205 protein-coding genes, 6 tRNA genes, 4 rRNA genes and 3 riboswitches (2 of these 218 running past the window's edge) are annotated in these 230,686 nt (G+C 35.9%); of the genes, 141 read left to right on the plus strand and 74 right to left on the minus strand.

Features of this window, described 5'->3' with window-relative positions; all coding sequences use genetic code 11:
• The 18 genes from BUE84_RS01010 to BUE84_RS01095 form a co-directional block, all read right to left on the minus strand.
• Positions 1 to 45, minus strand: the start of a protein-coding gene (locus tag BUE84_RS01010) for a glycosyltransferase family 2 protein (RefSeq protein ID WP_079240154.1). Its footprint begins 894 nt before the window's first position; only the first 45 of its 939 coding nucleotides appear in the window; its start codon is at positions 43 to 45; its stop codon lies beyond the left edge, outside the window.
• Between the two features lie 9 nt (positions 46 to 54).
• Entirely contained in the window at positions 55 to 1,053 is a 999-nt protein-coding gene (locus BUE84_RS01015; protein ID WP_079240155.1) for an acyltransferase family protein, read from the minus strand.
• Positions 1,054 to 1,068: 15 nt separating this feature from the next.
• Positions 1,069 to 1,896, minus strand: coding sequence for a glycosyltransferase (locus tag BUE84_RS01020; protein ID WP_079240156.1), 828 nt, complete (start codon positions 1,894 to 1,896; stop codon positions 1,069 to 1,071).
• Positions 1,893 to 2,714, minus strand: coding sequence for a glycosyltransferase family 2 protein (locus tag BUE84_RS01025; RefSeq protein ID WP_079240157.1), 822 nt, complete (start codon positions 2,712 to 2,714; stop codon positions 1,893 to 1,895). Before BUE84_RS01025 ends, BUE84_RS01020 begins: the two co-directional genes overlap by 4 nt.
• 15 nt (positions 2,715 to 2,729) lie before the next feature.
• Positions 2,730 to 3,398: an NAD-dependent epimerase/dehydratase family protein gene (locus BUE84_RS01030; RefSeq protein ID WP_079240158.1), complete on the minus strand. Its 669-nt coding sequence runs from the start codon at positions 3,396 to 3,398 to the stop codon at positions 2,730 to 2,732.
• 29 nt (positions 3,399 to 3,427) lie between these two features.
• Positions 3,428 to 4,273, minus strand: coding sequence for a glycosyltransferase family 2 protein (locus tag BUE84_RS01035; protein ID WP_079240159.1), 846 nt, complete (start codon positions 4,271 to 4,273; stop codon positions 3,428 to 3,430).
• Complete coding sequence (locus BUE84_RS01040) at positions 4,266 to 5,390, minus strand: glycoside hydrolase family 99-like domain-containing protein (RefSeq protein WP_079240160.1); 1,125 nt, start codon at positions 5,388 to 5,390, stop codon at positions 4,266 to 4,268. The genes BUE84_RS01035 and BUE84_RS01040 overlap by 8 nt, the downstream gene beginning before the upstream one ends.
• 2 nt (positions 5,391 to 5,392) lie before the next feature.
• Positions 5,393 to 6,007, minus strand: coding sequence for an acyltransferase (locus BUE84_RS24975; RefSeq protein WP_079240161.1), 615 nt, complete (start codon positions 6,005 to 6,007; stop codon positions 5,393 to 5,395).
• Positions 6,004 to 7,515, minus strand: a complete 1,512-nt coding sequence (locus tag BUE84_RS01050) for a glycosyltransferase family 4 protein (RefSeq protein ID WP_079240162.1) — start codon at positions 7,513 to 7,515, stop codon at positions 6,004 to 6,006. Before BUE84_RS01050 ends, BUE84_RS24975 begins: the two co-directional genes overlap by 4 nt.
• On the minus strand, positions 7,502 to 8,605 hold the full coding sequence (locus BUE84_RS01055) for a DegT/DnrJ/EryC1/StrS family aminotransferase (RefSeq protein WP_079240163.1): 1,104 nt from the start codon (positions 8,603 to 8,605) through the stop codon (positions 7,502 to 7,504). Before BUE84_RS01055 ends, BUE84_RS01050 begins: the two co-directional genes overlap by 14 nt.
• Before the next feature lie 3 nt (positions 8,606 to 8,608).
• A complete protein-coding gene (locus tag BUE84_RS01060) occupies positions 8,609 to 9,541 on the minus strand; it encodes a GNAT family N-acetyltransferase (RefSeq protein ID WP_079240164.1) in 933 nt (310 codons plus the stop codon).
• A 1-nt stretch (position 9,542) separates the two neighbouring features.
• The gene (locus tag BUE84_RS24980; protein WP_079240165.1) at positions 9,543 to 10,409 is read right to left on the minus strand and encodes a GNAT family N-acetyltransferase; all 867 of its coding nucleotides are present in this window, start codon (positions 10,407 to 10,409) and stop codon (positions 9,543 to 9,545) included.
• On the minus strand, positions 10,399 to 10,800 hold the full coding sequence (locus BUE84_RS01070) for a sugar 3,4-ketoisomerase (RefSeq protein WP_079240166.1): 402 nt from the start codon (positions 10,798 to 10,800) through the stop codon (positions 10,399 to 10,401). Before BUE84_RS01070 ends, BUE84_RS24980 begins: the two co-directional genes overlap by 11 nt.
• Positions 10,797 to 12,056 carry a polysaccharide ABC transporter ATP-binding protein gene (locus tag BUE84_RS01075; RefSeq protein ID WP_079240167.1) on the minus strand — a complete coding sequence of 420 codons (1,260 nt, stop codon included), beginning with the start codon at positions 12,054 to 12,056 and terminating at the stop codon, positions 10,797 to 10,799. Before BUE84_RS01075 ends, BUE84_RS01070 begins: the two co-directional genes overlap by 4 nt.
• A 44-nt stretch (positions 12,057 to 12,100) precedes the next feature.
• Entirely contained in the window at positions 12,101 to 12,949 is an 849-nt protein-coding gene (locus BUE84_RS01080; protein ID WP_034691447.1) for an ABC transporter permease, read from the minus strand.
• A 174-nt stretch (positions 12,950 to 13,123) separates the two neighbouring features.
• The gene (gene rfbA, locus BUE84_RS01085; protein WP_079240168.1) at positions 13,124 to 13,987 is read right to left on the minus strand and encodes a glucose-1-phosphate thymidylyltransferase RfbA; all 864 of its coding nucleotides are present in this window, start codon (positions 13,985 to 13,987) and stop codon (positions 13,124 to 13,126) included.
• A 97-nt stretch (positions 13,988 to 14,084) separates the two neighbouring features.
• Positions 14,085 to 15,164, minus strand: coding sequence for a dTDP-glucose 4,6-dehydratase (gene rfbB / locus BUE84_RS01090; protein WP_079240169.1), 1,080 nt, complete (start codon positions 15,162 to 15,164; stop codon positions 14,085 to 14,087).
• A 4-nt stretch (positions 15,165 to 15,168) separates the two neighbouring features.
• On the minus strand, positions 15,169 to 16,482 hold the full coding sequence (locus tag BUE84_RS01095) for a UDP-glucose dehydrogenase family protein (RefSeq protein ID WP_079240170.1): 1,314 nt from the start codon (positions 16,480 to 16,482) through the stop codon (positions 15,169 to 15,171).
• Positions 16,483 to 16,696: 214 nt separating this feature from the next.
• Here BUE84_RS01095 and rimP point away from each other — a divergent pair, with 214 nt between their 5' ends.
• The 11 genes from rimP (at position 16,697) to pckA (ending at position 35,529) form a co-directional block, all read left to right on the plus strand.
• On the plus strand, positions 16,697 to 17,164 hold the full coding sequence (gene rimP, locus BUE84_RS01100) for a ribosome assembly cofactor RimP (RefSeq protein WP_034691441.1): 468 nt from the start codon (positions 16,697 to 16,699) through the stop codon (positions 17,162 to 17,164).
• A gap of 16 nt (positions 17,165 to 17,180) precedes the next feature.
• The gene (nusA, locus tag BUE84_RS01105) at positions 17,181 to 18,416 is read left to right on the plus strand and encodes a transcription termination factor NusA (RefSeq protein ID WP_034691439.1); all 1,236 of its coding nucleotides are present in this window, start codon (positions 17,181 to 17,183) and stop codon (positions 18,414 to 18,416) included.
• Between the two features lie 76 nt (positions 18,417 to 18,492).
• Positions 18,493 to 21,477 carry a translation initiation factor IF-2 gene (gene infB / locus BUE84_RS01110; RefSeq protein ID WP_079240171.1) on the plus strand — a complete coding sequence of 995 codons (2,985 nt, stop codon included), beginning with the start codon at positions 18,493 to 18,495 and terminating at the stop codon, positions 21,475 to 21,477.
• A 305-nt stretch (positions 21,478 to 21,782) separates the two neighbouring features.
• Entirely contained in the window at positions 21,783 to 24,617 is a 2,835-nt protein-coding gene (locus BUE84_RS01115) for a SusC/RagA family TonB-linked outer membrane protein (RefSeq protein WP_079240172.1), read from the plus strand.
• A gap of 12 nt (positions 24,618 to 24,629) precedes the next feature.
• The gene (locus BUE84_RS01120; RefSeq protein ID WP_079240173.1) at positions 24,630 to 26,090 is read left to right on the plus strand and encodes a RagB/SusD family nutrient uptake outer membrane protein; all 1,461 of its coding nucleotides are present in this window, start codon (positions 24,630 to 24,632) and stop codon (positions 26,088 to 26,090) included.
• 291 nt (positions 26,091 to 26,381) lie between these two features.
• Positions 26,382 to 28,319 (plus strand): putative porin, encoded by a 1,938-nt coding sequence (locus BUE84_RS01125; RefSeq protein WP_079240174.1) that lies wholly within the window; start codon positions 26,382 to 26,384, stop codon positions 28,317 to 28,319.
• 12 nt (positions 28,320 to 28,331) lie between these two features.
• Complete coding sequence (gene bshC / locus BUE84_RS01130) at positions 28,332 to 29,918, plus strand: bacillithiol biosynthesis cysteine-adding enzyme BshC (protein WP_079240175.1); 1,587 nt, start codon at positions 28,332 to 28,334, stop codon at positions 29,916 to 29,918.
• 38 nt (positions 29,919 to 29,956) lie between these two features.
• Positions 29,957 to 31,924, plus strand: coding sequence for a LysM peptidoglycan-binding domain-containing protein (locus BUE84_RS01135; RefSeq protein WP_238594343.1), 1,968 nt, complete (start codon positions 29,957 to 29,959; stop codon positions 31,922 to 31,924).
• Positions 31,925 to 31,994: 70 nt separating this feature from the next.
• Positions 31,995 to 32,870, plus strand: a complete 876-nt coding sequence (gene fabD / locus BUE84_RS01140) for an ACP S-malonyltransferase (protein WP_079240177.1) — start codon at positions 31,995 to 31,997, stop codon at positions 32,868 to 32,870.
• A gap of 9 nt (positions 32,871 to 32,879) precedes the next feature.
• Positions 32,880 to 33,785 carry a GYDIA family GHMP kinase gene (locus tag BUE84_RS01145; RefSeq protein ID WP_079240178.1) on the plus strand — a complete coding sequence of 302 codons (906 nt, stop codon included), beginning with the start codon at positions 32,880 to 32,882 and terminating at the stop codon, positions 33,783 to 33,785.
• 127 nt (positions 33,786 to 33,912) lie between these two features.
• Complete coding sequence (gene pckA / locus BUE84_RS01150; RefSeq protein WP_079240179.1) at positions 33,913 to 35,529, plus strand: phosphoenolpyruvate carboxykinase (ATP); 1,617 nt, start codon at positions 33,913 to 33,915, stop codon at positions 35,527 to 35,529.
• Positions 35,530 to 35,576: 47 nt separating this feature from the next.
• On the opposite strand, the gene BUE84_RS01155 is transcribed toward pckA, so the two are convergent.
• Both BUE84_RS01155 and BUE84_RS01160 read right to left on the minus strand, forming a co-directional pair.
• A complete protein-coding gene (locus tag BUE84_RS01155) occupies positions 35,577 to 36,014 on the minus strand; it encodes a hypothetical protein (RefSeq protein ID WP_079240180.1) in 438 nt (145 codons plus the stop codon).
• Positions 36,015 to 36,077: 63 nt separating this feature from the next.
• On the minus strand, positions 36,078 to 36,485 hold the full coding sequence (locus tag BUE84_RS01160; protein ID WP_079240181.1) for a type II 3-dehydroquinate dehydratase: 408 nt from the start codon (positions 36,483 to 36,485) through the stop codon (positions 36,078 to 36,080).
• A gap of 245 nt (positions 36,486 to 36,730) precedes the next feature.
• A riboswitch (SAM riboswitch) is annotated at positions 36,731 to 36,829 on the plus strand.
• 83 nt (positions 36,830 to 36,912) lie between these two features.
• On the opposite strand from BUE84_RS01160, the gene BUE84_RS01165 reads away from it, so the two are divergent.
• A complete protein-coding gene (locus BUE84_RS01165; protein ID WP_079240182.1) occupies positions 36,913 to 39,846 on the plus strand; it encodes a SusC/RagA family TonB-linked outer membrane protein in 2,934 nt (977 codons plus the stop codon).
• 18 nt (positions 39,847 to 39,864) lie between these two features.
• Complete coding sequence (locus BUE84_RS01170) at positions 39,865 to 41,358, plus strand: RagB/SusD family nutrient uptake outer membrane protein (RefSeq protein ID WP_079240183.1); 1,494 nt, start codon at positions 39,865 to 39,867, stop codon at positions 41,356 to 41,358.
• 406 nt (positions 41,359 to 41,764) lie between these two features.
• Here the strand turns inward: BUE84_RS01170 and BUE84_RS01175 are convergent, their stop codons facing one another.
• From BUE84_RS01175 to BUE84_RS24740, 6 genes are all read right to left on the minus strand, one after another.
• Complete coding sequence (locus BUE84_RS01175) at positions 41,765 to 42,373, minus strand: hypothetical protein (protein ID WP_079240184.1); 609 nt, start codon at positions 42,371 to 42,373, stop codon at positions 41,765 to 41,767.
• Between the two features lie 3 nt (positions 42,374 to 42,376).
• A complete protein-coding gene (locus BUE84_RS01180; RefSeq protein ID WP_079240185.1) occupies positions 42,377 to 42,961 on the minus strand; it encodes a hypothetical protein in 585 nt (194 codons plus the stop codon).
• Between the two features lie 104 nt (positions 42,962 to 43,065).
• On the minus strand, positions 43,066 to 43,380 hold the full coding sequence (locus BUE84_RS01185; RefSeq protein WP_079240186.1) for a hypothetical protein: 315 nt from the start codon (positions 43,378 to 43,380) through the stop codon (positions 43,066 to 43,068).
• 25 nt (positions 43,381 to 43,405) lie between these two features.
• Complete coding sequence (locus BUE84_RS01190; protein WP_079240187.1) at positions 43,406 to 50,173, minus strand: RHS repeat-associated core domain-containing protein; 6,768 nt, start codon at positions 50,171 to 50,173, stop codon at positions 43,406 to 43,408.
• Positions 50,174 to 50,178: 5 nt separating this feature from the next.
• Positions 50,179 to 50,646, minus strand: coding sequence for a hypothetical protein (locus BUE84_RS01195; protein ID WP_167595377.1), 468 nt, complete (start codon positions 50,644 to 50,646; stop codon positions 50,179 to 50,181).
• Between the two features lie 6 nt (positions 50,647 to 50,652).
• Positions 50,653 to 51,522 carry a cell wall anchor protein gene (locus BUE84_RS24740; RefSeq protein ID WP_238594344.1) on the minus strand — a complete coding sequence of 290 codons (870 nt, stop codon included), beginning with the start codon at positions 51,520 to 51,522 and terminating at the stop codon, positions 50,653 to 50,655.
• A 357-nt stretch (positions 51,523 to 51,879) separates the two neighbouring features.
• On the opposite strand from BUE84_RS24740, the gene BUE84_RS01205 reads away from it, so the two are divergent.
• The 20 genes from BUE84_RS01205 (at position 51,880) to BUE84_RS01300 (ending at position 76,008) form a co-directional block, all read left to right on the plus strand.
• Positions 51,880 to 52,203, plus strand: a complete 324-nt coding sequence (locus BUE84_RS01205) for a DUF6660 family protein (protein ID WP_079240189.1) — start codon at positions 51,880 to 51,882, stop codon at positions 52,201 to 52,203.
• A gap of 147 nt (positions 52,204 to 52,350) precedes the next feature.
• Positions 52,351 to 56,712 carry a CusA/CzcA family heavy metal efflux RND transporter gene (locus BUE84_RS01210; protein ID WP_079243827.1) on the plus strand — a complete coding sequence of 1,454 codons (4,362 nt, stop codon included), beginning with the start codon at positions 52,351 to 52,353 and terminating at the stop codon, positions 56,710 to 56,712.
• Positions 56,713 to 56,794: 82 nt separating this feature from the next.
• A complete protein-coding gene (locus tag BUE84_RS01215; RefSeq protein ID WP_079243828.1) occupies positions 56,795 to 58,024 on the plus strand; it encodes an efflux RND transporter periplasmic adaptor subunit in 1,230 nt (409 codons plus the stop codon).
• A 131-nt stretch (positions 58,025 to 58,155) separates the two neighbouring features.
• On the plus strand, positions 58,156 to 59,037 hold the full coding sequence (locus BUE84_RS01220; RefSeq protein WP_079240190.1) for a bestrophin family protein: 882 nt from the start codon (positions 58,156 to 58,158) through the stop codon (positions 59,035 to 59,037).
• A gap of 16 nt (positions 59,038 to 59,053) precedes the next feature.
• Positions 59,054 to 59,950, plus strand: a complete 897-nt coding sequence (locus tag BUE84_RS01225; protein ID WP_079240191.1) for a cation diffusion facilitator family transporter — start codon at positions 59,054 to 59,056, stop codon at positions 59,948 to 59,950.
• 17 nt (positions 59,951 to 59,967) lie between these two features.
• Positions 59,968 to 60,387 carry a Fur family transcriptional regulator gene (locus tag BUE84_RS01230; protein ID WP_034691375.1) on the plus strand — a complete coding sequence of 140 codons (420 nt, stop codon included), beginning with the start codon at positions 59,968 to 59,970 and terminating at the stop codon, positions 60,385 to 60,387.
• Between the two features lie 363 nt (positions 60,388 to 60,750).
• Complete coding sequence (locus BUE84_RS01235; RefSeq protein ID WP_409993845.1) at positions 60,751 to 62,400, plus strand: heavy metal translocating P-type ATPase; 1,650 nt, start codon at positions 60,751 to 60,753, stop codon at positions 62,398 to 62,400.
• Between the two features lie 166 nt (positions 62,401 to 62,566).
• Positions 62,567 to 62,890 carry a hypothetical protein gene (locus BUE84_RS01240; protein WP_079240193.1) on the plus strand — a complete coding sequence of 108 codons (324 nt, stop codon included), beginning with the start codon at positions 62,567 to 62,569 and terminating at the stop codon, positions 62,888 to 62,890.
• Between the two features lie 341 nt (positions 62,891 to 63,231).
• A complete protein-coding gene (locus BUE84_RS01245) occupies positions 63,232 to 63,612 on the plus strand; it encodes a hypothetical protein (protein WP_309522520.1) in 381 nt (126 codons plus the stop codon).
• A gap of 173 nt (positions 63,613 to 63,785) precedes the next feature.
• Positions 63,786 to 64,061 carry a YHS domain-containing protein gene (locus BUE84_RS01250; RefSeq protein ID WP_079240195.1) on the plus strand — a complete coding sequence of 92 codons (276 nt, stop codon included), beginning with the start codon at positions 63,786 to 63,788 and terminating at the stop codon, positions 64,059 to 64,061.
• A complete protein-coding gene (locus BUE84_RS01255) occupies positions 64,048 to 64,725 on the plus strand; it encodes an SCO family protein (RefSeq protein ID WP_079243829.1) in 678 nt (225 codons plus the stop codon). The genes BUE84_RS01250 and BUE84_RS01255 overlap by 14 nt, the downstream gene beginning before the upstream one ends.
• Before the next feature lie 188 nt (positions 64,726 to 64,913).
• Positions 64,914 to 65,588, plus strand: coding sequence for a superoxide dismutase (locus BUE84_RS01260; RefSeq protein ID WP_079240196.1), 675 nt, complete (start codon positions 64,914 to 64,916; stop codon positions 65,586 to 65,588).
• Between the two features lie 4 nt (positions 65,589 to 65,592).
• The gene (locus BUE84_RS01265) at positions 65,593 to 65,961 is read left to right on the plus strand and encodes a hypothetical protein (RefSeq protein ID WP_238594345.1); all 369 of its coding nucleotides are present in this window, start codon (positions 65,593 to 65,595) and stop codon (positions 65,959 to 65,961) included.
• Positions 65,962 to 66,130: 169 nt separating this feature from the next.
• Complete coding sequence (locus BUE84_RS01270) at positions 66,131 to 66,961, plus strand: MbnP family protein (RefSeq protein WP_079240198.1); 831 nt, start codon at positions 66,131 to 66,133, stop codon at positions 66,959 to 66,961.
• A complete protein-coding gene (locus BUE84_RS01275; protein WP_079240199.1) occupies positions 66,954 to 68,003 on the plus strand; it encodes a cytochrome-c peroxidase in 1,050 nt (349 codons plus the stop codon). Before BUE84_RS01270 ends, BUE84_RS01275 begins: the two co-directional genes overlap by 8 nt.
• A gap of 12 nt (positions 68,004 to 68,015) precedes the next feature.
• Positions 68,016 to 68,963 (plus strand): transporter, encoded by a 948-nt coding sequence (locus BUE84_RS01280; RefSeq protein ID WP_079240200.1) that lies wholly within the window; start codon positions 68,016 to 68,018, stop codon positions 68,961 to 68,963.
• A gap of 92 nt (positions 68,964 to 69,055) precedes the next feature.
• A riboswitch (cobalamin riboswitch) is annotated at positions 69,056 to 69,241 on the plus strand.
• Positions 69,242 to 69,349: 108 nt separating this feature from the next.
• A complete protein-coding gene (locus BUE84_RS01285; protein WP_079240201.1) occupies positions 69,350 to 71,383 on the plus strand; it encodes a TonB-dependent receptor plug domain-containing protein in 2,034 nt (677 codons plus the stop codon).
• On the plus strand, positions 71,380 to 72,513 hold the full coding sequence (locus BUE84_RS01290; protein ID WP_079240202.1) for a YncE family protein: 1,134 nt from the start codon (positions 71,380 to 71,382) through the stop codon (positions 72,511 to 72,513). Before BUE84_RS01285 ends, BUE84_RS01290 begins: the two co-directional genes overlap by 4 nt.
• Positions 72,514 to 72,527: 14 nt before the next feature.
• Positions 72,528 to 73,721 carry a cell surface protein gene (locus tag BUE84_RS01295; RefSeq protein WP_079240203.1) on the plus strand — a complete coding sequence of 398 codons (1,194 nt, stop codon included), beginning with the start codon at positions 72,528 to 72,530 and terminating at the stop codon, positions 73,719 to 73,721.
• A 28-nt stretch (positions 73,722 to 73,749) separates the two neighbouring features.
• Positions 73,750 to 76,008 carry a DUF5074 domain-containing protein gene (locus BUE84_RS01300; protein WP_079240204.1) on the plus strand — a complete coding sequence of 753 codons (2,259 nt, stop codon included), beginning with the start codon at positions 73,750 to 73,752 and terminating at the stop codon, positions 76,006 to 76,008.
• Between the two features lie 166 nt (positions 76,009 to 76,174).
• Here BUE84_RS01300 and BUE84_RS01305 read toward each other — a convergent pair whose 3' ends face one another.
• From BUE84_RS01305 to BUE84_RS01350, 10 genes are all read right to left on the minus strand, one after another.
• Positions 76,175 to 76,963, minus strand: coding sequence for a T9SS type A sorting domain-containing protein (locus tag BUE84_RS01305; RefSeq protein ID WP_079240205.1), 789 nt, complete (start codon positions 76,961 to 76,963; stop codon positions 76,175 to 76,177).
• A 225-nt stretch (positions 76,964 to 77,188) separates the two neighbouring features.
• On the minus strand, positions 77,189 to 77,962 hold the full coding sequence (locus BUE84_RS01310; RefSeq protein WP_079240206.1) for a T9SS type A sorting domain-containing protein: 774 nt from the start codon (positions 77,960 to 77,962) through the stop codon (positions 77,189 to 77,191).
• 302 nt (positions 77,963 to 78,264) lie between these two features.
• Positions 78,265 to 78,336, minus strand: a tRNA-Glu gene (locus BUE84_RS01315).
• A 63-nt stretch (positions 78,337 to 78,399) separates the two neighbouring features.
• Positions 78,400 to 78,471, minus strand: a tRNA-Glu gene (locus BUE84_RS01320).
• 82 nt (positions 78,472 to 78,553) lie between these two features.
• Positions 78,554 to 78,625: transfer RNA gene (locus BUE84_RS01325), tRNA-Glu, on the minus strand.
• Between the two features lie 10 nt (positions 78,626 to 78,635).
• Complete coding sequence (rpsT, locus tag BUE84_RS01330; RefSeq protein ID WP_002983073.1) at positions 78,636 to 78,890, minus strand: 30S ribosomal protein S20; 255 nt, start codon at positions 78,888 to 78,890, stop codon at positions 78,636 to 78,638.
• Positions 78,891 to 78,956: 66 nt separating this feature from the next.
• Entirely contained in the window at positions 78,957 to 79,277 is a 321-nt protein-coding gene (locus BUE84_RS01335) for a hypothetical protein (RefSeq protein WP_034694584.1), read from the minus strand.
• Positions 79,278 to 79,720: 443 nt separating this feature from the next.
• The gene (locus BUE84_RS01340; RefSeq protein WP_079240207.1) at positions 79,721 to 81,772 is read right to left on the minus strand and encodes a DNA/RNA non-specific endonuclease; all 2,052 of its coding nucleotides are present in this window, start codon (positions 81,770 to 81,772) and stop codon (positions 79,721 to 79,723) included.
• 439 nt (positions 81,773 to 82,211) lie between these two features.
• Positions 82,212 to 82,286, minus strand: a tRNA-Glu gene (locus BUE84_RS01345).
• A 60-nt stretch (positions 82,287 to 82,346) separates the two neighbouring features.
• Entirely contained in the window at positions 82,347 to 83,633 is a 1,287-nt protein-coding gene (locus tag BUE84_RS01350) for an N-acetylmuramoyl-L-alanine amidase (protein WP_185117007.1), read from the minus strand.
• A 53-nt stretch (positions 83,634 to 83,686) separates the two neighbouring features.
• Here BUE84_RS01350 and BUE84_RS01355 point away from each other — a divergent pair, with 53 nt between their 5' ends.
• The 3 genes from BUE84_RS01355 to BUE84_RS01365 all read left to right on the plus strand — a co-directional run bounded on the left by BUE84_RS01355 (position 83,687) and on the right by BUE84_RS01365 (position 87,251).
• Positions 83,687 to 86,272: a putative LPS assembly protein LptD gene (locus BUE84_RS01355; protein WP_079240208.1), complete on the plus strand. Its 2,586-nt coding sequence runs from the start codon at positions 83,687 to 83,689 to the stop codon at positions 86,270 to 86,272.
• A 143-nt stretch (positions 86,273 to 86,415) separates the two neighbouring features.
• Positions 86,416 to 86,796 (plus strand): RidA family protein, encoded by a 381-nt coding sequence (locus BUE84_RS01360; RefSeq protein ID WP_034694591.1) that lies wholly within the window; start codon positions 86,416 to 86,418, stop codon positions 86,794 to 86,796.
• Positions 86,796 to 87,251 carry a hypothetical protein gene (locus tag BUE84_RS01365; RefSeq protein ID WP_034694594.1) on the plus strand — a complete coding sequence of 152 codons (456 nt, stop codon included), beginning with the start codon at positions 86,796 to 86,798 and terminating at the stop codon, positions 87,249 to 87,251. Before BUE84_RS01360 ends, BUE84_RS01365 begins: the two co-directional genes overlap by 1 nt.
• Positions 87,252 to 87,321: 70 nt before the next feature.
• On the opposite strand, the gene BUE84_RS01370 is transcribed toward BUE84_RS01365, so the two are convergent.
• Positions 87,322 to 87,891 carry a GNAT family N-acetyltransferase gene (locus BUE84_RS01370; protein ID WP_079240209.1) on the minus strand — a complete coding sequence of 190 codons (570 nt, stop codon included), beginning with the start codon at positions 87,889 to 87,891 and terminating at the stop codon, positions 87,322 to 87,324.
• A 177-nt stretch (positions 87,892 to 88,068) separates the two neighbouring features.
• Positions 88,069 to 89,598 carry a trypsin-like peptidase domain-containing protein gene (locus BUE84_RS01375; protein ID WP_079240210.1) on the minus strand — a complete coding sequence of 510 codons (1,530 nt, stop codon included), beginning with the start codon at positions 89,596 to 89,598 and terminating at the stop codon, positions 88,069 to 88,071.
• A 339-nt stretch (positions 89,599 to 89,937) separates the two neighbouring features.
• Between BUE84_RS01375 and BUE84_RS01380 the strand changes: the two genes are divergently transcribed.
• Both BUE84_RS01380 and BUE84_RS01385 read left to right on the plus strand, forming a co-directional pair.
• Positions 89,938 to 91,299, plus strand: a complete 1,362-nt coding sequence (locus BUE84_RS01380) for a rhodanese-related sulfurtransferase (protein ID WP_079240211.1) — start codon at positions 89,938 to 89,940, stop codon at positions 91,297 to 91,299.
• A gap of 71 nt (positions 91,300 to 91,370) precedes the next feature.
• The gene (locus BUE84_RS01385; RefSeq protein WP_079240212.1) at positions 91,371 to 91,946 is read left to right on the plus strand and encodes a 5-formyltetrahydrofolate cyclo-ligase; all 576 of its coding nucleotides are present in this window, start codon (positions 91,371 to 91,373) and stop codon (positions 91,944 to 91,946) included.
• Here BUE84_RS01385 and BUE84_RS01390 read toward each other — a convergent pair.
• Positions 91,895 to 92,476, minus strand: coding sequence for a hypothetical protein (locus BUE84_RS01390; RefSeq protein WP_062673539.1), 582 nt, complete (start codon positions 92,474 to 92,476; stop codon positions 91,895 to 91,897). The two genes, BUE84_RS01385 and BUE84_RS01390, sit on opposite strands and share 52 nt — an antisense overlap.
• Positions 92,460 to 93,641 carry a hypothetical protein gene (locus BUE84_RS01395; protein ID WP_079240213.1) on the minus strand — a complete coding sequence of 394 codons (1,182 nt, stop codon included), beginning with the start codon at positions 93,639 to 93,641 and terminating at the stop codon, positions 92,460 to 92,462. Before BUE84_RS01395 ends, BUE84_RS01390 begins: the two co-directional genes overlap by 17 nt.
• 183 nt (positions 93,642 to 93,824) lie before the next feature.
• Here BUE84_RS01395 and BUE84_RS01400 point away from each other — a divergent pair, with 183 nt between their 5' ends.
• The gene (locus BUE84_RS01400) at positions 93,825 to 94,154 is read left to right on the plus strand and encodes a hypothetical protein (protein ID WP_034694620.1); all 330 of its coding nucleotides are present in this window, start codon (positions 93,825 to 93,827) and stop codon (positions 94,152 to 94,154) included.
• Positions 94,155 to 94,272: 118 nt separating this feature from the next.
• On the opposite strand, the gene BUE84_RS01405 is transcribed toward BUE84_RS01400, so the two are convergent.
• From BUE84_RS01405 to rmuC, 4 genes are all read right to left on the minus strand, one after another.
• Positions 94,273 to 95,040 carry a TrmH family RNA methyltransferase gene (locus BUE84_RS01405; RefSeq protein WP_079240214.1) on the minus strand — a complete coding sequence of 256 codons (768 nt, stop codon included), beginning with the start codon at positions 95,038 to 95,040 and terminating at the stop codon, positions 94,273 to 94,275.
• Positions 95,041 to 95,060: 20 nt separating this feature from the next.
• Entirely contained in the window at positions 95,061 to 95,852 is a 792-nt protein-coding gene (locus tag BUE84_RS01410; RefSeq protein ID WP_079240215.1) for a CPBP family intramembrane glutamic endopeptidase, read from the minus strand.
• Positions 95,853 to 95,941: 89 nt separating this feature from the next.
• Positions 95,942 to 96,781, minus strand: coding sequence for a LytTR family DNA-binding domain-containing protein (locus tag BUE84_RS01415; RefSeq protein WP_079240216.1), 840 nt, complete (start codon positions 96,779 to 96,781; stop codon positions 95,942 to 95,944).
• A gap of 12 nt (positions 96,782 to 96,793) precedes the next feature.
• Positions 96,794 to 98,299 (minus strand): DNA recombination protein RmuC, encoded by a 1,506-nt coding sequence (gene rmuC, locus BUE84_RS01420; protein ID WP_079240217.1) that lies wholly within the window; start codon positions 98,297 to 98,299, stop codon positions 96,794 to 96,796.
• Between the two features lie 222 nt (positions 98,300 to 98,521).
• On the opposite strand from rmuC, the gene BUE84_RS01425 reads away from it, so the two are divergent.
• The 5 genes from BUE84_RS01425 (at position 98,522) to BUE84_RS01445 (ending at position 106,318) form a co-directional block, all read left to right on the plus strand.
• Positions 98,522 to 99,196, plus strand: coding sequence for a response regulator transcription factor (locus BUE84_RS01425; protein ID WP_079240218.1), 675 nt, complete (start codon positions 98,522 to 98,524; stop codon positions 99,194 to 99,196).
• 2 nt (positions 99,197 to 99,198) lie between these two features.
• Complete coding sequence (locus BUE84_RS01430; RefSeq protein WP_079240219.1) at positions 99,199 to 100,563, plus strand: sensor histidine kinase; 1,365 nt, start codon at positions 99,199 to 99,201, stop codon at positions 100,561 to 100,563.
• A gap of 263 nt (positions 100,564 to 100,826) precedes the next feature.
• The gene (locus BUE84_RS01435; protein WP_079240220.1) at positions 100,827 to 102,101 is read left to right on the plus strand and encodes a TolC family protein; all 1,275 of its coding nucleotides are present in this window, start codon (positions 100,827 to 100,829) and stop codon (positions 102,099 to 102,101) included.
• A gap of 3 nt (positions 102,102 to 102,104) precedes the next feature.
• Positions 102,105 to 103,220, plus strand: a complete 1,116-nt coding sequence (locus BUE84_RS01440; protein WP_079240221.1) for an efflux RND transporter periplasmic adaptor subunit — start codon at positions 102,105 to 102,107, stop codon at positions 103,218 to 103,220.
• Complete coding sequence (locus BUE84_RS01445) at positions 103,220 to 106,318, plus strand: efflux RND transporter permease subunit (RefSeq protein WP_079240222.1); 3,099 nt, start codon at positions 103,220 to 103,222, stop codon at positions 106,316 to 106,318. Before BUE84_RS01440 ends, BUE84_RS01445 begins: the two co-directional genes overlap by 1 nt.
• Positions 106,319 to 106,377: 59 nt before the next feature.
• Here the strand turns inward: BUE84_RS01445 and BUE84_RS01450 are convergent, their stop codons facing one another.
• Together BUE84_RS01450 and BUE84_RS01455 are read right to left on the minus strand one after the other, a co-directional pair.
• Positions 106,378 to 107,133 carry a DUF5995 family protein gene (locus BUE84_RS01450; RefSeq protein WP_079240223.1) on the minus strand — a complete coding sequence of 252 codons (756 nt, stop codon included), beginning with the start codon at positions 107,131 to 107,133 and terminating at the stop codon, positions 106,378 to 106,380.
• 71 nt (positions 107,134 to 107,204) lie between these two features.
• Complete coding sequence (locus tag BUE84_RS01455; RefSeq protein ID WP_079240224.1) at positions 107,205 to 107,441, minus strand: TIGR04149 family rSAM-modified RiPP; 237 nt, start codon at positions 107,439 to 107,441, stop codon at positions 107,205 to 107,207.
• A gap of 315 nt (positions 107,442 to 107,756) precedes the next feature.
• On the opposite strand from BUE84_RS01455, the gene BUE84_RS01460 reads away from it, so the two are divergent.
• Together BUE84_RS01460 and BUE84_RS24300 are read left to right on the plus strand one after the other, a co-directional pair.
• Positions 107,757 to 109,157 carry an MAC/perforin domain-containing protein gene (locus tag BUE84_RS01460; protein ID WP_079240225.1) on the plus strand — a complete coding sequence of 467 codons (1,401 nt, stop codon included), beginning with the start codon at positions 107,757 to 107,759 and terminating at the stop codon, positions 109,155 to 109,157.
• A gap of 194 nt (positions 109,158 to 109,351) precedes the next feature.
• Positions 109,352 to 109,519 (plus strand): bacteriocin-like protein, encoded by a 168-nt coding sequence (locus tag BUE84_RS24300; protein ID WP_158521334.1) that lies wholly within the window; start codon positions 109,352 to 109,354, stop codon positions 109,517 to 109,519.
• A gap of 101 nt (positions 109,520 to 109,620) precedes the next feature.
• Here BUE84_RS24300 and BUE84_RS01465 read toward each other — a convergent pair whose 3' ends face one another.
• The 3 genes from BUE84_RS01465 to pncB all read right to left on the minus strand — a co-directional run bounded on the left by BUE84_RS01465 (position 109,621) and on the right by pncB (position 112,296).
• The gene (locus BUE84_RS01465; RefSeq protein WP_079240226.1) at positions 109,621 to 110,511 is read right to left on the minus strand and encodes a DUF2268 domain-containing putative Zn-dependent protease; all 891 of its coding nucleotides are present in this window, start codon (positions 110,509 to 110,511) and stop codon (positions 109,621 to 109,623) included.
• 11 nt (positions 110,512 to 110,522) lie between these two features.
• Positions 110,523 to 110,993 carry a YciI family protein gene (locus tag BUE84_RS01470; RefSeq protein WP_079240227.1) on the minus strand — a complete coding sequence of 157 codons (471 nt, stop codon included), beginning with the start codon at positions 110,991 to 110,993 and terminating at the stop codon, positions 110,523 to 110,525.
• Between the two features lie 124 nt (positions 110,994 to 111,117).
• Positions 111,118 to 112,296 (minus strand): nicotinate phosphoribosyltransferase, encoded by a 1,179-nt coding sequence (gene pncB, locus BUE84_RS01475; protein ID WP_034694646.1) that lies wholly within the window; start codon positions 112,294 to 112,296, stop codon positions 111,118 to 111,120.
• A 319-nt stretch (positions 112,297 to 112,615) separates the two neighbouring features.
• Between pncB and BUE84_RS01480 the strand changes: the two genes are divergently transcribed.
• Positions 112,616 to 114,154, plus strand: a complete 1,539-nt coding sequence (locus BUE84_RS01480) for a hypothetical protein (protein WP_079240228.1) — start codon at positions 112,616 to 112,618, stop codon at positions 114,152 to 114,154.
• Here the strand turns inward: BUE84_RS01480 and BUE84_RS01485 are convergent.
• Positions 114,139 to 114,615, minus strand: a complete 477-nt coding sequence (locus BUE84_RS01485; RefSeq protein ID WP_079240229.1) for a Dps family protein — start codon at positions 114,613 to 114,615, stop codon at positions 114,139 to 114,141. The two genes, BUE84_RS01480 and BUE84_RS01485, sit on opposite strands and share 16 nt — an antisense overlap.
• Before the next feature lie 235 nt (positions 114,616 to 114,850).
• On the opposite strand from BUE84_RS01485, the gene BUE84_RS01490 reads away from it, so the two are divergent.
• The 9 genes from BUE84_RS01490 to BUE84_RS01530 all read left to right on the plus strand — a co-directional run bounded on the left by BUE84_RS01490 (position 114,851) and on the right by BUE84_RS01530 (position 125,447).
• Positions 114,851 to 115,993 (plus strand): hypothetical protein, encoded by a 1,143-nt coding sequence (locus BUE84_RS01490; RefSeq protein ID WP_079240230.1) that lies wholly within the window; start codon positions 114,851 to 114,853, stop codon positions 115,991 to 115,993.
• Positions 115,994 to 116,261: 268 nt separating this feature from the next.
• Positions 116,262 to 116,675 carry a 30S ribosomal protein S12 gene (gene rpsL, locus BUE84_RS01495; protein ID WP_002983146.1) on the plus strand — a complete coding sequence of 138 codons (414 nt, stop codon included), beginning with the start codon at positions 116,262 to 116,264 and terminating at the stop codon, positions 116,673 to 116,675.
• Positions 116,676 to 116,698: 23 nt separating this feature from the next.
• Positions 116,699 to 117,175, plus strand: a complete 477-nt coding sequence (rpsG, locus tag BUE84_RS01500; protein ID WP_034694654.1) for a 30S ribosomal protein S7 — start codon at positions 116,699 to 116,701, stop codon at positions 117,173 to 117,175.
• Positions 117,176 to 117,181: 6 nt separating this feature from the next.
• A complete protein-coding gene (fusA, locus tag BUE84_RS01505; protein WP_079240231.1) occupies positions 117,182 to 119,299 on the plus strand; it encodes an elongation factor G in 2,118 nt (705 codons plus the stop codon).
• Between the two features lie 16 nt (positions 119,300 to 119,315).
• The gene (gene rpsJ / locus BUE84_RS01510; protein ID WP_002661363.1) at positions 119,316 to 119,621 is read left to right on the plus strand and encodes a 30S ribosomal protein S10; all 306 of its coding nucleotides are present in this window, start codon (positions 119,316 to 119,318) and stop codon (positions 119,619 to 119,621) included.
• Positions 119,622 to 119,945: 324 nt separating this feature from the next.
• Positions 119,946 to 122,117, plus strand: coding sequence for a TonB-dependent siderophore receptor (locus BUE84_RS01515; RefSeq protein WP_079240232.1), 2,172 nt, complete (start codon positions 119,946 to 119,948; stop codon positions 122,115 to 122,117).
• Between the two features lie 14 nt (positions 122,118 to 122,131).
• Positions 122,132 to 122,419: a hypothetical protein gene (locus BUE84_RS01520; RefSeq protein WP_079240233.1), complete on the plus strand. Its 288-nt coding sequence runs from the start codon at positions 122,132 to 122,134 to the stop codon at positions 122,417 to 122,419.
• A 133-nt stretch (positions 122,420 to 122,552) separates the two neighbouring features.
• Positions 122,553 to 123,050, plus strand: a complete 498-nt coding sequence (locus BUE84_RS01525) for a low affinity iron permease family protein (RefSeq protein WP_079240234.1) — start codon at positions 122,553 to 122,555, stop codon at positions 123,048 to 123,050.
• Positions 123,051 to 123,215: 165 nt separating this feature from the next.
• Entirely contained in the window at positions 123,216 to 125,447 is a 2,232-nt protein-coding gene (locus BUE84_RS01530; protein ID WP_238594346.1) for a zinc-dependent metalloprotease, read from the plus strand.
• 61 nt (positions 125,448 to 125,508) lie between these two features.
• Here the strand turns inward: BUE84_RS01530 and BUE84_RS01535 are convergent, their stop codons facing one another.
• From BUE84_RS01535 to BUE84_RS01565, 7 genes are all read right to left on the minus strand, one after another.
• Positions 125,509 to 128,229, minus strand: a complete 2,721-nt coding sequence (locus tag BUE84_RS01535; RefSeq protein ID WP_079240236.1) for a hypothetical protein — start codon at positions 128,227 to 128,229, stop codon at positions 125,509 to 125,511.
• Between the two features lie 77 nt (positions 128,230 to 128,306).
• A complete protein-coding gene (locus BUE84_RS01540) occupies positions 128,307 to 129,284 on the minus strand; it encodes a hypothetical protein (protein WP_079240237.1) in 978 nt (325 codons plus the stop codon).
• Positions 129,285 to 129,523: 239 nt separating this feature from the next.
• Positions 129,524 to 129,946: a hypothetical protein gene (locus tag BUE84_RS01545; protein ID WP_079240238.1), complete on the minus strand. Its 423-nt coding sequence runs from the start codon at positions 129,944 to 129,946 to the stop codon at positions 129,524 to 129,526.
• A gap of 172 nt (positions 129,947 to 130,118) precedes the next feature.
• Positions 130,119 to 130,931: a hypothetical protein gene (locus BUE84_RS01550; protein ID WP_079240239.1), complete on the minus strand. Its 813-nt coding sequence runs from the start codon at positions 130,929 to 130,931 to the stop codon at positions 130,119 to 130,121.
• Positions 130,932 to 130,936: 5 nt separating this feature from the next.
• Positions 130,937 to 131,668 (minus strand): MIP/aquaporin family protein, encoded by a 732-nt coding sequence (locus BUE84_RS01555; RefSeq protein WP_079240240.1) that lies wholly within the window; start codon positions 131,666 to 131,668, stop codon positions 130,937 to 130,939.
• A 23-nt stretch (positions 131,669 to 131,691) separates the two neighbouring features.
• Complete coding sequence (gene glpK, locus BUE84_RS01560) at positions 131,692 to 133,188, minus strand: glycerol kinase GlpK (protein ID WP_079240241.1); 1,497 nt, start codon at positions 133,186 to 133,188, stop codon at positions 131,692 to 131,694.
• Positions 133,189 to 133,198: 10 nt separating this feature from the next.
• Positions 133,199 to 134,797, minus strand: coding sequence for a glycerol-3-phosphate dehydrogenase/oxidase (locus tag BUE84_RS01565; RefSeq protein WP_079240242.1), 1,599 nt, complete (start codon positions 134,795 to 134,797; stop codon positions 133,199 to 133,201).
• 116 nt (positions 134,798 to 134,913) lie between these two features.
• Between BUE84_RS01565 and BUE84_RS01570 the strand changes: the two genes are divergently transcribed.
• From BUE84_RS01570 to rplQ, 29 genes are all read left to right on the plus strand, one after another.
• Positions 134,914 to 135,678: a DeoR/GlpR family DNA-binding transcription regulator gene (locus BUE84_RS01570; protein ID WP_079243831.1), complete on the plus strand. Its 765-nt coding sequence runs from the start codon at positions 134,914 to 134,916 to the stop codon at positions 135,676 to 135,678.
• Positions 135,679 to 135,927: 249 nt separating this feature from the next.
• Positions 135,928 to 136,551 (plus strand): 50S ribosomal protein L3, encoded by a 624-nt coding sequence (gene rplC / locus BUE84_RS01575; RefSeq protein ID WP_034694671.1) that lies wholly within the window; start codon positions 135,928 to 135,930, stop codon positions 136,549 to 136,551.
• Entirely contained in the window at positions 136,542 to 137,171 is a 630-nt protein-coding gene (gene rplD, locus BUE84_RS01580) for a 50S ribosomal protein L4 (RefSeq protein ID WP_034694672.1), read from the plus strand. Before rplC ends, rplD begins: the two co-directional genes overlap by 10 nt.
• 3 nt (positions 137,172 to 137,174) lie before the next feature.
• Positions 137,175 to 137,465: a 50S ribosomal protein L23 gene (gene rplW / locus BUE84_RS01585; RefSeq protein ID WP_002983204.1), complete on the plus strand. Its 291-nt coding sequence runs from the start codon at positions 137,175 to 137,177 to the stop codon at positions 137,463 to 137,465.
• Between the two features lie 22 nt (positions 137,466 to 137,487).
• The gene (gene rplB, locus BUE84_RS01590; protein WP_034678013.1) at positions 137,488 to 138,309 is read left to right on the plus strand and encodes a 50S ribosomal protein L2; all 822 of its coding nucleotides are present in this window, start codon (positions 137,488 to 137,490) and stop codon (positions 138,307 to 138,309) included.
• Positions 138,310 to 138,311: 2 nt separating this feature from the next.
• A complete protein-coding gene (rpsS, locus tag BUE84_RS01595; protein ID WP_002983209.1) occupies positions 138,312 to 138,590 on the plus strand; it encodes a 30S ribosomal protein S19 in 279 nt (92 codons plus the stop codon).
• Positions 138,591 to 138,592: 2 nt separating this feature from the next.
• A complete protein-coding gene (rplV, locus tag BUE84_RS01600) occupies positions 138,593 to 138,991 on the plus strand; it encodes a 50S ribosomal protein L22 (protein WP_002983214.1) in 399 nt (132 codons plus the stop codon).
• Positions 138,992 to 138,998: 7 nt separating this feature from the next.
• Positions 138,999 to 139,748: a 30S ribosomal protein S3 gene (gene rpsC, locus BUE84_RS01605; protein ID WP_034694675.1), complete on the plus strand. Its 750-nt coding sequence runs from the start codon at positions 138,999 to 139,001 to the stop codon at positions 139,746 to 139,748.
• A gap of 98 nt (positions 139,749 to 139,846) precedes the next feature.
• Positions 139,847 to 140,272, plus strand: a complete 426-nt coding sequence (gene rplP / locus BUE84_RS01610; protein WP_034694677.1) for a 50S ribosomal protein L16 — start codon at positions 139,847 to 139,849, stop codon at positions 140,270 to 140,272.
• A 12-nt stretch (positions 140,273 to 140,284) separates the two neighbouring features.
• Complete coding sequence (gene rpmC / locus BUE84_RS01615; RefSeq protein WP_034694678.1) at positions 140,285 to 140,470, plus strand: 50S ribosomal protein L29; 186 nt, start codon at positions 140,285 to 140,287, stop codon at positions 140,468 to 140,470.
• 12 nt (positions 140,471 to 140,482) lie between these two features.
• Positions 140,483 to 140,737 carry a 30S ribosomal protein S17 gene (gene rpsQ, locus BUE84_RS01620; RefSeq protein ID WP_027371715.1) on the plus strand — a complete coding sequence of 85 codons (255 nt, stop codon included), beginning with the start codon at positions 140,483 to 140,485 and terminating at the stop codon, positions 140,735 to 140,737.
• A 2-nt stretch (positions 140,738 to 140,739) separates the two neighbouring features.
• The gene (rplN, locus tag BUE84_RS01625) at positions 140,740 to 141,108 is read left to right on the plus strand and encodes a 50S ribosomal protein L14 (RefSeq protein WP_002983226.1); all 369 of its coding nucleotides are present in this window, start codon (positions 140,740 to 140,742) and stop codon (positions 141,106 to 141,108) included.
• A gap of 21 nt (positions 141,109 to 141,129) precedes the next feature.
• A complete protein-coding gene (rplX, locus tag BUE84_RS01630; RefSeq protein ID WP_047427597.1) occupies positions 141,130 to 141,456 on the plus strand; it encodes a 50S ribosomal protein L24 in 327 nt (108 codons plus the stop codon).
• 11 nt (positions 141,457 to 141,467) lie between these two features.
• Positions 141,468 to 142,019 carry a 50S ribosomal protein L5 gene (gene rplE, locus BUE84_RS01635; RefSeq protein WP_034694682.1) on the plus strand — a complete coding sequence of 184 codons (552 nt, stop codon included), beginning with the start codon at positions 141,468 to 141,470 and terminating at the stop codon, positions 142,017 to 142,019.
• Positions 142,020 to 142,022: 3 nt separating this feature from the next.
• On the plus strand, positions 142,023 to 142,292 hold the full coding sequence (gene rpsN / locus BUE84_RS01640; protein WP_002983233.1) for a 30S ribosomal protein S14: 270 nt from the start codon (positions 142,023 to 142,025) through the stop codon (positions 142,290 to 142,292).
• Between the two features lie 145 nt (positions 142,293 to 142,437).
• On the plus strand, positions 142,438 to 142,836 hold the full coding sequence (gene rpsH, locus BUE84_RS01645; RefSeq protein WP_034694686.1) for a 30S ribosomal protein S8: 399 nt from the start codon (positions 142,438 to 142,440) through the stop codon (positions 142,834 to 142,836).
• A 17-nt stretch (positions 142,837 to 142,853) separates the two neighbouring features.
• Positions 142,854 to 143,399: a 50S ribosomal protein L6 gene (gene rplF / locus BUE84_RS01650; protein WP_034694687.1), complete on the plus strand. Its 546-nt coding sequence runs from the start codon at positions 142,854 to 142,856 to the stop codon at positions 143,397 to 143,399.
• A gap of 15 nt (positions 143,400 to 143,414) precedes the next feature.
• Positions 143,415 to 143,768 carry a 50S ribosomal protein L18 gene (rplR, locus tag BUE84_RS01655; protein WP_034694689.1) on the plus strand — a complete coding sequence of 118 codons (354 nt, stop codon included), beginning with the start codon at positions 143,415 to 143,417 and terminating at the stop codon, positions 143,766 to 143,768.
• Between the two features lie 19 nt (positions 143,769 to 143,787).
• The gene (gene rpsE / locus BUE84_RS01660) at positions 143,788 to 144,309 is read left to right on the plus strand and encodes a 30S ribosomal protein S5 (protein WP_002983245.1); all 522 of its coding nucleotides are present in this window, start codon (positions 143,788 to 143,790) and stop codon (positions 144,307 to 144,309) included.
• An 11-nt stretch (positions 144,310 to 144,320) separates the two neighbouring features.
• A complete protein-coding gene (gene rpmD / locus BUE84_RS01665; protein WP_027371710.1) occupies positions 144,321 to 144,497 on the plus strand; it encodes a 50S ribosomal protein L30 in 177 nt (58 codons plus the stop codon).
• Positions 144,498 to 144,518: 21 nt separating this feature from the next.
• Positions 144,519 to 144,968 (plus strand): 50S ribosomal protein L15, encoded by a 450-nt coding sequence (rplO, locus tag BUE84_RS01670; protein WP_034694692.1) that lies wholly within the window; start codon positions 144,519 to 144,521, stop codon positions 144,966 to 144,968.
• A gap of 9 nt (positions 144,969 to 144,977) precedes the next feature.
• Positions 144,978 to 146,357: a preprotein translocase subunit SecY gene (gene secY / locus BUE84_RS01675; protein WP_034694694.1), complete on the plus strand. Its 1,380-nt coding sequence runs from the start codon at positions 144,978 to 144,980 to the stop codon at positions 146,355 to 146,357.
• Positions 146,358 to 146,360: 3 nt separating this feature from the next.
• Positions 146,361 to 146,576: a translation initiation factor IF-1 gene (infA, locus tag BUE84_RS01680; RefSeq protein ID WP_027381317.1), complete on the plus strand. Its 216-nt coding sequence runs from the start codon at positions 146,361 to 146,363 to the stop codon at positions 146,574 to 146,576.
• Between the two features lie 64 nt (positions 146,577 to 146,640).
• Positions 146,641 to 146,757 (plus strand): 50S ribosomal protein L36, encoded by a 117-nt coding sequence (gene rpmJ / locus BUE84_RS01685; protein WP_007839480.1) that lies wholly within the window; start codon positions 146,641 to 146,643, stop codon positions 146,755 to 146,757.
• Between the two features lie 7 nt (positions 146,758 to 146,764).
• Positions 146,765 to 147,142: a 30S ribosomal protein S13 gene (gene rpsM, locus BUE84_RS01690; protein WP_034694696.1), complete on the plus strand. Its 378-nt coding sequence runs from the start codon at positions 146,765 to 146,767 to the stop codon at positions 147,140 to 147,142.
• Positions 147,143 to 147,154: 12 nt separating this feature from the next.
• Positions 147,155 to 147,544 carry a 30S ribosomal protein S11 gene (gene rpsK / locus BUE84_RS01695; protein ID WP_034694697.1) on the plus strand — a complete coding sequence of 130 codons (390 nt, stop codon included), beginning with the start codon at positions 147,155 to 147,157 and terminating at the stop codon, positions 147,542 to 147,544.
• A 19-nt stretch (positions 147,545 to 147,563) separates the two neighbouring features.
• Entirely contained in the window at positions 147,564 to 148,172 is a 609-nt protein-coding gene (rpsD, locus tag BUE84_RS01700) for a 30S ribosomal protein S4 (protein WP_062673615.1), read from the plus strand.
• Between the two features lie 33 nt (positions 148,173 to 148,205).
• Positions 148,206 to 149,201, plus strand: coding sequence for a DNA-directed RNA polymerase subunit alpha (locus BUE84_RS01705; protein WP_062673617.1), 996 nt, complete (start codon positions 148,206 to 148,208; stop codon positions 149,199 to 149,201).
• Positions 149,202 to 149,207: 6 nt separating this feature from the next.
• A complete protein-coding gene (gene rplQ / locus BUE84_RS01710; RefSeq protein WP_034694700.1) occupies positions 149,208 to 149,720 on the plus strand; it encodes a 50S ribosomal protein L17 in 513 nt (170 codons plus the stop codon).
• A gap of 100 nt (positions 149,721 to 149,820) precedes the next feature.
• On the opposite strand, the gene BUE84_RS01715 is transcribed toward rplQ, so the two are convergent.
• Entirely contained in the window at positions 149,821 to 150,255 is a 435-nt protein-coding gene (locus tag BUE84_RS01715) for a hypothetical protein (protein WP_079240243.1), read from the minus strand.
• Between the two features lie 570 nt (positions 150,256 to 150,825).
• Between BUE84_RS01715 and BUE84_RS01720 the strand changes: the two genes are divergently transcribed.
• The 8 genes from BUE84_RS01720 (at position 150,826) to BUE84_RS01760 (ending at position 158,646) form a co-directional block, all read left to right on the plus strand.
• The gene (locus BUE84_RS01720) at positions 150,826 to 151,458 is read left to right on the plus strand and encodes a response regulator (protein WP_079240244.1); all 633 of its coding nucleotides are present in this window, start codon (positions 150,826 to 150,828) and stop codon (positions 151,456 to 151,458) included.
• Positions 151,459 to 151,463: 5 nt separating this feature from the next.
• Positions 151,464 to 152,285: a hypothetical protein gene (locus tag BUE84_RS01725; RefSeq protein WP_079240245.1), complete on the plus strand. Its 822-nt coding sequence runs from the start codon at positions 151,464 to 151,466 to the stop codon at positions 152,283 to 152,285.
• A gap of 596 nt (positions 152,286 to 152,881) precedes the next feature.
• Positions 152,882 to 153,670, plus strand: coding sequence for a sensor histidine kinase (locus tag BUE84_RS01735; protein WP_079240247.1), 789 nt, complete (start codon positions 152,882 to 152,884; stop codon positions 153,668 to 153,670).
• Between the two features lie 71 nt (positions 153,671 to 153,741).
• Positions 153,742 to 154,071, plus strand: a complete 330-nt coding sequence (locus BUE84_RS01740) for a hypothetical protein (protein WP_079240248.1) — start codon at positions 153,742 to 153,744, stop codon at positions 154,069 to 154,071.
• A 27-nt stretch (positions 154,072 to 154,098) separates the two neighbouring features.
• A complete protein-coding gene (locus BUE84_RS01745; protein WP_079240249.1) occupies positions 154,099 to 154,539 on the plus strand; it encodes a hypothetical protein in 441 nt (146 codons plus the stop codon).
• A gap of 1 nt (position 154,540) precedes the next feature.
• The gene (locus BUE84_RS01750) at positions 154,541 to 155,749 is read left to right on the plus strand and encodes a hypothetical protein (RefSeq protein ID WP_145953193.1); all 1,209 of its coding nucleotides are present in this window, start codon (positions 154,541 to 154,543) and stop codon (positions 155,747 to 155,749) included.
• 229 nt (positions 155,750 to 155,978) lie between these two features.
• A complete protein-coding gene (gene eno / locus BUE84_RS01755) occupies positions 155,979 to 157,271 on the plus strand; it encodes a phosphopyruvate hydratase (protein WP_034694712.1) in 1,293 nt (430 codons plus the stop codon).
• 88 nt (positions 157,272 to 157,359) lie between these two features.
• Positions 157,360 to 158,646: a citrate synthase gene (locus BUE84_RS01760; RefSeq protein ID WP_034694713.1), complete on the plus strand. Its 1,287-nt coding sequence runs from the start codon at positions 157,360 to 157,362 to the stop codon at positions 158,644 to 158,646.
• Between the two features lie 60 nt (positions 158,647 to 158,706).
• Here BUE84_RS01760 and BUE84_RS01765 read toward each other — a convergent pair whose 3' ends face one another.
• Entirely contained in the window at positions 158,707 to 159,030 is a 324-nt protein-coding gene (locus tag BUE84_RS01765; RefSeq protein ID WP_079240251.1) for a nuclear transport factor 2 family protein, read from the minus strand.
• 18 nt (positions 159,031 to 159,048) lie between these two features.
• Positions 159,049 to 159,843, minus strand: coding sequence for an SDR family oxidoreductase (locus BUE84_RS01770; RefSeq protein WP_079240252.1), 795 nt, complete (start codon positions 159,841 to 159,843; stop codon positions 159,049 to 159,051).
• Between the two features lie 122 nt (positions 159,844 to 159,965).
• Between BUE84_RS01770 and BUE84_RS01775 the strand changes: the two genes are divergently transcribed.
• From BUE84_RS01775 to BUE84_RS01785, 3 genes are all read left to right on the plus strand, one after another.
• The gene (locus BUE84_RS01775; protein ID WP_079240253.1) at positions 159,966 to 160,325 is read left to right on the plus strand and encodes a winged helix-turn-helix transcriptional regulator; all 360 of its coding nucleotides are present in this window, start codon (positions 159,966 to 159,968) and stop codon (positions 160,323 to 160,325) included.
• Positions 160,326 to 160,412: 87 nt separating this feature from the next.
• Entirely contained in the window at positions 160,413 to 161,474 is a 1,062-nt protein-coding gene (locus BUE84_RS01780) for a helix-turn-helix domain-containing protein (protein WP_079240254.1), read from the plus strand.
• 80 nt (positions 161,475 to 161,554) lie between these two features.
• On the plus strand, positions 161,555 to 163,729 hold the full coding sequence (locus BUE84_RS01785; RefSeq protein WP_079240255.1) for a TonB-dependent receptor domain-containing protein: 2,175 nt from the start codon (positions 161,555 to 161,557) through the stop codon (positions 163,727 to 163,729).
• Between the two features lie 36 nt (positions 163,730 to 163,765).
• On the opposite strand, the gene BUE84_RS24305 is transcribed toward BUE84_RS01785, so the two are convergent.
• Positions 163,766 to 163,930 carry a hypothetical protein gene (locus BUE84_RS24305; protein WP_158521335.1) on the minus strand — a complete coding sequence of 55 codons (165 nt, stop codon included), beginning with the start codon at positions 163,928 to 163,930 and terminating at the stop codon, positions 163,766 to 163,768.
• A gap of 290 nt (positions 163,931 to 164,220) precedes the next feature.
• Here BUE84_RS24305 and BUE84_RS01790 point away from each other — a divergent pair, with 290 nt between their 5' ends.
• The 10 genes from BUE84_RS01790 (at position 164,221) to BUE84_RS01835 (ending at position 174,301) form a co-directional block, all read left to right on the plus strand.
• Entirely contained in the window at positions 164,221 to 165,135 is a 915-nt protein-coding gene (locus BUE84_RS01790; protein ID WP_079240256.1) for a dimethylarginine dimethylaminohydrolase family protein, read from the plus strand.
• A gap of 85 nt (positions 165,136 to 165,220) precedes the next feature.
• Complete coding sequence (ctlX, locus tag BUE84_RS01795) at positions 165,221 to 166,144, plus strand: citrulline utilization hydrolase CtlX (RefSeq protein ID WP_079240257.1); 924 nt, start codon at positions 165,221 to 165,223, stop codon at positions 166,142 to 166,144.
• 20 nt (positions 166,145 to 166,164) lie between these two features.
• The gene (locus BUE84_RS01800; protein ID WP_079240258.1) at positions 166,165 to 166,524 is read left to right on the plus strand and encodes an S-adenosylmethionine decarboxylase family protein; all 360 of its coding nucleotides are present in this window, start codon (positions 166,165 to 166,167) and stop codon (positions 166,522 to 166,524) included.
• Between the two features lie 3 nt (positions 166,525 to 166,527).
• A complete protein-coding gene (locus BUE84_RS01805) occupies positions 166,528 to 167,988 on the plus strand; it encodes a DUF4178 domain-containing protein (RefSeq protein ID WP_079240259.1) in 1,461 nt (486 codons plus the stop codon).
• On the plus strand, positions 167,949 to 168,185 hold the full coding sequence (locus tag BUE84_RS01810) for a hypothetical protein (RefSeq protein ID WP_228421874.1): 237 nt from the start codon (positions 167,949 to 167,951) through the stop codon (positions 168,183 to 168,185). Before BUE84_RS01805 ends, BUE84_RS01810 begins: the two co-directional genes overlap by 40 nt.
• 12 nt (positions 168,186 to 168,197) lie before the next feature.
• A complete protein-coding gene (locus BUE84_RS01815; protein ID WP_045491052.1) occupies positions 168,198 to 168,413 on the plus strand; it encodes a DUF350 domain-containing protein in 216 nt (71 codons plus the stop codon).
• A complete protein-coding gene (locus tag BUE84_RS01820; protein WP_079240260.1) occupies positions 168,406 to 169,920 on the plus strand; it encodes a polyamine aminopropyltransferase in 1,515 nt (504 codons plus the stop codon). The genes BUE84_RS01815 and BUE84_RS01820 overlap by 8 nt, the downstream gene beginning before the upstream one ends.
• Positions 169,921 to 169,957: 37 nt before the next feature.
• On the plus strand, positions 169,958 to 171,484 hold the full coding sequence (locus BUE84_RS01825) for an NAD(P)/FAD-dependent oxidoreductase (protein ID WP_238594347.1): 1,527 nt from the start codon (positions 169,958 to 169,960) through the stop codon (positions 171,482 to 171,484).
• Positions 171,485 to 171,493: 9 nt separating this feature from the next.
• The gene (locus BUE84_RS01830; protein ID WP_079240262.1) at positions 171,494 to 172,519 is read left to right on the plus strand and encodes a hypothetical protein; all 1,026 of its coding nucleotides are present in this window, start codon (positions 171,494 to 171,496) and stop codon (positions 172,517 to 172,519) included.
• Positions 172,520 to 172,546: 27 nt separating this feature from the next.
• On the plus strand, positions 172,547 to 174,301 hold the full coding sequence (locus BUE84_RS01835; protein ID WP_079240263.1) for a discoidin domain-containing protein: 1,755 nt from the start codon (positions 172,547 to 172,549) through the stop codon (positions 174,299 to 174,301).
• 50 nt (positions 174,302 to 174,351) lie between these two features.
• On the opposite strand, the gene BUE84_RS01840 is transcribed toward BUE84_RS01835, so the two are convergent.
• The 3 genes from BUE84_RS01840 to BUE84_RS01850 form a co-directional block, all read right to left on the minus strand.
• Complete coding sequence (locus BUE84_RS01840; protein WP_079240264.1) at positions 174,352 to 175,212, minus strand: alpha/beta hydrolase; 861 nt, start codon at positions 175,210 to 175,212, stop codon at positions 174,352 to 174,354.
• Between the two features lie 81 nt (positions 175,213 to 175,293).
• Positions 175,294 to 177,552, minus strand: a complete 2,259-nt coding sequence (locus BUE84_RS01845; RefSeq protein WP_079240265.1) for a TonB-dependent receptor domain-containing protein — start codon at positions 177,550 to 177,552, stop codon at positions 175,294 to 175,296.
• Positions 177,553 to 177,597: 45 nt separating this feature from the next.
• Positions 177,598 to 179,859 (minus strand): outer membrane beta-barrel family protein, encoded by a 2,262-nt coding sequence (locus BUE84_RS01850; protein ID WP_079240266.1) that lies wholly within the window; start codon positions 179,857 to 179,859, stop codon positions 177,598 to 177,600.
• 323 nt (positions 179,860 to 180,182) lie between these two features.
• Here BUE84_RS01850 and BUE84_RS01855 point away from each other — a divergent pair, with 323 nt between their 5' ends.
• A complete protein-coding gene (locus BUE84_RS01855) occupies positions 180,183 to 181,964 on the plus strand; it encodes a carboxypeptidase-like regulatory domain-containing protein (RefSeq protein ID WP_079240267.1) in 1,782 nt (593 codons plus the stop codon).
• A 61-nt stretch (positions 181,965 to 182,025) separates the two neighbouring features.
• Here BUE84_RS01855 and BUE84_RS01860 read toward each other — a convergent pair whose 3' ends face one another.
• The 4 genes from BUE84_RS01860 to recJ all read right to left on the minus strand — a co-directional run bounded on the left by BUE84_RS01860 (position 182,026) and on the right by recJ (position 185,181).
• Positions 182,026 to 182,364: a DUF3817 domain-containing protein gene (locus tag BUE84_RS01860; RefSeq protein WP_079240268.1), complete on the minus strand. Its 339-nt coding sequence runs from the start codon at positions 182,362 to 182,364 to the stop codon at positions 182,026 to 182,028.
• Positions 182,365 to 182,448: 84 nt separating this feature from the next.
• Entirely contained in the window at positions 182,449 to 183,033 is a 585-nt protein-coding gene (nadD, locus tag BUE84_RS01865; RefSeq protein WP_079240269.1) for a nicotinate (nicotinamide) nucleotide adenylyltransferase, read from the minus strand.
• A 33-nt stretch (positions 183,034 to 183,066) separates the two neighbouring features.
• Positions 183,067 to 183,423, minus strand: coding sequence for a four helix bundle protein (locus BUE84_RS01870; protein WP_079240270.1), 357 nt, complete (start codon positions 183,421 to 183,423; stop codon positions 183,067 to 183,069).
• Between the two features lie 45 nt (positions 183,424 to 183,468).
• Positions 183,469 to 185,181 carry a single-stranded-DNA-specific exonuclease RecJ gene (gene recJ, locus BUE84_RS01875; protein WP_079240271.1) on the minus strand — a complete coding sequence of 571 codons (1,713 nt, stop codon included), beginning with the start codon at positions 185,179 to 185,181 and terminating at the stop codon, positions 183,469 to 183,471.
• Between the two features lie 343 nt (positions 185,182 to 185,524).
• On the opposite strand from recJ, the gene BUE84_RS01880 reads away from it, so the two are divergent.
• Entirely contained in the window at positions 185,525 to 186,337 is an 813-nt protein-coding gene (locus tag BUE84_RS01880) for a M48 family metallopeptidase (protein ID WP_079243833.1), read from the plus strand.
• Positions 186,338 to 186,418: 81 nt separating this feature from the next.
• On the opposite strand, the gene BUE84_RS01885 is transcribed toward BUE84_RS01880, so the two are convergent.
• Entirely contained in the window at positions 186,419 to 188,041 is a 1,623-nt protein-coding gene (locus BUE84_RS01885; protein ID WP_079240272.1) for an ABC-F family ATP-binding cassette domain-containing protein, read from the minus strand.
• A gap of 121 nt (positions 188,042 to 188,162) precedes the next feature.
• On the opposite strand from BUE84_RS01885, the gene smpB reads away from it, so the two are divergent.
• From smpB to BUE84_RS01910, 5 genes are all read left to right on the plus strand, one after another.
• Positions 188,163 to 188,621, plus strand: a complete 459-nt coding sequence (gene smpB / locus BUE84_RS01890; protein WP_034694839.1) for an SsrA-binding protein SmpB — start codon at positions 188,163 to 188,165, stop codon at positions 188,619 to 188,621.
• Positions 188,622 to 188,698: 77 nt separating this feature from the next.
• Positions 188,699 to 190,210: an OmpA family protein gene (locus BUE84_RS01895; protein WP_079240273.1), complete on the plus strand. Its 1,512-nt coding sequence runs from the start codon at positions 188,699 to 188,701 to the stop codon at positions 190,208 to 190,210.
• A 95-nt stretch (positions 190,211 to 190,305) separates the two neighbouring features.
• The gene (locus tag BUE84_RS01900; RefSeq protein WP_079240274.1) at positions 190,306 to 191,046 is read left to right on the plus strand and encodes a YebC/PmpR family DNA-binding transcriptional regulator; all 741 of its coding nucleotides are present in this window, start codon (positions 190,306 to 190,308) and stop codon (positions 191,044 to 191,046) included.
• Between the two features lie 57 nt (positions 191,047 to 191,103).
• Entirely contained in the window at positions 191,104 to 191,928 is an 825-nt protein-coding gene (locus tag BUE84_RS01905) for a UDP-2,3-diacylglucosamine diphosphatase (protein ID WP_034694759.1), read from the plus strand.
• Complete coding sequence (locus BUE84_RS01910) at positions 191,929 to 192,900, plus strand: glycosyltransferase family protein (protein ID WP_079240275.1); 972 nt, start codon at positions 191,929 to 191,931, stop codon at positions 192,898 to 192,900.
• Here the strand turns inward: BUE84_RS01910 and BUE84_RS01915 are convergent.
• Positions 192,889 to 193,179, minus strand: a complete 291-nt coding sequence (locus tag BUE84_RS01915; RefSeq protein WP_079240276.1) for a GNAT family N-acetyltransferase — start codon at positions 193,177 to 193,179, stop codon at positions 192,889 to 192,891. The two genes, BUE84_RS01910 and BUE84_RS01915, sit on opposite strands and share 12 nt — an antisense overlap.
• An 18-nt stretch (positions 193,180 to 193,197) precedes the next feature.
• Entirely contained in the window at positions 193,198 to 193,569 is a 372-nt protein-coding gene (locus BUE84_RS01920) for a helix-turn-helix transcriptional regulator (RefSeq protein ID WP_079240277.1), read from the minus strand.
• A 258-nt stretch (positions 193,570 to 193,827) separates the two neighbouring features.
• Between BUE84_RS01920 and BUE84_RS01925 the strand changes: the two genes are divergently transcribed.
• The 4 genes from BUE84_RS01925 (at position 193,828) to BUE84_RS01940 (ending at position 197,205) form a co-directional block, all read left to right on the plus strand.
• The gene (locus BUE84_RS01925; protein WP_079240278.1) at positions 193,828 to 194,040 is read left to right on the plus strand and encodes a hypothetical protein; all 213 of its coding nucleotides are present in this window, start codon (positions 193,828 to 193,830) and stop codon (positions 194,038 to 194,040) included.
• Positions 194,041 to 194,103: 63 nt separating this feature from the next.
• Entirely contained in the window at positions 194,104 to 194,928 is an 825-nt protein-coding gene (locus BUE84_RS01930; RefSeq protein ID WP_079240279.1) for a GLPGLI family protein, read from the plus strand.
• A 115-nt stretch (positions 194,929 to 195,043) separates the two neighbouring features.
• On the plus strand, positions 195,044 to 196,363 hold the full coding sequence (locus BUE84_RS01935; protein WP_079240280.1) for a hypothetical protein: 1,320 nt from the start codon (positions 195,044 to 195,046) through the stop codon (positions 196,361 to 196,363).
• On the plus strand, positions 196,360 to 197,205 hold the full coding sequence (locus BUE84_RS01940; RefSeq protein WP_079240281.1) for a hypothetical protein: 846 nt from the start codon (positions 196,360 to 196,362) through the stop codon (positions 197,203 to 197,205). Before BUE84_RS01935 ends, BUE84_RS01940 begins: the two co-directional genes overlap by 4 nt.
• Here the strand turns inward: BUE84_RS01940 and BUE84_RS01945 are convergent.
• Positions 197,168 to 197,917, minus strand: a complete 750-nt coding sequence (locus BUE84_RS01945; RefSeq protein WP_079240282.1) for an RDD family protein — start codon at positions 197,915 to 197,917, stop codon at positions 197,168 to 197,170. The two genes, BUE84_RS01940 and BUE84_RS01945, sit on opposite strands and share 38 nt — an antisense overlap.
• Before the next feature lie 28 nt (positions 197,918 to 197,945).
• Between BUE84_RS01945 and BUE84_RS01950 the strand changes: the two genes are divergently transcribed.
• The 7 genes from BUE84_RS01950 (at position 197,946) to BUE84_RS01980 (ending at position 204,807) form a co-directional block, all read left to right on the plus strand.
• Positions 197,946 to 198,929 (plus strand): stage II sporulation protein M, encoded by a 984-nt coding sequence (locus BUE84_RS01950; protein ID WP_079240283.1) that lies wholly within the window; start codon positions 197,946 to 197,948, stop codon positions 198,927 to 198,929.
• Complete coding sequence (locus BUE84_RS01955) at positions 198,913 to 199,875, plus strand: DUF4013 domain-containing protein (RefSeq protein WP_079240284.1); 963 nt, start codon at positions 198,913 to 198,915, stop codon at positions 199,873 to 199,875. The genes BUE84_RS01950 and BUE84_RS01955 overlap by 17 nt, the downstream gene beginning before the upstream one ends.
• Positions 199,868 to 200,659, plus strand: a complete 792-nt coding sequence (locus BUE84_RS01960) for a DUF4129 domain-containing protein (RefSeq protein WP_079240285.1) — start codon at positions 199,868 to 199,870, stop codon at positions 200,657 to 200,659. Before BUE84_RS01955 ends, BUE84_RS01960 begins: the two co-directional genes overlap by 8 nt.
• An 11-nt stretch (positions 200,660 to 200,670) precedes the next feature.
• On the plus strand, positions 200,671 to 201,828 hold the full coding sequence (locus BUE84_RS01965; protein ID WP_079240286.1) for a hypothetical protein: 1,158 nt from the start codon (positions 200,671 to 200,673) through the stop codon (positions 201,826 to 201,828).
• 111 nt (positions 201,829 to 201,939) lie between these two features.
• Positions 201,940 to 202,971, plus strand: a complete 1,032-nt coding sequence (locus BUE84_RS01970) for an AAA family ATPase (RefSeq protein ID WP_079240287.1) — start codon at positions 201,940 to 201,942, stop codon at positions 202,969 to 202,971.
• A gap of 65 nt (positions 202,972 to 203,036) precedes the next feature.
• A complete protein-coding gene (locus BUE84_RS01975) occupies positions 203,037 to 204,359 on the plus strand; it encodes a DUF58 domain-containing protein (protein WP_079240288.1) in 1,323 nt (440 codons plus the stop codon).
• Positions 204,360 to 204,387: 28 nt separating this feature from the next.
• The gene (locus BUE84_RS01980; RefSeq protein ID WP_079240289.1) at positions 204,388 to 204,807 is read left to right on the plus strand and encodes an OsmC family protein; all 420 of its coding nucleotides are present in this window, start codon (positions 204,388 to 204,390) and stop codon (positions 204,805 to 204,807) included.
• A gap of 77 nt (positions 204,808 to 204,884) precedes the next feature.
• Here the strand turns inward: BUE84_RS01980 and BUE84_RS01985 are convergent, their stop codons facing one another.
• Positions 204,885 to 207,500 (minus strand): MGH1-like glycoside hydrolase domain-containing protein, encoded by a 2,616-nt coding sequence (locus tag BUE84_RS01985; RefSeq protein WP_079240290.1) that lies wholly within the window; start codon positions 207,498 to 207,500, stop codon positions 204,885 to 204,887.
• A 188-nt stretch (positions 207,501 to 207,688) separates the two neighbouring features.
• Positions 207,689 to 207,795, plus strand: a riboswitch (SAM riboswitch).
• 60 nt (positions 207,796 to 207,855) lie between these two features.
• Between BUE84_RS01985 and BUE84_RS01990 the strand changes: the two genes are divergently transcribed.
• The 7 genes from BUE84_RS01990 (at position 207,856) to metF (ending at position 217,461) form a co-directional block, all read left to right on the plus strand.
• A complete protein-coding gene (locus BUE84_RS01990; RefSeq protein ID WP_079240291.1) occupies positions 207,856 to 208,800 on the plus strand; it encodes an alpha/beta fold hydrolase in 945 nt (314 codons plus the stop codon).
• Positions 208,800 to 210,338, plus strand: coding sequence for an ACT domain-containing protein (locus BUE84_RS01995; protein WP_079240292.1), 1,539 nt, complete (start codon positions 208,800 to 208,802; stop codon positions 210,336 to 210,338). The genes BUE84_RS01990 and BUE84_RS01995 overlap by 1 nt, the downstream gene beginning before the upstream one ends.
• A 110-nt stretch (positions 210,339 to 210,448) precedes the next feature.
• On the plus strand, positions 210,449 to 211,609 hold the full coding sequence (locus tag BUE84_RS02000; RefSeq protein WP_079240293.1) for an O-succinylhomoserine sulfhydrylase: 1,161 nt from the start codon (positions 210,449 to 210,451) through the stop codon (positions 211,607 to 211,609).
• Positions 211,610 to 211,646: 37 nt separating this feature from the next.
• Positions 211,647 to 212,657 carry a homocysteine S-methyltransferase family protein gene (locus BUE84_RS02005; protein ID WP_079240294.1) on the plus strand — a complete coding sequence of 337 codons (1,011 nt, stop codon included), beginning with the start codon at positions 211,647 to 211,649 and terminating at the stop codon, positions 212,655 to 212,657.
• Positions 212,658 to 212,740: 83 nt separating this feature from the next.
• On the plus strand, positions 212,741 to 213,832 hold the full coding sequence (locus tag BUE84_RS02010; RefSeq protein ID WP_079240295.1) for a fatty acid desaturase family protein: 1,092 nt from the start codon (positions 212,741 to 212,743) through the stop codon (positions 213,830 to 213,832).
• 1 nt (position 213,833) lies between these two features.
• Complete coding sequence (gene metH, locus BUE84_RS02015) at positions 213,834 to 216,494, plus strand: methionine synthase (RefSeq protein WP_079240296.1); 2,661 nt, start codon at positions 213,834 to 213,836, stop codon at positions 216,492 to 216,494.
• Between the two features lie 7 nt (positions 216,495 to 216,501).
• Positions 216,502 to 217,461 carry a methylenetetrahydrofolate reductase [NAD(P)H] gene (gene metF, locus BUE84_RS02020; protein ID WP_034694800.1) on the plus strand — a complete coding sequence of 320 codons (960 nt, stop codon included), beginning with the start codon at positions 216,502 to 216,504 and terminating at the stop codon, positions 217,459 to 217,461.
• A 173-nt stretch (positions 217,462 to 217,634) separates the two neighbouring features.
• Here the strand turns inward: metF and BUE84_RS02025 are convergent, their stop codons facing one another.
• The gene (locus tag BUE84_RS02025; RefSeq protein ID WP_079240297.1) at positions 217,635 to 218,786 is read right to left on the minus strand and encodes a hypothetical protein; all 1,152 of its coding nucleotides are present in this window, start codon (positions 218,784 to 218,786) and stop codon (positions 217,635 to 217,637) included.
• A gap of 101 nt (positions 218,787 to 218,887) precedes the next feature.
• Here BUE84_RS02025 and folE point away from each other — a divergent pair, with 101 nt between their 5' ends.
• The 10 genes from folE to BUE84_RS02070 all read left to right on the plus strand — a co-directional run.
• Entirely contained in the window at positions 218,888 to 219,553 is a 666-nt protein-coding gene (folE, locus tag BUE84_RS02030; protein ID WP_034694807.1) for a GTP cyclohydrolase I FolE, read from the plus strand.
• A 6-nt stretch (positions 219,554 to 219,559) separates the two neighbouring features.
• Positions 219,560 to 219,991 carry a DinB family protein gene (locus BUE84_RS02035; protein WP_079240298.1) on the plus strand — a complete coding sequence of 144 codons (432 nt, stop codon included), beginning with the start codon at positions 219,560 to 219,562 and terminating at the stop codon, positions 219,989 to 219,991.
• 125 nt (positions 219,992 to 220,116) lie between these two features.
• Positions 220,117 to 221,583, plus strand: a complete 1,467-nt coding sequence (cysS, locus tag BUE84_RS02040) for a cysteine--tRNA ligase (RefSeq protein ID WP_079240299.1) — start codon at positions 220,117 to 220,119, stop codon at positions 221,581 to 221,583.
• 418 nt (positions 221,584 to 222,001) lie between these two features.
• Positions 222,002 to 222,130 carry a hypothetical protein gene (locus BUE84_RS24900; protein WP_262487975.1) on the plus strand — a complete coding sequence of 43 codons (129 nt, stop codon included), beginning with the start codon at positions 222,002 to 222,004 and terminating at the stop codon, positions 222,128 to 222,130.
• A gap of 1,004 nt (positions 222,131 to 223,134) precedes the next feature.
• A 16S ribosomal RNA gene (locus BUE84_RS02045) occupies positions 223,135 to 224,651 on the plus strand.
• A 192-nt stretch (positions 224,652 to 224,843) separates the two neighbouring features.
• Positions 224,844 to 224,917, plus strand: a tRNA-Ile gene (locus BUE84_RS02050).
• An 82-nt stretch (positions 224,918 to 224,999) separates the two neighbouring features.
• Positions 225,000 to 225,073 (plus strand) — tRNA-Ala (locus BUE84_RS02055).
• 153 nt (positions 225,074 to 225,226) lie between these two features.
• Positions 225,227 to 227,983: ribosomal RNA gene (locus BUE84_RS02060) — 23S ribosomal RNA — on the plus strand.
• Between the two features lie 126 nt (positions 227,984 to 228,109).
• Positions 228,110 to 228,217 (plus strand): 5S ribosomal RNA (gene rrf / locus BUE84_RS02065).
• 1,187 nt (positions 228,218 to 229,404) lie between these two features.
• Positions 229,405 to 230,686 (plus strand): 16S ribosomal RNA (locus BUE84_RS02070) (it continues 235 nt past the right edge of the window).
• Together the 16S, 23S and 5S rRNA genes with 2 tRNA genes alongside form the textbook arrangement of a ribosomal RNA operon.

The raw sequence follows: 230,686 nt of genomic DNA on the forward strand, positions 1-230,686 counted from the left end.
ATATTTTTCGGCATTGTAAACGGGAATGATTACTGAAATTTTCATTTTTTCGGATTATGCTTTTAATTTAATTTTCAAATAATGGGTAACTCTTTTCTCTACTAAATAGTATAGAAGTGAGGCTACAATAATAACTAAAACAATTTTAAGAAGAAAAAAAGGAATGTTTAAATAGCCTTCAACTTTAAATCTTTTTAAAATAATTCCTACGAAAGGATGTGACAGGTATAATGAATAGGAAATATCTCCCAGAAATATTAAGAATTTGTTTCCTTTACAATGGAATATATAATCAAAAGTGAGGAAAGAAAAGACAAATGCAGAGATGATTGCCAGTTTTACCCAATCATTATCTATTGGAATGATACTAAGTAAAACAAGTATAAACGATATTATTCCTATTACAGAAACTATTGCTGCCCATTTCTTTGGAACTGTATATTGGTTCAGTAAAAGAGCGAAGAGAATTCCTACAACAAAATAAAGATTCAGAGAGTGGGTTACCATTTTCAGATAAGGGCTGTCAAAATGTATACAATATCCCAAAATGGTAGTCAGAATGAAAAATACTACAATGAAATAATACCTTTTTTCTTTAAAAAATAATGAGAGCCCAAATATGAGATAAAAGAACATCTCAAAATTTAAAGACCAGCCCAGGAAAAGCACTGGAAATTCTTTTTGAGTAGGGAGGAATAATAGTGAATGAATTAGTTCATAAAGTCCCTCCCCATGAAAGTATATGAATAAGCCACCTCCCGGTATTATTGCAGCAAATGTCAAAAGATAGTACAGTGGAACAATTCTGATCACCCTTCTTTTGTAAAATAAAGTGATCTGCTGAAAAGAATCCTTACTGAAATTTATTTTTTGAGTGGTAAAAGCCATGATAAATCCACTGATAATAAAAAATACAGGAACACCGATACTTCCTTTTTTAAAAAGAATATCGCCAAGATTCAGCCCAGGTAAGTTGATCGTTTCACGAAAGTGAAAGCAGCATACCAATAATGCTGAGATTCCTCTTAATATCTGGAGATTATTAAGCTTCATTACGTCTGCCAGATCTTATCTTTTAAAAACTTTTTTCAGAATAAGTCCCATTACAAAAGGTACTCTGGCAATATTATGCTGAAATGTTTTGAAACCGTCAATTGTAAATTTTGTGTCTTCAGTCATTCCATATTCTGAAAAATCAACCTCAGGAACAGCTTTATGTTTAAAAGTGACATTCATCAAGTTGTACTGATGGATGATCTGTATGTACATTTCCTTGCTGTCTTCCACAGAGAAATCCGGATAATGACGATAACTATTGTGAGCTCTTTCTTTTAACATGGTTTTGAAGTTATCCACACTTTCTGCGAGACTTACAAATGGGTTTACGACCGCATTATACACATTTACGACCGCTTTACGACCAGGAAGCATTGTTAGCTGATATCCTCTTCTTAAATCAATAACAAGATCATGAATCGGTTTAAAATGTTCTTGAACAGTTTTTACATAGTCCTGATGAAGCATGTCATCATTATCAAGTTCACTGGTGATTACAAATTTTGTGTCAGGAGTGAAAAATTGAGGAATTACTTCTACTGCTTTGGTTTTCATTGCATCAAAATCTTCTACAAAAACGGCTCTGAAAACAGGATATTCTGCTTCGATTTCTTTGATGATTTTTCTGAATTTCTCGGACGTATTAATATCAAAAAAAGTTAGCCAGATATAGTTTTGATTGGTTTGGTTTTTATAGGAAGGAAGTACGTAAGTTCTGAATAACTTGAATCGGTCATCCAGCCATTCTTCTGTAAGGGGTTTATACCCTGAACGTGTTTCGTTCCAACCTTTTGTAGGAACATTGAATCTTGTCATGATCACGTGTACAAACTGACTCATCTAAATAAATTTTTTAAAAAGTTAAATATTCTGTAAGGTTTACTGTTGTATATATTCTCCAGTTTTTTTTCATAAAACGTTTTTCTGTTCAAAAGGGCTATATAACTGGGGAAAAATTCATGAAACAGTGCTTTGTGTTTTTCATATACGGCATGATAAATAAACTCTTTTTTATCATTGTTGCCGGTAATGTCTTTTATCATGGAAGTGTCCGGATGAGACCTGTAATTGAAAACAACATAATCAATTTTTGTGATGGGCTGGTTTCTGTGTGAAGATATAAGCTGTATCCAGAATTCCCAGTCTTCAAATCCGTGTCTTAATTTTTCGTCATAAATAATACCTTCATCAAAATATTTTTTGGCAAATAGAGAAGTACAATATAATTTATTTCCCAAAAGCAATTCCTGAAGGGTGAACGTTTCCTGTAAATTTGATTTTTTGCTGGTATGGCCAAATGTAATGGTATCTGAAAAAACAATTAAAGTATCAGGATTCTGATCAAATACCGCAATCATCTTTTCTAAAGCCAGCGGATTAAGCGTGTCATCTGCATCAAGAGGCAGGATATAATCTCCTGTAGCATTTCTTATCCCCGTATTCCTGGCACCGGAAAGCCCTTTGTTTTCCTGATAAACATAGCGTATTTTATCATTTTCAAGTTTTCTGGATACTATTGCTGTATCATCAGTAGAACCGTCATCTACAATAATGCATTCCCAATTCGTATAAGACTGGGTCATCACAGACTGTATGCATTCTTCCAGATATTTTGCATGATTAAAACAGGGAACAATAATGGAAACTTTATTTGTCATTCAATATGTTTTACTTTATAAATATGCTGAAAATAATTTTTTTAAATAATCCTCAGAAGAAATTCCAGTGAAAAAAGATTCTGTACGGGGATTAAATTCTATGTTATAATAAGAACCTTCGTCAATATTTTCAAACACTGCTTTTTTTCCTAAATGCTGTTCCAGCTGAAACAAGATTTCAGGAAGAGAGTACTGATAAGGGTAGGTGAGATTAATAATTTCATTGTTCAGTACATCAATATACTGTTTTGTAAATAAAGCAATATCATCAGTGCCAATGAGAATTCTCTTTGCATTGTTGTGTATTGTGAATTGAGTTCCGGACACAATTGAGTTCTTAAGGAAGTTAATCAACGTGTTTGGATTTCCTCCACGGCCTACTGCATTTCCAATTCTGAAAATGATAAAGTTTTTGCAGTGCTCCGTAATGAGTTTTTCAGCATTAAGTTTATGATTAACGTATGGACTGTCTTTTTTTGTAGGATCATAAATACTGCAGGTTGAAAAATAAACCAGTTTTTTATCCGGAAATTCTTCTGTCACTTTTGTTAACAGAGTGATTTCTCTTTCGAATTCTGCCGGATTCTTTTCCAGAGAATTGGAAACCCCGGATGCAAAAAAAAGGATATCTTCCCTGTCATAAGGTCTTACGGCTGTTGCCAAAATTCCATTGCCAATAATCATATATTTTTATCTAAACGGTTTAAAAAATCTTACAGGTATCTGAAGATTTTAAATAGTCCAAGTTTATTTCCCAGTTTTGCCCATCGTGAATTCTTCACACGATCCAGCTTATCAAGGGTATATTTGTATTTGTTTTTCGGGATATAATTTTCCAGAAAAAGATCTTCAATATTGATATTTCTTCTTTCCGCCATTTTAATAAGAGCTACCCAATGCCAGAAAAGGGCTTTTTCTGTATTTTTTGTGGTAGATATTCCATTTTGATGAATTCTGTACAGGTACAAATCTTCATCAATATATTTTACGGGAGCTACTTCGCACATTTTCATGTACCAGTCTTTATCTTCAGCGATTTTTAAAAATGGATCAATACCGGAAGTCTTTTCGTATATCTTTTTTTTAAAAGTTGCAAAATGTGAAATTTCTCCATTAAAATTATAGTATGAGTGATCCAGCTCAGTAATCTGCTTAGCTTTATGTACTGATTTCGGATTAAGATGTTCATCACAAAATACCAGATTAGAATAGACCATGCCTGCTTCAGGGTATTCAGCATGGGTTTTTACAACAGATTCCAGGGCGTGTTGTGTCAACGCATCATCAGGATCTAAAAAACCACATATTTCAGATTCAGCAAGCTGTATTAATCTCTTTTTGGTATATCCGATTCCTCTGTTCTGATCATTTTGATTGATTTTAACCCGTTGATCATTGCCTATAATTTTTTTTATGACTTCAAGAGAATCATCAGTAGAGCCATCGTCCAAAATTACTGCTTCCCAGTCTGTTTCAGTCTGAGCCATTAAACTCTGGTAACATTTTTCAAAAAAGTGACCATTATTATAATTGGCAATAAGAATACTGAATTTACTCATTTCTACTGTGTTTATTCAAGATTTTTTTTAATGCATTCAAATATCCGAAGCCATTTTTTCTGTCCGGTTCCAGGATGTTTCCTTCTGCCCATTCGTTCCATGATTTAACAATAAGAAACTGCTCTGGATAATTTTTTTTATCTTCAAGATATTCTACTGCCTTCTCAATCTGCTTTTCGAATAGTTCCGGAGAATTATTAGCCAATATGATGCCTCTGTACCCGCTTCTTGGGGTATTGTCCCAATTAGGTAGTATACATGGATAGGTAGGAACATTGCTTTCTTCAAATTTCAAGTCATTTACGACCTCTTGAGCATCCTGAATTCTGACTTTAGGTTGTTCTTTTTTCTTAAATCCAATTAATCCTTTTATTCTATTTTTATAATATTGAGAATGCGAGATGTATTCCTTTTTATTAATATGCGGTACCCAGGCTTTCTGAAAGGCATTGGAAATTTTACTGTCATATCCCATAGATTGAAAATCAATGGCATCAGAAAGTTTATTGGAAGCCATCACGTACAATCCATCAAATCCGTTTTCTCTGGCAAGCTCTCTGAATTTTGAGATATAGTTTGGATCTCCTTCATTTAAATGATTAGGATCATAAATGATGAAAAGAGGCTTATTATCCACTTTGATATACCTTTCGTCCTTAAAGAAAGGAAGCAGATATTCGAAATGAGCAATTAAATCCTGCTCATCAGGATAGGTCTGTTCTGCCAGTATTTTCTCTGACAGTCCGTGCCATATTCCTGACCATGTTTCATTGGCCCAACAGAAGCAGAAAGGGAAATCCGGTTTTCCTGATTTCAGTACATCATTTGCAACACGTTCCAGCAATTGTTTGCCGCTGCCAAACCAGTAATGATAAAAGATAAACCCATGTACTCCATAATCTTTTGCCATCTGGGCCTGTTGTTCTCTTACTTCAGGAACACGCAGATCATAATATCCAAGATCTGCAGGGAATATAGGCTGTTCATGTCCTTCGAATAAAGGCTTGGCTTTGCTTACATTGGTCCATTCTGTAAAACCTTTTCCCCACCATTCGTCATTTTCCGGGACGGGATGATATTGAGGGAGATAAAATGCAAGGGGTTTTATTTTTTTCATAATCAGTTTTCTAATGTTTTTATTAATCTGGCGGGAATTCCTGCAATGACTGAGTTTTTTGGGAAACTCTTATTTACTACAGAGTTGGCGCCTATAATGGAATTCTCACCAATGGTAACCCCTGGAAGTATACATACTCCTTCACCAATCCAAACGTTATCTTCAATAATAACAGGACCTTTTGAATATAAAGGTCTTGTAGCAGGAGTATTTTCCAGATCATCAATTGTTATATTACCATGGGAATGGTCAGAAATGTATATTCTGCTGGCCATAAGGACATTATTTCCTATGACAATTTTATTGACTGCTCCAATATGAACATCGGAATTGCATACCACATTATCTCCAATTACAATTTCAGGATGAAATTCTTGACCTTGGAAACGATCCCAGGCCTCTAATCGTAAATGAAATAAAGAACTGAAGTTTTTTCCTATTGAAATATATTTAGGATTTTTTATCCAGTGTTCTTCAGGTAATATAGAATTAGATCCAAAGCTTTTGAAACTTTTCTTAGCCCACTCACTAATTTTATTTTGAGTGTGAGCTTTATAAGCCTTTGAATTCAGTACATCGAATAAAAAATTGACAATATATTTCTTTAAAAAATTCATATTTTTCCTGTTATTTGATAGTATATTGTTTTTAAAAATGTTATTTTGTTTTCTTTAAAAACTTTTTTATAATAACTTAATTTATAATCCTGAAACATTTTAAATCTTTCGCTACCCGTTAAAAATTTATTAATGGTATTTTCAAAAACAGGATTATATAGGTTTTCGGCTTCAATCATTAAGGTATTAAATGTTTGATAGGATTCAAATGCATCATACTTCTTTTCTAAAAATGACATCGGATTTTCTCCATTAAATATTTTTTGTAAATTCTCAGAAAATTCTTCTTCAGTAATCATCAGATTATTATAAAGTGATTTTGGAGTGTTTTTTTTGTATTCAATAGAAAATTCCGTTACTAATGTATCTAAATTATCAAAGTTTTTAAATCTATCAGATTTGTAAAATAAATCTTTTATATCACTTACCAGATTTTTTGGATGTACATAAGCAAAAACAGGTAATCCTGAAGCAACAGCAATTTGTGTCATTAAGGCACCTATATAGGGAAAAGTAGAAATATAATAATCTACATTTTTCATAATTTCATATAAATCATAGCGGTCGCCAATTAAGAATATTCTGTTGTTTAATTTATTGTCATCAATAAATTTATGAATGGCTGTACCATTTCCACTTCCGGCAAATACGAAAATTAGATTTTCATCTAATTGTAAAATCTTATGTATTGTTTCAAGGAATTCTAAGTTATTTCCCAGAATTTTATAAAATGTACTTCCAGAAAATATTATTTTTTTGTTTTTAGTATCAAAATCAAAACCTTGAAATGGAGTTTCTGACAAAATAGGATAATACGGTAGTATTTTGTTTTTATAACTAGGAATATTTCTTAATTGTTCAGATAAATTTTGTCCAAATGAACGGAATTCAATATTGATGTCTGTAATGTCTACCCCAAGCCAGAATGCATGATCCGTTAAATTTATTTGGTATCTTTTAATCCCTTGTACCTTATAGAAAGCCATATAAGCAATGGTATCCCAGGGAATTAAATGCATTAAAATATGTTCAGGCTTTTCTGCTAAGATAATTTTGATGAGGTTTGCACACAGCTCTATTCTGTTATTACCTTCTAAATAATAAATTTCTTTATTATCATAGTTCTCAATCTCGGCTAGAATTGCTTCGTTTTTATAATGTCTGTTTTTATTTTCAAAGACAAGAATAATTCGTTTATTAAGTCTTAGTAATGCCCTTAGATATTGCTGAGTTAATCCTCTGTTATCATAGCCAAAGTAATCATAGAATAAAACAACATTTTCGTTGGGAATTATTTTTTCTGATTTAAAAAGAGAATTGGAAATTTGTTTCAAAGAGCCTTCTAATTCTTGATCATATAGAGTATCATTAAATGCATAATTATATTTTAGATGTGTAGATAACTCTATTAATCGTAAAGCAAAGTCATAATTTTTTTTGATTATAGCTTGCTTTAAATTCTTTTTCAGAATCTTATCAATATTAATAAGCTTTTTATTTGAAATCATTTAATTCTGAGATTATTTTTTCTATATCATCGTGGGTCATTACAGGGCTTATCGGTAGGCTTAAAACCTCCTGATGTATCTTTTCACTTATTGGGAAGGACAGGCCATTCCAATCTTTGTAGGCTTCTTGCTTATGGGGTGGAATAGGATAGTGAATTAAAGTCTGCACACCATTTTCTGTAAGATAAGACTGTAGCTCATCTCTTCTTTCGGAGCGGATAACAAATACATGCCAGACATGTTCATTTTCATCAGCCGGATATTCTGGCAGAATGACTGCCGGATTTTTTATTTCGTCAATAAAACGCTTTGAAATCTCTCTTCTTATTTTATTTTCGTTGTCAATATACTTTAATTTAATATCCAAAACGGCTGCCTGAATTTCATCAAGTCTGGAATTTAATCCTTTATATATATTTACATATTTTTGATTGGAACCATAATTGGCTAAAGCTCTGATGGCTTTCATTAAATCATCATCATTGGTAGTTACGGCTCCTGCATCTCCCAAAGCACCAAGATTTTTGCCTGGATAAAAACTGAAACCAGCTGCATCACCAAGATTTCCTGATTTTATTCCTTTCCATTCTGCTCCTATTGCCTGAGCATTATCTTCTATAATTTTGAGGTTATGCTTTCTTGCAATTTCTTTAAGTGAATCAGAAAATATAATTCTACCCTGAAGATGAACAATAAGAATACCTTTAGTTTTTGAAGTTATTTTTTCTTCAATTTTTGATATGTCAATATTATACGTGTTAATTTCCGGTTCTACCAAAACAGGAATTAAACCATTATCTGAAATAGCTAAAATAGAAGCAATATAAGTATTGGATGGAACAATAATTTCATCTCCGATATTCATTACTCCTAGTTCTATATAAGCTCTTAAAATAAGTCTTAAAGCATCCAGGCCATTGGCAACCCCAATAGCATGTTTGGCTCCGATATAATCTGAAAGATTTTTTTCGAAGTTAGCAAGCTGATTACCCATAAGATACCATCCGGAGCGGAAGACTTCTAAAAGCTTAGCTTCTATTTCGTTTTGATATTGTAAGTTTACCTTTTGTAAATCAAGAAATTTAATCATAGTTTAAAGTTTAATTGAATAAAAATCTAAAGCAATTCCTCTTGCTCCCATGTTTTCTTTCTGCTGAATTAGCCCCTCATTTAAATACTTGCCTTGGTTTTCTGTAGAAATTCCAAAACTGTAATATTTTCTGTCTTTGAATTTTTCTAAAAGAAAATGATTGATAAAATCCAATGCTCCTGCTTTTCTTCCTTCTGATGAGGCTGCCATATACTGAGTATGAATGGTGTTTCCAAAATCAAAAATAACAATACCAGCTAAAATCCTGCCATCCTGATTAGCCTCGAAAAGTCTTATGTTTTCTGGAAATTTTTCTTTTAAAATAGTGATTTCCTCTATTGTATGTACTGGTTTTGTATCAAATTTCTGAAGAACAGAGGACAGTAAGCTCCAGTATTCTTCAAAATTTGTATTTTCTGTAATAATTACATTATTTTCTTTACATTTTCTTACCAATTGTCTTTTGGTCTCTGAAAATCGGATTGGATGTGAAAGATCGATAACCGATGAAATATCTCTTCTGTAAAGATTGGCATCACTACGGAAAAGTGCATACAAATCTTCTTCCGCAGGATATTTATGAAAAATATGGGGAATCCCTTTGTATATTATTTCATTGAAAGAAAGCTCAGAATAGTATTTCTTTATTTCATTAAAAATTTCCAGAACTTCACTGGTTTTTACAGTATGGGATATAATTAAAGATCCAAAAGTTAATCCGCCATGAGAGATAATCTGTTTTTCAGATTCGTTGGCAGGAAGTACAGCTGTGATCTTATTATTTTTAAAAATAAGAAGTGAATGATCTTTGAACCGATCTGAATGGTATTCCATAAAATCTCTGGCAAAAAAGAAAAGTCCGTTTTTACTTTCTATGATGAATTGATTCCATTCATCATAATACTCTTTTCTGTACTTTTTTATTTCAATAGCCATCTTATAAGTTTATGGACATGATTATATTAGAATCTGTAGAATTCTGTTTTAAAAAACCTGCATTCTCATAAGCTTTTATAGCTCTTGTATTTTCCGCTATAACTTTTAGATATAGGCTTTTTAAATTGAGTTTTTCTTTAGCAAATTTAAAAATGTGTTTGAAAATTTCAGTGCTTAATCCTTTTCCCCAATATTCCTTTTCTCCAATATATCCGAAATATTCGGCAGATCCTTCATCAATATTTATATTTTTAAGACCGGCAACACCGATAATATTATTGTTGTACCGGATACCTTTGACCCAATATGTAGGATTTTGATTGAGTGAAGAAAACCATTTTTGCTGATCATCTTTTGAAAAATCAGGAGTGCTTGTTAAATGTTTAATTTCCGGCTCATTGAGCCAATCCCAGGATTTACTAAGTATTTCTGGAGTATATTCTACAAGGGTAAGTTGATGAAAACTTAAGAAGTCCTCATAATTTCTGATATAATCTTTTTCGTTATATGTATGTGAAGCTAATACAAGGCAAATAGCTCCTGAAGAAAAATTAATTTCTGAAGCCCAGATGCCGGGAGGAATATGTAATCCTAAATCAGGACGGTTCAAAAAGACTTGCCTTTTGAACTTCCCATCATCCAGAGAAACTTCAAAGCTGCCGCTTGTTGCAATCAGGAACTGATGACATTCTTTGTGGGAGTGTGAGCCTCTGCTTTCTCCTCCCGCAATATCATATAAATAGAAAACTCTTTTTACATTAAACGGAAATGATGAATTATTTTCAACCACTGTAAGGTTGCCTTCGTCAAAACTGATCTTACCTAAATCAATAACACTACAATCAAATACAGAAATATTATTTTTCATCAGTCAGTATTTTAAATTCTTCGAAATCTCTTATATAATCATTTTCATCATACTTCCTGTCAGAGACAATAAGTGCTAATGAATTGGTTGAAAAATTTTCCAATCTTCGCCAGAACATTTTAGGAATATATAATCCGTAATATGATCTGTTTAAAGAAAACCTTTGCTCTTCTTTTCCATTATGAAGGACCACATCAAAACTTCCTGAAAGGGCAATAATAAATTCTTGCTGCTCTTTGAAAGCATGGCTTCCTCTTACTTCTCCTCCAGGAACATCATATACCCAATATGTCCTTTGTATCTCAAAAGGAAGTTGATTGGGATATTCAAAAAATGATAAATTTCCTCTTTTATCATATATTTTGGGGAGTTCTATTATTTTCGGGATCATGGTGTTTGTACTTTGTATTCAAAAAATGGTCTTGTAACGCCTGGGTAAATATGCATCATTGTTCCAACTTTTACATTTTCTACTTCAAATCCAATAAATTCATCAATTCCGTATAAAAGTATTTTTTGATCTTTCCCAAAGTAAAGCTTGAAATAATAGTTTCCGGCATTCAAAAGCCCAGCAGGAATATCAAATTCTACAGTATATTCACCTATTTTTGAGTTGTTGTTCTCTGCAACAGCTTTCCCAACATGAAAGATGACCAATTCTTCATAATTTTTGAGTTCAAAAGTTGTGTCAAGGGTAATATCCGGACAGAAATTATGAAAAATAAGTTTTACATGTACTCCGGAATCAATATCTAGTAAATCCCCATTAATAGGAGATACTGAAAATTCTTTTATTCTGATATTTTCATTACCTATAGCTTCGTTCAGATTACCATTATACTGGTAAGAACTTTCTCTTGCGCTGCTTTTTTGATATTCTATGATTGTATTGAGAATGTCTCCTTGATAGCTAATTTGTCCTTGATTTAAAAGTATACCTTTTGTGCATAGCTCTTTAATGGCTGTCATGTTGTGACTGACAAAAAGAATGGTTCGTCCCTCTTCTCTCGTTACATCATTCATTTTACCGAGACATTTTTTTTGAAATTCTGCATCTCCTACTGCTAGAACTTCATCTACGATAAGGATTTCAGATTCTAAATGAGCTGCTACGGCAAATGCCAGACGGACATACATTCCTGAAGAATATCTTTTCACAGGAGTATCTATATATCTTTCAACACCGGAAAAATCTACAATCTCATCAAACTTCCTTTTGATTTCCTTTCTTGTCATTCCTAAAATAGCACCATTAAGGAAAACGTTTTCTCTTCCTGTCATTTCAGGATGGAATCCTGTTCCTACCTCGAGGAGAGATGCTATTCTTCCGTTTGTATAGATCTTTCCTGTTGTAGGTTTTGTGACTTTACTTAAAACCTTGAGTAGTGTTGATTTCCCAGCACCATTTCTGCCGATAATTCCAACCGCATCTCCTTGTCCGATTTCAAAATTAATATCACGAAGAGACCATACATAGTCTGATAATCCTTTTGTGGTTCTGTCATTGGCCTCACCAATTTTAAGATAAGGATCTTCCTTTCCTCTCACTTTATGCCAGAACCTGTTAAGGTCATGAGAGAGAGTACCTGTCCCGACTTGCCCCAGGCGATATTGTTTGGATATATTTTCTGCTTTTAAAGACAGCATATTCTAAAAGATATTAAATTAATAAAAAAATTTACCAACAAAGGTTATACAGTATCCATAAAGGTTTTTTCAACCTTATTGAAAACAACAATTCCTATCATTAAAAGGATAAGAATAATAGCAGTACTAATTCCCAGCATGGCAGGAGAAAAGTCTCCAACGCCTATCCAAGCATATTTAAAACATTCAAAAATACCGGTTAAAGGATTATAATAAGCCAACTTTTTAAAGAACCCTGGTAGTGATGAAACAGGATATATCACTGGAGTTGCATACATATATAGACTTACTCCAAAACCCAGAAGCATACTCAGGTCTTTATATTTTGTAGTAAGTGAAGAAAAGATCATTCCAACTCCTAATGCAAAAAGGGCCATTAAGAATATAAGAAATGGCGTTGCAAGAATCCAGATATTAGGATGAGCCTCTCCTTTACTATAATAATATGCCCATGCAAGAATAAATAAAATAAGCTGTACTCCAAATCGCATCAGGTTGGAGATAACAATAGACAATGGAGTAACCAGTCTTGGGAAATAAACCTTTCCGAAAATTCCCGCATTCCCTGTAAAAGTAGATGAGGTAGCAAGTAATGATGCCGAAAAGTAATTCCAGAGAGTAACTCCTGCCAGATAGAAAAGAAGGGGTGGAGCTCCATCTGTAGGTAATTTGGCAATTCTTCCAAAAATTACCAGATAGACGATAGTGGTGAGAATAGGATTAATAAAAAACCAGATTGGCCCTAAAATAGTTTGCTTAAAGCTGGACACAAAATCTCTTTTTACAAACATATAAACAAGATCTTTGTATCTCCAGACTTCTTTTAGCTTCAAGTCAAATAACGAATGATCTGCATCAATCGTCTCAGTCCACTTTTGTTGTGGTTCATTCATCTGTGTAAGTTTTTGCAAATTTATAATAATTAATTCTTACTGTATCTCTTAGTTTATGAATTTTCATAGTCAATAAAACTAAAAATCAACAACTAATATATTGATATTTGAGCGTATGAACAAAAACTATTGGCCATAAAGCCAATAGTCTATGAATTTTATAAATTATATTTGTTATTTTCCGACAAGTTGTTTCAGGTATTCGCCGTATCCACTTTTACCATATTTAGTGGCTGTTTCAAGCAGCTTTTCCTCGTCAATGAATTTATTTCTGAAGGCAATTTCTTCAATACAGCCAATTTTAAATCCTTGTCTTTTTTCAATAACACTTACAAATTCTGAAGCGTCATGAAGAGAGTCAAATGTTCCTGTATCCAGCCATGCAGTTCCTCTGTTCAGTACGGCTACTTCAAGCTTTCCATTGTTTAAGTAAACATTGTTGATATCTGTGATTTCCAGTTCACCTCTTGCAGAAGGTTTGATATTTTTTGCAATTTCCACTACATTATTATCATAGAAATAAAGTCCGGGAACTGCGTAGTTTGATTTTGGATTTAAAGGTTTTTCTTCAATAGAAACGGCTTTCAGATTTTTATCAAATTCTACTACACCATATCTTTCAGGGTCTGCGACGTGATAAGCGAAAACAACTCCTCCTTCCGGATTGGTTTTATTTTTCAATAAAGTTCCCATTTCGGAACCATAGAAAATATTATCTCCCAATACCAGTGCTGCGGGATCATTACCTATAAAATCTTCACCCAGGATAAAGGCTTGTGCTAAACCATCCGGGCTTGGTTGTACAACATATTCTATATTACAGCCAATTTGCGAGCCGTCGCCCAAAAGTTTGATGAAACCAGCCTGGTCATGTGGAGTTGTAATGATCAGAATATCCTTGATTCCTGCTAAAAGTAGTGTGGAGAGCGGATAATAGATCATGGGTTTGTCGTAAACAGGCATCAGTTGCTTGCTTACTGCAATCGTTAGAGGGTATAGTCTTGTTCCGGATCCTCCGGCTAATATTATTCCTTTCATGTTTTGGTGCGTGTTGCGCTTATTTCTTTTGTGTTGTGAGTTGAATTTCTGTTGAGTACAAAGGCTTTATTTCTCTGTTATCTCAATAGCAATATATTTAGCTGTATTGCTTGTTGTAGTAATCCTGATAATTTCCTGAGGTTACATTTTCAAGCCATTCTTTGTTTTCAAGATACCAGTCGATGGTTTTTCCTAAACCTTCTTCGAAAGTTACCGATGGTTTCCAGCCTAAATCTTTATTTAATTTTGTAGCATCAATGGCGTAACGTTTATCATGGCCTGGTCTGTCTTTTACAAAAGTGATCAGTTTTTCAGAATAGCCTTCCGGTCTTTCCAGTTTGGAATCCATTTGTTTGATCAGCTCTTTTACAAGATCAATATTCTGCCACTCATTGAATCCTCCGATATTATAAGTCTCTCCGGTTTTGGCTTCCTTAAAAATCTGATGAATGGCTCTGGCGTGATCAATTACAAATAACCAGTCTCTGGTATATTTTCCATCCCCATAAATAGGAAGTGGTTTTTCGTTGATAATATTTGAAATACAAAGCGGAATCAGTTTTTCAGGAAAATGATTCGGGCCATAGTTATTAGAACAATTGGAAACAATGAAAGGCATTCCATAGGTGTTTCCGTAAGCTCTTACCAAATGGTCGGAAGCTGCTTTGGATGCTGAATACGGAGATTGCGGGTCGTACGATGTTGTTTCTAAAAAGAATCCTGTTTCCCCTAAACTCCCATATACTTCGTCGGTAGAAATATGATAGAAAAGATTGTTTCTTTTTTCATCCGGGAATCTGCCGTGGGTATGGTCAGGATTTAATGTCCAGAACTCTTTGCAAAGATTCAGAAGATTAGCGGTCCCGTTTACATTCGTATTGATAAATGCCATTGGATCTGTAATACTCCTATCTACATGGCTTTCTGCTGCTAGATGTACAACTGCATCCGGATTGTATTTTTCGAAAACTTTTCTAAGTTCTTCCGGTTTTGTGATATCTGCTTTTTCGAAAACATAATTGGGTTCATTTTCAATGTCCTTTAAGTTTTCAAGATTTCCGGCGTAGGTAAGAGCATCAAGGTTGATGATCTTAGTGTCCGGATTGTTTTTTACAAATTCTCTTACAACATGGGAGCCGATGAACCCGGCACCTCCTGTAATAATAATGTTTTTCATTTATTTATTTTGAGATGGTCTTTCTTCCTATACTTTTATAATGAAATCCGTTTTGTTCAGGGACTTCCAGTGGATACATATTTCTGCCGTCAAAAATGACTTTGTTTTTCATTTTTTTAGCCATCAGTTCAAAGTTTGGATTTTTGAATTCCGGCCATTCAGTAGCAATAAATAGTGCGTCTACATCTTCCAATGCATCATACATTCCTTTGGCATATTGTATTTTATCACCTAAAAGTTTCTTAACATTATTTTCCGCAACAGCATCATAAGCAATGATTTCAGCACCCTTCTCTAATAGTAGAGCGATGTTGTCTAAAGATGAAGCTTCTCTGATGTCATCTGTGTTGGCTTTAAAGGCTAGTCCCCACATGGCGATTTTCTTTCCTTCAATACTTCCTCCGAAATATTTTTCAATTTCAGATACTAAAATAACTTTCTGGGTGGTATTTACAGTCTCAGTAGCTTCCAGGATCTGGAAATTAAAATCTTCCTGTTTTCCAGATTTTATAAGCGCTTTTACGTCTTTAGGGAAACAGCTTCCTCCATATCCGATTCCCGGGAATAAAAATCTGTGCCCGATTCTGTCGTCACTACCCATTCCCAGTCTTACCTTGTCCACGTCTGCACCTACCTTTTCACAATAGTTGGCAATTTCATTCATGAAGGTGATTTTTACCGCTAAAAAAGAATTTGCCGCGTATTTGGTAAGTTCTGAAGATTTCTCATCCATGAAGATGATGGGAATTCCTGTATTGGTAAAAGGCTGGTATATTTTAGACATAATGTCTTTAGCTTTTTCTGAACTTGCTCCTACAACAACTCTTGAAGGATTCATTGAATCTTCAACAGCAAATCCTTCTCTTAAGAATTCGGGATTTGAAACTACGTCAAAAGGAATGTCTGTTTTGGAAGAGATTGTTTCTCTTACCCTATCTGCTGTACCTACAGGAACGGTACTTTTATTGACAATGACTTTGTATTCAGTCATCATTTCACCAATATTATTGGCTACCTGAAGTACATAAGACAGATCTGCGGATCCGTCTTCTCCCGGAGGAGTAGGTAATGCCAGATATATAACTTGGCTTTTGTCTAAAGCTTCTTTAAGATTGGTAGTGAAAAATAATCTTTCAGACTGGATGTTTCTTAAAAACATTTCTTCAAGGTTCGGCTCATAGATGGGAACAATGCCGTTTTTCATACCTTCTACTTTTTTTTCATCAATATCAACACAGTATACTGAATTGCCAAGTTCTGCCAGAGTAGTTCCTGTAACTAATCCTACATAACCTGTTCCTACAATCGTTATATTCAAAATGTTTGTTTTAAAATTCTAAAGACAAAAGTAATAAAAATCCTGTGACATACTCTTTTAATTTATTGTAAATGAAACTTACGCTATTTGCTTGATACTTAAGATAATTTTGCATTTTTAGAAAAAAAGCTTATATTTGCAATGGATTTACGGAAAAAATGGGAAGGCTTCGGAAGAAAGCCTTTTTTCGTACTGTAAATCAAGATAAAAATATATGGAGTTTAGAAAAAGAATTGAAGAATTATTAAATGAATTCCTTGAGACCAGAAAAGATCTGTTTCTTATTGATCTTAAAATTTCTGCAGGGGATGATATTACAGTGATTTTGGATGGTGATAACGGAGTTTCTTTGCAGGACTGCCTTGATGCAAGCCGCGCAATTGAATTTAATATGGATCGTGAAGAGCATGACTTTAGCCTTCAGGTGATGTCTGCAGGACTGAGCGAGCCATTATCCACACCAAGACAGTTCAGTAAAAACATTGGAAGAGAGATTGAGGTGATGCTGGAGGATTCTTCTAAAATTGAAGGGGAATTGTCAAAAGTAGACGATGAGAAGATCACACTTGTTTTACGTTACCGAAAGCCGAAAGATATCGGGAAAGGAAAAGTAGATGTGGAGGAGGAGAAAGAAATTTCTTATCCTGAGATCAAAAAAGCATTAGTAGTAATTAAATTTTAAAAAGAAAAAAGAATAGATGGATAATATAGCGTTGATTGAATCCTTTGGTGATTTTAAAGACGAAAAGGGGATCAGTAAGATTGATCTTATGGCAATTATTGAAGATTCACTGAAGACTCTTTTAAGAAAGAGATTTGATTCAGATGATCATTTTGATGTGATTGTAAACCCGGATAAAGGAGATTTTCAGATATTTTTGAATAAAACAATTGTAGAGGACGAAATGTCTGAAGATGATGATTTGGAGATTGAAATCTCTGAAGCAAAGAAGATTGACCCTACCTTCGAAGTAGGTGAGGACTTTACAATGGAAATTCCTGTTGCACAATTGGGAAGAAGAAATATTCTTACCCTTAAGCAAATCCTTGCTACAAAACTTCAGGAACACAATAATGCAATGCTGTACGAACAGTTTAGAGATAAAATTGGTGAAATCGTTGTTGGAGAAATCCACCATATCCGTCACAAGCATGTGATTTTGCTGGATGATGAAGGAAATGAATTTATTTTACCAAAAGAAAACCAGATCCCATCCGATTTCTTTAAAAAGGGTGAGAATATCAGAGCTATTGTTGAGACAGTAGATTTTAAAGGTTCTAAACCACAGATTATTATTTCCAGAACTGCGCCTAAGTTCCTTGAGAAGTTATTAGAGCTGGAAATTCCTGAAATCCAGGACGGAACAATTATCCTGAAAAAGGTAGTGAGAATTCCTGGTGAAAAGGCGAAGATTGCAGTAGATGCTTATGATGACAGAATTGATCCGGTAGGAGCTTGTGTTGGGGTTAAAGGATCCAGAATTCATGGCGTTGTAAGAGAGTTGAGAAATGAAAACATCGATGTTATTCAGTGGTCTAAAAACCCTGAGATCTTGGTGAAGAGAGCATTAGGAAATGTTACAGTCAATAAAATTGACATCAATGAGGATCAAAACTATGCATTAGTATATACTCCTGTTGAAGAGATTTCTAAAGTAATTGGAAAACAAGGTCAGAATATCAGATTGGCTTCTTGGTTGTCAGGATATGAAATTGATGTGTACAGAGAGTCCAGCGAGGATGACGATGTTGAATTGAGAGAATTTAACGATGATATCGAGCAGTGGATTTTGGATGAGTTTAAGAAAGTAGGACTTACAACTGCAAAATCAGTATTGGATAAAGAAACTGAGAGTCTTTTAAATATGGTAGACCTTGAAGAAGAAACAATCGAAGAGGTTAAACGTATTCTGAGAGAAGAATTTGAAGATTAAGATTTTAAATAAATTTTAATAAACAGTAAAAAGGAAATACTTTAATTTTAAAAATTAAAAACAGTAAATAATATAAATGCCAAAAATTAGATTAAATAAAGCGGTTAAGGAATTCAACATTTCGATGTCCAGATTAGTAGAATTTTTACAATCAAGGGGTTTCGAAGTTGAAAGCAATCCTAACGCTCAATTGGAAGAAGCGGCATATTCTGCATTGGAGGCTGAGTTTGCTAAAGACGGCGAACAAAGAAAGGCTTCCCATGAGGTGGTGATCACTAAAGTTCCGGAAGAAAAGCTGGAAATTGAAGAAAAGAAAACCCCTGAAGTGATAAGAGCTAAAGCAAATAAACCAGAAACTAGAATTTTAGGTAAAATAGACTTAGAACCTAAGAAGCCTGAAGTTGAGGAAGCTCCTGCAGCTCCTGTGGCTCCTGTTGCGACACCGGTTGAAGAAAAGAAAGAAGAAATCGTGAAAGAAGAACAACAGCCGGAAGTTAAAGCAGCGCCTGAGAAGCAGGAATTTAAAGTTTTGGATAAAATTGATTTGTCTCAAATAGAATCTAGAAACAGACCTGTGAAAAAAGACAAACCAAAAATGGAGGAGAAAAAAGAAGAAGTTAAACCTGTGGAAACAGTAAAAGAAACTCCAAAACCAGTGGTTGCAGAGGAGAAAAAAGTAGAAACTCCAAAAGTAGAAGCTGAACCTGAATCTCAGGAACCACAAAAAATTGAGACGGTATATCAGAAGCTTGATGGTCCTAAGATCGTTGGGGAAAAGATTGACTTAACTCAGTTTGCGCCGAAGCCAGGTGCTGGAGCAAAAAAGAAAAGAAAGAGAATTGAAAAGCCTGGTGGCCAGAATAATCAACAAGGTCAGGGGAATAATCAAAACTCAGGAAATAACAACAATAACCAAGGTGGACAAGGCCAAGGTAACCGTCCACATAACAACAACGGTGGACAAGGACAAGGTGGAAACCGCCAAGGTGGTCAGGGAGGACAAGGAAATCGTCCTCAAGGTCAAGGTGGCCAGGGTGGAAACCGTTTTGGAAATAACCAGGGTGGTGGAAATCGTCAGGGTCAAGGTGGTGGCTTCAAAAAAGGAGGCCAGAACAACAGACCTGGACAAAGAGTTATGCCAGTTGAGCTAACTGATGAGCAAGTTAAAAACCAGATCAAAGAAACATTAGAAAAACTTACGAATAAAGGAGGGAAATCTAAATCTGCGAAACACAGAAAAGACAAGAGGACTTTCCGTAGAGAGCAGGATGAGCGTCAGCAGGAGCTTGAAGCACAAGACAGAACTCTTAAAGTAACAGAATTCATCACAGTGGGTGAATTGGCAAGTTTAATGAATGTTTCTCCAACTGAAGTAATTTCTGCTTGTTTCTCATTAGGGGTAATGGTTACTATGAACCAAAGACTTGAAGCTGATACCTTATTATTAGTAGCAGATGAATTCGGTTATAAAATTGAATTCTCAGATGCTGATCTTGAAGATACAGATTCAGAAGATGAAGTAGATACTGAAGAAAGTCTATTACAAAGAGCTCCTGTAGTTACTGTAATGGGACACGTTGACCACGGTAAGACTTCATTGTTGGACTACATTAGAAAAACAAACGTAATTGCCGGTGAATCTGGAGGAATTACTCAGCACATTGGTGCTTATAACGTGAAACTGGAGAATGGTCAGAGAATTACTTTCTTAGATACACCTGGTCACGAAGCCTTTACCGCGATGAGAGCGAGAGGTGCACAGATTACGGATATTGCAATTATCGTAATTGCTGCCGATGATGATGTGATGCCACAAACAAAAGAAGCTATTGCTCACGCACAGGCTGCACAGGTTCCAATGATTATTGCAATCAATAAAGTGGATAAACCTAATGCAAACCCTGATAATATCCGTCAACAACTTTCAGGCTTAAACCCTCCGGTTTTAGTAGAAGAATGGGGTGGAAATGTTCAGGCACAAGAAATCTCGGCTAAATTCGGTAACAACGTAGATGTATTGTTGGAGAAAGTTTTACTACAGGCTGAAATGCTTGAATTAAAAGCTAATCCTGAACGTGCAGCAAACGGTGTTGTTATTGAAGCATCTTTAGATAAAGGTAGAGGGTATGTAGCAACAATGTTGGTACAGACCGGAACTTTAAGAGTTGGGGATTATGTGGTAGCAGGTAAAAATCATGGTAAAGTAAAAGCTTTGCTTGATGAAAGAGGGAAAAACCTTAACGAAGCGGGGCCATCAATTCCTGCAACAATCTTAGGTTTAGATGGAGCACCTACTGCAGGTGATAAATTCCGTGTTTATGCTGACGAAAGTGAAGGTAAAGCTATTGCCAATAAGAGAGAACAATTACAAAGAGAATTATCAATCAGAACGAAGAAGCATACGACGCTTGAAGAATTGGGAAGACGTATTGCTTTAGGAGAATTCAAAGAATTGAATATTATCCTTAAAGGTGACGTGGATGGTTCTGTAGAAGCTCTTTCTGATCAGTTACAAAGATTATCAACAGAAGAAATCAGTGTTAAAATTCTTCACTCAGGTGTTGGGCAAATCACTGAATCTGATATCAACTTAGCAGCAGCATCCGATGCTATTATCATTGGATTTAATGTGAGAGCAGGTGCTAATGCTAAAGAACTTGCAGATCGTGAGGAAATTGAAATCAGAACATATTCTGTAATCTATAAAGCAATTGATGAGGTAAAAGAAGCGATGGAGGGAATGCTTTCTCCGGAAATTCAAGAGCAGGTGATTGGTAATGTTGAAATCCGTGAGGTATTCAAGATTTCTAAAGTAGGAACAATTGCAGGTTGTATGGTTCTTACAGGAAAAGTAACAAGACAGTCTAAAGTACGTTTATTAAGAGACGGTATTGTTAAATTCGATGGAGAACTTGAAAGTTTGAAACGTTTCAAAGATGATGTTAAAGAAGTAACGAAAGGTTACGAATGTGGTCTGAATCTTAAAGGTTACAATGACATCGAAATCGGAGATATCCTTGAAGTATACGAAGAAGTAGCGGTCAAGAAAAAACTAAAATAAATATATCCTAAATATGTGAAAACCACTTTTTTATAAAGTGGTTTTTTTATTTTTTAAACTCGCTTAATTTGTAATCATTCTAAATAATTTTTTTTGAATTATTAATAATTTGTTAAAACGAATGGGGTCTGTAAAAAAATTGTTTTTTATTGAATAAAAGCTGTCTATTATTATTGAATCTTATTTATTTTGTGTAAATTTTAAATGAAACAGTAAAAAAAATAGTCGTTTAAACGTTAGTTTAATTTGTGGATGTTAATATTTATTAACATATTTGCCCATTAAATATATTAAAATTTGTTAATATGAATGTTAAACTACGTGTATTAAGCGCCGGAGCTCTGTTTTTCCTAGGACAAGTAGCTTATGCGCAAAAAGCAAAGAAGGATACAGCTAGAGCTACTGAGATTGATGAAGTAGTAATGGTCGGGTTCGGACAGAAAAAATCTGTTAAAGAAGTTACAGGTTCTGTAAGTACAGTTAAAGGTGACAAGCTTAATGATCTGCCAGTTTCATCTCCTGATAAAGCCTTAATGGGTAGAGTTACCGGGGTACAGACTGGAGCAGCTTCAGGACAGCCAGGGGGAATTGTAAACATCCGTGTTAGAGGTAATACTTCTGTTAATGGAAATAATAGCCCAATCTTTATTGTTGATGGAGTAAGAATTGCTTCAGGAGATCTTACAAGCTTAAACACAACGTCAAATATCTTGGCGAATTTAAGTTCTGATGATATTGAATCAATGACTGTACTTAAAGATGCAGTTTCAACATCGTTATATGGAGCAGATGCTGGTGCCGGGGTAATCATTATTACTACAAAGTCTGGTAAATCTGGTAAACCAAGATTTCAGTTCTCAAGTAACTATGGGGTAAATAAAACAGCTTTTAAATTACCAAATTCATTGACAAAAGATCAATGGCATGGCTTAGCAGCTCAAACAATGGCCAATACACCAGCTGTATTTGGTTATGGATCTTATCAGGAAGCTTATGATGCCTTATTTGATCCAGACCAGGATCCACTAGGATATGCAGCTTATGGTAATGTAAACACTAATTGGCAAAAAGAATTAACTAGAAATAGTGCTAACCAAAGTGAAACAAACTTCTCAGTTAGCGGAGGAAGTGATAAATTCAAATATTACTCTTCTATCGGTATGTTCAATCAGGAGAGTGTCTATAAAGGGAGTGATTTCAAAAGAGTGAATGCTTCCACTAAAATTGAATATAAAGCAACTGATAGATTAACGATTAATACAGATTTCCAGTTTTCAAACAGTAAAATGCGTACTTTGAATGATGGTGGAGATTTTGCTAACCCATTGATTGCTCAGTACTTTAACCTTCCTGTTGATCCGGTAAGAAACCCAGACGGTAGCTGGTATTATGGAATTAATAATTCATTACCTTCCGGAAACTTTAACGTAGCAGCATTACAGGATATTAACTCTAGAAAGGCAAACACAAGTAGAGTATTTGCAAATTTAGGAGTAACTTATAAAATTCTTGACGGGCTTGTTTATAGAATGAATTTTGCACCTGAATATATCAACGTAGAAGAAGATGTTTACTTATCTCCTCTTCATGGTGATGGATATTCAGCGAAAGGTGATTTAACATCTAACGCAAGAAGATTTTTTAACTTCAACATTCAGAATATCTTAGAATATTCTTTCAGAATTGGAGATAAAAATAAATTCGTTGCAAGAGCAATCCAGGAAGCTTATAAGTCTGATATGAGAGCTATCAATGCTGAAGGACAAGTTGTTGCTCTTTCTTCTCTTCAGACTTTAGATAGTTTTGTTAAACCTGTTGCAGCTGGTGGAACAAAAGCGATTACTTCAAGATCTGGTTATGCAGGACAGGTAAACTATAACTATGACAATATTGTTAACTTAGACTTATCTTACAGAAGAGATGCAATGTCAAACTTCTTCCCAGGTCAGAAAGGAGGTAACTTCTATTCTGCTGGAGCGAGTGTTGACTTAGCAAGAATCTTTATCCCTGATAATGATTATTTAACATTGTTGAAACTTAGATCTTCTTATGGTAAATTAGGAAATCAGATTTCAGCATCTCCTTATGCTACATACAGCTACGGTATCAATTATAATAACAATGCTGGTGCAAGTTACGGAGGTTTTTATAACCCAGGACTTAAATGGGAAACTGTTAAGCCTTTCAACGTAGGAGTTGATATAGGTCTATTAAAAGATCGTGTATCATTAACAGCAGAATACTATAACAAACAAACTGAAGATCTAATCTTTACTGTTCCATTATCCCTTGCTCAAGGTATTTCAGGATATACAGATAATATCGGTACATTGGTTAACAAAGGATTTGAATTCAGTATCAATGCAGATATCTTAAAACCTGAGAATCCAAAAGGTTTTGCTCTTAGCATGGATGCTAACTTATCAACACTTAATAATGAGTTGACTAAAATCTATGGAGGAAAAGATATCATTTCCGGAGCTACAATCTTAAGAGAAGGAGAATCTATCAACAGCTGGTACATGAGAAAATGGGCAGGGGTTGATCCTAATAATGGAGATCCATTGTGGTATGTAAATGGAGTTGATGGTGAGACAACTAACAATTATAATAACGCTCAAAGAGCAGTTCAAGGTAATCGTTTAGCGAAATATTTTGGTGGTGTTGGTATTAAAATGTCTTATCAAAACTTCACAGTATCTGCACAAGGAACATATAGCTTTGGAGGTAAAGTATATGATGACTGGGCAATCTATACTATGAGTGATGGTCAGTACAACTTATTCTATCCTGGATATGAGGATCAACTAGATTATTGGACACCAAACAATACTAATGCATTGAACCCTAAACCTATTTATGGTGGAAATAAACTTTCAAACAGAACATCTACAAGATTCTTATATAAAGCAGATTATTTGAGATTAGCTAACTTAAAAATAGCTTATACCTTTGATTCTAGCTTCTTAAAAGGTTCAAACCTTAATAAAGTAACAGTTTACGTTATGGGTAACAACCTTTGGACACATGCTTATGATAAAAATTTAAGATATGATCCGGATATTGCACTTGCAGGAACTACTAACCTGAACTTGCCTCCTTTGAAATCTTATTTAGTTGGATTTAATGTTGAATTTTAAAAATTGAAAAAAATGAAAAAATACTTAATAGCATTTTCAGTTATTGCCCTTACTTCTACTGCAGTTACTTCGTGTGGTGAAGACTTTGTGGATACTGAATTTTTCCAAAGCAAGCCTCAGGAAGATATTAAAACAATAGAAGAGCTTCAGTCTTTTGTATTCGGAGCTTATGGTACTATGAGAGGTGCTTCTTATTATGGATGTGATTTTGTAACAATTCCTGAATTAAGGAGTGATGGAATGTATTCTAATAACCGTTCAGGATATTATAGTACAGTTTCAAACTATACAATGCTTTCTGGTGATGCTTACGCATCAGGTCCATATACTGCAATGTATACAACAATTGCTAAGACTAACATCATTCTTGGAACTTCAAATAACTTAAGCTGGGGTGAAACAGTTGATCCAAATCAGATTGCTCTGAAAATAAAGCAGCTTAAAGGACAGGCTTATGCAGTAAGAGCGCAGGCTTTGTTTGATGCTTTAAGATTATTCGGACAGCAGTATTCTGGTGGAACTACTGGAGTTGTTGTTCCTCTTCAGTTTAATCCTTCTGCTAATATGGCTCGTTCAACAGTTCAGCAGACACAAGCTCAAATTGAAGCAGATTTTAATAGTGCATTAACTAACCTTACAGGAAATGCTAATCAGGTTTATAGTGATAAAACTGTATTAAATGAATTCTCAGTTAAGGCTTTGATGTCTAGATATTATCTATACAAAGGAGATTATGCTAAGGTACGTTCATTAGTAAACGATGTTGTAGCATCTGGGAAATATAGTGTAATTCCTCGTGATTCATATTTAACAAGCTGGACACTTAATAATGCATCTTCTAACTCAGTGTTTGAATTAGCTGTTGGACCAATTGCTGCTTTAGGTTCTACAAGTATTAACTCTAAAATTAGCCCAACTAACGGATATCAAAATATGCCAGTTAAAGCTAATCTTGTATCTTCTATCCCAGCTCAAGATATCAGAAGAGATATATTTGCTGCAAGTGGTAATACTTCAGGAACATTTATTGCTGCAAAGTATCCTAATACTAACGGAGAAGATAATATTAGAGTTTCTAGATACGAAGAGGTTATCCTTAATGGTATTGAAGCTGAGCTTAATGGAGGAAGTACTGCTAAAGCTCAGGATTATTGGGAACTAATTTTGAGAAATAGATTAACAAGTTATAAAGATGCTGGTGGGAATACAATAACTGTTGACGCTCAAATTCTAGCAGCTGGAACAGTTGATATGACTAAGCTAAAAGCTGAAAGAAGAAAAGAGCTTGTTGGTGAAGGTTTCAGAATGTGGGATTTACTAAGATGGGGAGGACCTATTCCTAAAAATGCTACTAATGGTAACGTAACAGCTAACATTGCAATTGGAGATAACAAATTGGCATTCCCAATTCCTTTAGCAGAAACTAACGTTGCTGGAACTTTGGTAAAATCAAACCCTGGTTACGATAACTAATTATCAAATCTGATATATAAAAAAGAAGCCACCTTTTAAAGGTGGCTTTTTTATTCACTCAAAATCTTAAAAAAGCCTGTCATACTTACTTATTATAGGATGAGTGTGGTAAATGTTTGTAGACAAGAAGAGAATTTAAAAAGACTGTTTTATTCAAGCTGCTATCATGATAGCAATATGGTACTAATTAGGTATGTTATCATAGCCTCAAAATAGTTACTAAGCCCAGGATACCAATCAAACAGTTTTCATGTCCTTTTATTTCTTATTTTTGCTGTACAATAATGAATAATGAAGTACATCCTTTTCATACTCTTCTCTTTAGGTTTTGTAGCCAAGGCTCAGGTCGTTAATAAAGCAGAAACAAAGCCTCAACCTAAAAAAGAAGATACTCTTGTAATAGATTCAGGGAAAAAAGATTCCCTGAAAATTTTCAAACCTACTATAAATGATTACCAGCATCAGACCCAGTTTTCTGAAAAGAAAGTTTTTGATACAGTAATGACTTTTGATAAAACCTATATCTTTTCACAACAAAATAATAAAGATAACTTCGGAAAAGTACAGCCTGCCAACATTGGTTCAGGATTTAATCCTCTTGTATTTGAAGTTAATGATGAACAAAATCTCTCTTTATTGCCATCCAATAAATCTTACATGATCATTGGAGCCAATGATGTGAAATATTATGACGTAAAAACACCTACAGCTACATTTTTATATCATAATGCCATGCGAAACGGTGCTGCCCTCAAATCTACCTATACTCAGAATATCGGGAAAAGATTCAATTTTGCGCTTGAATATATGGGGCTTCGTTCGCAGGGACTTTACAGAAACTCCTTGTCAGCTAATAACAATACTTTATTTTCTGGACATTATGTTTCAAAAAACGGGAACTATGAGCTTTTTGCCCATTATCTTCACCAGAATGTAAATAATCAGGAAAGTGGAGGGATTACTGAAGATAACCTGTTTCAGAGTGGGGACAGCAATTATAGCAACAGACAAAACGCACAGGTAAATCTGGCTTCTTCAAGCTCGCAGTTTTCTTACAGAAGATATTATCTGAGCCATCAGTTTACTCCATTCAATTCTGATAAATTTCCTTTTAGCATAAGACATATTCTTTCTCATCAGGGAAATAAATATTACTATAATCAAACTGCTTTGGAGCCTTATTGGTATGACGCTCCTACAGATTTAGTGAATGGCTTTCCATTGACCACCAAAAAATATTCTGAGAATTTCAGTAATACCGTAAGCTTGATTTTTAATAATGAAAAATTCAAATTGGATGCTGGGGTACGTTATCAGATCATTAAATTCGGGATAAGAGATGTTGTTGCACTCAACAACGTGCCTTTTCCTGGCGAGCTGAAAGAAAACAGAATCGGAGCTGTAGGAAATTTGCAGGTAAAACTATGGGATAAAATTCAATTGAATTCATTCCTGGAATTTTCAAACGGAAGCCAGTTTAAAAGTTACCTGAAGACAACCAATAACCTGAAGTTCGAGCCTATAAAAGATTATTTCGTTAATGCTAAGGTTAATTTCCAAAGTGCCTATCCTTCATTCAATTATTTATTGAATACTTCTGTTTATAATAATTTCAATTATTATCTTGAAAATGCAAAGAACCAATCGGTAATGGAAGTGGGAGGAAGCATCAATCTGAAATGGTTTAAAACTGAAATTTTCGCCAATTACTTCAGAATCGATAACTATACTTACTTTGACAGCAATGGAAGTCCGAAGCAAAGTGATAATTCTGTCAATATCTCTCAGATCGGAGGAGACGCTACATTCAGCTTCAACAAATTCCATCTGAACACCAGAGTGCATTTCCAGAATACCTTAACGAATAAAGAACTGCTTCCAATGCCAGGATTTATCGGTAGAGCCAATTTCTTCTATCAGACACAGGCCTTCAAAAAAGCAGCAGAAATTCAGGCAGGTGTTAAAGTATACTATTTCTCTAAGTTTGCATCAAGAGATTATTTTCCTGTTCTTAATGAATATATTCTTCCAAGAGCAGATTCATTCTCAATTGGAGGACAGCCTATCGCTGATGTTTATATTAATATGAAGGTTAAAAAAATGTTCTTTTTCATAGAAGGGCAGCAGATAGGAACTGTTATTTCCAATAACAAAGCATATGCATTTCCACATTATCCGGTGTATGATTTCAGATTGAATATCGGAATCGTGTGGTATTTGTTCAACTAAAAACTATATAGGTTGAAAACAATTAATAAAATATCATTTAACGATATAGAAAGCATTCCTCAGCTGGTAAAAGATTTTTTAAATCAAAAAATTGAGGGTTTTGAAAATAATACATTTTCCCTAGATCATTTCAGACAGCAGATTCATCTGAAAAAAGATTCTTTCACAGCAGAGAAAAGGAGCATTTTATCAGATGTGTTCGAAGGCCAGCTTGCAAACCTTTCTCTTTCTTCAAAGCAAAGAGAAAATATTGAAAATAGTAAGCTGTCCAATACATTCACCATTACAACAGGACATCAGCTGAATTTATTTTCAGGACCTGTGTTCTTTGTGTATAAAATTCTTCAGACCATCAAGACATGCAGCTATCTGAAAGAAAATTTCCCGGACTTTAACTTTGTTCCGGTTTATTGGATGGCTTCAGAGGATCATGACTTTGCTGAGATCAATCATTTTAAAACCGAAAACAATTATTACGAAACCAACGAGAAATCCGGAGGTCCGGTAGGTCGAATTGAAATCAGTGATACCTATTTCATTTCGGAATTTGAAAAAGAATTCAAAGATTCTATTTTCGGTACAGAGCTGATCTTAATGATGAAGGAAGCTTATAAAGCAGGAAACACTTTAACGGAAGCCATTAAGACTCTTGTCAACCGTCTTTTTTCAGAATTCGGGCTTTTGATTCTGGATGGAGATTCTAAGGAACTTAAAAATCAAATGAAAGCGATTTTTAAAGATGAGCTTCTTCATTTCAGCTTACAGAAAACTTCTGAAGATAAAGTAAAGTTTCTGACAGAGAAATACGGAAAGGTTCAGGTAAATCCTCGTGAAATAAACCTTTTCTACCTTTCTGAAACGAGAGACAGAATAGAATTTAACGGTCAGCAGTATAATATTGTAGATAAACCTATCCAGTTTACAGAAGAAGAAATTCTTGCCGAATTGGAAAATCATCCTGAAAAATTCAGTCCGAATGCATTGATGCGTCCGGTATATCAGGAAAATGTACTTCCCAATCTGGCTTATATTGGAGGTAATGCCGAAATCATGTACTGGCTGGAATTGAAAGATTATTTCTCAAAAATTAATACCCCTTTCCCAATTCTGATTCCGAGAAACTCTATGCTTTTTCTGAAAGAAAAGACTTTGGGAAAAATTGAGAAGCTTGATCTTAAAATTGAAGATTTTTTTCAGAACTTCTCAGTACTTACCAATCAGAAGATTTTAAAAGATAATCCGATTTTACAATTACTCGAAGAAAAAGAAGAATTACTGATCAATAGTTTTTCTATATTGAAAACTTCAGCAGAAACCACTGAGAAATCTTTCGGTAATATGGTGAAAGCAGAAGAAGTGCGACAATTAAAATCATTTAAAAGAATGAAAAAACGTCTGCTTCATGCTGAAAAAATAAAACAGAATGAATTACTGGAACGACTTGAAAATCTGTTTTTAGATGTTCATCCCGCAAAAACATGGCAGGAGAGAGTATATAATTTTAGCGTATTCTTTTCAGATTATGGTTATTCGTGGCTTGAAAATTGTTTGGAAGAAATGGTGGTTCAAGATTCAAAATTAATAATTGTTGCCATTTAATTTTAAAGAAGTATTTTTGTAAATTATAATTATCGAATATGATAAAGAGGTTTTTTATTCTATCCAGTTTATGTATGGTTTTGGGAGTTTCAGCCCAGAAATCACATACGGTTGTGCAAGGTGACAACCCTTACAACATTGCCAAAAAGTATGGAATGACTGTAGATGAATTGCTGAAGCTAAACCCAAAACATAAAGATGGCAAATTGGCGATCGGTGATGTTTTAACTATAAAATCAGATAAAGCAGCCACTGCGGTTGTGACAAAAGCAGTTCCAACAGAAAAAGCAACTTCAACAACAAGTGTTTCTTCTCTTGGGAAAATTGTTTTACTGCCAAAACAAACGATCTATGGCATTACAAAACAATACAGAATTTCTGAAACTGATCTGAGAAAACTGAATCCTGAATTGGATTCTCACATGAAGATAGGAGACGAGATTACCTTACCTCTTGCCAGTATAAAAAAATACGGTGGTACTCAGCAGGCAGTTACCACAGAAAAACATACTGAAACTCCAGTTGAAAAAACAATTACAACTACTACACCTACAGCAGTTGCTACAGCAGCAGAAGGAGAATCTTATGTAATCCAGGCTAAAGATAATTATTACAGAATTACAAAACAGTTTGGCATCAGCCAGCAGGACCTATATGCTTTAAATCCAGGATTGGAAGAAAAAGGACTGAAACCTGGGGATACCATTAAAATAAAAAGAACAAATACGACTGCCAATACTGATACCGTTACAGAAACTGCAAATCCAAAAGCAAAAATGGATTCCGGGAACGAAAAATCAACCGCTGCTTCCAATGTTGCAGTAGGTGATGATTATGTAACCTATACAGTTCAGCAGGGAGATACAGTATTCTCTATCGTTAATAAATTCGGTGTTTCTATTGATGAACTTATCGCTCTTAACCCGGATCTTTCACATGGTTTGAAGACTGGAATGGTTCTAAAAATCAAAAAGCAGGATGCAGCATACGTGAAGAAAAACGGTGATGCTTTAAGTGTTATCTTAATGCTTCCTTTCGGGTACAGTACTAACGAAACCCAATACAGAGGAATGGCGCTTGACTTTTTGACAGGAGCTAAACTTGCTATTGAAAGAAATGCAAGAGGAGGACAGAAACTGGATATCAAAGTTGTAGATTCAGGAAATGAAGCTTCGTTCAAAAATTCTTTAACGCAGATTAATCCTGATAATACAGATCTTATTATTGGACCTTTCTTTAAATCCAATGTAATTGATGTTCTTGATTTTACTAAAAATCAGAAAATCCCGGTTGTAGCACCATTTGCCAACTCTCCGGAACTTTATAACTACAGCAATCTTATTATTGTTGAAACAAACAATCAGACCTATGCTGATAAGATTGTAGAAGAAGTAAAAGGAATTTATTCTGATCAGAAAATATATATAGTGGCAGATGCTAAAAAAGAAGATGCCAATTATATCAAAGCAGGACTTGAAAAAGCGGTGAAAAATCCTAATATTATTATTGTTAATTCCCCGGCAGATATCCAGCCGGATCAGAATATGATGACAGGACAGTCTGCACCGGTTATTGCTATTTTAGCGAATGATGATAATGCTGCAGGAGATGCTTTTGCTAACAGAATGATTGCGATGTCTAAAGAAGTTCAGGGAATAAAAGCCTTCAGTATGTTCTATTCTCCGGTTTTTGAGAAGAGAGTAGACGAACTGAGCCAGGCAAGCCTGGTCTATCTGATGGATAGAAAGATTAATACAGACGGTAATTTTGAAAAAGAAATTCTGGCTGCTTATAAAAGCAAATACTGCAAAACTCCACCAAAATATGCTATCGTAGGTTTTGATGTTGTCAACGACATGTTAACCAGAGAAAATAAAAAAGGAGAGATATTTAAACAGATGAATAAAGTTCAGACTCAGCTTGCTACCAAATTTGAGTTTGTAAAATCTAAAGCTAATGGTGCTTATGTAAATACTGGTTATAGAGTAATCAGGTTAGTACCTTAAATGATTTATAGCTGTTTAAAAGAATATTGTTAACATTATAGTTATATTTGCATAATATTTAATTCAATACATGAAAGCACTTGTATTTCCAGGGCAGGGTTCTCAGTTCGTAGGAATGGGAAAAGAATTGTATGATTCTAGAAAAGATATTAAAGATCTGATGGAATCTGCCAATGAAATTTTAGGTTTCGACATTCTTTCCATTATGTTTAACGGTACGGATGCGGATCTTAAGAAAACAGAGGTTACCCAGCCTTCAATATTTATACATTCAGTAGCAGCATTAAAAGCCGTAAATGGTCTTGGTGCTGAAATGGTAGCAGGACACTCTTTAGGAGAGTTTTCAGCTTTAGTTGCCAACGGAGTTTTATCCTTTGATGACGGTTTGAAATTAGTTTCTGAAAGAGCAAAGGCTATGCAGGAAGCTTGCGATGCCAATCCAAGTTCTATGGCAGCGATCTTAGGATTAGACGATGCTAAGGTTGAAGAAATTTGTGCACAGATCAGCGGTATTGTTGTTCCTGCCAACTATAACTGTCCAGGACAATTGGTAATTTCCGGTGAAACTCCTGCAGTAGAAGAAGCTTGCGCCAAACTGAAAGAAGCAGGTGCTAAAAGAGCATTGCTATTGCCAGTAAATGGAGCTTTCCATTCTCCATTGATGCAGCCTGCACAAGAAAGACTGGCAGCAGCTATCGAAAAAACAAAATTCAGAAAAGCAACCATTCCTGTATACCAGAATATCACGACAACAGCGGTAACCAATCCTGATGAGATCAAACAGAACCTGATCGCTCAGCTTACCGGTCCTGTAAAATGGACACAATCTGTTCAGAATATGATTAAAGACGGTGCCTCTAATTTCGTAGAAGTAGGCCCAGGAAAAACCCTTCAGGGATTGATCAAAAAAATTGACGGATCAGTAGAAGCTACTTCTGCAATCTAAACAAAAAATATGAGCGCGATATTTTCACCGGGCAAGCTTATGCTTACTTCAGAATATTTCGCAATAGATGGAGCTCTTGTCTTAGCGGTACCTACCAAGCTGGGACAAGAGTTTTTCTTTGAAGAAAAAGAAGATGGAAAATCCCTTATTCTTTGGGAAGCCTATCATCAGAATACACTATGGTTGAAGGCTGTCATTGATTATAAAACCTGGCAGATCCTGGAAACCAATATTCCATCAAGTGCTGAATTTATTACCAAAACATTACAAAATGTTCAGCAGCTTTCTAATAGTAAATTCAAAACTGATCTTACTTATCATTTAAAAACCAATCTTCAGTTTCCGGCAGATTACGGACTTGGAAGCAGCTCTACTCTGATGAATAATCTTGCAGAATGGGCCGGAATAGACCCGTTTTATCTTAATACAATCAGTTTAGGAGGCAGTGGATACGATATTGCGGTGGCGAAAGAAAAGGCTGCCGTTCTTTTCCAAAGTAAACCTGAAATAAAATATGAAAAGGTTAATTTCAATCCTTCTTTTAAAAATGAACTGATTTTTATTCACTTAAATCAAAAACAGGATAGCAGAGAAGGAATCAATTTTTACAAGTCAAAAAAGAAGTCTCCGGAATTGGTTAATGAATTTTCTGATCTTACAAAAAAAATATTGTTATGTAATGAATTGGAAAATTTTTCTGAATTAATGATGGTTCATGAACATAAAATTGCTAATTTTCTTGAAATTTCCACAGTTAAAGAGAAACTGTTCTCAGATTGCCCTTCTTTTGTCAAAAGTTTAGGGGCATGGGGCGGAGATTTTGTAATGAGTGCCAAATTTGGGGGCTATAAGAACTATTTTTGGGAGAAAGGTTTGCCTTCGGTTTTTGAATGGGAAAATATAATTGACTTGTAATCAGATTATTACAATCCTGTTTTTTTATTTGCCATTCTGACTTATATCAGTATATTTAAACCACCTTTAACAAATAATTAATATTATTTTTGTTGAAGTCAATAAAGAAATAGAAAATATAAGTAAAATGAAAAACACTAAAATCATCCAGGATTTAGAGAAATTGGGGATTAAAGGAAACTATGAAGTAGTGTATAATCCTTCTTATGAAGAATTATACCAGGCTGAAGTTTCTTCTGAAAATCAGGGATTTGAGAAAGCTGAACTTACGGAATCTGGCGCGGTGTCAGTAAAAACAGGAATTTTCACAGGTCGTTCACCTAAAGACAGATATATTGTTCAGGATGATGTTACAAGAGATACAATTTTCTGGGATGGTAAAGTAAACTTACCTACTACTGCAGAAATTTTCGGTTCTTGTAAAGAACTAGTGCTGAACCAGCTTGCTGAATCTAAAAAGATCTATGTAGTAGATACATTCTGCGGAACGAATGCAGATACGAGACTTAAAGTAAGATTTATCGTTGAAGTAGCATGGCAGGCGCATTTTGTTACTAATATGTTTATCCGCCCTTCTCACTATGAGCTTGAAAACTTTGGAGAGCCTGATTTCACAGTAATCAACGGTTCTAAAACAATAAACCCTAACTGGGAAGCTCAAGGATTGAATTCTGAAAACTTCATCATGTTCAACCTTACTGAAAAACTACAGATCATCGGAGGTACATGGTACGGAGGTGAAATGAAAAAAGGGATGTTCGCCATGATGAACTATTACCTTCCATTAAAAGGTATGGCTTCAATGCACTGTTCTGCTAACGTAGGAGAAAAAGGTGATGTAGCTTTATTTTTTGGTCTTTCAGGTACAGGAAAAACGACTCTGTCTGCAGATCCGAAAAGATATCTTATTGGTGATGACGAGCATGGTTGGGATAACAACGGAGTATTTAACTATGAAGGTGGATGCTACGCTAAAGTTATCGACTTATCTGAAGAAAAAGAACCGGATATCTTTGCTGCCATCAAAAGAGATGCACTTCTTGAAAACGTTGTTGTGAACAATGGAGTAGCAGATTATACAGACGGATCAATCACTGAGAATACAAGAGTTTCTTATCCAATTTATCATATCAACAAAATTGTATTGCCTTCTAAAGCAGGTCATGCTAAGAAGATTGTTTATCTTTCAGCAGATGCATTCGGAGTACTTCCTCCGGTTTCCATCTTGAATGAAGATCAGGCTCAATACCACTTCCTTTGCGGTTATACATCAAAACTAGCTGGAACAGAAAGAGGAATTACAGAACCTCAACCATCTTTCTCACCTGCATTTGGTGAAGCATTCCTTACATTACACCCAACAATGTATTCTAAAACATTGATCGGTAAAATGCAGGAGCACGGAGCTAAAGCATATTTGGTAAATACAGGTTGGAATGGTACAGGAAAAAGAATTTCTCTGAAAGATACAAGAGCAATCATTGATGCAATTATTGACGGATCTATCGATAACGCTCCTAAAACTCAGGTTCCAATCATGAATCTTGAGATTCCTACTGAATTGCCAAACGTTTCTACAGGTATTTTAGATCCTAGAGATACCTATGAAAGCGCTTCAGAATGGGAAGAAAAAGCAAAAGATCTTGCTTCAAGATATATCAAAAACTTTGAGCAGTATTGTGATACTGAAGAAGGTAAGAAATTAGTTGCTTCAGGACCTCAATTACAGGAACAGACCATCTAATAGTTCTCTATAACATAAAAAGCCTCATCACAGATGAGGCTTTTTTATTAATATTTTTTACAGTTTTCAATCAACTCATTCTGTTCATCAAGTTTTAAGACCGTTGATTTGATTGATTCTTCAGTTAAATGTTTTATGATCATAAAATGTTTTGAAGAAAAGTAAGATTCTTCGTCCAATATCTTATCTAAATACTTTGGAGTAGCGAAGGTCATCCAGTATTTTACTTTGTTGGAAAAGGTAATAGTTACTTCTATGGCATCAGATTCAATATTTTCTATTGGATCATCTATGTTAATAGAAATGATTTCCGGTTCATTGTCTGCACTGAAATACAACTTTGAATACCACCTAAGTTTTCCCTCATTATTCCAGACTTTTATATTTTCAACGTTGATTTCTTCGATAATATAAGATTTTCTCTTCGTTAATTGTCCGGAATATGGCCCAATGATTTTACAATAAATCTTATCCTTTATCTTCATCAATTATTTTCTTACTTTCCTTAATTATCTGTAGAAATCTGTAGGAATATTTAAGTTATGAAATTACTTCAAGCTCAATAAAGCCAATCTGTACCCATCCATTCCAAAGCCGGATAAAACAGCATCTGTATTCGCTGCCGTCACAGATTTCTGGCGGAATTCTTCTCTTTTGTATATATTGCTGATATGTACTTCTACTTTTGGCTTGCGGATATTCTTCAAACAATCAGCGATAGCATAAGAATAATGGGTAAATGCTCCCGGGTTAATCACCACTGCATCAAAATTATCCTCCTGAAGCCTGTTGATAAGCTCGCCCTCAATATTGGACTGATAATACTGTATTTCATGAGACTGAAACTCGGATTTTAAATTTTCCAAATAACTTTCCATGGAAACATTTCCATAAATTTCCGGTTCTCTTGTGCCTAACAGATTGAGGTTAGGGCCGTTGATGATCAAAACTTTCATACTATAAAATTAAAAAGTTTTTTCAATTAATAATACAAAAATTAAGGTCTCCTCAAATATTTATTCCATTGAATTATTAATAATGATATTTGTCATGTTTGAATAAATGATAACGACTGCAACTCCTTATTGTAATGAGTTTTATTAAAATTTTATGTTAATTATTAAAAATTTATCATGAAAAATAAATAAGTCTACTTGTTTTGTAGACTAAAAGTTTTTAGCTTTGCAAACATATTTCGATCGGCTTATAAAGAAAGATGGAGGGAACTGACCCTGTGAAGTCTTAACAACCTACCCATTGGGCAAGGTGTTACGTTCAGCCTTTTAAGGAAAAATAAGCATTTGTTTTATCGTATTTATCGATGCCCTTTGCTGACTTTTCTGCAAAGGGCTAAATTTTAATATATGATAAATAAAATTGATTATGATTAGTAAAAATTTATTTAATTCTAAAACTTGGATACCTCCCGTTGCTGCTTTTTTTCTGGGAATTATCAGTGTAAATGCACAGAATTCCAAGCCGAAAAAAGATAGCCTTCATGAAAAAGAGATTGATGAAGTAGTAGTGGTAGCTTACGGAAAAGCGAAAAGAAACAGCTATACCGGTTCCGTAGCTACAATTTCCAGTGATAAAATCAATAACAGACCTGTAACGAATATTACGAAAGCATTAGAAGGACAGGTTGCAGGGATTCAGACTACCAGTGCATCAGGCCAGCCAGGTGCTGTTTCTACTATCAGAATCAGAGGAATTGGCTCAATCAGTGCTTCCAGTGATCCTTTATACGTTGTAGACGGAATTCCTTTCGATGGAAACCTGAACTCTATCAGCCCAAGCGATATTGAATCAATCAGTGTTTTGAAAGATGCTACAGCAAGTGCTTTGTATGGTTCAAGGGGAGCAAACGGAATTATTATCATTACTACAAAATCAGGTAAAAAAGGAGAGGCCAGAGTTAATTTTAATATCAGTCAGGGATTCTCCGGAAGAGCCGTAAAAGACTATGAACAGGTAAATACAGATCAGTATTTTCAACTGTACTGGGAAGCATTGAGAAATGGATATCAATCCGGAAAAGTTTCTTCTCAGCAGGCAGCTCAGATGGCAACAGACAACCTTGTTTCTTCACTGGGGATTAATCCATATGGGACAGCTTATCCAAAACCGGTAGGTACAGATGGAAAACTATTACCTGGCGCATCACCACTTTGGAATGATGACTGGAGAGATATCTTGCAGAGAGTGGCTTCAAGAAATCAGGTGGATCTTGATATCAGCGGAGGAAGTGAGAAAAGTAATTATTTCTTCTCTCTGGGGTATCTGGATGATAAAGGAATGGCAATTGAATCGGGATATAAAAGATATAATACCCGATTAAAGATCAATTCTGAAGTTAAAAAATGGCTGAATGTTGGGGTGAACTTAAGTTATACAAACAGTATTCAGCAGGCACCTACTTCTTCAGATTCCAAAGCCAGTAACATCATCAATGCGGCAAGATTTATTCCTTCATTCTATCCTTATTATGAAAGAAATGCTGACGGAACTTATATTTTGGATGCTGATGGAAACCCGATTTATGATTTTGGAAAATACAGACCTACGAATGCGCTTCAAAATCAGAATGCTGCTGCAACCTTACCATTAGACAAAAACGAGAATAAAGAAGATAACTTTTCAGGGAAAGGATTCATGGAATTCACTTTCTTACCGGAACTGAAATTCAAGACGAGTTTCTCTGTTGATTTGGTGAATTATAACGGACATTATTATTCAAATCCATTATTGGGGCAAGGTGCTGAAATTGGAGGTTCAGTAACGAAAACCAATACCAGAACATTATCTTATACCACCAGTAATATTCTGACGTATGATAAAAGGTTTGGAAAACATCATGTCAATGCATTGGCAGGACACGAATTCTATAAATATGATTATCAGACAATCTCCGGAACAAGAAGTCAGTTCTCGCTGCCTTATTATTATGAGCCGGATGCCGCTTCTTTACTGGGAAGTTTCAGCGGAAACAGTAATAAATTGAGTTTATTGAGTTTCCTTGGAAAAGTAGAGTATGATTACAACAATACCTATTTCTTATCTGCATCAGGAAGGGCAGACAGCTCTTCAAGATTTGCAAAAGATAACAGATGGGGAAGATTCTGGTCAGTAGGAGGTTCATGGAAGATTTCCAATGAAGAATTTATTAAAAGTTTAAACGTATTCAACCAATTGACATTGCGTGCAAGCTACGGAGGACAAGGAAATGATAAACTGCTTAGACCAAACGGACAGCCGCTTTATTATGCTTATCAGGAGTTGTACAGATTTATCAGTCTTGGAGGAGAACCGGGAACAACACTGGAAAAAACGTCTACCAATAATGTAAAGTGGGAAACCAACCTTAATTTAAATGTAGGATTGGAATTCGCAATTCTGAATAACAGAATTAAAGGAAATATCGAATATTTTAAAAGAAAAAGTCAGGACCTTTTGTTTAATATGCCTGTAGCACCATCATTGGGAATCAGTGATTATCCGGCGAATATCGGAACCATTCAGAATACAGGATTTGAATTTTCATTATTCACAACACCCATTAAGAATGATAATTTCCAATGGAATGTAGATGTGAATCTGAGTACTTTAAACAATAAGGTAACGAAACTACCCGGAGGTTCTCTTGTAGTAGGAACTAAGCTGTTGACAGTAGGAGGTTCGGTATACGACTTCTTTATTCCGGAGTGGGCTGGAGTTGATCCAAGCAATGGAAAGCCTTTGTGGAAAACAGTTACTACCGATGCCAGCGGAAATTCAGTAGAAGGAACGACTTCGGAATATTCAAAAGCCACAAAGCTGTTACAAGGTTCAGCTTTGCCTAAACTGACAGGAGGAATCAGTACCAGTATCACCTATAAGAATTTTGATTTTTCAGGATTACTGACATTCAAAATCGGAGGAAAAATTTTAGATACCGATTATACTTCCATCATGCATAACGGAAGTGCCGGAGGACGTGCGTGGAGCGCTGAAATGTTAAACAGATGGACCCCGGAAAATCCTTATACAGATGTTCCCGGATTGAGTACAACAACGAATAACTGGACATCAACCTCTTCAAGATTTCTTTACTCCGGAACCTATGCAAGACTTAAAAATGTAAGCTTAGGATATACTCTTCCTGAGGATTATTTTGAGAAAATAGGACTTAAGAAATTCAGAATTTATATCCAGGCAGAAAATCTTCTGACCTTCTATAAACATAAAGGAATGGATCCTGAGCAGGCCTTGGACGGAACAACGTATTACAGATATCCTGCCATGAGAACTATCACTTTTGGGCTTCAGGCAACTCTTTAACCTTTTAAAATTGAAACAATGAAAAAATTAAAATACATATCGTTTGCACTTATCGGATTTTTGTCGCTGACAAGCTGTGAAAGTGAACTGGATACTGCTCCGACTGATCAGGCTAGCAGCGTAGAAGTTTTCAAAACAGCTGAAAGTGCAGAAACTGTAGTAAACGGTACGTGGGCAAAATTTAATAATGACGGAACAACATATGCCAATATCGGGTATTCCACAGTTTTAAGAGCCAGTGATGCGATGGGAAGTGATGTGGCTGTATTGACTAATAAATATGGTTTTGCTTCTACCTATGCATTTACTGAAATGGTAAACAGTACAGCAAGCAGACCTTTATTTATTTGGACGATGTTGTATTCCACCATCAATAATATGAATAATGTGATTACAAGAATTGATGGAACGGAAGGCAGTCAGGAGAAAAAGAATCAGGTGAAAGGTCAGGCTAAAGCATTGCGTGCTTTCTGTTATCTGAATCTGGCAAGCTTTTATCAGTTCAGCTATCTGAAAGATAAGTCGGCTTTGACGGCACCTATTTATACTGAACCTTCCACAACAACTACAGTAGGGAAGAAGAGAGCAAGTCTTGAAGAGATTTATACTTTGATTAAAAGTGATCTTACTGATGCAGATAACCTGTTAAAAACTTATACGAGAAATAACAAAGATAAAATCAACCGTGCCGTAGTGAATGGGCTTTTGGCCAGAACTTACCTGAATACAGGTGAATGGAGTAAAGCTTTAGCATCTGCGAAGATTGCAAGAGAAGGGTTCCCTCTGATGGCTCCTGAAAAATATAAAGATGGCTTTAATGATATCAACAATGCAGAATGGATTTGGGGTCATGGGCAAACGCAGGAACAGTCTGATGCAAGTTATGCTTTCCATTATCTGGATGTATCTTCATCAGGAAGTTATTATTACAGCTTTATGGCGGATCCTTATTTTAAAGATCTTTTTGATGGCAATGATATCAGATCCCAGTTATTTTCATGGGACGGACAAAAAGGAAGGGAAGGACTACTGAGGTATGCTAAGTTTAAATTTAAACCAACCCTTATTGCAGATATCGTTTATATGAGAGCTGCTGAAATGTATCTGATTGAAGCTGAAGCTGAAGCCAGAACTGGAAATGTCTCTCAGGCAGTAGCCGTTCTGAATCAGTTGAAATCTGCCAGAAATGCCAATATTTATAATGGTTCATTATCACAGAATGAGGTTGTAGCAGCAGTCCTGGTCGAAAGAAGAAAAGAATTATTTGGAGAGGGATTTTCCCTTTCAGATATTATCAGAACGCAGGGAGCTGTAGTAAGAAAACCGTTTGTAGATGCTGATGGCAAACCGATAAAAGTTCAGATTACTACACCAGATGGTACGGTGAAAACAGTAGATGGTAGGGGGCATTCTGTTCTCGATTTCCCGGATAAATCTGCTTTCACAGCCAACAGTAATTATTATTTATTCAGTATTCCACAAAGAGAATCTGAAAACAACCCGAACTTATAAGAGGACATACTTATAATTAGATTTGATTTTTAGCCACTGCTTTTGCGGTGGTTTTTTTGTGAAATAAAAATCCCCCGAATGATCGGGGGATTGATTTTACTCATTGTTTTGTTAACATCTCTGAAACATTTTTACTTACTTCTGTACAAATTCATCTGGAAATTGTAACCTATACGTAGGTAAATAAATTCATATAGTTTTGCTTCAACCTGATTGTAATCTCCTTGTCTTTCCAATTGGTATTACATGGCAAGTTATCCACGTTTTCATTTTTATTAAAAGTGATTACGGAGCTTGATAAAAGCTCATTATTATCAGTAAATAAAAAGTTGCGCAAATTTTTAGGCTGTAGCTTTAAATATATTTTTTTTTGTATACGTTTTTTTTGTGGAATTTGGAAATCACATTATTTCATATAAAGATGTTTATGTTTTCTGAAAAATTTATCCATATTTATATTGATTTTATTTGAATTTATCTTAGGAGTTATTATTTGAACATTTTTAGATTCTAACGAATCCTTGACATATTTAGGAATATATTCTGTAGAAAATACAGTTGATATAGTGAGAAAATATGATTTTGTAGAATCTAATTTATAGGCCATCTTATAGTTTCTGTTAACAATTGGTAGATTTACATCCATAGCCATATTAGGCATAATTAAAATATATTTTTTTCTATAATGAAGATAAACTACAGCATCATGAAAAGATATAGAATACTTTTTCATTGTTTTGTTTATTAAGTTTTTACTGTAATCAAATTGATAGTCTAAATAATCTTCTCCAGAAAACATACTCGTGATCTCTCCAATATTTTCTACCCCATTTTCATCTACTATTTTTAAAATGCTTTCAAAGTCTCCATTATAAAAAATTAATGTCTTTTTACTATTGTTTTTGATATTCACGTTTAAATATTGATTTTCAATGATTTTTGTAATTATTTGAAAATCATAGCAGTCTGATTTTATAGTCCCTGCTAATAGAATAATTAAAATTATATTTTTCATCTTTTATGGTTTTAAAAATGAAGATAATGATTGAATATATAATGAGGGATAGTACCTACTAAATGCCAGAGAGGATGTCATACTTAGACCAGACATAGCATCTGTCATACTATGTGCGTAAAATTCAGTAATTCTTATTGCTTCTTTTGCTCCATATCTTATTTTCCACGTTTCAAATATTCCTGTGATAAGATGCAATGAATGAACTCCTTCATGATACCACGTTGCTGCAAATCCTAATGCAGTTCTCGTTCTATGTGGAGAAATCAAAACACTTCCATCTTTCATAGATGTTATGCCATTGATATTTTCTCCATTACCACTATTACTGACTATTGTTTTGCCAATAAGCACATAATCTTCTCCTGTGCTTTCGTTAAATTGTTTTAAATTTCCTTCATTTGCAATAGCAAAGTTCTTAGCAGTAAGTTCATAAATTTCCGGGAAAATTTTTGCTAAATCATTTAAAAAGCCTTCTTTTACGGAAGCGTCTGCCACAGATTTGTCATTGTAATATTTATCAATTTTACTTCGTATTTTATTAGTGGTTTCTGTTTTATGCGCTAGAAAATTAAAAGCAGTAACCATTAATCCCTGTCCTGCGCTTATCCAAAAGTTTCCTCCTATAAGTTCAGATCTACACTACCTAGAACACTACCATAGAAAATAATTTCAATGATAATATTTGCAAATTAATTAATATTATACTTTTTTTTTATATCATAAATATTCTCCCAAATTAGCAGCCTAATGTCATTTATATCTCTATTATTTATTGATGAAAAATTATGAGAAATTGCATCAAAATAATACGCTACCATATCCAAAAAAATATTTTCACCTGAAGCATTATCTAAAAATAAATCAATTTCTTTCAATATATTTTTATCTTCTACTAAAAATTGTGTAGGATCTTTAATGTTATATGTTGCTTTATTTATGTTTTCTTCACTTAACGCTAGTTCTAATGCAGGTATATAATAGTTGTAAAATTGTATCAATTCCATTTTATTAATAGTATTTGTATTATAATTACCATCTTCTTTTTAAGTCTGGACCTATTTCCCAAGGTCTATGATATCTTAAATTACTACCTTTTCCCCTATGATAGTGAAAGAGTTTTTTTCCATCTAATACCTTTGGTATTGTCATGCGACTTGTTGCTCTAGATTTCATAGTGTTACTTAGTTTATGAAAATCTAATCTAGGTTGTGCCCCATACCCAGGTCTGGTTCCTATGGAAAAGCCATTTATTTTTCCGCCTGAGCCTCTCAAAAACTTATAGCTAAAGCTACCGAGTGATTTTATTGTACTACCAGAGCCAGCAAATGTTGACATTAAATCAAAACTCGGATCATATAAAGTTGGGCTTTGTAACTGATTATGTGCTCTATATCCATAGCCTTCATGGTTTCCATATGGACCATAAGTCTGTTTGACTTCTGTGCTTTCTAGTATAGCATGCACATCTTCTCCTCCAAGTTGAGTTTTTCGTAGAATGTAGTCTGTCTTATCACCGCCAACATTATTTATTTTCTTTCCATTTTCGTCGTAACCATTGTCAGGGCTTTCTTCAATAGCTGTACTTTCCTTATGCGCAAGATAATTAAATGCTGTAACCATAAGTCCCTGCCCTGCACCCATCCAGAAGTTTCCTCCTCCAAGCACAGAACCAACACCGCCACTTACAGCTCCGTTGAATAGAGCAAAACCGTCACTTCTAAGTATATTATTTTCACCTACATTTTTTACGGCCAAATCTAACAAATCATTAGAAGCACTTGCAAAGGCTCCGCTTAAAGCTCCACTCCAGAAGTTTCCTCCCTGCATGTAGGAAAGCGTTCCCTGGGTTATAGCATGGGCTCCAGCTCTAGCAATAATCAGGCTTGTCTGGCTTAATGAATTTGCTATCTGCCCTCCCGCTCTAAAAAGTTCACCGACACCAAATGTTAAATAAGAGGTCATAGCAGCAAGAGTTACTGATTGATATAGACTTCCTATGTTAACTGGCCTGTTCATAATATAATCACCGGTGATGGAAGTAACAATTGCGGCGGCAAATGCAACAAGCATAGCGGCAGGAAGTGCATACTCACCATTAGGGTCATTAAACATTAATGGATTATTCATTACATATCCATATTTGTTATAACTCTGTGTATTGTAAGCATCCTGAATGTTTTCATCTGCATTTAAGAATCTCCTCAATAACGGATCATATAATCTTCCATTCATATGAATGATTCCAACTTCCATAAAATGTTCATGAGAAGTATAACCTCTTTCGAGCAATAACCCTCCGGTATTTACAATTTCCTGTATTTTATTTACATCAGTTATTATCTGCCCGCTGCCAATCTGAAGATGAGTTAGGTTACCCCAAGCATCAAAGTGCCTTTGTTCCAATTTGTTTCCGGCCTCATCACTAATGGCTAAGATACTGCCTAAATAATCCTTATGCAAGAATTTATAGGAAGCGAATGTTTCATTATAATTCTTAACATAAATAATAGAGCTTTCGTAAGGAGATCCACCAATATAAAGAATATGTTTTTCCTTACCTGTGATATTGTCTTTTGTTACCTCGAAACTTCCGTCTTCACTATAGAATTTAGTGAATTTTCCATTTCCGTCGGCATTAAAATTGCCTCCGTAAGTCACCCTTTGTCTCATTGCAGTCAGTCCATATTGGAAGGCTACATCACCCTTCATTCCATCAACGAATACAGGATCATTGTTTTCATTATAAGCGATAGTTTGAATTAGGTCATTATTATAATTTTGTTCTCCTGCAGCATTTAAGGTCATTCCTGTTGGCTGGTAGATCTTAGTTGAATTTTCAAATTTGATTTTTCCTATCTGATTATTTTCTAAGATTCTTCCTTTTGCATCATAAGTATTCAGGATTGCATTTTGTGTTTTAGTTCCTGTTACAGGGTTGCTCCAATTGATCAGCCTGTTGTTGTTGTCATAGTCAAATGATTCCGGAATATAAAAATCTCCACCTGTACTTCTTGACTCCAGCTCATTTTTAATAGGATTAAAAGTGTATGAAAGTCTTAAAATATGTGGTTTAACTGCTGATCCATGATTTACCTGATTTAAAGTTCCATCAGGTTCATATGTTTGATTAATCTCAGCCGCTCCCAATTGAGCTTTGAGAACATGTCCTTTTGCATCTAAATTTTTAAGTTCCCATAAAACTTTCCCTGAGTTTTTATCCTTGATCTGATATAAATCTCCATTCCAGGCACTATAAACATTTTCTATCTGGACTTTAGTTAATACTCCTGCAGAGAATAGCTGCTTTTCATAAGACGTAACCCTTAGTTTATCATCATAAGTAATTCCTTTTTGAATAAAATATCTTTCATTACTGCTTTCAGAGGATGATAAGATTCTGCCTTGTGGATCGTAAGTAATAGTCGAACTATATGTTTTTCCATTGGATGTTCCTGATTTTGAAGTTAACCTTCCTTTGTCATCATATACAAACGATATTGTTTTATTGGTAGCTTGCCCACCATCTACTGTAGAGATCTCTTTTTGGGAGATTAATTGCCCCAGATTATCATAGATATACTCTTTTGTTCCTTTAGGGCTGGTAACCTTTTTAGGTTGTCCAAATCCATCATATTCGTATTTGTAAATACCGTTGGATGGGTCATTAAACTCTGACTTTCTTCCCCAGGTATCATATTTTGTTGTAACAATATTTTCAGCATATTGAGCTTTGATCTGTTCACTTGCTGCATTGTAGGAGAAGACTATGGATCCACCTAGATCAGTTGTGGATGTGGTATTTCCCAAAGCATCCGTGGTTTTGTATGTAACCCTATTGTATCCATTAAGTTCGGTGGAAGTAGTTATAGTTCCTGAAACAAATGTTTCCATCTGTTTTCCAGAAAAAGAAGAAACTCCACCCCAGTTATTGAGCGTTGCCAATGCTGTGGTTTTAACTTTAGCTGGATAGAAAGAATCATTATATTCTATAACATTCCATTGCCATGGGCTCAATCCTTCGCCATAAGGTTCGCTTTCAGCTTTTTTTCTTCCCAAGATATCATATTGAGTATCCATAGAAATATAATAGCCTTGTTCAAATGCTTTTGTACTTGTTCTGTATTCTTGTCCCCATTTATTGGTGTATTTTTTTGAAATATTTCCGTCAGGGTCATACTGAATTACTGTGGAATTATATTGTTGATCTTTTTTATATTCATTCGTAGTAGTTCCTCCTAAATTAGTTTTGGACTTTAAAACTTTTCCCCAACCATCATATTCATTTATTAAAGTATTTCCAAGAGGATCAGTTTGTTTTGTAACAAGCCCCCAATCATTGTAAATGATGTTGGTTTGTAGACCTAGATTATCTGTTTTCTTAGTAACAAACCTTCCTTTTTCATCATATTTATTACTGCTGGTTTGAGTTTGATAATCCAGACTGTTGCTTGCTATTGTTTCTGTAATATTTCCAAACCCATCATAGTTATATGAATCTAACAGATATCCTGTATTATCTCTATTCCAGACTTTAAGAGTTTTTAGAAGGTTGTTTTCATAAGTATATTCTTCTTTGGTAGATTTAGTGTCTCCATAAGCTTGATTTGTATCTGTTTTGCTTTTAGGTTTACCAATACTATAATTGCTTCCCTGAGTTGTATTAGCTGGATAATATTCTAACTGTGTTGTTAAAATAGCATAGCCATCGTTAATCGTTTTTACAGATTTTTTTGGAAAATATAAATTGTCATATTCTTCTACCTTATTAACGGTTTTAATATCTCTCAGAAAATCTTTTGAAACTGTAATATATGGATTAATTGCAGTGACAATTTTAGGTTTATTGACAGGGGCTATTGTATTTGTAATGACAGTCCCGTTTAAAAGTTTGTCAATTTTATAATCGTATTGTTTGAAAGATAATAATTGATAATTATTCAGTGAAATGTCATCGGGAAATATCTTGCTCTCGTCAGTAGTTCTGATAGACCAGTCTTTATATGGAAGCCCTTCATTTAGCGGATTAATTTCAGAACCATTCCATATTTTAGTATTTACAAACAGGTCAGTGAAAAAAGTAGATCTTGCTGTTTGCCTAAAGCCTATAATTCCTCTTCCATTAAGATTTCCAATAAGATCCCTGTACCTGAATTCTTGTTTTCTTTCTCCCTGAGTAACTGCAGAAACTACATAGTAGTTGAAGTTTTGAATTATGTTTGCATATGGATAGAAAATAGGTGATGTAGTATAATAAGATTTATATACATTACCATTGACTAAATTTGAATAATCAATTTGAGTTTTAATTCCACTTTGGCTGATTGACTTTATTCTTGAAATAACATCCGTTTTTGCCTCTAAATTCCAGGTGATTAATTTTGTCTTATGTAAAATAATAAATTCAGTGTTTAATTTCGATAACCTGAAAGATCCAAACATAGGAGTATAATGTTCTCCATATTTTGAATAGTTAATGTCTTCGTCTTCAATATTTCCTGCATCTGTTGCTTCTTTAGGATTGAGATTATAATTAAATGTAAAAGTTGGCTTACCTGTAGAATCTACACCAGTATTTCTAAAATAATTAAATCCATAGCTTGAATCAGGATTATTTACGCATGTTAGACAATCTCTAAACCATTTCTGTGATTCAAATACTAAAAAATCACTTTTCCCATCTTTATTTAAATCCGGAGCCCAATAAGACCTTAAAGTATTTCTGAATTTTCTTCCGGCACCAGTATCTTCCGGCTTATATAAAAAAAGATTTGAATAGTATTGTTGAACAAATCCTTTCCCCGAGGAAATATACATATTCCAATCAGAAGAATCTATTGCTACAGGAACTAAAATATCTGTTTTTCCATCACCGTTATAATCTCCTATGATTGGTGGAAGACTGCCATTATATCCGCTATTTCCAGCTTGGATATCAGGATATATTTTCTCAAATTTAGAATTTTGTATGTCGAAGGTTAAAAATGTTAATATTCCGGGTAGTCTATGTAGAAGTTCGATTTTCCCGTCTCCATCAAGATCAATATTTATTGTATTTTTATAATCAACATAAAAATTAGCATCGTTAATGGGAGAAAATATATTATTTTTAAAATCAACATAAAAATTCATATCTACGCCTGTAGTTTCCGGCCATGTATAGCTGGAATTGTAATCCTGACAGGTCCACATATGTTCATTTTTGATCATGAGAATTAACTCAGATATACCATCACCATTGAAATCTACTTCTTTTGCATCTATTCTATTGGTGCTGCCGTCAAAATGGCATCTAAGCTCATCTGGGTCCGCAGCTTCAAAAAGCTGTGGATAAGCAGTTAAATCAATATCTTTAGTTGCTATATTAATAAAAGTATTGTTAGCATACTTGTAAAAGTAAATAGTACTTTTCTTTAAATTTCTATTTATAGCCCCTGTTATTAGTACCTGGTCGCTAAAAGGTGTGTTAATATCGGCATATGTTCCTATGGATAATGCCGTTCCGGTGTAATTAACATTTACAAAATTACCAGTCCCGTCTAATCTTCCCAGCATTAAAGTTTTTCCATTAAGGAAATCCAGTTTACCATCTCCATTAAAGTCTCCAGAAAGAATGTTATCCCCACGAATATTATCAAATCTGTCATCTTGTCTGAATAGGTTGCTGTCAATGCTGGCTGGGTCAGGCTCGTTTTCAAAAATTATAGGATTTGCAGGTTCGTTATTCGAATTGTATTCAGTTATCTTATTAGCAAATAGATAGTTTGTGTTATTATTGGTATATTCTACTTTATATCTCTTGAACTGGCTTCCGTTTGAAGTTACTTTAATTTCTTTTAATAAGTTGTTTTGTATAAGGCTTACTCCATTTATATAAGATTGTTCTCTTATAGATCTATTGATATATGTGAATTCGATTGTATTGAAATGGGGCTTATTTAAATTCTCATTTCCTCCCCATGATATATTATGTATTGTAGTGACCCCATTTCCTTGTATATAATTATAAGAAATATAGTTCCCTTGGCTATCCTTCCACACATTAATGTTGTACTCAATAGAAGTTCTGGCATCTGCGTTCAGTCCATATAAAGCTTGAGAGCCATCTTCAAAAGTTACGTCAAAATAAAGAGGGCCGGTTTGTCCAGAATTTTGCCCGATTGATTTTATCTTAATATTAGAATATTTCTCTGTTACATATTCTGCTCCATCTTTGCCATATTCTCCAGATTTTAGAATCAATCTTTGTCCATTAAAACTATAATAATCTGAATAATTTAATTGGATTCCTTTGGATTCTCCATCCTGTTCAATATTTTTTCCAATTCTTGAGATGGTTGTAATTCCTGAAATATTCCATCCATATCCTGCAATCCCATTTCCTGAACCGCTGGTATACATCAGGTTTACCTGTGGTGCTACATTTTTAATGCCTGGTGGAAGAGCTATAGGTAATGTAAATTGGAGTTGTCCGGCTTGATTGACTTCTATATTTCCTTTGGTATCATGAAATTTAATGCTGTCGGCAACAATTGTTCCCGATGGATTATTAGCCCCCGCATTTGAATCTGTAGGACCCCCGCCAGGATTCTCCGTAGCAGGTCCTATTTTGGCTACGAAAGGATTTGAAACAGAGGCTTTAGCCTGAAACCCTGGAGCAAGTACCACTGTTTGTGGATCCTGAACTGTACGGGATGTAGTTTCTGCCTGATATAGTATGGTCTGTGAAAAGCCCAAAACTGAACATAAGGACAAAATAAATGATGAAAATAGTTGTATTTTCTTATCGTAAAGTTTCATGCTTCTTATCGTTTGGTGATGTTTTTACTGAAAATTCTGCCGTCTTTTAGTGTAAAGCGAACAACATACACCCCCCAGTCATAACCTGTCATATTGATTTTGATCTGACGATTTAAGTTTGGAATATTCTGTTGTTGGAATTTCCAATGGACGGTGTTGTGTTGGTACAATGAAACAGATTCTATTAATCCATCTACTTCTTCTGTCCAGTCTATGGTAAGATAGTCGTTGACAGGAACGGGGTAAAGGCGTATTTGTTTCAAGAATGTTTTCTCATCAATAACAGGAACTTGTCTGGCAACGGCTGCTACTTTTGACTCTTTTGAGACGATTTCTTCGGCCTTTTTGCCAGCAGCATCAATTCCTCTGTATCTCTGATTTCCAGCTTCATCATATTTGAAATAAATTTCGGTTTGGGAAAAACCAAAAAAGCCTATCATCAGGGATGATAGTGAGAGTAATTTTCTTTTCATTGATGTTTATTTTTGTGTTGATAAGAGTTGTTGAACCTGTTGTTCTAATTTTTCAATTTTTGCAGATTGAGCTTTTAAAACCTCATTTTCGTTCTGAAGCTGTTTAAGCTGTTCTGACTGTTGTTTTATTTGTTTATTCTGATCAATTGAGTACAACGTAAGTTCTTCTATTTTTTGTAATAGTTTAATCTGGAATTCACCTACATTCACGCCCTCTTTTTCCATTACTTTTGCAGCTGCAATTTCTGGAAGATGCTTTTTCTCTTTGATATGTTTTTCAACTTCTTCTAATTTTGGAAGATCGTATTTTTCATCAAATACAAAATCAGCGGTAGGAGTTAGGGTTACTTTTAGTTCTTTGGCTTCAAGTTTACCTTGTAATGAAGCATTTCCATTGGGTTTAATGGCAAGCTGTACTTTCTTGTTTGTAATAAAATTAATCGCTCCAAAATCAGGGGCTGTAATCTCATTTTCAATATTAAAATCACCATAAGTTCCATATCTGAAGCCATTGCCTGCGTAGGTAGAATTTACTTCCAGATTAGCAGTAGTGCTATTATATGTTAAACTAACTAGAGCGGTACCCCCGGTTGGTCCGAAAGATGAAAATTTTCCTAAAACCAAATTTTGGTTGTTTGTATTGTCTTGAGCTACATGTAATTTAGTATCAGGATTTGCAGTTCCGATTCCCACATTCCCATTAGGCTTAATCCGGATACCTTCAATACTGTTAGATTTTAAAATCAATGGCTGGGAATCTGTAGTCCCAATAAAGTTGTTGGATGAATTGGTTCCTGTATTTCCTGTAAGATTCCAACTTTGTGCAAATGTAAATGATGAAACTAGTAGTGCAATCGAAAATAATTGTGTTTTCATAATTATTAATATAAATTATATTTTTTGTAAAAGTGTACTTAAGCGGCGACAAATATTGTCGCATAAAATTTATTTTTTTATATAAAAATATTTATTGTGAATTTATAAAAAAAATACATCAAACACTGGTTATTATTTTGGTTATTAACTTTTTTTAATGAAAAATAATTAATTTTGTGGTTTTTTTTAATTAATGTTTGTAATTTTATGGTTTTAATTGTAATAATCATATTTATGAATGTTTTTTTTAAACTAAACATTATTGGGCTAAATGAGCTTTACTAAAAATTATGTATTAATGACCAACCCATATAATGATTAACCATAATCTTAGAAAAAATCTCTACCTTTGTAACAATGAACCTCTTAAGATGGATACTTGCATTTTATTTCATGGCGTTATCATTGATGCCATGTGAAGATACGTCCCATCCGTTGAATTCAGGAGATAATAAGATCTCATTAAGTATTCACGGTGTTCATTCTACAGAAAAAGGAGATATCTGTTCTCCACTGTGTGCATGCAGCTGCTGTCAGATGACGGTTTCAGCATTTAAAATGGATCCTTTATTAGAAATTCCTGAGCAGATCCCTGCTTACTTTTCGAAGAAGATCTTATTTCACAAAAACGACTTTGCCTACCAGATCTACGATCCTATCTGGCAGCCTCCTAAAATTTAATTTTTATTGACTTTTAGAAAGTTATGCTTTCTAATACTTAACTGTGCTTGAAAACTTTGCAATACCATTGCAGAGGTTTTCAGGATATTTTTGCTGCAGTATTTTATGCTGTGTGCATTCATTTTCAATAAAAATTACCTAAAAATCGTGTTAGATAAAATCATAAAATTCAGTATTAAAAATAAGGTGATCATTGGGTTGATGACTCTGGTACTGATCATCTGGGGAACGTGGAGTGCCACCAGATTGCCAATAGATGCTGTGCCGGATATCACCAACAATCAGGTGCAGATCATTACCGTATGTCCTACATTGGCGGGACAGGAAGTAGAACAGCTGGTTACTTTTCCCATTGAGCAAAGTATTGCCAATGTTCCCGATATTCAGGAGACAAGAAGTATTTCAAGATTCGGGCTCTCTGTGATTACAGTGGTGTTCAAAGAAAATGTAGATGTGTACTTTGCGAGACAGCTCATTAATGAACAACTGAAAAATGCAGTGGAAGAAATTCCAAAAGGAGTAGGAACTCCTGAGCTGGCCCCTGTAAGTACAGGCCTTGGAGAAGTATATCAGTATATTCTTCACCCTAAAAAAGGAAGCGAAAAGAAATACAATGCCAAAGAACTCCGTACCATGCAGGACTGGATCGTTCGAAGACAGCTGAACGGAACGCCGGGAGTGGCAGAAATCAACAGTTTCGGAGGAGAATTAAAACAATATGAAGTGGCCATTGATCCCAATCGTTTAAAAGCAATGGGAACAAGTATTACTGAAATATTTACAGCGCTTGAAAAAAACAATCAGAATACAGGAGGAGCTTATATTGATAAAAAGCCCAATGCTTATTTTATCCGTGGGATAGGGTTAGTAACCTCCCTTGAAGACATCAAAAACATAGCCGTTAAAAATGAAACAGGAAGCGTTCCGATCTTTATCAAAGATGTCGCTGATGTTCGGTTAGGAAGTGCTGTTCGTTACGGTGCATTAACCTATGACGGAAAAGTAGATGCCGTAGGTGGAGTCGTGATGATGCTGAAAGGAGCGAACAGTAATGAAGTGGTAAACAATATCAAAGCAAAAATTCCTACCATTCAGAAATCTCTTCCCAATGATGTTATCATAGAACCGTTTCTGGACAGAACAGATCTTGTAGACAGAGCTATCAATACTGTACAGAAAAACCTTGTTGAAGGAGCACTGATCGTTATTTTCGTACTTGTAATTTTCCTTGGAAACCTTAGGGCAGGGCTTATCGTGGCTTCTGCTATTCCGCTTTCCTTACTGTTTGCGCTGGGAATGATGAATGTTTTTGGAGTAAGTGCCAACCTGATGAGCCTTGGGGCAATAGATTTCGGATTAATTGTGGATGGTGCGGTAATTATTGTAGAAGCCACCTTGCATCATTTAGGAGTAAGGAAATCTGCCCGTGCATTAACGCAGTCTGAGATGGATGAAGAAGTATTTCTTTCTGCCTCAAAGATCAGAAGCAGCGCTGCTTTCGGGGAAATCATTATTCTTATCGTATACATCCCGATTCTTACTTTGGCCGGAGTGGAAGGGAAAATGTTTACTCCAATGGCAAAAACAGTAGGATTTGCCATTTTAGGAGCTTTAATTTTATCCCTGACCTACATTCCAATGATGAGCGCCCTGTTTTTATCTAAGAAAATATCTCACAAAGAAACGTTCTCTGATAAAATGATGAATAGCCTGCAAAAGATTTATCAGCCATTATTGCAGAAATCAATAAAAATGAAATACGCAATTGTTTCAGCAACGGCTGTAGTCTTTCTTATCTCTGCGTTTATTTTTAAAAATATGGGTGGTGAGTTTATTCCTCAGCTGCAGGAAGGAGATTATGCATTTCACTGTATCTTACCGCAGGGAAGCTCATTAAGTCAGAGTATAGAAACCTCCATGCAGGCATCAAGAATTATCAAACAGTTTGATGAGGTGAAAATGGTAGTCGGGAAAACTGGTTCCGCTGAAGTTCCTACAGACCCTATGCCGCCTGAAGCAACCGATATGATTGTGGTATTGAAACCACAAAGCGAATGGAAAACCAAGAAATCTTACGACGAACTGGCAGATGAGATCAGTGAAAAACTGGAAACAATTCCAGGGGTATTCTTTGAGAAAAACCAGCCTATCCAGATGCGTTTCAATGAATTGATGACAGGAATCCGACAGGATGTTGCTGTAAAGATTTTCGGAGAGAATCTTGATTCATTAGCCGTGTATGCAGATAAGGTGGGGAAAATTATTCAGACAGTAGATGGGGCTACTGCGCCTCAGATTGAAAGAGTGAGCGGTCTTCCGCAGATTAATGTTCAATATGACAGAACAAGAATCGCTAATTATGGATTGAATATCGAAGATGTCAATAATGCCGTAAGTACAGCCTTTGCAGGAAAAGCTGCCGGACAGGTTTTTGAAAATGAAAGACGTTTTGATCTCGTAGTCCGTCTGGATAGCCTTCACAGAACCGATATTTCGGATGTGAATAATCTGATGATCACTTCTGCTACCGGAGCTCAGATTCCACTATCGCAGGTAGCAAATATAAGCTACAAATTAGGACCCGCACAGATCAGCCGTGAGCAGGGAAAACGTAGAATAGTTATCGGATTTAATGTAAAAGACCGTGATGTAGAAAGTGTGGTGAAAGATATTCAGGCAAAACTGGATAAAGTGAAACTGCCTTCCGGATATTACTTTACCTATGGTGGACAGTTTGAAAACCTTCAGGAAGCAAGCAAACGTCTGATGATCGCTGTTCCGGTTTCATTGCTTCTTATTTTTATGCTGCTGTATTTTACTTTCCGTTCATTCAAACAAGCTGCATTGATTTTTACTGCGATTCCTATGAGTGCTATTGGTGGAGTATTTGCCCTTTTAATAAGAGATATGCCATTCAGTATCAGTGCCGGAATTGGATTTATTGCCCTGTTTGGAGTGGCAGTACTGAACGGAATTGTTTTGATAGGAACATTCAACCAGTTAGAAAAAGAAGGTGAAACAGATATTCTGAAAAGAGTATTTGAAGGAACAAAAACCAGATTGAGACCTGTATTAATGACCGCTACAGTGGCTTCATTAGGGTTTTTACCAATGGCTATTTCCACCGGAGCCGGAGCAGAAGTACAGAAACCTCTTGCCACAGTAGTAATTGGTGGTTTGGTAACAGCTACTTTCCTTACGTTATTCGTTTTGCCGATGCTGTATATCATTTTTAACACAAAAATTTTGAAAAGAAAAAACAATAATCCCGGAACATTTACAGTAGTTCTTGTCTTAGGATTCATGATGCTGGGACAAACTTTTAAAGCGCAGTCCAGACCGGTTTCTGTAGAACAAGCGGTAGAACAGGCAGTCAATAATAACTTAACCTTACAGTCGAAAGATTTAAGCATTAAATCTGCGGAAGCATTAAGGGCAACTGCGAAAGAGCTTCCTAAATTAAGCTTTGAAGCTCAACTGGGACAATACAACAGTCCGAAGTTTGACCAGTCGTTTGCCATTTCACAGAGCATTCCTTTTCCTACCCTTTTTAAAGCAAGAAAAGATGTAATTAATGAGAATATTAAAAGCAAGCAGATTGATAAAGAAATCACAGCGAATGAACTGATAAAACAGGTTCGTACCTATTATTATCAGATTGAATATCTTCAGTATAATAAAGCCCAACTGACCAGTCTGGATAAATATTATGAGGAATTTATCAGAATTGCAACCGTAAGATTCAAAGCGGGTGATATCAAAAAGATTGAAATTAGTACTGCAGAAACCCAAAAGGGAGAAATTGATCTGCTGCTCAGACAAAATGAAGTCTTTCTGAATAATGCTTATAAGAATTTAAAGACTTTGATGAACACTTCAGAAGATTTTGAAGTTCCGTTTAATAAAGATTATGTTCCTTTAAAAGCAGAAAATGTACTTGACAGTGCAGTGGTGGCCAACAACCCGTCTGTAAGAGCTTTTTATCAGGAAATGGAAATTGCTGAGAAAAATAAAAAAGTTGAAAAATCTCTTGGACTCCCTGATTTCAGCTTAGGATATACCAATCAGTCTTTGATAGGCCTTCATACCATCAACGGACAGGAAAATTTTTATAACTCAGGAAAACGTTTTCAGTCGGCAACAGTGGGAGTAGCAATTCCTTTGACCTTTGGAGCAACAAAAGCAAGAATTCAGGCATTGGAATATGACAGACAGGTTGCGGAAACCAATGCCAAAATGCAGAAGAAACAACTTGCTGCTCAATTGGAAAACGCTTTTAGTCAGTACCAGCAGGATATTCAGCAGTATGATTATTATACAAGCCAGGCACTGCCCAATGCAGAGAAAATTGTAAAGGCTGCCCAATTAGGATATAAAACAGGGGAAATTTCTTATGTAGAATATCTTTTTGCCCTGCAAACGGCTACCAATATTCAGTTAAAATATCTGGAATCTATCCAGCAGGTGAATCAATCTGTTGTAATCATCAATTCAATCATTAATAAATAATATGAAAGCGCTGTTAACAAAATTTTCTGCCAGACCAATGAAAACGATGGCATACGGCATTAGACAAAATACATTTTTACTTATGAAACTCAAATATAATATCATTCCTTTTATCCTGATTTCACTATTGCTAACCAGTTGTGGAAAAAAAGAAGCTGCAGAAGAAAAAGCTCCTGAAAAAACAGAACAGAAAGAGGCGGCACATGAAGAAGCTCCACAAACGATAGCTTCACTCACGGAAGATCAGATGAAGTCTGTGGGAGTAGCTTTGGGAGTAGTAGAAATGAAAGAGCTTACGTCTACCATCAAAGCAAATGGATTGCTGAGTGTTCCCAATAGTAATAAAGCAACCATCACTTCCCTGTACGGAGGAATCATCAAAACCATCAATATTCAGGTAGGAAGTATTGTGAAAAAAGGACAGGTTATTGCTACCATTGCCAATCCTGAGTATATCCAGCTTCAGGAAGATTATCTGACTACCAACAGCAGGATAACGTATGCCGAACAGGAATACAGAAGACAACGTGAGCTTTTTGATAATGATGCTGGAGCCAAGAAAAACCTTCAAAGTGCTGATGCTGAACTGAAAATATTAAGAACAAAAAGAGCTTCCCTGTTAAAACAGCTTCAGATGATGGGCATAAGCCCTGGGAAAGTAAACAATGGAAATATGAGATCAGGTTTGGTTATCACAGCACCTATCAGTGGTACCATCAGCAGCATCACAGCACAGATTGGAAGCTATGTAGATATTTCTTCTCCTGTTGCAACCGTAATTGATAACGGTTCCATTCATCTCGACCTTCAGGTGTTTGAAAAAGATCTTCCTAAAATGAGAGTAGGGCAGATTGTTCATTTTAAACTCACCAATAATCCGGAAACAGAATATGATGCGAGAATTTACAGCATAGGATCTTCTTTTGAAAATGAAAGCAAAACCATCTCTATGCATTGCGAAGTAATCGGAAATAAATCCGGCCTGATTGATGGAATGAATATCACCGGAATTGTAAGTCTTGATAAAAGTACAACCCCGGCAGTTCCTACAGAGGCCATTGTAGAAGCAGATGGGAAATATTTTGTATTTGTTCAGACCGATAAAGAAGTGGAAGAAGAACATGAAGAAAAAGGGAAACCTCATCCGAAAGCCTTAAACTTCGAGAAAATAGAAGTGGTAAAAGGAGCTTCCGATATGGGATATACCGCGATAACTCCGGTAGGAAATATTCCAGACAATGCAAAAATAGTAGTGAAAGGAGCATTTTTCGTGAATGCGAAACTTGTGAATTCCGGGGAACACGAGCATTAATGAAAGCCGCCGGAACCAGTAAAATGTCGATTTTAATCCTTAAATTAGAGCTGTTTACGTAATTTTTTATTGAATAAAAGCGGCTGGGAAAATAAAGATGATCTCCTTTAATTTTAATAAATAACCCGATTATGTTATTAAACAAAAAAATATCAGTCTGGTATTTCATCCGTGAAATAAAAAGCCAAATTCTGTTTATCGGAATATTCGCTGTAGCCATCGGTCTTTTGGATATGTTGCCATGGTTTCGTAAAATTTCACTGCCTTTGAATATTCCGGCATTGCTGGGAACGGCAGTATCCTTACTATTGGCCTTCCGTACTTCCCAGTCCTACGAAAGATGGTGGGAAGCCAGAACCGTTTGGGGAGCTATTGTAAATGATTCCCGGACTTTTGTGAGGTTAATCATCCAGTTTATGCCGGCGGGAGAAGATAAGACAGTAAAAGATTTTGCCGAAAGACAAATCATCTGGACTTACGCACTGGGAGAAGCTCTCAGAAAATTGCCATTCTCTGAAAAAGTTCAGCAATATCTCGATCAGCATAAGATTAAAGCAGTGAATATTCCCAATGCTATTCTGGATGAACACTCCAGACAGCTGAAAGAAATTGCTGCTTCCAAAGGACTGACCGATTTTCAGCAGATGCAGCTGAATGATATCATTACAAGACTTTGCGACAGTATGGGAAAATGTGAGAGGCTGAAGAATACGGTTTTTCCACGTTCTTATAGTGTTTTAGTCCATATTTTGATTTATGTTTTTGCAGCGATACTTCCGTTTGGACTTGATGATTCACAGCTTGCGGTTGAAATTGCGATTACTTTCCTGGTTCCGGTAACATTCATTGCAATTGAAAAAACATCAATCATCATGCAGGATTCCTTTGAAAATAGCCCTGTAGATACTCCAATGACTTCTCTGGCACAAACCATAGAGATTAATATCAGACAAATGATTGGTGAGCAGAATGTTCCTCCTAAAAAAGAAAATACCTCTTATTATGAAATGTAATTAAACCATACACCCTATGGAAAGTACACCAATACAAACAGTTTCTGCAGGAAGCAGACATAAAAAGAACCTCCTTATCGTACTCTGCCTTAGCGGAACCTATCTCATTGCTGAGGTGATAGGAGGAATTGTTACCAACAGTCTTGCGTTATTGGCAGATGCAGCTCATATGCTGACGGATGTGGTAGGATTGTTGCTGGCATTTATAGCCATCAAAATAGGAGAAAGAAAAGCAGACCCTTCCCGAACTTACGGATATTACCGGACTGAAATACTCGCAGCAGTTATCAATGCTGTTGTATTGCTGGGGATTTCGATCTATGTTTTGTTTGAAGCTTACAAGCGGTTTCAAAATCCGCCGGAAGTACAAAGTAAATCAATGCTGATTGTAGCAGGAATCGGTTTGATCGTCAATATTGTCGGAATGATGATCCTGAGAAAAGACTCAGAAGGCAGTCTCAATATGAAAGGAGCTTATTTTGAAGTCCTTTCAGACATGCTTACTTCAGTAGGAGTAATGATTGCCGGAGTAATTATGCTGACGACAGGCTGGTACTATGCTGATCCGCTGATCTCAGCCGCAATTGGATTGTTGATCTTCCCAAGAACATGGAGACTGTTGAAAGAAGCCATTAATGTCTTGCTTGAAGGAACTCCTAAAGATGTGGATATTCATGAACTTCGTAAATCTCTGGAACAAACTCCGGGAGTGAAAAATATTCATGATCTGCACGTATGGTCACTGACTTCAAGCGTCAATGCCATGAGTGCCCATGTGGTAAAAGAAGCGGCATATGCTCAGAATCAATTATTAAAAACATTGACAGACACTACTGTTAATAATTTTAAAATCAGTCATACAACTTTTCAGATAGAAGAGGAAGGCTATGAAGAAAATGAAGTACATCTGTAAAATTTTAAAAGCGTACAATGAAAAAAGATATAGAACACAAACTCATTGATAAAAATACCAAACCTACAAGCATGAGGATTTTGGTCTATGATTTCTTAAGCTCTCAGGAAGCTGCTTTATCCCTTTCTGAGATAGAAAATCATTTTGAAAATGCTGACAGAATCACCATCTACAGAACACTGAAAACCTTTGAAGAAAAAGGAATTGTTCACAGCATTCAGGAGAATACCACCACAAAATACAAGTTATGTGAAGACGATTGTGATGAAAAAACACATAAAGACTGGCATCTCCATTTTTATTGTAAAATTTGCAAGCAGACCACCTGTAAAGAAGATATTTCCTTCCCTGAAAACATACAAACCAACTTCAGGATTGATGAAATAAGATTGTTTGCCAAAGGAATCTGCGAAAATTGTCTCGAAAGTTTGCAATAGCATTGCATCAGTCTCACCTTTACATTTGTATAAAAATATTCAGTTATGGAAAAATGCTGTAGTACAACCCCGGAAAAACCAGATACAAAAGGACACAAACATAATCATGCAGAAGGAGACGGCCATGATCATTCTCACGACTCAGGAGATCAGACAGTCTTTCAGATGTTTCTTCCGGCCATTATATCCTTTGTTATCTTATTATTGGGAATCGCCTTTGATAACTATATAAAACCTGCATGGTTCACAGGCTGGGTACGCCTGGTATGGTTTCTGGCAGCTTATATTCCTGTAGGATTCCCGGTATTGAAAGATGCTTATAAAAGTATTATCAAGGGAGATGTGTTTTCAGAATTCTTTTTAATGAGTATCGCGACGATTGGTGCTTTTGCCATCGGGGAATATCCTGAAGGTGTAGCGGTGATGCTGTTCTACGCAGTAGGAGAGGTATTCCAGTCTATGGCGGTTACCAGAGCCAAAGGAAATATAAAAGCCTTATTGGATCAGCGTCCTGATGAGGTCACCATTATAGAAAATAATCAGCCCAAAACGATAAAAGCAAAAGAAGCCAAAATCAGTGATATTATTCAGTTGAAACCCGGTGAAAAACTGGCTCTCGATGGAGAACTGCTTTCCGATTCAGCTTCATTCAATACAGCAGCTTTAACAGGAGAAAGTAAACCTGATACCAAAAATAAAGGTGAAGCGGTTCTTGCAGGGATGATCAATATGAACAGTATTGCCTTAGTAAAAGTAAATACTGCCTATGAAGACAGTAAACTGAGTAAAATTCTTGAACTGGTTCAGAATGCAACAGCTCAAAAAGCCCCTACAGAACTATTCATCAGAAAATTTGCTAAAGTATATACACCTATCGTTGTATTTCTTGCCATTGGAATCTGCTTACTGCCTTATTTCTTTGTTAGTGATTATCAGTTCAGAGACTGGTTGTACAGAGCATTGATATTCCTTGTGATTTCTTGCCCTTGTGCCTTGGTGATTTCTATTCCGTTAGGATATTTTGGAGGAATTGGTGCCGCTAGCCGAAACGGAATTTTATTCAAAGGAAGTAACTTCCTGGACAGCATTGCAGAAATTCAGAATGTAGTGATGGATAAAACGGGAACGATGACAGAAGGCGTATTCAAAGTTCAGGAAGTAAGTATGGCTCCTGAATTTAATAAAGAGGAAATCCTTCAGATGGTGAATGTTCTTGAGAGTAAAAGTACCCACCCCGTGGCAACGGCTATTCATAATTATGTAGGAGATGTCAACCACAATATTCCATTAGAAAATGTAGAGGAAATTGCAGGACACGGACTCAAAGCTACGATTAACGGAAAAGAACTTCTGGTAGGGAACTTTAAGCTGATGGATAAATTTAATATCAATTATGATCTTAACCATGCCAATATTGTGTACACGGTCATCGCAGTGGCTTATGATAAAAAGTTTGCAGGATATATCACCATTGCGGACAGCATAAAAGAAGATGCCAAAGAAACCGTAGACAATCTGCATAAAATGAATGTAAAAGCTACAATGCTGAGCGGTGATAAAAGTACTGTTGTGAAATATGTAGCAGATCAGTTGGGCATAGACAATGCATTCGGAGACCTTTTGCCAGAAGATAAAGTCAATAAGGTTAAAGAAATTAAAGCCAGAAAACAAACCGTAGCTTTCGTAGGAGACGGAGTGAATGATGCGCCTGTAGTGGCTTTAAGCGATGTAGGAATTGCGATGGGAGGTTTGGGAAGTGACGCCACCATTGAAACTGCAGATGTCGTGATTCAGGATGATAAACCAAGTAAAATCCCGATGGCTATCAATATCGGAAAACAAACTAAAAAGATCGTTTGGCAGAATATTGTCCTTGCCTTTGCTGTAAAAGCCGTGGTTTTAGTTTTGGGTGCCGGAGGACTGGCAACTATGTGGGAAGCTGTTTTTGCCGATGTAGGAGTTGCCTTGCTGGCTATTTTAAATGCGGTAAGAATTCAAAGAATGAAATTTTAAAAAGCAAATAATAAACACAACTAAATTATATTCAATAAAAGCTCTGCTGAATTTCAGCAGGGCTTTTGTTTTAAATTATACCCCATCTCATTCATTCCATTGAAATCCTATACTATTGAGACTCTTACTGAGTGAAGAAGAGAATGCCATTACTTTAGTATAAACCATGACAGACAATTACAACAGATATAAAGATAATACACACACTTTGTCATTCCGTAGGAATCTCTGCAAAAACATTAGAGAGATAAATCAAACCAGCATTGCAATTTTATCGGAGATAAAATCCTTGCGCCTTAAAAAAACAGTAAACATTAAAAAACTTGCGTCTTTGCGTTTCCAACATTACACTACACCAAAACTTAATTCAAAAAAGGTAATAGATTTTTTGTTGGAGAAACGCAAAGGCGCAAAGGAGATAAAAATTGTGTTGTTTTTAAGGACGCAAGAAAATCAAAGATTTTCAGCAAGATTGTTTATTAATGATTAGCAGCATTCAGATCATTATTAGCTTTATTAAATTTTATCGGAGATAAAATCCTTGCGCCTTAAAACAGTAAGCATTTAAAAAAAACTTGCGCCTTTGCGAATCCCAATAAATAACAAAACATAAAAAAGCTCTGCCAAAAACATCAGCGGAGCTTTTATCAACAAGATTAAATTGTATAAAGAACTAAATTTTTTTGTTTAGATCTCAAATTTAAATCAAAGTTCGGGATAAAATTATACAGGTGACAGGCACAGTTTTGTAATTTTTGTGGGTAACAGTAAACAACCATCAATGACATTCATCATAAATTATACATAAAACAGTTTTGAAGTAGTATATTTGTGACAGAGAAAAAATCGTTGAGGTTATTTATTTCCATATTCGTCATTTTTACCATTGCATTACGTCCCGTTTTGCCATTGGTAAACTATGCGGTGAACTATGATTATATTGTGAAAAACCTTTGTGAGAACAGAAATGTACCACAATCAACATGTAAGGGAAAATGCTATGTGGAAAAAGAACTGGCAAAAACAGAAAAACAGTCCAATAGCTCTCAAACCATAAAGATTGCAGGATTAGATGCCTTTATCTCTCATGATATCCTTTCCTTCTCTTCACTCCTCAACTCGGAATTGCTTACTGAGATTCCTGATTCAAGTTACTTTAATTCTCATTCTTCAGAATATTTTTCCAGGATTTTCCATCCTCCATTAGCTTAATTTTATTTTAAACTATATTTTTAGTTTATGAATTGGAGGTACTGAAACTTTCAATTAAAAGTCATTACTACACCTTGCATCATTAAATTTGGGGTTTAATTTCCCACAATTTATAATGCTGTGCTTTGTGTTCTAAGTTAATTTATCATTATTAATTTCAACTTAACATTAAAATGAAATCTCCTCTTATTTTGACGGCAATGCTGTCAATATCATTATTGTCGTGTGCCAAAGAAACGCCTCAGGTAAAGCATGCAAGCCACATGGATTCTTCCGGAAAGAAAATAGAAAATGTACAGGTCGTAAATGAAGTAGACCCGATTTGCCACATGAAAACCGCAGGATCTATTAATGATACAGCCGTATATAAAAACAAAACATATGGTTTTTGCAGTGTATCCTGTAAACATGAATTCAAAAAAAGCCCTGAGAAATATGCCCAAAAATAACAAGACCAATAATAAAAGTAAAGTAATCATACCCATTGTGGTTTTTGCATTGCTTTTCGTAGGAATCGGTGTCGGAATGGGGTATTTTAAAAAGAGCCTTTATACCGTAATGAAAGTTCCGGATTTTGAACTGACAGATCAGAACAGTAACAAAATCACCAATAAAGATATGTTGGGAAAAGTCTATCTCGTAGAATTTTTCTTCAGTAAATGTCCTACAATATGTCCGGTGATGAATACCAATATGAAGGCTATTCAGAATCAGATCGATGATCCGAATTTCGGTATTATCTCCATCAGCATTGATCCGGAAAATGATACTCCTGCAGCATTGAAAGAACATGCTCAAAGGATAGGAGCAAAGTCTCCAAACTGGCATTTCCTGACCGGAGATCGTACCTATATTGGTGATCTCGCTGATAAATTTAATATCTATGTGGGGGACAAAGAAGATGAAGGAGAAAGCCTGAACCACAGCGGAATGATCGCCCTGGTAGATCAGGACGGAAATATCAGATGCAGATACAATAAAGAAAATATGCCTATTCTGTATTATTCAGGATTGAATTATGAAGATCCGGAAGGTAAAACACCTATGCTGACCGGAAAATATCATCCAGACAGAGAAATTCTGATTGAGGATATTAAGAAATTATTGAAATAAGGAAGAGGGAAGCTGGATGTTTGAAGCTGGAAGTGATTCCAGACAATGAAGATCTGGCAGTTTTTGAGATAACTGTAAAAGCAAATAGAAGTTGAAGAAGTTATGTTATGACATTCATTACTTCCAGCCTCCAGCTCCCATCTTCCAGTCTAAAAAGAAAACATTGTTCAACCATAAACAAAAACATTATGAAGATTTTGAAAATAGCTGCTGTAACTGCAGTTTTCGCGGCCCAGTTTACACTGGCTCAGTTTAAGCAGACTCCTTTACCATACGCTTATAATGCTTTGGAAGGGAATATTGATGCCCAAACGATGGAAATTCATTATTCAAAACATGCGGCAGCGTATGTCGCTAACCTGAATAAAGCAATTACAGGAACTCCACAGGAAAAAGAAACGTTGTTTCAGATTCTTTCCAATGTTTCAAAACTGCCCGCTGCAGTAAGAAATAATGCAGGAGGACATTACAATCACGAACTGTTCTGGACGGTTCTTACGCCTCAGAAAAATACACAGCCTTCTGCAAAATTGGTAAAAGCCATCACTGAAACTTTCGGAAGTATGGATGCTTTTAAAGAAAAAATGGCTAAAGCAGGAGCAGACCGTTTCGGATCAGGATGGGCATGGCTTTCTGTGGATAAAAGCGGAAAACTATTTGTTTCTTCTACTCCTAACCAGGACAATCCTTTAATGGATGTGGTGGAAGAGAAGGGAACTCCTATCTTCGGAATTGATGTCTGGGAACATGCATATTATTTGAAATATCAGAATAAAAGAGCAGACTATCTTACCGCGATCTGGAATGTTACCAACTGGAAAGAAATCAGCAGAAGATATGACGAAGCTTTAAGCAAGAAATAATCTGATGAAATTATTTTACAGCATACTTTTTACCTTCTATATGGTGCTAAGACCTTTAGTACCCGTGGTAGAGTATGCTGTAAATTATGATTATATCGTTAAAGTTCTTTGTATTAATAAATCCAGGCCAGAGGTTCACTGTAACGGAAAATGTTACCTGAGTAAAGAACTGGCAAAAGCCAATGATTCGGAATCTTCACCTTTTCAGAAACTCAAAAACTCAGGACAGAAAGTCCTAGATACCTATATTCTGCCTGAAACCACAGAGATCAATACTACTGGAAAACGACCGTTTTTCAATTTCAATTTTACCTACGAAACAGCTTATTCTTTTCTGTTTCTTACCTACATTTTCAAACCACCGGTTTTTTAAGCTAAACTATCACTCTTCAACCACAAAAGTCACAAAAGCTTAAGTGTTCTTATTGTGCATAAAACTTACCACTTGATATAACTTAAGTGTAAGAACTTTGGTGCCTTTTGTGGTAAAAAAAGAATGTTTTTGCATTCAAAAATTATAATTCAACTTAAAAAAATCAACAATGAAAATTTATAAATTTTTATCACTATTCTTTATTGCCTTTACTTTATTCTCTTTTGTAGCCTGCGAAAGCAGCAGGGATGATGAAAATCCACAGGATACTACACCCGGAAACCTTCAGATCAAATTTGAAAACGGATTTAATAATGTAGGAGATATCGTTTTGAATCAGACCGTTCAGACATCTTCCAACGGACAAAAACATAATTTTTCTGCTTTGAAATACGTCATCAGTAACATCTCACTGATAGACGAAAACGGAAACGAATTTAAATACAACGAAAATAATCCTGATAAAGGTGCTTTTATCGTAGATCAGGCAGATGCTGTAGCCGGAATTATATACCTTAATCTGGATGGTATTCCTAAAAATAATTATAAGAAAATAAAATTCGGATTGGGAATCAGTCAGAAAGCGTACTTGCTAGGGCAAGACGGGCAAGCTGAATTCTGGACAAAAGCCAAGCAGAAAGGAATGTCGTGGTCATGGGCTGCCGGCTATGTCTTTGTAAAGCTGGAAGGAAAATATGGAACAGATTCTCCATCAAAGGAATTCATGAACCATACAGGAAATATGGGAAATACTACAGAAAATAACACCCCTGATCTTTATCGTGAAATTACTTTGAATCTTCCAACAACAGCCAGAGTGACAGGGAAAATTCGTCCTTCTGTTCATATTCTGGCAGACCTGAACCAATTTTTGAGCGGAGATAAGGCACTTACCCTTACAACGGCCAATGACATGCTGATGGGTTCAAACCAACATCTGGTAGATGTTACCAACAATCTTACGAAAATGTTTAAAGTAGACCACGTTCACAATGATTAATTTTTTTGTCAGAACAGTATTGGTTCTGTTCGTATTGGTATTGAGCTGTGTTTCCTGTTCAGATGAGGTGATACAGCCGCTGGAAAAAGATGAAGCCTATAACCTGCAGTTTCCTTCTTATTTTCCGGAAATGACTTTTGATAAATCCATCAATCCGGTGACCAAAAACGGAGTGGAACTGGGACGGAAATTATTCTATGAAGGCAGACTTTCAAGGAATAATACCATTTCATGCGGCTTCTGCCATATTCAGGAAAACGCTTTTACCCATCATGGTCATACGGTGAGCCATGGGGTAGACGACAGAATTGGAATCAGAAATGCTCCACCCATTCAGAATATGACCTTTTTGAAAAGATATATGTGGGACGGTGTCATTCATAATCTTAATGAACAGCCCATCAGCCCCATTACAGATATCAATGAAATGGATAGCTCTATACCAGAAGCTATTTCAAAAATAAAAGATGACCAGAAATATAAAAAACTTTTCAGGGAAGCTTATGGAGACGAAACCATTACAGGAGAAAGAATTCTGAAAGCATTGTCGCAGTTTATGGCTTCTTTAATTTCTGCAGATTCAAAGTATGACAGATTCAGACAGGGAAAGGAACAATTGACTTCAACAGAATCTCAAGGAATGGCTTTATTCGGACAGAAATGTGCTTCCTGTCATAGTGGAGAATTATTTACCGATGAAAGCTTCCGCAATACAGGAATGTATTATAACACCGAGTTCAAAGATGCAGGACGTTACAGAGTTACTCTTAATCAGGTAGACTGGATGAAATTCCGTGTTCCGAGTCTGAGAAATGTAGAATATACAGCACCTTATATGCATGACGGAAGATTTTACACCTTAGAGGCGGTACTTAACTTCTATTCAGGTCAGGTAGAAGATAACCCCAATCTGGATTCGCAGCTGAAACAGAATGGGCATATAGGTATTGCTATGAACAGTCAGGAAAAACAGTCGATTATTGCATTCCTGAAAACATTATCAGATAAAAGTTTTATATCCAATCCAAAATTTGCAGAATAAATTATAGAAAACATGAAGAAGATTATAGCGATAGTAAGTTTGATCCTGTTTAGTCAGTATCAGGCAAAAACCATCAGAGACAGTGCTTATAGTGCTCCGGAAACCTTTAGCAGATTCGATTTTGATGATGATTGTGATGCCTGTGGTTGTGCGGCAGGAAACGGATCTTCCGGCTTTGAATCTTTACTGAATCCACAGTTTATCGGAATCAAATACTTTGCCCAGCATTATAAAGCCAAAGAAAACTTATTTGTAAAAGATCTAACACAGGATCAGTATTTCAATACGTTGCAGCTTTGGGGAAAAATTCCACTGACTAAAAAGCTGAGTGTTTACGCAAGTTTGCCATTCCATTTCCATGAGAAGAAAACCATGCAGGGAGATATTAAAATCAATGGGATTGGAGATCTGAACCTGATGGGAATTTACCAACTGATGAGTTCTAAAGATAATTTCCATCATCTGAGTGGAGGTTTGGGTATGAAAATTCCACTGGGAAAGTTTGATGAAAAAGGAGCATCTGGAGTCAATCCAAGTTTTCAGCTGGGAACGGGAAGCTGGGATTATCAGGCAGCTTTGAATTATAAATTTCAGAAAAATAAAGTAGCGGTATTGGTCAATACGGATTACACGATTAAAACTGAGAATAAGAAAAATTATCGTTTTGGTAACCAATGGAATTATGCTGCAACAGGTTTTTATCAGGTTGCGGGGAATGAAAAATCTATTTTTTCTGTAAAAACGGGAGTTCAGGGAGAGGTTTATGCTCAGAATAAACAGTTTAATGAAGCCTTGCCTAATACTGCAGGAAGTGCTTTGTATGGGAAATTGGGTTTTGAAGCTTCTTACAAAAGGCTAAGTTTAGGAAGTGAAATAATGCTTCCCATGTATACTCATCTGGCAGGAGGAGATATTGAAGCCAAATCAAGATTCAGTATTTTCCTGAATATTGGAATTTAAAGTGACACCCTCAATAAAATGACGTTAAAGCTCCTTCGGGAGCTTTAATTGTTTATGAATCATGATTTTAATTGGGGATTAGGAATAATTATTTATCTTTGCCGAAATTTGGTGAGCCCTAAAAAGCTCTTAAAAGGGAATCCGGTGAAAATCCGGAACAGACCCGCTGCTGTAAGCTCCGTACCAAAGTTTTTGAAGAATATATCCACTGTTTTTTAATGGGAAGGATTTCAAAAATGGAGTAAGTCAGAAGACCTGCCAGAAAATAATCGTTTGACGCTTTCGTGGAATAAAGCTTAGGACATCAATGATTCTGTGCAGTAACAGCTGTGCTTTGTCGTTGTATTCTTATATCCATTAGCGTCTTCATTATCCTAAATGAGCTAATGGCGGCAAAACAAACTACTTCTGCAATTCATAAAGCTGTTTTCACAATATTGGTGATCACATCTCAATTTTTATCTTCTCAAACCAAGAAAAAGGACAGTCTTCAGGAAGAGACCATTAAAGGAATCAATCTTTACAAAAAGAATTTTAAAGAAATCCTTCCGGCACAAATTTTACAAGGCGAGCAGCTGGAAAGACTGAACAGCCATTCTGTTGCAGATGCACTGCGGTATTTTTCAGGAGTTCAGATTAAAGATTACGGAGGATTGGGTGGTTTGAAAACTATTAATATCCGAAGCATGGGAAGTCAGCATGTAGGCGTTTTCTATGATGGAATTCAATTAGGAAATGCCCAAAACGGACTAGTGGATCTGGGACGATATTCCTTGGATGATCTGGAAGAAATATCATTGTATAACGGACAGAAAAGTGAAATTTTTCAACCTGCGAAAGACTTTGGTTCTTCGGGGTCTATTTATTTACAGCCTAAAACACCTGTATTTAAAGGAAATAGAAAAACCAATCTCGTGATAAGAGCAAAAAGTGCTTCCATTGATCTCTTTAATCCTTCATTCCGATTGGAACAGAAGATTTCAGACAGGGTTTCTGCCAGCTTCAGCGGAGAATTTATGCAGAGTGACGGAATTTACAGATTTCGTTATGCCAAGAAATATCCCGATGGGCAACAGGCGTATGATACCATTGCAAAGAGACATGATTCAGATATTCGGGCAAAACGTTTTGAAACTTCTCTCAACGGAACTTTAAATAACGGAAGCTGGAATATCCGTGGCTACGGTTATATTTCAAACCGCGGAATGCCGGCACCTATTGTGAACGGCCGTTTCGGAGGAAGAGGAGCGAGGCTTTCCGATGAGAATTATTTTGTACAGGCCAATCTGAGAAAAAAACTGTTCCCAAAATTGGAAACTCAGCTGAAAGCAAAATTTGCTTACGATTATACCCATTTTATGGATACGGTTCGTTCACAGTCTATTATTTATACCGATAATACCTACATCCAAAGGGAACTTTATCTTTCTTCTTCCAATATTTACTCAATCACTCCCAATTGGGATGTCAGCCTGAGTGGTGACTTTCAGTACAATAATCTGGATGCCAATCTGGATAACTTCTCATATCCTACACGTTATACTACATTGGTAGCATTGGCTACAACCTATCAGTGGAACAGATTCAAAATTCTGGGAAGCCTTTTAGGAACTTTTACTTTTGAAGAAGTAAGAAAAAACAAAAGACCGGGAGATGCCAGAGAATGGACGCCTGCGGTGTTTATGAGCTATCAGCCGGAAAAAATTCCGGAGCTTACCCTCAGAGCTTTCTATAAAAGGATTTTCAGACTTCCTACTTTCAATGATTTATATTATACCAATATCGGAAATACCTACCTGAAGCCGGAATTTACCAATCAGTATGACGTAGGATTTACTTATCAGAAGAATTATACCAACCATTTCTTTAAAACCTTTTATGCTAAAGTAGATGGTTACTACAACAAAGTACAGGATAAAATTGTAGCGGCCCCTAATGGAAGTATGTTCCGTTGGCTGATGATGAATCTTGGAATGGTTGAAATCATTGGAGCGGATGTAAATATTCAGACTGAAATGCAATTAGGAAAGGTAAAGCTAAGACCATTGCTCTCTTACACGTATCAAAGCGCAAGAGATATAAGTGATCCGGAAGACACCTTTTATCGTAATCAGATTCCTTATACCCCATGGCATAGCGGATCATTCAGTTTGATGGCAGATTATAAAGACTGGAGTTTCAATTACAGTGCGATGTATGTAGGAGAAAGATATGATGTGAATCAGGACAATATTCAATACAATTATGTACAGCCCTGGTATACTCACGATCTGTCTGTTCAGAAAAAATTCAACTGGGCGAATCATCAATTTAAAGTAAGCCTTGAGATGAATAATATTTTCAATCAATACTATGATGTTGTCATCAATTATCCGATGCCCGGAAGAAATTTTAAACTTATTCTAAACTTCACCTTATGAGAAAACTAAACTTTTATTTTTTATTTCTTGTCTTAGCTTTTCTTACTTCATGCCGTACAGATGAAATTATTGTCCGTCAGGAAGTGGTAGAAGGGCTTCCTTCAGAAAATACGGCAATAAAAGGCTTCTATATGCTCAATGAAGGAAACATGGGAAGTAATAAATGTACCCTTGATTTTTTTGATTACACCAAAGGAACCTATTACCGGAATATCTATGCTGAAATCAATCCGAATGTGGTAAAAGAGCTGGGAGATGTAGGAAATGATATCAAAGTGTACGGAAGCAAACTTTATATCGTTGTCAATGTTTCCAACAAAATTGAAGTGCTGGATGCTAAAACAGCTAAACGTATTACTTCTATTCCATTGCAAAACTGCAGATATCTGGCCTTCAAAGGAGGGAAAGCTTATGCGAGCAGCTATGCCGGACCTGTAGCCATTAATCCCAAAGCCCCAAAAGGAAAAGTAGTGGAGATTGATACCACTTCTCTTTCTATTCAACGTGAAGTGGTGGTAGGATATCAGCCGGAAGAAATGGAAATTGTAGGAAATACATTATTTGTAGCCAATTCCGGAGGATATAAGGCTCCCGATTATGACAATACTGTTTCTGTAATTGACTTAAATACTTTTACAGAACTCAAAAAAATAAATGTTGCCATCAATCTTCACCATATTAAAAAAGATAATTACGGAGATCTCTATGTAACCTCAAGAGGAGATTATTATAATGTTCCTTCCAGTCTTTATTTATTAGATGCAGCCACGGGAACTGTTAAGAAAAATTTCAATCTCTCCGTGAGTGAAATGACGATCGTTAATGATAAACTGTATTTCTATGGGAACGAATTCAATTACAATACCCACAGTTATAAAAAAACATTTGGAATTATTGATGTAAAAACAGAACAGATCATCGCCAACAGAATTTTTGACAAAGAATATGAAGATGTCATTAAAACACCTTACGGAATTACCGTAAACCCAATCACAGAAGATATCTACATGACAGATGCCAGAAATTATGTATCCATGGGATTTGTGTATTGCTTTGATAAAAACGGACATTTTAAATGGAAAACAGAAGGCGGAAATATCCCTGCCCACTTCGCTTTTTTATACAAATAACCAAACTTTAAGAAATGAACAGAAATAGCTTTACTTATTTGAAAATCGGATTTCTATCCTGCTTCCTTGTAGGAGTGATCGCCTGTAAACATGATGATGAAAATGAATTTACATTTAATGGACTTGATGATTCCTATACCATTGAACGTTTAAAGGTTTTGAGTATTCCTACCAATGCCTCAGGATCGGTTACATGGAGTATTAATGATTCTATTATCTCTCAAAATTCAGAACTTGAATTCATCAGTCCTACTGCAGAAGCTTATCCTTTGACATTAAAGATTAGTAATAAAGGAAACGAGCAGGTTTTTCATTCTAAAATAATTGTTACCAAAGAAAAAACACCTTATAGTAAATACATTTCCAAAGTATTGGAGTTCCGTCCTGCTGTAGGGCAGTTCATGAACGAAATTCCGGAATATTTACCTGGAAATACCGTTGCAAATATGCTTCAGAAAGCAAACGAATCCTTAGTAGGAGGTAATTCTACCATGATCAGTCTCGGAGGATATGGAGGATATGTAGTGTTCGGTTTTGATCACACGATTCCCAACCTGAATGGACGTGATTTTAAAGTACTGGGAAATGCATTCTTTGGAAATGATGCAAATGAGCCACGCTCAGGATCCTGTGAACCGGGAATTATTATGGTGGCTTACGACAGAAATAAAAATGGAAAACCAGATAATGATGAATGGTACGAAATTGCAGGCAGCGAATATTTCAAAAATGCTACAGTTAAAGACTACAGCATAACCTATCATAAACCTAACGAAAATAAAGCACCTGTACCCGGAACTGAATTCTGGCAGACAGATGTAGAATATATCAAGTGGAATGACAATCTGGGAAATCAGGGATTCAAAACAAAGAATACTTTCCACGTCCAGAGCTATTATCCTTTATGGTTTACAGATCCTTCTTACAGTTTTTCAGGAACCAGGCTGGCTAATAACTTCTTCGATCAGAGTGGTGACGGTTCTTATTGGGTAGGAAAATCATACGAGTTCGGATATGCAGATAATGCCCCGAATAATGATGATGCCTCCAATATCGATATTTCCTGGGCGGTAGACAGAAGTGGGAAATATGTGAAACTTCCGGGAGTAGACTTTATGAAAATATATACAGGAGTCAATCAGGAAGCCGGTTGGCTGGGAGAAGTTTCTACAGAAGTAGCTGGAGCTTACGATCTACATTTCAAATAATAATACAATCTATTTAAATTAATAAAAAATGAAAAAGTTTTATCTTTTTATGATGCTTTTTCTGTTTGCATGCTTATCAACTGCACAGATAAAAGTTCAAGGTGTACCCAGAAATGATATTTCAGGGATCAGCAAGCTTAATACCACTACCATCAGTTTTTCTGATATTCAGTATTGGGTAGGATCAGGAACCAACCAGGCTGCTTTTGTAGTACAGTGGAACGACAGTAAGAATCCTGATGCCATGGTTTGGGGATTCAAATGGAACGGAAATGCTACCGGAGAAGATATGCTGAAAGCTATTGCTAAGGCAGACCACAGATTATACACTTTGTTGTATCAGGGAACGCAGTTCGGTTCAGCAGTTGGAGGGATTGGTTTTGATCTGAACGGTCAAGGAACCAATGCACTGATCAAAAGCGGAAATGCCACTTATCCACTATATCCGGTGAATGGCTTTGTGAATACTACAGCTTATGATTTTGACAGCTACACGATTGTAGATGCGGCTAACGATCACTGGCAGTCCGGATGGACGGTTAACGGGTACTGGTCATATTGGGTAAAGAACCCTGCAGATGCTGATTTCGGGTATTCTAGTGTTGGAGCTTCTTCACGTGTATTGGAAAATGGTTCTTGGGATGTCTGGAATTTTAACGTAGGATTTAATCAAACTCCGGTTTCTTCTACCATCACTCCGGTTTCTCCGTATGTCGCTTCCAATAACTTTACCAATGGATATTTCATGGTGAACGAAGAATGGTTTGGCCATACCAATGGTTCTGTGAACTTCATTGACAATAACGGACAGATCAACTACCGTGTGTACAGCAATGCAAATAATAATCAGGCTTTCGGTGCCACTACGCAATACGGAACAATCTATGGTGATAAATTCTATTTCGTGTCAAAACAAGCTGCTGATGGAGGAGATACTCAATATACACCTGGGGGAAGGTTGGTTGTAGCCAATGCGCAGACCATGCAGAAAATTGCGGGATTTAATAATATAGGAGGTGGTGATGGTAGATCATTTGTGGGAGTAAACGAACATAAAGGATACATCGGGACTTCTACTGGAATTGTTACTTTCAATATTGATAATTTACAGGTAGGTTCTTTAATTACCGGAACAGGTGGAAACGGGCAGATCGGAAACATGATCCGTACTTCACAATATGTTTTTGCGGTGAAGCAGGGGGTAGGAATTTTAGTTATTAATCCTAATACTGATACGGTAGTGAGTACTATTACCGGAGGTTTCTATTCTGTGGCTCAGGCTAAAGACGGAAGTGTTTGGGGAATTCAGGATCAAAAACTGATCAACATTAATCCTACAACTTTTGCAACACAGGTTTACAATATTCCTACAACGAAATATATCGGAGACTGGGGCGCATGGAATGCCGGTAAATTTTCAGCAAGTAATAAAGAGAATGCTTTATATTGGATCAATTCAATCAGCAGCTGGAGCTCAGGAACACAGATTGTAAGATTTGATGTAACAACGAAAACATTCAACGAAAACTTTGCTGCAATTCCTGGACAAACAGGTCAGTTTAAACAAATTCCTTATGGAGCTGCACTTCGTGTAAACCCTATTACCGGAGAATTGGTTCTGAATACCACAGAAAGCGGATACGGTGCACACTACCAGAAAAACTGGATTCATACCTATGATATGACCGGTGCACTTATTAATACAAAAACATTGAATGACTATTATTGGTTCCCTTCATTGACAGTATTTACCAATAATTCAGCTCCTGTTGTAAGTAACGTTTTACCTTCACAGGTTACAGCAGGAAATACAACTGCAATTGATCTGAAATCAATCGTTTCTGATGCTGATAATTTGGCTGTGTCAGTAGTAAAGTCAATCAAATCAAACAGTAATCCTACAACCGTTTCTGCTGTGATTAATGAGAATGATGAATTGGTTCTTACACCACTTGTTTCAGGGACGTCTGATATTGTGATCAGTTTTAACTCAAACGGTAAACTTGTAGAAAAAACACTTACAGTAAACAGTACTGCTTCCACTTTGGCAACCGCTGAGGTGAAGAAACTTGAATTTGGTATTTATCCGAATCCGGTTACCGATATTCTTACTCTTAAAACTCAGGAGAAAATCCAGAATATTTCTATGTATGATGCTTCAGGCAGAGTAGTGAATGCACAACTGAATAACGGACAGATCAATGTAAGCTCACTTCCAAAAGGTATTTATATTTTGAAAGCCGTGACAGATAAAGCTGTATATCAGCAAAAAGTAATCAAAAACTAATAGTATTTTAGTTCGTAATCTTGTTAATAAAACCCCTGATTAGTTTTGATCAGGGGTTTTTATTTATCATTCAACATCATTATGAACCGGATATGATTCTAGATTGGATATAAAAAACCCGGCAAGCTTGAAAAGCTTGCCGGGTTCGGTTTGTTATGTATCTTTTTTATTTGATAATCACTTTTTTAGAGTATGTTTTTCCTTCTTTTGTCTGAAGTTTCATAATATATACTCCTTGTGGTTGTTTGGTTTCAAAAGAATTTGATGTCAGTTTAGAACGGAATACTTCTTTTCCTGAAGTATTGGTAAGAGTAACCTCTGAACCTTCAGCAGAAACATTTTTATCAAGAGTAAACTGTCCATCCTTGCTGTGAGCCATGAAATTGATGAAAGGATCTTTGTATTGGTAAGCATAATATACTCTAAGCTCTCCGCCAATATTCAATAACCCTGAATTTACATTGATTTTAATACGGTCAAAAGGAATGTTCATGGTCATCTCAATTTCACCTTTGCTTGGATCACCTGCTCCAAGGTTGATCAGTTTTGTAGCAAGACTTGTGTAATCGTTATTGGAAACATCTCCATTAAACGTTTCAATAGATGCGCCACCCAATACCTGAGCAGATAGAGGAGTTCCGTTGGAACCAATAGCAATAACAAGTTTGTTGGTATTGTTCGCGATATTGGTAGTAGGGAAGATCAATGTCTGTTCCGTTCTTGCAAGAAGACCTACTGAAACCTGCAAAGTAGAATAATCATTCTCGTTGCTTCCTACAGCATTTTGAGGATTCAATACACCACAACCCAGACATACTCCAAGAACCTGATTGGTTTGGCTGCTTGCATAAGTTTTTACAATTTGTGCAGTAGACATTGCGCTCGTTAAAAATAGGAATGATGCCAGGATTGCAGCTTTCATCGTGCGTTGGCCAAATAATAAATAAGTTTTCATATATAGAAAAAATTTTGGGTTTTAGCTTTTTTGTAAATTTATAAATAAAATGATTATGTTGCTTATTTTATTTCATAATTATGTGATTTGTTAATAATTTATTGATATTTGTAATTATGAATTTATTTTTATTTAATAACTATACGGTTGTATTGATCTGATAATGAATGAAAAAAAATACGGTAGCTTTAAAAGTCTACCGCATTTATCGTATCGCTTACTGAATTATTTAATTAAAATTTTTCTGGAATACGTTTTCCCTTCTTTGGTTTTTACATTCATGATATAAACACCCTCCGGTTGTTTTGACTCAAATGTATTTGATCTCAATGTAGAACGGAATACTTCTTTTCCTGAAGTATTGAATAAAATAACTTCTGAACCTTCTACAGGAACATTTCCGCCAAGAGTAATCTGGCCGTTTTGACTGTGAGCCATAATATTCATCAAGGGATCCTGGTAAGCATAATAAATTCTGAAACCACCACCGAGGCTGAGAACGCCACCTGTTAATCCGATTCTTATCCCATCATAAGGTTTTGTAGGTTTAAATTCTACCGTACCTCTGTTAGGAGTTGCACCTAGTTTAAGAAGGCTTACATCAATTGTTCTTCGGTCGTCATTAGATGTACCGCCATTCATGGTTTCAAGCGTTACTCCGCTTAATAACTGTACAGATAATGGGATATTGTCTGTTCCGATTCCTACTACCAGCTTAGTATCTGATCTCAGGTCTGGGAAAATCAGCGTTTGCTGGATTCCTCCCAATAGCACTGTGCCCAATACCATTGTTGAATAGTCGTCTTCATTGTCTCCTACAGCATTAAGCGGATTATCTATGCGACATCCAAGGCAGGCTACTCCGAATACTCCAGAGCTTTGTGCATGAGCATAAATTCTGTTTTGTGCCATTGACATGGTGCTGGCAGAAAATAAAAATAAAGCCATCAATCCGGCTTTTAAAGAAGTTGGGCTTCCCGAAAATAAATTGAATTTCATGTTATATATTTTAGAATGAATAGTTTTATTCAAATTTAAGGATTAATGGAAGAAGTATGAAATAATATTTCCATTATTGGTGATATTTTTAATGAAATTTAATATGACTTCACAGGCTGTGATGAAAATAACATAAGAAGTTTTGTCGGTGAGATATGTTGACTGAAAAAATCCCGTTTTCTCTCGATAGAGTAGGTACAATAACTATAGAAAGCTTAAACCTGTTGATGCTTTTAGGAAGAAATTATTGAAATATTATTATATATAGAAACGAAAAAAGGACTTTCGAAAAAGTCCTTTTGTAGCCCGTAGGGGAATCGAACCCCTCTTACCAGAATGAAAATCTGAGGTCCTAACCGATAGACGAACGGGCCCTCTATCTTCCATTACCGAAGTAATGTGTTAGTTTTTGTTTTTATAAGTGTCAACTCTTATTGTAGCCCGTAGGGGAATCGAACCCCTCTTACCAGAATGAAAATCTGAGGTCCTAACCGATAGACGAACGGGCCGGTTAGATTTATTTAAATATAGCTTTTTCTACGGCGATCTTTATAAAACCACCGTTGTTACAGTGGTCTTATAAGATGTAAGTAGCCCGTAGGGGAATCGAACCCCTCTTACCAGAATGAAAATCTGAGGTCCTAACCGATAGACGAACGGGCCAGCTATATTGTTACGCTAATTTATTAACGTGCTTTGTTAATTTGCTTTTCAAGTTAGCCGCTTTGTTCTTGTGGATAATATTTTTCTTAGCTAATTTATCCAATAAAGCGATAACTTTTGGCAATTGTTCTGTAGCAGCAGCTTTGTTCTCTTCATTTCTTAAAGCTTTTAAAGCTGTTCTAGCAGTCTTGTGGTAATATCTGTTACGAAGTCTTCTAGTTTCGTTTTGTCTGATTCTCTTTAGTGCTGATTTATGATTTGCCATATCGTTTAAATGTGAGTGCAAAACTATAAACTTTTTTTTAAACTACCAAATTTATTTTTAAAAATTTTAATTTTCTTCTGATAGGTACTTTCTCAGTTTATTTATTGCTTGTTCTATTTTTAAATTTTCTTGTTCTTTCTCTATTTTTTTGATCGTATTTCCCAGCATGATCAGTGCATTATTCCATTCTCCAGTGGTATTGGTGAAAGTAAGTTCGTCAATTGTTACTTCAAAAGCAACCCTTTCTCCAGTCCTGTAAAGTCTGAAACTGATTTTATCATCTCTGCCTGTAATCCCGCCTTCATTGATTTGTAAATCATAACTTTTTGGGTTAGAGTGGATTTTCTTAAAAAGCAATTTCGCTTCTTGTATTTTTAAATCCGGCATGATATAAAATTTGATAGTCTGTAGAAAACTACAAACAATGATTTATCAATAATATTTTTCATCGGTGTTTCCATATTTGTGTGACCAAGTATGGTAAAATTTTTGCAAATATAATGCTTTTGTGACATATAACATACGTGGAATGCTTTTTTCAAATAAAAGTTCCTATCTTTTCAGTATAATGGCAGGAATTATCAGGCTGTCAGTGTTCTAAAATTTTGTGTTCCTTCATGGATATAAATCTCAAAATTTGAAAAGTTTTTCATCGCTATTAATGATTAAAAATATTTCTGAACGAGGGATTGGTATTGAAAATCAATAGTCTGTAATTTATTTTAAATAATAAAGAAGGGCAATTAATTGTCCTTCTTTATTGTTCTCAAGAAAAGTTTGATGTTCTATATTTTCAGATTAAAAGTAACTTTTTAAGTAATCCAGGGAGTTTATAATTTTATATCATCTTTCCCTGTAATTTCAATAAGTTGTAGGGTCTCGCGCAAACCAACTCTGTTTAAAGGATCAAATTCATTGTAATTATTAAAAGCAATACCCGTTAGATCTGCAATTTTTTGTAATGGAACCTGATAAGTCTTAAATTGACCAAAACCATCTTCTCTGATTCCTTCTTTATTCCTAAAATCTTCAATGTTGTCTGGTTGTTTTAACATATAGCCGCTTACCGAAGGTGTTCCATCTGCTTTTATCATCACTGCCACTTTCCAAAATTGTAATGGCAGCAAAACACCTCTGTAGGGAATGTCATCTTCACTAAATACAGGACCTGTAAAAACAGAAACTTTAATATCTTCCCGTCCCGCACTATCCAATATATAGTTTTCAAGGCTTAACCAGGTCTTTTGGTTCAGGTCTTTATGTTGTGGAGTAGAATTTGAAAAGTGAAAAGTGTCATCATTTGCAGCTGCTGCATTTGGTCCCCAAACAGGATCCAACCTCCTAACCATATGTCCGCGATCCAGATCATTATCTGCATACACGGCTGGACCTGTTTGATATTTCTCGTCCATTCTTGGATCAATTATCCATTTTGTATTTTCTCTTTTTATAGGATCAAGCCTATTCCCATCAATATTGACTGCTGTCATAATACACAGCTTTCGGCTTTTATGGATGGCTATCGAAAAATTAAAATAATGCAGAAAGCTTTTGTTGGTCTCTGTAGGGTTTAATAATGGCGCTAAATTTTTACTTTGAGATTTTAATAAGTCCTCAATTTCAATTTTGAAATTATCTGAGCTTACAAAGTTTGCGTCATATCCGTTTCTGCCCTTGTAATTTGGGTTTTTTGCTTTTTCTATGAAGAAAGATTGCTCCTTAGTATCTCGGTTAGTGGAAATGCTGTCTGTTGTATTTTGCAAAACCGAGTTGTCTGTAAGGCCTATACCTATTGTGATTTCAACAGGTACGTTAAATGTAATTTTGTTGCTCATTTCGTTTAATTTTTTATTGTCAGATGGAGGTTGATGGAGAGTTTGTTCTGTTAAGATTTGTACATCGGAAATTGAATTTGAATTATTGAATATTTCCTCAACCAAATTATTGGTGAATTTTGCCCGTATACTGTTTAGGTTGCTTTTAATATCTTGCAGAATGGAACTAATTCTGACGCCTTCATTGGCAATCCAGTCTATAAGATTCTCATCCATGTTTTCTTGAAATACGGTTCCGTCCTTACACAAGTAATTACCTTGTTCGTCCTTTCGGGGGACTCCACTATGATGCAGTGCAACTACCTGCCACTGATCATTATAAACAGGTGCGCCGGAAGAGCCCGGTGCAGTGTCTGTAAAATAGGTTATAAAGTCTTGTGTTTTAGCAATTAATTGGTTTTCCCTAATAGCAATCTGCTTGTATTGTCCTGAAGGATGTTGTATAATTGACACGTATTCTGAAACGAGTGCTTTATTCGGGTCCTCAGTAAGCTTTAAAAATCCAAAATGATAGAGCGGTTTAATCTTGCTTTTAGAATCGGGGTTTACATAGACAATTGTAAAGTCTAATCTTTCATTTGTATAAAAGAATTTATTTACATTGAAAGTGAATATATGGCTTACTGTAGGCTCGCCAAATTGGTCGTATTGAAAATTGAATTCAGCCAGACTATTTTGGGCATCACCCTCATTTGCAAATACATGATTGTTTGTGAGCAAGAGATTGGGAGAGATTAAAAAACCAGTTCCAAAACCTATGTTCCTACCACTTATATTCTTTACATGAATTCTGCATACAGGATTGGAAGCTAAAAAACCCAATTGTAAATAATTTATACTCATTAAATCATTTTTGTTCAAGATTCTTTCTTTTGCAAGATCGAAAGGTTCAAAGTGATTTGAAACAAGGTGATCTAATCTTTCGTTAATAATAACTTTCTCACTTAACCATGTTGGTGATTCAATTACTGCTTTAGCATGAGGAAGACTCAATTTTGAAAATCTTTTTTCAGTCTCTGCTATGAATTTTAGATTGGATAGTTTCATATGTTTTTAATTAGTTTTTTACGACTGTTGATAAGAGTGCGAATTCTTTGCTCTTATACTTTAATTTGATGCTCGATTTTTTACAATACTGTTTAGTTTGTATAATACTTAGACTCTGTATGAATACAAATTTCAGTTATAATCAGAATCATTTCAATTACCCTTTTTCGTGATTTTGATGTTGAGTTTTTATCTGCTCAAAACGGTTCCTGAAATCAGAAATGTAATATGGAGCAATCAAAAGTTTGCTTTTGTGGATGTTGGGGAAAAATGAAACTATTGCCCTAAAGAATCTTTAAAAGAGATGAAGAAAGATTATGAAATTCGCCCTGTACAAAGTGTGTACAAGAGTTCTTTTAAAATATATGGAGATTTCGTTGACTTTTAGAATAAAAAAATCCCTGAACCTTATATAGGTTAGGGATTGATTGATCTAGTTTGGTAGCCTATAGGGGAATCGAACCCCTGTTGCAAGAATGAAAATCTTGAGTCCTGACCACTAGACGAATAGGCCAAATTTTGAGGTTGCAAAAGTAGGAATTAACTTTTAAACTTCAAAATTATTTTTTTTGATTTATTTATAGACCTTTTGTATCACAGTATTTTTGACACTTTTAGCTTCAAGTTCCTTTTGAAGTTTTACAGCATCTTCCAATGTGTATACTTTTCCATAGGTGTAATAAAATACACCACTATCCTTATTTCGTTCTACATCTTTTAAATTCTGGAGGATATAAGAATTGCCATTCAGCTTATCACCTGCATACACTTCGATCGTATAATATCCCATGCTGATTCTCTGATTCGGCATAAATCCTACGGCAAATGCATTTCTGAAACCTGCATCTTTAGCTGTTTTAAGATTAATATCTTTTACAGAAGCCATATTGGTTACGGCATAGTAATACTTGTATTGTCCGTTTTCTTTAAGCGTAAGAATATAATTCAGACCTTTCAGGGCAGGATCATTTTCATTGTATTTCGTAGGAGAACTCATCAATAGAATTCTGAAATCGTTTTTCAAAGGAACTTCTGCAGGCTTTTCAGGCTCAGGCTTTTTAACAGCAATAGAACCGCCGGATTTTCTGTCAACTGCTTTTTTATAATCAATAATAGCATTATAGATACTTTCTGCAATTTCAGTCTGTCCTTTGTCTGAAGCAATATAGTGGCTTTCCTCAGGGTGATTGATAAAACCTGTTTCTATCAGTACAGATGGCATAGCATTCATACGGAGAACGTGAAGGTTTTTCTGAAATACACCTCTTGAGGATCTTTTATCTTTATTAACAAAATTATCTTCTACTAATCCTCCCAAAAGAAGACTTGATTCCAGATATTTACTTTGCTGAAGCTTCAGGGCAATTAATGACTCTGGAGAATCAGGATTATAAGAACCAAAGGTTTGCTTATCTTTTTCATCCAGGAAGATCACATCATTTTCCCTTTTGGCTACTTCAAGATTTTCGTTATTCTGGTTAGGTCCCTGTACATAAGTTTCTGTACCATAGGCTGTAGGTCTTTGGGAAGAATTACAGTGAATGGATACAAAAAGATCTGCTTTGCTCCTGTTAGCCAGATTGGTTCTGTCAGACAGAGAAGGGTATTCGTCAATTTTACGGGTATATATTACTTTGAAATCTCTGTTTTTCTCTAACATGGCACCTACTTTTAACGTAATGGCAAGTGTAATGTCTTTTTCTGCGACTCTTCCAATGTCGGAATATGTCCTGTTGGCTCCATGATCACTTCCTCCGTGTCCCGCATCCAGAACGATAGTAAACTTCTTTTGAGAGAAAATAAAGTTGCTGGTTAGGATAAGGAGAAATGATAAAATTATTTTAAAATTTTGTTTGTGCATCTTACAGTTATAAAAATTATATTAATTTTGGGCCTTAATTATATAGTATAAAATTGGCCAAAACCGTCTTCAAAAATATATTACAAATTTTAATTATCCTAATTTTTAACAATTTTTTAGCACAGAAAACTCCTGAAAAATTGCCTAAAAATGCGGTTAATGATACTATTTCCAAAAAGGATACCATAGTTGTAAAAAAAGAACCCTTAAATGATGTTCTTCGTACAAAAGCGGATGATCAGAGAAGAGATGTCCCTAAAAAGATGACATTCCTGAACAAAAATGCTCAGGTAAAATATCAGGATATGCAGATTGATGCAGATTATATCTCTATTGATGATAACAAAAATCTGATCTATGCAAGAGGGAAACAAGACTCTTTAGGAAAAATTATTGAACCTGTAATTACGACGCAGGCCGGGAAAAAATACGAAACCAACGAGTTCAGCTATAATACAAAAACCAAACAGGCGATTGCTTTCAATGCAAGAACAGAAGAAAGTGAAGGGGTAATTATAGCTCAGAAGACTAAAAAATATAATGATTCCGTATTCGCAATGAGAAAAGCGGATTATACAACGGATGATTATTTCATTAAGAAAAAAGATACGGCAGCGGATTATTTTATGAGAGCTTATAATATTAAGCTGATTAAAACCAAAACAAAATCCCAGATTGTTACAGGTCCTATTCAGATGTTTATCGAGCAGGTGCCTACGCCGCTTTACCTTCCGTTTGCTATCTTACCGTTTTCAGATAAAAGAGCAGCAGGTATTCTGATCCCGAGTTTTGGAGAAAGAGAAGATGTTGGTTTCTTCCTGAACGGGATAGGATATTACCAACCCATTGGAGAACACTTCGACCTTAAAGTTTTAGCAGATATTTATACAAAAGGAAGCTGGAACTTACGTCCTCAGGTGAATTACCAGAAAAAATACCGTTACTCAGGAAACTTTACTGCGGACATCGGTACTATGGTAAGAGGGATTAAAGGTTTGGACGATTATACTAAAAACAGTACCTATAGAATCAATTGGACACATTCCCAGGATTCTAAGGCCAATCCTTTCCTTACATTCAGTGCTTCTGTGGATATTGTAAGTACCAAGTTCTATAATAACCCGTTGAATAACAACTACATTTTCAACCAGAATGTATTGAATACCCAACAGAACTCTACGGTAACCCTTACCAAAAGATTCCTGAAACTTCCGATGACTATTACAGGAACGGCTTCTTATTCACAAAACTTTGCCACAGGATTGGCAGACCTTCGTCTTCCACAGATGAATGTAGCCATCAACCAGTTCTATTTATTTAAGTCAAGAACAGGAATCAGACAGGGACTTCTTGAAAATATTACGGTGAATACCGGGTTCAACCTTACCAATTTCGTAAATACTCAGGAGAACGAGTTGTTTAAAAAAGAAATGTGGGATAAAATGCAGACAGGACTTAAAAACAATATCGCATTAGCTACCAATACAACATTGGCAAAATATTTCACGTTCAGTTTAAGTGCCAATATCGACAATGCTTTGACAACAAAAACGTTGAACAGATATTATGATCCGGTAAAAAATGTAACGGTTGACGAGATTAACAAAAACTTTACAGGATACTCTACTTTCTCCACTTCTGCCAGCCTTCAGACAACGCTTTTCGGAATGATGAAATTCAAAAAAGGATCTACAGTAGAAGCGGTGAGACATATGATGACTCCAAGTTTGAGTTTTACTTATTCACCAGACTTTTCAAGTCCTAACTTCGGATATTACAGAAACTATTATAATGCAACCGGAGCGTTGACGCCATATTCTATTTTTGAAAAAGGAATTATCGGAAGCCCGTCAAGTGGTATGCAGGGAGCCTTAGGTTTCAATATCGGTAACAATATCGAGATGAAAGTAAAGTCTAAGAGTGATTCTACAGGGGTAAAGAAAATCAAAATTTTTGAATCTTTAAACCTGGCAGGAAGCTACAACTTTGCCGCTAAAGATCATCCCTGGTCTGTATTTTCAATCAACGGACAGTCTTCATTTTTCAATAATAAACTTACTGTAAATACCAGTCTTGCACTAGAACCTTATAAAATTGATTTCTCATCAGGAGAGAATACGGGAGTGAGAACAGAACAGTTCGGTCACTTCAGTGTACAAGGGTTCAACGTTCAGCTATCTTATCCTTTAAGCAGTGAGATTTTTGGGCAGAAAACAGATTATGCCAAGAAGTATTCTTCGAAGGGAGAGGTCCGAAATGAGAATTATTATTTTGATGATGATCATTACGCTCACTTTGATCAGGCATGGACTTTAAATATCAGTGCGAATTATGCATACTCAAAAGGATTAAGCAAATTTGCTAACAAAATTGCATCCATAGGATTGGATGGTAGTATCAAGTTAACTCCTTACTGGAATATTAACGGAAGTACACATTATGACATGGTGACTAAAGAATTGGCATATACAAGAATTGGTTTTTCAAGAGATCAGCGAAGTTTTACGATCAATTTCAACTGGGTTCCTTTCGGACAGTATAAAGTTTATGATTTCTTTATCGGGATCAAAGCCAATATCTTAAGCGACGCATTGAAGTACAAAGACAGAAGCTTTACCCAGCCTAATGCACCTTTCTAATATCAGATTGGCATTTGACAATATAAATTTTATATTTGCAAGCAAAATAAATTCTAATGAAATCACTGTTGGCAGAATTTAAAAACCAACGAATATTGCAGATAGTGATTGCATATAACCATAGAAAAAAATAAATATCCGCTATGAAACAAATAATCAACACAGTTAATGCACCTGCAGCTATCGGACCTTATTCACAAGCTAATATGGCCAACGGAGTTTTGTATATCTCCGGACAGATTCCTGTAGATCCTGCAACTGGTAAATTGGTAGAAGGAATTGAAAAAGAAACGCACCAGGTAATGAAAAATCTTGAAGCGATTCTTACTGAGGCCGGCATGACTTTCAAAAACGTTGTAAAAGCTACTATCTTCCTTAAGAGTATGGATGATTTTGCTGTAATGAATGATATCTATGCATCTTACTTAGATTCAGAAAGCTATCCTGCCCGTGAAACAGTACAGGTTTCATGTTTGCCTAAAAATGTGGATATCGAAATTTCTATGATCGCACATCAGGATTAATGAACTTTATAAGAAATACAATTGCGGTTCTGATAGGTCTTGGTATTGCAGGGCTTATTATTACTCTTGGTATAAGGGCTTTTCCGCAATGGGTAACTTTTGAGGCTTTTGCTCCGTTTGAGCACTGGCAAAGGTTTCTTTTCAGCATGAAAGATGATAAGGCGTTTTTCGGTTTCCTTTTGTTTATTTCCGGATTAGGAACTACCATCGGGGGAGTGGCAACGGCTATTATCGTTAAATATGCTAAAGTGGCTTATGCTATTCTGATTGGCTTTATTATGCTTTTTATTGCTATGTTGGATGTTATTATTTTTCCTTATCATCCTACATTCTATAAGATTTCTATTTTCCTTACGTTCTTTCCGTTTTCCTGGATTGGAGGTAAGATTGTAGAAGTGATCTACGAAAGAAATAAAAAGAAAAGTATCGCTGATAAAATGAACAAGTCTAAATAAACAATAAAAAAACGCTGCAGAGATCTGCAGCGTTTTTTGTTGATATGAAAAGCATTAATAAATTTCTCTATTAAGCATATTTCAAAAAATAAAGAGGATAATCCAGCTCAAAGGTTTCATGGAAAATGGTAAATCCATTTTGTTGATAGAAGGTTCTATTTTCTAATGTTGTTGTTTCAACATATACGAGATCGTTCTCATATTTATTCATAGATTCCTTTAAAATTTTTGTACCTATCCCTTTTCCTTGTTCACTGGGAACTACAGCCATTAACCATAAATGAACAAATTTTTCTTCCGGATGAAACTTTGCTAAGAGTTTTTCTCGTTGTAAAACTTTAAAGATATTTTCAATTCCAATACAATTGAACAGTAATTTTATTTCAAGCAAGATTTTTTTTAAACTGAATTGGAATTTATCTAAGTATAAAATACACCCTTTGTGATCATCACTAAGAAATATACTTCCATTTAGTATTGATAAATCGAATTGAAACTCCATTAATGCTTTCAATCTTTTATATCTGTTACCAGAATTCTTTATAACAAAATTGATAGAATTAGGAATAAGAACATTTATGAAAGCCTGGCATAAAATATTAACGACTCTTTCTCTATCCTTATAGGTGGCTTTTTTCATGCATTTTTGGTTTTTCAAATATATGAAAAAATAGAATTATTAGACATTGTTAGTTAGTGTTTTATGTGGTTTGTATTAGGTTTCTTCATTGAGTTTAATTATCTTGTTTTTTTTCATAAAAAAACCATTCTTAAGTAAGAATGGTTAGCTTTTTTAATGTTAAATCAAAAAAATCAATTAAGGCATTTTGAATCCTTTGGTATAAATTCTTCCGTAGTCATCCACGAATTTCACCTGCACATTCCCCTGATATTTTTCAAGGATCTTTTCAACATCTTTCTGTGAATTGACCGGTTTACCATTGACTTCGATGATGATATAGTTATCTACGATTCCGATTTTAGCCATTTCGCTGCCCTCAGATACATTTTTAGCAACCACACCACTGTTCAGTCCGTATTCTGTTTTGAAACGCTCTGTAAGAGGATCAAATTCAGCTCCTATTTTTTCAGTTACGGTAAGATCTGCTTTTGTTCTGGTGGAGGTACCTCCTTTCTGGTCTCTAAGCGTTACAGTAGTAGTACCTTCTTTACCATTTCTTGAATACGTTACCTGAACTTTATCACCAGGACGTTTGCTTCCGATAGACATAGAAAGGTCAGCAAAATCTGTGATATCGTAGTTGTCAACTTTGGTGATAACATCTCCTTTTTTCAATCCTGCATCTTCAGCACCACTGTTCTCACCAAATCCTGTAACATAAATTCCGGAACCTACTTTCAGATTTGTTTTGAACTGCTTGTTGTAAGAAGTTACCAATTGATCGTTCGAAAGATCTAAAGACTGAACACCTAAGAATCCTCTCTGTACAATTCCGAATTTCTTGATATCCTCAACAATTTTTCTTGCTAAGTTAGACGGCACTGCAAATCCGTATCCCTGATAATATCCTGTAGTAGACTGAATTGCAGAGTTGATCCCGATAAGCTCTCCATTTGTATTTACCAAAGCTCCTCCAGAGTTACCCGGGTTAATAGCAGCATCCGTCTGAATGAAACTCTCAATAGGATTAGTCGCTTTTCCCTGGCTTCCAAGAATTCCGATACCTCTTCCTTTAGCGGAAACAATACCTGCCGTTACTGTAGAATTTAATCCCAATGGATTTCCTACAGCAAGAACCCATTGTCCCACGTCAATATTGTCAGAATTCGCGAAATTCAGATAAGGAAGACCTTTTTCTTCAATCTTAAGTAAAGAGATATCCGTGTTAGGGTCTGTTCCAACCAAAGTTGCGATATATGATTTTTTGTTGCTTAGTACAACTTCAAGCTTATTGGCACCTGCTACCACGTGGTTGTTGGAAATAATATAACCATCCGGAGAGATGATTACACCAGAACCCATTCCCGATGGCATATTATCAGGAGCCTGCTGCTGTTTCTGTCTCTGTTGGCCTCTTCCTCCAAAAGGATCTCCGAAAAAGAAGTCAAACAAATCCTGTTCTGAAGCTCTGCTGGCTGTTCTGCTTTGATAATTTTTAATGGTAACTACAGCAGGAACAGTTGTCTTAGCTGCTTTTACGAAATCATCACCCACTGCTCCCGTGTTCATTCCTGCGAATGAAGTATTGGGGGCTGCTGTTGTGAAATAAGATTGATCTCCATTGTTGGAGCTATGTCCGAAATATTGTAAAGCTCCAACGGTAGTAGCTCCGGAAATGACTCCAACTACTGCAAATGGTAATAGTTTTTTTAAAGTACTCTTCATTGTATATCTTTCTTGTTTATTAATTAATTTCTTTTTTATGTTTTTGAGTAAACAAATTTAATGTTAAATAAGTAAGCAATTAGTATGCTATGTTTCAATTTTAACTAAAATTTAACGGCTATTATATCATTTTATGCCTTATGTCATAATTGTTAATGCCGTAGTTAACAAAACTTAAAAAAAAATTAAAGAAAATATGGCAGATTCATGTTATAAAATAATCTGTTTTTCATTGCTGACAGCTCATTACTTATTGTTCGTGATTTCTGTCATAAAGATACTTAATTCAAAAATTCTTATCTTTGCAAAAATTTTATTCTCACTTAAAACGTTTATAGCATGCAACTGTATAACACCTTAAGCGCAGAAGAAAGAGCTCAACTTATTGATGAAGCCGGTAAAGACCGTCTTACTTTGTCTTTCTATGCGTATGCCAAAATCGAAGACCCCAAAAAATTTCGCGACGAATTATTTATAGCCTGGAACGCACTTGATGCACTTGGCCGTATTTATGTTGCTAAAGAAGGAATCAATGCTCAAATGAGTATTCCTGCTGATCAGTTTGAGGCTTTTCGTGATACGCTGGAAGTATATGACTTCATGAAAGGAATCCGTTTGAATGTAGCGGTAGATCAGGACAATTATTCTTTTTTAAAATTAACCATAAAAGTCAGAAACAAAATTGTTGCTGACGGTTTGAATGACGAAACTTTTGATGTTACCAATAAAGGAATTCACTTAAAAGCTCAGGAGTTCAATAATTTATTAGAAGACCCGAACACCATTGTTGTAGATTTCAGAAATCACTACGAAAGTGAAGTAGGACACTTTGAAGGAGCTATTACTCCGGATGTGGAAAATTTCAGAGAAAGTTTACCGATCATTAACGAACAGCTACAGGATTTTAAAGAAGATAAAAACCTTTTGATGTACTGTACCGGAGGAATCCGTTGTGAAAAAGCCAGTGCTTACTTCAAACATCAGGGTTTCAAAAATGTTTACCAATTGGAAGGAGGTATCATTGAATATACACGCCAGATAAAAGAAGAAGGAATAGAGAGTAAGTTTATCGGTAAAAACTTCGTATTTGACCACCGTTTAGGGGAGAGAATTACAGATGATATTATTTCACAATGCCACCAGTGTGGAAAACCTTGTGATAACCATACGAACTGTGCTAATGATGCTTGTCATCTTCTATTTATCCAATGTGACGAATGTAAAGCGGCAATGGAAAACTGCTGTTCTACGCAATGTCTGGATACGATCCATTTACCTTGGGATGAGCAGGTGAAATTAAGAAAAGGACTTCAGGTTGGAAATAAAGTATTCAGAAAAGGAAAATCAGATGCTTTGAAATTCAAAAACTCTGGAGATTTATCAGATAAACCTTTAGCAAAAGCTGAAACAAAAAATATTCGCCAAAAGATTGCTGTTAAAAAAGAATTGATTGGAAAGGCAGAGCATTACTACTCAAAATCAAAGATTGCACAGTTTTTAATTGAGAACAAAGATCTGTCAATAGGTGATAAAGTATTAATTTCCGGTCCAACAACAGGAGAACAGGAAGTTACTGTTACTGAAATCTATGCTAACGGAGGTCCTTGCGAAACAGCAAAGCCAGGAGATCAGATCACTTTCGAACTTCCGTTCAGAGTTCGTCTGTCTGATAAACTATACAGAATTGTGCAAAACGCATAATCCCAAATAAGCGATAAAGCTGCAAAAGCTTGTCAGGTAACAATTATTTCAGTTCAAATAACTTAATAATTATGCTAAAAGCTGAGCTTAGAAAAAAATATACTCAAAAAAGAAAAGCCTTGTCTACCGATGAGGCTTTCTTGTTATCGGAGAAGATTTTTGAAAATTTCATACTGTATTTTAAACCAAAAGAAGGAGAAAAGGTACATGTTTTCATTCCTATTCCGGCAAGAAAAGAAATTGATACCCAAATCTTCATTCAATATTTTTTAGCGCAAAACATCCGTGTTTATGTACCTAAAATTGTTGGAAATAAACTTATTAATATTGAGATCTTTGAAGATACTTTTTTTGAAACCAACAATTGGGGGATTTCAGAACCTGTTTCCAATGAAGATTCTGGGGAAAAATACTTTCATTATGTGATTACGCCTTTGCTGTATTGTGACAAAAAAGGGAATAGAGTAGGCTATGGTAAAGGATTTTATGATGGCTTGTTTCAAAATATTTCCAATGAGACAAAAAAAATCGGAGTCAATTACTTTGACCCCGATGAATATGTGGATGATGTCTGGGAAAATGATATTCCCCTGGACTATTTGGTTACTGCTACTGAAGTACTGTCTTTCTTAAGCGGTTTGGAATAAAAATCTAAAAAGTAAAATTTAAATTCTTTTTTAAGCTTGGAAGTAGAAAGCAGGATATATTGTGCATTCTTTTCAAAACTTCCCAGCGACTTATTCTTATTGTCAAAGTATTCCACATTGAACTTGGCGTAGTCCAGTGTATCTTTTTTATAAAACTCTTTATAAACATTCAGGTTGCTCACTTTAGCTGTTTTTGCTTTCATGCTGTCCAGTTCTTTCAACAACCTTTTAAACGTCAGAGAATCCGGTTTGTGGAAATAACTTTCCATTTGTGAATAAATCACGGTATCTATTTCTGTATTTCTGTTTCCGCTAAGATATAAAGTAGACAGATCAAGAAGTTCCTGAACTTTCTGTTTGGTGATGGAATTAATCGCCTGCATACTATCCATCTGTACGGCAGGATAGCTTTTTTCATTGTTGCTGTTTCGTAGTTTATCGAGGTCACTTACCTCTGAGGTTTTATTATTACAGGCAATAAATAACGTCAGAAGCACGGTGAAAATTAAAAAATTACTTATTCTTTTCATCTGTGGTAGCAATTTTAAATTTGATGGATACAATCTTACCTTTGTTATCCTTTTTCATTTCTATTACATTCAGGTTTTTCAGTGAGGTGGTTGGAGTCGTTACCAGAGTGATGTATTTCTGCTTATCCAATCTTTCTATTCCGTAGGTATCATTATCATATACCTGGTAGATCACGGCATTGCTGCTGATTAGGTTTTCCAGCTGGTTTCTCTTCTGCTTAATGAGTGCAACCTGTTCGTCGGGATTTCCCCCTTTGATATCTTTTATAGAGAAATAATAGACAGCCATCTTATAATCATCCGGCTTTAGTTCTATTTTTTCTTCTTCAGGGGCATTTTCAAGATTTCTGTTCACTTCCAGAGGCTCGTAGAAAGGAGCACTGATTCGCATTTTTAAATTTTTATCCTTGGTAGAATAATAAAAACACTCACCCGGTTTTATTTTATACATCAATGGAGATTCATTTTCTTTCACTACCATTATTTCTAAGGTATTGATCACAGAAACTCCTCTGTCTTTATCGATGAAACAATATTTGTAAGTTTTTGAAAAAAGTACATCTTTAAAACCTAAAAGACCGGTAATCGTAATCAAAACTGAAGTGATAAGTGCCCATGCATTCTTTTTGAAGAAATTTTTCTTAGGCAGAACCGATGAAATTTCAACTTCATTGGCAGTGGTCTTGTTTTGTGTAATTTGCTGATTTTCAGTATTTGATTTTTGTAAATCAGTGTTTTCTGGGGCCCTTATTTCAACTTTTTTAGGTTGAAATTCAATTTTTGGAAGTTCAGGAGCTTCAGAAACTGTTTTTTCAAGTTCATCGAGATCTTCTTCGTCAAAATTTTCATTTTCCTGAAGTAATTCACCTGCAAAAAGATGTTGCTTTTTGAAATCGTACCATGAGTTGTAACCTGCATAAATACTCAATAAATTGAGCATATCTATTCTAGGCAATTTAGTAACAGGTGAAGTTTTAAAATAGGTATAAAATGACTTTTCACTGATGTTACCTTTTGCTTTTTTTCGCAGGTCTTCCTGGAAATATATAATATCTATACCCTTCCACTTGGAGATATCATCCTGTGAAGGGGTATATTCTTTTAAGTATTGACCCTGAACATCCTTTTTTAGCTGTTCAAAGTGTAATAGATCTAAATCTGTCAATTTTTCAAAAAATAATTAAATTGTTGATTATCAGCTATGTTTTTTTGTAAAACTATTTTACAAAGGTATTACAATTATTTTTCATAGACAAATTTTCTAACTGCTCTACCTTTGTCTTGTTCAAATAACAGAACAGAAGAAAATTTTATAAAACAATATTAACAAAATTAAATTTAATTTATTATGAAAAAGTCATTATTCGTAGCTGCTATCGCTGCAATCTCTCTAGTTGCTTGTAAAAAAACTGAAGCTACTGCTACTGAAGGTACAACTGATTCTGCTGCTGCTACTGTAGCTGATTCTGCTGCTGTAGTTTCTGATTCAGCTGCTAAAGTTGTTGATTCTGCTGCAACTACTGCTGTAGAAGCTACTAAAGATGCTGCTGCTGCTACTACTGCTGCTGGTGCTGAAGTTGCTAAAGATGCTGCTAAAGGAGCTGCTGACGCTGCTAAAGGAGCTGCTGATGCTGCTAAAGGAGCTGCTGATGCTGCTAAAGATGCTGCTAAGAAATAATTCTAGCATACGCTTAACAATAAAAAAACCGTTTCACCCAGTGAAACGGTTTTTTTGTGCTTAGTCATTGCGAGCCGAAGGCGGAAGCAATCTCATTTTATAAAAAGTTATATAGGATTTATCCTTTCTTCTGTTTCAAAGATTCATAACAGGTAATAGCAACAGCATTACTCAGGTTCAAAGAATCAATACTTCCAGCCATTGGAATTAAAGTGTTTTTTCCTTTTCCAATCCAGAAATCACTTAATCCGGAATGTTCCGTCCCGAATAATACTGCTGAACGCTGTCTGAAATCTCTCTTATAAAGATCTTCCGCAGTTTCGTCCATGAGCGTTGTGTAGATATTGAAGCTGTTTTTTTGCAGGAATTCCAAGGTTTCTTCATTCTCAGCCTGATAGACTTCCATTCCGAAAAGGCAGCCAACACTGGATCTGATCACATTAGGGTTGTAAAAATCTGTTTTTCCATCTGCAACAATCAGAGCATCTACTCCAAAAGCTTCACAACTTCTTAAAATAGCGCCAAGATTTCCTGGTTTTTCTACACCTTCCACAATAATTACTGTAGAATCTTTTTTAGGAACAAATGAAGAAAGTGAATTTTCTTTTGCATGGTAGATTCCGATAATCCCTTCAGAACTACCTCTGTAAGCTATTTTTTCATATACTTTTTCACTTACATAATGGATTTTTCCATTGGGTAGTGTTCCTTTAAAGATATTTTCAGAGATAAAGAACTCCAACGGTTCAAAATCATACTGCATGGCTCTTTCATTTTCCTGCTGGCCTTCTACTACAAAAACTTTTGATTTTTTACGAAACCTGTTGTCAGTAAGGAGCTTAGTGACATTTTTTATTTTATCGTTTTGAAAACTTTCTATCAACATGCTGCAAAATTATGCAAAATTTATGATTGAAGTTCTCTGGTTTTGATAAAAAGGTTTTTCCATGTAACCTCCATTGTAGTTTTATTTTTCCTTTTACAATAGATGACCGCTAAGATCAGGACGGCAATGGATAGGAATTTATAGAGATTTCCATATAGATTCCCGGAAACGTTTTCTGATACATTAAAGATTTCCCAATACAGATTCATAAAGAAATGAAGGAAGATTGCAGTCCATACATTGTATTCCGATTCAAAATATGCCCAGGCAAAGAATACTGATCCTAAAAATGTAATAGCAAATATCTCGGTGAGTTCTATTAAGTTCTGACTTTGATACAAATGTACCTGTGCAAACAACAATGAACCTAATAAGGCAGATGATAAAAATCCAAGCCGTGTAAATCTGTATAGTATTCCAATAAGAAAAGCTCTGAAAATAATCTCTTCAAAAAATGCTGAAGATAATGTGTTGATAAATAATGTTTCAAAATTTATTTTACTGATTATTTTAAAATGAATCACATATCCAATCAACATAGGAAGAGTACTGATAAGAGCTAAAGTGAAACCATTGAAAATAGGTTTGTCTAATGAAAACAGGTCTGAAATGTTTCTTTTTGGGAATAGAATTTTTAACGTAACGATTAATGGGACTAAAGTCACGGAGTAAGCAATTATATGAGCTATTGCTTTACTGTGAAACAAATCTTTTGAGAAAGTCTGGATCGTTTTAAAATAAACTAAATCGAAGAAATAATAGATAGTAAATCCTAGAATAAAGATGAAAAAGAAGCGGATGTTTTTACTCATGTCTGTTAATTTTGAGCAAAAATGTAGCTTTAAATCAATGCTTTCAAGTTAATGTGATCAATGACAAAGAATAGTGACGAATGACAAAATTATGAATGCTGCTGTTGCAATTGAGGAATAATTGAAGAAATGAAACTCCTTGAAACAGGAATTCCAAAATCAATTTCCGGAAGAATTAATTTATAACCCTGAGCATTTCCTTTAAGGTTTTTTACCCTTCCAAGATTGACTATATAAGAACGGTGGCATTTTTTGACAGAACATGTTTCGATTTGCTGTAAAACATTAGCTAAACTTATTCTGATCATTATTTTTTGTAAGCTACTATGCTCTAAAAAGTAAAATGTACAGTAATTTTCCATGGACTGAACGAATAGAAAATCGTTCTCATTGATGATAAGTTCTGTACTTTGTGCAGTTATTTTTAACAGATTTTGTCGTTGTTTGGTAGGCGAAACGGGAAGATGTTGAGAAATATCGCGGGCTTTCTTTTCATGAATATTCTTTAAATAGATGTACCGTGATAAAATATAGATGATTGAAACCGGAATACCGATTGCAAGAGAATATAAGAACATGTAGAAATAATTGCCAAGATCCAGTGCTACATGGCTTAAAAATAATGAATTGTAAAAATAGGATAAAACAGAGCTCAGGAATAGAATGAGAATTATTTTTACAAACTCCGCACCAATATTCCAGTTGTTAAAACGGGAAGTCATAAGATTAGCAATAAAAAATGCCATTCCAAAAATAATACAATAGGGGAAAAGTAGTAAAAACTTGTAAGGATGTTGAAAGTTTTCCGTACCAAAGGGCTGAAAAATGATCAGAAACAAATAGACAGCAATTCCTGCTCCCAGTGAAGAAACGAAAATTTCTTTGAAAGATTCGGATTTAGGGTATGGATATGCTGTAAATGAAAACATAAAACCTGGGATTTAGCTTTCTGATGGCTCAATAAGATTGCCGTTGTCAATAAGACTTTGCGGCAGGTCTTTTTTATTTTTTATTCCTAATGATTTCAATTTCTGAGTCTGGATCACCAGGTTGTCATTTCCGGTGTGAAGCTGCTTATAAGCATCATTGAATACATTTTTCGCCTGATCCAGATTTCTGCCTACTTTTTCCAGATTTTCTACAAAACCTACGAATTTGTCATAGAGTCTGGCTCCGCGTTCAGCAATTTCTATAGAATTCCGGTTCTGATATTCGCGTTTCCAAAGATCAGCAATCAGCTTAAGAGAAGTGATCAGATTGCTTGGATTAAGCAAAAGAATTCTTCTTTCATAGGCATAGTTCCAAAGGTTTTGGTCTGCCTGCATTGCCGCAATATAAGCCGGTTCACTCGGAATAAACATCATCACGAAATCCAATGATTTTCCATAGTCATCGTATGCTTTTTGACTGAGTTGATTAATATGGTTTTTGATAGATCCAAGATGCTGGCTTAGTTTTATAGCGTAGACATCTGCATCGGCTTCATCTACCAATTCTGTAAAAGCAGTCAGAGATACTTTTGAATCAATAATAACATTCCTTTCGTCAGGGTATTTTACAACGGCATCAGGACGCATTTTCTTTCCTGAGAATTCTGAGAATAAAGCTTTATTGTCTTCATCACGCAATTCATGCTCAAGGAAATATTCTCTTCCTTTCATCAAACCTGATTTTTCAAGAATACTTTCCAGAATCATCTCGCCCCAGTTCCCCTGGGTTTTGCTTTCTCCTTTCAGGGCACGGGTCAGTTTTTTGGCATCATCGGAAATCTGCTGGTTCAGTTCTGCCAGTTCTTTCACTTTTTCTGCAAGGGAGAAACGTTCTTTATTTTCCTTTTCGTAGGCTTCGTTGACTTTATTTTTTAAATCCGCGATTTTTTCCTGAAAAGGTTCAAGGATATTTTTTAAGTTATTTTGATTTAAGGCAGTAAACTTTTCAGTTTTTTCTTCTAAAATTTTATTGGCAAGGTTTTCAAACTGAAGTTTAGAATCTTCCTGAATTTTAACAATTTCTTCTTTCTGGGTGTCAAGAGATTGTTGAAGACCTTCATTTTTGGCAGAAAGTTCAGAGTTTTTAGCAAAAAGAGTCTGCTTTTCAAGAATGTGAGTTTCTATCTGAGAAGTCTGTCTCTGATGGGTTTGTTTCAATTCCTGAAACTGAAGATTTAGCGATGAATATTCGGCAGATATTTTAGAAAATTCAGTTTTCAGGTCATCCAATAGGTCCTGCTGCAGCATATTGGCTTCTTTTTCTTTACTGATATTCTGAGTAAGCTCCTGAATTTTCAGATTTGAATTTTCAAGATCAGATTGGTTTTTTATAGATAAAGTGTTCAGTGCATCATAAGAACTTCTTGAAACCATTGATGACTTCAATGCAAAATATAATATAACAGCGCCTAGTACACCACCGGCAATCAATCCAATAATTAAATATATCATCTCCATCTTCCAAAATTATGAAAAAAGGTCGGAAGCTGGAAGCGGGATGTAGGAAGTTCCTTTTGGACAAATAAGAACTGATTGTTTTCTTACAATTAAATTCAATATTTTTTAAAAGATAATAAAATGGAAACAATTGCTTTATAAAATTCCATTACATCTCTCTTCCAGCCTCCAGCTTCCTTTCTGAATTAGAATACTTATATTTATGGGAAATTTCAGAGACTTATGAATATTTTGTTGGTAGAAGATGATCAAAGAATCAGCAATTTTCTGATAAAAGGCCTTTCCGAGGCCGGCTATAATACGACCCTTGCAGATTCCGGTGAAAAGGCGCGTGAGCTTCTTCATACCTATGATTTTGATATTATTTTAATGGACATCATGCTTCCCGGATTGGACGGAATGCAGCTTACACAGATTATCAGATTTAAAGGAAACTATACCCCGATTTTGGTTTTAAGTGCCCTGAACAGTCCTGATGATAAGATCAAAATGCTCGATATGGGCGCTGATGATTATTTATCCAAACCCTTCCATTTTGAGGAACTGATGTCAAGGATTAAAGCTTTAACCAGAAGAAATAAACTGAGCTATCAGAAAGAAGATCAATATTTATCATGCGGAAACATTGTTATTGATACTGATCTTCATAAAGTAACTCAGAATGATAAGGAAATAGAATTTTCCCCAACGGAATACAAATTGTTTACTTTCCTGATGGAGAATAAAAATAAAGTATTGAGCAGAACCCAGATTTTACATAAGGTATGGGGAATTGATTTTGATAATACAACGAATGTAGTGGATGTTTATATTTCCTATGTCCGTAACAAGATTGATGAGACAGAACAGAAGATTATTCATACGGTAAAAGGAACCGGATATTTGATCAAAGACTGAAAATGACGCTTAGAAACAGATTTACCCTTATTTCAAGCCTGTCATTCGGCATTGTTTCTATCATCACATCTGCGGTGATATTCTTTGCCTATTATGACAGTACCAAGATTTTTTATTTTGAAAAGCTAAGAAATACGGCTCTGATCTCTGCTATTTATTATCTCGAAAAGGATGAACTCCCGAAAGACCGTCATGCCCAGATTAAAAAAGAATACAATCACCTGATTCAGAATAACAGGGTAGCGGTTTACAATCAGAATAATGAAGTGACTTTTGGGCATAACCTGAATGATAAGAATATCAAACTTTCCCATTTGCAGGCTGTCCGTAATAATAAAGGAATACAGTTCATGTCTGATAATCAATTCTACTACGGGATTTTTTATCCGGATAATCAGGGAGATTTTGTGGTTTTTGTGAAATCTTCCAACGATTCTTTCCAATCGCAGATCCTGAGATTGGCTATTATCATGCTTTCAGTATTGCTGATTGGGCTTCTGGCAATCTATTTTCTGAGCAGATATCTTTCTAAAGTGGTTTATAAACCAATCTCCAAGGTAGTAGAACGGATCAATAAAGTAGAGTATAATAACATTTCTACGGCAATTATTACTTCTACTAATACCAATGATGAGATTGAAGATCTTATTAAATCATATAATAAACTGTTGGGCAGAATTTCAGAAAATGTGCTCTTACAGCAGAACTTCATCAATTATGTTTCCCATGAATTTAAAACACCTTTAGCTGCGATTTCCGGAAACCTGGAAGTCTTTGCCCAAAAAGACCGTACACCGGAAGAATATAAAGAAGTAGCTAAAGAGTCATTGGAAAACGTATATGAGATTGAAAATATTCTCAACAATCTTTTGCTGATGTCCGGAATGACCAAACTGGAATCTTCTCACAAACCTATGAGAGTAGATGAGCTGATCTGGAAGATTTATGAGAAATTAGAACCAAAAGCAAAGGAAAACCATTCATCCATTAAAATACAGCTTGAGGTAACGAAACCAGCTTTACTGGAATTTCCAGGAAATGAAACGTTGTTATATCTTGCATTGTACAATATTGTAGAAAATGCCATTAAATATTCCTTTGATAAACCTGTTGTGATTACATTATCAGAAAAGGCAGATCAGCTGTATATCGAAGTCAAAGATGAAGGAAGAGGAATTCCGGCTGATGACCTTGTGAAGATATCTGAAACTTTTTATAGAGGAAAAAATGTAGACACAGTGAAAGGAAGTGGAATTGGCCTGTCCCTTTCAAAAAGTATCTTTGATCATCATCATATTGTGATGAAAATTGATTCTATTGTGAATGTAGGTACAAGCGTTCTCTTAGAATTTCCTGTTAATTCTTGATTTTTCTCCCACAGATTTCCCAGATCTCGCAGACTGATGATTTTAGATTCATTTTAAATCTTAAAAAAATCTGTGTCATCTGTGAAATCTGTGAGAGATTAAAATATTCAATAGGAGGAGGCAAAACATCTTAATTCAAAAGCAATTCCCAGGAATAAAAAAGTTCTAATCAAACTCTAATGTTGAACTAACCGAATTTTAATTTTCTTTACAATTCCTTCTAATATTAGGCAAATAGCTTTGTGGTCTTAAAATAAGAGACTTTGAAAAAGCTATTTTTTACACTATTTTATATTCATTGTTTCAGTTTCTTTTCAGCACAGATTTCAGATACCCTGAAAATTGGAAGAAAGGAAGCTGAGACTATCTTTTTGGCTAAAAACCTCGACCTCATTGCACAGAAGCTTGAAATTTCACAAGCCGAGGCAAGAGCTGTTCAGGCTAAATACTGGCCTAATCCTACATTAAGTATCAGCGAAGTTAATTTATGGAGAACTTATGACATAGAAGAGCAGCCGGCATTGATCGGAAACTGGGGAAAAAATACCCAGATTTCTGCGGAGATAGAACAGGTGATTCAGACTGCAGGTAAAAGGCGAAAAAATATTGAACTGCAGAAAATAGAAGTGGAAGGAGAGAAGTATGAACTGCAGGAAGTTTTGCGTGAACTTAAGAAGACCCTCAGAAATACCATTACCGAAATTCTTTACAATCAGGAACAGCAGAAAATCTATCAGGGGCAGATCACTTCCATTGAGAAATTAACAAAATCCTACAATAATCAATTAAACCTTGGCAATATCAGTAAAGCTGAATATGTTCGCTTAAAAGCACAGGAGATTGAATTCAAGAAGAAGCTGATTTCATTAAAACAGGAAATCGAAGATCAGCAGGTTGAGCTCAAAGCACTACTAATGTTGCCTTCTCAATCTTATCTGGTGATAACAGATTCATTTGTCATGCCTGAAAAACAGCTTTCTGAGTTCGAAGTGAATCAATGGATAGACAAGGCAAAAGAAAACCGCCCCGATATTATGATCTCGAAAAATAAAGAGAAACACGCTGCTAAAAACCTCGAAATTCAAAATGCTATGAAAACTCCTGATGTTGCGGTTTCTATAGGATATGACCGTGGAGGAAATATCATGAAAGACTTTATAGGATTAGGTGTTTCTATGGATCTTCCCATTTTCGACCGTAACAAAGGAAATATTCAGGAAGCTAAGCTTGAAATTGAGAAAAGTAAACTTGAGACCCGCAAAAACATGCTGAAGTCTGAGAATGAAATTGTCTCTGTTTTCAGAAACTATATCCGTACCCAACAGGTTTCAGAAGAGATTGATGATAATTATGAATCTACTCTGGACGGTTTACTGGTAAGCCATGAGAAAAACTTCAGACTAAGGAATATCAGCATGCTGGAGTACATGGATTTTCTGGATACCTACATCGGAAATAAAATGATCATCCTGGATACTAAAAAAGAATTGAATCAATACTACGAAAACCTGCAGTATGTTGTAGGACAAGATTTATAAGATATGAACAAAAATATTACTAAATACACTGCTGCAGCTTATCTGTCTGCCCTCATCATTTTTACAGGCTGTGCCGGAAAACAGGAAAATAAAGAAGCTGAAAAAAGTTACTGCATCAGCAAAGAACTTAAAAAAGATATTAAACTGGCCAAAGCAGAACTGCTTCCCATAGAAGAAAGTATTACGCTTACCGGAGAAGTGGAAAGCAATTCTGATAAAACGGTTCCTTTTGTGAGTCTTGTAGACGGAGTCGTGATGGATACCTATTTCTCACTTGGTGATTATGTGAAAAAAGGACAAACGTTGGCAAGCGTAAAGAGTACAGCTGTGAATGAAATGCAGGATGACACCCAGACCTTGCAGGCTCAGTTGGCAGTTGCGAAAAGAAAGTTGTCTTCTGTAGAAGCCATGTATAAAGATGACATTGCCTCTCAGAAAGATTTACAGGAAGCCCGTTCGGAAGTTGCCATTTTGCAATCTAATATTTCCAAAACACAGAAAAATATGCAGCTGTATTCAGCAGGAGGAAATACCATTCAGATAAAAGCCCCGGCAGACGGATATGTAATTTCAAAGAATATTTCTAAAGGAATGCCTGTGACTGCAGGAGGAGATCAACTGTTTACCATTTCCAATCTGGATAAAGTCTGGGTAATGGCCAATGTATATGCTACCAATATGAGACATGTCTATGTAGATCAGCCGGTAGTAGTAAAAACGCTTGCTTATCCGGATGATAGTTTTTCAGGGAAAATCAACAATATTTCTCAGGTTTTTAATGAAAATGAAAGAGTATTGAAGGCCAAAATCATTATGGATAATAACGGAATGAAGCTGAGACCGGGAATGTCTGCAGATGTTGTATTGCCCGTGAATTCACAAAATAAAAGCGCATTGGCTATTCCTGCGAAAGCCTTAATCTTTGATAACAACCAAAGCTATGTAGTGGTGTATAAAAAAGATTGTGAACTTGAGATCAGACCCGTAACAGAAATTGCTTCCAACAGCCAGTATATTTATGTAGAAGGCAATTTAAAATCAGGTGAAAATGTCATTGCTTCCAACGGGCTATTGATTTATGAAAACCTGAAAAACCAATTAAATAATTCCACGAAGTAATGCGAAAATTTGTACAGAATATAGTTTCCTTCTCTTTAAAAAACTCACTGATTGTTCTTTTAGGGACTTTTCTTTTGCTGGCCGGAGGAATCTATTCCTATATGCATACGCCGATTGAAGCATTTCCGGATGTTACCAATACAAGGGTGAGAGTCATTACCCAATGGCCGGGAAGAAGTGCTGAAGAAATAGAAAAGTTCGTCACCTTACCCATTTCCAAAGAAATGAATGCCATCCCGAACAAAACTTCGGTGCGTTCTATTTCCTTATTCGGATTGTCTGTGGTGACGGTGATTTTTGATGATCATGTGAATGATTTTTATGCCCAGCAATATGCTTCCAATAAACTCGGAAATGTGGAGCTGCCTGCCGGAGCAGAATACAGTATTGAGCCTCCTTCCGGAGCTACAGGTGAAATTTACAGATATATAATCAAGAGTAAACTTCCCATCAAAGAAGTAACCACTATTCAGGATTGGGTAGTGGAAAGAGAATTGCTTGCTGTTCCCGGCGTAGCAGATGTGGTAAGCTTTGGTGGAGAAGAGAAAACATATGAAATAAAAATTAATCCTACGGAATTACACAATTATGACCTTTCCCCCCTGGATGTGTATGAAGCGGTTTCGAAGAGTAATATCAATGTGGGAGGAGATGTAGTGGCAAAAGGTGATCAGGCTTATGTAGTGCGGGGGATTGGTCTTTTGGAGAAAAAAGAAGATATTGAGAATATTCAGATCGAGGTAAAAGGTTCTACGCCTATTCTGGTGAAACATGTAGCAGAAGTAAAAGTTTCTGCGAAACCGAGATTGGGACAGGTAGGCTACAATAAAGAAAATGATGTTGTAGAAGGAATTGTGATCATGCTTCGAGGTGAAAACCCAAGTGAAGTCATTGCAAGACTGAAAGACAGAATAGAAGAACTGAATGGGGGAGAACTTCCCGGTGACGTACAGATTGTTCCGATCATCGACCGTACAGAACTTGTGAACACAACGGTTCATACTGTTTCCAAAAACCTTATTGAAGGAGTCATTCTGGTTTCCATTATTGTGTTTATTTTCCTTTACAACTGGAGAACAACTTTTATTGTTGCGTCAGTAATTCCTTTGGCTTTCCTGTTTGCTATTATTATGCTGAAAATTCAGGGATTGCCGGCCAACCTGATTTCTATGGGAGCACTTGACTTTGGGTTGCTTCTGGAAGGAACATTGGTGATTGTAGAACATGTCTTTGTCGCTCTTGAGCTTAAAGCGAAAAAGATTGGACTACGGAGATTCAATAAAATTTCAAAACTGGGGATCATCAAGAAAAGCGCAGGAAGTGTGGCAAGTTATATTTTCTTTGCCCTATTGATTCTGATCGTTGCTCTGATGCCGATTTTCTCTTTCCAGAAAGTAGAAGGAAAAATGTTCTCACCATTAGCATTTACACTAGGGTATGCATTATTAGGATCATTGATCTTAAGTTTGACTTATGTTCCAGCAATGTGTAAACTTTTGTTGACAAAAAATATTGAAGAAAAAGAAAACTTTATTTCAAGATTCTTCAGAGTTAATATCTACAGAATTTACGAATTCAGTGACCGTCATAAAAAAGGATTTATCATTGGTTTCATTGCTTTGCTTGCTGTTTGCGGATGGAGATTTTCCAATTACGGATCTGAATTCTTACCGAAACTGAACGAAGGTGCGATCTACGTAAGAGCAACCCTGCCAAACAGTGTGAACCTGGATGAATCTGTACGATTGACCAAAGAGATGAAGGAGATTCTCATGAAGTATGATGAAGTGAAATTTGTGATGACCCAAACAGGTCGTCCGAATGACGGAACCGATCCCACCGGATTTTTTAATATCGAATTTAATATTCAGCTGAAGCCGGAAAATGAATGGAAGAAAAACATTTCCAAAGAAGAACTCCTTGAAGAAATGAGAATTTCCCTTGAAAAATTTCCGGGTATCAATTTTGGATTCAGCCAGCCGATACAGGATAATGTGGAAGAGTATGTGGCAGGAGTGAAAGCTCCGCTGGTGATTAAGATTTTTGGAAATGATCTTTTCGAACTTGAAAATTATGCTAATAAAGTAGCCAACTCTATCAGAACAGTTCCGGGAATATCGGATGTGAATGTTTTCAAAAATATCGGACTTCCGGAGTTGAGAATACAGCTTCACGATTCCAAAATGGCAAAATATGGTGTTTCTACAGCAGATGCACAGGCGGTCATCGAAATGACAATCGGAGGACAGGCTGCCACCAAATTTTACGAAGAAGAAAGAATGTTTGACGTAATGCTTAGGTTTGAAAAAGATTACAGAGATACCCCTGAAAAGATGGGAAATATTCTGATCCCGACTCAGGATAATAAAAAAGTCCCTTTGAAAGAAATTGCAACCATTGATTATCATACCGGACCATCATTTATTTACCGTGAAGGAAACAGCAGATACATTGGTGTCGGATTCAATATTGAAGGACGTGATTTAGGAAGTACGATTCAGGAGGCTAAAATGAAAGTAGATAAGGAAGTAAAACTTCCTAAAAATCATAAAATGACATGGGCCGGAGAATTTGAAAGTAAAGAAAGAGCCGCAAAACAGCTGGCAATGGTTGTGCCGATTTCTTTAGTTCTTATTTTGATGCTGTTGTATTTCAATTTTGGAAATATAAAAGACACGCTCATTTCGTCTATTACATTAGCATTCGCATTTATCGGAGGATTCTTATCCCTTTGGTTTACGGGAACGATCTTCGGAATTTCAGCGGGAATCGGTTTCATTATCCTTTTCGGAGTGGCAACCATAGACGGTATCGTTCTGATTGGAGTCATGAAAGAAAACCTACAAAACAGGATGTCACTTAAAGAATCCATAGCACAGGGAGTAAAAAGCAGAATCCGTCCTGTGGTGATGATTGCCCTTATGGGATCTATGGGACTTCTTCCGGCAGCCATGTCCAACGGAATGGGCTCTGAAATTCAGAAACCTTTAGCCATTATGATTGTAGGCGGGCTGATTGTCTGTATGCTGCTGTCATTTACAATACTACCTATCATTTTCCATTATGCCTACTGTAAAAAGCATAAGGAAGCAATATAGTTTCTTTTATTTTGTTCATTATGAGGCCGGGATCCGTGAGGAAGATCCCGGCCTTTTTATTATGCTTTTTTTGTAGCTTCTAAAATTTCAATATTCTTCACCACATCGCTGCTTTCACATTTTTTAAGCTCTTTTAGAAGAGCAGGAGTTAGGATCTTCGGGTTCAGAATTTGGGTTGCAACTTTAGCGGCGGCGTAATCTACAATCCCAATCACAGATTCTCTCAGGAAATTCGGAGTATTGGAGGCGATGATTGCTGTTGCCCAGGAAGTGTCTCTTGCTTTGGATATGGCGAAATCAAGTACAGCATTATCCTTTCCGTTGGAGAGTTTGTCAACAAGATCCACCGGATAGCAGATTTTGTTTAAAGAATCCTGTACGTTCTGATTGATGGAAGCAATGACATTATTAATGTTCTCAAAATCTTTTTTCAGAGGATTTATTTTCCGGTAAGGCATAATAGAAGCAGCAGAAACACCGAGGTCCAGGTTGATGTGAGCATTCATACCAAGAAATATATGCTGTAATATTAAAATATTCTTGTTTTTAGTGGCTTCAAAAGCAGTATACCATGAGTTGGTACATCTTTCTCCTTTGCTATAGCTTTCCCATGCCTGAAGATATCTTTGTGCAAAAGCAATATCAAGCAATGTCATTCTGGGATTATCTTCAAATTTTTTCTGCTGAATTCCTTTCAGAACCTGGGCGGTCATGATTCTGTAGGTACAGGCAAAATATCCCGCAGGGCTTTTGTTTTCCTTGCACCAGATAATTATCTCATCCAGTTTTTTAAGAACTTCTTCAATGGTTTTCATGATGGTTTTGTTTACTTAAAGATAATAAAAAAGTGAGCCGGAAAGCTCACTTTATGTATTGTTCATTCTGATTATGGAGTGATGATTATCGGATCAGGAAAAGGTTCAAGAACCAGTGGCTTGCACATGGCTGCCGGTTGGCAGGTTCCTCCCATGCATATAAAGTTAGTCATTGTGGTAGTACCGTCAGGACATCTGATCATGCCTTCACCATGGCATCCTCCCGGACATTCTGCCGGATAGAGTGTTCCACCAAATACATCTTTCATTTCTGTTCTCGAAAGTTTTGTAATGTTTAATTTTTTCATGAGTTTAATTTTTAATTATGGTATTGGTTTGTTGTAACCCGCTCATCATTAATAAGTGAGTTGAGTTGCTATAAGCTAAAATAATTAAATTAATTCATTGATAAAAGAAATATGTTTTAAATTTTTAATTCAATTTGTGTGTAACATTTTGAAATAAAATTGGTTGTGTGTTTGAATGTGTGTTTATTTCCATTCAAAGAGAGATAAATTATTGTGATTTTCTATTGCTAACGATCTATTAATTCCCTTGTTTATGATTTATGTCATTCTGGTTTTGAATGCAAAGAATTAAGTTTGTGTACTTAAAATAAAAATATGAAAAAACTAAGTTTCTTTTTTACCAGTATTGTTTTGCTGTTTTTAACATCTTGCTCTACTGAAGAATTTGAAAATTCTAACCAAAATGAAAACTCAAAAAAAAGCTCAGGGAGAAATTTTGCTAAATTCGCTGGTGATGGCGCTTATGACATCTTAGGATATGGTTATAACGCAACCGGAGAATATGCAAATTCAAACTCCTCAGGATATCAGGTAATTGATCTTGAAAAGTTCAAAAACGAACAGGCCGGAAGATTGATTACTGATAATGTATTTTCTCAGGAGTATCTTGAAGAATATGGTGAAAATGCAGAAGCGTATTCAAAAATGGTATCTACGAAGGTAGGGGCAACAGCTGGATTTTCTTTATTTAAAAAGCTCATTTCTGTTACTTTTAGTTCTTCGGTGAGTAATACTACAACCAATAAATTTGATGCTAAATATATTTATGGAAGCTATAATCTTTTAATTAAACAAAGAAGATTCAGGTTTAATGCTACTCCTGTTTTATTATCAGATTATTTGACTCCGGAGTTTACGAGTGATCTACAGAACAACAGCCCTGCGCAGATTGTAAACGATTATGGAACCCATGTTGCGGTAGATATTTATACCGGTGCCAAGCTAGATGTAATGTTTCAATCTGAAACAACGAATCAAAGCCGTGAAAAGGCAGCCAGAGTGGGTGTTAAAGTGGGTGTAAAAAGTATTTTTGATGCCAATGTTGATAACGACGTAGATACTTCAGAATCCAATAAAAACTTTTCCAGAAAACTATCCTTTAAAACAAGAGGAGGAGATCCGTCTAAGAGTTTGGTAGGTGAGCTGAACCTTGATCAGGCGAACCCTAAAATTAATATTTCCAGTTGGCAGAACAGTTCAACACCAACGAATGCGGTATTGGTAGAGTTTGGAAGCAATGGTTTGGTTCCTCTTTATGAGCTCATTAAAGATCCGGTGAAGAAAGCTCAATTGAAAGCTTATATCGATCAATATTTAATTGATAATCAGGTGAGATTAGATTATACCAATACGGCAAATCTTGTCAATGGTAATTTTGTTAGAAATCCTGCGACCAACCAAATCTTTTTTATGTTTGAAAACAAATTGAGATATATCCAAAGCCCTATGACACTTTATGGATTATTTAATATTACCAGTGGTGAAATTGCTACTGTGAGCCCAAGCAATTTATCAACAGTAGAACGTGGAGCAGACTTGACACCTGATAATGATCTTAAACAGGATAATTATACCAATAAGATTTATATGAGGGAAGGTAATATTTTAAGATATATTCCAAATATTGGTATTTATAATAAATATAGATTTAATAATAATGCAGTTAAAAAAATAAATGGTACAAATGGCTATACAATAGGCAGCGATATTTTTTAATTTGAAATAATAACTGTAAAAAGAGACTGTCACAAAAGACAGTCTCTTTTTTATTTCTCAAATTTCAATATATAATTGTTTGAAGTGTAGTGTATTAAAAAATAAATTGTATATTTATTTCCAGGTAAAGAGAAATAATAAAGAGGAATCCGAAAATCTTAAAGAGTAGGAAATCAAATTAAACTAAATTAATCATGAAAAATTTAAAAAGCTTAAACAGAAAAGAGTTAAAAACTGTTTTAGGTGGTGCAGCATTGGCTTGTGAAACACCTGTAGATGGAGGCTGTCCGGCAGGATATACATTCTGCAGCAATCCTTATTGCTGTTATCCACCAAGAAAACCATATATCTGTTTTGATTAAGAAAAAAATCCCTCAACTGAGGGATTTTTTATTTATTAAGGATTTTCTTTTTAAAGTTACTGCTTAACGTAAGAATTCAGGTTTAATAGGACACTAAATAATCAGAACCCACTTTTTTCATAAATTTCACGAGGTGACTTTATGAAAACATCTTTCCAGGAGTCTTTGCCATTCTTTAATATATATTGTTCAATAATTTTGTAGCCGATGTAATATCCTATTGCACCGGGAAGTTTTTCATTAAGTTTTGTCTCTCTGCTCCTGAAGATATCTATAATGTTGGCATCTTCTGAAAATTTACTTTTCTCAAAAAATGATTTAATCAGTTCCATGTTTTTTTCACATAGCTTTAATTCTTGATCTGTATAGCCAAGATGTTGTGCAAGTGTATATTTTTTCTTCCAGTATTTTTGATTAATCCAAACGGCAAAACCTTCTCCGATTATAGGTTCCAGTGCAGTTCTGTCATCATGCTTGTTTGTTTTCATCATAATTTGATGGGTAATTTCATGAGGTAAAATTTGCTCAATACTTTCTAAAGACTTATTGTTTTCGTGAGATAAATCTATCACCATCGCGTATCTGCCCAGTCCTCCTAAATCAGTCCACGCGGGGCCAAATAATATATACCAGTCTCCCTTGACATCGTAACCGGTCAGAGTTTTCATGTCTTTAGAAAACTTTTGAAGAGATTGGGTGATTTGTTTTCCATTCACATATTTGCTTTTCTCAATCCAGTTATCTGTTTGAGACTGATTGTCGTTGAGCCATTGTACCACTTTGTCAGAATTTCCCAGATATCCATTCCATAGCTTTTGATACGGAGTGTAAATAGAATCTGCATATACTTTATTCCTTTGAATAGAATCCGAATTTTTGTAGTGCTTCAATATTCTGATTTGTACAGTAGAAACATCAATAGTATTGATGTCCTTTTGGGCAAAAAGGCCCTGGAAGAAAATTATAAGGAAGATAGAAATATATTTTTTCACAGTAAAAAACTTTAAGGATTTTCTTTTGAGATTTCATCGTGATGCTTTAGATACAAAGGTAACGCTGCTGAACCATACCAAGGGAAAATTTCATAGCTGAAAACACCAGCCTGAACCGCAGGATCGGTTTTTACCCATTGTTCAGCTTCTTCCTTAGATTTAGTATTGAAAATAAACATACCGCGGTAGTTTTCCTTATTCTTTTCAAGGAAAGGTCCGGCAACAACAATTTTGCCTTCATCTGCCAGTTTGCCGATATTGGTCATGTGGCCTTTCATGAGTTCTCCCATTTTGGCTTTGTCTTCAATTTTAGCAGAACCTGATGTCAGCATGACAATCGTATAAGGTTTCATTCCATATTTGTCAGCTCCTAAAGAAGTGGCCAGTTCCTGATTATATTTAGGCTTTTCTGCTTTCTTTTCCTGAGCAAAGGAAAAAGCTGATATGAGAAGACCTGCAAGGAGTAATGTTCTTGATTTCATCTTGTTTTATTTTGATAAATATAATAAATCCTTTTAGATTTTTGAAAACTGAATTTTAAGTGATGATAAAAACAAAAAACCTCGATGACTTCGAGGTTTATATCTAATTGTTCTGATGAGGTTATTAATCTTTAATTCGTAAAAATTCTTTCGCCAATTCAATCATCTTTGGATCTCCGGTATATTTACCATGTTCATCTGAAAGTTTTACCGTAGGAATCCATTCTTTATTGGGAGCTTGTACACCGATGAGTTTCATTACGATATTCATTGGTTTCAATCCTACATCATTGGTAAGGTTGGTTCCGATTCCGAATGAGATGCCAATTTTTCCTCTGCAGTAATTGGTGATTTCCTCTACTTTTTCAAGATTTAAAGCATCGGAAAAAATAATATATTTAAACATCGGATTAATCCCGTTTCTTTGATAGTGGGCAATGGTTTTATCTGCAAATTCTAAAGCATCACCACTGTCATGACGAACCCCATCGAAAAGCTTCGCAAATTTTTTGTCGAACTGTTGGAAGAAAACATCGGTAGTATAAGTATCAGACAAGGCCACTCCAAGATCGCCTCTATAGACGTCTACCCAGTGTTCCAGTGCCATTTCATTGGCCATTTTGAATCCATATTCGGCTGCGTGGAACATAAACCATTCATGAGCATGCGTTCCGATTGGTTTTACGCCGTACTTCATTGCAAAATGAACGTTTGAACTTCCGATAAATGTAGATTCTTTTTTCTGAGTTAAAGCTTCCATTACCAGATTCTGAACCTTATAAGAATGTCTTCTTCTCGTTCCGAATTCTGCAAATGTTACTCCAAGTCTACCCAATGAGTCAGCCTTTTCGATTGTTTTGCTCATCACCACTTCGTTGGAATCTCTTTCCATGTGGTTCATCTCGTAATGCAGCTCACTGATTAATGCAAGTAGTGGAACTTCCCAAAGAATGGTTCTGTACCAAAGTCCTTCCACAATAACGGAAAGATCGCCTCCTTCCTGATGAATTTTTACTTCAGATGGGTCATAATGGTAGCCTTCTAAAAAATCAAGATAGGGTAGATCTATATAAGGACATGTTCTTGCCATGAATTTTTTTTCATCCTTCGTAAGCTTAAGTTCAGCCATTTTATTCACAGCTTCTCTTAAAGCAGCATCAAACCCTTCCGGGAAGTGGTGCTTCCCTCTGTTGATAAATTCATATTTTACAATAGAACCCGGAAATAGCTTTACCACAGCATTCTGCATGGTTATTTTATAGAAATCATTATCAAGGATAGAGTTTAATCTGACGTCGTTCATAATATGTGTAATTTTAACGCAAATATAAAAATAAAAAATAAAATCCCCTAAATGTAAGGCGATTTTTTTGAAATATTTCCATGCTTTTTGATGGAGTTACTTTCCAAGATAAGAATTGTGCACCAGACTTCTTTCTCCTGTTCGGTAATATAGTAGCTCATTTGAGAGTTTGGCCTATATATATAATTTTACAACAGTATTCTGCATGGTAATGTTATGAAAATTGTTGTCGGGTATTGAATTAAAGGGTAATGCAGATTTTTTTTGTAATAAAATTTAATAATTTAATTTTGTTTTCTATATTTATTTAGGCAGTAAAATGAAAAAATACGGATTTATAAGTGTTTTTGTTTTTCTATTAGGCTATTTTTTTTACTTAGTTTCGGAGATTCTTTCTTTGCCAAAAGGTGTAGGCTATTTTTATCCTGTTGATGATGTTTATATTCATTTGGAGGTAGCAAAAAATATAGCTGATAAGTTTTTATTTTCTATCAACTCCAATTCATTTGATCCGGCATCTTCATCTATATTATATAGTTTATTTTTGAGCCTTTTAATAAAAGTTTTTGGGGATTCATCTTATTATCCTTTGTTTATTAATCTTACGTTTGGAGTTTTAACAAGTTTTTACGCAGCCAATTTTGTTGCCCTTCAATATGGAAAGAAGTTTGCTCTGTTTTTTATTTTTCTGTTGCAGCCATTAGCAATGATTTATCTTTCCTCTATATTAGGAATGGAGCATACTATTCATATATTCCTCATAGTTCTGTTTTTTATTTTTTATAATAAATTAGCTTCAGGAGATGTGAAGGCTTTCTCACATTTATTAATAGTCGTTTTTTTTCTCGGAGCAGTAAGATTTGAAAGTGTGTTCTTCATTTCTGCCGTTATTTTTGTTTTTGTAGGTCAGAAAAAATTTAGACAGGGCTTATTGATGGGTTTTGTCGGGTTTTTCCCTATAATTATGTATGGATTATATTCTCTTCTTATGGGAGGGCTGTTTTTCCCAAATTCAGTACTTGTCAAAAGTAATTTTCATGTTTCAGATGTGGAAAGCTTTATAAAAATATTGAAAAGCAAGTTTTTGATTGTGGATTATATTAAGTATTTGTTTCCTTTCAGTATATTTTATTTAATGTATGCTTTTTCCAGATATAGACATGCAAAATTTCAAAAAGTTCTTGAAATGGAAGCATTGCCAATCATAATTTTGCTTACTTCTTATGGGCAGCTCATTTTTGGAATAATGACATTTAGATATGAAAATTATTTGATGATTGCCTATCTTTTTATTGGAGTTAAAATTTGTGATTTTTATTTTAAAACTTCAGGTTTCTCTATTCCTAAGCTTTTTGCTTTTTTATTTGTAGGCTACTCGGTAGTTTTTGGACTATTCAAAATGTATTGGTATCATCCGGTTTTATATACTGATTCTAAAAATCTTTACTACAACCAATATAAGCTCGCACAGTTTTTAAAAAAGTATTATTATTCTGAAACAATTGTAGCCAATGATATTGGCGCAATCACTTATTTTACGAATATTGAAGTTTTAGATATGTATGGATTGGGAAGTACAGATGTTGCAAAATACAAATATAAAAACCCTGATGGGAATGATTTTTCATATTTTATGGAAGAATTAAGTTGCCGTAAAAATGCGCGAATTGCTGTAATATACCCAGAATGGTTTGTAAGTCAAATTCCCCAAAATTGGGTTTTGGTTGGAAAATGGAAAATGAGTGATTTTAGAAATCCTCATATAAGGTATGTCAATTTTTATGCTGTTACAAAAAATGACATACCTTATTTAAGGAAAAGTTTAAAAGAGTTTAAATATAATTACTTCCCAAGATAAGAGTTATACATCCAAACTTCTTTCTCCTGCTCGGTAATATAGTCGCTCATTTGCGAGTTGGTACCTTCATCTCCAGCTTCATCTGTGATATCTAAAAGTTCTCTCTGCAAATCAATCACCACTTTGAATGAGCTTAGAATCTGTTCAACACTTTTGGTGCCGTCAGTTACTTCTTTGCTTTCCTTAATGGTTGCTACCTTTAAGTAATCTGAATAGTTATGTGCAGGGGTAGCTCCTAACGTAAGGATTCTTTCTGCAATTTCGTCAATCTTTAATACAAGGCTGTTGTACAATTCCTCAAACTTCGGATGAAGGGTGAAAAACTGTTCTCCTTTAATATTCCAGTGAGAACCTCTGGTATTCTGATAGAATACAGAATAGTTAGCCAATAAAACGTTTAATTTTTCTGAAATCTTTTTGCAATCGGCTTCTTTAAGGCCAATGATACTAGCATTTTTCATATGTATATATTTATTTTTTTAAGGTTAGATACAATCACTGCTTCCATTAAGTATGGGAGGAAGCTTTTTTGATGTGATTGATAGTTTATCATTTTGTATATCTCAAATTTACGAAATATCGTGCCGAACTCCACTGATTATTAATAGATCATAACTATAAGAAAGTTTTTAAATATAGTTTGGAAGTATTAATATTGTGCTTATTTAAAACAGACTTCAGAAATTATATACTTTTATGCTTTTTGACACCCCTATCAATATACCTGAAAATAAAGGAAGATCACTGGTTAAATATTTCAGTATTGGAATTGTACTGATTTATATTGGTGTTTTTATTGCGTTATATCTGAAAGCTGAAGAGCCATTTTCAGCCTGGACAATTTCTGATTGGCTGATCAATTATACTGATGGCGGTTTCAAAAGAAGAGGTCTTTTGGGAGATATGTTTTTTTATATACAGGATGTAACGGGATTGAATTTACAATTTCAAATCTTTATTCTTCAGATCGTGGGGTTGTCAGGGATTCTGTACGGGATGCTTTTATACCTAAAGAAATATAAGGTTGATCTTTTTTATCTGAGCATCATGGCCTCACCTTATATTCTTTTATTTCCTGCATTGACTGTGAGAAATGCCGGGAGAAGAGAAATCATCTTAATTCTTATAATGCTTTGGTATTCTTTTGTGAAAAAATCTAAGCTTAATGATGCGTTATTATGGATTTTTTATATCATTTTTCTTTTCATACACGAGGCCGGATTTTTTTTTCTTCCCTTTTTATTATGGATTAATTATTCCAAGTGGCAAAAAATTAATCTTAAATACATGCTGTCTATAGCAGTAGCTGCGTTTGCCAATATTGGTATTATCTATTTTTTGGGTGGAAATGTGAACGAAGGAGAAAGTTTATCGATCCTGAAAAGCAGAGGAGTGGTTTTTCAGAAAGAGAATATTTTTGATCTGGAATATTATTTTGATTTTAACTATGTTCTTCAGTACAAATTATCGTTTCTGGTTCATGCTATTGAGCTCCTTATCATGATATTTCAAATGGGACTTTATATTTATTTGTTTAAAAAAGAATCATTCTATAGCTATCTTTTCTGCAATGTGATCTGCCTTCTTTGGGTAACTCCTTTATATTATCTTGGAATTGATTGGATGAGATGGAATTATATTTATTCTACATTATTATTTATTGTTTTTACATCACTTTTAAAAACAAATGATTCCGGAGAGATCTCATTCAATAATAACCCGATAAAATCTCCATATCTTATTTTTTCTGGTATTTTTTATATACTGATTCTCTTGCATCTTCAACATGATACCATGATTGAATGGATTCAAAACTACCTTATATTGATCTTGAGTTAAAATTAAAGCAGTAAATCCGGAATCTATTTTGAAGAAAAAAATATTAAAAATCAGAAACAGATAAATTTCATAATTATTTAATATTCATTTTTAGGCTGTAAAATCTATTTCTTCCTGTTTGTTTTCCGCATGTATATTGTACTTCTATATTGATACTCATGAAATATGTTTCATTTCGGATGTAAGTATTTGATTTTAATTTTTATATAAGAGTTTGCAGATTAAAAAAATATTACTATTTTTGCACCCTAAAATAAAAAGCAATTAAATGCCTACTATTCAACAATTAGTAAGAAAAGGAAGAGCCACGCTTGCCAAGAAGAGCAAATCGGCTGCCCTAGATTCTTGTCCACAAAGACGTGGTGTATGTACGAGAGTATATACAACTACACCTAAGAAACCTAACTCTGCACTTAGAAAAGTAGCAAGGGTAAGACTTTCTAACGGTAAAGAAGTTAACGCCTATATCCCGGGCGAAGGACACAATCTTCAGGAGCACTCGATAGTATTGGTTAGAGGCGGAAGGGTGAAAGACCTACCGGGAGTACGTTACCACATCGTAAGAGGTGCATTAGACACCGCTGGTGTAAATGGAAGAACTCAGAGAAGATCTAAGTACGGAGCTAAGAGACCTAAACCAGGACAAGCAGCTGCTGCTCCTGCAAAAGGAAAGAAAAAATAATCATTAAATAAGGTACAAAAGCAATGAGAAAGACAAAAGCGAAAAAAAGACCGTTGTTACCAGATCCTAAATTTAATGATCAATTGGTAACGAGATTCGTAAACAACTTAATGCTTGACGGTAAGAAGTCAATCGCATTTAAAATTTTCTATGATGCATTAGAGATCGTAGAAACTAAAAAAGGAGATAACGAAAAAACTGCACTTGAAATCTGGAAAGATGCACTTACAAATGTAATGCCTCACGTAGAAGTACGTTCTAGAAGAGTAGGTGGAGCTAACTTCCAAATCCCTATGCCAATCAGAGCTGATAGAAAAATTTCTATGGCAATGAAATGGTTAATCAAATATTCTAAAGCTAGAAATGATAAGTCTATGGCTTTGAAATTAGCTAACGAAGTTGTAGCTGCTTCAAGAGAAGAAGGTGCTGCTTTCAAAAAGAAATCTGATACTCACAAAATGGCGGAAGCTAACAAAGCTTTCTCACACTTCAAATTCTAATCTGAAATGGGAAGAGATCTTAAATTTACAAGAAATATTGGTATCGCTGCTCACATTGATGCAGGTAAGACTACCACTACAGAAAGGATTCTATTCTATACAGGGGTAAACCACAAAATTGGTGAAGTTCACGATGGTGCTTCTACAATGGACTGGATGGAGCAGGAAGCAGAAAGAGGTATTACTATTACTTCTGCAGCGACCACTTGTTCTTGGAACTTTCCAACAGATCAAGGAAAACCTCTAGCTGATACTAAGCCTTACCACTTCAACATCATTGATACACCGGGACACGTTGACTTCACAGTAGAGGTAAACAGATCTTTAAGAGTATTGGATGGATTGGTATTCTTATTCTCTGCAGTAGATGGAGTAGAGCCTCAGTCTGAAACAAACTGGAGACTTGCTGACAACTACAAAGTTGCAAGAATGGGATTCGTAAACAAAATGGACAGACAAGGTGCTGACTTCCTTAACGTGGTAAACCAGGTTAAAGAAATGTTAGGATCTAACGCAGTTCCAATCGTTTTACCAATCGGTGCTGAAGAAGATTTCAAAGGTGTTGTTGACTTAATTAAAAACAGAGCGATCATCTGGGATGAAGCAGGACAAGGAGCTACTTTCGAAGTAGTGCCAATTCCTGAAGATATGAAAGATGAAGTTCTTGAATATAGAGAGAAACTAGTAGAAGCTGTTTCTGAATATGACGAAACTTTGATGGAGAAATTCTTCGAAGATCCGGATTCAATTACAGAAGAAGAAATCAATGCTGCATTGAGAGCTGCTACTATCGATTTATCTATTATCCCAATGACTTGTGGTTCTTCATTCAAGAATAAAGGAGTACAGTTTATGTTGGATGCAGTATGTAAATACCTTCCTTCTCCATTGGATAAAGATGATATCAAAGGTACTGACCCAAGAACAGATGCTGAAATTACAAGAAAGCCATCTGTAGATGAGCCTTTCTCTGCTCTAGCATTTAAGATTGCTACTGACCCGTTCGTGGGAAGATTAGCATTCTTCAGAGCATACTCTGGAAGACTGGATGCTGGTTCTTATATCTTGAACACTCGTTCAGGAGATAAAGAAAGAATCTCTAGAATCTATCAGATGCACGCTAACAAGCAAAACCCAGTAGAATATATTGAAGCTGGTGATATTGGTGCAGCAGTAGGATTCAAGTCTATCAAAACTGGTGATACAATGTGTGACGAGAAAAACCCAATCGTTCTTGAATCGATGGTTTTCCCTGATCCGGTAATTGGTATCGCTGTTGAGCCTAAAACTAAAGCTGACCAGGATAAAATGGGTAACGCTTTAGCAAAATTGGCTGAAGAAGATCCAACGTTTACGGTTAGAACTGACGAAGCTTCTGGACAAACGATTATCTCTGGTATGGGTGAGCTTCACTTAGATATCATTGTTGACCGTATGAAGAGAGAGTTCAAAGTTGAAGTAAACCAAGGACAACCTCAGGTAGAGTACAAAGAAAACTTAACAAAAGTTGCTCAACACAGAGAAGTTTACAAAAAACAATCTGGTGGTAAAGGTAAATTTGCTGACATTGTATTTGAACTAGGACCTGCAGACGAAGGTAAAGTTGGTTTAGAATTCATCAATGAGATCAAAGGTGGTAACGTTCCTAGAGAATTTGTTCCTGCAATTGAAAAAGGATTTAAAGCTGCAATGAAGAACGGTCCTTTGGCTGGTTTCGAAGTTGAAGGTATTAAAGTTACTCTTAAAGACGGATCTTTCCACGCGGTGGATTCTGATGCTCTTTCATTTGAAATGGCTGCTAAATTAGGATTTAAAGAAGCGGGACGTGCTGCTAAGCCAGTAATTATGGAGCCTATTATGAAGCTGGAAGTTGTAACTCCGGAAGAATATATGGGTAACATCATTGGTGACCTTAACAAAAGAAGAGGTACTATCAGTGGTCAGGAAGAGAAAAATGGAGCTGTTGTAATCAAAGGTTCTGTTCCACTTTCTGAAATGTTTGGATACGTAACTACTCTAAGAACACTTTCATCAGGAAGAGCTACTTCTTCTATGGAATTAGAGAAGTACCAAGCTACTCCACAAAACGTTGCTGAAGAAATCATAGCTAAAGCAAAAGGTTAATTTTTAAATTAAAGAAATGTCACAAAGAATCAGAATAAAACTAAAATCTTACGATTACAACTTGGTAGACAAGTCTGCTGAGAAAATCGTAAAAACGGTAAAGGCTACTGGTGCTGTTGTAAACGGTCCAATTCCATTGCCAACGAATAAGAGAATCTTCACAGTATTGAGATCTCCGCACGTAAACAAGAAAGCAAGAGAGCAGTTCCAACTTTCAGCTCACAAGAGACTAATGGATATCTACTCTTCTTCTTCTAAAACTGTTGATGCTCTAATGAAATTAGAACTTCCTTCAGGTGTAGACGTTGAAATTAAAGTGTGATAAATGCATACTTTGCAATGATTATACAATCCGTTCCTTTTTAGGGACGGATTTTTTTTAGGGATTGCTTTACGGAATCAAAACGATCAAAAGCAGATTTGAAAACTATCAAATCTGCTTTTTTTTTGCATTGTACTTTCTATAATCATAAAAAGTGTTAAGGAGATTACCTTTAATGATAGAGTGGATCTGTTCAGGGATTTTAAAGAGTCCTGCTGAAGGATTAATGATCTGATATTAATCCTTCTTTTTCAGGTGACATATGTCACTGTTGTTTATTTATTTAGAATTAATAAAAATAATAATTTTGCAAAAAATTATCAGATGAATAAAGTAGTATCCTTTTCTCTGCTTGTATTAGGTGGGGTTTTTGTAAATGCACAGAAAGTTAATGATTCTATTAAAAAGTCGAAGGAAATTGACGAAGTAGAATTATTCGGTGAAAGAAAAAAGCAGCCGCAAGGTTTGGAGACAATCACAAGATTGCCATTAAAAACCAGAGATCAGATTCAGAGTATTTCAGTAATCTCCCATAAAGTAATTGAGGATCTAGGAGGGTTAACGGTTACAGACGTTGCAAAGAATGTTCCTGGAGTAACTCAATTCGGTAGCTACGGTGGAACCAGAGAAAGTATGTCCATCAGAGGATATAGGGGAGTTCCGGTTTTAAAGAACGGAGTTCAGATGGATTCTGATTTCCGTACTGCAGGAATGCTTACCGATATGCAGGGAATAGAAAGTATTCAGATAATTAAAGGATCTGCTGCTGTAACACAGGGAATAGGTGACGGTTTAGGTTCTGCAGGTGGAGTGATTAATGTGGTTACTAAAGTTCCTAAATTTATCAATCAGACGAATGTTGGTTTCAGATATGGAAGCTGGGATTTCTATAGACCAACAGTTGACTTCCAGAGAGTATTGGATTCTCAGGGGAAAGTTGCTGTCAGACTCAATGCAGCTTACCAAAATAATAATAGCTTCAGAAGATTTATTAATACAGAGCGTATTTACGTAAATCCATCCATTGCCATCCGCCCGGACGATAAAACTGAGATTGTGGTGGAAATGGATTATATGCATAACAATACAACACCGGATAGAGGAACTGTAAACCTTGCCAAAGGAGATACTGAGGCAATATACAAAATGCCGGGAAGAAAATTCCTTGGATTTTCTACAGATAATGCAAAGACCGAAACATTCAACTTCTCAACAACAGTTACAAGAAAGCTAACTGAGAAATTGAGATTAAGAGCGGCTTATATGAGCTCATCTTATCAGACTGAAATTGTAGGTGCAGCACTCGCTCCTTTAAAGAGAGATAACCCGACAGAGTTCCGTAACAGAACATTAACCCGATCTGATAGAGAGGATTTAAATAAAGTATTTCAATTCGATTTTATTGGAGCTGATGTCATGACAGGATTCATGAAACATACTTTTCAGGTAGGTTTTGACTGGAAAGAATCTAATGTTACAACGACTTCATATAAAGCAAAAGATGTTGACCAGATCAATGTCCTGAATGAAATCAACAATATTCTTCCTGCAGGAGTTAATATAGACTTATCAACAGCTAACGCTATTAATACAGTAGCACCTACAATGGGGTTAATGGCACAGGATGTCATTACTTTTAATAAGTATGTTAAAGCTCATTTAGGAGTTCGTTACAGCAGACTCATTGGCTCAGATAAAGAAAAAGACTACGCATGGAATCCTTCATTGGGGATTATGATTTCTCCGATTGAAAATATGAACATATTTGGTTCCTATACAAGCACTACAGCGCTGAGAAGTTCCAATAATGTATTGTTCAGCGGAGGAACTGTAGGAGCATCTACTACAAAACAATGGGAGGCTGGAATTAAATCAGACTGGTTGAATGAAAGATTAAGATTTAATGTAACGCTTTTTGATATCAAGACAGATAATTTATCATATGAACTTCTTGATGGTGGAAATCCTACCGGAAAATATGCCCTTGCCGGTAACTTAAAAAGACAGGGTGTTGAAGTTGAATTGATAGGTAAAATTCTTCCAAACCTACAAGTGATGACAGGATGGGCTTATGTGGATGCGCAATATGAAGACAGCCCTTCATTTGTGAATGGTTCAGCACCTATTAATACCCCTAAACATTCTGCTAATGCGTGGTTGAATTATAAATTCGATACAGGCATGTTAACAGGTCTTGACGTAGGAGCCGGAATCTATTTTGTTGGACAAAGACCAGTGGATGACTATAAACAACAATATACCAATACAGAAAATGGCCATGTGAATGGAACTCAGCCAGGAGAAAAACCTTTCTTCATGCCGCAATATACTACGGTAGATGCCCAGATAGGATATTCCTTCAAAAATGGATTAGGATTAAGAGGGTTCTTCAATAACATCTTTGACTCAGTAGGATATAATTCTTATTTCAGAGGAGGGTACATTGATCAGATTCAGCCGAGAAACTTTGCTGTACAGGTAAACTATAAATTCTAACTCAAAAAAATATTATGAAAATTACCAGAACAGTATTCTTATCATTGATTGCCGTAGCTGGTTTAGTTTCATGTTCCGAAGAGCATTTGTCTGATGAAGAACTGAAAACAGCCAGAGAAAATATTGAAAAAAGTTACAATAATCCTAAAAGCATATACTCTTGGGGGAATATTTCTCCCTGGAAGGATCATGGGAATAACACATTTTATCCAAAACCTTTTTCATCTGCTCAAATCGGAAAGAGTATGATAGCAGAAGAAAAACAAAACCTTGAAAACCGTTTTTCAGGAAAAATCAAATAATATATTTCACACATTCATATCAATTTTAATTAGAAAACATTAAGACAATACTCTGTCTTAATGTTTTTTGTTTGTGTTTATTATTCCTGATTCCCGTTAATTTTATACATTTATTATTTTAAAAACAAAAGCTATGAGTCATAAAGATCATCATATTTTTGAGAAATTTTCAAACTGGGCTGTGAAATTTACAGGAAGTCCGTATGCTTTTATAGGAGCTTTTCTTATTGTAGTAGTATGGGCAGTTTCAGGACCTTTTTTTGACTATTCCGAAACCTGGCAGTTAGTAATCAATACAGGCACTACAATCATTACTTTTCTGATGGTTTTCCTGATTCAGAAAGCTCAGAACAAAGATTCCAAAGCCATACAGATCAAACTCAATGAGCTTATTGCGGCTCATGAAAAAGCAAGCAACCGTATTGTGGATATTGAAGATCTTACGGAAGCAGAATTGGACCAGCTTCACATCTATTATGAAAAACTGGGGCAGCTTGCCAAAAAAGATGCTGATATTCATACTTCTCATTCCATTGATGCAGCACAAAGAAATCAGGATTATAAGTATGAATTCTTTAAAAGAAAACATGAAGAATGGATGCAGAAACAGGAACATAAAAAGCAGAATTAAAAATTTTCTAAATATTTTTGAATATTATGATTTTTTTTAATTCTCTTATTGGTGTTATTATGGATTTTAGTGTTTATTTTTAATTTTTAATCTTGTTTTTAGTGTTTGTTTCAATAAATATTTACTTTTATTGAAAAAAAACATATGAAAGCAAAATTATTTTGTTTGCCGATATTTCTGTTAGCAATATCCGCAAATGCACAATGGAGCAGAGGATTGCCTCAACAGAAAATAATAAAAAAGAGTGATCATTCTGTTTACTACAAGCTTGATATTGACCAGATAAGAACACAGCTGCTAAGAGCTCCTAAAATGGGTGAAGGTTCTCCCATTACTATCAATATTCCTACTCTTGAAGGGAAAATAGAAAAATTTACCGTCAACAGTTTTCCGGTTATGGATGAAACTTTGGCTAATAAATACCAGTTGGGCTCTTATGTAGGGATTGGAACTGATGATCCAACCAAATACATCCGTTTCAGTGTTGCTCCCAATGATTTCCAGTCTATGATAATTGGTGCCGACGGGCAATATGAATTTATAGAACCTGCAACATCTGATAAGTCTTATTATTCCGTACATGGGAAGACTAATAAGAACGGACATGCATTTGTGTGTAATACAAAAGAAGATAAAGAAGCTGTTGCTAGAATGCAGAAGCTTATGAACTCCGGATCTACAGCCAAATCAAATAATAAAACATTCCATACCCTTAGACTGGCAATGTCTGTAACAGGGGAATATACTGCTTTCTTTGGAGGGGCAGCAGGTGCTCTTACCCAAATAAATGCTACTTTATCAAGAGTGAATGGTGTACTTGAAAAAGAATTTAATGTACATGTTAATGCGATTAATGCTCCCAACCTAATATTTACGGATGCTGCCAATGATCCTTATAGCGAATCCAGTCTTATGTGTAAATGGAATAATGAATTGATGAATACATTACATGGAGGAGCATACGGTGTTACAGATGCAGATTTTGATATAGGACATTTATTTGGAGCAACAGGGGGTGGTGGAAGTGCCGGTTGTATCGGTTGTATCGGAAGTAATGATACCTCTACAAGTATTGATCCTAGTTGTCAAAACTCACCTTCTCCAGGCAATTATAAAGGAAGTGGATATACTTCCCCTGGAATTGATTATTACGCTGGTGGAACATGGAACCAAAACAGTACTGCTCAATTACCACCAAGTGGAGACGCTTTTGATATTGATTTTGTAGCACATGAGATCGGGCACCAATTGGGAGATTCCCATACATATAGTTTCTACGAAAATTTTCTGAATCAGGAAGTAGAACCAGGTTCAGGATCTACCATCATGGGATATGCAGGAATTACAGGTCCGAATACAGATGTACAAAAGCATTCCGATGTATATTTTCATAATGTAAGTATTGAGCAGGTACAGACCAATCTTGCTTCTGTAACAGCAGATATTGAAACTCCGATTACCAATAATCCACCTGTGGTTACAGCAATGCCTACTACTTATACCATTCCGAAATCTACAGCATTTGTGTTGACGGCATCAGCTACAGATCCGGATGGAGATGCACTGACCTATTGCTGGGAACAGGTAAATCCGAGCAGTTTAGGCAATGGAGTAACCAAAAATAATATCGGAAATACAAGTTCAGGAGCGAATTTCAGATCCTGGGCACCTACTGCAAGTCCTACAAGATATTTTCCTAAACTGGCTACAGTGCTTGGCGGTGCTGTAAAAAATACAACAGATTTTGAAGCTGCAAGTACAGTAGCAAGAACAACAAACTTCCGGGTAACGGTAAGAGATAATAAACCGGGAGGACAGGCTCAGACTGCTCATACTACACAGACTGTAGTTGTAGGGAATGCGGCTGCGTTTACCGTTAATACAACATCACTGACTCCTAATGCGAACTCTGCTATTGCATGGACGGTTTCCGGAACTACAGCTTCTCCATATAATGTAGCGAATGTTAAAATTGATTATACAGAAGATGGTGGAGTAACCTGGAATGATCTGGCTGCATCAGTACCCAATAACGGATCGGCAAGTGTTTTCATTCCTGCATCTTTAACCGGAAAAACTATTCACCTGAGAGTTTCTGCTATCGGAAATGTTTTCTATGCCGTGAAGCAAGCTACGGTATCCAGTCTTTTGGCAGTTTCTGAAGCTGGAAATGTAAAATCTGTTAAGATTTATCCAAACCCTGCAGAAGACGTCTTGAATGTAATGAATGTTTCATCCAATGCATCTTATGAAATTTTCAATGCTCCGGGACAGTTGATTGCAAAAGGAACAATAGGAGAGGGTAAGATTAATGTAAGAACTCTTGTGAAAGGAATTTACTTTATTACCATCAATAATAAAGAAGAGAAAAGCACAACCAAGTTTGTGAAAAAATAATCCAGTAAAAAATCAAAATAAAAAACCTCTGAGTCATCAGAGGTTTTTTTTATGGTTTGTATTATCTCATAAAATAGTTGAAATAGCTACAGCTTCCCATCAGGTTCTTTGTGGTTTCAGTGTCAGAATACTGAGCTTTCAGCTGAGCAAAGTAGGTTCTGTATTTCTGGTTTTTAAGTTGGTCCATTTCCTTTTGGCGGGCCTCTTCTTTTTCAGACCATTTCGGATCAGAATAATCAAAATCTTTTGGTGCTTTCGCCTCATACTGATAATATTTACCCTGTTCAGCACTTGCCATCTGGAATAAGATTCTTGCTTTTTCCTCTTTATTATTGGAAAGTTTAAGTGCTTTTTGATAATAATTGATTGACAGGTCAAAATTATCAGGTTCAATATAAGAAGTATCAAGGAAGTTTTTATAATAATACTTGTAAGGATTCTTTCTGTCCGTATTCCAGAAATCATATTTACCTCCGTTACTGTTGTCGATATCCATAACAAACAACTGACGATAATATCCTAAAATAGAAGTATTGTATAATAAGTTTCCGATGAGTTGATTGGCTTTTGCTGCTTTTTCACCTGTGCCGTTTCCAATCTTTTTTAGTTGAATCAATGCATCTGCCAATTCAAGTTTGTCCATACTTGTTTTAATGAAAGGGAAATCAGTGTAACTTTCTGTTTTCATACTTTCCGTATCAGGACTTCCAAAGCTTTCCCACACATTATGCCCGAAGACAAGGTTTGAAATATTTTTAAACCCGTTATACTCAGCAGGAGCATATTGTTTTGGAGTGATGGTCTGTCCACTCTTTTCATTCCATTCATAATTCTGTCTTGGAATTCCTGCAAAGCTTTTTGCTTTTTCATAATAAGCTTTCGCCTTTTCAAAATCGGCAAGTCTCATGGCTCTGTCTCCATAAATGGTACTGAAGAAGGCATCAATATTGCCTACACTGTCCATATTTTTTGAGATGATCTGCTGCTCAAACTGGGTTTTATTTGGCTTTCTGTAAAACTCTTCCACGCTTTTTACCAGACTTGAGTTCGGGTTATATTGGAGATCAGAAAGTTTATTGTTCATCAGGAATGATTTTCCGTCCTCTCCCTGAAGGAAGTAACGGTTTGCAATAACATCTTTAAGGAAATCTGCGGTAGAAGGTACTTCGCCATAATAATCGAAATTATCTGTAGTGGCTGTATCTTTTTCTACCTTTTTGTCTACGAAGTATTCTGCATACTCTTTCATCAGATGATCTTCATAGTCTGCATCAATTTTCGGCTGAGAAACGATGTCATTCAGAACTTTCATTCTTTTGATTTCCTCCAGATATTCCAGATTGGTAGTTTTGATGTCGTTCAGAATTTCAGAACTTTCTTTATAGTCTTTCTTTAAAAACTTAAGATAAGCGTCTGCAATCTGCCAGTATTCATCCTTAGATTTTTCTTTTGTTTTGTCTGTGAATTTTTCCAGGCTGTCCAGGAAGTCCTGTGTTTTTTCATCGTAATAATAGCCTGTTCTGGTATAGAAAGGAATTCTGTCCGGATTGCTGAACAGTTCATCATCACTTTGATCAGCTTTAGCATTATCACCTGTTTTATCAGATTTAGAACCGCCGAAAAGATTTTTAAAGAACCTTACAATTTTCTGCCAGAAAGAAAGTTTTTCTTCCTTTACTTCAGGTTTCGTTTGAGCTGTAGAATTGTTTTTTGCAGCGTTGTCCGTAGAGTTTTCTTTTGCCGATACCTTTTGAGCCTCCGAAGTATAGTAATACGTAGGCAGATAGCTTCTTTCAAGTTCATTGATACTTCTTGCAGCCATTACCTTCAGAATCTCGGAATCAGGATTGATCTCATACATCTTTTCCATCATTGGAATAGGATTGTTGAAGTCTTCATATCCTAACAGAAAATAAGCCATATTCTTTTCCTCATTCGTATTGGCTCTTTTCATGATATTGCTGAAAGAGGCAGTATCTGAAAGCTTCATAGAAACAAATGCAGATTCTTTACGGTCTTTGCTATTCATGAATACCTGGAAAAAATTCCAGTTAGCATCACTGTTCATTTCCAATCCTCTTTGTGCTCCTGCCAATTGGTCCAGAGACATGAAATAGACTGTTCCTTTTAGTTTGATGGGAGCAACATATGTTTTGAAAGCCTGTACCGCAGAATCATAATTTCTTGTATAATGATTCAGACGTACCAGCTGATATCCGTAACGTTGTTTGATTTCAGGATTTCTCGCTGCGTTGTATAAAGAGGTCAAAGCTGCGATCGTTTTATTGTAATCAAGAGCAGTAGCATTTTTTCTGTTGGCATCTCTGTCATAATAGAATGAGTTTTCACTTTCTATATAATTGATGCTCATATAAGGCTCAAGATATTTGGCTTCAATCAAATAATCAATGCCTTCCTTGTATTTTTGGTAAAATCCTGTACCTAGTTTTTGTAAAATAGGGTTGGTTGGATTTCCGCTCTTTAAAGCATTCAGGTCGTTCATACTGATTTTATACACCAGATTCTGGGTTTCAGAATAGCTGAGCTGATTGTTGAAGAACCTTTTCCATGTTTCCACATTGTCATCAGGAATCAATGCTGAGTTATATCCTCCATAAAATCTGCTTGAATAATTGTGCAGAAAAGGAAGATAAGCCTTGTCCTTGATGATGGTTTGTGTAAAAAGGTTGAAGTAATCATAATCAGGATCTGACCACGCACACGCGTCAGATTGTGTATAGAAAAGTGATACAACCGCAAGTGAAAGAATGTACTTTTTCATAGGGTGTGTAGTGTTTTTTTAGTTTTAATATTGTATGATGGTAGTGTTCTGGTAAGTATGCCTCTATCTTTAAAAGATTAAAATTTCCGGTCTAACACAAATTTACTATCTAATTGATAATAAATGATATTAAAATGCGGGATTTTTTTCTGTAAAAAGGCAATGACATCGTCAAGCTGTTCTTCGGAGATTTCTTCTATCTTTATTTTGAAGCCTTTATTTAAATAGCTTCCAAAGTAGAATCCGTCTTTCATGACTTCAACTTCATGATCTGAAATCTTTTTGAAATTGGAGTTTTCCAGATCTCTTTTTGATAAGGCATTAATAAGTTTGTGTTTTCCTAAATGATTGGTAACAATCCCCCACGAATAAATAGGAAGTGCCACTTCAATATTTTTGATAGGGTAATCTTCCATTTTCGAAAGATAACTTTTCAGAATATTCACATCCAGGATAGAATTCTTATCAGAGTTCTCGAGCGGTGACGAAGTAGAGTAGCACATCAGGTATACTTTTTCTACCGGAGGAATTCCGGTCTGCTTTTTATCTTTCACCTGATGAAGACGGAGCGTGCAGGTAATTTCTTTTCCGGAAACTCTTTTGAGTTCTTTCAGAAATTTAAAATAATCATTCCGTGTTCCGGCGGTCCAGTCACAATCAATTTGAATTTCAGAATAAGTTTTCAGGTGATATACTTCTGTTTTCTTTTGAACCAATAGATGAATGCTTTCTGCCAGGAATTTGATCTCTTCTGCAGAAATACCCAGTAATGTCTGATTGGTAATGAAAACCGTAGGAACAATCTGCTTGTCTGTCTGAAAACTTTGGTCTTTGGTGATAACAGCAACGGGCTGAAATTTTCCGTTCACCTTATCTACATCAAAGAATCTGGTATATAAATAAGGAACAGTTGCCTGATCCAATGCTTTTTTCTCTTCTTGATCAAGCTTTAGTTTGGTTTTCCAGTAATAAAATGTGTAAGAATGATGTTCTTTCCTGCTGCATGATACAATAAGAAAAAAGATGAGTAGAAATAAGATTTTAAAATGTTTCATTGGTGTAAATCACCCTTCAAAAGTAAAGATATTTTGGCAGAATATAAACCGTAAAATCCCGGTGATTAAAGGTAGGAAGCAAAAGAATATTGTATTTACTTATTATGACTTGTTCAAATGCAGTAGATTGTATAACTATTCCCCTCCTCCGGAGGGGTGGCAAATTTATAATTTGACGGGGTGGTTTCTCACAACAAGAAAACCATCCCGGATGGAATGGCTTTCTCTATATTATTGTACTACTTGAAAAATTCGCTTTCGCATGTACAGGTTTCTTTTTTGATGCTGTCAGAAGATGAGCAGCAGCCTTCAAGATTCTTAACATTTCCTTGTTCATCGGTAAGGTAAATTTTCTCTTTATCGAATTTCACGAAAAACGTTTCTTCAAATTTTTTAAAAACCACTTTCATTACCTTATTAGGTGCGTATTTACCAGCATTGATTTCTTCTGTTGTTTCTTCTCCGCTAGCCTGATTTATTTGAACATATCCAAAATGGACGTCCCCATTATTTTTTACATCCAGATAATAATGAGGAGTACCAGTGCCGCTATATCCTTTCATAATATCAAAAGCTCTGTATCCAATAAAAGGAACTTCTGTCTGCTGTGCCCACGTAAAAATACTAATACACAGAATCATTACACTGAAAAACTTTTTCATAGATATTTTTTTCAAAAGTAAAGATTTTTAAGCAAAACAGCTACCGTAAAAAAACGGTTATTGTATTTTAGAATAACTGTTATATTGCAAAATAGATTACCTTTTAATTGTAGCAATCATGACAAAGCCACCCCGAAAGGAGTGGCTTCTCTATAATTGAATTAAAGTTGGATTAAAAAACAGTTGCTGCAAGCTGAATCCTTGCAAACTTATTCGATGGGTTCCACATCGCCATTATGGTTACAGGAAGACTGTAATGATCGGTAATCTTAACAATTTTTCCGGCCTTTAGGCCTACATTTACAATGTCAAAGCTGTTTTTTCCATTGCCATATAAAAAGGTTTTGTCATTAAGGGCAAATCCGGCTCCTACAAATGCATCCAGATTGACTTTCTGTCCCTTAATAACAGGATAGCTTGCCTGTACATAAGTAGAATATCTGTTCTTTTTATAACTTCCATCAGCTTCCAGAATTACTTCTCCTGCATTGGCTCCTCCATAAAGCATGATATCAGCCTCAATATTGATCGGGAATGATGGCCCGAAAGTATAGTTCGTTCTTAAATCAATTATATGAGCTGTTCTTTTTTGTGAATAGCTGAAGATATCATCAGCAGCTACTGCAGTATTGATGTTTCGGGAGTTGTAAAGATCCCATAGCCCAATATAAAAACGTCCGTCAGAATATTGAATGTAATAATTGATTTCTTTATAGTGAGTATTATCCTTATCATCTGCTAATGCAGAAGCTCCCCAGATTCCTACCTTCCATTTTTTCTCAGCATCCAAGGCATACGACAGATTTCCCATTACCACAGGCTTATCGGTGATAATAAGTCCTCTCCATAAGTGATTATTCTGAATATTGGCTGTAAAATCAAGTCTTCCTTCTTTGGATTCCTTGACTTCAGTAGTTTCCTGTGAAAATAGCTTTCCTGCTCCTAAAACAAGAAAGAAGATCCCTTTTAAGATTTTTCTCATCATGTGCCTTATTTTAAAAATCCATATAAAACAGCTGCGATAATAGCTCCTGTTATAGGACCTACTACAGGAATCCACGCATAACTCCAGTCACTGCTCCCTTTTACCGGTAAAATTGCGTGCATAATTCTTGGTGCAAGATCTCTTGCCGGGTTAATGGCATAGCCTGTAGTTCCTCCAAGAGATAAGCCTATGGCCCACACTACAAACGTAACAGGAATGGCGCCAATAGAACCCAATCCTACTTTAGCTGTTGGGTCTGCCTGTAAAGAAATACTTGGATCTGCAAAATAGAAAACGCAGAATACCAAGACAAAAGTCCCGATGATCTCACTGATAAGATTGGAAGATGTTTTTCTTATAGCCGGACCTGTGCTGAAACATGCCAGTTTTGCTCCTTCATCTTCCGTAATGGCAAAATGATCTTTATGAAACAGCCATACTAAAAATGCACCCAGCATTCCTCCAATCATTTGGGCTGCAATATAAGAAGGAACCAGATCCCATGAAAATTTTCCTGCTGTCGCAAGGCCAATGGTTACAGCCGGATTCAGATGGGCCCCACTTATTGGCCCTGCAACGGTTACTCCCACAAATACGGCCAATGCCCATGCGGTAGTAATAACAATCCATCCGGAATTATTTCCTTTCGTATCTTTCAAGACAACATTGGCTACAACACCGTTGCCTAACAATATAAGAAGCATCGTTCCGATAACTTCTGCAATAAATGGGGTCATATAAGTTTTTTTTGATGAGTAAGTTAATCTTCAATCCAGCTTTGAGCGCTTTTTACAGCTTTCTTCCAGAAATGGGTCATTTTATCCACCTGTTCTCTGTTTAATTGAGGATGGAAATCTTTGTCTACAATCCATTGCTCCTGGATTTCGTCTATGCTTTTCCAGTATCCTACTGCAAGTCCTGCAAGGTAGGCTGCTCCAAGAGCGGTAGTTTCCAATGTCTTTGGTCTTGTTATTTTAAATCCAAATAAGTCAGACTGGATCTGCATCAGAAGATCACTTGCAGAAGCACCACCGTCTACTCTTAATTCAAGACTTGCTCTTCCGGAATCAGCTTCCATAGCTTTTACAATATCATAAACCTGAAATGCAATTCCTTCCAGGGTTGCTCTTGCGATGTGTGCATCAGTAGTTCCACGTGTAATTCCTACAATTGTTCCACGGGCATATTGATCCCAGTATGGAGCACCAAGACCAGTTAATGCAGGAACAAAATAAACGCCTCCATTATCTTCTACAGAAGCGGCCAATTCATTCACCTGATCAGAAGAATGAATAAGCTTAAGACCATCTCTTAGCCACTGAATAGCGGCACCTCCTACGAATACACTTCCTTCAAGAGCGTAATTCACTTCTCCATTGATTTTCCAGGCTACAGTTGTAAGAAGGTTGTTCTTAGAAGAAACAGCTTCTGTTCCTGTGTTCATTAATAAGAAGCATCCTGTGCCGTAAGTGTTTTTTACCATTCCCGGAGTGGTACACATCTGTCCGAATAAAGCAGCTTGCTGGTCACCAGCAATACCCGCGATTGGAATTTTGGTAGAGAATAGGGTAGTAGCCGTTTCTCCGTATATTTCACTGCTTTGTTTAACTTCAGGAAGAATGTTTTTAGGAATGTCAAATAATTCTAATAAATCATTATCCCATTCTAAAGTATGAATATTAAGAAGCATTGTTCTGCTGGCGTTGGAAACATCAGTGATAAACATTTTTCCGCGGGTCAGTTTCCATACAAGCCATGTATCAACAGTTCCGAAACATAATTTTCCTTCTTCGGCTTTCTGTCTTGCTTCTTCTACGTTATCAAGAATCCATTTCAGTTTAGTTGCTGAAAAGTAAGCATCCAGAACCAGTCCTGTTTTTTCTTTGATCGTTTCTGCATGTCCCTGATCTTTCAGTTCGTCGCAGTATTTTGAAGTTCTTCGGTCCTGCCATACAATAGCATTGTAGATAGGTTCACCGGTTTCCTTATCCCAAACAATGGTAGTTTCACGTTGGTTGGTAATTCCGATAGCGGCAACTTCCAATCCGGAGATTCCTGCCTTTGCTATAATTTCTGCTGCTACGGAGATCTGTGAAGACCAGATTTCGTTTGGATCGTGCTCTACCCAGCCTGGGGTAGGGAATATTTGTCTGAAATCTTTTTGAGATACATATTCTATTTCTCCACTATGGTTGAAGAGAATCGCTCTGGAGGAAGTTGTTCCCTGATCTAGAGCGAGGATAAGCTTTTCATTCATGTATATAGTGCTAATTTAGGTTGATAACTTTAGGTGAGTAAGGCGTTAATAAATACCCTCTTGCTAATTCAATGAATTCATTTTCCTGTTGCTGAGCCCATTCTTCAGAATATCCTTTTTCTTCAGCGATGATTCTTGCTACGTTATGCGCGCTGTCTATAGCAGCCCTGGCATCCAGAAATAATAAACGTACTCTTCTTGCCAGAATATCTTCTATGGTTTCTGCCATTTCAGCTCTTACAGCCCATACTACTTCTGCTACAGTGAAAGGGTGATCCGGATGGATCTTCTGAGCGTAACGAGGATTGCTTTGTTGCAAGGCTTTGATAGCAGGAATATCAGATCCGTAAACGTATAGGTGGTTGGTTCTGTCTACTTGTTCGGGTTTTACATTTCCATGGATAGAAAGGTGTTCCGTTTTAGATAGACTATTTCCCAACCTGTGAACTTTCATTGCTTCGTCTACGGTGTCCTCTGCCATTTTACGGTAGGTGGTCCATTTTCCTCCGATAATAGAAACTAATCCGGTTTCTGAAGTAATAACTTTATGGCTTCGGGAAACCTCTTTGGTGCTTTTGCTTCCATCTTTAGGAGCGGCAAGCGGACGAAGACCTGCGAAAACTGATTTTACATCTTCACGCGTTGGCTTTTTAGCCAAATATTGTCTTGCTGTATTTAAAACAAAGCTGATCTCTTCTTCCAGTGCACGAGGCTCAAAGCTTTCGTCCTTCAAAAGAGTATCGGTAGTTCCTACCAAGGCTCTGTCATGCCATGGCACAACAAATAAAACTCTTCCGTCTGATGTTTTAGGAATCATGATGGCATCATCGCTTTTCAGGAAGGATTTATCCAGAACAAGGTGAATTCCCTGGCTTGGTACCACAAGTTTACCATGCTTAGGGTTGTTCATATTAAGAATATCATTCGTAAATACACCAGTTGCGTTGATCACTACTTTACCCTGTATCTGATATTGTTGTTTGGAAAACTGGTCTTCTGCAACTACACCTATTACTTTATCAGAATCATCTTTCAAAAGATTGATCACTTTCACATAGTTAACAGCACTTCCCCCTTTTTCAATGATCGTTTGGGTAAGGTTAATGGCAAGTCTGGCATCGTCAAACTGTCCATCCTGGTAAACAACACCACTCATTAAGTGATTTTGTTCAATAGTAGGAAGCTTTTCAACTGTTTTCGATTTGCTGATGTATTTCGTTTTACCCAGGCTTAGTTTTCCCGCAAGGAAATCATAAACAGATAAACCTATCTTATAGTAGATTCCTCCCCACCAAGTGTAGTTCGGGATAATGAAAGACTGATTTTTTACGATATGAGCTGCGTTCTTTGCTAATAATCCTCTTTCCTTTAATGCTTCTTTTACCAATCCGACATCTCCCTGAGCGAGATATCTAACTCCGCCGTGTACCAATTTGGTACTTCTGCTGGATGTTGCTTTTGCGAAGTCATGAGATTCAAGCAATAAAGTTTTGAATCCTCTGCTTACTGCATCTAATGCTGAACCTAAACCACTGGCTCCTCCTCCTATGACAATAAAGTCCCATTCTTTTACATTGGTTAACTTACTGAGTTCTTTGTTTCGTTTCATAAATGTTTCGTTTATGTTTCGTTTTCAAATATATAAATTAAAAATGAAAGCAAAAAGAAAATAAATGAAATTTTAAGATGTCGAAAAAAAACGGTATTTTTGATGAAACGAATAAAATGGAAAAGCTATTACCAAGGCAGGATGAAATACTTAAAGAGCTTGATGAGAAAGGACATGTACTTGTTCAGGATCTATGTGAAAAGCTCAGTGTTTCTTCAGTTACGATTCGAAAGGATCTGAACTATCTCGAAAGCCTGGGACTTCTTTTTAGAAATCACGGAGGAGCGAGTAAGCAGGTAAGATATGCTTATGAGAAAAATGTAGGGGAGAAAGAAAGCATCAATGTGGAAGCGAAACAGATTATTGCCAAAGCAGCATTGTCATTGATTCAGGAAAACGACTGTATTATACTGGCGTCCGGAACAACAATGCATTATCTTGCCAGAATGCTGATGAATTTTGGGCCACTTACGGTATTAACCTCTTCTTTACGGGTGGCTATTGAACTTTGTAATAATCCTAACATTAATATTATACAGTTGGGAGGCGAGGTAAGAAAAAGCTCTACTTCTATAGTGGGTTCTATTTCAGAAGGAATTCTAAAACAGTTTTCATGTAATAAACTTTTTCTGGGCGTAGATGGAATTGATCCTGAGTTTGGAATCAGTACCTCCAATGCTGCAGAAGCTCATTTGAATCAGATTATGATGGAGTGTGCGGATCAGACGGTGATTCTTGCAGATTCTTCCAAATTAAATAAAAAAGGATTTGGAAAGATTGCAGGTTTAGATCAGGTGGACTATCTTATTACGGATAGTGGTATTTGTGCTGAGGACAGGGCTGGACTGGAAGAAGTGGGTGTGAAGGTAATGGCTCAATAAGGTCTTCATCTTAATTTCTTTTTAAAAATCAAAATAAATCTTTGGGAAATTGGTTCTGAATTTTTTTAAAATCATCTAATTGATTAAAAATCAAAATATTTTAGTCGAAATATTTGTCAGTTACAAAATTATTCATACATTTGCACACTCATTTTAGGGGCGTAGTATGCCTATATCAAAAGTAGAAATTACTTCAGACTTCCGAAAAATGGGGATAAATAAAGGATAAATTTTATTATAATATAAACAATGTCAGGTATTATTGGTAAAAAAATCGGTATGACGTCTTTGTTTAACGAAGAAGGAAAAAACATTCCTTGTACAGTTATTCAAGCTGGTCCATGCTCGATTTTACAGGTCAGAACCTTAGAAAACGACGGTTATACAGCTGTTCAGTTAGGTTTCGATGACAAGAGTGAGAAGAACGTTGGTAAAGCGTTAGCTGGCCATTTTAAAAAGGCTGGTTCTGCTCCTAAAGCTAAATTGGTAGAATTCCACGTAGGATTTGCTGATGCTAAAATAGGAGAAGAAGTAAAAGTTGATCTATTCGCTGAAGGTGAATATGTTGACGTAACAGGAACTTCAAAAGGTAAAGGCTTCCAGGGTGTTGTTAAGAGACACGGATTTGGAGGTGTAATGCAGGCAACTCATGGTCAGCACAACAGACTTAGAGCTCCAGGTTCTATCGGTGCTGGTTCAGACCCTTCAAGAGTATTCAAAGGGATGAGAATGGCTGGAAGAATGGGAGGTAAGCAGGTAACTGTTCAAAACCTTCAAGTGTTAAAAGTTGATCAAGAACAAAATCTTTTAGTAGTAAAAGGTGCTGTTCCGGGAGCTAAAAATTCTTATGTAATTATCAGAAAATGGAACTAGTAGTATTAAATACATCAGGAAAAGAGACCGGAAGAAAAGTAACTCTAGACGAAACAGTATTCGGAATTGAGCCAAATCAGCACGCGGTTTACTTAGAAGTTAAGCAGTATCTTGCTGCTCAAAGACAAGGTACTCATAAAGCAAAAGAAAGAAGCGAAATTACTGCTTCTACTAAAAAGCTTAAGAAGCAAAAAGGATCAGGATCTGCTAGATACGGTGATATCAAATCTCCAGTATTCAGAGGTGGAGGTAGAGTATTCGGACCAAAACCAAGAGACTACAGATTCAAATTGAACAAAGCTCTTAAGAGATTGGCTAAGAAATCTGTTTTATCTCAAAAAATGAGAGACAACAGCATTAAAGTTTTAGAAGATGTGAGCTTTGACGCTCCTAAGACTAAAGATTTCATCAATGTATTAAATGCATTGGAACTTAACGGTAAAAAATCTTTATTCGTTCTTCCTGAAGCTAACAAGAATGTGTATTTATCTTCAAGAAACTTACCTAAAACTAAAGTAATGAACTTCAACGAGATCAGTTCTTACGATTTAGTAAACGCTGGTGAGATCATTTTCTTCGAAGGTGCAGTTGAAAAATTCCAGGAAAATTTAAAGAAATAAATCATGTCAGTTATTATTAAACCAGTTATTTCAGAAAAGGCTAATTACCTTACAGATTTAAGAGGTTCTTATTCTTTCTTAGTTAACCCTAAGGCGAATAAAATCGAGATCAAAAAAGCTGTTGAAGCAGCTTACGGTGTAAAAGTAGCAGACGTTAACACAATGATTTATGCTCCGAAGGTTTCTTCAAAGTACACTAAAAAAGGTCTTCAAGTAGGAAAGACAAATAAATTGAAAAAAGCGGTAATCAAACTTGCTGAAGGTGAGGTTATCGATATTTTTGCTGTAAATTAATTATTAATTATAAATAATAGTAATGTCTGTTAGAAAATTAAAACCTATCACCCCGGGACAGAGATTCAGAATTGTAAACAATTTTGAGGAAATTACTACCAACAAACCAGAGAAGTCTCTAACAGTTGGTATTAAAAAGTCAGGTGGACGTAACCAAACAGGTAAAATGACCATGCGTTACACCGGAGGTGGACACAAAAAGAAATACAGAATTATTGACTTCAAAAGAAACAAAGCAAACGTTGAAGCAACTGTAAAATCTGTAGAATACGATCCAAACAGAACTGCATTTATCGCTTTATTAGAGTACGCAGACGGAGAGAAGAGATATATCATCGCTCCAAACGGTATCAAAGTTGATCAGAAAGTAGTGTCAGGAGAAAGCGTTGAACCAAACGTAGGTAACGCAATGAAATTGAAAAATATTCCATTGGGTACTGTAATCTCTTGTGTTGAAATGAAGCCTGGACAAGGTGCAATTTTAGCAAGAAGTGCTGGTTCTTCAGCTCAATTAACTTCTAGAGATGGTAAATATGCAATCATCAAGTTACCTTCAGGAGAATCAAGAATGATCCTTACTGAATGTATGGCAATGATTGGTTCTGTTTCCAACTCAGATCACCAATTAACTGTATCAGGTAAGGCTGGTAGAAGCAGATGGTTAGGTAGAAGACCAAGAACAAGAGCGGTTGTAATGAACCCAGTAGATCACCCAATGGGTGGTGGTGAAGGACGTTCTTCAGGAGGTCACCCAAGATCTAGAAACGGTATGCCGTCTAAAGGTTACAAAACTAGAAAGAAAAACAAAGTGTCTAACCGTTACATCGTATCTAAAAGAAAATAATTATGGCAAGATCACTTAAGAAAGGACCGTTCATTCATCATACTTTAGATAAGAAGGTTCAGGCAAATATAGAGTCTGGTAAGAAGACAGTTATCAAAACTTGGTCTAGAGCATCTATGATCTCTCCGGACTTCGTAGGACAAACTATTGCTGTACACAACGGGAAATCTTTTATCCCAGTTTATGTTACAGAAAACATGGTTGGTCACAAGTTAGGCGAATTTTCTCCAACAAGATCTTTCAGAGGTCATGGTGGTAACAAAAACAAAGGAAGCAGATAATCATGGGATCAAGAAAACAAGATAGTTCAATCGCAAGAAAAGAAGCTAACAAAGACGTTGTAAAAGCTTCATTAAATAATTGCCCGTCTTCTCCAAGAAAAATGAGATTAGTTGCTGATATCATTAGAGGAGAGCAGGTAGACAAAGCACTTTATATCCTAAAATATTCTAAGAAGGATGCTTCTAACAAGTTAGAGAAATTACTTCTTTCTGCTATGGCTAACTGGCAAGTGAAAAACGAAGGTGCTGACATCGAGGAAGCAAACCTTATCGTTAAAGAAATATTTGTGGATAGTGCAAGACAATTGAAGAGACTAAGACCAGCTCCACAAGGTAGAGGGTATAGAATCAGAAAAAGATCTAACCACGTTACATTAATCTTAGGTAACAAAGAAAATTAATCAAGGTATGGGACAGAAGACAAATCCAATTGGTAATAGATTAGGTATCATCAGAGGATGGGATTCTAACTGGTTTGGTGGAAACGATTATGGAGACAGAATCGCTGAAGACTACAAAATCAGAAGATACCTTGAGGCTAGATTATCTAAAGGTGGTATTTCAAAAATCTATATTGAAAGAACACTTAAATTAGTAACAGTTACAATCACTACTGCTAGACCGGGACTTATCATCGGTAAAGGAGGTCAGGAAGTTGATAAATTGAAAGAAGAATTGAAGAAACTTACAGGTAAGGATATTCAAATCAATATTTTCGAAATCAAAAGACCTGAATTAGATGCTGTACTAGTTGCTGATAGTATTTCTAAGCAAATTGAAAACAGAATTTCTTACAGAAGAGCTGTTAAAATGGCAATGGCAAGTACTATGAGAATGGGTGCTGAAGGTATCAAAGTTCAAATCTCTGGTAGATTGAACGGGGCTGAAATGGCAAGATCAGAATCTTTCAAAGAAGGAAGAATTCCATTGTCAACTTTCAGAGCTGATATCGATTACCACTGGGCAGAAGCTCACACTACTTACGGTAGACTAGGAGTTAAAGTTTGGATCATGAAAGGTGAAGTTTACGGTAAAAGAGAACTTTCTCCACTAGTGGGACAACAGAAAAAAGGAGGTCAGTCAGACAGAGGAAACAGAGGAGGAGACAGAGACAACAGAAGACCTAGAAAAAACAACAACAATAACAATAATAATTAAAATTTTAGATTAGAAATTTTGAATTTTAAATTACCGTTACTTTTTTAAAATTAAAAAAAATCTAAAATCTAAAATCTAAAATCTAAAATTTAGAAATTATGTTACAACCAAAAAGAACCAAATTCCGTAGAGTTCACAAGATGAAGATGAAGGGGAATGCCCAAAGAGGTAGTCAACTTGCTTACGGAACTTTTGGGATCAAAGCAACGGAAGGAGCTTGGATCACTGCAAGACAGATTGAAGCAGCTCGTATCGCTGCGACAAGATATATGAAGAGAGAAGGTCAACTATGGATCAAAATCTTCCCAGACAAGCCAATTACTAAGAAACCAGCGGAAGTACGTATGGGTAAAGGTAAGGGTGCTGTTGAATATTGGGTAGCTGTAGTAAAACCAGGTAAAATTATGTTCGAAGTTGGAGGAGTTCCTTACGAAATTGCGAAAGAAGCTCTTAGACTTGCTGCACAAAAATTACCAGTAGTTACTAAATTCATCGTTGCTAACGATTTTGTTAAACCTCTATAATCTTTGAATACAATGAAAAATGCTGATATTAAAAATTTAAGCGCGGGTGATATTCAAGCTCAATTAACTGAAGCAAAAGCTCAATATTCTAAATTGAAATTGGCTCATGCAATCAGCCCAATTGAAAACCCGATTCAAATCAGAGATTTGAGAAAAACAATCGCAAGACTAAACACTGAGTTAACTAACAAACAATAATTTCATTTTACAATGGATAGAAATTTAAGAAAAGAAAGAATCGGAGTGGTTTCCAGCAATAAAATGGAAAAAACTATTGTTGTTAGTGAAACTACAAGAGTAAAGCACCCGATGTACGGTAAATTCGTTTTGAAAACGAAAAAATATACTGCACACGACGAGAACAACGAATGCACAGAAGGTGATACAGTTTTGATCCAAGAAACTAGACCTTTGAGCAAGAGCAAGAGATGGAGATTAGTAAGAATCATTGAAAAAGCTAAGTAATAATGTTACAAACAGAATCAAGATTAAAAGTTGCTGATAACACAGGTGCTAAAGAAGTACTAGTTATCAGAGTTCTGGGAGGAACCAGAAGAAGATATGCTTCAGTTGGTGATAAAATCGTTGTTACGATCAAGGATTCTACACCATCTGGAAACGCTAAAAAAGGTCAGGTATCTAAAGCTGTAGTAGTAAGAACTAAAAAAGCAGTAAGAAGAAAAGATGGTTCATACATCAAATTCGATGACAATGCTTGTGTATTACTAAACGCAGCGGGAGAAATGAGAGGAACGCGTGTTTTCGGACCAGTTGCTCGTGAGTTGAGAGACAAAGAATATATGAAAATCATTTCATTAGCTCCTGAAGTACTTTAATTTTAAAAATTTTTAAAAAAAATGTCAAAGTTAAAAATAAAAAGAGGAGATAACGTAATCATTACTACTGGTAAGAAAGATATCAAAGGTAAGACTGGTGAAGTTATTGAAGTGATCAAGAAAGAAGGTAGAGACCCAAGAGTAATCGTTGCAGGACTTAACATCGTTAAAAAACACGTTAAGCCTTCAGCTTCTAATCCTCAAGGAGGAATTACTGAGAAGGAAGCTTCTATTCATATCTCAAACGTAGCTTTAGTTGGTAAAGACGGAAAAGCTATCAAAATCGGTTACAAAATCGAAGGAGATAAGAAAGTAAGAATTAACAAAAAAACGGGTGAAACTTTATAATTTGAATTAACATGGAATATATAGCAAGACCCAAAAAAGCATATAAAGAGACAATTGTTCCTGCAATGATGGAAGAATTCGGGTATAAGTCAGTAATGCAAGTACCTAAATTAGAGAAAATCGTTGTATCACAAGGTTTAGGTGATGCTACTGCAGACAAAAAAATCATTGATTATGCTGTAGAAGAGCTTACAAATATCACAGGTCAAAAAGCTGTTGGTACAATCTCTAAGAAAGACGAAGCTGCTTTCAAATTGAGAAAAGGTATGCCAGTAGGTGCAAAAGTTACCCTAAGAGGAAACCAAATGTATGAATTCTTAGATAGACTTACTGCTTCTGCTTTGCCTCGTATCAGAGATTTCTCTGGAATCAAAGCTGATGGTTTCGATGGTAGAGGTAACTATAACCTAGGTATTACTGAGCAGATTATCTTCCCTGAAATCGTAATTGACAAAGTGAAAAAAATCCAAGGGATGGACATCACTTTCGTTACTACTGCGAAAACAGATAAAGAAGCTAAAGCATTATTAACTCACTTCGGTTTACCATTTAAAAAGAACTAAGAAATGGCTAAAGAATCAATGAAAGCGCGTGAGCGCAAAAGAGAAGCACTAGTTGCTAAATACGCTGCTAAAAGACAAGCTCTTAAAGAAGCTGGTGATTACGAAGGACTTCAAAAATTGCCTAAAAATGCTTCTCCTGTAAGATTACACAACAGATGTAAACTAACAGGTAGACCAAGAGGATACATGAGAACGTTTGGTATTTCCAGAGTAACTTTCAGAGAAATGGCAAACAACGGTCTTATCCCAGGTGTAAGAAAAGCTAGTTGGTAATAATTACTAATTAAAAATCGGGACAATTAAGTTGTCAAGATACTAAAGAATAAATATCAGACCGAAGTTTTCTGAAGTCTGATATTTTTCTCTTCAAGTCTTTTCAATACTGATTGTTCTTTAACCAATAATTTATAAAAGAAAAATGGTAACAGATCCAATTTCAGATTTCCTAACAAGAGTAAGGAACGCACAAAGCGCAGGCCACAAAGTGGTGGAAATTCCTGCATCGAAAATCAAAAAGGAGATTACTAAGATCCTATTTGATCAAGGGTATATCTTAAACTACAAGTTTGAAGATAACGCTGTTCAAGGAGTGATCAAAATCGCTTTAAAGTACGATAAGCAAACTAACAAACCGGCTATCAAGTCTATCCAAAGAGCTTCTAGACCAGGTTTGAGACAGTACAAAGGTTCTACTGAACTTCCAAGAGTACTAAACGGTTTGGGTATTTCTATCATCTCTACTTCTAAAGGAGTAATGACTGACAAGAAAGCTAGAGAAGAGAAAGTAGGCGGTGAAGTAATCTGCTATGTTTATTAATTTTTAATCAGAGGAAAATGTCAAGAATTGGTAAAGCAATTATAACAATTCCAGCTGGAGTTACAATCACTGAAAACAACGGTGTAGTAACTGTAAAAGGAGCTAAAGGAGAACTTTCTCAAGAGCTTACAGCAGGAATTACTATAGAACAAAAAGATGGTGAACTTAACGTAAACAGACCATCTGATTCTAAACAACACAAAGCACTTCACGGTCTATACAGAGCGTTAATCAACAATATGATTGTTGGTGTAAGTGCAGGTTTCGAAAAGAAACTTGAATTAGTAGGGGTAGGATATAGAGCTTCACACGCAGGTCAAAAACTTGAGTTGGCTTTAGGATTCTCTCACGGTATCGTATTAGAACTTCCAGGTGAAGTAAAAGTTGATACATTGACTGAAAAAGGTAAAAACCCAATTATTACTTTAACGTCTCACGACAACCAACTTCTAGGAATGGTAGCTGCAAAGATCCGTTCTTTCAGAAAGCCTGAGCCATACAAAGGAAAAGGTGTAAGATTCGTAGGAGAAATTGTTAGACGTAAAGCTGGTAAATCTGCTTAATAAATTATAAGTATTATGGCATTAAGTAAATTAGAAAAAAGAATAAGAATCAAAAGAAGAGTAAGAGGGAAAATCTCTGGATCTTCTGAATTGCCAAGATTATCTGTATATAAAAGTAATAAGGAAATTTACGCTCAGTTAATCGACGATAAAAATGGTAAAACTTTAGCATCAGCTTCTTCTAGAGAGAAAGGTGTAGACGCTAAAGGTACTAAGACTGAAGTTTCTGCTGCTGTTGGTAAAGCTATCGCTGCTAAAGCTATCGCTGCAGGAATCGAAAGTATTGTATTTGACAGAAACGGATTCGTATACCACGGTAGAGTAAAAGCTCTAGCTGATGGTGCAAGAGAAGGTGGACTTAAATTCTAATCATTAAATTTCGGAAAATATGTTAGGACTAGATAATATAGAAAGAGTAAAACCGGGAGGATTAGAATTAAAAGATCGTCTCGTAGCTGTTAACAGAGTAACAAAAGTAACAAAAGGAGGTAGAGCTTTCGGATTTTCTGCTATTGTTGTAGTAGGTAACGAAGAAGGTGTTATTGGTTTCGGTTTAGGAAAATCTAAAGAGGTTGCTTCTGCAATTGCTAAAGCAGTTGAAGACGCTAAGAAAAACCTTGTGAAAGTTCCTGTAATGAACCATACTATCCCTCACCAAACTACTGCTAGATACGGTGGTGCAGATATCTTCTTAAGACCTGCTTCTCACGGTACAGGACTTATCGCCGGAGGTGCGGTAAGAGCGGTATTGGAATCTGCTGGTATTCACGATATCCTTTCAAAATCTAAAGGATCTTCTAACCCTCACAACGTAGTGAAAGCTACTTTCAAAGCGTTATTAGACATCAGAAGACCTGAAGAAATCGCTAGAATGAGAGGGATTTCTCTAAGTAAAGTGTTTAACGGTTAATAATTAAAGCAATGGCAACAATTAAAGTAAAGCAAGTAAGAAGCGCTATTGGTAGAACAAAAACCCAAAAGAGAACGCTTGAAGCATTAGGATTAAAAAAACTTCACCAAGTTGTAGAACATGAAGCTACTCCTTCCATCTTAGGAATGATCGCTGCTGTAGGACACTTACTTGAAGTTCAAAAATAATTTTATAAAAGAGAAATTAAAATGAATTTAAATAATATACAACCTGCTGCAGGATCTACTTTCAACTCAAAGAGAATTGGTAGAGGTCAAGGTAGCGGAAAAGGAGGTACTTCAACAAAAGGTCACAAAGGTCAGAAAGCTAGAGCTGGTTATTCTCAAAAAATCGGTTTCGAAGGTGGACAAATGCCTTTACAAAGAAGATTACCTAAATTCGGATTCAAAAACGTAAACAGAAAAGAGTTTAGAGGAGTTAACCTTGATACTATTCAAACTTTAATCGAGAACAAATCCATCACTGGAGATATCACGAAAGAAGTTTTAGTAGCAAACGGGATAGTTTCTAAAAACGAATTAGTGAAAATTATGGGTAGAGGAGAATTGAAATCTGCGGTTTCAATCTCTGCTGATAAATTCACGAAATCTGCTGAAGAGCTTATTGCTAAAGCAGGTGGAAAAGCAATTACCTTATAATACTTACTAATGAAAGAATTTATACAAACACTTAAAAATATTTGGAGTCTTAAAGAATTGAGAGATAAAATTCTCTTCACTTTAGGTATTATCCTTGTGTATAGATTCGCATCTTATATCTCGCTTCCTGCAATTAACCTTGCAGAGGTGGGAGATCTCTTAGAGCATTATAAAAATCAAGGCGGTAACAAGCAAGGAGCAGGTCTCCTTGGCTTGCTTTCGTCGTTTACGGGGGGAGCTTTCAGCCACGCTTCCGTAATGGCGTTAGGAATCATGCCTTATATTTCTGCTTCTATTATTGTTCAGTTGATGGGGATGGCTATTCCTTATCTTCAGAAGCTTCAGAAAGATGGAGAGTCAGGTAGAAATACATTGAACCAAATTACAAGATGGTTAACGATTGGAGTTTGTCTGGTACAGGCACCTTCTTACTTAACTTCTATTACTCAATTATTCTTACCATATGCTCAGTTCCAGTCTGCATATTATGTAGAGCCAAATTCAATCATGTTCTGGTTACCAAGTATTGTTATTTTGGTTGCCGGTTCAGTATTTGCAATGTGGCTAGGTGAAAAGATTACCGATAAAGGAATCGGAAATGGTATCTCTATCCTTATTATGGTGGGGATCCTTTCAAGATTACCTGAGGCATTCGTACAGGAGATGGCCGTGCAGAACGGAAAAGGAGGAATGGGATCTATCATGATCCTTATTGAAGTATTATTCTGGATGGTGGTTGTTCTTTTAGCAGTAATCTTATCAGTTGCTGTTAGAAAAATCCCAATTCAGTATGTAAGCAGAGCTCAAGCAAGAGGAGGTGTAAACAGAAATCTTATGCAGGGAGCAAGACAATGGATTCCATTGAAAGTAAATGCTGCTGGTGTAATGCCGATTATCTTTGCTCAGGCATTGATGTTCGTACCAGGATTATTAACAAAATTCGATGAGTCTAATACTTTTCTTGCAGGTTTCAAGAATGTTTTTAGCTGGCAGTACAACGTATTGTTTGCGCTATTAATTATTATCTTCTCATTTTTCTATACTGCGATTACAATTCCGGTAAACCAAATGGCTGATGATTTGAAGAGAAATGGAGGGTTAGTACCAAAAGTAAGACCAGGAAAAGAGACAGCTGATTATTTAGATGATATTTTATCAAAAATTACCTTGCCAGGTGCAATATTTTTGTCTATCTTTGCAATCCTTCCGGCAATTGTGCATGGAACCTTTGTTCAGACAGATGCGTTTGCCCTATTTTTTGGGGGAACGTCCCTATTAATTATGGTGGGTGTAATTTTAGATACAGTTCAACAGATTAATACATATCTGCTGAACCATCATTATGATGGCTTAATGCAGTCTAAATTATCAAGAACGACTGGATATTAATTTATGGCAAAACAAAAACATATTGAACAAGACGGCGTTATAACGGAAGCACTTTCGAACGCTCAGTTCCGTGTAGAACTAGAAAATGGGCATATTCTTATCGCTCATATTTCTGGTAAAATGAGAATGCATTATATTAAACTTTTACCTGGTGATAAGGTAAAACTAGAAATGTCTCCTTATGATTTATCAAAAGGGAGAATCACATTTAGATATTAAACAAACGCCAAATGGAATCTTCGGATCTCCATTTGGCTCTTGTTAAAAAATAAATACTATCAAAATGAAAGTAAGAGCATCAATTAAAAAAAGAAGCGCTGATTGCAAAATCGTACGCAGAAAAGGTGTACTGTTCGTAATCAACAAGAAGAACCCAAAATTTAAACAAAGACAAGGTTAATTAAATTATGGCGAGAATTGCAGGTATTGATTTACCAAAAAACAAAAGAGGAGTTATCGGTTTAACTTACATTTATGGTGTTGGAAGAAGTACTTCTTCTGAAATCCTTAAAGCTGCCGGTATCAGCGAAGACAAAAAAGTCAACGAATGGAATGACGATGAATTGGCTGCCATCAGAACTTACATCCTAGAAAACGTAAAAGTTGAAGGAGAATTAAGATCTGAAGTGCAATTGAACATCAAGAGATTGATGGACATAGGATGCCAACGAGGAATACGTCACAGACTTGGATTACCTTTAAGAGGCCAGAGAACGAAAAACAACTCTAGAACCAGAAAAGGAAAGAGAAAAACTGTTGCTAACAAGAAAAAAGCTAGTAAATAATCGTTAGGAATTATGGCAAAACAAACTAAAGTAGTTAAGAAGAGAAAAGTAAAAGTTGAAGCTATTGGAGAAGCGCATATTCAGGCTTCTTTCAATAACATCATCATTTCTTTAACAAATAAAAACGGAGAGGTTATCTCTTGGGCTTCTGCCGGTAAAATGGGTTTCAGAGGTTCTAAAAAGAATACTCCATTTGCTGCTCAGATGGCAGCTGAAAATTGCTCTGCTGTAGCTCACGAAGCTGGTTTAAGAAGAGTAAAGGTGTTTGTGAAAGGTCCAGGTGCAGGTAGAGAATCTGCTATCAGATCTATTCACAATTCAGGAATTGAAGTTAGCGAGATCGTTGATGTGACTCCTATGCCACACAACGGATGTAGACCACCAAAAAGAAGAAGAGTTTAATTTTTAGAATTTACCCATTATGGCAAGATATATTGGACCTAAAACTAAGATTGCTAGAAAGTTTGGTGCTGCAATCTACGGAGATGACAAAAACTTCGAAAAGAGAAAAAACCAACCGCCAGGACAACACGGTCCTAACAAAAGAAGAGGTGCTAAAAAATCAGAATATGCAGTTCAGTTAGCTGAAAAACAAAAAGCTAAATATACTTACGGTATTTTAGAAAGACAGTTTGCTAACTTATTTGACAAAGCACACAGAAGTAAAGGTGTAACAGGGGAAGTTCTATTACAACTTTGTGAATCAAGATTGGATAACGTAGTATTCAGATTAGGTTTTGCTAAAACTAGATCTGGAGCTAGACAATTAGTTTCTCACAGACACATCACTGTGAACGGAGAGATTCTTAATATCCCTTCTTACTTGGTAAAAGCTGGTGATGTAATCGCTGTAAGAGAAAAGTCTAAGTCTCTTGAAGTTGTTACCAATGCATTGGCTTCTAAGTCAAACTATGAGTGGTTACAATTCAACGATGAGAAGAAAGAAGGTACCTTCATTTCTGCTCCTGAAAGAATCCAGATTCCGGAGGACATTAAGGAGAACCTTATCGTCGAACTTTACTCTAAATAATTTTTTAATCAAATTTTTGCTCAACCCAATAATATGGCAATTTTACAATTCATAAAACCCGATAAAGTAATTTTACTTAACTCTGATGAATTTAAAGGTCAATTTGAATTCAGACCTTTAGAACCAGGTTTCGGGCTTACAATCGGTAATGCTTTGAGAAGAGTGTTGCTTTCTTCTCTGGAAGGATACGCTATTTCATCTATCAAAATAGAAGGTGTAGAGCACGAATTTTCAACTATTCCAGGAGTAATCGAAGACGTTACCGAAATTATTCTTAACCTTAAGCAGGTAAGATTAAAAGCTGCAGCAGAAGGCCAGGCTAACGAGCAGGTTGTTGCTAAAGTTTCAGGTCAAACGGTTATTACTGCTGGTGATTTAGGAAAGTCTATCAATGGATTTGAGGTTCTTAACCCAGATTTAGTGATCTGCAACCTAAACAGTGATGTAACTTTCGAAATTACTTTCAATATTGAAAAAGGAAGAGGGTATGTTCCTTCTGAACAAAATAAGTCAAACAATGCTCCTATTGGAACTATTGCTATTGACTCTATTTTTACGCCGATCAAGAAAGTACAATACAGCATTGAAAATTATCGTGTAGAGCAAAAAACAGACTACGAAAAACTTGTATTAGATATAGAAACTGACGGTTCTATCAGCCCTCAGAATGCTTTAACTGAAGCTTCTAAGATATTAATTTATCACTTCATGTTATTCTCTGATGAGAGAATCACTCTTGAAACTGAAGCCGTAAAAGCATCTATCCAGTACGATGAAGAAACTCTTCACACAAGACAACTTCTTAAGTCTAAATTAGCAGATATGGATCTTTCTGTAAGAGCCCTTAACTGTCTAAAAGCAGCTGAAGTAGAAACTCTTGGAGAACTGGTTTCTTACAGTAAGTCTGATTTGATGAAATTCAGAAATTTTGGTAAAAAATCTTTGACAGAACTAGAAGAATTAGTGCATTCAAAAGGTCTTAACTTCGGTTTCGACGTTGCAAAATATAAGTTAGACGCTGATAAATAATTAATAATGAGACACGGTAAAAAATTCAATCACTTAGGAAGAACAGCTTCTCACAGAAGTGCTTTACTTTCTAATATGGCTTGTTCTCTAATTGAGCATAAAAGAATCAACACTACTGTAGCTAAAGCTAAAGCTTTAAGAGTATATGTTGAGCCTCTATTAACAAAAGCAAAAGAAGATACTACACACAACAGAAGAGTAGTATTCTCTTACCTTCAAAATAAATTTGCGGTTGCTGAATTATTCAGAACTGTAGCTCCTAAAATCGCTGAAAGAAACGGTGGTTATACAAGAATCATCAAGACAGGATTCAGACCAGGTGATGCTGCTGATACTGCTCTTATCGAACTAGTAGATTTCAACGAGCTTTACAATCCTAATGCTGAAGAGAAAAAAGCTACAAGAAGAAGCAGAAGATCTACGCCAGCTAAAGCAGCAGTTGTTGCTGATGCTCCTGTAGTAGAAGAAAAAGTAGAAGAAGCTAAAGCTGATACTACTGAAGAAAAAACTGAAGAATAATATTCATTCAGATATATATAAAAACCATCCGTTTTCGGATGGTTTTTTTTGTAATACTTATAAAATAAGATGTCCCTCAATATTGAAGGACATTTTTTATTTAGATCTTTGTTCTTTTCAGTTCAATAATATTATTCCCTTGTTCAAGGTGAAGACTATCTCCTTTTACCCTTGCCGTCATATCATCTTTTTTGTAAATCGTTTCATTTCCTTTGGTTTCCGATTTAGGTAATGTAAATGTTTTCTTATTGCTGGTAATGGCTACTGTACTTTCTTTCGGATCATTTTTAAATACTACTTTTACTAGTGTTCCGTCTGTAGCTTTATAAACAAAATCGGTTTTCTCAATTTTCTTTCCGTTGACATCTACTGTCGAAGAACTTTGTGTTACCGAATCTATTTTTCCATTATCGTTTGTAACTACAGTTTCTGAACTGTCTGTTTTGATAACGATTTTGTTTCCGCTTTCACTTTTTTTACAGCTGACTACTGCTAATGCCAACACAGCACCTAAGGCTAAGATACTTTTTTTCATGATTATATTATTTGATATTCAATATGATTTTATAATTTAATTTTACAAAAATCATGCCTTACAATATGAGAAAATTTAACGGTTATTCATGCATATTTCTTTTGTTTTTCTCTTTGAATAGGTGGTTTAGCAAAAAGAAAATTTTGGAATTAAAGAGAGGCAGTTCTTCTTATCAAATGATAAAATTCCGGAAGATATTGGAATATGACAGCAGGTCTTAGCTGGCACTTTACATTTCTGGAATATATGGTTTAAGAAGGGTAAGAATCGGATTCAGCTCTTTAAATGGATCAAATTCCATAATAAAGTAAGCCGTTTTGATCGGTAAATTCTTAATCAGATTGTGAAATAATTGTTAATTTAAGGTGGTTTATTGTTTCTTATTTGTTTTTATTTTTAATTTATTGTGAAATATTTAGTCGTATATTGTTTTTGGAATCAAAAATTGATTAAATTTAGTAAAAACTAAAAGACTGAATCACAACTTCAAACTCAAACATTAATATTACACAAAGGTGTAATTGATTTCAAATTGTTTTCTGTTGAAATTTGCTTCAAACAAACAAAGTCATGAGCATTTCCATAGCCATAGTAGAAGACGAGAAAAACTACAACAATGCGTTGAAGAAGGTCATCGATTATCAGAAGGATATGAAAGTGATTGCTCAGTTCTTTGATGGTAATGATGCCATAACAAATCTACCCCATATTTCTCCTGACGTTGTGATGATGGATATCCAATTACAGGATATGCTTGGAATCGAAATCATAGAAAAATTAAGAAAAGAAATGCCCAATACACAGTTTATCATGTGTACCAGCTTTGATGATGATGAAAAGATTTTTAATTCGTTAAAAGCAGGGGCTATGGGATATCTTGTAAAAGGAGAAAGCATGGATAAAATTCTTTCTTCCATCCGCGATGTATACAATGGCGGTGCACCTATGAGTTTTTCTATTGCGAGAAGGGTATTGAAACATTTCGAGAAAAAACTTCCGGAAATAAAAGGCTTTGATGAACTCACAGAACGCGAAAAGGAAATCCTTGAACTTCTTTCCCAGGGGCTTCTCTACAAAGAGATTGCAGACAAAAAATTCATCAGCATTGATACCGTGAAAAAACACGTCGGAAATATCTACAGAAAACTCCACGTCAACAATAAGGTGGAGGCAATCAATAAATTTAACAATTTTAAAAATTAGAAAACATGAATGAAAATCAGGATTTATTAAATTTAACGGGCAAGATTCATCAATTAGTAGACTATGGAATTATTAATATTGAAAAATTACAGGAAATACAATCATTTTGTAATCAGGAAATAGATAGGCTAACTTCAGAAGAATTTATAGAAAGAGAATCCATAGATTGGAGCAAGTATATAATCTATGAACAAACTGAGTCTGATGGTGAGATTAATGCCGGATTGGCAACAGAGATGACAACTGCTTACCAGAGCATTCCTAATATTAAGGATATTTATAGAAATAAATTGCAGGTTTCTGGAGAAGTAGCAGCAGATTTATTTGGTAAAAATGCTAAGAATGTTAAAATTTTTTTAGGAGAACTTGATAATGGACTCATTTTTTTATTTGAAGATTTACTTTTCCAAAAATATTATATTATAACTAATAAAATAGTAAAAGAAGAAATATCTGCATATAATTTTGGTCGGTATAAAGATGCATATGAAAATGGTGCATTAAAAAGAATACTGGATCCCTATATTCAACAATATATTCCAAATACAGTAAATACTATTAGGTTTGCATTGTCAAGAACTTTCTTTACTAAACTTGAAAACCTAAAACCTAAATATCCTAATATTGTTATTTCTTTTCATCCGGCAATACATATTTCTGGGGATATTTTTGATGTAGAATTAGATGATGGAACTATTATTCAGGCTAGTTATGAGTATAGGCTTACATTCATAATGATATTGGGATATTATCAAGGTTCCAAATTTATTCCAATACCTGATATAGGTGCATATGATAGAAATGGTCTTTGTCCTCCTGGATGCTAAATGATTATTCTTGATCTAATATATTATATTGTAATCATTACAAATTTTACTGTTTCCATAATTGAAAAAAAATTATGGAAACAGTTATTTTGGTTTTATTTCGGAATTACAATCATAACAGAAATATTATTTACAACAAAAGCGAGTTTTATAACTGCAAGAATGTATAATTATCTGGATTTGTTCTGTATAATTTATTTTGGATACATCTATAATAAAGAGTTACATGATAACTATGTCATTAGAATAACCACAATTTTATTTTTTTTATTAGGAGGTATTTTTATTTTCATTTCCAAAACTAATTATTCAATTATTACAGGGTATCTATATTGTATTTTTTTATTTTTCATTTCTCTGTTTTGGTTTTATAATAAAATATCAAGCAAAGATCAAACACAGGATATTTTAAATTTATGTTTTTTTTGGATTAGTTGTTCATTATTATTCTGGTCACTATTTTATATTTTCAGAATGTTTCCTATGTATTTCTTTAATAAAAAAGATCCTGGGTTTTTAAAAGAAATATCTAATGTGTTTAGTATAGTTAATATAATTACGTATTCATTATTCTTACGAGGCTTATTTTGTAGACAATGAAGAATCTTCCATTAGAAATAAAGATAGTATATATAACTGCAATCATTGTAGTAATGCTGTTTGTACTATTTATTATCCTTGTTGTTCTAACTTACAACAGAAAACAGCTCCTTTACCTGAAAGAACAACAACTCAAAGAATCCGAACACCAAAACCAGCTTCTTCAGAAAGAACTCGAAAAACAAAAAGTGCTGGAACAGGAGCGGGAACGTATCTCCCACGATATGCATGATGACCTGGGAGCAGGAATTTCTGCATTGAAACTTCAGGCAGAATTTCTGAAACAGAAGGCTGAAGACGATGATCTGCAAAGTGATATCGATGAGCTTCTGAAAACCTCTGAAGAAATGAACATCTCCATGAGGGAAATGCTGTGGAGCCTGAACTCAGGAAATGATACCTTAGGAAGCTTTATTGATTATGCTATTCTTTACACCGGAAACTTTTTGAAGAAAACAAAAATAGCGGTGTATTCGGAATGTGAAAATATCATAGCAGAAACACCTATTTCCACAGAAATGAGACGCAATCTTTTTCTATGCTTAAAAGAAGCGGTCAATAATGTGTACAAACACAGTCAGGCAAATACTGTAAAACTTTCATTCTCGCAGGAAGACAATAATTTCTCTATGAAAATTTCCGATAACGGAAACGGAATCCCCGATGGGCAGAAAGAAGGTAACGGCCTTAGAAATATGAAGCGAAGAATGAATGAACTATCTGGCGAATGTTCTATCATATCCGAAAACTCTGGAACCTGTCTGGTATTTAAAATAGCATTATAAATAAATTACCCTTTTGTGTAATTGACTGGTCCTGTTTTTAGAGGGAAATTTGATATATAAAATTAAAAGCCATGAAAACTCTTATTAACGACAGTATTGGAGATTTGGAAGCTGCTTTAAAAAACAACACTGATCTTCAGGAGAAGTTCAAAACCAATCCGATAGAGGCTATTAAAAATGTAGAAATAAAAACCCCGAAAGAAACAGACTATTGGATCTACAGAATCATTGTACTTATGCTCGGGTTGGCAGTCATTACCATTATAGCAGGACTTATTCTCATTGCTTACTGGAATGATGGTGCTGCTAAAGATAATCAGCTGGTCACTATTTTTGCCACCATTTCTTCAGGTGCAATAGGAGCCTTAGCCGGACTTTTATCACCTACACCGAGAAAATAATTAATAATAACTTAAAAACTACATATCATGAAAGCACAAGAAAAAAACAAAATAAAAAAAGACATTAATGAAAGACTTGATCTATTAAAAGGGAATGAAATATTTAATGATAATAAAGTAACAAAAATCAAATATGAAACAGATTTTTACGAATGTCTTGATAATGATAATAATATAGGAATTTGTGTTTCTGTTATTTCGCAAGACTTAATTGTTACAAATGCTGTTTATTTAAATAATACCACTGAAATAGAGGTAGTAGATTGTCCAACCACAATAGGAGCAAGTAATGCTTTAAAAGGAAATCGGATTTTTATATATTCAGTTGCATCATCTATAAAAGATAATACCGCCTATACTCTTAATGTAACTTTGAAAACAGGAAATGTAAGTAAATTATTCTCAGCCTCAATGATTTTGAATAAGGGTGAAACAGGTGAAATAATTCAACAAATAAATTTTATTTAAAATGAAGACTAAGATTTTTCAACTTATAATATGCATTTTTTCCATATGCAGTTTGTATGCACAAGATACACTTTCTGTAAATGTAGATCTGCTTAAAGCTCCTGCGTCTCCAGCTTCAAATCTATTAGGAATTGCAAGTAGCGAGATCAATAAACCTACGGATGTTGCAAATCTAATGTTGAATTTACAGGATTTTACTTCTCTATTTAACAATCAAGCGGGATTTGCCTTGGATTTTTCACCATATTGGTTATTTGGAAACAAGACAAAAAGCTTAGATAATATTATTAATGATACTAAACCTTTAGATGTTTTAAATCAGACTCTTGTTTTTTCTGTAGCTGTTAAAAATACAGACAGTAGCTCAAGCAAACTTCCAGTCAATTCAATATTTACTTCATTTGGTTTTAAATTTTCTCTTTTCAGAGGTGATGTTTCCGAGAAAACAAAAAGAAATTATTTGTTGGTAAAAGAAATACATAGAAACATAATACATGATTTAATAAACGGAAATAACTCTGTGATTAGAGATCAGGAAATACAAAAAATTGAGAAACAGTTAGAAATAATGTTTAAAGAAGGTGGAAAAGGAACGCCTGAGTATACAAAACTAGAAGAAAAATTGAATAAACTAAAGATCGAAAGGCTTACGGCTGGCGACAATGATGTAATAGTCAATCATGAAGAAAGTATTAAAAAACTAGTAACAGATTTATCTTTTGTAAGGACTGGTTTTCTTTGGGACTTTGCAGGGGGAACAAGTATTCAGTTTAAAGAAAAGCAATTTGATAATTCAAGAGTTTACAATGCAGGTTTATGGACAGTTTTAGGATATGCAACTGAAAAAGCAGGAACACCTCTTTTCCTTTTGCGTTACATGTATAATCCTAAAAATGATTGGATGACAGTAGATGACTTTAAACCACAAGGTAACTTCTCAACATTTGATGCGGGCATGAAATATGAGTATTCATCAAAGGATTCAAAATTTACAGGAAGTTTTGAGGGGCTTTACAGAAGTTTTATCTCAGGCTCCGATTTGAAACCTACCTGGAAATGCGTTTTGAATTTAGATTATGCAATATTTCCTAACCAGCACTTGACATTATCTCTGGGCAAAGATTTTGACAATAGCTTCATTAAAAAAGGTAATGTTATTGCTGGGCTGTCTTTCTTTAGTGGTATCGGTACAAAACGTAAAATACAGTAATTATACAATAATATAAACAATTTTAAAGCTCCAGCATTTTATAGTGTCTGGAGTTTTATTATAACATTGTTTTATCATTTTAAAAGCCTGATTCTCCACAAAGAATTTGTAGAATTATCATAATATAAATTAACTAAAATTTAACTCGGATTTATCTCAAAAAAATCCCGTGAAATACCCCTGAAAGTTAAATTTTGATTAAATTTGTCTAAACTAAAAAAAATAAAAAATGAGTGCAATTTCTTACATAGAAGCAAGACAGATTTTAGATTCCAGAGGAAATCCTACCATTGAAGTAGATGTATTTACAGAAAGCGGGGCAATGGGCCGTGCAGCTGTACCTTCAGGAGCATCTACAGGAGAACACGAAGCGGTAGAATTACGTGACGGTGGTTCAGAATATCAGGGTAAAGGAGTTCTTAAAGCTGTTGAAAATGTAAAAGAAGTAATTGCAGAGAATTTAGTTGGACAGCCGGTTTTCGAACAAAACTATATCGATCAGATTATGATTGATCTTGACGGAACGCCTAACAAAGGAAATCTTGGTGCTAATGCTATTCTTGGTGTTTCTCTAGCGGTAGCCAGAGCTGCTGCTGCTGAATTGGGAATGCCTCTTTATAAATATGTTGGTGGAGTGAATGCCAATACACTTCCAGTTCCAATGATGAATGTAATTAACGGTGGATCTCACTCAGATGCTCCTATCGCATTCCAGGAATTTATGATTATGCCGGTAAAAGCAGATTCTTTCTCTCATGCTTTGAGAAAAGGAACTGAAATTTTCCACAACCTAAAATCGATCCTTAAAGGAAGAGGTCTTTCTACAGCAGTAGGAGATGAAGGAGGTTTTGCTCCTACTTTCAACGGAACTGAAGATGCTTTGGATACTTTACTTCAGGCGATCGAAAAAGCAGGATACAAGCCTGGTGACGACATTATGTTGGCATTAGACTGTGCGGCTTCAGAATTCTACAAAGACGGAACTTACGATTACAGAAAATTCGAAGGAGACAAGGGAGCTCACAGATCAAGAGAAGAGCAGGTTTCTTACCTTGCAGAATTGGCTGCTAAATATCCGATCATCTCTATCGAAGACGGTATGCAGGAAGATGACTGGGAAGGATGGAAAATGCTTACAGATAAAATCGGTGACAGAGTACAGTTGGTAGGTGACGATTTATTCGTAACAAACGTAGACAGATTATCAAGAGGAGTAAAAGAAGGTATTGCCAACTCTATCCTTGTAAAAGTAAACCAGATTGGTTCTCTTTCTGAAACAATGGCTGCAGTACAAATGGCTCAGAATAACAAATTCACTTCAGTAATGTCTCACAGATCAGGAGAAACTGAAGACTCTACAATTGCTGATTTAGCTGTAGCAATGAACTGTGGACAGATCAAAACAGGTTCAGCTTCAAGATCAGACAGAATGGCAAAATACAACCAGTTATTGAGAATTGAAGAAGCTTTAGGTGAAACTGCAATTTTTCCAGGATTGGAAGCTTTTAAAATCAAAAGATAATTAATCGAATTTATAAATAACGGCAAGCGAAATTTTTAGTTTGCCGTATTTTATGGAAAGTGGTATATTTAAAAAAAATAAATAAATAATGTCAGACAACAAAGTAATATTGAATTACGACGGTAATTCATATGAATATCCAATCGTGGATAGTACTATCGGAGACAGAGGGATTGATATTTCAAAATTAAGAGACCAGACAGGTTTGATCACTCTGGATTTAGGTTACAAAAATACAGGGGCTACTATTAGCGACATCACTTACTTAGACGGAGATAAAGGAGAATTATTCTACAGAGGTTATCCAATCGAGCAGATTGCTGAGAAATCTAACTTCACTGAAGTAATGTATCTTTTATTACATGGAGAATTACCTACTCAGGATCAGTTTACTTCATTCGACAACAATATTAAAAAATATAACTTCATCGCAGACGAAATGAAAAAGATCATTGATGTTTTTCCTCGTTCTGCTCACCCTATGGGAGTTTTATCTTCTATGACGTCTGCTTTGACAGCTTTCAACCCGAAAGCAGTGAATGTAAACTCTAAAGAAGAAATGGATCATGCTGCTGAGCTTATGATCGCTAAGTTCTCTCACCTTTGTGCTTGGACTTACAGAAAAACTCAAGGTTTACCATTAAACCACGGTGATAACAACCTGAACTACGTAGAGAACTTCTACAAAATGGCATTCAGATTACCAAACGCTGATTTCGAAATCGATCCGGTAGTAGTAAATGCTTTAGATAAATTATTAATCCTTCACGCAGATCACGAACAAAACTGTTCTACTTCTACAGTAAGAATGGTAGGTTCTGCTCATACAGGTCTTTTTGCTTCTATCTCTGCTGGGGTATCTGCACTTTGGGGACCACTTCACGGTGGTGCTAACCAGGCAGTAATCGAAATGCTTGAACTGATCGAAAAAGATGGAGGTGACGTATCTAAATATGTTGCTAAAGCTAAAGATAAAGGAGATAGCTTCCGTCTAATGGGATTCGGACACAGAGTTTACAAAAACTTCGACCCAAGAGCGAAAATCATCAAGAAAGCTGCTGATGATATCCTTAAAGCATTAGGTATCCAGGATAAAGCTCTTGACATTGCAATGCAGTTAGAAAGAGTAGCTCTTGAAGACGAGTACTTCGTAGAAAGAAAACTATATCCAAACGTAGACTTCTACTCAGGTATCATCTACAGAGCATTAGGAATTCCTACAGAAATGTTTACCGTAATGTTTGCATTAGGAAGACTTCCAGGATGGATTTCTCAGTGGAAAGAAATGAGACTGAAAGGAGACCCGATCGGAAGACCAAGACAGGTTTACCAAGGTGCTCAGGAAAGAAACTACATCGACATCGCAAGCAGATAATATTTGCTTATACCATAAAAGAATCCCAAAGCTTGCTTTGGGATTCTTTATTTTTACAACCTATTCAGTAATAGCTAATGCTGTAATAAGATTATCCTTCGTCCGGAAATGAAAATTCAGCATTATCGGACTTCCATCAAAAGAACCGGAAATATTGATTCTTAAAACCATTGTATCATCCTTTACCGAAAAATCTTTTACCTCAAACAAGGTTTTGTATTCATTATTGGATTTTTCATTCCATTGTCTTATTTCCTCTTTTCCAGTATATATTTTTCCTTCATCAAATACGGATGCCTGTTCAGAAAAACAATTAGAGAAAGAAATACTGTCAAAAAGTTCCTGTGCCTCTAAGAATTCCTGTAAAATGTTAGGTAAGTTCATATTGTTATTTTTAAATGATTACACAGTAGGAATAGTGCCGCCATCTATTACATATTCGGTTCCGGTTAAATATTGTGCTCGTGGAGAGACTAAAAAACCAACAAACTCTGCAATATCTTCAGGCTGGGCAGGTTTACCGATGGGAATTCCACCCAACGCATCCATGACACTTTGGGTTGCTTCCTCTATCGAGGTTTCTGAACTTTTAGCAATACGTTCCATCATTCGGATGGCAGATGAAGTCATGATCCAACCTGGAGAAACGGTAAGGACACGAACTCCCTTTGGAGAAACTTCTTTTGATAAACCTTTGCTGTAATTGATCAGTCCTGCTTTGGCAGCGGCATAGGGTAATGTAGAGTCAAATAAAGGCAACCTTCCCTGAATGGACGCTATATGAATGATTACTCCCGTTTTTCTTTCCAGCATTTGTGGAAGGAATCCTCTGTCTAAACGAACGGGCGCTAACAAATTGGTCTGAATTGTATTTTCCCAGTCTTTATCACTCAAAACAGAGAATCCACCACCAGGCGTTTCTGAACCTCCCAATGTATTAATTAAAATATCAAGCCTTCCAAAAGCAGATAACACTTCTCTTACCAGCTTTTCAGTATCTTTTGCCTGACTCAGATCTCCTGAAATAAAATGAAGTTGATTATTAATCTCTTCAGGCCGATTTCTGGCAGTGATAATTACGGTGGCACCAGCAGTGAGCAGTCTTTCGGCAATAGCTTTTCCAGTTCCTTTTGTCCCTCCCGTTACTAAAGCAATCTTACCTGATAATTCGTTGTTGAAATGAAATGATTCTGTCATGATTTCTTTTTTGTACAAATTTCAGGAGTATGACAGGCTCTTACAAGTACGGTCTTACGAATCACATAGGGATAAATTAATCCCCTATTGTGATCTCATCTCATTGTGTTACATTTGTTTTTATGTACGAAAGAAAAATCCCACCCAATCTGAATTGCGGGCTTGATCTGATTGCTGAGGTACTCTATGGCAAATGGAAGATTCGTTTGCTATGGTTTATTAATGAAGGATTTCAAAGACCAAGTGAATTACAGAGGAAAATTCCTGATGCTTCCCGCAGAGTATTGAATGTTCAGTTAAAAGAGCTGGAAGAGCATGATCTTGTCACTAAGAAAATTTATCCCGTTGTACCGCCAAAAGTAGAATACAGGCTTACGGAATTTGGGAAGACATTGATTCCGGTTATTGCTACATTAGGGAAATGGGGTGATGATCATGAAGAGCACTTACGGGCGCTCATCCTTAAAAGACTGGAACAATAATCTTAAAAAGAGAAAGATATTTTTATTTTTTACAAAATCGGATATAATAATTTGATTAAATTTACTACTGTAAAAAATTAATACCCAATGACTTTCGGAGAACAGATGTTATTTTTCTTCAGCGCAGTAGGAGCATTCAACGGACTTCTGCTGGGCATTTATTTGCTGTCTGTTAAAAAACTGAAATACCCTCCGGATTTTTTCCTTGGAATTCTTCTCTTAATGCTAAGCTCAAGAGTCGTAACTTCTGTATGCTTTTATTTTTATCCCGATTTACCCAGAATTATTGCACATTTAGGGCTTTCAGCCTTATTTTTTACCGGCCCGGCTTTATACTATTATGTGAAATCTTCCTTCCAGCAGGATCAGTTTGATTGGAAGAACTGCAAGAACTGGTTTGGAATACTAACCCTTATTTTAGGAATTATAGGTTTATTATATCTGGTATTTCCCATTACGTGGGATAACTATTTTGCTACTTTTATCTATACCGTTTGGTCTGTATTTATATTTCTTACGGTCTATCAATATTTTATTTTGCTTAAACAGAATCATAAAAGTCCGAACAATTTTGTACTTCCGATTCTGGTCAGCAATGTGATTATATTTTTGAGCTATCAGCTTATTTCGACAGGCTGGTTACAAATTTATTGTGCAGGAGGAAGCCTTGTGTTTTCGTTTGTACTGTATGCCAATTTTTTGATTTTATTTAATAAAAAATACCAAAAGCTTCCGGCAAAAGAAACAGAAAAATATTCCAATAAAAAGATTTCCGGAGAACAGGCGGATAGTTTTGTTTCAAAACTGGAAAGATTAATGGATACAGAAGAGCTTTATAAAAATCCGAATTTAAAATTGAGTGATCTGGCTTCCAGAATGAATATGTCTGCACATCAGCTTTCTCAATTGCTGAATGATAATCTGGGGAAAAGTTTCGCTACCTGCATCAATGAATACCGAATCAATAATGCCTGTGAAAAAATAGAAAATGGCTCTTATCTGAAAATTGAAGAGATAGGATATGAAGTAGGATTCAATTCCAAATCTACTTTCTTCTCAACTTTCAAGAAAATAAAAAATACAACACCTCTTTTGTATAAACAGTCACAAACCCTTACTGAGCCTAGGTTTCAGAGTTCAAATTTATAATTCAGTACTGCGGAATTTCAATTTCAAAACCGTATTGCTACCACAAGCCGATACTTTTGATTTCATAAAATTTAAAATTTATGATCATCAAATTATGGCTTTTACCGCTATTGCTGTTTTTATCATTTTTTGGAAAAGCGCAGGAAAAGGTAAATGGAAAAGTTCCAGATTCTCTGGCTGAGGTTAAATCTCCTACAACAAATATCTCAGAAGTTATCATTCAATCCACTCCCCGAAAGATGAAACTGAATGACGGTAATCTTGTACTATCTGTTGCCGGAAACAAAGACTTTAAAACTTCCACTCATCTTCTCGATGTCCTGAGGAAAACTCCTGGGGTTACTGTAGATCAGGAAGACGGAATTTTTGTCGGAGGAAGAATTACTCCAGCAGTTCTTATTGATGGAAAACCTGTGGTGATGAGTAATCAGGAGTTGCAATCTTATTTACGGTCTTTATCCCCCGAAATGGTGGAATCTATAGAAGTGAATACCAATCCATCCTCAAAATATGATGCAGAATTTAAAGGAATTATTGATATTAAACTAAAAAAGAATGTCAGTCTCGGTTGGAAAGCAGGTTATAATGGCAATGTATACATCAATAAATTCAATTATCAGGAAAATGGAGTCAATGTATCTTACCATACCGGAAAAATAACATACAATGTTCAGGCTGGCTATAATGAAGGAGTTTCAACCTATCGTTATCATGCTTTACAGCGTTTGGCGAATACGAATATCATGCGTACGCATACTTATCAGGAAGACTTTGGAAAAGTATACAACCTGCAAACCGGAGCTGATTTCAGGCTGAATGATAAAAACAGGTTTGGCATTAATCTGAGAGGAAACTTCCGGAATAACGACCGTATCCGAAACGGATCACTTTACACAACCAATAAAAATGAAACTCAATTGGTATTGAATACAGCCAGTGAGAATCCTACAGATTATTCACAGGGTAACTATGGGATAACAACGGATTATTCTTTCCAGAGCAACGGATTTAAACTGAGTTTTTTAGGGAACTATCTTTCGGTAAAAAATAAACAGAATGATGATTTTATCAATAGAGATCAGAGTACATCGAAACTACTGTCTTATTGGAAGTCTGACCTGATTAATAAAATTACTATTCATACTGCGCAAATAGATGCTTCCCAAAAAATAAATACCATTGATATTGAAGCAGGTCTGAAATACAGTCATTCTGATACCCATAATAATATCCGGTATGATACATTATCTGTGGGAAATCAGTTTGTATTTGACCCTACGCGAAGTAATATATTCTCCTATAAAGAAAAAATATGGGCAGGTTATCTGGCTTATAAACAGAGAATTGGAGATTTTCAAATCATTGCAGGGTTAAGATTTGAAAACACAAACAGTATTTCCAATGCCATTACCATGGATTCTGTTGTTTCTAGAAGTTACCTGAAATGGCTGCCTTCTTTAAATGCAAGTTACACTTTTAATAAGTCCAGTGAATTTTCTCTTTCCTACAGCAGAAGAATCACAAGACCGGTCTTCTCTCAACTTAATCCATTCAGATTTTATTTCAGTCCGTTAAATTACTGGATTGGGAATCCTTATTTATTACCTTCCTTTACCAGTCAGATCAAAGCAACCTATCGGCATAAAAACTGGATCACAAGCTTTGCTGTTGGAAAAGAAAAAGAGGTGATGACCCGTTATCCTCTTTACAATCCCGAAACCAATGTACTGGAATATTTGGGAACGAATCTTCCGTATCGTAATTTTGCTGTTTTGGAGACCAGTTTTCCGATCAGAATTACAAAATGGTGGAATATCACCAGCCAGATTACGGGATATTATAATTATGAATTCAGGCCCTATCTTGATGAGGTCTTTGCGTTGAATATTTATAATTATGAAGTAAGATTGAATCAGGTATTTTCCCTTCCAAAAGGAATTACACTCAATCTATTCGGTAGTTATGAATCTAAAACTGGAAATAGCCTTTACCTCATTAAACCAAGATATACCATAGATGTCTCAGTTCAGAAGTCATGGTTTGATAATAAATTGAACACGAAGATTGGTTTTAATAATCTATTGGATTCATATGAGCAGAAGCTTGAATTCCGGCATAAACAGATTATGGATAACCGTTTTACCCATTGGTGGGATAGTAGTAGATTGATATTTTCACTCAGTTATACTATTGGCAGTTCAAAATATCAGGTCAAAGAAACCCAAAAGACAGAAGAAGAAAACAGGACGAGATAAGAAAACCTGCTTAAAAAAGCAGGTTTTCTTTTTTTATTATGGACATTGGCATCTGTCGCAAGTCCAGATATAGCAGTTTCCTGCATCATCCCATTCGCAGCATCTTCTGCCAGTGGAAATAGGAGCGCCTCCCATTACAGATTTTTGCTGATCTCTTCCTAATTTTTGTGCTTTTTTCAGCACCGGATTGTTCTTGTTCATGACTTTGATTTTTGGTGTTAATAGTTAAGTTTTATGATCTATAATTTCGCGAAAATTATATCACTAATATAGGAAATTAAATAATATAATTATCTGTTTTTTGCTTCTTATGTAGATGGAAAATAGTAAGTTGTAGATGTTTTTGGAACTATTCACTGCAGTTGGCGGAACAGACAAGGAAATTTTGTTGAAGAGTGTTGTTTTTTGCAATCAAATTTAATGTATAAAATAATCCAAAAGTTTTACAGATAGAGACCTTTACTTATATTTGTAGTATTGCATAAATCTTTATGAGACTAAACATTAAAAACGAAACGGGTAGGCTGAAGTCAGTAGTTCTAGGCCAGCCTAATTCATTGGGAGCAGTTCCCACACTAGAGGAAAGTTATGACGCAAAGTCATATTACTCAATCGAACACAACATTTATCCTAAAGAAGAGGATATTATCAATGAAATGAACGCTTTTGAAGCGGTTTTAAAAAAGTATGGCGTTGAAGTTTTGCGCCCTAGTATCATCCAAGACTACAATCAGGTTTTTTCAAGAGATGTAGCCTTTGTTATTGATGATAAAATGATCATTTCCAATGTGATTGCAGACAGAGCAGACGAGCAGGAAGCTTACAAAAGTGTTTTTGAAAAAGTAGCATGGAGAAAAATTATTAATCTTCCCGAAACCGCACATATTGAAGGAGGAGACGTAATCGTATGGAATGACTTTATCTTCATCGGAACCTGTTTCAGTGAAGATTACAGAAACTATAAAACGGCAAGAACCAATGAGTATGCCATTGAAATCCTGAAAGAATATTTTCCAAAGAAAAGAATCATTGACCTGGAATTGAAGAAAAACGATAAAGTTCCGTTTGAAGGTATTCTGCATTTGGACTGCACATTTAATCCTGTAGGGGAAGACAAATGTATCATTTATAAAAACGGGTTTGTGGATGAAAGCGATTACCGTTTAATCATCGATATTTTCGGAGAAGAAAACTGTTTCCACATCAATGATGAAGAAATGTTTGAAATGTTCCCGAATATTTTCTCCATTTCACCTGATGTAGTAGTTTCAGACAAAGCATTCACCAGAATGAATGATCACTTGAGAAACGAATGGGGAATGACCGTTGAAGAAATTCCTTACAGAGAAATCTCTAAAATGGGAGGCTTGTTGAGATGCTCTACAATGCCGCTTGTGAGAGAATAATTGAGTGGGAATGTTTTAGGGTTTGAGAGTGAGAGAGTTTTTACTCTTTCAATCTTTTAATTTTTCAATCTTTTAATCAAAAAAAATGCAAACAACAGATACAGTATTAATGATAGAGCCGATTGCATTCGGTTATAACGCTGAAACAGCGAAAAACAATTACTTTCAGGTAGAACAAACGGGTTCTGATATCCAGTCGAAAGCTTTGGCGGAGTTCAACACCTTTGTCGGAAAACTGAGAGAAAAAGGAATCAATGTGATCACTATAAAAGATACTTTAGATCCACACACACCGGATTCTATTTTCCCGAATAACTGGGTAAGTTTTCATAAAGACGGAAAAGTAGTTTTATATCCGATGTTCGCTTCCAACAGAAGAGTAGAAAGAAGAGAAGATATTATTGAAAGTATCAAAGATCAGGGATTTGAAGTCGCTGAAATTGATGACTGGTCTTTCTCAGAAACTCAGGGACATTTCCTGGAGGGGACGGGAAGCATGATTTTTGATCACGATAATAAAATTGCTTATGGTTCCGTTTCTTTGAGGCTGGATGAAAAACTGTTCAGAGAATTCTGTACGAAATTCGGATTCACTCCGGTTGTTTTCCACTCATTTCAGACCGTAGGAACAGAAAGACTTCCGATCTACCACACCAATGTCATGATGTGTGTGGCAGATAAATTTGTGGTAATCTGCCTGGACTGTATTGATGATGAGCTGGAAAGAGAGAAAGTAACAGAAACTATTAAAGGTTCTGGAAAAGAAATTATCGAAATTTCAGAAGATCAAATGCAGCAGTTTGCGGGAAATATGCTTCAGGTTCAAAATAAAGACGGAGAGAAATTTCTGGTAATGAGCCAGACTGCCTATCAGTCTTTATCTGCAGATCAGGTGGCTGCTATTGAAAAATACTGCGAAATTATTTATTCAGACCTGAATACTATAGAAGTAAATGGTGGAGGAAGTGCAAGATGTATGCTTGCTGAGGTTTTTCTTCCAAAAAAATAATATATTTACGAAAAAATTAATTGAACCCATTATCAAGTAAAGGTTTACATATTCTTCTGACTTTGGAAACAGAGTCAGAAGATTTGTTATTAGACAGCAAAGGATTTCTGGAGTTTACAGAAGATATTCTGAAAACCAAAGATGTAGAAATTGTAGGAGTAACCAATCATATTTTTGAAAATGAGAGTTTTACTTCCGCGGTAATCCTGAAAGAGTCTCACCTTTGTATCCACACGTGGCCGGAATTTAAACAGCTTACTTTTGATGTTTTTCTTTGTAATTATACCCAGGATAATACCACAAAAGTAGAGCAGATTGCAGATGAAGTAGTTCAGTATTTTAAAGCTAAAACCATTCAGAAACACAAAATTTACAGATAAAAAATGCACTATGTCTGCCCAGCATGCGAATCAGAAAATACATTAGATCTCAATTTTCCTATCGAGGAATATGTTTGTAAAACCTGCTCTCATCTGATTGATGTTGCAGGAAATAAAAAGATTAAACATTTGAAAATACCGACAGAAAACGTTGTCTTGGATGTCGGACAGAAAGGAAATATTGACGGTGTAGAATATACCGTTGTATCAATTGTTGTCAGAAAATACGGAAACAGTATTTTCTGGAGGGAATATTCTTTAAAAGACAGCAAAGGAAATGATGCTTTCCTGAGTGAGAGTGATGGACATTGGGTTTTCCTGATCTCTATGCATCCTGATGATTTTAAAGGTAAAGATTCTAGATTACCCACCTATCTTGGGAGAACTTACCGCTGGTATGAAAACACTCCATGTACTATCGATGCAGCAACAGGTTTTTTTGATGAACACCTGGATTTCAGCATTGCTACATACAAAGAATATGTCAATGGAACACGAATGATCTCTCAGGAGAAGAGCAGCAAAAAAAGTCAGTATTTTTATGGGGTACATATTTCAAAATATGAGGTTAAAAGAGCTTTTAAAATAGCTAATATGCCCTATTATACAGGAGTTGGGATCGTTCAGCCTTATTATTTCGATATGAAACAGGCTTTAAACATCTTTTGTCTAGCAGCATTAATGATATGTCTGCTTCAGTTGTATGTGTACATCTCAAGAACTAATGAAACGGTTTTTGCAGAGACCATCAATTTTGCTGATGTAAAAGACAAAGAAATGGTCAGCAAGAGTTTTACACTTTCAGGAGGCTCGGCACCATTAAAAGTGAATGCATTTTCAGGGGTTGATAATTCCTGGGCTAATGTTCAGCTGAGTCTTGTGAATGAAAAGACTAACGAAATTGTCTATACTTCAAAAGATATCGAACAATATCATGGGTACGAAGATGGGGAAAGCTGGTCAGAAGGAAGTCAGTCTGAAGAATTTAATCTTTGTGGAGTAAGCTCGGGACAATATCACTTTCTTATTTCAGCAGAAAAAGAAGGATCTTTATTACCCGCGTTTTCCGGTCTTCAGTCACCGGATTCAAGGGTATTAATTTCCAGGGATAAATCAGGAACGGTAGAGGTAACCGATATCTATAAAGGACAACCTATCACTTTCATAGACGGAAAGACTTTAGAAAAAGATACAACAGCATTGGGTAAACTGGTGAAAGCATCCTTTGGAACTTCAAAAATAGATTCTCTTATCAATACTGAAGGGTTAAGACTCACTACAGATCCTATTTCAAACAATACCTATATACAGCTCAAAGCAACATGGCTTCCTGTTTCATTCTGGAACTTCGGAGTTATTTTATTCATAATGATTATTCTCTTTGTTGCGATGCTTATGGGAAAACATTCCTTTAATGTGAAGAAATGGAAGAACAGTTCAAACACCCCTTATTCTACATCATGATGACCAATATTGTAAACTACATAAGACAAAACCTGATGCTCTGCGTGATCGGAGGTTTTTTCATGACCCTGTTTGTATATCTTACCTATCAGGGAAGTCAGGTGTGCGACTGTGCCAAAACAGAAACATACCGCGACGGAACTACAAAAAGCCACTCCAGAGGAGGAGTTGGATTCTACAGATACTATCACAAATAAAAATATAAAACTATGGACAACATCAATTTCTTACCCATATTAAACTCGGTTCTTTACTCATTTTTGGGAATTGCTATTCTGCTGGTATGCTATTTCATTATTGAAAAACTTACCCCGGAAAAGACATGGCATGAGATCGCTCAGAACAAAAATATAGCACTGGCTATTGTTTTCGGAGCATTTATCATCGGAATTTCAATGATTATAAGCGCAGCAATTCATGGATAAGAAGAGGATTCCTCTTGAGCTGCTTTTATTGTTTTCAGTATTCGTCATTGCTACATGTGGATTGATTTATGAGCTGGTGGCCGGAGCCCTGGCGAGCTATCTCTTAGGAGACTCTGTAAAGCAGTTTTCCTTCATTATCGGGGTATACCTCTTTTCAATGGGAGTAGGTTCCTATCTTGCAAAATTCATCAAAGGAAATCTTATTGATAAATTCATTGAGATCGAAATCCTTGTTGGAATTGTGGGCGGAATCAGCTCTGTAGTGCTGTTTATTTTGTTTAATACACTCGCACACTTTGAAAGTGTTTTATATCTTTTTGTCTTTTTCACGGGCTGTCTTGTAGGAGTGGAAATTCCGCTTCTGATGAATATTCTGAAAGATAGAGTTCAGTTTAAAGATTTAGTTTCAAATGTCTTTGCATTCGATTATATCGGAGCTTTACTGGCTTCGATTCTTTTTCCTCTGGTTTTGATTCCAAAGTTGGGAATTGTAAAAACACCTTTATTTTTTGGATTAATTAATATCTCTATTGCGATATTTCTATGTTACTACCTTAAAAAAGAATTGTCGAAACCATTCTCCTTAAAAGTAAAGTCTATTGCTGCCTTTGTTTTTCTGCTGGGACTTTTCTTTTTCTCAGATACAATTCTGTCTTATTCTGAAGAAAAATTATACGGTGAAAACGTAGTCTATACCAAAAGTTCACCCTATCAAAGAATCGTTTTAACAAGAAATACTCACGAATTTCGTTTATATTTAAATAACAACTTACAGTTTTCATCCACCGATGAATACCGCTATCATGAAGCGTTAGTACATCCTGCGATGTCTATGGCCAAAAACGTAGATAATGTCCTGATTCTGGGAGGAGGAGATGGTTTTGCCGCAAGAGAAGTATTGAAATATAAAGACGTTAAAAAAATAACGCTTGTGGATTTGGATGGTGAAATGACTCAGTTTTTCAAGACCAATGAAACCATGCGCAGACTGAACCAAAGTTCTTTTTCCAATCCTAAAGTGGAAGTCATCAACAAAGATGCCTACATTTGGGTTAAAGAGAACAAAAAAAAGTTTGATGTCATTATCATCGACTTTCCCGATCCATCCAATTACAGCTTGGGAAAACTCTATTCCCTGCAGTTTTATAAAGAACTGGAAAGACTGACGACTCTTGATACGAAAATTGTGGTTCAGACCACCTCGCCGTATTTTGCTCCGAAATCTTTCTGGTGTATAGAAAAAACAATCAATCAGATTTTCCCTTTCACAGCCGCATATCACACCTATGTTCCGTCTTTTGGAGAATGGGGATTTTCTATGGCTTCATTTGAGCCCATCAACAATAGAGCCTACAGAAAGCTTCCTGGTTTGAAATATTATGATTACAACTTTTCACAGATGTCCTATTTTAATAAAGACATGAAAGTGAAAGACGTAGAAGTTAACCGTCTGGACAACCAGATATTAGTTCGTTATTTTGATGAAGAGTGGGGGAAGGTACAGTAGAAAGGATTTTCTTAAAACTATATTTTTAGGTAGTCTTATGCTTCCTTTTCTCCAGTATTGTGGAAAGAAGGTAAAGTCATTATTACTGAAGATAACAGGTACAAATCATGTTCTCGGTCATAAGTTATGGGCAAAAGATTTTCCGCAGTTTTCAGAAGTTATCCACACCAAATATCTCATCGTTGGCGGCGGGATTTCCGGGCTTTCGGCATGTCGCTTTTTTAGCCAAAATAATCAGCAGGATTACCTTCTTCTTGAAATGGAAAACCATCTGGGAGGAAATTCTTCCAATGGACAGAATTCATATTCAAAATTTCCTTTAGGAGCACATTATTTGCCATTACCCAATAAGGAAAACATAGAAATTATAGAGTTCCTTAAAGAGTGCGAAATCTGCCTGGGAACAGAAGAAAACGGAGAACCCATTCTTGATGAATACCAAATGACTTTTCCACAACAGGAAAGACTGTTTTATAAAAACTCCTGGCAAAACGATATCGTTCCTCAAAGAGGTATTTCCCCCGAAACACAGCAAGAGCTCAGCCGCTTTTTTAAACTGATGGATGAACTGCGTGTAAAGAAAGATGCACAGGGGAAATATTGGTTTGCCATTCCGGTACATGATTCAAGCAGAGATGATGAGGTTTTAAAACTTGAAAAAATCATTTTTAAAGATTGGCTTAAGGAAAATGCCTACCAGTCGGAAGAACTTCTCTGGCTTCTGGATTATTCCTGCAGAGACGATTTCGGTTTAGGAATTGACTATGTTTCAGCATGGGCCGGCATTCATTATTTTGTTGGAAGAAAAAATAACTGGAGCACGAAATATAAAGATCAGGTATTCACATGGCCGGAAGGAAATGCAAGACTCGCCAAACATTTTTCAAAATACACAGAGAGAAAACACATGCCTGAAAACTTAGTTTTTGATGTGAAACTCAATGATAAAGTTGAGGTACTGAGTTTTGATAGTGCCCAAAAGAAAACGAAAAAGATCATTGCAGATAAAGTACTTTTTGCATCACCTCAGTTTGTGAATGAAAGAATTTTTAATCAAAAAAGAGCATCCTCGTTCCACTATGTTCCCTGGCTTTTAACAACGATTACGCTGAAAAATGAATTCGGAGGAGATGAAGAGTTGGCCTGGGATAACGTAATCTACGGATCTTCCGGATTGGGGTATATCTTTGATCAGCATCAGAATCTTAACCAGATTATGGGTGAAAAAGTAATTACCCACTATAAGAGTTTTTCAACTGGAGACTGCCGAAAAGCAAGGAAAAAGCTGTATGCCATGAAAGAAGCTGAACTGAAAGATTTAGTTTTAAATGATCTGAAGAAAGCACACCCTCTGATAGAAGATTTTATTCTGGAAATGCAGTTTCATAAAATAGGACATGCTATGATAGCGCCGGTTCCTAACCAGATTTTTGGAGAAAAAACGCGAACAGCAAAAGAACCTATTGAAGATAAAATTTTCTTTGCCCATTCCGATCTTTCCGGAATATCTATTTTTGAAGAAGCCTTTTATCAGGGAATCCGGACAGCGGGCCAAATGATATAAAATGATACGATGAAACAACCCTGGATACATAACGCAAAAACAGACTGGTGGTTTATTTTATCACCTCCTTTTCTGGTGCTGTTGATCATTTTTCTTTTTCAGAAACAGATTCAGGGGCTGGAAAACCATTACTCTTTTTACACATGGCTCTTTCTGATTGTTTTTGTGGATGTTGCTCACGTATATTCTACGCTGTTCAAAACGTATTTCGTAAAAGGAGAAATACAAAAAAATAAACTGCTTTATCTTGGAACTCCTGCGGTAAGCTGGATTTTAGGGATTCTTCTTTTTCAATTTGGGAGTCTGACATTCTGGTCGGTACTGGCATTGGTTGCCGTTTTTCATTTTATACGCCAGCAATATGGTTTTATGAGAATCTACGCCCGCTTTGAACCGAATAACTGGAGCAAAAAAATAGATGAGGCTGCCGTTTATTCCGCTACTATTTATCCAATGTTGTACTGGTTTAAAACTCCTCGTGTCTTCACATGGTTCGTCAACAACGAATTTGACTGGCTTCAAAATCTTCCGGATTACGTTCCTTTAATTACTGTGGTTTATTTTGCTATTCTGATCATCTGGATTATTAAGACTGTTGTTGAAGCTTTTAAAACAAAAAACAGTAACATTCCGAAAACAGCATTGATTACCGGAACTTTCCTTTCCTGGTATTTTGGGATTATCTATTTTAACAATGATCTTCTTTTTACTTTTTTGAATGTGGTTTCTCATGGAATTCCCTATATCGCATTAATTTATATCCGGGAAATACAACAAAAAGAAAATCATCAGATGAATTGGATGCAGATTTTTAAATCTTTTTCAGGAATCCTTTTGTTCATAGGAGTTCTTTTAAGCTTTGCTTTCTTGGAAGAATTTTTATGGGAAACTCTGGTATGGAATGAACATTTTTCCCTGAATGTGATGGTTTCTGAAAACTGGTTTCAGTTCCTTGTTCCTTTATTGGTCGTTCCGCAGCTCACTCACTATCTGCTGGATGGCTTTATTTGGAGAAAACCCAAAAAAGTTACCTAACTTTGTCTCAATCTTTAAAATCTAAAAATGAGACAATATTTTCTGTCACTGGCAATCTTTCTCGGAATTATTGTGGGTGCTCAGCAGAAAACGTTCTGCAATCCCATCAATATCGATTATGGTTATACTCCTTTTGAAGTTTTTTCAAAACAAGGGAAACACCGTGCTACAGCGGATCCGGTGATTGTTAATTTTAAAAATAAACTGTTTCTTTTTTCTACAAACCAAGAAGGATACTGGTACAGTGATGATATGCTGGACTGGAAATTTGTAAAAAGGAAATTCCTCAGAGATAATAAATATACCCATGATCTTAATGCTCCGGCTGTCTGGGCAATGAAAGATACTCTGTATGTCTATGGTTCAACATGGGAACAGGACTTTCCCATCTGGAAAAGTACAAACCCAACCAAAGACGACTGGAAAATTGCAGTGGATACGCTAAAAGTAGGAGCGTGGGATCCGGCATTTCACTATGATGAAGATAAAAATAAACTCTATCTGTACTGGGGTTCAAGTAATGAATGGCCATTACTGGGAACAGAGGTGAAAGTAAAAAATCTTCAGTCTGAAGGTTTTGTAAAACCTATTCTTAAACTAAAGCCTGAAGACCATGGCTGGGAACGTTTCGGGGAATACAATGATAATGTCTTTCTACAGCCTTTTGTAGAAGGTGCCTGGATGACTAAACATAACGGGAAATATTATATGCAATATGGTGCTCCTGCAACAGAGTTCAGCGGATATTCCGATGGAGTATACGTAAGTAAAAATCCTTTGGAAGGTTTTGAATACCAACAGCATAATCCATTTTCCTATAAACCGGGTGGTTTTGCCAGAGGAGCAGGCCACGGAGCTACTTTTGAAGACAATTATAAAAACTGGTGGCATATTTCCACCATCTTTATTTCCACCAAAAATAATTTTGAAAGAAGGCTGGGAATCTGGCCTGCAGGTTTTGATAAAGACGATGTAATGTACTGTAATACGGCGTATGGAGATTATCCAACTTATCTTCCACAGTATGCTCAGGGAAAAGATTTTACAAAAGGTCTTTTTGCCGGATGGATGTTGCTGAATTATAATAAACCGGTGCAGGTTTCATCTACTTTAGGAGGATATCAGTCCAATTATGCTGTGGATGAAGATATCAAGACCTATTGGAGTGCTAAAACAGGAAATTCAGGAGAATGGTTCCAGACTGATCTTGGTGAAGTTTCTACTATTAATGCCATTCAGATCAATTATGCAGATCAGGATGCAGAGTTTATGGGGAAAACTTTGGGGAAAATGCATCAGTATAAAATCTTTGGATCTAATGATGGAAAGAAATGGAATGTAATTGTGGATAAAAGCAAGAATACAAAAGATGTTCCTCATGATTATGTAGAACTTGAAAAACCTGCAAAAGCCCGTTTCTTTAAAATGGAAAATCTGAAAATGCCTACCGGAAAATTTGCATTAAGCGGTTTCAGAGTGTTTGGAAAAGGAGCAGGGAAACAGCCAGCAAAAGTAGAAGGCTTTGTGCCTTTAAGAGCTGACCCGAAAAAATATGGTGAAAGAAGAAGTATCTGGATGAAATGGCAGCAGAATCCTGAAGCAGATGGCTATGTAATCTATTTTGGAAAGACTGCGGATAAATTGTATGGAAGCATTATGGTGTACGGAAAGAATGAATATTTCTTCACGGGAGCCGATAGAACAGATGCTTACTATTTCCAGATTGAAGCTTTCAACGCCAACGGTGTTTCTGAAAGAACAGCTGTTGCAAAATCAGAATAAAAATTCAAGTTTAAAATAAAAAATAACACGTTTTGAAAAATTAGGATGTGTTATTTTTTGTCTGCTTTTTTAAGAAAAGTTTCAATTTTATCTATAAGAAATTGATCATTGGGTTGTTTATCCCAATCCAGATGTCCGCCATTGAATTGATAGGATTCATGGATAACTTGATTTTTATTTAAAGTTGAATCTAAGATTTTTCCTTGAGTAGAAGGAATCACACGATCCGAATTTCCATAATAAGATAGAGTAGGAGGAGAATTTTCATTTATCCATTTAACAGGACTGGCAAAATCTATTCTGGATATTCCAAGTCCTGATACACGAGGATCTACCAATCTTCTTTCTACAAAAGAATATTCCTGATAATTTTTGAAACCTGGATCGGAAAGGTCAGCAGGGCCAACAATATTAACAACTGCTTTTATCCTTTTATCTGTGTCAAATTTATAAGCATATAGCATGGATAAATGCCCTCCGGCACTGTTTCCTAATAATATGAATTTAGGGTTGTACCTGAGTTTCTTTTCTAAGAAAGCAGAAACCTCTTTAATATCATTCATTTGATTAGGCAGACCATAATTGGTTTCTGAAACCAGTCTGTAGTTCATATTAACAAAAACATGATCAGGAAACTTCTGCATTAGAGAAAGGGTGAAGAAGGTGAGCTGTGATTTATTTCCACTACGCCAGCCTCCACCATGAATAATGATGAACACATCTCTTTTACCCTGAGATTTTTTGGTGGGAATATAGAGATCCATAATCTGTTCCGGGCTGTTTCCATAATGAATATTTTTCTCTTTATCAAAGTGGATATCTTTGCCCAGTTCTATCTTTTTTTCTTTACAACCATTCCATATAAAAAGTAGGATTAGGCAAATCAAAATAATAGGTATATCTTTTTTCATAACTATTAAATATAAAAAAATCCGCTGAAAAATAATCAGCGGATACCGTAAGAATAATTGAATATGAAGAAAGATAATTCTTTATCTTGTTCTACTTTTAATAGCATCTGAAGCACCTTCGATGTCTCTTACCTTTTTGATTTTCTGGTTTCCGAAATTATAGGTAAGACTTACGATTAAGCTTCTGTTGTAACGGTTTTGGTGGACATAATTATAGTTCCCGTTTTCCTGGAAGTCTTCAATTTTAACGATGTTGGTATTCAGTACATCATTTACATTGACTGCGAAAGTCCAGTCATTCCACATTTTCTTAAGGCTAAGGTCTAAACTCATCAAGTTTTTCAATGAACCAAGCTCAATCTGCTGTTTATCTACAAAGAAGTAATTAAGTCCGAAGAACCATGTTTTCTTTTTATCAAGACGAACGGTGTTGTTGGTTTGGATCAAGAGACTGGTAGAATTGGTTTTATTGGTGTATGTAATAAATTTTCCATTCGTACCTTTTTCATCTTTGAATCTGTCTCCGGTTGTAGGATCAGTATCAAGGCTTCCATTGTTGATATTATGTTGTACCCCGATATTGAAATTGGTTGTCCAGTATTGCTTGAAAAATGACTTTTGAATACCTACCATTGCAGACATTTCCTGTTTATTCCCAAAATTGGTTCTGATATATCTCAATGCCGGGTTTTCTCCTTCCTTCCCGGCCGGTGATACCGGATATCCCTGAAGCGGCACCTGCGTAATCACATCCTGAATATAAGAATGGTTTAAAATCAGGAAATAGGAATTTTTGAACATATAGGTAAGCTCCTGATTATAGTTGGAAGACGCCTTTACAAATGGGTCATTCTGAGTATAATTATCATCTGTAAGAATGTTCCTTACCGGATTAAGTTCCCAGAAACTAGGTCTTCTCATTCTGCTAGAGAAGGAATAAGAGATATTATTTTTATCATTAATTGCATAGTTCAGGCTTAGATAGGGAAGAAGGTTTTTGTAATTTCTTTCAATTCTTCTAAGGGCTTCTGTGGGAGCGTTGTCAGAAGTTCCAAGACTGTTTGTGATCTCATATCGGGCACCTATTTTTCCGGAAAGTTTGTCGGAAATCTTTTTCTCAACGGTAATATACATTCCGTAGATGTTTTCATCATAGATAAAATGGTTGGGCTTTGAATCTGGAGTTTTTACAGGATTAAAAGAATAAGTTATGTTTTTAGAATCGTTATCTGTTTTGGTTTTATTATAATTTCCACCTATAGACACGGTCAGATCATTTTTAAACTTTTGATTATAATCTATCATTCCTGAGAAATTATTAATGATCTGAGGGAGATCCTGCAATACCTGTGTTTTTATTTTTCCTACTTCTCTGTTGATATCCGAAGCAAAGGTTTGGTTATCTGTGAACTGAAATCTTCTATAGTTGAGGTAAGCTGCGTTTACATTCAGTTTACTTCCTAATGAATCTGTTTTTAATTCATAATTTAAATTCACAGAATTGTTATAAGATCTTGAATCTTCACGGTTTTTAGACCACGTATATTCTGTATTTGTTTTTTTAATGGTATTAAATAAATCTACCGTTGAATTATAACTTTTATTGGCCCATGTGTTCCATGATAATGCAAGATTGCTTTTATCATTCAGTTGATAATCAATATTCAGATAACCACCGATGTTTTTATTCGGATCATCTACATCTCCTACGGATTCATTAGAAGTTTTGGCAGTCCCATTTCTTAAAGTATAGGTTTGTGGCTCAATATTTTCACCCCCACTAAGGCTGGCGCTTATTCCCAGTTTGTTTTTTCTATAGTTGGCTGAGAAGCTCGCCTGACTTCCGTTATATTTATTGGTAGTGTTAGACATTCTCATATTTCCATTGAGACCATCACTCATTTTTTTCTTTAAAACGATATTGATGATCCCATCTGATGATTCTACCTGGTACTCACTTCCGGGTACTGTAATCACTTCAATTTTCTGGATATTTTCTGCCGGAGTATTTTTCAGAAACTGAGCCAGAGACTCAGAATCCATAGTGCTTTTTCTGCCGTTGATAAAGATCAGCGCATTATTTTTTCCAGCAATTTTCAATGTTTTATCATCTGTGGAAGATAATAACGGAGTCTGTTTAAGGAGATCAAAAGTGGTATTTCCTTTGGCTACAGGAGATGCTGCTACATCATATACAAAACGGTCACTTTGCTTTTTGAAAACCTGTTTTGTGATGGTAACTCCTTCTATATTTTTTGTTTTTGCCGTATCAGATTTCTTTTCCTGAGCAAATGCACAAGTACCAAATACGATGGCCATTGACAAAATTATACGTTTCATGTTGTTTTTATTTAAGAGTGGATTTAGTGGTATAGGTTGTATAGATTAGGTTCTTGATTTTACAGCATCGTTGGCTGATTTCATTTCCCTTGCTTTTTTCAGTTTCTGGTTTCCGAAATTATAGGTAACACCGATGCTCATGAGCCTTGGATAATTGAAGTTGGTGATATTATTAAACTTTCCGTTAGGCTGTACTCCTCTTACTCTGTAGAAGCTTTGATTAAATAAGTCACTCACTTCCGCTACAATCGTCCAGTCTCCGGCAATTTTTTTCAGACTTAAATCGAAACTCTGTCTCGCTCCGATCATTCCTCCTTCCATTGCGGTCTGGCTGGCAAAGAAGTAATTAACCCCTAAGAACCAGTCTTTTTTAGAAGAAAGTCTGATGACATTATTGATCGTTGCAGACATATTGTAGTTTTTTACATCAATGATATATGGTTCCAGTGACTCGGATTCGTACTGACCCAGTTGAGAAGTGGGATCTTCCCATACTCCGCCTTTGTAGGTAACATAGCCCAAATTGACAGAATAGTTGGTTGTCCATATGTCTTTGAACCATGATTTGTTCATTCCCAGCGTAAGTGCGAGCTCTCTGTTTTTACCGTAATTGGTTCTTATATACCTTAAAAATCTTGTTGTTTTCATGATCATTTTTCCGTCTGGGCCATAGATTATCTTCCCATTTTTATCTCTTTCTGGAGTGGTTAAAGTTCCCTGTAACGGAAGCATGTCAGAAGCAGATGCATCTTCCACCATATTAAAGCTAAGATTGGCATAGAATGCATTTTTGTACATATAGTTCAGCTCCTGATTATAAAATTTTGAAGCAAGAACAAATGGATTGTTCTGTGTATAATTCGTAGGAGTGAAATATGTTCTGGACGGGTTGAGTTCCCAAAATCTTGGTCTTCTGATTCTGCTTGAGAAAGTATAACTCAGATTGTGATCAGAATTGATGGCATAATTTAAGTTCAGATAAGGTAAAAGATTGTTGTAGTTTCTTTCGAATCCTGTTTTTTCCAGAATCTCTCCGGTACTTCTGGTCATCTCGTAGCGGGCTCCTATTTTTCCGGATATTCTTTCAGTCAGTTTACGTTCATAGTTCAGGTAAATACCCAGTATATTTTCTTTATAAATGAAGTGATTGGTTTGTTTAGGATCTATCACAAAATCACCACCTATTAATTTGTCTTGTTTGGTATCATTATCCGTGTTCGTATGATTGTAACTGATTCCCATTAACCAAGTTGCGCCTTTAGCTGTTTTTTTCAGGTAATCGATATTAGCGGCATAATTGTTAATGATCTGAGGGACTGATTGATGAAGCGCAGAATACTTGTTGATCGTATCGTTTGTTAAAGGAAAACTTTCATTGAAACTTACTTTATCCCTGTTGAACCATAAATAAGAAACGTTTGAGGTAAGCTTACTTCCCAGAGAATCTGTTTTCATCTCATAATTCAAATTGAAAGAATGATTTCTGGTTTGCGCATCCTCGTTATTGACTGTTCTGTTATTTAATACTCCGTTTTGCCAGTTGGTAATATCCAGTACAGAATTGAAACTTTTATTATATCTCATGTTGTAAGAGAATCCAAGACTGTGTTTTTTATTAATCTCATAATCAACATTGAAACCTCCTCCAAAATTTTTATTAGGATCATCATTAAATCCGAAAGATTCATTTTTGAAAGTAGGATCTCCGTTTGATAAAGTATATCTCTGTCTGTCTGTCCAGCTTCCCGTTCTGAAATTAGAGTTACCTGACCATTTTCCCTGTCTGAAATTAAAAGAAGCTCCAGCATTGGGATTATTGTAATAAGCTTGCTCATTCTGCATTTTCAGCGTTCCGTTGTAGCCGTTATTTTTGCTTTTTTTCATTACAATATTGATTACTCCTTCTTTAGACTCAACCTGAAATTCACTTCCCGGAACTGTAATCACCTCTATTTTTTGGATATCCTCAGATGGAGTAGACTTCAGCATTTCAATCAATGCCTCAGCATCCATATTGGTTTTCTTATTGTTGATATAAATCACGGCATCATTTTTTCCCAAAATCTTCAGTGTTTTTCCATCAATACTGGAAATCATCGGAGTTTGTTTTAAAAGAGTAAAGGTGTTGGTTCCTTTAGCGATAGATGAAGAAGCTACATCATACACCAAACGGTCACCTTGCTTTTTGAAAACCTGCTTCTTGATATTCACTGCATCAATAGCATTTACTTTCATACTGTCTTTTTTCTGCTGGGCAGTGATAAGTCCACCGAAAAATAGTGCTGCAATAAGAATTTGAGTCTTCATGATTATTCTTTTTTAATTAATAGCTTGTATGGTTTGTTATTTAACATTGCAAAGATATATAATAAATTTAGTATCATGCAATACAAAGTACTGAAAAATATTTTTAATTAAATTTAATTGATTGATTATCAGTTGGTAAAAATTTAGTTAAAAATAATGATTGCCTGACCTTTCTGTATAATAAGACAAATAACAGATGTTAAATGTTACATGGAAGAAAGAAATTAATGAAGATTTTTAATTAAAAAAAAGAGAAAAACAATAAAATGTACTAGTGATGGACTTTTATTATTAATTTAGTGAAAACTAAAAATTAATACCATATGAGAAAATTTTACCTTTTATTTTTATTCTTTATCTTATTATTTTCATGTAAAAGTGAATCTTTCGTAGAAATAGATGAAAACCCATCCGATTCTCCCTCTAATTATAGTTTTGGGAATACCACACAAAAGAATTTTCAGGGTCTCGTTCTTGATACAAGTGGAAATCCGGTTTCCGGAGCAACAGTTACCATTGGAGCTAACACGGCAACAACTAACCTTAAAGGCCTTTTTACATTGAAGAATGCTTCGGTAAAAGAAAATTTTGCCCATGTAAAAGTAACAAAAGCCGGTTTTGTAAATGCATCACGGGTTTTAGTTCCTACCAACGGAATAAATAGAGTGAATATCATGATGATTCCTGTAACAACAACAGCTACAATTGCCACAGGCTCTATCTCTACCGTTTCATTACCTAACGGAACTAAAGTAAAATTCGATGGAAGTTTTAAAGATGCCAACGGAAATGTCTATTCAGGAAATGTGAGCGTGGGAGTCTTTCACCTGGCACCATCCAATCCATATCTTAATGAATTAATGCCAGGATCTTTTTTGGCAACCAACTCAGCAGGAAATGCCAGAGTGATGGAAACTTTTGGGATGCTCCATGTACAATTAACAGGAAGTTCCGGGCAGAATCTTCAGATTGCAAACGGCCATAATGCAGAAATTACTGTTCCGGTAGATGCTACACAAACGTCCAGCTCACCAGCCACAATACCACTATGGTCCTATAATGAAGATACCGGAATGTGGAAAGAAGAAGGCTCTGCAACAAAGATGGGAAATACCTATGTAGGAACAGTAAGTCATTTTTCCTGGTGGAATTGTGATGCACAGTTTCCACAGGCAACGCTGAAAGTAACTGTAAAAAATGCAGCAGGGCAGGTCTTACCCAATGTTAAGGTCGCTTTAATGAGAATTTCTCAAGCATATGAAACTTACGGGATGACAGATAATGCAGGAATGGTCTATGGAATAGTTCCGGCAAGTGAGGTTCTTAGCCTAAAGGTTTATGATGTTTGTAATAATGTAATTTATACATCAAACGTAGGCCCTTTTCCAACTGGAGTCATAACGACTATTTCAGATATTGTTGTAAACCCTTCTATATCTACCAACTATACCATTCAGGGAGTCCTGAAAACATGTGCTAATGCCAATGTGAGTGATGGTTATGTAGAATTGAAACCAACAGTAAGTACAAATTATTTCCAGTATATGTCAGTCCCGGTAGATAATAACGGAGGTTTTACATTCAATACTTATTCATGTATAGCAAATCCACAGTTTAGATATGAAGGATTTGATAATGTTAATTTATTGAGTACCAATGATGTTACTTTCACAGCAACATCTACAACTATGAATCTGGGGGATATTATGGCTTGTAATTCTGTGAATGAATATATAAATTATAAAATTGATAATCAGCCTGTTATTAACTTGTCAGGATCGTTCAATGCGCAATGGACAGGGCTTACTTCTACATCACCTAATCTGCCAGCTAAACAATTAAGAATAATCTCTGTAAATCCAATTGGACCCACTTTCTTTATGACCCAAAACAATATGACGGGCGTGGCTGCAAGTTTTACTTCATATTATGGGTTTGACTTCTCTGGAGGTTCTATTACATCCAATAACGGAAATTTGGTTGTCGATATAACTTCTTTCGGAGCTTTAGGAGACTACATTGATTTTACCGTTAATGGAACATATACCGATAATTCAGGAAATCATACCTTCACAGCAACAGGACATGTGAAACGGGATTTGTAATCACCGTAGTAAAAATAAAAAGGACCGAAAAGGTCCTTTTTTTATGTAATATATCTATTATTTATTCTCTGTCGAATCGGGCAAGCTTTTTATCTACCCAAACCGTTGCGAAGGGGAAAAATGCAGATAATAAAGCAAAAACAAAATCTTCATCATCCCAATTATAAATTTTTCTCGCCGGAAGGCAGAGCAAAAGATAAAGGGTGAAAAATAATCCGTGTAAACTACCAATAACGCTGATGAAGATAATAGAATATAAATTTTCATCATATCGGATCCAGATCATTGCAACACCGTACAGTAAAAGACATGAAATGGCTTCTGCAAGGCAAATCTGTTTAAACCATTTGATAATTTTTTCCTGAGAATATTTTGAGAAAAGTTTTTCGATGAAGTCCATTTCTTGAGTTATGAGGTGAGAGTTAAAAGGTAAGAGTCTTTCTCTGGCTTTTAGTTTTTAGCCTCTCATTTCTGATTTGCAAAATTACTTATAAAAACTGCTACCATCCAAATATTCAAAAACTTCAGGTGGAAGCATAGGTCTTACATTTTTACCGTCCTTCACCATATTACGGATTTCTGTAGCGGAAAGTTCTATTACCGGAGCCTTGATCAGGGAGATATTTTCATGCTGTAAATATTCAGAATCTTTTTTCTCTCCTTCAAATACTCTTGGATACACAATGATATGATGATTTTTGATCAGCGTATCAGAATTTTTCCATTTGTGAAGACTCTTCAGATTATCTTCGCCCATGATCAGACTGAAAGAATAATCAGGATATTTTTCATGAAGGTAAGTTAGCGTATCAATAGTATAACTTGGCTTCGGAAGAGAGAATTCTACATTGGAAGCTCTCATATTTGGATAATTCTTTACCGCAAGTTGTACCATATCAAGCCTGTTATGGTCATTCAGTAAAGATTTTTTGTCTTTAAAAGGATTTTGCGGGCTCACTACAAACCAAAGCTCATCCATATCAGAATTTTCCAGAATATAATTGGCCAGAATAAGATGCCCGATATGAATAGGATTGAATGATCCGAAAAATAAACCGATTTTTTTCATTGTTATAAGGAGTTAGGTTGCAGGAATTAGGGCTTAGGGAGTTTGAAGTTTTGTAATTACTGCATTCAGCATTTTTGATATCTCGGATGTTTTTTCGATCAAAATTTGAAAAATTTCAGGATTCAAATAATTTAAATTTCTTGAAATAATCAATTGGGTTTCCAATTCGGTGCTGCTACCTCTTGCAATTTTCAAAAACTGAAGATAGTCACTAGTAGATCTTCTGGAATGACCTTCAGCAATATTTGATGGAATTGAAATTGAGGATCTGCGGATCTGGCTTATAAGTCCATAGAGTTCTTCTTTTGGGAAAGCTGTTGTTACTTGATAGATTTCTGTAACGAGATCTACAGATTTTTGCCACACGATTAATTCCTTATAATTTCCCATATGCATTATACCTTATTGCTAAATCCTAATCTCTAATCCCTATTCTCAATCTCTGAATTTTACATCTTTGATATTGAGATAATGAGTTACATTGCCTTTCCAGTGATTTTCTTCCAGGGTAAAAGCAAGATCGAAATTTTTATTTTTAAAATCCTCAACAAACTGTCCCAGTTTGAATCCTACGCATTCAATATTTCGTCCTGTAGATTCCTGTCTGATATAAAACTTCAGGTGATTATTATCTTTTCCCATTGTTTTTACATAGCCGGAAAGTTTCTGATCCGTTAATGTAAAAATAGGTTTCATATTATGCGGTCCAAATGGAGCCAGTTTTCTGTGGAAATTGATAAACTCTCTGTTGATTTCATCTACTCTAATCTCTGTATCAATCGTAATAGAAGGTTCTTTCTGATGATCCTTGATTTTTTCAGAAACAATTCTTTCAAATTTTTCCTTGAAAGCATCAAATTTATCCTTCTCCATCGAAAGTCCGGCGGCGGCATGATGTCCTCCGAATTTAAGGAAATATTCAGAACACAAATCAAGGGCTTCATGTACATCAAAATCAGAAACAGATCTTGCAGAAGCTACCATTTCCCCATTATTACCATCAGTAAATACAAGGGTAGGTTTATAATAGGTTTCAATAAGCCTTGAGGCTACAATACCAATTACACCTTTATTCCATTCGGGATGATAAACGATGGTGGTATGTTTGGTTTCCTGTTGGGATTCTATAATCTGATTGAGCGCAGAAAGTGTAGAATTCATGTCCAGTTCACGCCTTTCATCGTTGAGGTTCATGATATCATTTACAATCTGGTTGGCATGTTTCAGATTGTCAGAAACCATAAGCTCTACAGCTGCTTTACCATGAGAAATTCTTCCGGCAGCATTAATTTTAGGAGCGATTTCAAAAACAATATTGGAAATTTCAAAATGAGAAAGTTTATCCTCAGGAATCAATAATCTTAAACCAAGGTTTCTGGTCTTTCTGAGGGTTTTTAATCCCATTTTAGCCAGAACTCTGTTTTCTCCTGTCATGGAAACAATATCTGCTGCAATGGAGATTGCCAGAAGGTCTGTCAGTTCAAATAATTCTGCTTCCGGTAATTTATAAATGGTATTAAGTCCCTGGCAAAGCTTAAAACCAACACCACATCCCGAAAGTTCTTTGAAAGGATATCGGCAGTCGCTTCTTTTTGGGTCAAGTACAGCTGCAGCATCAGGAATCTCTTCCCCCGGAAGGTGATGGTCACAGATAATAAAATCAATGTCCAGATTGCTGGCATAGTTGATCATATCAAGGGCTTTGATTCCACAGTCCAGAGCAATGATTAATGAAAAACCATTTTCTTTGGCAAAATCAATTCCTTCCGTGGAAATTCCATATCCTTCAGAATTTCTGTCAGGAATATAATAATCCAGATATTTTTTCTCAACAATTTTGCTGAGATAAAGGTACATTAAAGCAACTGCTGTGGTTCCGTCCACATCATAGTCTCCATATACCAATATTTTTTCACCATTTTCAATAGCCGTTGCAATACGCTCTACAGCTTTTTGCATGTCTGCCATTAAAAACGGATTGTGTATATCGTTAAGGTTGGGTTTGAAGAATTCTCTGGCCTTTTGATAATTGTCAATTCCCCTTAGAACGAGGATTTTAGATTCAAAAGTACCAAAACCAAGTGACGAACTTAGTCTGTCAACAACTTCCTCATCGGGTTCAGGCTTGTAAATCCATTTTTGACTCATTTCACAAAAATAGGGAAAAAAGTTCTAAAAGCGTCTTTAAAAATCAGCAAATTAGATTTTAAAATGGATGGCATAAGTATGAGCAAAATTTATACTTGTTAGTTAAATTGATCAGAGGAATTATATTTTTATTCATTTTAAAAATGATCTATGCAGGAAAATTATACCCTTTCAAACTATATGTATCAAGCATTTTTATGATTATTTTGTTTAAAATAAAATGCAAGAACTTTCGGGTTTCTTTTCAATAATAAAAAAATAACATTCAAGGCAGATATAGGAGAATTTTTGACTTAATAATTGTTAAAAAAGGTTATCTTCGTGCTCCAAATTTTAAATGACTATGAAAAAAATTACGCTAAGCCTTATGTTATTTGGGGCAATGTATTCGATCAATGCACAGAAAATTAACCTCGGAAAAGCTGCCGGAATGGTTTCAAATGGTGCAAAAGCCTTAACATTTACCAACGAAGATGCTATTAAATTATCCAAAGAATCAGTAGATTGGATGGATAAAAATAATCCTGTAGCAGGACCTAAAGACCCATACACTGTGAGGCTGAACAAATTGTTTGGAAAACATAAATCTCAGGATGGTCTGAACTTGAATTATAAAGTTTATAAAGTAAAAGATATTAATGCGTTTGCCTGTGCAGACGGAAGTGTACGCGTATTCTCTTCATTAATGGATATTATGACTGATAATGAATTGCTTGCCGTAATCGGACATGAAATCGGCCACGTGAAGAATCAGGATACCAAAGATGCTATGAAATCAGCTTATCTGAAAGCAGCGGCATTAGATGCTGCGTCATCAGCTTCGTCCGCTGTAGCTACCCTTAATGAAAGCCAGGTAGGAAAGATGGCAAATGCCTTTTTAGATGCTTCACACAGTAAAAAGCAGGAGTCTGAAGCAGATACTTATTCATATGACTTTATGAAAGCTAATAAATATGATGTTGTGGGTGCTTATACAGCTTTTAAAAAGTTAGCTTTACTTTCAGAAGGAAGTACACAGACTAATTTTGAAAAGATGTTCAATTCTCACCCCGACAGCAACAAAAGAGCAGAATCTATCAAAAAGAAAGCAGAGAAAGAAGGTTTATGGAAAGATCCGGGAACTGTAGCTTTACCTACTGCTAAATTGACGAAATAATTATTTTATTTATTGTTTAAACGAAAATACCTCAAAGCATTGCTTTGAGGTATTTTTATATAGATTTTAATGTTGTTCGGATTATGAATACATTTTTTCTCTTAATTCTTTTACCTTTTTATCAGCAAGGTATTCGTCATAAGTCATTTCTCTGTCGATGATTCCGGTAGGAGTCAGTTCAATGATTCTGTTACAGACTGTTGAAAGCATTTCGTGGTCATGAGATGCCAGTAAAAGATTTCCTTTGAAGTTAGATAAAGAGTTGTTCAAAGTCGTGATACTCTCAAGGTCTAAGTGATTGGTAGGTTCATCTAATAAAAGAACATTCGCTTTCTGAAGCATCATTCTACTGAACATACATCTCATTTTTTCACCTCCGGAAAGTACTTTACAAGATTTCAAAGCTTCATCTCCTGAGAATAGCATTCTTCCTAAGAATCCTCTTACGAATTCTTCATGACGTTCTTCATCATTCTTTGTAAACTGTCTCAACCAGTCAACCAAACTTAGGTCTTCCTGGAAGAAGTTGGTATTATCCAATGGCATATGAGACTGATTGGTAGTAACTCCCCATGCAACCGTACCTTTGTCCGCTTCTACATTTCCAGCCAGAATTTCGAAGAATTCTGTAATGGCTAAAGAGTTTTTGGAAAGTACAGCTACTTTATCTCCTTTTTTAAGATTTAAATCAATATTAGAGAATAATAATTCTCCGTCTTTTGTTTTTTCAAGACCTTTTACATCAAGGATCTGATCTCCAGCTTCTCTCTCCATTTCGAAAATAATAGCAGGATATCTTCTTGAAGAAGGCTTAATATCGTCAATATTTAATTTGTCGATCATTTTCTTTCTCGCAGTCGCCTGTTTAGCTTTCGCTACGTTAGAACTGAAACGTGCAATGAAATCCTGAAGTTCTTTTTTCTTCTCTTCAGCCTTCTTGTTGGCCTGAGCTCTTTGTCTTGTTGCTAATTGAGAAGCCTGGTACCAGAAAGAGTAGTTACCTGTATATAGGTTAAGCTTAGAATAATCAAGGTCACCGATGTGGGTACAAACCGTATCAAGGAAGTGACGGTCGTGAGATACAACAATTACCGTGTTTTCATAATCAGCAAGGAAGTCTTCCAGCCATGAGATGGTGTCAATGTCAAGGTCGTTGGTAGGCTCATCCAGAATCAATACATCAGGGTTCCCGAAAAGTGCCTGAGCCAAAAGAACTTTTACTTTGTCTTTGTTCTCAAGTTCACTCATCAATTGCCAGTGCATATCATCCGTGATTCCTACGTTAGAAAGCATAGTCTGAGCATCAGATTCTGCAGTCCAGCCACCCATCTCGTCATAAATTACACCTAATTCTCCGGCCTTAATACCGTCTTCGTCAGAGAAATCTTCTTTTGCGTATAACGCATCCATTTCCTCTTTTATCTCAAATAATTTCTTATTACCTCTTAAAACAGCTTCAAGAACAGTAAACTGATCATAAGCAAAGTGATCCTGTTCCAAAACTGACATTCTCTTCCCTGGTTCCAGAGATACATGCCCTGTTGTAGGATCCTGCTTTCCTGTTAGTATTTTCAGGAATGTAGACTTTCCCGCACCGTTTGCTCCGATGATCCCGTAGCAGTTTCCTTTGGTAAACATAATATTTACCTCGTCAAAAAGAACTCTTTTCCCGAATTGTAAAGATAAGTTAGATACTGTTAACATATAGTTTTGTAAATTTGGCGCAAAAATACGAAAAGAATTTGGGTATTTTGTAATAATATAATAGTCAAGTTTTTAAATGTATGGTATTTTTTATATATTTCATTAACGAAATTTTAAAATGATGAAGATTGAGAAAACAGTTAGCATATTAAATAAAAGAGCCCGTTTTGAATATGAAATTCTAGAAGAATACGAAGCCGGAATGGTTTTGACGGGTACGGAAATAAAATCTTTACGTTCATCCAAAGCATCCATTACAGAATCCTTCTGTCAGTTTATTGATGGGGAATTGTACATCATCAACATGATGATTGATGAGTATAAATTGGGAACTTTTTACAATCACAAAACAAAAAGGGAACGGAAATTGCTCTTGCACAAAAAAGAATTACAAAAACTTGAAAAAAAGTTAAAGGATGCTGGGAACACCATAATACCTTTAAAATTATATATCACCGACCGAGGGAAAGCAAAGGTGCTGATAGCGCTTGGTAGAGGGAAAAAACTTTTCGATAAAAGAGAGGCGATAAAAGATAGAGAAAATAAACGGAACCTCGACAGAATATTAAAGAAAAGTTAAAAATCATTTGAAAAACTTTGTATATAAAGAAAAATTATATTTATTTTGCATTATCAATTATTTAATCATTTAATTCTATGAAAAATCTAAAATTAGGAATTTCAGCATTGGCGCTTACTGTTGCCTCTACTGTTTTCGCACAGACTACCAACAATCCGTGGTTAATCGGAGTTGGTGCTCATGCTGAAAACCACGTAGCAGCAAGAGGTACTTTCAGTAATACGTTCTCTGCTAACAATTTGACAAAAAGTATGTTCAATGTGAACAACTTTTCTATTACACCTCCACTATCTAAGTTAACAGTTGCTAGAAACGTTGGAAAAGGTTTAGTAATTGACTGGCAAACTTCTGTTGGAAATGTTGAAAACAAAAGATTCAACATGGGGAAAGAATTTTTCCTAATGACAGGTCTTGGTTTCCAGGCTCACGCTGCAGGTCTTTTATGGAACGAAGAATCTTGGTTTGATCCATATTTAAGAGTTGGTGCTAACTACTTAAGACATGACTATACAGCTCTTACTTTCCCTAGAACATCTGTTGACGCTAACGGTAATCCAATCGAAAACGTAACTAATGGTAAGGATGGTAACGAAAACGGTAAAGCTAATCACTTTACTGTAGCTACAGGTGCTGGTGCTAACTTCTGGGTAACTAAGAACTTCGGTCTTGGTGTTCAGGGAGATTATGTATCAACTCCAGGTGACAAATCTACTGTTGCTAACTTCTGGCAAGCTTCTGCTTCTATCTTATTCAGATTCGGAAACAGAGACAGAGATAAGGATGGTATCCTAGATAAAGATGACCTTTGTCCAGATACTCCAGGTTTACCAGAATTCCAAGGATGTCCTGATACTGACGGTGACGGAGTTCCAGATAAAGACGATCAATGTCCAGAAGTGGCTGGTCCAGTTGAAAACAACGGATGCCCTTGGCCAGATACTGACGGTGATGGTGTAATCGACAAAGATGACGCTTGTCCTACAGTAGCAGGTCCTGCTGAAAACAACGGTTGTCCTTGGCCAGATACAGACGGTGACGGTATCTTAGATAAAGATGATGCTTGTCCTACTGTTCCAGGTCTTCCAGAATACAACGGATGTCCTAAACCAAAAGAAGTAACAGCTACTGACGTTGAGAAAAACCTTAAGAGTGTATACTTCGATTTCAACAAAGCTACAATCAAGCCTGAATCTAAAGGAGCTTTAGATACTGCTTCTGAAATCATTAAGAAAGATGGAGGTAGATTCCTATTAGTTGGTGAAACTGACAAAAAAGGAAGCGATGCTTACAACTTGAAATTATCTAAAGAAAGAGCTGCTTCTGTAGTTGCTGCTTTAGATGCAAGAGGTGTAGATATCAACGCATTAAAATCAGTTGGTATTGGAGAGCAAAATGCTAAAGTTGCAGAATCTGCATCTGATGCTGAAAGACAAGCTGATAGAAAAGTAACTGTTAGATACATTGGTGATGACAGCGAATGGAACAAATATCAGAAATCTGATGTTGTAGCTCCAGCGAAAAAAGCTACTAAGAAAGCTACTAAAAAAGCTCCAGCTAAGAAAAAAGCTGCTGCTAAAAAGAAAAAATAATTAATTTTTCTAAATAATGAATACCTCCAATTTGATTGGAGGTATTTTTTTTTTGTTGACTTTTGAGTAATTTTGTTGGAAATTTAAAAATTAAAATGGGAAGAGCATTTGAATATAGAAAAGCTTCTAAAATGGCCAGATGGGATAAAATGGCCAAAACATTCTCTAAAATTGGAAAAGATATTGCATTAGCTGTAAAAGCTGGAGGAACAGATCCGGAATCCAATCCTGCCTTGAGAAGATGTATCCAAAACGCAAAAGGGGCGAATATGCCTAAGGATAATGTTGAAAGAGCCATTAAGAAAGCGAGTGGTGCAGATGCAGAAAACTACGAAGAAATCACTTATGAAGGTTATGGACAAGGCGGTGTTGCTTTTTTTGTAGAATGTACTACAAACAATACAACAAGAACTGTGGCCAACGTAAGAGCTGTTTTCAATAAGTTTGACGGTAACCTTGGTAAAAATGGTGAGTTAGCATTTATCTTCGATAGAAAAGGAATTTTCACAATTGATTTGTCTCAGATTAAAATGGATTGGGATGATTTCGAAATGGAAATGATTGATGGTGGTGCAGAAGATGTGGAAAAGGATGAGGAGGAAGTAATGATTACTACAGCTTTTGAAGATTTCGGTTCTCTATCTCACAAATTGGACGCGCTTGGAATTGAAGCAAAAAGTGCAGACCTTCAGAGAATTCCAAACAATACAAAAGAAGTAAACGCAGAACAGTTCAAAGCTAATATGAAAATGCTTGAGCGTTTCGAAGAGGATGATGACGTGCAAAACGTTTACCACAATATGGAAATCACAGAAGAGCTGATGAACTCTTTATAAAAAATAACATAGCATTCATATACAGTTAATTTTCAATTAGTTTCTTTGTACAAAACTATGAAAAGAAACGTTGAATTAGTTGTTATATCGGATGTTCATTTGGGAACTTATGGATGTAAGGCTAAAGAATTGTTGAGATACCTCAATTCTATCCAGCCTAAAACGTTAGTTTTAAACGGTGATATTATTGATATCTGGCAGTTTAAAAAGTCTTACTTCCCTAAACCTCATTTGAAGGTAATCAGAAAGATTCTTTCACTGGCTACCAAAAACACAGATGTTTATTACATTACAGGCAATCATGACGAAATGTTCCGTAAGTTCACAGATTTTGAACTGGGAAAACTTAAAGTCTGTAATAAAATCTGTCTGAATATAGATGAGAAAAAAACCTGGATTTTTCACGGGGATGTTTTCGATGCATCCGTCCAGCACTCAAAATGGATCGCCAAACTCGGCGGAAAAGGTTACGACCTCCTGATTATTATCAATAATGTTGTAAATTGGTTCTTAGAAAAAATGGGTAAAGAGAAATACTCGTTTTCCAAAAAGATCAAAAACAATGTGAAAAAAGCAGTAAAGTATATCGGAGATTTTGAACTTACGGCTTCCGAGCTGGCTATTGACAATCACTATGATTATGTTGTTTGCGGTCATATCCACCAGCCACAGATTCGGGAGGTAGTTAATAAAAAAGGATCCTGCACTTATCTGAATTCAGGTGACTGGATTGAAAATCTCTCCGCTTTAGAATACCATGATAAAGAATGGAAGATTTTTTATTATGATGAGCATAAACATTTATTGAAAGATGATGAGGCAGAAGAAATTCCGGAAATGGATAATTCTGCTCTTTTAAAAATTGTAACCAACTTTTCCTAAATGAAGATTTTGTATGCATTCCAGGGTACTGGAAACGGACATATTGCCCGAGCACAGGAAATCATTCCTCTTCTCAAAAAACATGCTTCTGTTGATACTTTGATCAGTGGGCATCAGTCGCAATTAAAGGCTGATTTTGATATTAATTTTCAACATAGAGGTATTTCCCTTCTTTATAATAAAACAGGCGGTTTATCGTACCGAAAAACATTTACAGAAAATAAATTCTTTGAAGCCGCTAAAACAATCAGAGAATTAGAGCTGTCACAATATGATTTAATTATTAATGATTATGAACCTTTGACAGGCTGGGCGTCCAAACTGAAAAAGCTTCCGATGATAGAACTGAGCCATCAGGCTTCCATGAGTTTCCCGGAAACACCAAAACCGGAGAAAAAGGATTTTCTGGGTGAAATGATCCTGAAATACTACGTTCCCAGCGAAAGAAAAATCGGTTTTCACTTTGAAAATTATCATCCACAGATCAAAAAACCTGTGATCAGAAGAAAAATAAGAAATCTTAGTCCCTACAAACAGGGTTACTATCTTGTTTATCTTCCCAGTTTTGCCGATGAGAATATCATTAAGGTTTTAAGAAAAATTCCTGTAGAATGGAAAGTGTTTTCAAAATACAGCAAAGTACAGGTTAAAGTAAAAAATGTGGAAGTATTTCCTATTGATGAAATGCAGTATCTGAAATACTTTGAAGGCTGTGATGGAATTTTATGCAATGCAGGTTTTGAAAGTCCTGCAGAAGCATTGTTTATGGATAAAAAATTGTTTGTAATTCCCATTCATAATCAATACGAACAGGAATGTAATGCATGTGCCCTGGACAAAATGGGAATTCCCAATTCCAAGGTATTAAATCTTCAGGAAATAATGGAATGGGTAGCTTCTGACCATCATCTGAAAGTGGATTATCCGGATGATATTGAAGATATTCTGGTGAATGATGTTTTAATTCTTTAGAAATATATCGTCCACATCACTCATTCTCATCATCACAGATTTTGCATAAGAACAGTGCGGGTATACTTTCCAATTATTTTCTCTGGCAAATTTAATGGCTTCTTCTACTAAATATTTTCCCATTCCTCTTCCTTCAAATTCAGGATGTACCAGTACAAAAGAGATAATGAATTTATGATCTTCAGGAAAAATTGTATACGTAAGCCTTCCTACTTCCTTTATTTCATTATTTAAGGTAAGAACTCCGCCGTTTCCGGATTTATTATTTTCAAAATTCATTGCAGTAAAAATTTGTTATTATTGTTTTTCCAATATTTTTATACGTTTTGTAAGTTCCTGAATTTCTTTTTTCAGAAGGGTAATATATTCCTGCTGATTTTGGAAAAGATATTCCGGAATGTTATAAAAGTAATTGTTGCTAGCGGAATAATTACCAGAAATATTGTCATAATTATTCACCTGATGAATATTAGCTGGATCATCCTCTTTTATATCTTCTATAGATGTATTCAAAACTTTTGCCATACGCTCCCATTCTTCATCTGAAATCTTAATTTCTCCCTTTTCTCTTCTGTGGTATTGTGATTGTGTCATATGCAGTATTTTGGCCATGTTTTCCTGCGTGTATTCTTTGTCCTTTCGGACTTTGATAAGTTTGTTTTTGATCATTTGTGTGTTTTTTTTGTTGATACAAATATAATATTTTACCGATTAGATAGATATAAAAAACAGTCATACCAATATCTTTTTTTTATAGCTCATGGAACGTTTGGTTTTATTACAATAAAGTATTATGTAATAATTATAATTAGTTTTTATGGGCTGAAATCACATAAAATTCACATAAAAACCATAGGCTTATTTCATCCTTGTTTGATATATTTGAAATGGTAAAAACACACAAAACAATTTTTTAAAAAAATTATTATGAAAAAAATTAAATTACAAAAGGTGCATCTGGATGTTGCAAAACCATTATCCAGAACAGAATTGAAAAATGTTTTTGGAGGATCTGTCCCAACATCTCCTCAATACAATGACGGAAGCAGTTACATGTGCTGTAACCGTAATGGTTGTAGTACATGTGTAAATAATGCTATACCAGCATGTGTTGAAGGAGCCTGGCCAGTTCCATGTTAATTTGATAAATAGGGAAAGGGGAAATGACCTGATTTCCCCTTTTCTTTGTAAAATTCTAAATAAATGAAAAATATTCTGTTTTTTCTCCTTATCATTTTAAATATTAATGCTCAAAATAAGAGATTTATATATGACTATCAGTTTGTTTCCGATTCAACAAAACACTCAGAAATAAAATCTGAAACCATGTATCTGGATATTGGGTCAAAAGGGTCTATCTATTATAGCAGTAGTGCTTATGTAAATGATTCAACTATGATTGCTGATGCAAAACTGGGAAAAATGACAATGCCTGCTGAAGGAAAAATTAATGAGCGTGTATGCAAAAATTATCCTGATTATAAAATTTTTATTTCTACAAAGTTCTATCTAGAAAAATATAAAGTTTTAGACGAAAGGCAGCAAAATTGGAAAATACATAAAGAGAAGGATAAAATAAACGGTTTTAATGTCCAAAAGGCCAGCCTGGATTTTGCGGGAAGAAAATGGATAGCTTGGTTTACCACTGAAATCCCAATTCAAGATGGACCTTATAAATTTCATGGATTACCTGGATTAATTTTGAAAATTGAAGATGAGACGAAAAGCCATTATTTTGTATTGAAGGGTGTGAGGTCATTATCTAAAAATACAGTTTATCCTAATATTGATCAATCGAAAAAAGAAATCGAAATTAATCAAAAGAAATATGTGAAGTTATTTAAAGAATACAGACAAGATCCTGTAAAAGATTTAAAACAGCTATTTAATGAAGGGAAAATGGTGAGTTATACTGACAGATCCGGAAATATAGTTACTCCTTCACAAATAATTAAAAATTTAGAATCTGAGCGCAAGAGGATGCTTGTAAAGGATAATAATATTATAGAGATTGACTTATTACAATAGTTTTCTTTCAGTTATAAATAATATAATTCAATCAGATTTTATTTTGAAGAAACAGTATCAGTTGGAACTTAATATAATCCGATGAAGTTAGATAAGGTCGCTAAATACCCAAAAAATGATATTCCTTTCAGCGCAACCAGATGACACTTACTTTATATGGCAGCTGGAAATACAACTGAGAAACTTTCGTTCCTTAGGAATTTTAAAAGAAAGAATTCATATTGTGATTGGTTATCACCCTAAAATAGGATTAAAGTCTGATTTCAAGGTGTTCATTCATAATAATCATGATTTTGCTCTTTTTTTCCTTTACCCGGATACGAGGAAAAGAAAAAAATACCTTTCTTCCATAAGGCCGCATTTGCTGAAAAAGCATTGGAAACAATTTCCATTTCTGGAAAATCAGTGTATTTTTTATCATGATTCTGATATTCTGTTAAGCAGAATTCCTGTTATCGATACACATAATGCGATGAATTATGTTTCCGATACAAGCTCTTATCTGAACTGTCAATATATCAGCTTAAGGGCTGATACGAATCTTCTGTATAAAATGGCTGAGCTTGTAGGAATTTCAGTAGAGATAGTCTTGAGAAATGATGATCATGTGGGTGGAGCCCAATATGTTTTACATGATATGTCCTTTGAATTCTGGGATAAGGTGGAGGAAGATTCTGAAAATATTTTTAATTTACTTACTGAGTATAATATAAATGAAAAGCAAAAAAAAATAAATCTTCCGGATTATCTGCCAAAAGAAATCCATGCCTGGTATGCGGATATGTGGGCTGTACTATGGAATCTATGGTTTTTTAATAAAGAAGTCCGGTTACATGAAGAAATGAATTTTTCATGGCCCACATCTCCTATTGAATATTGGGAGATCAATCCAATCCTTCATTATGCTGGAGATCATGAAGATAAAAAACAATTTTTCTATAAGCGGGATTACGTAAATTATGCTCCATGGTATGATGAAAATTTACATTTTATCCCCGATACAAACTGTAGTTTTCCCATTGTGCAACTGATAAAAAAAAGAAGAGAAGAGCTTGATCGTCAAAGATTAGAATTAAAGAATTTTACATTTTGTTTTACGGAAGATATTGGAAATAAATATTTTGATAAGTATTTTTTCACCAAAGAAAATCAGAGCATTATTGAAATCTTCAATTCTATAATAGTTCCTGAAAGTTTAGTAAAAGAGATCGATACTCTATTAAAAGATGAAACTTATACAGAAATACAATTTACTAAAGTTTATATAGTAGACCAGCTTTTTACGGAAGCTTTTAAAAAAGTGTTGGATGTTATGATTTTAGAACTGAATAAAGAGAAATTTTCTTTACAGGATACTGATACTATTATAAAGATTAAAGAAAGCTATAATACATGGCCTCTTACAATTACTAAAGAAATTTATCTTATACAATGAATGCTGGTTTGCTCAATGGCTTATCAGGAGAAGCTCTCCGCCTATTCTTAAATAAAAATGAAGCTTGTCATAAAAAAGGGATGGCTTTGCTGGACTTCATTACTGAAAATATATTTTCTTGTGACGATTATAGTTTTGAAAATGGGGTTACAGGATTTGGCTGGCTAATCGCTTTTTTGCATCAGGAAGGATGTTTACACATTAACAGTGACGAAATTTTAGAAGATGTGGATGATCAGATTTACAAAATGACACTTGCTGGCCTTGGACAAGACGAACCGAGTATTGATCAGATATTAGGTTTAATCAACTATTTTTTGATCAGACATAGGAACAGCAATGTGGGGGAAAATTATTACAGGAAATTTGCTCATTTGGAATGTCTAAATTTACTCTTCAATTATCTCATAAGTTATATTGAAAATTGTATTCGTGATAGACATATCACTTTTTATGAATTTAACATTTGCTGTAAAATTTTATTGAAACTGGGATATAGTACTGAGTATATAAGCTTTAAAAATGTAAATGATCATTTAATTGAATTTCATATTCATTTTATTCTTTTTTATGAAGCAAAAATCATAATATCCAAAGACTCTGAAAAAGAAATGTATACAGAAGGATTGTTGTGTCTTCTTTTGTCTGCGAAACAAAAAAAATATGAAATTCTCGAACAAAGACTTCTTTATATAATCAAAAAAGCAGGGAAATTATTCCTGCAGCATTTCCTGTACAAAATATATTCTAAGGAAAAATTTGATTATTCTTTATTAGAAGATAAAAAATTATTGTTCGTACTCACTAATTATCTTTCCCTGTATAATAATTATAATCTTTGATGATTACACCTATAAACTGTCTTTCTGTCATTTTTGTAGGGTCTATTTCCAGCTTCAGAATGCTTTTAATTTTCTCAGACAGCTTACTGATGATCTGGCGGTCATCTACTTTCAAGGCTTTGGTGTAATTGTCTTTGATAATTCTCATGTCATTATCACTCAAGGCAATCACCTGAGGGAAAGAAGGGATATAATTTTCGTGGATATTCTCCAGAATGGTATGTGAGATATTGATATTGTTTTTCAAGGAAATAACAGCTGTTCCGGAAGCAATGTCACCTAAACGCTGGTTGTTTTTAGAAACAATCATAGAGATAAGTCCTATAACTCCGGCGAATGATACATCAACAATCCTGAAAACCCAACGGATCATATAATCTGCAAAACTTGCCTGATAACCGTCAATCTTTACCACTTTGATTTTCATTAGCTTTTTACCTGGTGTCTGGCCTTCCATTAAACTTTCCAATACAAGGGGGTAAATATAGATAGGAAACGTAAGCACAAGATATACAGCGCGTATTGACCAGCTGTCAAGGCCATCTAAAAGATATCCCAAATCAAATATATTGAAGAACAGATACAGGATAATTACCACGTAAGCAATCCTGATCAGAAGATCAATAATAAAGGCAAGCATCCTTTCTCCTACACCAGCAATATTAAAATTAATATTTACATTTTGTGAGGTATTTATCGCAATTTGAGACATATTTTTTATTATTTTAGCCTTAATAATTATGAGAGAAGTTTATTTCATTAAACAAAATAAAGAAAAATGGTTGGGAATCGAACAGGTTATTCAAGGGAAAATTAAAAAAAATCCTGATGACCTGTCTTCACTGTATATAAACCTGATCAATGATCTTTCTTTTGCCCAGACTTATTACCCCAAAAGCAATACTACCATTTATCTGAACCATTTATCTGCTCAGATTTTTCAGAAAATTTATAAAACAAAAAGAGTAGAGGAGAACAGGCTGGTTTATTTTTTCAAAACCGAAGTTCCACTGCTGATGTATCATTATCGTAGATATCTGATGTATGCTTTTCTTTTTTTTATTTTATTTACGTCAATAGGAGTGCTTTCTGCCATTTATGATAAAAGTTTTGTGAATATTATTCTGGGTGAAGGGTATGTGAATGAAACCGTTGAAAATATTAAAAATAATAATGCTGTAGGGGTTTATCAGAGTGGAAGCACCTGGGGAAGTACCATTGGGATTATTTTTAATAATATTCAGGTAGGAGCGAAGTTGTATATTTACGGCATTGCCGGAGGAGTGGGAACACTATTCGCTTTGCTTTCCAACAGTGTGATGCTGGGTGCTTTTCAATATTTTTTCTATGATTATGGAGCTTTGAAAGACAGTGCAAGAGGAATCTGGCTTCACGGAGTTTTTGAAATTTTTGCGATGGTGGTAGAAGCGATGTGCGGATTGATTCTGGGAGCTTCTATTTTATTTCCGAGAACATTTTCAAGATTTAACTCGTTTAAAAAAGGATTTAAAGATTCATTTAAAATATTTTTAAGTACTATTCCTTTCACCATTTGTGCAGGGATTATAGAAGGGTATGTCACCAGACATGCATTGAAGATGCCTTTAATTTTGAATCTGATCATTATTTTGGGTTCACTGGCCATCATAGGATTTTACTATTTTGTATATCCGTCTATTGTCTACAAAAAAACTAATCAACACATCCATGATACAATTTTATAAAAAAAGAGACTTTGGAACTTTTATCAGCGATAGTTTCAATTTTTTCAAATTATACGGAAAGAATTATTTTAAAAACTATATTCTGATCAATGGCTTGCTTTTGATCTTAATGGTAACCGTTGTCATTTTCGGGTATAAAGAACTTTTTTCGCAAATATTCGGATCCAATCTTGGAGGTGAAACGTATTATTTTGAACAGTATTTTTCTGAAAATTCAGGAATGTTGATTACTGTGGGGTTGCTGACTTTTCTGCTTTTCATGATTCTTATGATTGTCAATTATCTGTATCCTGTTTTTTATCTAAAAAGAATTGCACAGGGTGCAGAAAAGATAAAGGCTGATGAAATTCTGAGTGATTTTAAGAACAATGCCGGAAGAATCGGAAAACTGTGCCTTGGGATGATCTTTATCGTTACTCCGGCAATTTTATTTGTAGTAGGTTTTTCATATATCCTGGTTCTTATTATTATCGGGTTCTTTCTTATCCTGCTTCTTTACCCAACGATATTTAATTTTACTACCTTTCTGATGTATGATTATTTTAATTCGGACAGAGGTTTCTGGGGAAGCTTGAGTTATGCTTTACGTTCTCAGTTTTCTTACCCGAATGGAAGTGAGAAATCACCCTACTGGAAATATTGGGGATCTGCATTTGTGATGTTTATTATTATCTACATTGCAACCTCTATGTTCACATTTATCCCGATGATGTTCTTTTACGGATCGCTTCTTACCTCTACACCGGACGGAAATTTTGAGCAGAATCCTTTTACCGGAGCTGCGGGAATCCTGTTTTTTGTATTTTATGGAGTTTCGATGCTTCTTTCATTTTTTCTTTCAAACCTAATGTATGTAAATGCAGGGCTGATGTATTATGACAGCAGAACAGATCTTCACCAGAAAGTTGAATTGGCAGAAATAGACACGATTGGAATCAATGAATAAAATTCTTTTTTTCATACTGCTTTTTTTCTCTCTTGGGCTGGTTAAAGCTCAGGACGATAATTCTGCTTCCGATGATCTGGTAGATTCATTGTACACCACCGGACATTACAGAAATATGCTGCGGGCAGATTCTGTGCTGATGAAGAATCCGGTATCGGAGAATGAGGTGTATCCGAAAACATTCAAAGAAAATATTCCGTCAAGATATAAAGGAAATGAATTTGACTATTCCGTATCAAAGCCGAGAGAATCTTTCTTTCAAAAGCTGATGCGAAAAATCAATCAGATTATACAGCGTATTTTTGGCGAAACAGCATTCACTAAGTCGGCAGAGCTTACTACTGTTCTTATTCGTCTGTTTGCCATTATCTTGGTAGGTTTTCTTTTGTATTTCATTATAAAATACATCATGGGAAAAGACGGGAATTTTATTTTTGGTAAAAAGAATAAAAAACTGGATCTTAATGTTCAGGAACTTCATGAGAACATCCATGAAATCAATTTCCCTGAAAGTATTGCGAAGTTTGAACATGCAGGAGATTACCGTTCCGCAGTTCGTTACCAATTCCTGTTTGTTCTTAAAAAACTGAGTGACAAAAAACTGATCAACTGGAATCCGGAAAAAACAAATAAGGATTATACCACAGAGATAAAAGCTCCCTATCTGAAGGAAGACTTCTCTAATCTGTCTTATATCTTTGATTATGTCTGGTATGGAGAATTCAGTATTGAAGAAGAAAGCTATCAGAAATTTAAAAATCAATATCAGGCATTTAAACCATAACAATAGTAACCATGAATAAAACTTTCAAAACATATGCTGCAATTTTCATCATTGTGATGGTTATTCTGGCATTGCTTGAAGTTAACAAAAAAGAAACGACAGACTGGCGGAAGAATTTTGATATCAATGAGAAATCTCCGTTCGGATTATTTGTTTTTAATAATGAAGCTAAACATCTTTTTAAAAATAACCTGAAGAAGATTGAGCAGATACCCTACGAATATTACAGCCAACAAAAAAAAGAAGCTCACAATATTGTAGTCATTGAAAATAACCTTGACGGTGAGTCATGGAAAAAAATTCTGTCTCAGGTATCTGAAGGCTCAGATGCATTTCTGATGGTGACCCGTATGCCTAAAGAAATTTCAGACAGTATTGGATACTACGATTCTGAAATCTCTTTTGAAGAAGAAAATGTACTGAAACTTACCGATAAAAAATTTCAGAATGATTTTATTAAATTAGATAAATTTCCATCGGGTAGAGGATTTTCATTCATTAAACCTAAAGTGGAAGTACTGGGGAAAACAGTTGAGAAAAAGAATACAGATCAGACCAATTTTATTAAAGTGAAGTTTGGTAAAGGACACATCTATGCCCATACCGAACCTCTTTTCCTGACCAATTATTATCTTCTGAAACCCGGCAATGTAAAATATGCACAGGATGTGTTTTCATATCTTCAGGATAGAGAAACCCTTTGGTTTGTATCCAACAAAAGTTCTGAATCACGCTTTTTCATGAGATTTATATTGTCGAATCCACCTTTAAAATATGCATGGTGGGTATTTTTAGGAGGACTTATTCTTTTTATCTTCTTTAATGCAAAAAGGAAACAGAGGATAGTTCCTGTAGAAGAGCCATTAAGAAATACTTCCTTGGATTTTGTGAAAAGCATTGGAAATCTGTATCTTCAGGAAGGCGATTTTCATGATATGATGGCCAAGAAGGCACAGTATTTTCTGAATAAAGTGAGAATAGATCTGTTGATAGATACTCAGAATTTAGATGAAGAGTTTGCAAAAAAATTACATCTGAAAACCGGGAAAACTATAGAAATGATCAGTGAAGCAATAGTACTTATCAAAAAAGCTCAGGATCCTTATGCCAGTGTAATGAAGGAAGATCTTGCAAGAATCAATAAGCTCCTTGATGAAATACTTAAATAATATAACAATAGAATAACCTAATGATATAAAGCCGATTAATGTTATAATCACTATTCACAGGAAGGGATATAATTATACATTATCGGGTAAGAATGATAAATTAATTTTATTATGGAAAACTTTGATAACCCCAATATAGAAAACCAAAGTGCTATTAATCTTAATAAACAGGAAGAGCAGTTTCAGTCGAGAATTGATATGATTGAACTTCGTGCGAGTTTAGAGAAAGTAAAATCTGAGATAGGAAAAGTAATTGTAGGGCAGGAGAAAATGATTGAACATCTTTTGGCTGCATTACTTTCAAACGGACACGTACTTATTGAAGGAGTGCCGGGAGTAGCGAAAACAATTACGGCAAAATTATTAGCCAAAACCATTGATGTAGGGTTTAGCAGAATTCAGTTTACTCCGGATCTGATGCCTTCCGATATTTTGGGAACTTCCGTATTTAATGTGAAAAACTCAGAGTTTGAATTTAAGAAAGGACCTATCTTCTCTAATTTCATTCTGATTGATGAGATCAACAGATCGCCTGCCAAAACACAGTCAGCATTATTTGAAGTAATGGAAGAAAGACAGATCACAATGGATGGCACGCGTTATACAATGGACGAACCTTTCCTTGTCATCGCTACACAAAACCCGATTGAACATGAGGGAACATACCGACTTCCGGAAGCTCAGTTAGACCGTTTTCTATTCAAAATCAATGTAGGATATCCTAACCTTGAGCAGGAAATAGCGATCATTAGAAATCAGCACGAAAGCAAAAAAGAGGATAAGACAGAAGGAATCAACCGTGTTATCACCGCTGAACAGTTGAAAAACTACCAGAATCTGGTAAAAGAAATCATTGTGGAAAATCAGCTGATGGAATATATTGCTAAAATAATTATCAATACCAGAGAAAATCAATTCTTATATCTGGGTGCTTCTCCGAGAGCTTCACTGGCACTTCTTACGGCATCGAAAGCCTTTGCTGCTATAAAAGGAAGAGACTTTGTAACTCCTGAAGATATTAAAGAAGCAAGCTACGCTGTTTTAAGACACAGAGTCATTGTATCTCCGGAAAGAGAAATGGAAGGTCTTACTGCAGATGAAATTATCCGCCAGATTTTGGAAGGAATAGAAATTCCAAGATAGGTAGTAGAGAGAAGTGGATGGGCAAACTGCCTAATCCCTTTATCCTAAATCCTAATCCCTAACCAATGAAAAACTTATACATCAATACACGTTTCTTTTTTACACTCATCGGAGTGGGGATAGTGTATGTTCTGGCATTTTTCTTTCCGGTGCTGATATGGGTAGCCCATATTGCACTCCTGATTTGCTTTCTGGCGGCAATGGTAGATTTTCTGTTGCTTTTTAATCAAAAGAATGCATTGCAGGCTCAAAGGATTCTGCCGGAAAAATTGTCCAACGGAGATGAGAATTTTGTAAAAATCGATATTAAGAATAATTATAGTTTTACCATACATACTAAGATTATTGATGAAATTCCGTTCCAGTTTCAGAAAAGAGATTTTTTGATTGAAAAACAAATTGCTTCCGGAGCAAACACATTTTTTCAATATTCATTGGAACCTAAAGAAAGAGGAGAATATCATTTCGGAGGGTTGAATGTGTATGCATCATCACCATTGGGATTCATCTCAAAAAGATTTATCTTCCAGAAAGATGCGATGTTGCCTGCTTATCCCTCTTTTATTCATCTCAGAAAATACGAGTTGATGGCCATTCAGAGTGAATTTTTATTAGGCGGAATCAAGAAAGTCAGAAAACTGGGACACACTATGGAATTTGAGCAAATCAAAGAATATGTACCTGGAGATGATATCAGAACGATCAACTGGAAAGCAACTTCCAAGACGAACCGTCTCATGGTAAACCAGTTTCAGGATGAAAAATCACAACGTATTTTTATGCTGATTGATAAAGGAAGAACCATGAAAATGCCTTTCAATGGGTTAAGTTTGCTGGATTATTCTATCAATGCTACGATGGCACTCTCTCATATCATTTTGAGAAAAGGAGACAGAGCCGGAATGATGACTTTTTCCAAGAAAGCTGAAAATAAAATTGCTGCCGATAATAAATCCGGACAACTGAAGAAAATCTCAGAAGCACTTTATAATATTAAAACAGATTTCTTTGAAAGCGACTTCAACCGTTTGTATCAGGATGTAAAATATTCCATTAACCAAAGAAGTTTAATTCTGCTTTTTACCAACTTTGAAACGCTGGATGGACTTAACCGACAGTTAAAATATCTTCGCGGAATTGCTAAAAACCATTTATTGGTCATTGTATTCTTCAAAAACTCAGAACTCCAGACGCTGATCAACAAAAATCCTGAAAATATGCAGGAAATTTATGATGAGATTATTGCTGAAAAATTTGAATTTGAAAAGAAACTGATTATTCAGGAGCTCCGTAAATATGGAATTTATACGGTATATACACTTCCTGAAAATTTGAATATCGATGTTATCAATAAATATCTGGAGATAAAAGCAAGAGGAATTTTATAACTTTGTAAAAGCAATAAGCAAATAAGCAATGAAAATTACACTTAACAGAATAAACGACGACTTTTTATTTGAATGTACAAATGCACAAGGGAATTCCATTCTTTTGGATAATACTTCCCAGCCGGGAGCAAAAGGAGTTTCTCCAATGGAAAGTGTACTAATGGCAGTAGCAGGCTGCAGCGGAATTGATGTGGTTTCTATTCTGAAGAAGCAGCGCCAGGATATCAGGAGCTTTCAGGCAGAAGTAGAAGGAGAGAGAGTACAGGTAGAAGATGCAAAACCTTTTAAGTCGATTAACGTTAAATTCCTTCTGGAAGGAGAAATTGATCCCAAAAAAGCATTAAAGGCTGCAGAACTTTCGTTTGAGAAATACTGTTCTGTATCCAAAACGTTAGAACCCAATGTAGAAATCGGTTACGAAGTCTATGTAAACGGAGAAAAAATATAATCTCTTATTTAAAAATAGAAAAAGCCGGATGATTCATCCGGCTTTTTTATTACTCATTACCAATTACTCATTGCTTATTAAAAGGTAAGTCTTGGTTTTATCAGTTTTGCTACTGTAGCTGTCCATCCCGTTTGGTGGGAAGCTCCTACACCACGGCCGTTATCTCCATGGAAATATTCAAAAAACGTAATATAATCTCTGAAATGTTCATCATAATTGAACTTTGGATTACCTCCGTTGAAAGCTCTTTGTCCATGTTCATCCTTTAAAAATAGAGAGCAAAGTCTTTTGCTGATATTCTGAGCGACTTCATCAAGATTCCTTTTATCACCGCTTCCCGTTGGAAGTTCTACTTTCAGGCTGTTTCCATAGTAATAATGGAAGCGCTGCAGACTTTCCACAATCAAAAAGTTAATGGGAAACCAGATAGGCCCACGCCAGTTGCTGTTTCCGCCAAACATTCGGCTGTCACTTTCTGCAGGAGTGTAGTACACCATATTTTCAGATCCATGTACAGAAAATACAAAAGGATTTTCTTCATATACTTTAGACATGGCACGGATTCCGTAAGAACTCAGGAACTCATTTTCATCAAGCATTCTGGTCAGAACCTTTGTTAGTCTGTTTTTTCGGAGGATGCTCATCAGGTGTTTTCGGCCTTGTCCTTCCTCGTCCCAGTGAGAAACAAGTTTGGTCAATTCCGGCTTGTTCTTTAAGATCCATTCCATTCGGGTTCTGAAATTCGGCATCTTTTCCAGTAAACGGTGGTCAACAATCTCAACGGCAAACATAGGAATCAAACCGACAATACTTCTTAATTTTAAAGAAACACTGTCTCCATTTCCAAGCTGTAGTACATCATAGAAAAATCCGTCTTCTTCATTCCAAAGTCCTTTTGTGCCTTCGCCCAGATTTTCCATAGCTTCGGCAATATAAAGATAATGCTCAAAAAACTTGATGGCCATATCTTCATATACCAGATAGTATTGGGCAAGCTCCATTGCAATACGCATCATATTCAGTGCGTACATGGCCATCCAGCTTGTTCCGTCTGCCTGTTCAAGATGCTGACCGTCCTTTAATTCCATATTCCGGTCAAAGGCTCCGATATTGTCGAGACCAAGAAACCCTCCGCCAAAGATATTTTTCCCGTTCTTATCCTTTCGGTTCACCCACCACGTAAAATTAAGAAGCAGTTTCTGGAATACTTTCTCTAAAAATAGTAAATCTGGCTTTCCATTAGTTTTTTCATCAATTTTGAAAACACGGAAGCATGACCAGGCGTGTACTGGCGGATTTACATCACTCATATTCCATTCATAGGCTGGAAGCTGTCCGTTGGGATGCATGTACCATTCCTTAGTAAGGAGCAAAAGCTGTCCCTTGGCAAATTCTGCATCGATGATCGAAAAAGGAACACAGTGAAATGCCAGATCCCACGTAGCATACCATGGATACTCCCATTTATCGGGCATGGAAATAATATCCTTATTGTGGAGATGATTCCATTCTGTATTTCTTACATAGTCGTTGAAATTTCTTGGGGCTTCAAAGTTGGGATCACCTTTCAGCCATTTTCCGATATTGTAATGGTAGAACTGTTTGTTCCAGAGAAGTCCGGCAAAAGCCTGTCTCTGCACATTTCTTTCATCTTCGTTGACAGTGTCATTCTGAATTTCTTTATAAAACTCTTCAGCTTCAGCCTCTCGTATATTGAATATTTCATCAAAATTTTCAAAAGGTTCATCAGCTTCATCCGGACATAATCTGAATTCAAAAACTTTGGATTCCCCGGCTTCAATCATTTCATCGATCAGAAAAGAAGCTTTTGTTCCCTTTTTTTCAGGATTTACCGTATTCGTTTGATGGATAATAAAATTATTGATTCCATCTTTGAAATAAGTGTTTTCAGCTGCAGGAGCTCCGTAAAGCTTAGAATTATTGGTTTCGTTATCACAAAATACGCTTTGTGTATTGGTATTTCGGGAATAAAGTTTTTTAATCGAAATACTGTCATGGCCAATGTTGATACTTCCGTCATGAGAAGCATTGATTTCTGCTTTATAGGTGTTGTATCCCCATTTCCAGTTGTTTCTGAACCAAACAGTAGGCGCTACCATAATAGGTGCTTTATGCTGACTTCGGTTACAGACCGTTACTCTGGCAAGAATATCATTGTGATCGGCTTTACAGTATTCTATGAAAATATCAAAATATTCATCATTATCGAAAATTCCTGTATCGAAAATCTCATATTCCGGTTCCTTTTTACTGCGTCTCCCGTTTTCTGCAACAAGGTCATCGTAAGGAAATTCATTAATTGGATATTTATACACCATTTTCATATAACTATGAGTAGGTGTATTATCCAGATAATAAAAGATTTCTTTGATGTCTTCCCCATGATTTCCCTGAGGGTTGCTCAATCCAAAGAATCTTTCCTTTACCATTTTGTCTTTCTTGTTCCAAAACGAAAAAGCAAAACATAAAAGCTGTTTTACATCAGAAATTCCGGCAATACCTTCTTCACCCCATCGGTAGGCATAGCTTTCTGCATTATTATGATTGGTAAAATTCCAGGCATTCCCGTTCGGGCTATAATCTTCGCGTACATTTCCCCACTGCCGGTTGCTTACATAAGGTCCCCAGTTTTTCCATTTGGTATCTTGTAATCTATCTTTTTCGGCGGTCATATCTCATCATTTTTCCATACGAAGTTAGTTTTTTTGAGAAGTAATTCCAATTTTTTTCATCTGAATAATTATTAATATTGTCTTGAAATACTTGTATTTAAAGGCTTTTTTAAATATTAAAATAATTTTTTTTTGAAATTAAAAGAAAAGAACTACCTTTGCATCATTCGTTCATTCAAATATTGAAAATGTTATCAAGAAAGGTTGAGGGATTAGACCCTATGAAACCTTAGCAACCCTTTGTGCAAGCAAAGAAGGTGCTACGTTCTACCAAATAATTTTGGACAGATAACTTACTGAAGTTCTTTTCAGCCATTTCCTGTGGCATTTTCAATTGTATTAAAATTTAATAGAATTGAAAACAGAACTAAACTATATTAATCTTACGTATCAAACTTATTCCCAAAAGGAATACTATATCTCATTAAGCTATCAGCTTTTTGGGAAAGATCTGTTTACAGCTCCAATCATTTTAATCAACCATGCTCTTACCGGAAATTCAAATGTATCCGGAGAAAAAGGTTGGTGGAAACAGCTGGTAGGAGAAAATCAGATTGTTGATACTGATCAATATACTGTTCTGTGCTTCAACATACCAGGAAACGGATACGACGATTTTTTAATTGAAGATAATGAAGACTTCACACCTTCAGATATCGCAGCGATATTTCTGAAAGGGCTTGAAGCTTTACATATCAAAAATTTATATGCCATTATCGGAGGTTCTCTGGGAGGAGGGATTGCCTGGGAAATGCTTGCCAAGCAGCCGGATCTCACAGAAATATTTATTCCTATTGCCTGTGATTACAGAACACACGATTGGCTTCATGCACAATGTCTGGTTCAGAAATTTTTATTGAATGATAAAGAAGAACCATTACAGAAAGCGAGAATTCATGCCATGTTGTGTTACAGAACGCCACAGTCACTCAATGACAGATTTCAAAACCAATATAACCAGGAAAAAAAACGCCTGGAATCAGAAGACTGGTTGGTTTATCATGGTAATGCACTAAACGAAAGGTTTAGTTTAAAAAGTTACAAGCTGATGAACCACCTCTTAATGAATATCAACGTTGCTGAAGAAGCACTGGAGAACATACAGGCACGAATGCACATGATCTCCGTAGATACAGACTTATTCTTCCCGGCTTCAGAAATCCGAATGTGTTTTGAAAACTTAAAAGAGAAAAATAAGGATGTTTCTTATCACGAGATCCAATCTATACACGGGCATGATGCCTTCCTAATGGAATATCAACAATTAAATAATATCATAAAAAACATTTTACAGGAGTAATGAAAAATGCTAACGAAATAAAATTTTTAAAGAACAGATCAATCGTCAAATTTGAAGGAGAAGATTTCCTTGGAGAAATCGGGATTGACGGACGTATTTTTAAAGCACTTACTTTAGCACGCATCAGTGTTGGCGTAATTTCTCAACAGGCTATAGAAAACGGAATTTCTATTCTGGTTCATGAAAATGATGCAGAGAAAGCGGTTGCTTGTCTTATTGATGAATTTGAAGCAGAAAGAAAATCTGGAAAAGTTTCCCAGATCTACAGTATCAATAATGTTTCTGTGATTGGTTTTGTTGCAGAAGATTTCAATAAAGTCTTTGCAGAACTGGCACGAAATAATGTTTTCCCATTGCTTTTGAATCAGGTAGCAGGAGAAAACAGAGTGAACATCGTAGTAACATCTTCACAGGATGAAAAAACAAGAAACATCATAGAATCTGAAATTTTCAAAAAGCCGAAGACCGTTCATCTGGCCATCATTGGTCACGGAAATGTAGGAAAGACATTGATACAACAGGTTTTGGAATCTGCAGAAGAAATTAAAAAACGAAAAAAAATAGACCTTAAAGTAGTTGCAGTAGCCAACTCTAAGAAAATTGCTTTCAACAAAAAAGGTTTCGACGCCAATTGGAGTGATGAGGTTTTAACAGCAGAACATCCATCGAATGTAGAAGAACTAATCAACTTCTCTAATGAAAACCAACTGGAAAATCTGATCGTTGTGGATAATACTGCAAGCAAAGATTTTGTGAAAAATTATCATGCTTTGGCAGAAAACGGATTCGATCTGGTGTCTTCCAACAAGATTTTCAATACCCTTCCAATAGAAGAATACAGAAAACTAAGATATACGTTGAGTAAAAACAACAGACGTTATTTGTATGAAACCAATGTGGGAGCAGGATTACCGTTAATTGATACCATCAAATTATTACACCTTTCAGGAGAAAATATCACAAGAATCAAAGGAGTGTTCTCCGGAACATTGAGCTATGTTTTCAATAATTTTTCTTTGAGGAACGATAAATTCTCAACCATCATCAACGAAGCTTTGGAAAAAGGATATACAGAACCGGATCCGAGAGAAGATTTATCAGGAAATGATGTAGCAAGAAAATTATTAATTCTGGCAAGAGAATTAGACCTTATCAACGAATTCGGAGATATCAATATTCAAAATCTTGTTCCGGAAAGCTTACTTGAAGTTTCAAAATCAGAATTTCTTTCAAGACTGGAAGAGCTGGACGAAGAATACCAGAAAATAAAAGAAAATCAGGAGCCCGGACATGTATTGAGATATGTAGGTGATCTACACGGTGACTTACAGAAAGATAAAGGCGAGCTGGATGTGAAACTGATTTCTGTTCCTGCAACTTCCGCACTAGGACAGCTGAAAGGCTCAGACTCAATCTTTGAAATCTACACAGAAAGTTATGGAGAGAATCCAATCGTGATTATGGGAGCCGGAGCTGGTGCACAGGTTACAGCAAGAGGTGTATTCGGGGATATTTTAAGAGTAAGTGAAACGAAATAAATTAATGTAACAATCTACCAATCTGGCAGTGTAACCATTATTGCAATTGTCATTCTGAGCATAGCGAAGAATCTAATGGTTACCCTGCTGAATTGACAAATTAAAACTATATGGAAAATTTTGAAACATCAGCAATAAGAACCCAAACGGAAAGAAGCCAGTTTGATGAGCATTCTACACCGCTATATCTTACTTCCAGTTTTATATTTCAGGATGCGGAAGATATGAGAGCAAGCTTTGCAGAAGAAAAACCTAAAAACTTATACAGCCGTTTCTCTAATCCAAACGTAACCGAATTTACAGATAAGATCGCTAAAATGGAAGGAGCAGAAGCAGGATATGCCTTTGCAACAGGAATGGCAGCCATCTATTCTACATTTGCTGCATTACTGAATGCCGGAGATCATATCGTAAGCTGCCAGTCAGTATTCGGATCTACTCATACTTTGTTTACCAAATATTTCCCGAAATGGAATATTGAAACCTCTTATTTCAAAGCAGAAGATGCCGCGAATGTAGAGCAATATATTAAACCTAATACCAAGATCTTATACCTTGAAACGCCTACCAATCCGGCTATTGAAATTCTTGACCTTGAATTCTTTGGACAGATTGCGAAAAAACATAATCTTATATTTATTGTAGATAACTGTTTTGCAACGCCTTATCTTCAGCAGCCTATCAAATACGGTGCAGATATTGTGGTACACTCAGCAACGAAACTGATTGACGGACAGGGAAGAGTTTTAGGTGGAATAGCAGTAGGAAAGGAAGACCTGATCAGAGAAATTTATCTTTTCGCAAGAAATACAGGACCTGCATTATCTCCTTTTAATGCATGGGTATTATCAAAAAGCCTTGAAACATTGGCTATCCGTGTAGAAAAACACTGTGAGAATGCATTGAAGGTAGCCGGGTTTTTAGAAAGTCATCCTAATGTAGAATTGGTAAAATATCCATTCCTGAAATCTCATCCGAGTTATGAAATTGCCAAAAAGCAGATGAAACTTGGAGGAAATATTGTAGCCTTTGAAATAAAAGGTGGAATAGAAGGGGGAAGAAACTTCTTAGATAAGATCCAAATGTGTTCACTGTCTGCCAATTTAGGGGATACAAGAACGATCGTTACACATCCGGCTTCTACTACACACTCCAAACTGTCAGACGAAGAAAGAAATGAAGTAGGTATTACTGCAGGTTTGGTTCGTTGTTCAGTAGGGTTGGAAAATGTGGATGACATTATTGCTGATCTGAAGCAGGCTTTAGATTAATTCAACTAGCAACTGGTTTTAGCCAAAATAGATTAAAATGAAAAATTCAGTACAATTATATAAAGCTTTATCCGAAAGAATTTTAATTCTTGACGGAGCCATGGGAACCATGCTTCAGAGATACAAATTCGAAGAAGAAGACTACCGTGGAGAGCGTTTTAAAGACTGGGAACATCCGGTAAAAGGAAACAATGACCTGCTTTCTCTGACACAGCCTCAGGCGATTGAAGAAGTTCACAAGAAATATCTGGAAGCCGGAGCTGATATCATTGAAACCAATACGTTCTCAGGAACTACCATTGCGATGGCAGATTATCACATGGAAGATCTGGTGTACGACCTGAACTATGAGTCTGCAAAAATTGCCAGAAAAGCCTGTGACGAGTATACTGCGAAAAATCCGGACAAACCGAGATTTGTAGCGGGATCTATAGGACCTACAAACAGAACAGCTAGTTTAAGTCCAGACGTTAATGATCCGGGATACAGAGCCATCACTTTTGAAGAATTGAGAGTCGCTTACAAACAGCAGTGTGAAGCTTTGCTGGATGGAGGTTCAGATATTCTTCTGGTAGAAACCATTTTTGATACTTTGAATGCAAAAGCTGCTTTATTTGCTATTGATGAACTGCAGGATGAAAGAGGAATAAAAATTCCAATCATGGTTTCAGGAACCATTACCGATGCTTCAGGAAGAACATTGAGCGGACAGACCGCAGAAGCTTTTCTGATCTCAGTTTCCCATCTGAATTTACTAAGCGTAGGTTTCAACTGTGCATTGGGAGCAGATCAGCTGACTCCTTATCTTGAAACACTGGCTCATAATTCAGAATTCTACGTTTCAGCATATCCGAATGCCGGTTTACCGAATGCTTTTGGAAAATATGACGAAACTCCGGAAGATATGGCGAGACAGATCAAAGAATATGTTGAGAAAGGATTAATCAATATTATAGGAGGATGTTGTGGTACAACACCTGAGCATATTAAAGCGATTGCAGACCTGGTGGAGAAATATGAGCCAAGGAAATTGAAGAAATTTGTGTGATTTGATAGATTTTTTAAATTAAAATCAAAGATGAAGGCTGGATTATAAATGTTAACTTTAAGTAAACCACAAAGTTAAATATAATGGAAAAGCCAATTTACTTAAAAGATTCCGAGGATGTCAGATTATTTAATGAACTGAGAAAGAAAGTGAACCAAAGAGTAGAAAACATTTCTGAGAACAGAGATATCTACATTAAGATCAAAGCGGTACTTCTTCCACTGGTCTATATTGGTTTATATTTTTTGGCTCTTTTGAATGCCGAAAAGCATTGGATCTACATTCTGAGCTTCGTTTTAATGGGAATTTCTTTGGTTTTGATTTATTTAAACTTAATCCATGAAGCAGCCCATAACAACATTTATAAAAGTAAAAGACTGAACGGGTTGGTTCTTCACATTTTTGATTTTATAGGAGCTAATTCCTATATCTGGAAAAAAAGACATATTGCAAGCCATCACGCCTATCCTAACGTAGATGGATGGGACACGGATATCGAACAGAGTGGGCTGCTTTTAATTGTACCGTGGATCAAAGCGAAAGGAGTACAGAAGTATCAGGATAAGTTTTTCTTTTTAGTCTATCCGTTGTATTTGTTCAACTGGATGTTTATAAGAGACTTCAGGGACTTCTTTGACAAGGAAAGAGTTATTTTAAAGACCCAGGGAAAGATACCCACCATTGAAAAAGTAAAAATGATAAGCTATAAGTTGTTCTATTTTTTTTATCAGATTGTGGTTCCTGTAATGTTCTTTAAAGTATCAATAGGATTGGCTGTAGGAGCGTGGTTTTTACAGGTGATATCAGCAAGTATTTTTGCATTGTTTGTTTTACTGCCTTTGCATCCGCTTCCTGATAATGCTTTTCCAAAATTAAATAAAGAAAAGGGGCTTCCATTCAGCTGGCTTCGTCACCAGTTTGAGGTGACCAATGATTTAAAAGAAAATAACTGGTTAGTAAGAAATGTTTTGGGAAATTTCAATTTTCATGTAGCCCATCATCTTTTTCCCAATTACAGTTATATGTATTACAATGAAATTACAGAGGAGATTGAAGAATTTGCTGAAGAACATGGTTTAGCGTACAAAAGATTTCCACTGATTACAGCTTTAAGTAAGCATAGGGATTTATTGAGGCAGAATGCCAATAATGCCTACTATATTTTAGAAGAATAAAATGAAGTATTTAAGATTATCAGGCCTCGAGCCTCTTATCATAACGCCGGAGAGTAATTTCATCAACGTTGGTGAAAGGACAAACGTTGCCGGTTCCAAAAAATTTCTAAGACTGATTAAAGAAGAGAAATTCTCTGAAGCCTTAGATATTGCCCGCCATCAGGTAGAAGGAGGTGCCCAGATTCTGGACGTTAACTTTGATGATGGATTGATCGATGGAAAAGCATCGATGATTAAATTCCTGAACTTAATTGCCTCTGAACCGGATATCGCAAGAATCCCAATCATGGTAGACTCTTCCAAATGGGAAATCCTTGAAGCAGGTCTTCAGGTAGCTCAGGGAAAATGTGTAGTGAATTCTATCAGCTTAAAAGAAGGTGAGGAAGAATTTATCAAACATGCCAAAGCCATTAAAAGATATGGAGCGGCAGTCATTGTTATGGCGTTTGATGAGGTAGGGCAGGCTGATAGTTTTGAAAGGAGAATTGAAATTTCAAAACGTTCCTACGATATTCTTGTGAACCAGATTGGTTTCCCCGCAGAAGATATCATTTTCGACTTAAATATTTTTCCGGTAGCAACTGGAATGGATGAGCACAGAAGAAATGCCATCGACTTTATTGAAGCTACGCGCTGGGTAAGACAAAATCTTCCCTATGCATCCGTGAGTGGAGGAGTGAGCAATGTTTCTTTCTCTTTCCGTGGAAATGATACAGTGAGAGAAGCCATGCACTCCGTATTCCTTTACCATGCGATTCAGGCAGGAATGAACATTGGTATCGTGAATCCGGCAATGCTTGAGGTTTACGATGAAATCAATAAAGAACTTCTGGAGCTTGTAGAAGATGTAATTTTGGATAAACGAGAAGATGCTACAGAAAGACTTCTTGATTATTCCGAAAAGCATAAATCAGTTAAGAAAGAAAAAACTGAAGACTTAGAATGGAGAAACAATCCTTTGCAGGAAAGAATTACTTATGCTCTGGTAAAAGGAATTGACCGTTTCATTGAAGAAGATGTAGAAGAAGCAAGACAACTGGCTGCAAGACCACTTCATGTCATCGAAATTAATCTGATGACCGGAATGGGAGTCGTAGGAGATTTATTCGGAAGCGGAAAGATGTTCCTTCCTCAGGTAGTGAAGTCCGCAAGGGTAATGAAAAAAGCGGTAGCTTATCTACAACCTTTCATTGAAGCAGAAAAAGACGGATCAAGACCTGCTAATGGAAAAATCTTAATGGCAACAGTAAAAGGTGATGTTCATGATATTGGTAAAAATATTGTAAGTGTTGTTTTGGGCTGTAACAATTATGAAATTGTTGACCTTGGTGTGATGGTTCCTGCTGAAAAGATTATTCAGACTGCTATTGAAGAAAAAGTAGACGTTATCGGACTGAGCGGACTGATTACCCCAAGTTTGGATGAAATGGTATACATCGCTTCAGAATTAGAAAGACAGAATTTAGATTTTCCGTTATTGATCGGTGGTGCTACCACTTCAAAAGCACATACCGCAGTGAAAATCGATTTAAAATATAAAAATGCAGTCGTTCACGTGAATGATGCTTCCAGAGCTGTCAACGTAGTAAGCTCATTATTGGGTGACAGAAATAAAGAATATGTTTCGGATTTAAAGAATGACTATTCCGATTTCAGGGAAAAATTCCTGAACAGACAGGTAGATAAAGATTATGTTTCCATTGAAGAAGCAAGAGAAAACAATTTTAAAATTGATTGGGAAAACGAAGAAATTTTCACTCCGAATACCATAGGAATAAAAGTGATCGAAAATCAGGACCTGAGAGAACTTCTTCCTTTTATCGACTGGTCTCCGTTTTTCAGAAGCTGGGATCTTCACGGAAAATATCCGAATATCCTGGAAGATGAAGTGGTAGGCGTTCAGGCGAAAGAATTATTCAAAGATGCCCAGGTGATTCTAAAGAGAATTCTGGATGAGAAACTGTTGACGGCAAAAGCCATCTTCGGAATCTTTAAAGCCAATTCTAATGAATCTGATGATATTTTGATTTTTGATGAAAATAATAATGAGCAGGCGAAGTTTTTAACCCTAAGACAGCAGGCTCAGAGATCAAAAGGAAAAGACTATCTGGCGCTAAGTGATTTCATCGCTCCTCAAAGTTCAGGAAAAACCGATTATGTGGGAGCATTCTGTGTAACCACCGGATTTGGAACTGATGAACTGTCTACAGAATATGAAAAAGCCAATGATGATTACAATTCCATCATGGTGAAAGCTCTGGCAGATCGTTTTGCAGAAGCCTATGCAGAATTTTTACATAAAAAAGTCAGAACAGAATACTGGGGATATGCTAATCAGGAAAGTTTAAGCAACGAAGAATTGATTGCCGAAAAATATAAAGGAATCCGTCCGGCACCAGGTTATCCGGCTTGCCCTGATCATTTGGAAAAGAAAACCATCTGGGATCTTTTAAAAGTAGAAGAAAATACAGGCGTTTTCCTTACAGAAAGCCTTGCTATGTTCCCTACAGCATCTGTTTCCGGATATTATTTCGGAAGCCCGCATGCCAAATATTTCGGATTAGGAAAAATTACAGAAGACCAACTTGAAGATTATGCAGCAAGAAGAAGTTGTAGCATCCAGGAAGCGAGAAAATGGTTGTCACCAAATTTAGCAGATTAACATTGACATGAAGATAACAGAACACATTAAAAATGCAAATGGAAAAACTTTATTCTCCTTAGAAGTTGTTCCGCCACAGAAAGGAATCGGGATTGAAGATCTTTACACGAATATAGATCCGTTGATGGAGTTCAAACCTCCTTTCATTGATGTGACCACATCCAGAGAAGAATACATTTATCTGGACAAAGGAAATGGCTTGATGGAACGCCGTATTACAAGAATGCGCCCGGGAACACTGGGAATTTGTGCTGCAATCCAGCATAAATACAATGTAGATACAGTACCACACCTTCTTTGTGGAGGTTTTACCAAGGAAGAAACAGAATATCTGTTGGTAGACTGTATGTACCTTGGTATTGATAATGTAATGGCCTTAAGAGGAGATGCCATGAAAGGACATCAGTATTTTGAACCTACTCAGGGAGGACATGCCAGTGCTATGGATTTGGTGAATCAGATTAATAATCTGGGAAGAGGAAAATATCTTCATAACGAAGAACAGGTATGTGATGAATTGAACAAATTCTGCATCGGTGTTGCCGGATATCCGGAAAAACATATGGAAGCCCCTTCCATGAATTATGACCTGAAGTGGCTGAAGCAAAAGGTAGATGCCGGAGCAGATTATATCGTTACCCAAATGTTTTTTGACAATAAAAAGTATATTGAATTCGTTCAGAAAGCAAGAGAAATGGGAATCACGGTTCCAATTATTCCGGGAATTAAACCGATTGCAACAAAGAAACACTTGAAAATCCTGCCACAGGTATTCAAAATAGACCTTCCGGAAGAACTGATCAATGAGGTAGAAAATGCAAAGAATAATGAAGCTGTAAAACAGATCGGAATAGAATGGTCCATTGCTCAATGCAAAGAATTGCTGGATTTTGGAGTTCCTGTTCTGCACTTCTACTCCATGGGGAAGAGTGATAATATTAAAAAAGTAGCCGGTGAGCTATTCTAATAAAAGTACCAAAATGAAGGAACCCTGCTGTAAAAAGCAGGGTTTTTATTTTTTAATCTGATACAGAATTTCACTTAAAGATAAAATGAGTAAGCCGTAGGCTACACACCCGATTAGAAAAAATCAACAAAGTTGATGCTAACTTCCCTCTTCCAGCTCCCATCATCCTTATTCTAAAGACCAGTATGTCTCTCAAACTCCTTACTCCTATCAAATAAATATCTATAAGTAGCCAACTTTCGGGTAACTGTAGTTTCAAGAGCTTCTGCAATCTTAATCATTTTAGGATTAAAATCACCAATCCACTGCAGTTCTGTAATTGTAAAATCGGTATGCTTTCTCAAATGTTGAGTCCCTTCCCAGATCATATACCCGTCAATACCTTTCTTCTGCCATTCAGGGACAACACCGAAAACAAGGCCCACCATTTTTTCATTCTTTTTAAAACGCTTTAAAAACAAAAATTTAAGCTTTTCATAAATTCCGAATTTCCCATTTAGATATTTAAACCACTGGTTGAGGTCTGGCATATTGATCCACATCGCAATCGGTGTCTCATTTTCATATACAAACCACGAAATATGCTCATTGATAATAGGTTTCATGGTGTTGAACATCTTCAGAACTTTTGCTTCTTCCAGATGTTTTCCTTCTCCATGCGAAGCCCATGCTTTATTGTAAACTTCTGTAAAGTCCCTGGCAAACTTGGGCAGATTATTCTTTTTCATAGGTTGAGCTGAGATTACAGGATTTCTTCTGTTCTTTTCATGTGCAATCGTAAAGATCCTCGAAACTTCCGCAAAAACAGGTCTGGTAAAACAAAGCTGCTCAAAATAAATCTGAAAACCATAATTTTCAAAAAGATCTTTGTAATAAGGGAAGTTGTAATTCATTCCAAACAAAGGCTCAGCAAAACCTTCAGTCAAAAGACCCCAGAATTTATCCCGCTCTCCAAAATTGATAGGTCCATCCATCGCCTCAATTCCTTTTTCCTGAAGCCAGTTTTTACAATGATCAAAAATAAAATTGGCTGTTTCCTGGTCATTGATACAGTCGAAAAACCCCATTCCTCCCGTAGGCTGCTTTTGCTCATAACAGCTGTTTACAAAAACAGCTACTTTTCCAACGATGTTGCCATTCTTTTTAAACAGAAATCTTTTACATTCCCCGTTTTTAAAGAATTTATTCTTGGCAGGATCAAAAATCTCCTCAATATGTTTATCTAAAGGACGGATATAATTTTTGTCGTGTTGATAAAGGCGGGCCGGGAATTCCAGAAATTCCCTTTTATGGAGTTGGTTTTGTACTTCTTCGACAATAATCATATGTTTTTTTATCAGAAATGGCTATAAAAGATAATGTTTTTCATCTTATTTGAAATAGACAAAAAGATATTATCCGTATTTTTGCTGCAAATTAAATAAAAATGGTTGATTTTACTGATAACGACGATGATATTTTCACTGGAAAAGAACATACGCCTATAAGGGAAGATGCTTTTGATAAATCGCCACAGGAAAAAATTGAAAAAATTACTGAGCTTTTTGGCGAGATTATGGAAACGCTGGGAATGGACATGACAGATGATTCTCTGAAAGACTCTCCAAGACGTGTTGCCAAAATGTATGTGAACGAGATCTTTGGAGGACTTCTTCCTGAAAACAAACCAGGAATCTCCACGTTCTCCAACAAATACAAATACCGTCAGATGTTGGTAGAGAAGGATATCACTGTATATTCTTTTTGCGAACACCACTTTTTACCCATTATAGGAAGAGCACATGTTGCTTATATTTCCAACGGGGAAGTAATTGGCCTTTCAAAAATTAACAGAATTGTTGATTACTATGCGAAAAGGCCACAGGTTCAGGAAAGACTTACCATGCAGATTGTAGATGCTTTGAAAGAAGCTTTGGGAACGAAAGATGTGGCGTGTATCATTGATGCAAAGCACCTTTGTGTTAACTGCAGAGGAATAAAAGATACGGCAAGTTCTACCATTACTGCAGAACTAAGTGGTATTTTCAGAACAAACCCTATTACAAGACAGGAATTCTTACATTACGTAGGAAGCCATGCAAAACTGGATTAATAAACAATGAACTACCAGATTCTTCGAAATATTATCGATGCCGAGCTTCAGAGATTTAAAAATATCACTGAAGAAGAATGGTCACGTAAAGGTTCTTCAGAAAAATGGTCCAAAAAAGAAATTATTGGCCATCTTTGTGACAGTGCTTTTACAAATATCCGTAGATTTGTTGTGACACAATATAAAGAGAACGAAAATATTGTATACGACCAGAATTTTTGGGTAAAAGCTCAGAACTATCAGAATGTTCCCACTTCAGATCTTATTGATCTGTGGAAATCTTTGAACTATCAGATTGTTCACATCGTAGAAAATATCCCAGATGAAGCATTACAGAGAACCTGTGATACAACCAAAACAGAACCTCGGGTGTATACATTGGAGTTTATTATCGATGATTATGTAGATCACTTACAGCATCATTTAAAAGCGATTTAATTATGATAAAATTTAAAAAAGTTTCAGATAAGATTTTTATCACGACAATTATTTGTTGTGACAGATGTAATTTTTAACTCAATTTTGAATCTTTAAAATCATTAAATCTTTTAACTTAAAAATAAATGCAATTAAAAATATATAACTCGCTTACAGCAGAAAAAGAAATATTCAAACCTATCTTAGAAGGAAACGTCGGAATGTACGTCTGCGGACCTACCGTGTACAGCAATGTACATTTAGGAAATGTAAGAACTTTCCTTTCTTTCGATTTTATCTATCGTACCCTGATGCATTTGGGATACAAAGTAAGATATGTAAGAAATATTACTGATGCAGGTCACCTTACCGATGATGGAAATGTTGATAACGACAGATTCGTAAAACAGACCAGGCTTGAAAAGCTGGAGCCTATGGAAATTGTACAGAAATACACCGTAGATTTCCACAAAGTATTGGATATGTTCAACCTACTTCCTCCAAACATCGAACCTACCGCTACAGGACACATTGTAGAGCAGATTGAATTAACTCAAAAGCTGATTGAAAGAGGCTTTGCTTACGAAAGCAACGGTTCAGTATACTTTGATGTTTTAGAATACAACAAAAGAGGATTGAACTACGGTGAACTTTCAAAACGTAATATAGAAGAGCTATTCGCCAATACCAGAGACCTTGACGGACAGGGAGAAAAGAAAAACCCACAGGATTTTGCATTGTGGAAAAAAGCATCGCCAGCCCACATCATGAGATGGAATTCCCCTTGGGGAGAAGGTTTCCCGGGATGGCATCTTGAATGTACTGCAATGAGTACAAAATATCTTGGCGAAACATTCGATATCCATGGAGGAGGAATGGATCTTAAATTCCCTCACCACGAATGTGAAATTGCACAAGGGAAAGCTTGCAACGATGCAGCTCCGGTAAATTACTGGATGCATGCCAATATGCTGACGATGAATTCTCAGCGTATGAGCAAATCTACAGGGAACTATATCCTCCCGATGCAGTTGGTTACAGGAGATAATGACTTCTTTGAAAAACCTTTCCATCCTTCAATTGTACGTTTCTGCTTCCTGCAGGCGCACTACAGAAGCGTTCTGGATATTTCAAACGATGCCATGATAGCCAGCGAAAAAGGATTTATCAGATTAATGGAAGCAGTGAAAGTATTGAATTCTATTACTCCAGATGATACAAAACAATCCGGTTTCAGCCTGAAAGAGTGGAAAGATAAAGCCTATGAAGCTTTAACAGACGATTTCAATTCACCAATCCTGATCGCTCACCTGTTTGAAGCCGTGAAGTATATCTTCGCTTTGAACGATGGTAAAGAAACAATCTCAACAGAGGATCTTGAAGATTTGAAAACTACACTCAATGCCTTTATCTTTGATGTTCTTGGACTGCAGACCGTGGAAGAGAATAACAATGAAAAGCTGGATCAGACCCTAAAGGTATTGATCGAACTGAGAAATCAGGCACGAAAATCAAAGAACTTCGAGCTTTCAGACCAGATCAGAGACAAACTGCTTGCTGAAGGAATCGAATTAAAAGACGGAAGAGACGGAACATCATACGTTCTGAACTAGAAAATATAACTTCGTTTTATCCCCATTCCGTAGGAGTCCCTTAAATACAGGATTCTTACGGAATGTTTTTTTTGGAGATCATCTTATTTATATTTACATTATTATAGTATAAGTAGAATTTGATGTTTCCCTCTTTTACCTACACATTTTAAAATCTCTCAACCTTCTCAATCTTCTCCAACTCTCAAACTCTCCAATCCAATTAGGAGCTTCATCCTGCTATCCATTTCTACTCCTCGCGCCCGCGCACTCCCACACCCAAACCCACCCACACTCCAACCAAGCTGCGGGGTAACCATTACTATCAGGGCTAGGGGAGAGGGGGAATTATAAACTATAAATTATGAATGATAAATGATGAGGTTCGGGTTATTGTGTTGCAGGTTTCGGGTTTCAAGGTATAAAAGGAACATTGGTGATGAATTTTAATCTTGTTGGTTTCTATGGAAACAGGTTATTGAGTATCCATCTCTATTCCCATCGTGTCGTTCCGAAGGAATCCCAACTTCTTTACAAGAGCCTTAAAGGAAGTAAAATGACAGTATAATATCTAAGGCCTTTCAGCAGTTAGTATTAGCAATCATGCTGAGCAGAGTCGAAACATTTTAATTAATTACGGGTATAGGAGTTAAATCCTATTAATTATATATAATGTACTCTTTCATATTTCCTATCCTATATATAATATAAAAGCAAACATCTTATCTGTGTAAATCTGTGAGATCTGTGGGCAATCATCATCCCATACATAAAAAATCAACAATCTCCCTATGATCTTCCATCAACAGGAGAGGTCTGTAATCCTGAGCTTCGTCGAAGGAAGCCTAGTCTCATGAAAATTTTCCGCTCCTCAGGCTTCAGCCCAACCCACATCTACCCTTCATTATTATATATACCTTATTTTGATCATTCCTCCTCCAGAAACCAGCATCTCATATCCTGCATCTCGTCCCGAATCATACCCTCTTACCCTCTCCACCGCTCAAACTCTCCAACCCTCCGACACTCTCACCTGATCCTCCAAACAAATGTTTAAAATTTTTCACCCTGCTATCCAGCTGATTAGGCCTAAATATTAATAAAAGGTAAAATTTATGTTAAATAAAGTTGTGGGGTATGGTATAAGTTTCTATCTTTGCCCCACTGAAAAACGAAATACATTCAGTAGCGCAGAAGCGCCTTTAGAAAGGCAGAAACATAAACTACTTCATAAGATAAGGACGAAAAAAAACTTTAATTTTTTTTACAAAAAAAGTTGTCAGTTAAAAAATAGTTATTATCTTTGCAGTCCCAATTAGAGGGAGCGCAGGAGTAGATGGATTGAGGGTTTTGGAAGGATTAAGGTTACTTAAAAAACTTTAAAATTTTCTTCAAAAACATTTGGTCAATTAAAAATAAAGTTTTACTTTTGCACTCGCAAATACGGAGCAACACTGACAGAAAGATTGCTGCGTTAAAAAGCGAAAGATATAAAGATCATTGACATACAATATAACAACCAAGTAAGGAAAAACTAAAGCGTTAAAAACTTTGAGTGAGTCAGACAAACATACAATGGAGAGTTTGATCCTGGCTCAGGATGAACGCTAGCGGGAGGCCTAACACATGCAAGCCGAGCGGTAGAGATTCTTCGGAATCTTGAGAGCGGCGTACGGGTGCGGAACACGTGTGCAACCTGCCTTTATCAGGGGGATAGCCTTTCGAAAGGAAGATTAATACCCCATAATATATTGAATGGCATCATTTAATATTGAAAACTCCGGTGGATAGAGATGGGCACGCGCAAGATTAGATAGTTGGTGAGGTAACGGCTCACCAAGTCTACGATCTTTAGGGGGCCTGAGAGGGTGATCCCCCACACTGGTACTGAGACACGGACCAGACTCCTACGGGAGGCAGCAGTGAGGAATATTGGACAATGGGTGAGAGCCTGATCCAGCCATCCCGCGTGAAGGACGACGGCCCTATGGGTTGTAAACTTCTTTTGTATAGGGATAAACCTAGATACGTGTATCTAGCTGAAGGTACTATACGAATAAGCACCGGCTAACTCCGTGCCAGCAGCCGCGGTAATACGGAGGGTGCAAGCGTTATCCGGATTTATTGGGTTTAAAGGGTCCGTAGGCGGATTTGTAAGTCAGTGGTGAAATCTCACAGCTTAACTGTGAAACTGCCATTGATACTGCAAGTCTTGAGTGTTGTTGAAGTAGCTGGAATAAGTAGTGTAGCGGTGAAATGCATAGATATTACTTAGAACACCAATTGCGAAGGCAGGTTACTAAGCAACAACTGACGCTGATGGACGAAAGCGTGGGGAGCGAACAGGATTAGATACCCTGGTAGTCCACGCCGTAAACGATGCTAACTCGTTTTTGGAGCGCAAGCTTCAGAGACTAAGCGAAAGTGATAAGTTAGCCACCTGGGGAGTACGAACGCAAGTTTGAAACTCAAAGGAATTGACGGGGGCCCGCACAAGCGGTGGATTATGTGGTTTAATTCGATGATACGCGAGGAACCTTACCAAGGCTTAAATGGGAAATGACAGGTTTAGAAATAGACTTTTCTTCGGACATTTTTCAAGGTGCTGCATGGTTGTCGTCAGCTCGTGCCGTGAGGTGTTAGGTTAAGTCCTGCAACGAGCGCAACCCCTGTCACTAGTTGCCATCATTAAGTTGGGGACTCTAGTGAGACTGCCTACGCAAGTAGAGAGGAAGGTGGGGATGACGTCAAATCATCACGGCCCTTACGCCTTGGGCCACACACGTAATACAATGGCCGGTACAGAGGGCAGCTACACTGCGAAGTGATGCAAATCTCGAAAGCCGGTCTCAGTTCGGATTGGAGTCTGCAACTCGACTCTATGAAGCTGGAATCGCTAGTAATCGCGCATCAGCCATGGCGCGGTGAATACGTTCCCGGGCCTTGTACACACCGCCCGTCAAGCCATGGAAGTCTGGGGTACCTGAAGTCGGTGACCGTAACAGGAGCTGCCTAGGGTAAAACAGGTAACTAGGGCTAAGTCGTAACAAGGTAGCCGTACCGGAAGGTGCGGCTGGAACATCTCATTTTAGAGCGTCTTAAGACGTTAAACAAAATCAGTATCGTAAGATACATTATACTTACTTAAAGTATAGCTTTAGTTTTTTGTTTGGTTGATATATAAAAATACAAAACCCACTAGAAATTAGTATAGGGAAGAGATTGAGAAATGAAGAAGAGGAAAAGTATTACTTATTACTCATCACCCATTACTCATAAAAAGTCTCGTAGCTCAGCTGGTTAGAGCGCTACACTGATAATGTAGAGGTCGGCAGTTCGAGCCTGCCCGAGACTACTAATTAAAGCGGATAGCAAATAGCTTATAGCTAGAGGCATTAAGCCAAAAGCAACAAGCCAAAAGCTAGCAGCAACTAGAGGGGGAATTAGCTCAGCTGGCTAGAGCGCCTGCCTTGCACGCAGGAGGTCAAGGGTTCGACTCCCTTATTCTCCACAGTTTTGGACGACTGATTTAAAAGTTACGAATGGAGCCAAAAACAACATTTGTTCATCAGTTTGAAAGAAAGAAATTAAGATCATTGACATTAACGGTAAAGACATCACAAAGAGAAAACCGAGCGCATAAAGCGCTTGAGTAACCAATAGGAAAGAAATCGTTAAGGGCGTATGGCGGATGCCTAGGCTTTCAGAGGCGACGAAGGACGTGGTAAGCTGCGAAAAGCTGCGGGGATTGGCACACACGAATTGATCCGCAGATATCCGAATGGGGCAACCCGGCATGTTGAAGACATGTCACCTCGTAAGAGGAGCAAACCCGGAGAACTGAAACATCTAAGTACCCGGAGGAAAAGAAATCGAAGAGATTCCGTAAGTAGTGGCGAGCGAAAGCGGATTAGCCCAAAAGTCTTTTTATGTTTAATAGAATGTTCTGGAAAGAACAGCCGTAGAGGGTGATAGCCCCGTATATGAAAGGCATATTAAGATGATAAATGAGTAGGGCGGGACACGTGAAATCCTGTCTGAATATGGGGGGACCATCCTCCAAGGCTAAATACTCCTGAAAGACCGATAGTGAACAAGTACTGTGAAGGAAAGGTGAAAAGCACTTCGAATAGAAGGGTGAAATAGAACCTGAAACCGTACGCCTACAAGCGGTCGGAGCAGCATACAGCTGTGACGGCGTGCCTTTTGCATAATGAGCCTACGAGTTAATTTTACTAGCGAGGTTAAGGTATTAAGTACCGGAGCCGGAGCGAAAGCGAGTCTGAATAGGGCGCATAGTTAGTAGGATTAGACGCGAAACCTTGTGATCTACCCATGGGCAGGTTGAAGCTCTGGTAACACAGAGTGGAGGACCGAACCGGTTGACGTTGAAAAGTCTTCGGATGACCTGTGGGTAGGGGTGAAAGGCCAATCAAACTGGGAGATAGCTCGTACTCTCCGAAATGCATTTAGGTGCAGCGTCGTATATAAGTTTATTAGAGGTAGAGCTACTGATTGGATGCGGGGGTTTCATCGCCTACCAATTCCTGACAAACTCCGAATGCTAATAAATGTTCTACGGCAGTGAGGGCATGGGTGCTAAGGTCCATGTCCGAGAGGGAAAGAACCCAGACCAACAGCTAAGGTCCCAAAATATATGTTAAGTTGAAACAACGCGGTTGGACTGCATTGACAGCTAGGATGTTGGCTTGGAAGCAGCCATTCATTTAAAGAGTGCGTAACAGCTCACTAGTCGAGCGGTCCGGCATGGATAATAATCGGGCATAAACATATTACCGAAGCTATGGATTTGTATTTTAGATACATCTGGTAGGAGAGCATTCTATTTGCGCCGAAGCAGTACTGTGAGGTATTGTGGAGCGGATAGAAAAGAAAATGTAGGCATAAGTAACGATAAAGCAGGCGAGAAACCTGCTCACCGAAAGACCAAGGCTTCCTCAGCCATGCTAATCAGCTGAGGGTTAGTCGGGACCTAACGCGAACCCGAAAGGGGTAGTGGATGGACAATGGGTTAATATTCCCATACTTGCTCACGAATAAAGGGGACGGTTGGATGTAGCTGCTGGAGACTGACGGAATAGTCAAGGCCTAGCCTTCGGGCGAAGCTGCTGTAGTGTAATCTGATCCAAGAAAAGCCGAAGTGAAGCAACCCGTACCAAAACCGACACAGGTGGTCGAGGAGAGAATCCTAAGGTGCTCGAGTGAGTCGTGGCTAAGGAACTAGGCAAAATAGTCTCGTAACTTCGGAAGAAGAGACGCCAACAGCAATGTTGGCCGCAGTGAAGAGGCCCAGGCGACTGTTTATCAAAAACACAGGACTCTGCTAAATCGAAAGATGCTGTATAGGGTCTGACACCTGCCCGGTGCTGGAAGGTTAAGGAAGGTGCTTAGAGTTAAATCGAAGGCATTAACTGAAGCCCCAGTAAACGGCGGCCGTAACTATAACGGTCCTAAGGTAGCGAAATTCCTTGTCGGGTAAGTTCCGACCTGCACGAATGGTGTAACGATCTGGGCACTGTCTCAGCCACGAGCTCGGTGAAATTGTAGTATCGGTGAAGATGCCGATTACCCGCAATGGGACGAAAAGACCCTGTGAACCTTTACTATAACTTCGTATTGACTTTGAGTAAGTAATGTGTAGGATAGGTGGGAGGCTTTGAAGCAGGCACGCTAGTGTTTGTGGAGCCAACGTTGAAATACCACCCTTTACTTACTTGGAGCCTAACTTCTTTTAGAAGGACATTGCGTGGTGGGTAGTTTGACTGGGGTGGTCGCCTCCAAAAGAGTAACGGAGGCTTTCAAAGGTACCCTCAGCACGCTTGGTAACCGTGCGTAGAGTGTAATGGCATAAGGGTGCTTGACTGTGAGACCTACAAGTCGATCAGGTGCGAAAGCAGGACATAGTGATCCGGTGGTTCCGTATGGAAGGGCCATCGCTCATAGGATAAAAGGTACTCCGGGGATAACAGGCTAGTCTCCCCCAAGAGCTCACATCGACGGGGAGGTTCGGCACCTCGATGTCGGCTCGTCACATCCTGGGGCTGGAGAAGGTCCCAAGGGTTGGGCTGTTCGCCCATTAAAGTGGCACGCGAGCTGGGTTCAGAACGTCGTGAGACAGTTCGGTCTCTATCTATTGCGGGCGTTAGATGTTTGAGAGGGCTTGATTCTAGTACGAGAGGACCGAATTGAACAAACCTCTGGTGTATCAGTTGTACCGCCAGGTGCACCGCTGAGTAGCTACGTTTGGAAGAGATAAGCACTGAAAGCATATAAGTGCGAAACTCGCCTCAAGATGAGACATCTTTTAAGGGTCGTTGTAGATGACGACGTTGATAGGCTATAGGTGTAAAGACAGTAATGTCATAGCCAAGTAGTACTAATTACCCGTAGATTTATAGTCTATGGTTACTAATAAACCAAGTGCTTTATGCGCAGTGAAGGTTTTGTCTTTGTGAAAGTTTTTATCGCTTAAAAACGCAATAAGCTTCAGGCTTCAGTCCTAATGCTTAAAGCTATATACAACCTTTAGGGTGGTTTTAGCGGTGGGGCTCACCTGTTCCCATTCCGAACACAGAAGTTAAGCCCACCAGCGCCGATGGTACTGCTAACGCGGGAGAGTAGGCCGCCGCCAGTTTTTATTTTATTTTTAAAAAACCTTTATCTTTACGATAAAGGTTTTTTTGTTGTATACCTACACCAACAGACACATAAGTAATCAGCAATGAGTAATGAGTAATAGATAATAAGTCACTATGACTAATCTCCGTTGTCTTTATGCCTCCAGCTTCCAGCTTCCTGCTTCCAGCCCTCTTTTTTCCATGCTTTAACTAACAATTGGTCTTTACCTTCAATACTATTCTTTATTCCAGCCAAATCCTGTCACTCCGTAGGAGTCTAATAAAAACTTAATCGTAAAATCTTAAATTATCAAGAACAATATTTATATTTCTAAAAACCAAAATATATTAGTTTTTGATTTAGTTCCACTTCCACTTCTATTTTCCTTCTTATAAATATTGATTTTGTTACAAAGTGCAGATGAACTACATTCTTCTGTTTTCATATATTCTTACCATTGTTCTTTATTACGTCTTTACATTCATGCTTTAATATCTTTTGCAATTCATAAAGAAGCCATCCATATTTTTTGATTATTCTAAAACAATACTAATCTAAAAAATATAATAGTAGCACTTAATATATCTCAGTTTATCATTATTAAGTTTAGAACAGAGAATCTAGCTTTTATACAGTAATACCATTTATTCAAGTCTATTAGCACTAATTGTGGATAAATATAATTATTATTTAAATAATTGAATAATAAATAGATATGATAATAGTTTTCCACATTTGGTGTTTTTAAGTTAAATAAAGTTGCGGGGTATGGTATAAGTTTCTATCTTTGCCCCACTGAAAAACGAAATACATTCAGTAGCGCAGAAGCGCCTTTAGAAAGGCAGAAACATAAACTACTTCATAAGATAAGGACGAAAAAAAACTTTAATTTTTTTTACAAAAAAAGTTGTCAGTTAAAAAATAGTTATTATCTTTGCAGTCCCAATTAGAGGGAGCGCAGGAGTAGATGGATTGAGGGTTTTGGAAGGATTAAGGTTACTTAAAAAACTTTAAAATTTTCTTCAAAAACATTTGGTCAATTAAAAATAAAGTTTTACTTTTGCACTCGCAAATACGGAGCAACACTGACAGAAAGATTGCTGCGTTAAAAAGCGAAAGATATAAAGATCATTGACATACAATATAACAACCAAGTAAGGAAAAACTAAAGCGTTAAAAACTTTGAGTGAGTCAGACAAACATACAATGGAGAGTTTGATCCTGGCTCAGGATGAACGCTAGCGGGAGGCCTAACACATGCAAGCCGAGCGGTAGAGATTCTTCGGAATCTTGAGAGCGGCGTACGGGTGCGGAACACGTGTGCAACCTGCCTTTATCAGGGGGATAGCCTTTCGAAAGGAAGATTAATACCCCATAATATATTGAATGGCATCATTTAATATTGAAAACTCCGGTGGATAGAGATGGGCACGCGCAAGATTAGATAGTTGGTGAGGTAACGGCTCACCAAGTCTACGATCTTTAGGGGGCCTGAGAGGGTGATCCCCCACACTGGTACTGAGACACGGACCAGACTCCTACGGGAGGCAGCAGTGAGGAATATTGGACAATGGGTGAGAGCCTGATCCAGCCATCCCGCGTGAAGGACGACGGCCCTATGGGTTGTAAACTTCTTTTGTATAGGGATAAACCTAGATACGTGTATCTAGCTGAAGGTACTATACGAATAAGCACCGGCTAACTCCGTGCCAGCAGCCGCGGTAATACGGAGGGTGCAAGCGTTATCCGGATTTATTGGGTTTAAAGGGTCCGTAGGCGGATTTGTAAGTCAGTGGTGAAATCTCACAGCTTAACTGTGAAACTGCCATTGATACTGCAAGTCTTGAGTGTTGTTGAAGTAGCTGGAATAAGTAGTGTAGCGGTGAAATGCATAGATATTACTTAGAACACCAATTGCGAAGGCAGGTTACTAAGCAACAACTGACGCTGATGGACGAAAGCGTGGGGAGCGAACAGGATTAGATACCCTGGTAGTCCACGCCGTAAACGATGCTAACTCGTTTTTGGAGCGCAAGCTTCAGAGACTAAGCGAAAGTGATAAGTTAGCCACCTGGGGAGTACGAACGCAAGTTTGAAACTCAAAGGAATTGACGGGGGCCCGCACAAGCGGTGGATTATGTGGTTTAATTCGATGATACGCGAGGAACCTTACCAAGGCTTAAATGGGAAATGACAGGTTTAGAAATAGACTTTTCTTCGGACATTTTTCAAGGTGCTGCATGGTTGTCGTCAGCTCGTGCCGTGAGGTGTTAGGTTAAGTCCTGCAACGAGCGCAACCCCTGTCACTAGTTGCCATCATTAAGTTGGGGACTCTAGTGAGACTGCCTACGCAAGTAGAGAGGAAGGTGGGGATGACGTCAAATCATCACGGCCCTTACGCCTTGGGCCACACACGTAATACAATGGCCGGTACAGAGGGCAGCTACACTGCGAAGTGATGCAAATCTCGAAAGCCGGTCTCAGT

It is taken from the genome of Chryseobacterium indologenes, from assembly GCF_002025665.1.
Classification (GTDB): Bacteria; Bacteroidota; Bacteroidia; order Flavobacteriales; family Weeksellaceae; genus Chryseobacterium; species Chryseobacterium metallicongregator.

What these genes read in the sequence shown, in the direction of transcription:
- BUE84_RS01015 (WP_079240155.1), bottom strand. Translation starts at nt 1,053, where the DNA reads ATGAAGCTTAATAATCTCCAGATATTAAGAGGAATCTCAGCATTATTG.
- BUE84_RS01020 (WP_079240156.1), bottom strand. Translation starts at nt 1,896, where the DNA reads ATGAGTCAGTTTGTACACGTGATCATGACAAGATTCAATGTTCCTACA.
- BUE84_RS01025 (WP_079240157.1), bottom strand. Translation starts at nt 2,714, where the DNA reads ATGACAAATAAAGTTTCCATTATTGTTCCCTGTTTTAATCATGCAAAA.
- BUE84_RS01030 (WP_079240158.1), bottom strand. Translation starts at nt 3,398, where the DNA reads ATGATTATTGGCAATGGAATTTTGGCAACAGCCGTAAGACCTTATGAC.
- BUE84_RS01035 (WP_079240159.1), bottom strand. Translation starts at nt 4,273, where the DNA reads ATGAGTAAATTCAGTATTCTTATTGCCAATTATAATAATGGTCACTTT.
- BUE84_RS01040 (WP_079240160.1), bottom strand. Translation starts at nt 5,390, where the DNA reads ATGAAAAAAATAAAACCCCTTGCATTTTATCTCCCTCAATATCATCCC.
- BUE84_RS24975 (WP_079240161.1), bottom strand. Translation starts at nt 6,007, where the DNA reads ATGAATTTTTTAAAGAAATATATTGTCAATTTTTTATTCGATGTACTG.
- BUE84_RS01050 (WP_079240162.1), bottom strand. Translation starts at nt 7,515, where the DNA reads ATGATTTCAAATAAAAAGCTTATTAATATTGATAAGATTCTGAAAAAG.
- BUE84_RS01055 (WP_079240163.1), bottom strand. Translation starts at nt 8,605, where the DNA reads ATGATTAAATTTCTTGATTTACAAAAGGTAAACTTACAATATCAAAAC.
- BUE84_RS01060 (WP_079240164.1), bottom strand. Translation starts at nt 9,541, where the DNA reads ATGGCTATTGAAATAAAAAAGTACAGAAAAGAGTATTATGATGAATGG.
- BUE84_RS24980 (WP_079240165.1), bottom strand. Translation starts at nt 10,409, where the DNA reads ATGAAAAATAATATTTCTGTATTTGATTGTAGTGTTATTGATTTAGGT.
- BUE84_RS01070 (WP_079240166.1), bottom strand. Translation starts at nt 10,800, where the DNA reads ATGATCCCGAAAATAATAGAACTCCCCAAAATATATGATAAAAGAGGA.
- BUE84_RS01075 (WP_079240167.1), bottom strand. Translation starts at nt 12,056, where the DNA reads ATGCTGTCTTTAAAAGCAGAAAATATATCCAAACAATATCGCCTGGGG.
- BUE84_RS01080 (WP_034691447.1), bottom strand. Translation starts at nt 12,949, where the DNA reads ATGAATGAACCACAACAAAAGTGGACTGAGACGATTGATGCAGATCAT.
- rfbA (WP_079240168.1), bottom strand. Translation starts at nt 13,987, where the DNA reads ATGAAAGGAATAATATTAGCCGGAGGATCCGGAACAAGACTATACCCT.
- rfbB (WP_079240169.1), bottom strand. Translation starts at nt 15,164, where the DNA reads ATGAAAAACATTATTATTACAGGAGGTGCCGGGTTCATCGGCTCCCAT.
- rimP (WP_034691441.1), top strand. Translation starts at nt 16,697, where the DNA reads ATGGAGTTTAGAAAAAGAATTGAAGAATTATTAAATGAATTCCTTGAG.
- nusA (WP_034691439.1), top strand. Translation starts at nt 17,181, where the DNA reads ATGGATAATATAGCGTTGATTGAATCCTTTGGTGATTTTAAAGACGAA.
- infB (WP_079240171.1), top strand. Translation starts at nt 18,493, where the DNA reads ATGCCAAAAATTAGATTAAATAAAGCGGTTAAGGAATTCAACATTTCG.
- BUE84_RS01115 (WP_079240172.1), top strand. Translation starts at nt 21,783, where the DNA reads ATGAATGTTAAACTACGTGTATTAAGCGCCGGAGCTCTGTTTTTCCTA.
- BUE84_RS01120 (WP_079240173.1), top strand. Translation starts at nt 24,630, where the DNA reads ATGAAAAAATACTTAATAGCATTTTCAGTTATTGCCCTTACTTCTACT.
- BUE84_RS01125 (WP_079240174.1), top strand. Translation starts at nt 26,382, where the DNA reads ATGAAGTACATCCTTTTCATACTCTTCTCTTTAGGTTTTGTAGCCAAG.
- BUE84_RS01135 (WP_238594343.1), top strand. Translation starts at nt 29,957, where the DNA reads ATGATAAAGAGGTTTTTTATTCTATCCAGTTTATGTATGGTTTTGGGA.
- fabD (WP_079240177.1), top strand. Translation starts at nt 31,995, where the DNA reads ATGAAAGCACTTGTATTTCCAGGGCAGGGTTCTCAGTTCGTAGGAATG.
- BUE84_RS01145 (WP_079240178.1), top strand. Translation starts at nt 32,880, where the DNA reads ATGAGCGCGATATTTTCACCGGGCAAGCTTATGCTTACTTCAGAATAT.
- pckA (WP_079240179.1), top strand. Translation starts at nt 33,913, where the DNA reads ATGAAAAACACTAAAATCATCCAGGATTTAGAGAAATTGGGGATTAAA.
- BUE84_RS01155 (WP_079240180.1), bottom strand. Translation starts at nt 36,014, where the DNA reads ATGAAGATAAAGGATAAGATTTATTGTAAAATCATTGGGCCATATTCC.
- BUE84_RS01160 (WP_079240181.1), bottom strand. Translation starts at nt 36,485, where the DNA reads ATGAAAGTTTTGATCATCAACGGCCCTAACCTCAATCTGTTAGGCACA.
- BUE84_RS01165 (WP_079240182.1), top strand. Translation starts at nt 36,913, where the DNA reads ATGATTAGTAAAAATTTATTTAATTCTAAAACTTGGATACCTCCCGTT.
- BUE84_RS01170 (WP_079240183.1), top strand. Translation starts at nt 39,865, where the DNA reads ATGAAAAAATTAAAATACATATCGTTTGCACTTATCGGATTTTTGTCG.
- BUE84_RS01175 (WP_079240184.1), bottom strand. Translation starts at nt 42,373, where the DNA reads ATGAAAAATATAATTTTAATTATTCTATTAGCAGGGACTATAAAATCA.
- BUE84_RS01180 (WP_079240185.1), bottom strand. Translation starts at nt 42,961, where the DNA reads ATGGTTACTGCTTTTAATTTTCTAGCGCATAAAACAGAAACCACTAAT.
- BUE84_RS01185 (WP_079240186.1), bottom strand. Translation starts at nt 43,380, where the DNA reads ATGGAATTGATACAATTTTACAACTATTATATACCTGCATTAGAACTA.
- BUE84_RS01190 (WP_079240187.1), bottom strand. Translation starts at nt 50,173, where the DNA reads ATGAAACTTTACGATAAGAAAATACAACTATTTTCATCATTTATTTTG.
- BUE84_RS01195 (WP_167595377.1), bottom strand. Translation starts at nt 50,646, where the DNA reads ATGAAAAGAAAATTACTCTCACTATCATCCCTGATGATAGGCTTTTTT.
- BUE84_RS24740 (WP_238594344.1), bottom strand. Translation starts at nt 51,522, where the DNA reads ATGAAAACACAATTATTTTCGATTGCACTACTAGTTTCATCATTTACA.
- BUE84_RS01205 (WP_079240189.1), top strand. Translation starts at nt 51,880, where the DNA reads ATGAACCTCTTAAGATGGATACTTGCATTTTATTTCATGGCGTTATCA.
- BUE84_RS01215 (WP_079243828.1), top strand. Translation starts at nt 56,795, where the DNA reads ATGAAACTCAAATATAATATCATTCCTTTTATCCTGATTTCACTATTG.
- BUE84_RS01220 (WP_079240190.1), top strand. Translation starts at nt 58,156, where the DNA reads ATGTTATTAAACAAAAAAATATCAGTCTGGTATTTCATCCGTGAAATA.
- BUE84_RS01225 (WP_079240191.1), top strand. Translation starts at nt 59,054, where the DNA reads ATGGAAAGTACACCAATACAAACAGTTTCTGCAGGAAGCAGACATAAA.
- BUE84_RS01230 (WP_034691375.1), top strand. Translation starts at nt 59,968, where the DNA reads ATGAAAAAAGATATAGAACACAAACTCATTGATAAAAATACCAAACCT.
- BUE84_RS01235 (WP_409993845.1), top strand. Translation starts at nt 60,751, where the DNA reads ATGAGTATCGCGACGATTGGTGCTTTTGCCATCGGGGAATATCCTGAA.
- BUE84_RS01240 (WP_079240193.1), top strand. Translation starts at nt 62,567, where the DNA reads ATGACAGACAATTACAACAGATATAAAGATAATACACACACTTTGTCA.
- BUE84_RS01250 (WP_079240195.1), top strand. Translation starts at nt 63,786, where the DNA reads ATGAAATCTCCTCTTATTTTGACGGCAATGCTGTCAATATCATTATTG.
- BUE84_RS01255 (WP_079243829.1), top strand. Translation starts at nt 64,048, where the DNA reads ATGCCCAAAAATAACAAGACCAATAATAAAAGTAAAGTAATCATACCC.
- BUE84_RS01260 (WP_079240196.1), top strand. Translation starts at nt 64,914, where the DNA reads ATGAAGATTTTGAAAATAGCTGCTGTAACTGCAGTTTTCGCGGCCCAG.
- BUE84_RS01265 (WP_238594345.1), top strand. Translation starts at nt 65,593, where the DNA reads ATGAAATTATTTTACAGCATACTTTTTACCTTCTATATGGTGCTAAGA.
- BUE84_RS01270 (WP_079240198.1), top strand. Translation starts at nt 66,131, where the DNA reads ATGAAAATTTATAAATTTTTATCACTATTCTTTATTGCCTTTACTTTA.
- BUE84_RS01275 (WP_079240199.1), top strand. Translation starts at nt 66,954, where the DNA reads ATGATTAATTTTTTTGTCAGAACAGTATTGGTTCTGTTCGTATTGGTA.
- BUE84_RS01280 (WP_079240200.1), top strand. Translation starts at nt 68,016, where the DNA reads ATGAAGAAGATTATAGCGATAGTAAGTTTGATCCTGTTTAGTCAGTAT.
- BUE84_RS01285 (WP_079240201.1), top strand. Translation starts at nt 69,350, where the DNA reads ATGGCGGCAAAACAAACTACTTCTGCAATTCATAAAGCTGTTTTCACA.
- BUE84_RS01290 (WP_079240202.1), top strand. Translation starts at nt 71,380, where the DNA reads ATGAGAAAACTAAACTTTTATTTTTTATTTCTTGTCTTAGCTTTTCTT.
- BUE84_RS01295 (WP_079240203.1), top strand. Translation starts at nt 72,528, where the DNA reads ATGAACAGAAATAGCTTTACTTATTTGAAAATCGGATTTCTATCCTGC.
- BUE84_RS01300 (WP_079240204.1), top strand. Translation starts at nt 73,750, where the DNA reads ATGAAAAAGTTTTATCTTTTTATGATGCTTTTTCTGTTTGCATGCTTA.
- BUE84_RS01305 (WP_079240205.1), bottom strand. Translation starts at nt 76,963, where the DNA reads ATGAAAACTTATTTATTATTTGGCCAACGCACGATGAAAGCTGCAATC.
- BUE84_RS01310 (WP_079240206.1), bottom strand. Translation starts at nt 77,962, where the DNA reads ATGAAATTCAATTTATTTTCGGGAAGCCCAACTTCTTTAAAAGCCGGA.
- rpsT (WP_002983073.1), bottom strand. Translation starts at nt 78,890, where the DNA reads ATGGCAAATCATAAATCAGCACTAAAGAGAATCAGACAAAACGAAACT.
- BUE84_RS01335 (WP_034694584.1), bottom strand. Translation starts at nt 79,277, where the DNA reads ATGCCGGATTTAAAAATACAAGAAGCGAAATTGCTTTTTAAGAAAATC.
- BUE84_RS01340 (WP_079240207.1), bottom strand. Translation starts at nt 81,772, where the DNA reads ATGAAACTATCCAATCTAAAATTCATAGCAGAGACTGAAAAAAGATTT.
- BUE84_RS01350 (WP_185117007.1), bottom strand. Translation starts at nt 83,633, where the DNA reads ATGCACAAACAAAATTTTAAAATAATTTTATCATTTCTCCTTATCCTA.
- BUE84_RS01360 (WP_034694591.1), top strand. Translation starts at nt 86,416, where the DNA reads ATGAAACAAATAATCAACACAGTTAATGCACCTGCAGCTATCGGACCT.
- BUE84_RS01365 (WP_034694594.1), top strand. Translation starts at nt 86,796, where the DNA reads ATGAACTTTATAAGAAATACAATTGCGGTTCTGATAGGTCTTGGTATT.
- BUE84_RS01370 (WP_079240209.1), bottom strand. Translation starts at nt 87,891, where the DNA reads ATGAAAAAAGCCACCTATAAGGATAGAGAAAGAGTCGTTAATATTTTA.
- BUE84_RS01375 (WP_079240210.1), bottom strand. Translation starts at nt 89,598, where the DNA reads ATGAAGAGTACTTTAAAAAAACTATTACCATTTGCAGTAGTTGGAGTC.
- BUE84_RS01380 (WP_079240211.1), top strand. Translation starts at nt 89,938, where the DNA reads ATGCAACTGTATAACACCTTAAGCGCAGAAGAAAGAGCTCAACTTATT.
- BUE84_RS01385 (WP_079240212.1), top strand. Translation starts at nt 91,371, where the DNA reads ATGCTAAAAGCTGAGCTTAGAAAAAAATATACTCAAAAAAGAAAAGCC.
- BUE84_RS01390 (WP_062673539.1), bottom strand. Translation starts at nt 92,476, where the DNA reads ATGAAAAGAATAAGTAATTTTTTAATTTTCACCGTGCTTCTGACGTTA.
- BUE84_RS01400 (WP_034694620.1), top strand. Translation starts at nt 93,825, where the DNA reads ATGAAAAAGTCATTATTCGTAGCTGCTATCGCTGCAATCTCTCTAGTT.
- BUE84_RS01405 (WP_079240214.1), bottom strand. Translation starts at nt 95,040, where the DNA reads ATGTTGATAGAAAGTTTTCAAAACGATAAAATAAAAAATGTCACTAAG.
- BUE84_RS01410 (WP_079240215.1), bottom strand. Translation starts at nt 95,852, where the DNA reads ATGAGTAAAAACATCCGCTTCTTTTTCATCTTTATTCTAGGATTTACT.
- BUE84_RS01415 (WP_079240216.1), bottom strand. Translation starts at nt 96,781, where the DNA reads ATGTTTTCATTTACAGCATATCCATACCCTAAATCCGAATCTTTCAAA.
- rmuC (WP_079240217.1), bottom strand. Translation starts at nt 98,299, where the DNA reads ATGGAGATGATATATTTAATTATTGGATTGATTGCCGGTGGTGTACTA.
- BUE84_RS01425 (WP_079240218.1), top strand. Translation starts at nt 98,522, where the DNA reads ATGAATATTTTGTTGGTAGAAGATGATCAAAGAATCAGCAATTTTCTG.
- BUE84_RS01430 (WP_079240219.1), top strand. Translation starts at nt 99,199, where the DNA reads ATGACGCTTAGAAACAGATTTACCCTTATTTCAAGCCTGTCATTCGGC.
- BUE84_RS01440 (WP_079240221.1), top strand. Translation starts at nt 102,105, where the DNA reads ATGAACAAAAATATTACTAAATACACTGCTGCAGCTTATCTGTCTGCC.
- BUE84_RS01445 (WP_079240222.1), top strand. Translation starts at nt 103,220, where the DNA reads ATGCGAAAATTTGTACAGAATATAGTTTCCTTCTCTTTAAAAAACTCA.
- BUE84_RS01450 (WP_079240223.1), bottom strand. Translation starts at nt 107,133, where the DNA reads ATGAAAACCATTGAAGAAGTTCTTAAAAAACTGGATGAGATAATTATC.
- BUE84_RS01455 (WP_079240224.1), bottom strand. Translation starts at nt 107,441, where the DNA reads ATGAAAAAATTAAACATTACAAAACTTTCGAGAACAGAAATGAAAGAT.
- BUE84_RS01460 (WP_079240225.1), top strand. Translation starts at nt 107,757, where the DNA reads ATGAAAAAACTAAGTTTCTTTTTTACCAGTATTGTTTTGCTGTTTTTA.
- BUE84_RS24300 (WP_158521334.1), top strand. Translation starts at nt 109,352, where the DNA reads ATGAAAAATTTAAAAAGCTTAAACAGAAAAGAGTTAAAAACTGTTTTA.
- BUE84_RS01470 (WP_079240227.1), bottom strand. Translation starts at nt 110,993, where the DNA reads ATGAAATCAAGAACATTACTCCTTGCAGGTCTTCTCATATCAGCTTTT.
- pncB (WP_034694646.1), bottom strand. Translation starts at nt 112,296, where the DNA reads ATGAACGACGTCAGATTAAACTCTATCCTTGATAATGATTTCTATAAA.
- BUE84_RS01480 (WP_079240228.1), top strand. Translation starts at nt 112,616, where the DNA reads ATGAAAAAATACGGATTTATAAGTGTTTTTGTTTTTCTATTAGGCTAT.
- BUE84_RS01485 (WP_079240229.1), bottom strand. Translation starts at nt 114,615, where the DNA reads ATGAAAAATGCTAGTATCATTGGCCTTAAAGAAGCCGATTGCAAAAAG.
- BUE84_RS01490 (WP_079240230.1), top strand. Translation starts at nt 114,851, where the DNA reads ATGCTTTTTGACACCCCTATCAATATACCTGAAAATAAAGGAAGATCA.
- rpsL (WP_002983146.1), top strand. Translation starts at nt 116,262, where the DNA reads ATGCCTACTATTCAACAATTAGTAAGAAAAGGAAGAGCCACGCTTGCC.
- rpsG (WP_034694654.1), top strand. Translation starts at nt 116,699, where the DNA reads ATGAGAAAGACAAAAGCGAAAAAAAGACCGTTGTTACCAGATCCTAAA.
- fusA (WP_079240231.1), top strand. Translation starts at nt 117,182, where the DNA reads ATGGGAAGAGATCTTAAATTTACAAGAAATATTGGTATCGCTGCTCAC.
- rpsJ (WP_002661363.1), top strand. Translation starts at nt 119,316, where the DNA reads ATGTCACAAAGAATCAGAATAAAACTAAAATCTTACGATTACAACTTG.
- BUE84_RS01515 (WP_079240232.1), top strand. Translation starts at nt 119,946, where the DNA reads ATGAATAAAGTAGTATCCTTTTCTCTGCTTGTATTAGGTGGGGTTTTT.
- BUE84_RS01520 (WP_079240233.1), top strand. Translation starts at nt 122,132, where the DNA reads ATGAAAATTACCAGAACAGTATTCTTATCATTGATTGCCGTAGCTGGT.
- BUE84_RS01525 (WP_079240234.1), top strand. Translation starts at nt 122,553, where the DNA reads ATGAGTCATAAAGATCATCATATTTTTGAGAAATTTTCAAACTGGGCT.
- BUE84_RS01535 (WP_079240236.1), bottom strand. Translation starts at nt 128,229, where the DNA reads ATGAAAAAGTACATTCTTTCACTTGCGGTTGTATCACTTTTCTATACA.
- BUE84_RS01540 (WP_079240237.1), bottom strand. Translation starts at nt 129,284, where the DNA reads ATGAAACATTTTAAAATCTTATTTCTACTCATCTTTTTTCTTATTGTA.
- BUE84_RS01545 (WP_079240238.1), bottom strand. Translation starts at nt 129,946, where the DNA reads ATGAAAAAGTTTTTCAGTGTAATGATTCTGTGTATTAGTATTTTTACG.
- BUE84_RS01550 (WP_079240239.1), bottom strand. Translation starts at nt 130,931, where the DNA reads ATGATGAGAAAAATCTTAAAAGGGATCTTCTTTCTTGTTTTAGGAGCA.
- BUE84_RS01555 (WP_079240240.1), bottom strand. Translation starts at nt 131,668, where the DNA reads ATGACCCCATTTATTGCAGAAGTTATCGGAACGATGCTTCTTATATTG.
- glpK (WP_079240241.1), bottom strand. Translation starts at nt 133,188, where the DNA reads ATGAATGAAAAGCTTATCCTCGCTCTAGATCAGGGAACAACTTCCTCC.
- BUE84_RS01565 (WP_079240242.1), bottom strand. Translation starts at nt 134,797, where the DNA reads ATGAAACGAAACAAAGAACTCAGTAAGTTAACCAATGTAAAAGAATGG.
- BUE84_RS01570 (WP_079243831.1), top strand. Translation starts at nt 134,914, where the DNA reads ATGGAAAAGCTATTACCAAGGCAGGATGAAATACTTAAAGAGCTTGAT.
- rplC (WP_034694671.1), top strand. Translation starts at nt 135,928, where the DNA reads ATGTCAGGTATTATTGGTAAAAAAATCGGTATGACGTCTTTGTTTAAC.
- rplD (WP_034694672.1), top strand. Translation starts at nt 136,542, where the DNA reads ATGGAACTAGTAGTATTAAATACATCAGGAAAAGAGACCGGAAGAAAA.
- rplW (WP_002983204.1), top strand. Translation starts at nt 137,175, where the DNA reads ATGTCAGTTATTATTAAACCAGTTATTTCAGAAAAGGCTAATTACCTT.
- rplB (WP_034678013.1), top strand. Translation starts at nt 137,488, where the DNA reads ATGTCTGTTAGAAAATTAAAACCTATCACCCCGGGACAGAGATTCAGA.
- rpsS (WP_002983209.1), top strand. Translation starts at nt 138,312, where the DNA reads ATGGCAAGATCACTTAAGAAAGGACCGTTCATTCATCATACTTTAGAT.
- rplV (WP_002983214.1), top strand. Translation starts at nt 138,593, where the DNA reads ATGGGATCAAGAAAACAAGATAGTTCAATCGCAAGAAAAGAAGCTAAC.
- rpsC (WP_034694675.1), top strand. Translation starts at nt 138,999, where the DNA reads ATGGGACAGAAGACAAATCCAATTGGTAATAGATTAGGTATCATCAGA.
- rplP (WP_034694677.1), top strand. Translation starts at nt 139,847, where the DNA reads ATGTTACAACCAAAAAGAACCAAATTCCGTAGAGTTCACAAGATGAAG.
- rpmC (WP_034694678.1), top strand. Translation starts at nt 140,285, where the DNA reads ATGAAAAATGCTGATATTAAAAATTTAAGCGCGGGTGATATTCAAGCT.
- rpsQ (WP_027371715.1), top strand. Translation starts at nt 140,483, where the DNA reads ATGGATAGAAATTTAAGAAAAGAAAGAATCGGAGTGGTTTCCAGCAAT.
- rplN (WP_002983226.1), top strand. Translation starts at nt 140,740, where the DNA reads ATGTTACAAACAGAATCAAGATTAAAAGTTGCTGATAACACAGGTGCT.
- rplX (WP_047427597.1), top strand. Translation starts at nt 141,130, where the DNA reads ATGTCAAAGTTAAAAATAAAAAGAGGAGATAACGTAATCATTACTACT.
- rplE (WP_034694682.1), top strand. Translation starts at nt 141,468, where the DNA reads ATGGAATATATAGCAAGACCCAAAAAAGCATATAAAGAGACAATTGTT.
- rpsN (WP_002983233.1), top strand. Translation starts at nt 142,023, where the DNA reads ATGGCTAAAGAATCAATGAAAGCGCGTGAGCGCAAAAGAGAAGCACTA.
- rpsH (WP_034694686.1), top strand. Translation starts at nt 142,438, where the DNA reads ATGGTAACAGATCCAATTTCAGATTTCCTAACAAGAGTAAGGAACGCA.
- rplF (WP_034694687.1), top strand. Translation starts at nt 142,854, where the DNA reads ATGTCAAGAATTGGTAAAGCAATTATAACAATTCCAGCTGGAGTTACA.
- rplR (WP_034694689.1), top strand. Translation starts at nt 143,415, where the DNA reads ATGGCATTAAGTAAATTAGAAAAAAGAATAAGAATCAAAAGAAGAGTA.
- rpsE (WP_002983245.1), top strand. Translation starts at nt 143,788, where the DNA reads ATGTTAGGACTAGATAATATAGAAAGAGTAAAACCGGGAGGATTAGAA.
- rpmD (WP_027371710.1), top strand. Translation starts at nt 144,321, where the DNA reads ATGGCAACAATTAAAGTAAAGCAAGTAAGAAGCGCTATTGGTAGAACA.
- rplO (WP_034694692.1), top strand. Translation starts at nt 144,519, where the DNA reads ATGAATTTAAATAATATACAACCTGCTGCAGGATCTACTTTCAACTCA.
- secY (WP_034694694.1), top strand. Translation starts at nt 144,978, where the DNA reads ATGAAAGAATTTATACAAACACTTAAAAATATTTGGAGTCTTAAAGAA.
- infA (WP_027381317.1), top strand. Translation starts at nt 146,361, where the DNA reads ATGGCAAAACAAAAACATATTGAACAAGACGGCGTTATAACGGAAGCA.
- rpmJ (WP_007839480.1), top strand. Translation starts at nt 146,641, where the DNA reads ATGAAAGTAAGAGCATCAATTAAAAAAAGAAGCGCTGATTGCAAAATC.
- rpsM (WP_034694696.1), top strand. Translation starts at nt 146,765, where the DNA reads ATGGCGAGAATTGCAGGTATTGATTTACCAAAAAACAAAAGAGGAGTT.
- rpsK (WP_034694697.1), top strand. Translation starts at nt 147,155, where the DNA reads ATGGCAAAACAAACTAAAGTAGTTAAGAAGAGAAAAGTAAAAGTTGAA.
- rpsD (WP_062673615.1), top strand. Translation starts at nt 147,564, where the DNA reads ATGGCAAGATATATTGGACCTAAAACTAAGATTGCTAGAAAGTTTGGT.
- BUE84_RS01705 (WP_062673617.1), top strand. Translation starts at nt 148,206, where the DNA reads ATGGCAATTTTACAATTCATAAAACCCGATAAAGTAATTTTACTTAAC.
- rplQ (WP_034694700.1), top strand. Translation starts at nt 149,208, where the DNA reads ATGAGACACGGTAAAAAATTCAATCACTTAGGAAGAACAGCTTCTCAC.
- BUE84_RS01715 (WP_079240243.1), bottom strand. Translation starts at nt 150,255, where the DNA reads ATGAAAAAAAGTATCTTAGCCTTAGGTGCTGTGTTGGCATTAGCAGTA.
- BUE84_RS01720 (WP_079240244.1), top strand. Translation starts at nt 150,826, where the DNA reads ATGAGCATTTCCATAGCCATAGTAGAAGACGAGAAAAACTACAACAAT.
- BUE84_RS01725 (WP_079240245.1), top strand. Translation starts at nt 151,464, where the DNA reads ATGAATGAAAATCAGGATTTATTAAATTTAACGGGCAAGATTCATCAA.
- BUE84_RS01735 (WP_079240247.1), top strand. Translation starts at nt 152,882, where the DNA reads ATGAAGAATCTTCCATTAGAAATAAAGATAGTATATATAACTGCAATC.
- BUE84_RS01740 (WP_079240248.1), top strand. Translation starts at nt 153,742, where the DNA reads ATGAAAACTCTTATTAACGACAGTATTGGAGATTTGGAAGCTGCTTTA.
- BUE84_RS01745 (WP_079240249.1), top strand. Translation starts at nt 154,099, where the DNA reads ATGAAAGCACAAGAAAAAAACAAAATAAAAAAAGACATTAATGAAAGA.
- BUE84_RS01750 (WP_145953193.1), top strand. Translation starts at nt 154,541, where the DNA reads ATGAAGACTAAGATTTTTCAACTTATAATATGCATTTTTTCCATATGC.
- eno (WP_034694712.1), top strand. Translation starts at nt 155,979, where the DNA reads ATGAGTGCAATTTCTTACATAGAAGCAAGACAGATTTTAGATTCCAGA.
- BUE84_RS01760 (WP_034694713.1), top strand. Translation starts at nt 157,360, where the DNA reads ATGTCAGACAACAAAGTAATATTGAATTACGACGGTAATTCATATGAA.
- BUE84_RS01765 (WP_079240251.1), bottom strand. Translation starts at nt 159,030, where the DNA reads ATGAACTTACCTAACATTTTACAGGAATTCTTAGAGGCACAGGAACTT.
- BUE84_RS01770 (WP_079240252.1), bottom strand. Translation starts at nt 159,843, where the DNA reads ATGACAGAATCATTTCATTTCAACAACGAATTATCAGGTAAGATTGCT.
- BUE84_RS01775 (WP_079240253.1), top strand. Translation starts at nt 159,966, where the DNA reads ATGTACGAAAGAAAAATCCCACCCAATCTGAATTGCGGGCTTGATCTG.
- BUE84_RS01780 (WP_079240254.1), top strand. Translation starts at nt 160,413, where the DNA reads ATGACTTTCGGAGAACAGATGTTATTTTTCTTCAGCGCAGTAGGAGCA.
- BUE84_RS01785 (WP_079240255.1), top strand. Translation starts at nt 161,555, where the DNA reads ATGATCATCAAATTATGGCTTTTACCGCTATTGCTGTTTTTATCATTT.
- BUE84_RS24305 (WP_158521335.1), bottom strand. Translation starts at nt 163,930, where the DNA reads ATGAACAAGAACAATCCGGTGCTGAAAAAAGCACAAAAATTAGGAAGA.
- BUE84_RS01790 (WP_079240256.1), top strand. Translation starts at nt 164,221, where the DNA reads ATGAGACTAAACATTAAAAACGAAACGGGTAGGCTGAAGTCAGTAGTT.
- ctlX (WP_079240257.1), top strand. Translation starts at nt 165,221, where the DNA reads ATGCAAACAACAGATACAGTATTAATGATAGAGCCGATTGCATTCGGT.
- BUE84_RS01805 (WP_079240259.1), top strand. Translation starts at nt 166,528, where the DNA reads ATGCACTATGTCTGCCCAGCATGCGAATCAGAAAATACATTAGATCTC.
- BUE84_RS01810 (WP_228421874.1), top strand. Translation starts at nt 167,949, where the DNA reads ATGGAAGAACAGTTCAAACACCCCTTATTCTACATCATGATGACCAAT.
- BUE84_RS01815 (WP_045491052.1), top strand. Translation starts at nt 168,198, where the DNA reads ATGGACAACATCAATTTCTTACCCATATTAAACTCGGTTCTTTACTCA.
- BUE84_RS01820 (WP_079240260.1), top strand. Translation starts at nt 168,406, where the DNA reads ATGGATAAGAAGAGGATTCCTCTTGAGCTGCTTTTATTGTTTTCAGTA.
- BUE84_RS01825 (WP_238594347.1), top strand. Translation starts at nt 169,958, where the DNA reads ATGCTTCCTTTTCTCCAGTATTGTGGAAAGAAGGTAAAGTCATTATTA.
- BUE84_RS01830 (WP_079240262.1), top strand. Translation starts at nt 171,494, where the DNA reads ATGAAACAACCCTGGATACATAACGCAAAAACAGACTGGTGGTTTATT.
- BUE84_RS01835 (WP_079240263.1), top strand. Translation starts at nt 172,547, where the DNA reads ATGAGACAATATTTTCTGTCACTGGCAATCTTTCTCGGAATTATTGTG.
- BUE84_RS01840 (WP_079240264.1), bottom strand. Translation starts at nt 175,212, where the DNA reads ATGAAAAAAGATATACCTATTATTTTGATTTGCCTAATCCTACTTTTT.
- BUE84_RS01845 (WP_079240265.1), bottom strand. Translation starts at nt 177,552, where the DNA reads ATGAAACGTATAATTTTGTCAATGGCCATCGTATTTGGTACTTGTGCA.
- BUE84_RS01850 (WP_079240266.1), bottom strand. Translation starts at nt 179,859, where the DNA reads ATGAAGACTCAAATTCTTATTGCAGCACTATTTTTCGGTGGACTTATC.
- BUE84_RS01855 (WP_079240267.1), top strand. Translation starts at nt 180,183, where the DNA reads ATGAGAAAATTTTACCTTTTATTTTTATTCTTTATCTTATTATTTTCA.
- BUE84_RS01860 (WP_079240268.1), bottom strand. Translation starts at nt 182,364, where the DNA reads ATGGACTTCATCGAAAAACTTTTCTCAAAATATTCTCAGGAAAAAATT.
- nadD (WP_079240269.1), bottom strand. Translation starts at nt 183,033, where the DNA reads ATGAAAAAAATCGGTTTATTTTTCGGATCATTCAATCCTATTCATATC.
- BUE84_RS01870 (WP_079240270.1), bottom strand. Translation starts at nt 183,423, where the DNA reads ATGGGAAATTATAAGGAATTAATCGTGTGGCAAAAATCTGTAGATCTC.
- recJ (WP_079240271.1), bottom strand. Translation starts at nt 185,181, where the DNA reads ATGAGTCAAAAATGGATTTACAAGCCTGAACCCGATGAGGAAGTTGTT.
- BUE84_RS01880 (WP_079243833.1), top strand. Translation starts at nt 185,525, where the DNA reads ATGAAAAAAATTACGCTAAGCCTTATGTTATTTGGGGCAATGTATTCG.
- BUE84_RS01885 (WP_079240272.1), bottom strand. Translation starts at nt 188,041, where the DNA reads ATGTTAACAGTATCTAACTTATCTTTACAATTCGGGAAAAGAGTTCTT.
- smpB (WP_034694839.1), top strand. Translation starts at nt 188,163, where the DNA reads ATGAAGATTGAGAAAACAGTTAGCATATTAAATAAAAGAGCCCGTTTT.
- BUE84_RS01895 (WP_079240273.1), top strand. Translation starts at nt 188,699, where the DNA reads ATGAAAAATCTAAAATTAGGAATTTCAGCATTGGCGCTTACTGTTGCC.
- BUE84_RS01900 (WP_079240274.1), top strand. Translation starts at nt 190,306, where the DNA reads ATGGGAAGAGCATTTGAATATAGAAAAGCTTCTAAAATGGCCAGATGG.
- BUE84_RS01905 (WP_034694759.1), top strand. Translation starts at nt 191,104, where the DNA reads ATGAAAAGAAACGTTGAATTAGTTGTTATATCGGATGTTCATTTGGGA.
- BUE84_RS01910 (WP_079240275.1), top strand. Translation starts at nt 191,929, where the DNA reads ATGAAGATTTTGTATGCATTCCAGGGTACTGGAAACGGACATATTGCC.
- BUE84_RS01915 (WP_079240276.1), bottom strand. Translation starts at nt 193,179, where the DNA reads ATGAATTTTGAAAATAATAAATCCGGAAACGGCGGAGTTCTTACCTTA.
- BUE84_RS01920 (WP_079240277.1), bottom strand. Translation starts at nt 193,569, where the DNA reads ATGATCAAAAACAAACTTATCAAAGTCCGAAAGGACAAAGAATACACG.
- BUE84_RS01925 (WP_079240278.1), top strand. Translation starts at nt 193,828, where the DNA reads ATGAAAAAAATTAAATTACAAAAGGTGCATCTGGATGTTGCAAAACCA.
- BUE84_RS01930 (WP_079240279.1), top strand. Translation starts at nt 194,104, where the DNA reads ATGAAAAATATTCTGTTTTTTCTCCTTATCATTTTAAATATTAATGCT.
- BUE84_RS01935 (WP_079240280.1), top strand. Translation starts at nt 195,044, where the DNA reads ATGATATTCCTTTCAGCGCAACCAGATGACACTTACTTTATATGGCAG.
- BUE84_RS01940 (WP_079240281.1), top strand. Translation starts at nt 196,360, where the DNA reads ATGAATGCTGGTTTGCTCAATGGCTTATCAGGAGAAGCTCTCCGCCTA.
- BUE84_RS01945 (WP_079240282.1), bottom strand. Translation starts at nt 197,917, where the DNA reads ATGTCTCAAATTGCGATAAATACCTCACAAAATGTAAATATTAATTTT.
- BUE84_RS01950 (WP_079240283.1), top strand. Translation starts at nt 197,946, where the DNA reads ATGAGAGAAGTTTATTTCATTAAACAAAATAAAGAAAAATGGTTGGGA.
- BUE84_RS01955 (WP_079240284.1), top strand. Translation starts at nt 198,913, where the DNA reads ATGATACAATTTTATAAAAAAAGAGACTTTGGAACTTTTATCAGCGAT.
- BUE84_RS01960 (WP_079240285.1), top strand. Translation starts at nt 199,868, where the DNA reads ATGAATAAAATTCTTTTTTTCATACTGCTTTTTTTCTCTCTTGGGCTG.
- BUE84_RS01965 (WP_079240286.1), top strand. Translation starts at nt 200,671, where the DNA reads ATGAATAAAACTTTCAAAACATATGCTGCAATTTTCATCATTGTGATG.
- BUE84_RS01970 (WP_079240287.1), top strand. Translation starts at nt 201,940, where the DNA reads ATGGAAAACTTTGATAACCCCAATATAGAAAACCAAAGTGCTATTAAT.
- BUE84_RS01975 (WP_079240288.1), top strand. Translation starts at nt 203,037, where the DNA reads ATGAAAAACTTATACATCAATACACGTTTCTTTTTTACACTCATCGGA.
- BUE84_RS01980 (WP_079240289.1), top strand. Translation starts at nt 204,388, where the DNA reads ATGAAAATTACACTTAACAGAATAAACGACGACTTTTTATTTGAATGT.
- BUE84_RS01985 (WP_079240290.1), bottom strand. Translation starts at nt 207,500, where the DNA reads ATGACCGCCGAAAAAGATAGATTACAAGATACCAAATGGAAAAACTGG.
- BUE84_RS01995 (WP_079240292.1), top strand. Translation starts at nt 208,800, where the DNA reads ATGAAAAATGCTAACGAAATAAAATTTTTAAAGAACAGATCAATCGTC.
- BUE84_RS02000 (WP_079240293.1), top strand. Translation starts at nt 210,449, where the DNA reads ATGGAAAATTTTGAAACATCAGCAATAAGAACCCAAACGGAAAGAAGC.
- BUE84_RS02005 (WP_079240294.1), top strand. Translation starts at nt 211,647, where the DNA reads ATGAAAAATTCAGTACAATTATATAAAGCTTTATCCGAAAGAATTTTA.
- BUE84_RS02010 (WP_079240295.1), top strand. Translation starts at nt 212,741, where the DNA reads ATGGAAAAGCCAATTTACTTAAAAGATTCCGAGGATGTCAGATTATTT.
- metH (WP_079240296.1), top strand. Translation starts at nt 213,834, where the DNA reads ATGAAGTATTTAAGATTATCAGGCCTCGAGCCTCTTATCATAACGCCG.
- metF (WP_034694800.1), top strand. Translation starts at nt 216,502, where the DNA reads ATGAAGATAACAGAACACATTAAAAATGCAAATGGAAAAACTTTATTC.
- BUE84_RS02025 (WP_079240297.1), bottom strand. Translation starts at nt 218,786, where the DNA reads ATGATTATTGTCGAAGAAGTACAAAACCAACTCCATAAAAGGGAATTT.
- folE (WP_034694807.1), top strand. Translation starts at nt 218,888, where the DNA reads ATGGTTGATTTTACTGATAACGACGATGATATTTTCACTGGAAAAGAA.
- BUE84_RS02035 (WP_079240298.1), top strand. Translation starts at nt 219,560, where the DNA reads ATGAACTACCAGATTCTTCGAAATATTATCGATGCCGAGCTTCAGAGA.
- cysS (WP_079240299.1), top strand. Translation starts at nt 220,117, where the DNA reads ATGCAATTAAAAATATATAACTCGCTTACAGCAGAAAAAGAAATATTC.
- BUE84_RS24900 (WP_262487975.1), top strand. Translation starts at nt 222,002, where the DNA reads ATGAATTTTAATCTTGTTGGTTTCTATGGAAACAGGTTATTGAGTATC.